The sequence below is a fragment of the Lentzea sp. NPDC051838 genome (genome assembly GCF_040681245.1).
Classification (GTDB): domain Bacteria; phylum Actinomycetota; class Actinomycetes; order Mycobacteriales; family Pseudonocardiaceae; genus Lentzea.
Genome location: NZ_JBFAYI010000002.1, coordinates 454,925 through 647,164 on the forward strand (window position 1 = coordinate 454,925; position 192,240 = coordinate 647,164).

The window sequence follows — 192,240 nt, forward strand, 5'->3', positions numbered from 1 at the left end:
CGTCGGCGCGTACATCCTTATCGCCACCGAACGCGTGCACCGCGTCGCAGCGGCGTTGGGTGGCGCGGCGCTGATGCTGGCACTCGGACTGACCAACGGGGAGACCGCGTTCCACTCGCTCGACGCGGGCATCGACTGGAACGTGGTGTTCCTGCTTCTCGGCATGATGATCATCGTTGGAGTGATCAAGCAGACCGGGTTGTTCGAGTACCTGGCGATCGCGGCGGCCAAGCGTGCCAGGGGAAAGCCGTTCGCGGTGCTGGCGATGTTCGTGGTGATCACCGCGGTGGCGTCGGCGGCTCTGGACAACGTCACGACCGTGCTGCTGATCGCGCCGGTGACGTTCCTGGTGTGCGACCGCCTCGGGCTCAACCCGATCCCGTTCCTGATCGCCGAAGTGCTCGCCTCGAACATCGGCGGCACGGCGACGCTCATCGGTGACCCGCCGAACATCATCATCGCCAGTCGTTCAGGCTTGTCGTTCAACGACTTCCTGATCCACCTCGCACCGTTCATCATCGTGCTGATGGTGGTGTTCGTCGCGGTCTGCCGCTGGCTGTTCCGTGACTCCTTCCAGTACAACGAGGAACGCGTCGCCGAGGTCATGGCGCTCGAGGAACGCGAGGCCATCAAGGACCGGACGTTGCTGGTGCAGAGCCTTGTGGTGCTCGCTCTGGTCCTCGCGGGCTTCGTCCTGCACAGCGCGCTGCACGTGGAGCCGGCTGTGGTCGCGCTGCTCGGGGCCGGCCTACTGGTGCTGATCTCCAAGGTCACCACCGAGGAGGCGATCGCGGACGTCGAGTGGGAGACCCTGGTCTTCTTCATGGGGCTGTTCGTGATGGTCGGCGCCCTGGTGAAGACCGGTGTGATCGGGCAGGTGTCCCAGGCGCTGGCGGACTCGGTCGGCGGTGAGCCGCTGTTGGCGGTGATGGTTCTGCTGGTCGTCTCCGCGTTGTTGTCGGCCATTGTGGACAACATCCCCTACGTTGCCACGATGTCACCGATCGTCGCCGATCTCGTTGCAGCGCAAGGGGGAACGCATCAGGCCGAGTCGATGTGGTGGTCGCTCGCGCTCGGTGCGGACCTCGGCGGCAACGCCACGGCTGTCGGGGCGAGCGCCAACGTCGTCGTACTCGGGCTCGCCGCGCGCAACGGCACGCCGATCAGTTTCTGGCAGTTCACCCGCTATGGGGCAGTCGTCGCGGGACTTTCCGTGCTGCTCGCAGCGCCGTACCTCTGGCTGCGTTACTTCGTGCTGGCCTGAGGGGGCTTGACCGGGCTGAACGCATGTTCAATACTCTGAACATGCGTTCAGCCTCTGATCTCACGGCGCGAGCCCGCATCCGGGACGCCGCACTGGCCCGCTTCGGGACCGACGGCATCGCGGGGGCCTCGGTGCGGGCAGTCGCCGCTGACGCGGGTGTGTCGGCCGCGTTGGTGTTGCACCACTTCGGTTCCAAGGAAGGTCTGCGTCAGGCGTGCGACGAGCATGTGCTCGAGGCCATCCGAGCCGGCGGCGACGCCGACATCAGCGCGCTGGGGGAGATGCTGCGAGCGGCGACCCCGCTCCGGCGTTATCTGGCGCGTGCGTTGCTGGACGGCACGGACGCGGCCACGACGTTGTTCGCCGAGATCGTGGACCGCACCGAGCAGTGGCTGGCTCAGGGCGAGGCGGAGGGCTGGGTGCGGCCGACCTCGGACGGGCGGGCGCGTGCAGTTACCTATGTGTCGTGGTTGCTGGCGCCCTTGGTGCTCGGCGACCAGGTCGGACGGTTGTTGGACGGAGACCCGGCTGAGACGACGACAGCCGTACGTGGTGCGCGTGCCGGCCTGGAGATGCTCACCGGAGGGTTGTTCACCGACGACCGTTGGCTCAAGGCGTTCAGTGCGGTGGATGAGTGATGAGGGCGTTGCTGGTCACTCATGGCACTCGCGGGGACGTGCAACCGTTCCTGGCGCTGGCGGTGGCGCTACGAGGGCGCGGGCACGAGGCGGTGCTCGCTGCGCCGGAGTCGTTCGCGGGCGCGGCCGCGGAGCACGGCGTGGAGTTCGCGCCTCTCGACGAGGGACCGAACCGGCTGATGGACGATCCCGTCGTCAAGGAGGCGATCGACGGCGGCTATCGGGGGATCAGCGGCAAGATCACCGCAGTGCGCACTGCGCGCCGAATCAAACCGTTGATGGCGGACGTGCTGCGCGATGTCGGCGCGGCGGCACGAGAATCGCGCGCTGACGTCGTGGTGCACACGCCAAGCCTGCCTGCGCAGCACGCGGCGGAGCTGCTCGGCGTGCCCGCCGTGCTCGCCACCTTCCAGCCGGGCTGGGTCCCGACGAACCGGTTCCCCTGTTCGATGGTTCCGCTGCCGAAGTTGCCGCGGCAGCTCAACCGGGCGACCTACCTGGTGGTGTCGGCGACCTTGCGTTCATTCCGCGGCGTCGCGGCGAGGTGGCGGATCCAGGACCTCGAGTTGCCCCCTCGTCGTGGAGTTCATGACCTTCTGCGAGAACAGTTGGTGCTGCAGGCGTTCAGCAGCCTGGTCACACCCGTTGATCCGGACTGGCCGAATTTCGTGCGCACCACCGGATTCTGGTACCTGCCCGCGACCGCCTCGTGGACACCGCCGGGCGAACTGGTGCGGTTTCTCGACGACGGGCCGGAGCCGGTCTACGTGGGATTCGGCAGCATGGCCGGCCGCAAGGCGCAGCACACCGCCGGGGTGGTGGCGCAGGCGGTGCGGAAGGCCGGCGTACGCGCGGTCGTGGCCACAGGTTGGGGCGGGATCACCGGGATCGACTCGGACGACGTGCTGGTGATCGACCAGGCTCCGCACGACTGGTTGTTCCCACGCGTGCGTGCGGTCGTGCACCACGGAGGCGGTGGCACCACGGCTGCGGCGCTGGCGGCGGGGCGGCCGCAGGTGGTGTGCCCGTTCGTCGCCGACCAGCCGCATTGGGCGGACCGCATGCACGCCGTCGGTGTCGGGGCGCCACCGGTGCGGCAGCCGCAACTCACCGCTGACCGGCTCGCGGAGGCGATCAGCCGGGCGATCGGTGATACCGCCATGTGTGAGCGGGCCGAGCAGTTGGGCGCGGACATTCGCGCGGAGAACGGCGTCGACCAGGCGGTCGACGCACTGGAACACGCCGTTGACGCTGGGGAGGAACCACGATGGGTATGAAGGAAGCAGTGGCCAAGACGTTCCGCATGGACGAGGAGGCCTGGAGGCGCCACGCGAATCCTTGGAGTGTCTGGACGCGGTTCGCCGCGATTCCGCTGATGCTGGTCGCCATCTGGAGCCGTACCTGGATCGGCTGGTGGTGCCTGCTCCCGATCGCGGCCGTGGTCGTGCGGCTGTTCGTGAACCCGTCGGCGTTCCCGCCGGTCGAGCCAGCGGGATGGGCCGCGCGTGGGATCTACGGTGAGCACGCGTGGGTGGGTGACAAGTCGCTGGTGCCGCCGAACCACCTCGTCGTGCTGCGGATTCTGGTGGTGCTCGGACTCGCTGGTTTCGGCCTGATGGCGTGGGGGCTGGTCCGGCTGGAGGTGTGGCCCACGGTGTTCGGTACGACGTTGCTGGTCGTGGCGCAGCTGTGGCGGATCGATCGGTTCGGCTGGTTGTGGGAGCGGGTCGGGCAGCGCGATGGGGTGATCACGGGTTAGGCTTTCCGCGGTGTGCCGGGAAGCCTGGTCGGCGATGTGGCAGAGCTGTCGTCCGAGACCAGGAGGTGCCTCGCATGGTGCGGCACACACCGCATGACCTGCGAGCGTTCGCAATGACGCTGGATCACCTGCAAGAGCTCCGGCTGCTCGTTGTGCGGTACCTGTCGGAGATCGTCCTTTCCCCGATCCGGCAGGCGTCATGAGCATCAGTCAGATCCTGTCCGTCGCAGTCTTCGTCGGCGCGTACGTGCTGATCGCCACCGAACGTGTGCACCGCGTCGCTGCCGCGCTGGGCGGTGCGGCGCTGATGCTCGCTTTAGGACTGACCAACGGCGAGACCGCGTTCCACTCGCTCGACGCGGGCGTGGACTGGAACGTAGTCTTTCTCCTGCTCGGCATGATGATCATCGTTGGAGTGATCAAACAGACCGGGCTGTTCGAGTACCTCGCCATCGCAGCGGCCAAGCGTGCCAAGGGAAAGCCCTTTGCCGTGCTGGCGATGTTCGTCGTCATCACCGCCGTCGCGTCGGCGGCACTGGACAACGTGACGACCGTGCTGCTGATCGCGCCGGTGACGTTCCTGGTGTGCGACCGCCTCGGGCTCAACCCGATCCCGTTCCTGATCGCCGAGGTGCTCGCGTCCAACATCGGCGGCGCTGCCACGCTCATCGGTGACCCGCCGAACATCATCATCGCCAGCCGAGCCGGCCTGTCCTTCAACGACTTCCTGGTCCACCTCGCGCCGTTCGTGGTCGTGATGATGGCCGTCTTCGTCGTGGTGTGCCGGTGGCTGTTCCGCGATGCGTTCCACTACGACGCCGACCGCGTGGCCGAAGTGATGGCCCTGTCCGAACGGGACGCCATTCGCGACAAGAGGCTGCTCTGGCAGAGCATGACCGTGCTGGCGTTGGTGCTCGTCGGTTTCGTGCTGCACAGCACCCTTCACGTCGAGCCGTCCGTGGTCGCGTTGCTGGGCGCGGGACTGCTCGTGCTGATCTCCAAGGTCACCACCGAGGACGCCATCGCCGACGTCGAGTGGGAGACCCTGGTCTTCTTCATGGGGCTGTTCGTGATGGTCGGCGCCCTGGTGAAGACCGGCGTCATCGGCGAGGTGTCCAAGACGCTCGCCGGAGCCGTCGAAGGTGAGCCGCTGTTGGCTGTGATGGCGCTGTTGGTCATCTCGGCGGTGCTGTCTGCGATCGTGGACAACATTCCGTATGTCGCGACGATGTCACCGATCGTCGGTGAGCTCGTCGCGGCGCAGGGCTCGACGCCGCAGTCCGAGTCGTTGTGGTGGTCGCTGGCGCTGGGGGCGGACCTCGGCGGCAACGCCACCGCGGTGGGTGCCAGCGCCAACGTCGTGGTGCTCGGCCTTGCGGCTCGCAACGGCACGCCGATCAGCTTCTGGCAGTTCACCCGTTACGGAATCATCGTGGCCGGGCTGTCGATCCTGCTCGCGGCGCCGTACTTGTGGCTGCGCTACTTCGTGCTGGCCTGAGGCCCGCCAGCTCGGATAACGGCTGTGTAACGCCAGCCGGCTGCTGTCCGATGTGGATGAAGGTGTAGTGGTTCACGAGAGGGCACGGCGATGGGGGCGGTGCGACGGTACGGCGCATTGGCGCTGATCTACGGGACGCTGACGTTCTGTCACGTGGTCAGCCTGATCAAACGGCCCACGTGGTGGCAGGGCGTGCTCAGTGTCGTGTTCGGCCTGGTCACCCTCTGGCTCCTGGTGGAAGTCCGGCTCGCACGTCGTCGCCGTGACGTGGTCCCGGCTGAACGTCAGCTGAAAGTGCTCGAGCGGGTTTGACACGCACTGCGGGAAACCAGGTACTGTCCGCGACGTTGTCGTACCCCTGAGGTGCGGCATGGGGTGCCGGGAAGCCTGGTCGGCGATCTGACCGATCCAGTGCCCGGAGTTGATCTTGCCTGCTGCGTCCGCCGGCGTGTTCGCCACGCCCGCTCCAGGGGCGACTGCACCGAGCAGTGCGTCCGGCCGCTACCGGCCCGAGGTGCAGGGTCTTCGGGCTCTCGCCGTCGTTCTCGTGATCACCTATCACGTCTGGCTCGGCCGGGTGTCCGGTGGTGTCGACGTCTTCTTCCTGATCTCCGGGTTCCTGGTCACAGGCCAGCTGGTGCGGGCGGTGTCCGGTCGCGGCATCGAGTTCGGGCCGCTGTGGGGCCGGATGATCAAACGACTCTTCCCCGCAGCGCTCGCGGTTCTCGTCGCGATCATGATCGTGAGCGTCGTCGCGCTGCCGGAGAACCGCTGGTTCCAGACCATCCGGGAGGTCGTCGCCGCGGCGCTGTACCTCGAGAACTGGCAGCTGGTCTCCGACGCCGCCGACTACTTCAGCCGGCACAACGAGGCCAGTGCCGTGCAGCACTACTGGTCGTTGTCCATCCAGGGGCAGTTCTACCTCGCCTGGCCGTTGCTCGTGGCTGCCGTCGCGTTCGTCGCGCGCCGCCGGGGAGGATCGGTACGGCGGTGGTTGTCGGGCTGCCTGCTGGTGTTGTTCTCCGCGTCGCTGGTGTACTCGGTGTGGTTGACCGGCGCCGACCAGCCGTTGGCCTATTTCCACTCGCTGACCAGGGTGTGGGAGTTCGCGTTGGGCGGGTTGCTCGCGTTGGTCATCGACCTCGTCGTGCTGCCGCACCGGGCGCGGATCGCTCTCGGATGGCTCGGCGTTGCCGGACTCGTCGCGTGCGGACTGGTGCTGCAGGTCGGTAGCGTGTTTCCCGGCTACGCGGCGTTGTGGCCGACGTTGTGCGGCGCCGCGGTCATCGTGGCGGGCAGCACCGGCAGTTCGGCCGGGGCTGATCGCTGGCTGGGATCACGTCCGCTCAAGTACATCGGCGACCTCAGCTACGCGTTGTACCTGTGGCATTGGCCAGTGCTGGTGTTCTACCTCATCATTCGCGACCGCGTCGAGATCGGTCTGCGCGGCGGCGTCGTGATCATCGGTATCTCGGTGCTGTTGTCGGTCGCGACCTACCACTTGATCGAGAATCCGGTGAGGAGGTCGAGCATCGGTGTGGGCAACCGTTGGGGGGCCTACAGACTCGCGGTTCTGCTGCTCGTCCCGGTGCTGGTCGTGTCAGGGTACTGGCAGGCGGTGAGCATGCAAAAAGCGGCTTCCTACGCGGCCAACGTCCTCAATCCTGATCATCCAGGTGCCCTGGCCCGTACACCGGGCTTCGAGTACTGGGGTCCTGAGCACGTGGCACCGGTGCCGCCGCTCGTTTCCCTTCCTCGCGACTTCGCGCCTGGCATCGAGGGAACGACGTGCAAGGCGTCGGCTCGCAACAAGGACCTCGGAGTGTGCACCAGCCCGGTGACCGGAGCGGCGGAGAGCCGGGTGGTCGTGGTCGGCGACTCTCACATGCAGCAGTACCTCGCCGCGCTCGAGCCGATTGCGCGGCAACGCAACTGGCAGATCATCTCGATGCTCAAGGGTGGCTGCCCGTTCTCCACCGGTTCTGACAGGTGGCCGGGGGACCGCGGCTGCATTCAGTGGAACGCGGACGCGGCCGCGGAGATCCGCGCCCTGCGCCCGGACTTCGTGCTGGCCAACGGCAGTCACAACGTACGCCTCGGCCTCACCGAGGACACGCCGGCCGGTTTCGTCGAGGTGTGGCGGAAGCTGGCAGACGAAGGCATCAAGGTGCTGGCCGTGCGGGACAATCCGCGCTACGACTACTCGCCGGCCGCGTGCGCGGATGCCCACGGAGCCGGTGCGCCGCAATGCAACCCGCTGCGCGCGGAGCTGCTGGCGGCGGATCCGCCGTGGGCCAGCTTCGGTGATCTGCCGTCCAACGTGTCGTTCCTGGACTTCAGCGACTACTACTGCGACGACGAGCACTGTCCTCCCATCATCGGCAACGTGCACGTCTACCTCGACGACAACCACGTGACCGCGACGTACATGAGGTCGATGTCCCCGATGGTGGAACAACAGATCGACGCCATCCTCGCCCCGTGAGCGACCCGAACGGACACGCGGAACCGGCTATCGGTTCCGCTGTGCCCACAACTCTCTGCGCCGGTTGACGAGCTCGGCGAGCAGGACGGCGTCGTGCACGGGCAGCATCCACTCGCTGCTCGTGGTCGTCAGCACCACCGCGGGACCGGGCTGTGCGTACAACACCGGGCCGCCGGGCATCATCAGCCACGGCTGCAGGGCTGGTACAGGTGGCAGTCCCACCACGGAGACCTGCGTTATCCGTCCCAGGTGGACAGTCATGCCGGCGCCACGAGCACGTGGCCGGCGAGCCGACCAGCTCACCTCTTCGGCATCCAGGTCGATGTGCGCGGACACCAGATCGTGCGCTGTGAGCGCGAACCGCACCGCTATCGCGAGCCGCAGCTGGGTGGACCCGAGCTCAGGGACCATCGGTTCCAGCAGCGCCCGTCGCGCGCGATGCGCCTGGAGACAGGACGCAGCCGCGAACACCCAGCACAGAACGAAGATCCCGATAGCCGCCGGAGTGGAGCTCACCGAGATGCCGTACGAGGGAATCGCGCCGAGCAGCAGCTGAGCCCCGGCGGCGAGGAATGCGGCGTGCAGCCACGCTGCCGGATCCAGCGCACCACGACCGCGGAGCCACCAGACGAGCACAACGGCTGGAACAGCCGCGCCCAGCAGCGGAACCATTGCCCACCAAGCGATGCCGTCGGCTCCTGCCGCGCCGATGCCGAGCAGCGTCGCACAGGCCGCGACGATCAGACCCGGAAACAACATGGACGACAGCGACAACGAGCGGCGGGCTCGTGACCATCGTGGCCTCAGCACGGCCTCGGTACGGGGATCTGAGCTGAACGGATTCAATTGCGAGGTCTGTCCTGGTCTTCGCGGCGCTTGGCGGTCATCAGCAACCAGAGCAGGCTCAGCCCGGTGACCGCGAGACCGAGGGAGTCGGTCCAATGGCCGGTGAACTCACCGTCGAACCAGACCAGCACCCAGCCGAGCACCGCGGGCAACTTCACGTACCAGTACCGGTACGGGATCAGCGCCAGCGCGACCAGGAACAAAACAGCGAACACCAGCACGGGAGAGAACTCGATCATCACTGCTCCCGGCGCTGCTCGACTTCGGGCCTGCCCGTGGGCAGGTTGTCGGGTGGTTCCACCCGCAGCGCCTTCGCCACCGGAACGTCAGTGGAGGAGTGCAGGACGATCGACAGGGCGATCGTGATGGCGACGAGGTCGAAGACGTGCTCGCCCTGCGGTATCCCCGCCTGCAGGGCGAGCAGCCCGTAGACCACCGAAGCGAACCCCTTGGGACCGAACCACGCCGCGACCGAGCGTTCCCGTGCCGGCAGCGGGGTTCGGATCAGCGACAGCATCATCGTGGCCGGGCGCACCAGGAGGATGGCGATGATCGCCACCACCCAGTCGCCGACGGTCAGGTGGGAGATCCGCTCGGGGGTGATGAGTGCGCCGAAGACGAGCAACGCTGCGAATTTCGTCGTTTCGGACAGCAGATCGCCGAAGTGCTCGAAGTTCTCGGCCGAGACGCGGTCCAAAGTGGCCAGTGTGGAGCCGGCGGCGAATGCGGCCAGGTACGGGTTGGCGTGGGTGAGGTGACAGGTCGCGTAGAGGATCACCGCGATCGCCAGCGGGCCGAGCGCCTGCAGCCGCGGTTCCGCCGTGAGCACCTTCAACCGCCACGCCAAGGCGATGACCGCCGGGATCGCGATGCCGACGGCGAGACCGAGCACGAGCTCGACGGCGATGGTGCCGAAGTCGGTGTCCCTGTTCGCTGCCGTGGCCAGGAAGATGAGCACGAACGGCAGGGCGAGACCGTCGTTGAGTCCTGATTCGACGTTGAGCAGCCGCCGCAACCGCAGTGGTACGTCGGTACGTCCGACGATCGCGGAGGCGAAGACCGGGTCGGTGGGGGAGAGGATGGCGCCGATCAGGAACGACGTCGTCCAGTCCAGGCCGGTGAGGAAGTGGGTGGGTACCGCGATGCCGACCATGGTCAGCGGCATCGCCAGTCCGAGTGCCCTGCCGGAGAGCCGCCAACCTTCCTTGAGGTCCGGCAGACCTGCGCGCTGTCCATCGGTGAAGAGCACCGTGAACAGCGCGAGGTCCGCGAGTCCGGTGACGAACGCGCCGTTGGAGGGGATGTCGACCAGGCCGAGGCCGCCCTGCCCGATCAGGGCGCCCGCGACGAGGAACATCAGCGCGGTGGACAGGATTGTGCGGGCGGCGAGGCCGGACAACGACACGCTGATCAGCAGAACCAGGCCGAACGCGAGTACCAGCGCCATTTTTGAGAAACCCGTCCTCACCGAACGGTCTGCCCCCAGTGGACAGGCCGTGCCGACCAGACTTCCCGGCGCACCGCGCGCAAAGATGCCGTAAAAGCTTGTCGGATGCAAACCACGACCTGATCACCAGCGTGATCGTTGTCAGGCTGCGACCTGGGCCAGCTCCTCGAGATCACGCGGCTTGCGAGCCGTGACGTACTGATCGATCATCAGTTGTTCGACCTGGCTGCGGACCGCTGTCCGTGCCTGGTCGAGGCACACCATGAGGTCGGCGGAGAGAAGCTGCGGGCTCCTGCCACGGATTCCATCTGTGAGCTCGATGTTCGTGGCGATGCCGTCGGAGTTCACCGTCACCGAGACGGATTCGTCGGCGGTCGACGCCGTGGCTCGCGTGGCTCCGAGCAGTAGCAGCAGTTCGTGATAGCGCTCGCGCTCCTGCTCGATCGCTGCTTCCACGCGTTGTTCCCATCGGGCTCTGCGCAGTCGCAGCACCTCGCGCACCGCGTCTGCTTCGGAAACGGGAACAGTCCAACGGCCGGCCGACGTGTGCAGCACCAGAGCGGATCCTTTGCCCGCGGCGACCGTCACGTCGTGAAGGTGCCGGAACGACACGCCCGCGTCGAGCCTGCCGCCGGAGCGACGCAAGGTCCAGTCGACCCGGTCGGCACCGATCACCACTCGCGACGACTCACCGCGGAACACCAGCCGGAAGGAAGTCGCGCCCAGCTCGGCGATCGGCGACCTGCTCAGCAACCGGCACGCGCGCAGCGTGATCGACCAGGCCGAGCCCGCCCCCAGCACACCGGCGGCGAGCAAGGCCTTGACCACCAGCGTGGTTCCGGTCGTCGACCGCACCGCCACACCGAATCCGGGGATCACGCCGAACACGAGCTGGCTACCGGTCATCAGCACGGTCGCCGGGAACCACGACGCGGGATCGGTGAGGCCGTCGCGGCGCAGCCACGAGACGAGTGCGAACGCGGACAATCCTGCCACGAGAACGGGAATCACCGACCACCAAGATGCTGATGTCTGCAGCACGTACATGAGACAGACCAGCACGAGCACGACCGGTAGTCCCACCATCGAGACCAGCACCAGGCTTCGCGTACGCCCCCAGCGCGCAGCCAACGCCACGGCGACCTGCGGACTTTCGATCATCGGAATCATGCGGGGAACCACGAACACAACACACCTCACCCCAGGTGATCCAGCACATAGATGCCTTGCAGGGCAACAGAAAGAGAGCGGCTCGGGATCCGAGCCACCTGATCGTCTGATCGTCCGAACGAACGCGCGAATCAGCGTTCCGGCGGATGTCCCGTCGTGCTGCGCTGTGGGGAAGGCGGGGAGAGTGATCGGAGCCGGTACATGGCACCTCGAAGTCGTGAGCCGCCGTCACCGTGTTGTGACGAGCGGGCCGACCAGGCTTCCCGGCGCTCCATCCATAAAGATGCCGCAAAAATCCGCCCAGGGCAACCTTATCGACGGTTCAAGGCCGCGGGGTGGGTGGCCGTGGTCGAAGCCACTCGGCGGACCAGCGGGTCAGCAGTGGTCCGATGGTGGCGAGCAGCAGCACGTAGGCGGTGACCACGGGGCCGAGGCTCGGACTAGCGGCACCCGCGAGGCTCATGATCACGATGGAGAACTCGCCGCGGCCGATGAGCGCGGTTCCGGCGCGGAGCCGGCCCCGTGCGGCGATGCCGTCGCGGCGTGCCGCGTACCAGCCGGTGGCGACCTTCGTGAGGATGCCCGTGACGGCCAGCGCGAGCGCGGCGGGAAGCGCGGGGACTAGTGACGCCGGGCTGACGGCGAAGCCGATGGCGAGGAAGAACGCGGCGGCGAACAGATCGCGCAGCGGGGCGAGTACGGCGCGGGCTCGTTCGGCGGTGTCGCCCGTGAGAGTGAGCCCGACGAGGAACGCGCCGACTGCGGCCGAAACGGACACCAGCTCCGCGAGGGCGGCCACGACGAGGGTGGTGCCGAGGACGCGGAGCATGAGCTGTTCGTCGTCCGGGTGGGCGAGCCAGCGGTTGACGTGGTGGCCCCAGCGGTGGGACGCGGTGAACGCGGCCAGGACGCTGCCGATCGCGATGAGCACGCCGATGAGCGCCTGCCACCAGGTGCCGCCGGAGGCGAGCACGACGAGCACCGGCAGGTAGATGGCCATGGCGAAGTCCTCCATGACCAGGATTGCGAGCACGGCAGGTGTTTCGCGGTTGCCGAGCCGGCGCAGGTCGCTGAGCAGGCGCGAAATGATGCCCGAGGAGGAGATCCAGGTGGCTCCGGCGAGCGCGAGGACTCCTGGCCAGCTCAGGCCGAGCAACCAGCCCGCGACGGCGCCCGGTGCCGCGTTGAGGACGAGGTCGAGCACTGCGGAAGGCACGTGGCGGCGCAGGCTGTGGGTGAGTTCGGCGGTGTTGAACTCCAGGCCCAGCGTGAGCAGGAGCAGCACCACGCCGATGGAGGCGCCGATCTCGAGGAACTCGCCCGCGGCCGGCACCGGCGCGATACCGCCGTCGCCCAGCGCGAGGCCGGTGAGCAGGTAGAGCGGGATGGGGGAGAACGACCACCGCCTCGCTGCCGCACCCAGCACGCTCAACCCGACGAGGATGACGCCGAGTTCGAGGAGCAGCGCGAAAGAGGTGTGCATCGTCAGCTCTCGATGATCTGCCGTACGCCGTTGATGCCGTCGTGGGTGCCGATGACGACGAGGACGTCGCGTGGCTGCAGCACCTCGTCCGGTGTCGGGGAGGCGATCACGTTGTCGCCGCGAACGATGGCGACGATGGAGGCGCCGGTGCGGGTGCGGGCTCGTGTGTGGCCGAGCGGTTTGCCTGCGTGGCTGGAAGCTGCGGGCACAGCGACCTGTCCTGCGCTGAGTCCTGGTACTTCCTTGGTGAGGTCGGCGAAGCGTTCGGCGATGCGCGGCGCGCCGAGGATCTCGGCCACCGTGTCCGCCTCGTCCGCCGTGAGACGGAACAGCGGTTGCGCCTCGTCCGGGTCCTCGGCGGTGTAGCGGCTGACCTCGAAGGTGCCCTCCCTTCTGGCGACGATGGCGATGTGGTCGCCGTCGGCGTTGGTGAACTCGTACCGCAGGCCGACGCCTGGCAGGAGAACCTCGTTCACGTCCATCAGGTCATGATGAGCGCGTGAGTGCGGCGCGGAAAGTCGGCGGCGTGGTTGTAGACTCACCGATCGGTGTGCCGGGAAGCCTGGTCGGCGTGTGGTACGAGGCCTACTTCAGGGAGCTGAGAGTGGACACCGCTGTCACCGGCACGGCCATTGGTCCGATGGTCATCGCTGCCGTCGACCAGTTCGACGAGCACCCGCTTGTGCACGACGCCTTCGCCGCACGTATCCTTCCCACCGCCGGACGGCTGACCGTGGCGGCCGCTCGCTGGCGTCCGATGCGCAACCTGCTGTTCACCGCGACGGAGAAGAAGATTCCCGGCCTGTGGGCGAGCATGTTGTGCCGCAAGCGTTACATCGACGAGCGCCTGGCCATGACGGACGCGCGCACGGTGGTCGTGCTCGGTGCCGGGTTCGACACACGTGGTTGCGGACTGGTGAGCCATCGGGTGTACGAGGTCGACCTGCCTTCCAATGTGGACCAGAAGCGGGATCGCCTGTGTGCGGTTCTGGGTGAGGTTCCACCGGGTCTGACTCTGGTACCGATGGACTTCGAGAACGAGCGGATCGCGGATGCGCTGGCACGGAACGGATATCGCAACGACCAGCCGGTGTTCTTCGTCTGGGAGGCGGTGACCCAGTACCTGACCGAGAACGCGGTGCACGCGACCTTCGACTTCCTCGCCGAGGCACCGGTCGGCAGCGAGCTCGTGTTCACGTTCGTGCGCAAGGACTTCCTCGACGGGACCGAGATGTTCGGCGGCGAGGCCGCCTACCACGAGTTCGTGCTCAAGCGGCGCATGTGGAAGTTCGGCTTGCTTCCCGAAGAGGTCGAGGAGTTCCTTGCGCAGTTCGGATGGGCTGAGCGTGAGCAGCTGGGGCCGCAGGAGTACGCCGAACGCTACCTGGAACCAGCCTGTCGGCCGTTGCCCGTGTCGGAAATCGAACGCGCCGTGCACTGCGTCAAGGTCACCGCGTGACCGAACCGGTGATCGTCGCGAAAGGACTGACCAAGAGCTACGGTGATGTCACCGCCGTGGACGATCTGTCCCTGGAGATCTCCGCCGGTGAGATCTACGCGCTGCTCGGCCTGAACGGCGCAGGCAAGACGACAACGATCCGGATGCTGCTGGGGATGGTGCGACCGACCAGCGGCAGCGTGACGGTGCTGGGCGCCGCAGTGCGACCTGGCGCCCACGCGATGTGGTCGCGGGTCGGCTATCTGGTGGAGACACCTGCGGCGTACCCGGAGCTAACGGTTGTCGAGAACCTGATGGTCGCCGCCCGGCTGCGCGGGTTGCGAGGGCATCGCCAGGTGGACGACGTGATCACCCGCCTGCGACTCACTCGCTATGCGCGCAACCGTGCGGGCACGCTGTCGCTGGGCAACGCCCAGCGACTCGGCCTCGCCAAAGCCCTGCTGCACCAACCGGATCTGCTGATCCTCGACGAGCCCGCGAACGGACTGGACCCCGCAGGAGTTGCCGAGATCCGCAGCCTGCTGGTCGAGCTGAGCCTGCAGGGCGTCACCGTGGTGCTGTCGAGTCACATCCTCACCGAGGTCGCTCGGCTCGCCACTCGGGTCGGCGTCATCGACCAGGGGCGGCTCGTCCGCGAGATCGCCTCGAACCATCTCGCCGAGCACGTCCGGCAGCGGCTGAGCGTGTCCGTTCGCGACCACGCGGCCGCCTCGAAGGCCTTGTCCGCCGCGGGATTCCACGCGATTCGGACCGATGGCGACCAGATCCTGCTGACCGACTTCCGCGCGGTCGCCGAACCCGAGCACGTGGTAACCGTTCTCGTCGCGGCCGGCTGCCCGCCCTATCGTCTGGTCGTCGAGGAGGACGACCTGGAGACGTTCTTCCTCAGGGTGGTGGGCGCATGATCGACGCGCTGATGACCGAGTTCCTCAAGGCCCGGCGCTCGCGCGTGCCGTGGGTGACCGTTCTCGCGTTCACCGTCGTCAGCCTGGTCGGTGGCCTGTTCATGTTCATCCTGCAGGACCAGGGCCGCGCCCGTTCGCTCGGTCTCATCGGCACCAAGGCGGCGCTGGTGGGCGGCGAGGCGGACTGGCCGACCTACCTGTCGTTCCTCGCCCAGACCACCGCGGTCGGCGGCATGATCGTGTTCGGCCTCGTCGAGATCTGGGTTTTCGGCCGTGAGTTCAGCCAGCGCACCGCCAAGGACCTCCTGGCGCTTCCGACCTCGCGCGTCGCCATCGTCACGGCGAAGTTCGCCGTGGTCGCACTCTGGTGCCTGGTGCTGTCCGTGCAACTGCTGGTGCTGGGGTTGGTGATCGGTACGGCACTCGGCCTGCCGGGCTGGTCGACCGGCACTGTCCTCACCGGACTGCTGCAGATCGGCGCGGTCGCGGTCATGACGGTGCTGCTGACCACGCCCGTGGCGTTCGCGGCCAGCGCTGGACGCGGCTATCTACCGGGCGTGGGCGTCCTGATCGCCGCCGTCTTCTGCGCCCAGATCATCGCCGCACTCGGCTACGGTCAGTACTTCCCCTGGTCGGTGCCGGCGTTGTTCAGCGGTCTTGCCGGGCCAGGCCAGCCGTCGCCCGGCGCGCTCGGATTCGCCTTGGTGGCGCTGGTCGGAGCGGCAGGAGCTGCGGGAACCGCGTTGTGGTGGCGCTCGGCTGATCACGACCGCTGACTCTTGATCAGCGGGTCCGGGTTCGAGTCTCTGGCGGCGTTCTCTACATTTTCCGGACACATCTTCATTCTCCGTTTCTTCGCTGTGGATCAAGGTTTGCGAGCCCGAGACACCCGTTAGCTCCGCAGCCAAGGCACGCCGGTGACATCACCGTCGATCACTGCGCCAGGTCGGCGGGGACGGCGATGCCGAGTCGAGCCGGCGAACCTGATGCGTGACAACGCGAGTCCGGCCGGTCATCACGCCGCCGCCTTCAGCAGGCCGGCCAGTACGTCGGGCCGTTCCAGGGCGATGAAGTGGCCCGCTCCCGGCACCAGCATGTACTCGGCATCGGGCAGCAGGTCCTTGTTGGCGACCCGGTCCGATGGCCGCGACCAGTCCTTCTCGCCGTAGACGAGGTGGATGGGGGCCTTGATTTCGGGGTAGCGCGCGCGGGCCGCGATGAGGCTGGGCAGGTTCTGGTAGACGCCCCGGGCCACGGCTGGATAGCCGGGGCGGCTGCCCACCTGGAGGAGTTCGTCCAGATAGTCCGTTTGCAGGGCGGTCCTGTCACCCAGCCCGCCCCTCAAGATCCGGCGGAGGGCGGCCTTGGGCTCCACCCCGGCGACGACCGGGCCCACTCCCGGAGCGAGGACACCGGCGACCACCACGCGGGCGAGGAGGCTGGACCGGGCGATTCCGCCGCGGAAGTCGTAGGTGTTCACCGCGATGACGCGCCGGGCCCGATCCGGCAGGTCGGCCGCGGTGGTCAGGGCGAGCACCGCCCCCATGGACTCGCCCAGCAACGTCACGTCCTCGAGGTCGAGTGCGGTGAGGAGCCGTTCGACGCCCGCACGCATCGCCGGTTCCTCGTAAGACGCGCCGGGCACGATTTCGGAGTAGCCCATGCCCGGGAGGTCGAGGGCGTAGACGGTGTACCGGTCCGAGACCAGGGGGATGAGGTTGCGGAAGTGTTCGGCCTGAGTTCGCACGGTGTGCAGCAGCACGAGGGGAGCGCCGGTGCCCGCCTTGAGGTAGCGCAGCGTTCCCTCGCGATGTCCGTCCCGTGCGGCGATGGTGTGGCTGGTGGTCCCGGGAACGTGGATCGTGGGACGGGGCGTCTGGTTGGGCATCTCGCCTGCTCCTGTGTGTGGCGCACTGGAAACCGATCGGCTTCCCGCAGAGTAAACAGATCGGTTTCCATTGGCAAGCAGAGGTGTTAGCGTGAGTTGCGCAAGAGGAAACCGATCGGTGTCCAACTGGGCCCGGTCGGCGGACAATGGACTTGGGGAGGCCGGATGACTGCCGCGCAAGCCGACGGGGAGTCGGCGGATCCGAAGCTTCCGGCGAAGCTTGCGACGCACCCGTCGGTCCGGGCCGTGCTCGCCCGGCGCCGGGCCGGAGACGACGTGAACCCGCCAGCGGTGATCGACGCAGGCTGGCTGCGCGAGCTTTGCTTGGCCGCCGGTGCGGATGACGTTGCCGCGGTCAGCCTGGACCACCCCGATTTGGTTGGTGAGCGCGAGTACGTGCTCGCCGCGTTGCCCGGCACCCGCAGCTTGATCGCGATGGCGTTCCGGATGAACCGCGACAACTGCCGCTCGCCGGCCCGCAGCGTGGCCAACCAGGAGTTCCACCAGACCGACGAGCAGGCCAACCACGCCGCCCGCAGCGTCACCCAGGCGCTGCAGGACGCCGGCCATCACGCGATCAACCCGTCGGTCGGGTTCCCTCAGGAGATGGACCGCTTCGGCACGGACCGGATCTGGGTGGTGGCGCACAAGACCGTCGCCGTGGCCGCCGGGCTCGGGGTGATGGGCTTGCACCGCAACGTCATCCACCCGAAGTTCGGCAGCTTCGTGCTGCTGGTCACCGTTCTGGTCGACGCCGAGGTGAGCGAGCACGGGCAAGCGCTGGACTACAACCCCTGCATCGACTGCAAGTTGTGCGTCGCCGCCTGCCCGGTCGGCGCCATCAGCAAGGACGGGGAGTTCGACGGCCTGGCCTGCACCACGCACAACTATCGCGAGTTCATGAGCGGGTTCACCGACTGGGCGCAGACCGTGGCCGACAGCGAGGACGCCGCCGACTACCGCTCCCGGGTCACCGACTCCGAAAGCGCCTCCATGTGGCAGAGCCTGAGCTCTCCACCCGGCTACAAGTCGGGCTACTGCCTGGCCGTCTGCCCCGCCGGCGAGGACGTCCTGGGTCCGTACCTGGAGGACCGCAAGGCCTTCATGAACACCGTGCTGCGACCGCTCCAGGATAAGAAGGAGACCCTGTACGTCATGCCGGGCTCCCACGCCCAGGAATACGCCCAGCGCCGTTTCCCCCACAAGCCGACCAAGGAGGTCATCGGCGGCTGGCGCCCTCCGGCGAATCGCCCGGCCTCCTGACCGGCCGTCTGTGTCAGCGCATGTCCGCCGCATCGAGCAGGGTTGCCACGGTGGGGGCGATCAGCCCCTTCAGGTTGTCGACTCCGATCCCCGCCCGAGCGTTGACACCGTCGAAGACGACGATGAGCTGCCGCGCCAGCAGATCGGGATCGTCCGCCCCACCCTGTTCGGCCTCGGCGCGGAAGTAACTCAGCAGGTTCCGCTTGATCCGACGGGCCACCCGGCTCGCGGGGTGGCGCCGGTCCTTGAGCTCGATCTGCACGGCCAGGTAGCGGCAGCCGCGGAACCCTGGCACGCCCGCCTGCACTTCCACCTGCTCGAAGACGTGCAGGATCCGCTCACGGGGTGAACGGCCGTCGTCCGCCGGGGGCAGCAGGCTCGCCACGAAGGCGGCCGCGCCCTCCTTGAGGCTCGCCGCCAGCAGTTCGTCCTTGCTGCCGAACAGCTGGTACAGGGACTTCTTCGATACCCCCGCCGCCTTGCACAGCGCATCGACACCGATGCCGACACCGTCTCGGTAGGTCAACGTGGCCGCTGCTTCCAGCAGCCGCTCGCGGGAGCTCGGCTTCGCCTCGGTGGTCACACTGCGAGGCTAACCCGATTTCGACGGATTGGAAACCGATCGGTTTACCTGAGGCCGCCGCCAGTCAGCCGAGGTGGAAGTCTTTGCGGTCGGTGACCAACTCCGGCCTCCGTCCAACCGATCAACAACACTGGACCAGCCGCGTCCAACGCCCCTTGCCGTACTCAGCGCTCAACAAGGGCTCGGCCACGTTGAGAGCGAGCGACACCGCGCTGACGAACAACGTGAACCTGCGCAGAGGTTGAAGATCCTCCGTGGAAGCGCCGTGCAAGGCGAGGTACTTCGTCGCCAGAAGAAGCCGGAGGATCGACAAGTCGACCGCTGGCGCGATCAATGGGGCCACCCGCACCAGGCGGCGCGAGGGTCTTGTTGACGAAGCCGAAGAGAAACGTGAAGCCGACAACCGTCGCGATAGTCGCCGTGACTGCCCGCGTCACGTCCTGCAGAACCCCCGATTGCGAGCCCAATACGGGCCCGAGATCCCTGACCTGCGCCGACACCAGGTGGCGCGGAACGACAGACAGGCTGCACCTCGGCTTCATGGACTTGAGGTGCGGAAACGGCACTCACCGGCATCACCCGACACCACCGTCGGGGCCTACCCGAGGACTCGCTGTCAGCGGTTTGTCAGGCACGGTTGGCACTCTCGGCCGCGTCCGGACAAAGCCGACAGAACGGGGAGTTCAGATGAAGCAACACCTGCGTGGAGCGGTGCGGGTCGCCGCCGTGCTCAGCACGACGGCCGCGCTCGCTCTGCTCCCGGTCGCTGCCGCCCAGGCGGCGACGAAGATCGAGGTCGGACCGCACAACGCGCTGGGCACGGGGCTCGCCGGTGACTTCTGGTGGGGTGACTACGGCCAGTACACGATGAACTGGGACATCGCGGTCATCGACACCAGTGCGAACGGGTTCTGCGCCCAGGCGAAGATCATCGCCGATTTGCCCGCCTACCCCGACCGGCAGTACTCCAGCCCGCGGGTGTGCGGGCACCAGCAGGGCACGACCTGGCGGGTCGGGATGAACGAGTCGTCCACGATCAGGGGCGTCAAGGTGCAGGTTTGCCGCGTGCACTCCGACGGCAGCGACCAGCACTGCGAAACGAAGCAGTACATCTCCAAGCGCTGACGCCGGTGCGCGTGTGAGGGTGGCCGTGCGAGCTGCTTGGCCACCCCCACGCGCCTTACGCGCTGACCTGCTTTCGGGTCGTAACTGTGGCGAGCGCCGCGATCAAGACCACCATCACGACCCACCCCGGCCAACCGCTGAGTCCCATCGACCACGGATCAGGCCGCGCGAGCTCGGCGGCGTCGGTGAAGGCCGTGTTCACGAAGCCGATCACCAGGGTGTTGTTCGCGGCGTGGGCGACCGCACACGCCCACACCGACTTGGTGTGCATCCGCAGCAACCCGAGCAAGGTGCCGAGCAGCACGGTGAACACGGTGAACGGGATGAACGTCGTCCAGGCCGGTGACCCGATGTAGCCGGGCAGGTGCCACGTGGCCCAGATGATCCCGCTCAGGCCGAACGCAGTCCACCTGCCGAACCGCATCAGTCGCGGCAGGAGGAAACCTCGCCAGCCCCACTCCTCGCAGAACGCGAGCGGTAGCACCAGCAGGAACAGCAGGCCGCTCTGGACCAGTGCCGCTACAAGTACTTCCGCTGTCGCACCGGCGCCGTAGACCTGGTGCAACCCGGAGAATCCCGCCAGGTCGAGCCGGTGCACGCCGGTCGCACCGCCGATCGCCACGGCCAGCGCCGCCAAGCCGAGAATCGCGGCGACCGCGGCGGCGCTTTGACCGGCCAACCGTCGCACCGGTTGCCGGGTGAGACCGGTGTCGTGCAGGTCGAACCGTCGCACCGTGACAAGCGTTGCGACGCCGACTCCCAGCATCCCTCCCGCCGCGATGACGTCGACTCCCGTGCCGAGCCGTAGCAGCCACAACAGCCACGGGATCGTGAACGCGATCGCGAGGAACGTCCACACCGGACGGTTCATGCCCGCGCCACCTCCAATGCCGCGATGACGTCCTCCGGCGCGCTCACCAGGAACTCGCCTCGCCCCTCGGTGCGGATCCAGACCGCAGATCGTCCATTCCGGACGGCAACGAGCTGACGCCCGCTCCGGCCCAGCCAGATACCCGACTTGAACACCCCTGCCACTTCCGCTCCCGCGATGCGCGCGCCGTGCAGCGTGAGGAACGGGTGCCGCTCCCGCCGAACTTCGCGAATCGCGCCGAGCGGCACTTTCACGCGCTTGCGCCACGTGAACATCCGTTCCCACGCGGTGAACTCGATGACCAGCTTGCCGTCGCAGATCGTTGTCTCAGCCATGACTGCCCCTCCCCGGTGGGCCTCTGTTCTATTACTTGTATAACAGATAGACTTGAGATCGTGCTACTGACGATCGACCTCGACAGCGACACGCCGATCTACCAGCAGATCCGCGACCGAGTGCTGGAAGCCGTCGCGACCGGGAGCCTGCGCGCAGGCGACCCGTTGCCGTCCACCCGGCAGCTGGGCGTCGATCTCGGCATCAATTTCCACACCGTGAGCAAGGCCTACGACCTGCTGCGCCAGGAGGGCGTGATCCGGATCAACCGCAAGAGCGGCGCGGTCGTGCGCCGCGACCACACCTCCGGGCCGCCGGACGCGGGCTTCGCCGACGCGTGGCAGGCCCGGCTGCGCACACTGCTTGCCGAGGCGACGACGCACGGCCTTACCCGTGACGACGTGCTGGGACGCAGTCAGGACGTGCTGGACGGGTTCGAGGGGGAACGCTCATGATCACGCAGGTCGGCTGGTTGGTCCTGGTCACGGCGGGCTTCCTGCTGCTGCCTGCGACAGCGAGGCCCACGCTGCCGTTCGGCATAAGAGTTCCACGTGAGCGAGCAGGCGAACTGCGCTCGATCCGCGTGGCATACCGGATGGTCGTCGTGGTGTTCGGTGTCGCCGCCACTGCCGCCGCGCTCGCAGGAGTCACCGGACTCCTGCCGGTGCTCGTCGTCGCATGCCTGCTCGCACACTGGGCCGCGGCGGGTTTCGTCGCACGGGCGAAACGATCGTGGCCGACAGGCCGGCAAGGCGTGACCACCGACACGAGCTTGCGCACCGACCTGGTGCGGTTGCCGTGGCCTTACCTGGTGCCTGCAGTGGCGTTCGTGGCAGGCACCGTCGTGCTCGGACTTGTCGCCGATCCGGTACAGCGAACGGGATCGACGTTCTGGAACGCAGCGTGGCCAGTGACGAACCAGGTTGTTGTACTCGTGCTCGCCGTCTTCGCAGTGGTCACCATCCCTCGGGCACGTCCTGAGCTGGACGCGGCCAGGCCGGAAAGCTCGGCGCGGGCCTACCGCGCCTACCTGACAGGAATGGTGCGGATCGTCGCCTTGGTCGCCACTGCGGTCATCGCGGCGTTGGCGGTGAAGGCTCTGCTGTTGTGGCGTCTCGTCACACCGGGCACCGCCTGGACCGTGCTGACCATCGCATTGCCCGCCGCGGCGTTCGCCGTAGCACTCATCTGGCTGGTGCGTGCGGGTGACGCCGGGCATCGGCTCAATCGCGACGACAGCGAGGACACCGGTGTCGTGCAACGGGATGACGACCAGCACTGGCACCTGGGCGGTCTTGTGTACGTCAACCGCACTGATCCGGCGTTGCTCGTGCACCAGCGCGTCGGCTCGCGATGGACGCTCAACCTGGGGCATCCCGCATCGTGGCTGACACTCGTGGCGCTGCTGGTCGTGGTGCTGCTGACCAACTAGTGCCTACCAGTCTCAACCTTCCCTCATGGATTGCTCAGAGTTCGACCAAGCGTCCGCCCCACGGTCAGCTCGAGGATTGAACGGTCCCGGTCCAGCGCGGACCGGGTGCTGACCGGGAGGGTTGGAATTGAGCATCAACACGGGCACCGGTGCGCCCGCTGGCCACACAAGTCTCGGACGTGGTTCCGAACAGGCGAGCACGATCTGCGAGGCGTTCCAGCGGACTGCGGCCGTGGATCCCGACGCGGTGGCTCTGCGGACAGTCGGAGGCACACAAACGCTGACGTGGCAGGAGTATGCGGACGAGGTCCGTGCGGTGGCCGCTGGATTGAGCGCGCTCGGCGTACGCCGCGGAGACACCGTGGCGCTGATGATGGCCAACCGGTTGGAGTTCTACCCGCTGGAGGTCGGCGCACAGCATCTCGGGGCGACGTCGTTCTCGGTGTACAACACGTCGTCCGCCGAGCAGCTCGCTCACGTCCTGGCCAACGCCGGCGCGAAGGTGGTGCTGTGCGAGGAGCAGTACGTCGGCCTCGTCCAAAGTTGCGGGGTGCCGGTGCAGCACGTGGTGTGCGTTGACGGCGCGCTCACCGGCACCATCACCGTCGGAGAGCTGGTCGGTCTCGGCGAACCGGAATTCGACTTCGGCGCGGCGTGGCAGGCGGTCGAGCCGGACGACGTGGCGACCCTGATCTACACCTCGGGCACGACGGGCGAGCCCAAGGGCGTCGAGATGACGCACGCAAGCCTGCTGTACGAGGTGGACGCGTTGACCGACGTGCTGCCCGTGGAGTTCGGCGACCGGATCACTTCGTTCCTGCCCTCCGCGCACATCGCGGACCGGGTGTTCTGCCTCTACCTCCACGAGGTGCTCGGTAGCCAGATCACCGTGGTGCCCGATGCACGGCAGATCGCCGCCGCGTTGCACGACTGCCGTCCGACGATCTGGGGCGCCGTGCCCAGGGTGTGGGAGAAGCTCAAAGCGGCCATCGAGGCTGGTGTGGCGGCCGAGCAGGACCAGGCCAGGCGACAGGGGCTCGAGTGGGCGCTGGGAATCGCGGCGCGCAAGGCCGAAGCTGAACTGTCCGGAGTGGAGCTGTCCGAGGCCGAGCAGGCGGCGTACGTCAAGGCGGACGAGCTGGTGTTGTCCGGGCTGCGCGCCAAGGTCGGGCTGGACCAGGTGAGGTGGACGGTCTCAGGTGCGGCGCCGATCCCGAAGGAGGTGCTGGCCTTCTTCGGCGGGCTCGGTGTTCCGATCTCGGAGCTGTGGGGCATGTCCGAACTGAGCTGTGTGGCCAGCGTGGTGTCGCCGGCCGAGCACCGGCTGGGCACCGTGGGCAGGCTGTTGCCCGGGATGGAGGGCAGGATCTCCGAAGACGGGGAGTTCCTGGTCCGCGGACCGCTGGTGATGAAGGGATACCGCAAGGAACCGGGGAAGACCGCAGAGGCGATCGACGGCGACGGCTGGTTGCACACCGGTGACGTGATGACCATGGACGGCGACGGCTACCTCTCCATCGTCGACCGCAAGAAGGAACTCATCATCAGCGCCGCCGGCAAGAACATGTCGCCCGCGCACATCGAGAACGTCATGAAGGCCGCCTGTCCCTTGATCGGCGGCATCGCCGCGATCGGTGACCGGAGGCCGTACAACACCGCGCTGATCGTGCTGGACGCCGAGACCGCGGCCGCCTACGCCGCCCAGCGAGGGCTCCAGGACACTTCCGCCGCGGCGCTGGTCGCCGACGCGGACGTGATCGGCCGGATCGGTGCGGGTATCGCCGGAGGCAACACCAGGCTGTCGCGCTCAGAACAGGTCAAGCGGTTCCGGGTTCTGCCGACCTTCTGGGAACCGGGCGGGGACGAGCTCACGCTGACCTCGAAGCTGCGGCGCAAGCCCATCGCGGAGAAGTACGCGATCGAGATCGATGCGCTGTACGCCGACTCCGCGGGAGTGGGCGTGCACGAACCTGTACCTGCTCGCTAGGCGGCCACCATGGGCACCAGCGCGATCGTCATCGGCGCGGGACTGGGCGGCCTCTCGACTGCTCGCGTCCTGAGCGACCACGTCGACCAGGTACTGGTCCTGGAACGGGACCGCTTGCCCCAGGAGGCGGTCGCGCGCCCGAGCGTCCCGCAGGGACGTCACGCCCACGTGCTGCTGGCCTCAGGTCAACGGCTGCTGGACAGCTGGTTTCCTGGACTCGCCGACGAGTTGGCGGCAGGTGGCGCGGTCAGGGTGCCGGCCGATCCCGGCTTCCTCTCCTCGTCCATGAGCCAGCCTTTGCTGGAGTGCACGATCCGTGGACTGTTGTCGCGCCAACGGCCCAACGTGATCATCAGCGACGAGACAGCGGTGGACGGCTTGCTGCTCGAGAACGGCCGGGTGGTCGGTGTCGACGTCGACGGTGCGCGGCACAGGGCGGATCTGGTGGTCGCCTGTTCCGGTCGCCACACCCGTTTCCTCGACCAGCTGGCCCACCTGGGGTTCCCGGCGCCTCGAGTGTCTGAAGTGCACATCGACGTGGCGTGCGGAACATGCGTGGTGCCGCGGCGGCCGGACGACTTCACCGGCGCGCTTGTCGTCACCGTCGACGATCCCGTCCTCGGTCACCGTGTCGGGATGATGGTCCCGGTGGAGGGAGACCAGTGGATCATCACCCTCGCTTCCCTCCACGGCGACGGGCCCCCGGATGATCCGGCCGCCTACGAGGACTTCGCCCGGTCCCTGCCGGTGCCGCTGATCGCCGACGCTCTGGCACAGGCCGAGGCGGTGACGCCGGTCATGACCTACCGGATGGCCACCAGCCAGCGTCGCCACGTGGAGCAGCTGAAGCGGACACCGCCGGGGTTCGTCGTGCTCGGCGACGCAATCTGCAGCTTCAATCCTCTGCACGCGCAAGGGATGTCGTCCGCAGCTCTTCAGGCCCGAGCTCTCGGTCAGGCCATTGCTCGGTACGGTCCATCCTCACCGCGGCTACCCCGTGCCTTCTACATGCGGGCAGCCAAGGTGATCGGCCTGCCGTGGCGGATCGCGGCGAGAGCCGATGCCGGCACCGCGAGACCTGGGCCATGATCCTCCGGATCCTGATGTCCGCAGTCACTCGGCGACGAACGCGTCGATGTGGGACAGGAACTCCGGCCACGCCGGTTCGGACGCGGTGAGCAGATGGTTGCTGCTGTCGAGAATGACGAGCTGGCTGTTGGGGATGAGGGCGGCGAGCTCGCTCGCTTGCGAGGTCGGGACGCGCGCGTCGTCGCGGGAGTGCAGGATCAGGGTCGGGCACTGCACCCGATGGGCGATCGGGGAGACGTCGATGTTGGCGAACTCCTCGAGGAACCGGACTCCGTTGGCCGGTGAGGTCGTCTGCCGCTGGAACGCGGTGAAGTCGTCCCAGTCCTGCGTTGTGCCGTCAGGCAGGAACTGGGAGGCGAACACCCGCAGGAAACCAGGATCCTGGTGACGCCACCCGACCCTCGCGACCTCGAGGTCGATGTCCGCTGCTTCGCGCTCGTTGTCGTCGCGGGCCCGGACCAGCCGCCCTCGTGCATACGCCCCGGCGAGGATCAACCGGCTGACCCGCTCAGGCCGGCGTACGGCGTAGGCGATCGCCACCGCACCACCCTGTGACACGCCGAGCAGCGGGAACCGGTCGAGCCCCGCCGCTTCGACCACGGTGTCGAGGTCGTCGACCCAGTCGTCGAAGGTGAAGCTGGGTACGTCCCAGTCCGACAGCCCGCATCCCCGCTCGTCGTAGCGGATCAACTGCCGGTCGTGGGCGAGGCCTGACAGCCAGTGCGACCACACCGGGGTGGTCCATTCCAGGTCGAGGTGGGTCATCCAGTTCGCCGCCTTGAGCAGCGGTGGGCCCGTTCCGACGGTGGCGTAGGCGATCCGGGTGCCGTCTTCTGCCCGGCAGTAGCGGATCACCTGACGCCCTGCGCTGTCTCGCTGTTCCGTGCTCGCGGGCGCGGGCTGGACCTGGGTCATCGCAACCGGAGCCACGAACTGATAGCCGCGTCTGTGCACTGTTCGGATGGACTGCTGCTGTTCACCCGTGTCCCCGATGGCGAGGCGGACGGTCCGCAGTGCCGTGGTGAGCGCTGCCTCGCTGACGAAGCGGTCGCCCCACACCAGGTCGAGCAGCTCGTTCTTCGGCACCACCCGATCCCGGTGCGCTACGAGATGACACAGGAGATCAAAGGCCCGCGGCTCCACGTGGACCAGCTCGCCCGCACGGCGCAGCTGGTGTCCGGCGATGTCCAGTTCGTAGTCGCCGAAGCGCAACAGTTCCGCCGCCATCGACCCAGTTTACTGATCTTGCTCGGCCAGGAAGGCGTGCAGCTCGTCCAGGAATCGCGGCCAGGCGGGTTCGTCGGCGGTCAGCAGGTGGTTGCGGCCGTCGAGGACGACCAACCGGCTGTCGGGGATCAGTTCGGCCAGCTCCGTCGCCTGCGCGAGCGGAACCCGTGGGTCGTCGCGGGAATGCACGATCAACGTCGGGCAGCGGACCTGCCGGGCCAGGTCCGCGACGTCGAGACGGGTTTGTTCCTCCAGGAACCGGGCCCCGTTGGCCGGCGAGACCGAGCGTCGCTGGAAGTTCGTGAACGCGTCCCACTTCTGCGGGGTGTCGCCGGCGAAGAACTGGGCTGCGTAGAACCGCTGAAAGCTGCTGTTCTGGGCGAACCACCCGGCCAGGGTGAGTTTGAGGTCGAGAGCTGCCTCATCGCGTTCGGCGGCATCGCGTGCCTGGGCCATGCGACCGCGTGCGTAGGCCGCGTTCAGCACCAACCGGCTGACTCGTTCCGGCCGGCGCGCGGCGTACGCCACCGCGAGCGGGCCGCCCTGGGAGACACCCAGCAGCGGAAAGCGGTCGAGTCCCGCCGCGTCGGCCACGGCGTCGAGGTCCTCGATCCACTCGTCCATGGTGAAGCGCGTTGACCAGTCGGAGAGGCCGTATCCCCGCTCGTCGTACCTGATCAGCTGCCGGCCGCGGGTGAGTCCCTCGAACCAGTGCGCGAACTCCGGCACGGTGCGTTCCAGATCCATCTGGCTCAACCAGTTGGCGGTTCTGACGAGAGGCGGGCCCTCGCCGGTGGCGGCCCAGGCGACCCTTGTGCCGTCCGCGGTCCGGCAGAACCGGATGACGTCACGGGACCAGGAGGTTTCTGCGGTGGGTTCGGCGGAAGTCCTCGTGGTCGGCGCCACGAACTGGTAGCCGCGCCGGTGGACGGTGCGGATCAACCGCTGCTCGCTGCCGGTGTCACCGATCGCCAGACGGACCGTGCGCAACCCAGTCGCGAGAGCAGCGTCAGACACAACCTCGCCACTCCACACGGTGGCCAGCAATTCCTCTTTGGACACAACACGGGCGCGATGGGCTACCAGGTAGCACAGCAGCGCAAGAGCCCGAGGCTCCATGTGGACCGGCTGCCCGTCGTGGCAGAGCCGACCAAGGCCCGGGTCGAGATCGAACCGTTCGAAACGGTAGGTCGCCGAGCTCACCGTCGAAGTCTACTGTTCCAGCGGTCGCGCCAGCCTCCGCCGGATGCCGGTACGCGCTGCTGCTCTTGGGGTTGTCTCGTTGGTGTTGAAGGGCGTTCTGCGGGCATCGGGCGGGCTACTCCACCGCGTGGTGATGCGGGTTCAGCGAGCCTCGGTCTGGAACACGTCCGGTTCGAGGTAGATGACCCGTGCGATCGGGACCGCTGTGCGCACGCGCTGCTCGGCGGCGTCGATGGCCGCCGCGATGTCGGCACCCGTGGCGGAGCTGCTGATGGCGATCTTGGCAGCGACCAGCAACTCTTCGGGTCCGAGGTGCAGGGTGCGCAGGTGGATCACCGATTCCACGCCGTCGCCGGGCAGCGCCTTGGCGATCGCTGCCTGGTGTTCACGACCGGCGCTCTCCCCGATGAGCAGGGACTTCATCTCGACCGCGAGCACCACGGCGATGACGATGAGCAGCAGGCCGATCATCGCGGTGCCGGCGGCGTCCCACCGGCCGTCACCGGTGACCAGGGTCAGCGTCACGCCGATCAGGGCGAAGACGAGTCCGCACAGCGCGCCGAGGTCTTCGAGCAGGATCACCGGCAGCTCCGGAGCCTTGGCCGTGCGGATGAACCGCGCCCAGGAGCGGGTGCCACGCGAGCGGTTGGACTCGATCATGGCGGTGCGCAGCGCCATGCCCTCCAGGACGATCGACACCAGCAGGACCACGATCGGAACCCAGTGCCACGAGTCGATCGGGTGCGGGTCGGCCCACTTGTGCCAAGCCTCGTAGAGCGCGAACAGGCCGCCGAGCGTGAACAGCACGATGGAGACGATGAAGCCGTAGACGTAGCGCTCGCGCCCGTATCCGAACGGGTGCTCCGGCGTGGCTGCCCGCTTCGCGCGTTTGCCGCCGAGCAGCAGCAACGCCTGGTTGCTCGTGTCGGCCACCGAGTGCACCGCCTCGGCGAGCATCGACGACGACGCGGTGAGCAAGAACGCGACGAACTTGGTCACCGCGATGCCCAGGTTGGCGAGCATGGCCGTGACGACGGCTTTCGTGCTTCCCTCGGTAGCCACGAGCGCACCTTAGAACCTGATCACGACCAGCGTGCGGTGAACAGCCCGACCAGAGGCGCCTGAGGGCAACTCGAGGTGCTGTCCGTCGCGCACAAAGCCATCACTTCGGTGCGGGTGCGCAGGTCGCCGTTACGGCAGCATGATGTCCGGCGGGATCTGCAGCGCGATGGTGATCAACGAGTGCACCCTGCCCGCGATGACGGCGAGCAGGCCCTGCATCTCGGGTGCCGCGCCGTCCGCGGCCGTCTGGAGCGTCTGCAGGTCGGTGTCGATGCGGTCCAGGATCGCCGTGACGTCGGCGGCTCTGGTGCTCAGCGCCGTGGAGATCTCCTCCAGGGGAACACCGTGGACTTCCAGACGTTGAACCAGGTGGATCCGGTCGACGTCGGCAGGGGAGTAGAGACGGTAGTTCGAGGCGGTGCGCTGCGCCGGGCTGATCAGGCCCAGGGTCGTGTAGTAGTCGACCGTGCGAATGCTGACGCCTGCCCGTGCCGCCAGCTCGCCGATCTTGAGTAGTACCTCGGTCACATCCACCTCCTCAGCTGCCCCAACCGTACAGTGCCACGTGCTACTGTGAAGCATGCCTGAAGAAGCCGACGTAGACGGCTGTAGTAGTGCGCCGGGGCGAACCCGGCGGAACGTTCTCACTGTCGCGAGTGCGGCGTGTTGATCCTTTCTGGTCTCCTGGCGATCGTGGCGCTGACTGCCGCCACCGGCTATTTCGTGGCCCAGGAGTTCGCGTACATGGCTGTCGACCGAGGTCGGCTGCAGCAGATGGCCGAGGGCGGTGACAAAGCCGCCGAACGTGCCTACCGCGTGACGCAGAAGCTGTCGTTCATGCTCTCTGGCGCGCAGTTCGGCATCACGGTGACCGCGTTGCTCGTCGGTTACGTGGCGGAGCCGTTGCTGGGTACCGGACTCGTGAAGCTACTGGGGCTGCCCGAGTCGTTCGGTGTGCCGCTGGCGATGGCCGTGGCGCTGATCTTCGCGACGGTCGTGCAGATGGTGCTCGGCGAGCTGCTGCCGAAGAATCTCGCGATCGCCAAGCCCGAACCGCTCGCCAAGTGGCTCAGCTCGTCGACCCTGGTCTACCTCAAGGTCGCCGGTCCGGTCATCCGGCTGTTCGACGCTGCGGCCAACAAGCTGTTGCGCGCCATCGGGATCGAGCCGGTGGAGGAGCTGCCGCAGGGCGCCACGCCTGATGACTTGAAGCAGATCGTGGGCGACGCCGGGGAACAAGGACACCTGGACCAGGAGCTGGCCCAATTGCTCGACCGCGGTCTGGACTTCCGCGAGTTGGTCGCCGAGCAGGCGATGACGCCACGCGTGAACGTGCACTCGGTGCGGTTCGACGAACCGGCTTCGCGTGTCGTGGAACTGCTCGACACCGGCCACTCGCGCTTTCCCGTGGTGGGCAACGACCTCGACGACATCCGCGGCGTGGTCGGTTTGGCCGAGGTGCTGACTCTGACGCCGGAACAACGGCCGGTCACGCAGATCGGCGAGATCGCCTCGACCGCGCTCGTGGTGCCCGCGACGCTGCCGCTGCCGGCTGTGCTGGAACGGCTGCGCACCGAACGCCGCCAGCTCGCGTGCGTGCTGGACGAGTTCGGCGGGTTCGCCGGGATCATCTCGCTGGAGGATCTCGCCGAGGAACTCGTCGGCGAGATCCACGACGAGGACGACCTGATCGAGGACGCGATCGAACGTCTCGACGGCACCAAGTGGCAGGTGCCTGGGCGCATGCGGCTCGACGAGATCGAGGACGCGACCGGCATCGCGTTGCCTGAAAACGACGCCTACGACACGGTGTCGGGCCTGGTGCTGCAGGAACTCGGCCGTACCGCCGAGGTCGGCGACGAGGTCGAGTTCGGTGACATCACGCTGCTGGTCGCCGCCGTGTCGCGCAACGTGCCCGACACCGTGGTGCTGACGGCGCGGGTGCGGGAGGAGGCCCGATGAGCATCGGCCTGTCCCTCACCATTTCGTTGATCCTCCTGGCGCTCAACGCCTTCTTCGTCGCGGCCGAGTTCGCGTTGATCGCGGCCAAGCGTCACCGCCTGGAGCAGGAGGCCGAAACCTCACGGGCGGCGCGAGCCGCCGTGGCCGGTGTGCGTGAGCTGTCGTTGATGCTCGCCGGCGCCCAGCTCGGCATCACGCTGTGCACCCTCGGTCTCGGCGCGCTGGCCAAACCGGCCGTCGCGGACCTGTTCGACCCGCTGCTGACGGCGGTTGGACTACCGGACGGTGTCGCCTACGGCATCGCGTTCACGATCAGCCTGGTGCTGGTGGTGTTCCTGCACATGGTGGTCGGCGAGATGGCGCCGAAGTCGTGGGCGATCTCGCACCCGGAGCGGTCGGCACTGCTGCTGGCGCTGCCGTTCCGCGCGTTCGCGCACTCGGTCCGCTGGATACTCAGCGGGCTCAACCGGACGACGAACGGCTTGCTGCGCCTGCTGAAAGTCGAGCCGCAGGACGAGCTGGCGCAGGCGCACCGGCCGGACGACCTGCGCCTGCTGGTGCGGCAGTCTGCCGAGCACGGGCTCATCCCGGAGAACCAGCAACGGCTGCTGACCCGCATGCTGCAGGTGCAGAAGACGACGCTGCGCGAGGTCATGGTGCCGATCGGGGAGACCTCGACGGTTTCCGAGCACACGACCGCGCGTGCGATCGAGCACCGGAGTCTCCAATGTGGACGATCGCGGTTCCCGGTGACGAACCTTCGTGGCGAGTTCGTCGGCCTGGTGCACATCCGGGAAGCCATGCGTGCCACCGCACGTGGCGAAGACCCGGAGGCACGGGAACTCATGAGCCCTGTGCTGACGTTGTCCGGTTCGATGCCTGTTGCCACTGCTGTCACCGCGATGAAGGTGGACCGTGCGCAGCTCGCGCTCGTGTCCGACAACGACCGCGTCATCGGCATCGCGGCACTGGAAGATCTGCTCGAAGAGCTGATCGGCGACTTCGACGACGAGACCGACGCACCGCGCGTTGCGGTGCGCCAGAACTAACTCACACCCAGTCCCCTCAGGAGGAGACTTGTTCAAGCGGATGCTCAGCGCGTTCGGTGTCGGCGGACCGTCCGTCGACACCGTGCTGGACTCACCGCACGCCGCGCCCGGCCAGGTGATCACCGGCCAGGTGCGCATCCAGGGCGGGACCGCGGACGCCGAGATCGGCCAGGTCGTGCTGTCCCTTGTCACCCGCGTCGAGGTCGAGCACGGCGACCACGAGTACGGCGGTGTGTCGGAGTTCTTCCGCATGATCGTGCAGCAGGGAGTGCGCGTTCCGGCCGGCCAGCTCATCGCGATCCCGTTCCAGCTGCCGATGCCGTGGGAGACCCCGATCACTGCTGTCGGCGGCGGCCAGCTGCCCGGCATGACCGTCGGTGTGCGCACCGAACTGGTGATCGCCGGCGCCCCGGACAAGGGCGACCTCGACCCTGTCCTGGTGCACCCGCTGGCGTCGCAGGACGCGGTGCTCAACGCGTTCGGGCAGCTCGGCTTCTCGTTCCGCAGCGCGGACGTCGAGGCCGGTCGCCTGCACGGTGTGCCGCAGGAGCTCGGTTTCTACCAGGAGATCGAGTTCTTCCCGCCTGCCCAGTTCGCCGGCGCGGTCTCCCAGGTCGAGCTGACGTTCGTGGCGAACCCGCACGAGCTGTACGTGATCCTGGAAGCCGACAAGCGCGGCGGCATGTTCTCCTCCGGAGGCGACGCGTTCGGTCACTTCCGCGCCTCGCACCAGGAAGCGCAGGGCACCGACTGGGCCTCGGCCATCAACGGCTGGCTCGCGCAGGTCGCCCAGCGCGGCCACGCCAACCCCGCGTTCGGTGGTGGTCACGGCGGCTACAACCCCGCGTTCGGCGGCCAGCCCGGCTACGGCGGCCACCACGGCCACGACCACCACGGCGGTCACCACCGCAGCGGTCCCGGCATCGGTGGCATGGTCGCCGCTGGTGCTGCCGGTGTCGTCGGTGGCATGGTGCTCGGCGAGGTCATGGAAGAGGTCTTCGAGGACGACGGCGGCGACGACTTCGCCTTCGGCGAGGAGTAACCCGAGACTGGCGCGGCGGGCGTTCACCACTCCCAAGGGCGTCGCCTGCCGCGCCACCCACTCATCACAAGGTTTTCCTTGCTCCGCAGGGCCTTCAGATCCCTTCGGAGATGCAGGATCCCAGCCGGCAAGCTGAACGGCCTGGTCGGCTGCGGCTACGATCACAACGGGAGCATCCTCGTCGAGACGTGAGCGGGAGAGCACATGGCGGTCTCGGGAATCATCAGCGCTTTGATCATCGGCCTGGTCATCGGTGCGCTGGGTCGCCTGGTCGTCCCGGGCAAGCAGAGGATCCCGATCTGGTTGACGATCCTGATCGGTATCGCCGCGGCGATGCTGGGCACGGTCGTCGCGAACGCGTTGGGTGTCGGCGACACCCGTGGCATCGACTGGATCGAGCTGCTCATCCAGGTGGGTCTGGCCGCGGTCGGCGTGAGCATCGCTGCGGGGGCTTGGGGACGCAAGTCCGTGGGCTGATACACGGCGAGACCTTCATCCGGTGCGGATCGCGTCCTCGGCCAGTGGCCAGTTCGTCCGCAACCGGTCCAGGTAGGCCTGCGCCAGTTTGCCGGGGCGGGTGTTGTTCGCGAAGGCCAGCATCGAACTCGCCCCTGCGTTGTACCCCAGTGCGAGCAGTTCGTCGCGAGAGTAGGCGTCGGTCCACGACTGCGGGAGCAATGCGTCGAGGTCGTGCAAATGCCAGGCCGCGGCGGCAACGGCGAGGCCTGGGTCGTCAGGCAGTTCCTGCCAGTCGCGATCGGCGAAGTCGCGGCCCTGCTTGGCCTCGTCGAAAGTTGCCTTGTGCATGTTCGCCACACCGAACGAGGCATCAGGGTCGATCTTCTGCCAAGCCCGTTCGAGTGCGGGATCATGCGGCTTGTAGGACTCGTTGTAGAGGATCGCCATCAGCAGCCGCGGGCTGACACTCGCCGCCTCCGCGTGCGTGCGGACCTGCTGTGCGTAATGCCGTGGATCCTGTTTCTCCGCTGCAGACAGGGAGGACGTGGTCGGATTCGGCGCGGAGGCCGCGGTCGGTGGCGATGGCAGGGCGGGGCCGGGTGAACAGGCGGTGACCGCTGCGGCGACGAGTATCGCCACGAGCTGCACCTTCATCACGACTCCTCCGCGGGTATGTGCGGGCGGTTCTCAGCTGAAGGCCGCAGACAGACGCTCGGCACACCTCGCGAGCAATGCCGGGGGCTGTCTGCGGTGCCGGGCTCACCACGAATGTTCCCAGCGCGCCAAAGCCTACTTCCAGCTCGCTTGCGCTGTTCCCGGCTTCGATGCGGTCGGAGCAGTCCGTCTGAACGGCCTATGTCGACCTGCCGAACGTGTGACGCGGACCTCAAGTCTTGCCCGACTCTGAGCTGACGCGCCTGCCGGGCTCGTAGCCTCGGAACATGAGGTTGTTGCTGCGGCTGACGCTAGTGGGCTTGTGCGCCATCAGTGGTGACCACGTGCTCGCGCTCCTCGGGCCCCTGGTGCTGCTCGGCTGCGCCAACGACCAGTTGATCTCCAAGCGCGGCGCGGTACGTGGCGGCACTCGCAGGAACCGGTAGCGTCCCCGAATCGGAATGGCGTCGATCGGGGGACGAGCATGGCGGACGAAGTCGACCTGACCCGGCCCAGCGCCGCGCGGGTGTACGACTACTACCTGGGCGGGGCGCACAACTTCGCGGTTGACCGGGAGATGGCCGAGAAGGCGATCGGGATGTGGCCGGACCTGCCGTTGATCATGCAGGCGAACCGTGCGTTCCTGCGCCGCGCCGTGCAGTTCTGCGTCGACGCGGGCATCCGGCAGTTCCTCGACCTCGGCTCCGGCATTCCGACGGCGGGCAACGTGCACGAGGTTGCCCAGGCCGCGGCACCGGACGCGCGGGTCGTCTACGTGGACAACGACCCGATCGCCGTCGCGTACAGCCGCAGCATCCTCGAGGGCAACGGGCGGGCCGCCGCGGTGCAGGCCGACCTGCGCAAGCCGGACGAGGTCCTCGGCAGCCCGGAGGTCCGCGCGCTGCTGGACTTCGACGAGCCGATCGCGGTCATGATGGTCGCGGTGCTGCACTTCGTGTCCGACGGCGACGATCCGGCGGCCATCGTCGCCGGGTACCGCGAGACGATGGCGCCCGGCAGCTTCCTGGTCATGTCGCATGCCAGCCAGGACGGCCAGCCGCACCAGGCCGGCTCGCACCAGGACCTCTACCGCCGCACCCCGACGCCGATGACCATGCGTTCCAGGTCGCAGGTCACCGGCCTGTTCGAGGGCTTCGACATCGTCGAGCCTGGCGTGGTGTTCTTGCCGTTGTGGAGGCCTGCTTCGCTCGATGATGTGGACGAGCAGCCGGAGCGGTTCAGCGGGCTCGCAGCGGTCGGCCGGAAGATCGCACCCGCATCCTGTTGAGCTCGCCCGCCCACAGCTTTCGAAGCGCATGGAACGGCACTAACTGGTCGACCAGGTAGAGCTTGTCCCGGCGGCCGTCGGCATAGCCGATCTCGTAGTTGACGACACCGAGCCAGTCTCAGCCAGCCGCGTCCACTGACGACTACATGTCCAGCGGCGCCAGGTGTGCGAGCGAACAGGCGGTCCAGACCGACCGCGACGCTGGTGAGCACGGCTCTGCGGCCGTGCACATTGTCTTTCTCCCGGACGGTGGACGGGCTGTTAAGCACGTCGACCATTTCCCGAGACCAGTGCTGTCCGTGACCGGCCCTGAACGAGATCGAAGTAGAGCTCCTCGGAGAGCTCCGCTTGGTCTGGTGCGGGTGCGGTGGTGGTCAGCCTCCAGGAGCGATCGGCGGTGTCGGTCGCGCAGGCCAGGCAGCTGATGCGGGCTTCGCCGTCGTGCACGACCGCGCGGAACTGGGAATGGCCGAGGGCATTGTGCCCGGTGTCGTTCGAGCGCGGGCGGCAAAGGCGTTGGGCTGGACCAGTTGTCGCCATGGCTCGAGTGAGGTGATCCCGCACCGCGATCCAGCGGTACGGGATCACCGTGGTGGAGGGGTCCGGGCGGCTCGCGGATCTCTGCGCCTTCGCGCGAGTGGCGTCAGTCGAAGTAGCCACTGTCAGGTCGGTGCGACTGTGCGAGCGGTCGGCCGGACGTCCTCCTGTTGTTGGTGGGGCTCACGCATCACCTGCCTTTCGTGACGGAGGGGAGCGTTGTCTCGCCTGGCCGCTGGTCGGCATTTGGTCCTGGCCGTAGGGGTGGAACGGGTTCCGGTACGGCGCCGGCGGAACTGGTCGGCGTGGTGCCGGGGTGGGCGGGGGCTCTCCCCAGTTCGCTTCGATGATCGCGTCGAACTCGGCGCGCACCAGGTCCTCGTCCTCGCACACCAGCGCGAGGAACTCCTCGTCCAATGTCGTTGCGATCACGAAGGACCACCCCGGTCAGGCGTCGATCTGCTTGACTTCCTGCTCCGTGGACCTGATGGCGATCTTGCGCGGCTTGGCCTTCTCCAGCACCGGGATGCGCAGGGTCAGCACACCTGCGTCGTAGGCGGCGTGGATGTGTTCGGTGTCGAGGGTGTCGCCGAGGAACAGCTGGCGGGAGAACACGCCCAGCGGTCGTTCCGCGACCTGCATCTCGACGTTGTCACCGGTGATGGTCGGCCGTCGCTCCGCCTTCACGGTCAGCACGTTGCGCTCGACGTCGAGCTCGATGGCGTCTGCGGACACTCCCGGCAGGTCGAACGCCACCACGAACTCGTCACCCGAGCGGTAGGCGTCCATCGGCATGGCGGTGGGTCGTGACCACGTGCCCGGCCCGGTGAACACCTGCTGTGCCAAGCGGTCCAGCTCCCGGAACGGGTCAGTGCGCATCAACATCCGGCACCTCCTCGAAGTTTGACTGCTGTCAACGCGCACATCTGTTGTAGCATGTCGTCGCAACGATGACAAGTCGGAGTGTCGTCGAAAGGATGACAGGATGCCGATCGGCGACTACGAGGTGGTTCGGGCAGCGGCGTGCGCGAACGAGGACCTCAGTACGACTCAGGTGCTGGCGGCGCTGGTGCTGTTGCGCGAGCTGCGGGCCGAGCTCGCCGGCTGGGAGCCTCAGCTGATCGCCGCTGCCCGTGGGCTCGGCACCAGCTGGGCCGACCTGGCGCCCGCGCTGGGGGTGGCCAGCCGTCAGGCCGCGGAACGCCGCTATCTCCGCCTGCGTCCGTCCGATCTCGACGGTGCGACAGGGGATGAGCGAGTGCAGGCGGAACGTGACCGGCGTGCGGGGGATCGCGCGGTCTCGCGGTGGGCGCGGGACAACGCCGCCTCGTTGCGCACCCTCGCCGGACACGTCGGCGAGGTGGACTCGTCGGTCCGCGGGGCGCTGTCCGGGAACGACGCGGCGGAACTGCTCGAACCGCTGGCGTACGCGCACGACCGGATCCGCGCGACGCATCCCGCCCTGGCCGACCAGATCGGTGCGATCACGGAACAGACCGACCAGGTACGCCGCGACACCCAGAACCGCCGTGCGGAACTCGGGTAGTCCGGACACCCGCTCGTCACGTCGAGGCGGACGCAGTCTTCGAGGCCGACGGTCCATTCCGGACCGGAGCGAGCCGTGAGTGCAGCGGCACAGGGTGTGCGGGCCGGGCTCGTGCTCGGAGCGGCGCGCCGCGGACCTCCTGCTGCTCCACGTCTACGGCTCATCGAAAGTCGGGGTGACGTAACGTCGGTGAGCGGCTGCTCGCGGAGGCGGCGGTGCGCCATCACAGACTTCCGGTCGACGTCATCGCTCCCCGCGGTCGTGCACGAGATGCTGTCCTCCACGAATCCGATTGGGACATCAGCCGACGATCTCCTCGACGGGTTCGCAGCCGGAGATCAAGTGGGGCCGAATCCGGATCACCTGGTCTGTCTCATCGTTGCCCCATGGCCGCAGGATCTGCTCGTAGCGCCGAACCTCGTCGGCCTGGTAGGCCACCACCATGCCCGCAGGGTCCGGCACTGTTTCACCTGGGGTGGGTGCGGACGATCACGGCGCCGGCGTCGACGACGTGGCTGACGGGACGGATCGCAGGCAACGCGTGTCGCGAGAACACCAGACGGCCGAACGACGTGCTCGCGAGCAGGCTGATCGACTCGGTTTCTGGCAGCTTCCGGAGGTGGCGTGCCTCAGCCCTCATGACGGATCTCCATTCGTGCGGGAGATGATCAATCGCTGTAGGTTTGATCCTCGCGCCGGTCCGCCGGGCACGCCGTTGCACTTGATGTTGCAGGTGGTGTCGTGTGGACGTTCGGAGTCCATGCTGACGATCGTTGTGCGCATTCGGCAGGTGACTCGGACGAACGCGTGCGCAGTGTTCAGTTGTGCACTTGTGCTGGACCACGGTGGGTCCGATCGCGCGTCCGGACAATTCCCGCTGCGAGGCCCGTGCAATCCGTCCGGTCGTCGCGGGTCGCAGGTGATGAACGAGTCGGTGCTCGTAGGCATTCGAATGGGCTCAACAGCTGACCTCGTTGTCGCATTCCGGTGCGCAAGCCGGCAGTGGACGCTCTGCCTCGCTGCATAATCCTACTGCGGCACGGCGGAGCCTAGCCCCGCCTTGGTATTGCGCACGGATTGCCTCCGGGGACGTCCTCCGTTCGGGCGCGTGTGTGCGCCCGAAGAGATTCGCGAAGAGAAGCCGCAGCAATACGAGTCATCTGTGCGTCGACGGTCGCTCCGGTCGGCGGAGGGCCTGTCGACAGAACCGGCTCAGGTGAGGCGTGGGGCTGGAGGCGGGCTCGCAGAAGAGGCGAAGTCGTCACGACGCGGCGTCAGCCGCTGCCTGACCGGGTAGGTGGTGGGGCACGGCTCAGACGGCGTTAGCGACTTACAGCTGCTGGGCAAGTGCGGTTCAACGCGCGAGGGCGTATCAGAGCTGCTGCCCCCGACCATCTCCGAACGCTCAGGAGACGTCCTTCGGAGAACGACGGGAAGTTGGTTGCTGTCCCGGAGCGACGCACCCCGTTGCCTGAAAGGGTGAATCTTCGCATCGCGGGTCTCGGTGCCGAGCAGGCTTGACTAAAGTCGACGTTCTCGCGAATCCGAAACTTGCTACAGGGGGCGGGATCCGTGTTGCTGAAGGGGCGGCTGGCGGGAGCCGTGCTGTGATGGCTCCGAATCACCCTGGCCGGGGCACGATCAGCATCCTGATCCAGGATCGGACCTGTAGGCCACTCGGTGTGCGACGTAGCCGGCAACCCCGAGGAGCCAACGCTTCCAGCAGCGCCGTGCGGAAGCAGATGTACTGATGAACGAGGACGCGCCACCCGACTCCGAGGTCGATGGGGTCGACGGCTGTGAGCTGTGTGCCGGAACGGGAACGATGACCTGGCAGCAACCGGTTCCGGGTCCGGACGGCATGTTCAGGTTGGTCGAGATGCGCCATCCGTGCGTCAACGGATGTTCCGGCTGGTTCAAGGTTCCGGTCGCCGAGCAAGGCGATGTCCTCGCTGCCGAATCGTCCGTACCCGGCATGTGTGGCAACGTCGCGCAGGTCAATTCCGAGCATCGCACCGAGTGGTTTCGGCCACTCTCGCACTGAGCACACTTCGAGCAGCCGCCGTTCCCCGGCCGGTCGATTGCGGTTGACCGATTGCGCAGCAATGTCGTGTCGACGCATACGCACCGTGCGCGGGCCGGGCACCGCACTGGACCCTTGGGGACCTGGTGCTGTTCGACCGCAGCCATGGCCACATGTTGGCCGCGTCGCTGATCACGATGAGAAGTGCGCCCTGCTACCGCCAGCGAAACAGTCGTGGACAACGGTTACCGAGCTCGAGCGACTCTTTCGAGCCGACCATTGACCGGCGAGGATGCTCGGCGTCGTGTCGGCCGTCGGATGACCGGGGACGTTTGGCTGGTGCGGTGGCATCTGGTGGTTGATTCAGCGGTTGTCCAGCTGGGGTTTCCCAAATGCGACCCTTCGTGCATACAAGCTGGTGTAGTCGAGTGATCGGTCATGACGACCAGCGATGTGTTTCGTACGTGCGGGCGGCGGCGACGAGCCCGGAGGCGGCGGTGATGGCCGCGACGACCCACGCGGCGGCGCGCAGGCCGTAGAGGTCGGCGATGATGCCGGCGAGGAGCGCGCCGACCGCGAAGCCGCCGTCGCGTCACAGCCGATGGACGCCGACGGAGTGGCGCGCCAGGCCGGGTAGACCCCACTTGCCGAGCACCACGGCGGCAACAGTCCAGACGCATCAGGTCGTACTCGAACTTCGGAGACAGCAGGTACGGCGTACCGGGCACAACTCCGCCTCGGCGCAGCCACTCCTGCCAACCGTCTGTCAGGTCAGCGACGTACGGCAAAGGCGTCACCGGAAGCAGCAACTCTGTCTGGGGTAACCGGACATGTCAACGCTGCGTAATCATCAAAATCGTGGCCTCGGGATTGGCGGCGCGGCTGTTCGATACCGTGATCGGCAGCTGACAGTCCCCGCGGCTTGGAGGTCATGAACGTGCAGCGCGTCGGCCTTACGTCTCTCGACGGTGTCCAGCTCGATGCTGCACTTCACCGTGCACCGGACAACGCGCGAGGCGCCGTCGTCCTGGCGCACGGCATCACCGTCGACCTGAACGAGGGCGGGATGTTCGTGCGGCTCGCCGACCAGCTTGCGGCAAACGGCTTCGACGCGCTCCGGTTCAGCTACCGCGGTCACGGCGAGAGCGGTGGTACCCAAGCCGGTGTCACGATCGCCGGCGAAGTGCTCGACCTCCAAGCCGCCCTCGAGTATGCCCGGCAAGAACTACCAGGCCCGCTGCTGATCATCGCGGCGAGCTTCGGCGCGGTGTCCACCGCGGTGTCGCTGCCGTGGCTCCGAGTTGATGTCGAGCGTGTCGTCTTGTGGAACCCGGTCCTCGATCTACGGCGGACGTTCGTCGAGCCGGAGCTGCCGTGGGGGACCGACAACTTCAATCGTGACCAGCAAAGGTTCTTGCAGGAAAACGGCTTTCTCTTGATCGACGGCGAGTTCAAGCTCGGGCGTGTCATGTTCGACGAGTTCAACCGGTATCAACCGGCTGAGGACTTCGTCCGTGACACGCGCCCGGCCTTGGTGGTTCACGGTGACCAGGACAGCTATGTCTCGTACGACGTGGCGCGCGATGCCGCGGCCTCCCGCGCGAACTGCGACTTCCACACCATCGTGGGTTCGGACCACGGGTTCGACTCGCGTCACCGTGAGGACGAGGCGATCAAGTTGACGGTCGACTGGATCGTCCGCGGAAAGCGGGGCGAGGCGTGAACATCGAGTCCCTCTACGCCCCGGTCACGATCGGCGCGACTTCCGTGGTGGGGATGCACTGCACGCTCGGCTACCCCAAGGAAGCGCGGATCCGTGATGAGCAGAAGTTGCCCGGTTCGCCGCTTGTAGGCGCTCGCGTGGTCGTCGGCGAGCGGTGTCAGCTCGCGAACCAGGTCGTGCTCTACGAGGGCGTGAGCGTCGGGGACGACTGCGTGCTCGAGGATCGCGTCCGCGTCGGCTACGACAGCACAGTGGGTGCTGGGACCCGGATCGTTTACGGCGCGTTCGTCTGTGACCGTGTCACGATCGGCGCGAATGCTGTTGTGGCTGGGTTTGTCTGCGACGGCACCCGCATTGGTGATCGCTCCACTGTGATGGGCGAGTTGGTGCACGAGTACACGCGACCGCACCAGGACTGGTGGGAGGTCGACGAGGAGCCACCGATCATCGAGGCTGACACGGTGGTCGGATTCGGTGCTCGTGTCGTCGGGGGAGTCCGGATCGGCCCCCGCAGCTACGTGGCCGCTGGCGCTGTCGTCACGAAGGACGTGCCCGCGGAGCACGTCGTGACCGGCGTGAACCTGCAGACGCCCGCGGAGGGCTGGTCCGGTGAGCGTTTGCAGAGCCTGATCGCGCATTGGCGAGTGCAGGCAAGCAGAAGGCCCTAGGGGTCGACGAAGTCCGTGTCCTCGGTGTCGCTGCCGGCCTCGTCCTTCGGGCGTTGGCGCACGAGCGGAGGTTCGAAGGCCAGCGCGGCGAGCTGCTTCGGGAAGCGAGCCCGCAGGTCTGCTCTCGGGTGGTCGATGTACAGCGCGGGCAGGAACTCGTCCACCGGCACGATCGCGTGCTCCAGCTCGGCGGCCAGCAGCAGGTCGAGCGCATTTCTGGTCACCAGGTAGCCGAACGTGCAGTGGCTGTAGCCGGGGACCACGAAGCCCGGGCGAGCGTCGTGGCTGGGTTCGAGTGGGAATCGCCCGAGGTAGAGAAGGTCGAAGTGGAGTTCGTTCCGAGCGAGGTCCTCAAGGCCGTCGAGCAGTCCGGCGAGGAAGTTGTCCGGCAGCACGGCGTCGTCCTCCAGGACAACCGTGTAGGGCTCGGTGCCGTGTAGTAGGGCGTCGCGCCAACATGCGAGGTGGGCGAGTGAGCAGCCGACCTCACCGTACTTCAGCGGCCTGTTCCACCACTCGTTGTCCGACTCGATCTGCCACGGGAACAGCTTGTAACCCGAAGCCTCGAGGCCTGTCTGTGTGAGCTTCCGGCCGTCGAACAGGTCAGCCCAGTCTGATGCGAAGGTGACGGGCAGTTCGGGAGGAAGCGAGCGCTGGATCCAGGCACGGCGATCTTGACGGCGCGGAAGGTTGATGACGTAGCAGCGCAGATCAGAAAGAGTGATCATGACGCGGAGCGGGTCGTCGCGGGGTAGCGGTCAGTGTTGTCGACGATGGCGGTGAACGGCTTGCTCGCGGTACGGGTCAGCACCAGCAGAGGCTCAGAAGTGCTGAGATCGGTCACATCGGTCAGGCCGCCCATCCGGCGTGTCTCGGTCACCAGGACGAAGTCGTCCTGACCGACGAGGTTGGTGATGTACCCGACGCTGCGCAGTCCGCGGTCGGCCTCCAGCAAGCAGCGGGCCGCGCCGAGGACACCGAGGGTGAGGCAGCCACCGAACAGGAACACCGTCGTGCCGTTGCCGAGCGTGAGACGGGTGAGAACTGCGAGGTCCTGCAACAGCTCCTGCTTCGCGGTCCAGTGTGGACTGATCGTCAGCTCCAGCTCCGGCACGACCAGCGGGTCGTCCTCGCCGAGCGGGTGCGGCTCGAAGTGGAACGGAAGCATGGGGAGGAACTCCCGGAACTTGGCGTTCCAAGGCGGACCGCCGACCACGCAGAGCACGTCAGCCTGTGTGTCGTAGTACTCCGACGGCGCGAAGTCGCGGACGACGACATCCGGGCTCAGCTGGGTGAACCGGGTGCGGAGGTAGATCAGCGTGTCGAGGTCGGCGAACTTCGCGTAGCGCAGGTAGTTGCGATCCGACGGGTCGGCGTACTCAGGACGTTCTGCCGCTGGGATCTCGGAGCAGACGATGTCGACGCGTGCGCCTGCCCTCAAACCCCAGAAGTCGGTCAGGTCCTCCACTGTCGCGTCGCTGGCAGGCGCTCCAGCCTGTCCTGAGCCAGCAGGCGGCGTGTGGGTCGCCAGCAGTACGTAGATCAGCGTCTCCAGGGCCTGGTCAGCGTGCCTTCGCACCGTCTTCGCCGCGCACCCCAGCTTCTGCGCCAGTGACTCCTGCCGCTCCGTCAGTGTGGGGTGCTGATGTTCGGCATCGAGATTGAAGTCGACCTCGACGTGTGCGCGCTGATCTGCGGACAGCTGGGCCACGCCGCGCTGAAGCACTGCCACGAGATGGCGGGCCTCATCCGCGGATCCGGCGAGGACCCCGCTCGACTCGCTGAGGTGGGCACGAACCTCAGGTGTCAGGGCGGTGAGCACGGAGGTCGGCCGAGCGAGGGCGAGGCCTTTGCGCAGGCGGATCAAGCTCTCGCGCAGGGAGGCTGCGGACAGTGACTGGGCGGGCACCACGTGTCCAGAATATGTCCAGGTGGCCAGGTCGCTGACCAGCAACACGGGTACCACGTGGCCTAGTGGATCACCAGCGCCGACGAGATCCTCAATCACGCAGGGCGAGCACGACCTGGAGAAAGGAACCTCGTATGACCGCAATCGCTGTCGGCCTCCGCGATCCCCGCACCCTGGTCTCGACGGAGGTCTGGGACCGCCTGATCAAGCTGATCATGCGCGACCACGACATGGACCACGAGCTGGCCGAGCGCACGTTCGGACAGACCCTGGCCTACCTGGTCACGGCCGCCGAGAACCCAGACACCCCGATGGGCCCGACGCCGGCCGTCGACCTCGGCGTGCACTCGTTCGTGCTGGACACCCCGCGCTACATCGACTTCTGCCAGCAGTACGCCGGCACCTACCTGCACCACATCCCGCACCTGGCAGAGGAACGCGGCTCCCAGCCGATGGTGTTGCATGGCACGATCCAAGCGATCCGCACCGCCGGCTTCCCGTTGGACACGGAGCTGTGGGAGGCCCAGGACGTCGACTGCCACCAGTGCTACGCCTGCTGCCACAACAGCCCGAAGAAGTAGCCGAACGCGCGCACCACGAGGAAGAACACGAGTGATCACGCCAGCTCTTGCCTGGGAACGGTTCGCCACCAAGGCAAAGCCCCGTCGCACCGTCAACGCCGCGGGTGCGACGACATGGCTGAACTGGACCCAGTACCCGGATCATGGCCCCGACGAGACGATCCTCGGAGCTCTCCGCCGCAAGCGGGTCCTGGAACTGGGCTCCGGCTCAGGCTGCAACCTCGCCCACCTCGCGACGCTCGGCGCCCGCTGCACCGGCGTGGACATCGCCCCGTCTCGCGAAGCGGCCGCCGAGCAGAGGTGGGGCCGCGGACCTGAGCTGGAGTTCGTCACGCAGGACGTGGTGGACTTCCTGCAGGAGTCGGCTGACGACTTCGACGTCGTCATCTCGATCTTCGGAGCCACCTGGTTCACGGACCCCGCGGTGCTCCTGCCGCTCGTCCGGAAGCGGCTCGCTCCGGGCGGCATGTTGGTGTTCTCCCACAACGACGAACTCGACGACGGTGCGCAGCCCGACCGCGCGATCAGGAAGTGGAACTTCTCGGGACAGCAGTGGGCCGAGATGTTGTTCATCGCAGGCTTCGCCACTGCCAGTTCCGAGATCATTCCCCCGCCGAAGCCCGACCTTCCAGGCACCTTGCTCGTCAGGGGCACAGTTCCGAAGTGAAGACGAAGCGTGGTGCTCAGAGGATGTACCACCGTGAGGCCGAGTTCCGGCCCAGCTGAGCGATTCGGCGGTGGACCTCCGCTGCCTGGGGAGTTCCTCGTGCCGACTTCCTGGCGTTCGTGGTGATCATCCTCAGCTCTCGCAGGTCCTTGAAGACCTCGTAACCCGACCACTCTCGCACGTCTCGTCCATACAGCCGGCAGAACTGCTGGTATTCCTCCGGGGCGAACCCGAACCGCCGGCAGTGGACCTCGATGGTCACGAGATCCCATTCCACCGGGCCGAAGACAGCGCTCTCCCAGTCGCACAGGACTGCTGCCTGAGTGTCGTTGTCCCACAACGTGTTCCGGTGCTGAGGGTCACCGTGGATCAGGCGGGGAGCACTCGTCTCCACGAAACTCAGACGATCGCGCACGTCGGTGAAGAACTCTTCCAGCAGGATCCGCTCGTCGTCAGAGAGGATGGTGCTGGCTTCGATCGAGTGTCGGATCATTCCGAGCGCGTCGAGCTCGGGCAGCTCAAGCGGCACGTTTTTAGCGCTGTGCAAAGACAAGAGCGGTTCTGCGATGTCGGCTGCGGAGATCGCTTGGTCCTGCGGGAGGTACCGCCACAACGTGACCGCGCAGCCTGCCAAACGCATCGGCTGCTCGATGTCGAGCAGTGGAACGGTGGGCACGTTTTGCTCAGTCAGCCACCGCACCAACCTGACGACGTCCTCAGTGTGTTTGATACCGGGACGCACGACCTTGACGACTACGGGCGCGGTGGCGAGCTGGTACACCGCGTTCGTCTGGTGTCTGAGCAGCACCATGCCTGCGGGGTCGAGACCTGCTCGACGGCATGCCTCGACTGCGACGAGCTTCGTGCGGTCCGGACTGAAGGTGAACTCGGTGAGGTGCGTCAGCTCGTGGCCGGCCACCGCCATCAGGTTCCACTCTTCGGGGCGACGAGTTCGCGCAGTTCGCTGACCGCGGGACGTTCCCAGCGCTGTGTGGGAATCGCCTGCACCACATCGGTCGCCCGCTTGAGGACGATGCGAGTGCGGTGATCTGCGGGCAGGTCGAGCAGAGTGCCGACCGCGAGGGCGCAGGCGTCGTCGATGTCGCCGTCGATGGCCTCGCCGACTGCCTGGTCGAGCCTGATGAGCGCAGGGTCGATGACGAGCGTCGGGTCGCTGCGATAGCGCTCAAGCGCCTGTTGCTGGACGTGGTGTGCGCGATCGAACTCGCCGAGGTAGGTGAGCGTGCCGGACAGGTACAACAGCAGCCGCTTGTCGTTGAACTCGAAGGCGGCGTCGGTCGAAGGTTCGTCCAGCCGGTCGACGAGGCGCTGCGCCGTGGTCATTGCGCGCTCAGCCCCTTCGGCATCGCCGAGTCGTGCAAGGGCGCGGCCTTCCGCCGCCGCTGCGAGGGCGTTGGCGCTGCAAACCGCGCTACCGGCCAGCGCTTGTGCCTCCTGCGCCAGGGAAATGGTGCGCTGCAGCCGCCCGTAGTAGTACGGCAGCATGGCCTCCTGCGCACGGACTTGTGCCTGCAGAAGGCCGTTGGTGGTGTCGTCCGCGGCGAGACGGGCGGTGCCGTACCAGTAGCGCGCTCGGTCGATCTCGCCGAGCTTCATCAGCGCGTCGGCACTCAGCAGACCGAGTACGGCTGTCGCTGTGGACAGTCGCTCCTGCACCCTGGCGGGCTGCCTCTCGTCCGCGAGCTGCTGCACTTCGAGGAGATCTGGCATCAGCTCATCGAGAACCTCGGCCGGCGGGGTGTGGGTGTAGCTGTCGATCCGGTCGCCGACCCGTTCCTCGATCAGCTCCAGTCGCTTCATCGAACCGAGTCCTTTCGAGAGCGTCTGGTCGACGAGCAGGCGAGTCTGGTCCAGTCGTCCGAGGAGATCACCCTCAGCCGCGGATCGCGCCGGCCAGATGATCGAGAGTGCTGCCGGCGCCGTCTGATCGAGCAGCTCGTCGAGTTCTGGGAGGGAGAGCTGGAGCGCTTCTGCGAGCTTGAGTCGCTGCGCTGCTTGAGGGGTTTGCCCCCTGCGCCAGCGCGAGACAGTCGAGCGGTCCACACCAAGCACTGCCGCCAGCGAATCGATCGTGTAGCCAGTGCGTTTGCACGCTTCGACGAACATGTCGCGTCTGGGGCTCATCGACGTACCTCCCCGGTCATCTCCACCCTACGGTAGTCGATGCCTGTTCTTGCAGGTCAAGGGTGATATGCCCACAAAACGCACACGCTCTGCGACGTGTTTGCGCACTTGATGCTCTGTTCGAAGTAAGGCCGTCCCACTTTGCTGGAAATTGCATGTGACGGTGAATGAACACGCGCTGTTGTGCATGCGAACCAACGAAGGCGGGTGGTGGACGTGACGGTTGCCGTTGTTGTGAACCTGACGCTGCCGCAAGCCACTGTCCTGGCCACAGCGGCCGTGCTTGTTACCTCGGCGCTGGACTGCAAGGAAGCCAACGCCGCGGACCAAGGGCTCCTCGCATTTCGAGCTGCCGTGCAATTTGCCTTGTCGAACTACTCCGGTGACGCCGTTGCCGACGAACCCGAAGTGGCAGCGGAGCAGTCACTTCGGGCGAGCTAGGCGGAAGGGGATCGGTGATGGGCAACCTGGTGTTGTTCGCTGAGCTGCGTCAACGACTTGATGATCACCTCGACCTCTTGTCGCGCGTTGCTGTTGACGGCGATGCGACGTCCGTCCTGCCGATCATGAGGCGGGAGGTGCCGGGCTTGGTGGCCGCACTGCGTGAGCTCGTCGACGAACATCAGCCCGATGAGAACGGCAGCTGCGGAAAGTGCCGCAGCGGGCCGTTCTGGCGGAGGGTGCCGGCGCCGTGCCGAATGCTGATCAAGGTGCACGTGGCGCTCGGAGCAGCGAGCGCGACGACACGCGACCGCACGTGCTGGAGCGCTCGGCGACACAGGCTTCACCAGTCCCCCGAGGACTGAATCTCGCCTTCTTCACTCTCTTCGCACAACACAGGGAACTCGGCTATGCCAAAGAGGATCTCCACTGCCCGCGGCCGCGAGTTCGGCGATGGAATGCGCAAGGCCATCGCGAACTCCGGGATGAGCGCACGCGAACTCGCCGATCTGTTCGGCTGGGACGACGCCAAGATCTCCCACACCTTGACCGGCCGAGGAGGCGTCAGCCTGCTTGAGGTTGCGATGGTGCTCGGGGCCTGCCGGGAGAGTGCCAACGAGCGCGACCGTCTACTCGACCTCTTTCCCGCACGAGACTTGTCGGGTTGGTGGCAGGTGCATGGCGAGTGCATGCCTGTGCGGTCACACACAGCCTTCACCAACCTCGCGGCAGCCGAAACTCTGATCGGCTGGCACACGCACGCGGTACCGGTTCTCCTCCGGACAGCTGAGTACATGCGAGAGCTGTTGGTCGCGTCCGCCACCGTGCCGGCTGACGAGGTGGAGGAGCGGTTGTGTGCGATGCAGGAGATGCAGCAGCTGCTCGGAAACGATCTTGAGAGCACCTTCTACATCCACGAGCTTGCGCTTGATCTTCAAGTTGGCGGACGAGAAGCGCACATCGGCCAGCTGCAGCACCTCATGTTCATGGCGAACTGGACGAGGATCAGGATCCTGGTCGTACCTGCGGCGGCTGGGGCGCACGCGGGTGTCGCAGGGCCTTTCACGCAGCTGAAGTTCCCCAAGTACGAGCCGCTGGTCTTGGTGGAGACCGAGAACTCCAGCCTCTTCGTCGAGGCGAAGGAGGCCGTTGGGGGCTACGACGCTGTGGTCTGCGCACTCGACAGGGTCAGTCTGGACGAGGACAAGTCGCTCGAGCTGATCTCTCGCCGGTGCGTGCGCCTCCAAGAAGTTCGCGAGGAGGAAGGGGCTGCCGAGTTGGACACGCGCGATGTCTTTCCGCCGCAGTAGATAGGGCGCCCAGTTGGAACCGAGTACGGAAGTGAGCCAAGTGATGACTGAGGTTGGAACACATGTGTTGGAAGCTGCCGCAGTGAAGGCCGTGGCTGCACAGCTGACCGAGGCGATCGAGAAAGGCCGCCTTCAGGATCGCGGTTTGTGGCGTGCGGTCCAGGATGAGGTCGACCGGCGGGCGGGCTTCGGGCCTAGGTACCTTCCTTCGTCATCGGCTCTCATGATCCTCGCGGCGCTCGTCGTTGGTGGAACCGCTGGGTTTCTTTGGGCAGCCACGTCGCGGAACTGGGTGGAGTGCGCCATCTTCGTCGTCCTCGTGACTCTCGGGATCTTTCTCCTCGACCATGTGCGGTTGATGCAGCGGAGAGAAGACGCCCTCAAAGCCGGACTGTACGTGTCCGCAACAAGTCAGAACGAGTCCACACAGGACGACAGCAGGTCGTGAGATCGCAAGCTCGTCATGCCTAAAGACTTTCGGGCCACGGCCCTTGAACGAGCTGTCGGGCGGAAGCTGGCCGGATGGCGCAACACACTTGATCTCAGCCTCACCGAGGCCGGCGGGCGTGTGGGTTTCAGCAGCGCCAAGTTGTCCATGATGGAGAACGCGATGCAGCCTTCTGCACCGGTCGACATCATGGCGTTGGGATATGTCTACAAGGTGCCGACACCCGAGTGGCAGCTCGTGGTGTCCCAGTCCGAGCACGCGGCGCAGCTCAGAGCTGTCGCACACCCGGAGCCGGAGATCTTCGATCCGGCGGTGGACTTTCCTCATCTCGTCGCTGACGCAACGCTGCTGCGAACGTTCACCACGGACGCGGTACCCAGCGTGTTCCAGCTCGTCGGCTACACGGATGCAGCGACTCAGGCGGACGATCCGCTGAAGGCCTCGGTGACGGCTCGCGTGCGGGAGTCATGGGCATCGCGGTCGGACGGCAGCGATCCACTGGCGGTCGAGGCGGTGTTCCCGGAGGCGGTGCTGCGGCAGGTCGTCGGTGGGCCGCGAGTGATGAAGGCGCAGCTGCTTCGCCTCATGGAGGTGAGTGAACAGCCGAACGTGAGCCTTCGGATCGTGCCGGAGGCTCGTCCAGCGATGGGTTGCCCGTTCATCTGGCTGACCTTCCCGCACCGCCAGCACGACGACGTCGTCTACCTCGAGACGTTCCTGCGGTGCGAGTACGTGGAGGAAGCCGCCAAGATCGAGCAGGTAGCGCACAGGTTTGCGGCGTTGCGGGACCAAGCGCTTGCCGACGGCGAGTCGATGGAACTCATCGCGGAAGCAGCTTCCACTTTGTGAGGTACCGTAGAGCAGACTAAGGAATTCACTCGACCGCATGAATCAAGTGCGGCTTCACCGAGGTCTTGGAGAAGCTCCAAGCGGCGGACCCTCGTCGGAGTTAGTGTGCCTGAGCAGGCCAATCTTCGACCGGGGGGACGGAGCGATGGCGGCTGACTGGCTGCTTGTCGAGACATTTGGTGGGGTTCAGCGCGAGCCGACGGTGCTTGCGGCTGGGAGCAATCCGAAGAACATGGTGTCGATTCGCTCTGTTCTCGGCCGTGGTCCTTTCCTGCTCGACGTCCTGGGCGTGATCGCGCGCGTGGTCGAGAGCGGCGTGTCGGTTGAAGCTCGAACGACGATCGGCCGACGCCGGGTGATCGCGCACCCGTTGCTCGCGTACGGCGGCCTGGTTCACGGCGTCCACGTGTGGGTTGGGCCGCTGGACGAGGATCCGCCCGCGCGTGACCCCGCGGGCGCCTGGCACATCAACCTCACCCGGCACGTCAGCAGCAGGTCTGACGATCTGCTGAGGCTCTACGGGACGAGAGCGGACAAGTGGCGGAACGAGCACGACCTGGCTGAGCTCTTCGCCTACCAGCGGCTCACGACGAACGCGGACGAGGCCAAGGCGCTGGCGCTCATCGTGAACGCGAGAGAGGGCGCCGAGCACCTGGCGACGTGGACCGTGAACCGGGACGACGGTGAGCGGCGTGCGGTGCATTTCGCGTGCCGCTGCGTCGAGGTGAAGACTCCCGGTGGCCGGGTTGAGCTCATCGTCCGCGGAATCACGCACGACATCGGCCCGGCGGAGAGCGTGCCGGCCGCGCCACCGCCGACGCCGGTCCTGCTCGCCCAGCAGATCCTCGCCGCGGAGGCGACAGCCGGACGCTGGCGGGCGATCGTCGACTTGCGCACGATGAGGCTGTTGAAGTGGCTCGACAGCCCGATGCCGGGAGTTGCTTGGACGCTCGGTGCCCCGCATCGTCCCGCTGTTCACCGCGAGGATCTGCGCAGCGCCGTGGGTTTGTCGAAGGAACTCGAGTCGAGTGGCCGGGCCGGCGGCGTTCTGCGGCTTCGCGCGGACGACGGGAGCTGGATGAAGGTGGCCGTTTCCGCGGCGCTCATGGCGTTGGATCAACACACCACCGCAGCGCTCGTCACCCTCACCCTGCCCTGAACGTGGGAAGGTCGACCCAGTTGCCGGCCGCGGGGAAGGTGCTGGATCTTGGACTGCTTCGAGGGCAGGGTCGCGGTGATCACCGGAGCAGGGGCGGGCATCGGCCGGGCGTTGGCGACTGAGCTCGCGCGCCGAGGGGCCCGTCTCTCGTTGCTCGATCGCGATGAGAGTGCCCTGGGCGAGACCGCCCGACGCTGCGAAGCGCTCGGAGCGCAAGTCCTCGAGCGGGTCGTCGACGTGAGCGACTGGGACGAGGTGCAGGCTGCCGCGGCTGCTGCCAACTCCGAGCTGGGCGGCGTCGACTCCGTGTTCGCGGCAGCCGGCATCATCCACCGCGGCAGCCTGCTCGACTCCGATGTCGCGGACATCGACCGCGTCATGGCGGTCAACTGGCGAGGGCTGATGTACACCGTCAAGGCGCATCTACCAGCCCTCGTCGACTCGAAGGACGGCCGGATCGTGACGTTCTCGAGCGCGTACGGCCTGGTGGCGATGCCGAAGTACACCGCGTACAACTCGTCGAAGTTCGCAGTCCGCGGCCTCAGCGAATCGCTGCGCCAGGAGCTTGCAGGTAGCGGGGTGTCGGTGACGTGCGTCTTCCCTGGAGGGGTTCGGACATCGATCGTCCGCAACGGCAGCTTCGCGGTCGCCGAGAACCGTGACGCCGTGATCCGGGGCTTCGAGAAGCGCGTCGCGCGCACCGAACCGGAAGAGGCCGCGGCGATCGTCCTAGGTGGAGCTGAACGTCGCCGGGCGCGGGTCTTCGTTGGCGCTGATGCACGTCTGGTGGCTGTGCTGGCTCGCGTTGTAGGCGGCCACTACCAGGATCTGGTTCCGGCGATGGGGCGGTTGCTCGGACGTCTTCGAGGGCGGTCTGCACGGCGATAACCCGGATCGGTGATACCGGTTGACGTGACCGGCGTCACTGCTTACGGTGGGCCAATCGGAGTATTCCGATTGGGTTGGCTTTGTCGCTATCGAGCTGATCCCTGAAACGCAGACATGAGGCAGCCATGGGCTGGCCTCGAACGCGATCGGGGATCGACATGTCTCGGCGACAGTCCGCTACCAGCAACCACCTTCAGCCGCTTCGCAGCGTCCTGCTGCGCTCATCGGCGTTGATCACTCCCTTCGGTCTCTCAACTGCTGGAGGGCGTGATGATCACGTTGTCCTACAGCCTGCTCGGCGTGGTTTCGGGGCCGTTGGTGATGCTCGCCGGCTTCTCGATAGCGCAGCGCGAACCGATGTCCTGGCGGCTCTTCGCTTCCGTCGGCTGGGCCACTTCCCTTGCAGCAAGCCCTTTTCTGGGCTTCGTGCTGACGTACGCGGCGCTGGCAGTGCCGCAGTCCGCTGGTTTGGTTGCCTGGCTGGTGATTGTCGGCTCGACGCTTGCGCTCGTCGATTGGACGTGTCACCTGTTGCCGCACCGAGTCGTCGGCACGTTGCTCGTAGGTGGCTTGGCACAGATCAGCTTGACCGCTCTTGTCCTGCGCGACTTCGAGCCGCTGCTTCGGGCTGCGGTTGCCGCAGCCGCGGTGTTCTCGGCCGGACTGCTTGTTTACCTGAGGCTCGGCGCCGATCTGGGGTTCGGCGACGTCACGCTTGCCACTGCACTGGCACTGCATCTCGGGTGGCGTGGCTGGTCGTATGTCTTCTTAGGACTGACGGCGGGCCTGCTGGTTGCCTGGGCGGCCATACGGACCTTGTTCGTCGTGAGGCGGATCGGTCATCGCGATCCCGTTGCTCTTGGCCCTGCACTGCTGGCCGGAGCTGTCTACGCGATGTTGCAAGCCTGACGGAGGTCGCGTGATGTGCCTGCCGCTTCCGGAACCCGATCCTGTCATCGCCTACGAGGCTCCGCGAGCGCTGCACCGCGCCGTCGCCCTGTTCGTGTTGATCACTCAGCTGATGCTCGCCGAAGTACTTCGCCCGGAAGTCACGTTCACTCCGGGCGCGCCGGTCGAGGTGGCCCCTTTGCCCCCACGCGGGGCCACCTCGGCACCAACGTTCATCTTCCCGGGTTGGAGGCCGCGATGAAGAAGACCACGACGCTGTTGGTTGTCGGAGGCGCACTCGTAGCGGCGAGTGCATGCGATCAGGGGTCTGCACCGAGCAGTTCGTCCACCACGACCACTTCCGCCGTCCGGACCGCAGACTCGGCTCGCACCAGCGCTGTCAGCGCCTATCGGAGGATGTGGGAGGGCTTTGCCAACGCGGGCAACACCTCGGATCCGGACTCGCCGCTGCTAGTACAGAACGCTGCTGGTGCGGCACTGGAGAAGCTGAAACGGAGTCTGAGTTCAGACAGGCAGAAGGGCTTGGTGAGCAAGGGAAAACCAGTTCTCGACCCGAAGGCGTCGGAGGCAGAACCTGCTGAGGACCCGACGCGAGTCGTGATCACCGATTGCGGTGACTCGACGAACTGGCTCAAGTACCGCAAGGACACCGATCTGTTGGCAGACGACGTGCCGGGCGGTCGGCGACTCATCAAAGCCGCGGTCGACAGGCAGCCGGACGGCACGTGGAAGGTCTCCGACTACGCGGTCCACGAGATCGGGAGTTGTTGAGCGATGCGACGACGAACCGTTCTTGTGACCGTTGCGGCAGCGAGTCTCCTCGTCGTAGCTCCTCCTGCGTCAGGAGATGATGCCTGGGGCGTGACCACTTGCGTTCAGGAGTCGTCTCCGTGGTGCCAGGTCTTGGCTGGAAAGCGCCCGGATGGTTCGACGAGCCACGGCCAGCGCCCGGTCGACGGCAAGGATCAGAACGGCGACAGCGACGGGACCTTCGGTTGCCGGTACGTGCCGGCTGGACCAGGACCTGGCCAGGAGACGCCGAAGGAGTCCGGCGGGTGGTTCTTGCTCTTGTGTTCGCCCGATGGGAAGGATCCGGACTCTCGTGGCCCGATCTGGGTCCCTGCAGGTGCCGACACGGCACCTCCGCTCACACCTGAACAGGTGGCGCAGATGGCGCGCAACCGGCTACGGCTGCCGGCGCCGAGGATCCAGGCGAATCCGGCTGGAGACCAGCTGGTCAACCTGCCCACCTGGATGTGGCTGGATCCCAGCAGTTGGAGCGACGTCTCGGCTACGGCGGCCGTGCCCGGTGTGTCGGTGACAGCTATCGCGCGGCCCACGTCTGCAAGCTGGTCGATGGGCGACGGCAGTTCGGTCACATGCACCGGTTCGGGCACGCCGTTCCCGGTGGGTGCCGACCCGAAGAGCGCCTCACCTGACTGCGGGCACACCTACAGGTCCTCGTCGGCCGGACGTCCCGCTGAGGCTTTTCCAGTGACCGTAACAGTGAAGTGGACTGTCACCTGGTCCGGCGCTGGACAGGGCGGGACGTTCCCGAACCTGACGACCAATGCCTCGGCTCCGTTCCGAGTGGCCGAGAGCCAGGGGATCACGACCGGTTGACCACGCAAACCCCGCCTCGCTAGGCGATCTGCTCACCAACAACCGCTAGTCCAAGGCACGTCGAACGCCTGAGCCGACGTGTCGCGATGAAGGCATGCCCAAAGGGGGCCTGTGATGACCACGACCAACACCAAAGCACCGTCCGCCACCTCAACGTGGATCGCACGTGACGGCAAGCCGCCGAAGCGCTGGAGCAACCGTCGACGCCGACTACCGCACCTGCTGCTGGGGCTCGTGCTGATCCCTGCTTGCGGTGTGGGAGGAGCGGTTCTGGCGACCCAGCTGGGCGAGCGGGAGAGCGTCCTTGCCCTCGCTCGCCCCGTCGCTGCCGGTCAGGTTCTGGTAGCTCAGGACCTTCGCCCGATCGCGGTGGCCATGGACTCGGAGGTGGACGTTGTCGTCGCATCGGCTGCGTCAACGGCTGTCGGGCAGCCTGTTGCTTTCAGCCTTCCCGAAGGCACCCTTGTGACGCGGTCGGTGCTCGGCGCTCCTCAGGTCCCCGAACAGGGCAAGGCGATCGCCGCGGTCGGCCTCAAGCCGGGGCAGTTTCCTCCTGACCTGTCGGCAGGCACGACGGTTGCCGTGTTTCTGGCTCCGGCACAAGGGATCCCGGACCTGGGGCCGAAGTCCTGGACCGCGGTGGTGCTCGGCGTCTTCGGGCGCGAGACCGAGCAGACCACGGTCGTGTCCTTGCGAATGTCCGAATCGGACGGTCGTGCGTTGTCGTCGGCACCGGCGGGCCACGTGAGCCTGCTCGCGATCGCAGGAGGGAACCGCTGATGCTCATCGCCATCTGCTCTCTGAAAGCTTCTCCAGGCGTCACCACCCTCGCGTTGGCACTCGGTGCGCGGTGGCCAGGACCTGAGGTTCCGATTGTCGTCGAGGCCGACCCCGCGGGGGGAGACCTCATGACCCGGTTCCGGCTGAGCCCGGAGTTGACCCTGGTCCGCCTGGCCGCGTCCACCCGCGTTCGCGGCAACTCCAGCGCTGACCAGCTGGCGCTCCACGCGCAGTTCCTCCCGGACGGTCTACGCGTGCTGCCTGGCGCGGTCGAGGCGGAGCAAGCGCGTGCCGCGCTGAGTTTGTTGGCGCTCGGTGGATCGTCGCCGTTGCGCCGAGCCGGCGACCGCGCAGACACAGTGGTCCTCGCCGACTGCGGGCGGGTGGAACCGGACTCCCCGGCGTTGTCGATCATCCGCAGCGCGGACGCGATGGTGCTTCTCGCGCGTCCGCGTGACGACGAGCTCGCGCACGTCGCCCTCAAGCTCCCGGCGGCTCAGCGCTGGTCGCCACGTCCTTGTTTCGTCCTGGTCGGACAGGGCCACAGCGCGGCTTACGTCGCGCAGGAGCTGCGCGTGCCGGTCATGGCGCACATCCCGCAGGACGTGAGGGGCGCTGACGCGCTGTGTGGCCGTGGCGGCACTCGCAGCGGGCCGAACAGGTCTGCGTTGGGACGAGCAACGGCGAAGTTCGCACTCAGCCTCCGCGCGAGTGTGAGCGTCAGGTCGCAACTGATCGACGGGGTGGCGTCATGACACTGTCGAGCCTGAACGGCAGCAGCTTGGCCGGCCCGGCCGAACTGCCACACCGAGCCGGTGGCGAAGCAGCAGCGGCTGATCGGCTGCGCCAGCACCTGCGCAGCTCCCTATCCGAACAGCTCGGTCAGCGCATTCGCGGTGACGAGGTGGCTGGACGGCCACCTATGAGTGCACTGGACCGCAAGCGTTTCGCGGAAGCCATCCTCACCGACGCTGCCGAGGCGCACGCTCGTGCGGAGCTCCACAACACCGGGGCCGGTGGGATGCTGGTGACACCGGACGTCGAGCAGCGCCTGGTCAAGCAGGTGCTCGACGAGGTCTTCGGCTTGGCGGGCCTGGAGCCGCTGCTGGCGGACCCCGAGATCGAGAACATCAACATCAACGGCGAGCGCGTCTTCGTCAGGTGCGCCGACGGCAGCCGCAAGCGCTTGCCGCCGGTGGTCGGCTCCGACAGCGAGCTGATCGAGCTGATCCGCGACCTGGCGACCCGGTCCGGTGTGGAGGAACGCAGGTTCGACCGCGGCTCGCCGATCGTGAACTTCCAGCTGCCTGACGGGGAGCGGGTGTCCGCGGTCATGGCGGTGACCTCGCGACCGTCGGTCTCGATCCGCCGCCACCGGTTCGCCAAGGTGGACCTGGCTCAGCTCCGTGAGCTCGGGACCCTCGACCTCGCGCTGGAGAGCCTTCTGCGCGCCCTCGTGCGGGCCAGGCGCAACATCCTGGTCACCGGCGGCACGTCGATCGGCAAGACCACGATGCTTCGCGGGCTGGCCTCGGCCATCCCGTCGTGGGAGCGGCTCGTCACGATCGAGGACGTCTTCGAGCTCGGCCTGAACGAGGACGCCGACCTGCATCCAGACGTCGTGTCGTTGCAGGCTCGTGAGCCGAACATCGAAGGCCAGGGTGGGATCTCTATGTCGGACCTGGTCTGGCAGTCGCTGCGGATGAGTCCCGACCGGGTCATCGTCGGCGAGGTCCGAGGCCCCGAGGTCATCCCGCTGACCAACGCGATGTCCATGGGCAACGACGGCTCGATGGGCACCCTGCACTCCAGTTCCAGCCAGGGCGCGTTCACCAAGCTCGCCGCCTACGCCGTCCAGGGTTCCGAACGGTTGCCGATCGAGGCGACCAACTTGCTCGTCGCCTCGGCACTGCACTTCGTGGTGCACTTGGACAAGCCCCGGGACGACGATGGCAAGCGTGTCGTGTCGTCCGTGCGGGAGGTGGTCGGCGCCGAGGGTTCGCAGATCATCAGCAACGAGTGCTGGCGCCCCGGTCCGGACAAGCGCGCGGTCCCGGCGGCGCCACTGCGAACCGGCACCGTCGAGCTGCTGGCCGATGCGGGCTACGACCCGGAACTTTGCGACCGGCGCGATGGCTGGTGGACGTCATGACTACCACAACGACGCTTCTCGGCCTGCTCGGCGCCGGCGTGGCTGCTGGCGTACTGCTCGTCATCGTGGGCTTGCGCGGGAAGCCCGATGACGGGGCAACACCGCGTCCACGAGCCGTGCGTGCGTTGCGCCTCAACCAGAAGACCATGGGGCGCCTCGTCGTGGCGCTGGTCGTGGGCACTGGGATCGGCATGTTCACGGGCTGGGTTGTGGGCGCGGTTCTGAGCGTGGCCGCGGTGCTCGGTCTTCCGCGGATCTTGGGATCGAACGTCGACGACCAGCGGCAACTCGACCGCATCGAGGCGATCGCCGGCTGGACGGAGATGCTGCGCGACACGCTCGTGGCCGCGGCTGGTCTGGAGCAGGCCATCCTCGCCACCGCCTCCACCTGTCCTGAGCCGATCCGGAGCGAGATCACCGAGCTCGCGGTGAAGCTGGAACGTGGTGATCGCCTCGCCCCAGGGCTCCGTGAGCTCGCCGAGCAGCTGCACGACACCACTGCGGACCTGGTCGTCTCCGCGCTCGTGCTGGCCTCCGACCACCAGGCCCGGCAGCTTGCGGACCTGCTCGGCGAACTCGCCGTCGAGGCGCGAGAGCAGGCGACGATGCGGATGCGCGTGGACGCCGGTCGCGCTCGCAGCCGGACCAGCGTGCGGGTCATCGTGATCACCACCCTGTTGTTCGCGACCGGCCTCGTGGTGTTCAACCGCGACTACCTCAGCCCGTTCGACTCCGCGATCGGTCAGCTCGTGCTGCTGCTCGTCGGCGCGCTGTTCGCCGTTGCATTCGCGTGGCTGACGAGGATCTCGCGGTTCCGTGAGCCGGAGCGGCTTCTTACTGGCAAAGGAGCAACGACGTGATCATCATGGCGCTCTGGGGAGTGGGACTCGGGTTCGGACTGTGGATGCTCGCGACCTATGCGTTCCCGCCAAGGCCATCGTTGAGTGCTCTGGTCGACCAGCTACAGGCTGAGCCTGCACCGGCTCCCATCCTCACCACCAGCTCGGAAGGCTGGGCGTTGGGTGTGGGTAAGCCTTTCGTGAACGCTCTGTCCTCACTCGGCCTGCCAGGTAAGGGACTTCGGGCCGATCTGGCTGTCGTCGGCAAGAACGTCGATGATCACTTAGCGGAGAAGGCGGTTCTCGCGCTGACCGGCATGCTGTTGCCGTCGCTCGTGCACTTGGTGCTCGCGGTCGCCGATGTTGGTCTCGGCTGGCCGATTCCGCTCGTAGCCGGCGTCTTGCTGGCCGCAGGAGGCTTCTTCCTACCGGACGTCCACGTGCGCAGGGAGGCTGAGCAACGCCGTTCGACGTTCCGGCACGCGTTGTCCGCTTACCTCAACCTGCTCCGCGTTCTGCTCGCGGGAGGAGCCGGAGTCGACGGTGCGCTGAACGTCGCGGTAGGCGTCGGTAAAGGCTGGGCGTTCGACCAGCTTCGCCACGCGCTGAGGACCGCGAAGCTCACGCGAACCACGCCCTGGTCCGCATTCCGCCGCCTCGGCGCCGAGCTCGGTGTGCAGCCGCTGACCGAGCTCGCCGCCTCGGTGAGCCTTGCCGGCACTGAAGGTGCTCGTGTTCGCGCCAGCCTCGCCGCGAAAGCCGCCGCGCTCCGCACACGGGAACTCGCCTTCGTCGAGGGCGAGGCACAGGCGGCAACGGAACGGATGAGCGTGCCGGTGGTCGTGCTGTGTGCAGGGTTCTTGATCTTCATCGGTTTCCCGGCAGTCGCAAACGTGCTCGGCGGACTCTGAAGGTCCCGAGCCACGAATCAAGGCAGTAAGGAGAGGTCGATGTTCATCGAGATTCAGATCCTCGTCTGCTACTTCCAGGCCGGTCTGGCGAAGGCCCGTCGCGACGAGCGCGGCTACTCGACCGAGTTCGTCGTCGGCACCGCATTGCTGGTGTCCGCGGCGATCGCGGTCGTGGCGATCATCGTCGCCAAGGTCATCCAGAAGGCGAACAGCATCGAGTTGTAGGTGATGACCATGCTTCAGCTCATCCGTCGGATCCGCCGCGACCAAAGAGGAAGCAGCACAGCCGAGCTGACCGTTGCCGCGCCGCTGTTGTTCTTGCTGTTCCTGCTGATCGCACAGTTCGCGCTGTACATGCACGCGGCTCACATCGCACAAGCTGCTGCGGCACAAGCTTTGTCTGCGGCTCGTGTCGCGGGTGGAAACGCTGAATCCGGCACGGCGGCCGGACAGCAGTTGCTGGCGCAGCTCGGCGGCGGACCTCTACGCGAGACCTCGGTGTCCGCGCAACGCGGTCCCGACCGAGCATCCGTTCAGATCCGGGGGAAGGCGGTCAGCGTGATTCCGTTCGTGTCCCTTGCGGTTCGAGCCGAAGCTGTGGGCCCCGTCGAGAAGCTCACTCCGGCGGTGTCGCCGTGAAACCGACCAGCGACCTCCGAGGTTCGGGCCGCCAGGCGCTGGCCCGGCTGCGAGACGAGCGAGGTTCTGCCGCGGCGGAGCTGGCTCTGGGTGCGCCGGTGCTGGTGCTCTTGCTGCTGTTCGTGGTGCTGTGCGGTCGGTTGGCGACCACGCAGATTCAGGTCAACGATGCGGCACACCAGGCGGTTCGTGCGGCAACGCTGACTCGGACACCGGCTCAGGCCACCTCCTCCGCGCGCGAGACCGCAGCCGCCGCACTTGCCGCTGCCAGCGTCACGTGCCGGTCGTTGGCCGTGTCCATCGACTCAGCCGGATTCCGACCCGGCTCGACGGTGACCGCGACCATTTCGTGCACGATCGACCTCCGGGACCTGTCCGGGCTCGGTGTGCCCGCGAGCCGCACCTTCAGCTGCAGCTTCTCCTCGGTCGTGGACACCTGGCGAGGAGCAACGCCATGAGGCCGCGCGCGCGGCTTTGCCAACAAGGCCAACGACTGCGCGACGACCAGCACGGTCAGGTTACCGCGTACGTGGTCGTCACAGCGGTTGCCGCCCTGTTGTTTGGCGGGCTCGCACTTGATGGCGGATTTGCGCTCGCAGCAAAGGTTCGCGCCGTTGGGCAAGCACAGGAAGCCGCGAGAGCAGGAGCTCAGGAAATCGATCTGGCCGCCTACCGGGCCGACGGAACTCTGCGGCTCGCGTCAAACCGAGCCGTCACCGCCGCCCACAATCACCTTGCTGCCTCGCAGCACTCCGGGGCGGTCTCGGTCACCGGCAACACCGTCACCGTGACCGTGACGATCCAGCAACGCACACAGCTTCTCGGCCTGGTCGCGGTCGACACGATCACGGTAACCGGTCGCGGCGAAGCACAGCCGCAGCGCGGAATCTCGTAGCAGGAAGGAAATTCGGAGATGGCAACAACTTACGACATCGCGCGCCGCGTCGAGGAAGCCGACTCCGCGCGCAGCGCAAGGCGAACGAAGGGCGCTCAGCTCGTCGGAGAACTCGCGCAGGAGCGAACCGCAGTCGTCCAACGACTTGCTGACATCGATCAGCAGATCGGCGACGCCATCGTCGACTACAGCGACGTGATCAGCGTTGACGAACTGGCTGCGTTCACCGAGACCGCACCGGCTGATCTCACGCAGATCCTCAACGCGCGCAAGCCGAACCGAGGACGGCGCAAGCGGCGAACAACCAGCTCACCGCGGAGCACCGCCGAGCAAACGGACTCTGTCGCAGTACCAGAAACAGGGACGCCATGAGCCGGGGTTCAAGGCGCACGGGAAGGTCAGCCCTGCTCGCCGGTCTCCGCGTGGCGCGAGGACTACTGGCTCTCGTCGCCCTGACTATGTTGGTGGCCGGTCTTCCTTGGGCACTGACACACTTTGTGGGCTGGCCGCTACCTGCCACCATCCCGACCTGGGACGAAGTGCAGCTGACACTGCTCAACCCCATGGGCGGCCAGTTCTTCGTCGATCTGCTGGCAGTCGTCTGCTGGATCGCCTGGTTCTGCTTCGTCCTGGCCGTCCTGCGCTCCGCGCTCGACGGGGTCCGCGGCATCACTTGGTCGGTATCCCGCACCCGAGGCCCACTGCAGGCGCTCGCCACCGCTCTCGTCGGTGCTGTCGTCCTGACCCTCCTGACCAACCGGGCGCTCGCCACCACAGCCACCGCAGCACCGGACGCACACCTCCCTGAGTCGGGGTCCGTCACGGTGGTTGCACCTTCTGTGCCCGGTCCTGTCGAGAAACCAGACACCGCGCCCCCTGTGATCGGATTGGTGATCGATCGCGCCGCACCTGCTCCGCCCGGTCTCGTGCGGGTCGTCGACGAAGTCCGGCTGCCGCACAACGGGATCTACGACAGCTTGTGGCGAGTCGCCGAACGCATCCACGGACCAGGCGGCGGAGATCGGTGGCCTGAACTATTCCGGCTCAACCGCGGCGTCGAACAGCCGGACGGGCGATCCCTTGTGAACCCCGACCTCGTGCGGCCTGGATGGAAGATCGCCGCATACGTGCCAGAGCCGACACCGGACCGGCCATTGACCAACGTGGTCCCGCCTGTGACACCAGAAACCACAGCGACATCCGCTCCGGCGGAGCAGATCGACGACACGCCCGATGATCAACCGGCGGTGGGGGTGGACCTCGTGACCGGCGCGTACGTCAGCGCCGGCTTGGCAGCGGCGGTATCGGCCCTGCTGCTGAGGGCCCAAGTACGGCGCCGACGTCGGTACCGGCTCGGCAGCGGCGACCGGTCAGACCTCCGACCGCAGGCCGCACCCGCAGTTCGCGCGTTGCGCGTCGCTCATCAGAACGAGCCGGAGAAGCTTCGCGACGACATCGAGCTCGTTGAGCTGGGTCCGATCCGACCTGACCTTCGGCTGACCGAGGTGGGCGCGCTGGAGCCCGACAACGGGCCACCACGAGTGCCCGCGGTGGCCGGAGCAAGGCGAGGAAACGAGTTCGCCCTGAACCTCGCCAGCACGCGTGGCCTCGGACTCACGGGCCCTGGCGCCGCAGCGGCAGTTCGAGCGCTCCTATTGCACGTCCTGGCGACGCAACGTGCGCCGGAGGGCCTTCGCGTACTCGTGACCGCCCACGACCTCCACCTGCTCTTCGACGGACTCGAGGCCCAGGATCTGCCGAAGGCCGTACATGTAGTCGCCTCGCTCGAGGCCGCGCTGGACGAAATGGAGATGTTGCTGCTCACGCGCGCACGCCAGGCCGGAGACGGACCCCGGCCCGCTCCGGTCGGAGTGGTTCTGGTTGCACGCCCCGTCGGACACGCCGAGCGACGGCTTCAGTCCGTGCTCGACAACGGATCCACGCTCGGTCTGGCCGGCGTACTCCTCGGCCAGTGGCGGCCAGGAGCGACGGTCATCGTCCGTGCCGACGGCACCGTGAGCGCGACCAGCCCTGGTCCCGGAGACGAACTCGCCGATGCACGGCTTTTCAACCTGCCCGCCTCGGACGCCGCCGACCTGCTCACCGTGCTCCGTGAGGCTGAAGCCGACCCTGGCCCGGAACCAGCTCTACCTGAACCTCGTACGAGCGCGGCGGAAGCCGAGAGCAGCGCCACGATGTCCCTCCTGGCGCGACCTCGCCTGGTCGTGAAGGTGTTCGGCCAGTTCCAACTCGCTCTCGCGCAGCCAGGTTCCGAGGGGCGTGAGCTCAATGGCTTGCTCACCCCGAAGCACCGCGAGGTCCTCGTCCACCTCGCGCTGCACCCGCAAGGCGTGCGACGAGAGGCCTTGAACGAAGCGGTGTGGCCGGACAGCAGACCGCCACGCCCGTACAACTCCTTCCACAACGCACTGTCCGTGCTGCGCCGTCTACTCGCGGAGGCCACCAACGGGACGTTGACCGACCTCGTCCTGAGCGAAGACGGCCGCTACCGGCTGAACGACGAGCTTGCCGACGTGGACCTCTGGGAGTTCAACCGGGCTCTCCGGCAGGCGCGGCACGCCGGGGAAGACCGAAAGACCCAGCTGCAGAAGGCCGTCGACCTCTATGCGGGAGACCTCGCTGAAGACCTTCTTACGTCGTGGCTCGAGCCGTTCCGAGAGTCGGCGCGGCGCGACGTGCTGGACGCGCTTGCCGCGCTGATCCGCGAGCACGGCGAAACAGAACCTGAGACCGAGCTCGTGCTGCTTGAGCAAGCCCGCAAGCTCGATCAGTTCAACGAAGGCGTCTACCGCGACATCATGCGCGTCCAAGCCCGACTGGGACAGCACACCGCGGTGCCTCGAACGTTCGCGCTGCTGACCGCCACGCTCGGCGAGATCGACGAAGAACCCAGCGCCGAGACGCGTCAGCTGGCCGAGCTCGCCCGGCGGCGAGGCGCTGGACCGCGGCTCGCTCCGGCGGATCACGCCGCAGCGTCTTGAGCTGCCGGCGCCCTCAGATTTCCTGCGGTACCAACCTTTTTCGAGATCGGAGCCATGTCCATGAACCATCGACTCGCCAATGTGCTCGGCGCCTTGAGCATGTTCGCATCCGCCGTCGTCACCAACGCCCAGGACGCGGACGCGGCCGTGAGAATCATGCCGCCCCCAGGATGCGGCTTCATCCGGCTGCCGCAGCCCGTGGGGGAGCTTACCGCCCGCTACTTCCACTGCGCCAACAGCTTCATCCTCATCAAGTTCCACTGGAGCGGAGGGAACACAGGCACAGCCTGCATACCGCCCTTCTACCAACACCCCTTCTTCCGCGCGGATGGGCAGGAGGTCGTCAATGCCTACTACGTGTCCACGCCGCCGAACCTCACCGGTCCGCCCGACGACCTGAGGTGCTCTCTGACACAACCTCGTGTCTGACCGATCAACTGGCGACCGAAATGGCCAAAGCGGCGCTGTTCCTTCTATGATGGATATGGCTCGCTGAAGGCACTGTGCTTGCTGGTTGCAATAATGTGAATTGCCTTGCGGGGACTATTTGGATCTACTTCTGCAGGTTTTCTTTGTCTCAGAACCTGCGATTCGATATAAATGTGGCGCCTTCGTGATCTTGATCGCGAAGGCGCCACGCCCATGAGTTCGCCATTCGGGCTACCCGTGCACGGTCCTGTCCGGCTTCCCTCTAGAGGGGAAGCCCCTCCGGCTGAGGAAGCTGCTGGTCAAAGGTGCTGTCGGGGCTACCTGTGCTGCACCAGACTCGGTGGCCGACAGGCGTTTGAACAGTCGACTTGGCTGGTGGTCGGCCCTCGTACCTCGTGACCGGTGGTTTCGCTGAGTGCGACGGCTCCTCATCGCCTTGTGCCCCACTTCCTGGTCCCGAGAATGTCCTTCGTGTGCGGTCCCGCGTTGCGCGTTGGGCACCTGCTGGCCTGTGCAACTCAATGATCGCTGCCGTGCCGATGTGGCCGGTTTTCTAGCTGGCCAGCCGGATTCCGCAAAGGTCACGAGAAAGTAACGGTGGCCAAATGACTTGAAAAGTGTTGACCTAAGGCATGTACTTCTACATGTCGACTCCACGACATGAGGTCAACAGTCTGGAAGGGCGGGGATCAGGGCACGGCGTCCCTGTGAGCCCTTCGTTCTGATCAGCAGCTCCTCACTGGAGTCGGCGACAACGATAGTCCCCCCGAAACGAATGCGATGGGTTAGAGCGTCGCATTGCGTCGGACTGAATCGCAATGTCAATAGGCCGATTTTCGCCAAGCGGAGTGCTGCCATGAATATGACTCTGATCGATTGGTCTGCCCGTATCAACGCGATTGCGGACGCCCTGTCTGTTCCGGACGGCGGATTCTCCGTGAACCCCAATGATGGTTCGGACGTTCGCCACGGCTACGCGGTGGCCGTTCACCCGGAACACGAGCGCGTCTACGAACGTAGCGTGACCAGCGCTGACATTCACGAGTACATATCACGCGCAGCGGACGCTCTTTCGCTGCCTGGCCGTGTTCTCGGCGGTTGGCGTGACCCTGCGTCCGGTCGGGTCTACCTGGACGTCTCGATTGTGACTGCGGACCTTTCTGACGCGATGGCGCTTGCTGTGCAAACCGGGCAACTCGCGATCTTCGACTTCGCCGCCATGGCATCCATTCCGGTTCCGGCCACGTTCGTGGCGTGAATCCTGACCACAGCTAGGGGTGGAACCGTCATGCCCCGATTCAGCGAGCACCCGTGGTTCCGAGCGCATCCGGTGAGCGCCGAAAACATCCTGTGGCACTGGAGTCAGGCCGCGCAGGACGAGATCGCGCAAGGCATGCGTTGGTACGCCGACGCACACCACGTGGCCACCGTGATCGCGAACGGTGACGCCCACCTTGGTGCCGGAATGCTCGCGGTCTACTCGCCGCAACAAGGATGGATCGGCAACGTGCTCAACGCGGCCCGAGTCCTGCGTGAGGGCAGGGGGATCGGTGGCCCGGGCTGCGGGATGTTCGCCACGACCGGGCAGAAGCGCGCGGCGGACCGCCTGCTCAACGGCGAGCGGCACGAGGACGTTCTCAGCGGCCCGAAGATCCGCGACTTCGCCCACCTGATCGAGTTCGGCGGAGATCGAGACCCGGAGAACCCGTGCGTGGTGATCGACCGCCATGCGCTGTCTGTGGCGCATGGCCGCGCGCTTACGTCCGAGGAGTACGAAGCGGCACCCGTGAACGGGTCTCGCCGTAAGGACGGATCGATCTCCCGACGCCACTACGACCACGTGGTGAGCCTGTATCACCTTGCGGCAGAACAGCTTTCTGTGGTTGCGGGGGAGCGGATCTCCGCGCATCAGGTTCAGGCCGTGACGTGGTTGGTCCGCCAACGGCTCAACCAGGAAGCGGAGCAGCGACGCGGCCCGAACCGGTTGGACAAGGGCCGGAACCACGCTCGCGCCAACTCCGAACGCGCGTGGAACGAGTTCCGAACCACGTACCTGCCGGGCCTGACCACGTGTCCGGGCACGGGATACCAGTCAGCTGCCTAAGTGAGGTCTCACGATGAGTCGCTACAGCTCAACCACCCACGAAGCCTTGCGCGCAGAACTCGAAAGGGAGCGCCAGCGGGTCCGATCCCTGGAGGTCGTGAACCGCCTGCAGGCGGCCAGCCTCACCAGTTTGGCCGGTCTCGCGGGAAATCTCCGCTGTCAGGTCGCCGACCTGCACGACGACACGCTGGGCTCACAACCTACGTCGGCCATGGGTTTGCGCAACGTCACGGGACGCATGAGCGGCCTGGCGGACACGCTGAGCCGCGCGGCAGGCGGCTACTCCGGGGCTCGGACCACGGACATGGTCTACCTGGCTGTAGACGAAGATCTCCGCGAGTACAAGTGGACGCCTCGTCCAGACCGTGGACTCGACGGCACGTTGCCGCCGATCCCGATCACCGAGCTGTCCGATCGACGCGGCTACGCGCGCGGGTGGCATCGCGGGCCGCAATGGATCACGTTGTGGTTCACGAGTCCGTACTCGTTCGCCTATGCGGACTGCAGTGACCACGGCCGGCTCACCGAGGCGGACGCCGTTCGCGCCGTGATCACCTCGCGCCACCCGTTGTCCGCTGACGAACTCGCGAGATGGGCTGCGTCACAACAGGGATCGCACGCCGTCCCGTTCGATGCCGCCTATCTCCGCGCGACCCAACACGTGTTCTTCCGCTGGGGCGGTGCGCTGGACAGCCACCGCTGCGACGAGCACGGCCACCCCGCGCCCGACGGGCATGGTCACAGGTCGGTGTGGGCTTGTCCGAGCGACCCTGATTTCCGGCTCTGCGTCTGGGGAATCGGCGATGAACCGGCGCACGTCACCTACTGGGCAGGCCCCGTGGTCGACATGGCGCACCTCGTTCAGATCACCGGCCACTGCGGCTGACCGACGAGACCAACCGAGTTCAGAAACACCTATGTGGACGGAGATTCATCATGAACGACCAGAGCAACTCCCAATCCTGCGTGTCGCACCTGACACCCCACGACACGTGGTGCATGTGGATCGACTCTTGGGGCATGCGTCGCTTCTGGGCGACGGTCGCCGACGAACGAGCCGTTGTGCGAGACGGCACCGACACGAACCTTGACGAGGTTCTCGACTGGACCGTCGATCTTGTGGAAGACGAGACCGGCAACCGCTTCACGTTGAACCACAACATGATGGTGGCGACCATGCACCGCATCGTGCGTGAGCGCGACTCCGTCCAGCTGTCGGACGCGATCATCGACCAGATCGCCGAAGTGCTCAAGGCGGACACCCCCGACGGTGCCACCGATGAGCTCTGTCAACTCGACTGCGTCGGCTTCGACGCGATCGTCCAGTTCGCCACCCTCGGCCAGGTCGTCTACGGATGATCGAGTCGGCACGACACCCGTCAGGAGAGTTGATCATGTCGTCACCCGACGTGCTTCGCGCCCGTCTGTTCCTCTCGCGCGCCGTTGAACCGCCGGCGCCTGCCGTGCATCACTTCGTCACCGTGCACGGTTCGGTTGAAGCCGTCGCCCGTATCCGGCACGGCACTGCCCCCGCTGCGGTACTCGCCGAGGTCGCGCGGCCGAACGCGGAATTGAAGAGGACTTGCGAGCCCTCGACAACGGCACGGCCCGCCTGCTGGTTCCAGAAGACGACGACTGGCCGCTCGGACGTCTGTCCACTTTGGCTGGCCACGGTGTCCCGCTCGCCCTGTGGCTGCACGGTCCAGGTTTGTTGGCAGGGCTGACGGACACCGCCGTAACGATCACCGGTAGCCGTGCCTCGTCCGCGTACGGCAACACCATTGCGGCGCACTTCAGCGGCGCATTGGCCGACGCTGGCGCTGTGATCATCAGCGGAGGGGGCTTTGGTGTGGACGAATCCGCTCACCACGGCGCGCTTGCCGCCGACGGCCAGACGGTCGTGGTCCTGCCCTGCGGTGTGGACCGAACCTACCCACGCCAGCACGCCCAGCTCTACGCGAAGGTTGTTGATCAAGGCGGTTTGCTGGTGAGCGAGTATCCGATCGGCGCTGTGCCGACCCGGACCCGCTTCCATGCGCGGTGCCGCCTGCTGGCCGCGCTGACGGCGGCGACCGTGATCGTCGAGGCTGGGCGGCGCAGCGGTGCGCTCGCGGTCGCCAGCGCCGCAAAGGACCTGGGCAAGCGCGTGTACGGCGTGCCGGGGCCGATCCACTCCGCCACGTCGACCGGTGTCAACGAACTCCTCCGCATCGGCGCCGCCGAGGTGGCGACCTCGGTTGAGCACATCCGCTACCAGGAGCGGTTGCGATGACCAGCCCAGACTTGTTTCAGGCCGCGCTTGACAGCGCCTCGCTGCCCGCCGAGTGGCATGTCGAGGTGGCGATCCGGCCACGCCGCCGCAGGCTCGGGCTTCAGGTGAAACCAGGCGGTGCGGTCCTCGTCCTGGTACCGCCGACCACCGACCCGCGGCACATCACCTGGTTCGTGACCTGCAAACGGCGGTGGCTCACCGAAAAAGTGAAGATCGCCACGGAGCTGGCGCCCGACCACTCGATCAAGGAGTTCGTCGACGGGGAGGAGTTCTATCTCTTCGGGATCTCCTACCAGCTTCGGCTTGTTGACCACGCGCCCGCAGGTATCGAGCAGTTGCCGATGTTCGCGCCGGACGGGAACTTGTACTGTCGTCGACAGCGCCCAGTCCAGGTTCGACGGGCGATCATTGGGCTCTACCAGCAGGTCGGGCTGCAGTGGATACGACGGCACGGGCGTCGATACGAGCTCGACGGCGCGATCCCGGACCTGGCTTACGTCGTGCGCGATCTTGGCCGGAGTCACTGGGGGCTGTACTACAACCCGGCCCAAGCACCTGGTCGCCGTGCACTGGGCCTGCTTGGCAACGGCAGATGAACCGGTGGATGCCGGACTGGCGACGAGGTCAAGCCGACCTCGTCGAGCACGGCCGCCATGCCTGGACCGGAGGTTGGAACCGTCCGAGGTGATCTCCCCGGGATGTTGAGCGGAGGTGTTGTGGTCCACACCGTGATACAACAGGGCCTGCATCGCCAGAACGGCCAGCGTGTCCTGAGGAGGCGGAAGTGGACAAGGAACAGCACTTCGAGCTGCTCAGAGAGAGCGCAGCCGAGGTGAAGGAGCTCCAGGACCACCTCCAGAAGATCCGCAAGCAGGAGGCCGAGCTGCAGGCCGACCGGGTCACCACGCTGGAAAAGCTGAAGAAGGCACGCGACAAGCGGTTCGAGCGGATCACTGCGGCCATCGGGGACAAGGTGCCGAAGGCGCCGATCGCCCGTGAACTGGGCATGGATCGCACCAACTTGTACAAGCTGCTGGACGGGAAAGACGACGCCGCCGACGCCTGAGGGGCCGTACGACGAGCTCGTCCGCACGGAGCGGGCCGACGCGTGAGCGCAACGGGCGACAATCGGTTAGGCGACGCAGCGCGCGGCCCGATCGACGGGTGACGAGGCTTTCAACGATCGACGGTCGACGCGAGCAGGCTTTCCAGTTGGGCGGCCACGCGGTCGAGTGCTCGGGTGGTGCGTTGGGCCCGACACATGGCGACCGCGCCTTCGGCGGCGGCGACCACGAGGGTGGCGAGCTGCTCGGCTTCGGCGGGCTCGATGCCGTGCTGCCGCAGTGATTCGGCGAGCTGCGTCTCCCAGCCGCTGAACACCTCGGCCGCGGCGGCGAGGACGGCGAGGCGTTCGTCGTCTGCGGCTTCTTCGACCGACACGGCGAGCACCGGACACCCGGCTTGGAAGCCGGTGCTGGTGAGGATGTCGCGCCACAGCGCGAGGAAGGCCCGCAGGCCGTCGACCGGTCCTGCTCGCAGCTTCTTGTCGAGCATCCTGGCCACGGTGTCGCCGGCGAAGCGCACCGCCTCGGTGGCCAGTTGCTGCTTTCCGCCGGGGAAGTAGTGGTAGGTGGAGCCCAGCGGCGTACCGGCGTGCTTGGCGATCTCGCGGATGCTGGTGGCGTTGAGCCCGCGCCGACGGATCATGTCGGCTGCTCCGGCGACCAGCTGCTGACGTGACGGCGGGGTCAGTTCGGTCATCCAACGAACCCTTTCTTGGTTATAACACTCGTCATAGTGTAGCGTGCGCCGTGGTTATAACGAGTGTTATAACTCGTGGTCAACGTCGTGTGAGTCGAGGTGCAACGTCATGCCGATGATCCAGCTGACCGTTCCAGCCGGGGCTCTGACACTGCAGGGACGCGAGAGCGTGCAGGGTGAGCTCGCTGCCGTGCTGCTGCGTTGGGAGGGCGCGCCGGACACGGAGTTCTTCCGTGCGCAGGCGTGGAGCTATCTGCACGAGCTGCCGGCGGGCGCGCAGATCACGGCCGAGGACGACGCGCCCCGGTTCCGGGTGGATGTCACGGTGCCTCAGGGCGCGGTGTCGGACCGGCGCAAGGCGGGTCTGGTCAAGGACGCGACCGCGGCCGTGCTGCACGCCGCTGGGCTGACCGACGCCGATGCGCTGCGGGTGTGGGTGCTGATCCACGAACAGGCCGAGGGAACGTGGGGTGCGGGCGGAGGCATCGTCCGCTACGCCGAGCTGGTCGCCCTCGCGCAGCAGTCGCGGGAGGCGACGGCCGGTGCGTGAGCTGACTTATGTCGCCCGTCGCGTCGTCGAGTGGCGGGAGATGCCGGACCCGGTGCTGGAGTCGGATCGGGACGCGATCGTGGCGCCGGTGGCGGCGACGTCGTGCGACGTCGATTCGGCGATCCTGGCCGGGCACGGCCCGATTCCGCCGCCGTTCGCGATCGGGCACGAGTGCGTCGCCCAGGTCGTCGACGTCGGCGATTCGATCAGCCATGTGTCGCCCGGTGATCTGGTGGTCGTGCCGTGGGCGATTTCCTGCGGGGACTGCGAACGGTGCCGCGCGGGCCTGCCGACGCACTGCACCGCGGTGCCGCACATGGCGATGTTCGGCGCCCCGATCGGCGGCAGCTGGGGAGGGTTGTTCTCCGACCTCGTCCGCGTCCCGTGGGCCGACGCGATGCTGGTGCCGCTGCCGGCCGGGCTGGACCCGATCGCGCTGGCTTCGGCCAGCGACAACTGGTCCCTGGCGTGGCGGCTGGTCGCGCCACACCTCAAGACCCGTCCCGAAGCGCGGGTGCTGGTCATCGCACGGGGCAGCATCGGCCTCTACGTGTGCGACATCGCCCGTGCGCTCGGCGCCGGCGACGTGCTCTACGTTGACCCTGACCCGGCTCACCGGAAGATCGCCAAGAGCTATGGTGCCCGCACCGCCGAGGCGATCGAGCCGATCCACCACGGCTTCGACCTGGCGATCGAGTCGACCGGCCGGGTCGACCAGCTCGTCGTCGCGCTGCGATCGCTGGTGCCGGAAGGCTTCTGCGAGAGCGCCGGCAACCACTTCCGCCCCGGCGAGCTGCCGTTGCTGGAGATGTACCTGACCGGGGTGACGATGCGCATCGCCCGGGACAACGTGCGGGCGCACCTGCCCGACGCGCTCGAGCTCGCCGCGTCCGGGCGGGTGGACCCGAGGCGGGTGGTGTCGGAGGTGTTCGACTGGGAACGGCTGCCCGACGCGCTGCCGCAGCGACATCTCAAGCCCGTCTTCGTGCGCGATCTCCCCGAGGCCCGGTGATGGTGCGGGAACTGCGGTTCCAGCGCAGCCGGCGGCTCGCCTGGCACGAGCGGGACGCGCCGGCGCTGCACGAACCGACGGATGCGATCGTGCGGCCCTTCGTGGCCGCGCGGTGCGATGGCGACACCCTGCCGATCCACCGCCCGGTGTCGCGGGCACTCCAGGCCGGGATGGCGCTCGGCCTGGTCGACCCGGTTGTCGGCAGCATCTGCGGCAAGGTCCCCTTCCGCGGACCGTTCGCCATCGGCCACGAGTGCGTTGCCGAGATCGTGGAACTCGGGTCACAGGTGACCCGGCTGCGGGTCGGGCAGCGGGTGATCGTGCCGTGGGCGGTGTCCTGTGGAACGTGCCCGCCGTGCCGGCGCGGCTTGACGGCGAAGTGCGCCACGACCACCGGCGGTGGCGTCCTCGCCGCCTACGGGTTCGGGTCGGCCAGCGGCCCGTGGGGCGGCATGATCACCGACGCCCTTCGGGTCCCGTTCGCCGAGCACATGCTCGTCCCGGTCCCGTCCGGTGTGCCGGTCGAACGGGTCGCCGCGGCCAGTGACAACCTCGCCGACGCCTGGCGTGCGGTCGTCCCGCCCCTGGCCGCTCGTGAAGGCGGCTCGGTGCTCGTCCTCGGCGGTGGCGCCAAGAGCATCGGCCTGTACGCGGCCGGGCTCGCCGCCGCACACGGCGCGTCCACTGTGGACTACCTCGACGACGACCTCGGGCGACGGTCGATCGCCGAGTCTTTCGGCGCACGGGCGCGCCCGGCGAATCACGAAGCCGGCGGCTACGACGTGGTCGTGGAAGCCACCTCGCGCCCCGCCGGGCTCCGCCGTGCCCTCCGCGCCCTCGCCCCAGGTGGTGTGTGCACGGCGGTCGGCTACTACCTGGCCACCGGCACCCGCGTGCCGCTGATGCGCATGTACGCCACCGACGCGACGCTGCGTCTCGGCGTCTCCCACAGCCGCGCGGTGCTACCCGACCTGCTGGACTTCATCCACCGCACCAGCTTCCCCGCCGAGCGCGTCACGACCCTCGAAGCGCCATGGGACGACGCGCCGGCCGCCTACGCCGCCCGGACCACCAAGGTCGTCCTCCGCCGTGACCCGCTCACCCCTGCCGCACACGAGGCTCCGTGAGGCCCGGACCAACTGCTCATCGAGCTCTTCCAACCCCACCAGCACCGCCATCCCCGTGGAACTCCGCGACTACTTCATCCTGTAGGAGACAGCCATGACCGTCATCACCGTGAACACCCTGACCGACCGCCTGAGCCTCGACCAGCGCCGCGCCCTGGCCCAGACGTTGACAGACGCGGTGCTGGTCCCAGAGATCGGGCAGTTCGTGCCCGCGGCACGAGCCGGCTTTCAGGTGCATTTCGTAGAACGCGAACCGGACATGATGGCCATCGGCGGCCTGCTGCTGGCCGACGTCGGCCCGGACCGTGACGTGATGGTCATCGACGTCGCGGTCATGGACGCCGACTGGCGCCGCGAAGTCCGCGCCGAGGTCATCGAGCGCGTCCTCGCCGCGATGGCCGACGCTTGCGGGCTGGACAAGCCGTCACCAGCTTGGTGGGTCAACTTCCGGGTCATCGACGAGGGCAGCTGGGGTTCTAGCGGTGGCGTCCTCACCATTCTGTCCCTCCTCGACAGCGGCGTGTTCACCGAGGAGAAAGCCAAGGCGATCCGCGCGGCGATCAGCAGCTGATCGCTCCTGGCCGCCTCTAGTGGTCAATCCCAGGCCTGGACGCTGCGAGATAGTCATCGCCGCTCCAGCGGTACGAGCTGACTTGGACAGGCTGGTCGAAGGTTGGCGCGTGGACCATCTTTCCGGCGCCGAGGTACAGGCCGACGTGGTGGACGTTGCTCGGCGTGCCGTAGAAGACCAAATCGCCGGGCATGAGCGGCTGACCGGCGGGTACCAGCGGACCTGCTTCGTATTCCGGCTGCGTGGTCCGAGGGATGACCACCCCCGCGGCCTTGTAGGCGGCCGTGACGAGACCTGAGCAGTCCCAACCGGTTTCGCCGTTGCCGCCCCAGACGTAGGGCTCGCCGAGCTGGGCGCAGGCGAACGCGATCGCTTTGGCTGCAACAGGGTTGGGCGCTTGGATGTTGTTGCAGTCGCCGGTGCCGGTCATGGCCTCGCCGTACTTCTTCGCCTGGGCGAGTACGTCGTTGACGTACCAGTCGGCGTTGTTGTAGACCCAGATCGCCTTACGGATGTCTTTCTGGGCGCCAGAGTCACAGAGGTAGTGGGCGGCGGCGTAGATGGCGTCGTGCTTGTTCCACGGTGACGGTGGTGTCTGGCCGCCCGGTGGAAGCGGGTGCCGCGCGACGACGCCGTTGAATGTGGGCTGCAGGAACTGCATCGGGCCTCGTGCGCCCGCGGAGTTCTCGGTTCCGTTCGCGACGCCGGCCAGCTGGCTTCTGCCGTGATCGCTTTCGATCTTGCCGATGGCGGCGAGGATCGACCAGTCCAGGCCGGGGCAGACGGGCGCCGCGGCCTGGTAGAGCGCCAGGTAGTCGCCGGGGATGTCGGCGAGCGCCTCCTGGGTGGGTTGGGTGTTGCTGTTGCCGAAGACTCCGGTGACGACAGCCTGCCCGATACCGCCGATCAGCAACGGCAGGACGACGACCGCCGCGATGGCGGCGATGGCGATCTTCACGATTCACCTCCCGAAGCTGCTGATGGGCTGGGGTGGCGGGAGCGGCGACGGCGCCGAGAGGGTGGCGATCGCCGTACGGACGGCGACCGCCGTCGGGACCTCTGCTGGTGGTGCGGTTCGCGGCCAGAGTTCTGCGAGCTCGGTGAGACGCAGTCGGCCTGGCCGCCGCGTGATCGAACCGGAGAGCGGCAGCCAGCTGGCGGCCGCTGGATCTTGCTTGTCCGCGCTGTCCGAGGCGCGGCTGGCGATCGGCACGAGTGCTGGGTGGTCGAGTTGGGCCAGCGTGTCGGAGAGGGCGCCTCGGGCGGTGGTTTCGCGGAGGCTGGTCGGCAGCCAGATCAGCACCGGAGTGGTGATTCCCGTTGCGGTTGCGAGTTTCTCGTAACCGTGGAGCTTGCTGCTGAGCGTGCCGAGGTTTTCTGTGCCGAAGTCGAACTCCAGGAAGAACTCGATCTCGCGGCCAGCTTCCTTCCAACGCCCGTAGGCGTCGGGACGGACCATGTCGCCGAACAAGCGCGTGCAGCGCAATTCGGACCACCAGGCGGTCAGGCGTCCGGCGGCGCCGGGCTGCTGGCCTGCCCTGACCAGGTTGGTGAAGAAGCCGTTGACCCCGACGGTGTGGGCGAGGCGCAGGGAGTGCGCGATGCCCATCGCGTCCTCGTGCCGGTAGCCGAGCTTCTTCGGGTCGAGGCCGTCCTCGTAGGCAAGGGCCACTGCGCCGGCGATGTCGAGCACGTAGTGCATCGGTGCCGTGCCCGCGGTGACGAATGGCTGGAACCGGTCGACGACGCGCCATTTGAACAGGTCGAGCAGCCTGTGGTTGGCCGCGCGTTTGCTCGGGTAGCAGAGTTCGGTGATCTGTTTGCTGGTGAAGACCCTGTGCTCGTACAGCATCCTGGCCAGCCAGCGGTCTCGTGGTGTGAGTCGTCCAGCCAGCAGGGCGTGGTGCTCTCCGGTGGTGGCCGCTCGAGGTCTGGGCCGTTGCGGCAGGTGGCCCCGCAAAGCCCTTTGGGGAGTGGGATTCGAGATCATGGAACACACCTCCCGAGCGGGCGGTCAGGCCGCGCGTCGAGGATCCACAGTGGATGGTGAGGGATCGGTAGAGGTCGGAGGGTGGGTGTTCGCCTTGGCGGCCTTGCGGATGGCCTTGGCGCGCCCAGGAACGGCAGGCCTGAGCTTCTCGGTCACTGCGGTAAATGCCGGTGTCTCCTCACCGTTGACTACAAGGCGGACGGCGATGTGGAAGACGCTGAGATGTGAGAGGTCGTGTTCGGACAGCCGGGGCACCGTGTGCCTCGCCATGTACCTGGCGTCTTCCGGCGAGACGTTGAAGATGAACTTGGTCCGTGCGTTCGCGCTGATTCCCTCGGCGAGCTCCTTGGGGAGCTGACCCACGTACTGATGCCCCAGCGTCATGGCCATCCGATAGGCGCGGGCTTCGGCGAGCATGTCCTCGGGTGGGTAAGGCAGGTTGAGGAAGTTGTGGCACTCGTCGATGTAAAGCCCGCAGTCGCGACGTTGACGTTGCGGGATGGAGGCCCGGCGGGTTGCTGCCTGCCAGGTGCTGGCGACGATGATGGAACCGAGCAGTTGTGCGGTTTCCGTACCCAATGAGCCGCGTGGGATTCGGACAAGGCAGATGCCGCCGTTGTTGAGCACGTCCTCCGTGTTCACGGTGGACTCCCCGTCGGCGATCGCCGCGCGGACGAAGGGCCGGAGCAGGAAGCCGCGCACCTTGTTCATCAGCGGAGCGATCACTTGGGCTCGGTTGGCCTCGGTCAGGTTCTCGTACCAAACCCAGAAGCCCTTGAGCACTTCGTCCGTGATGTGTTCGCGCGCGCGTTGGCGGAATGCCGCCACCGTAAGCAGCTTCGGCAGATCGATCAGAGTCGGTGTGCCAGGTAGCGAGACGAGCGTCAGCAGGCTGGCGCGCAGGATGTCCTCGGTGCGTGGTCCCCACGAGGAGGCGTAGATCCGGGAGAAGATGCTGACGAGGTTGTCGACCGCACGCACCTTGTCCTTGCTGTCCAAGGGATTGAGCACGGGCGGTCGGGACTTGGAGTCGGCGTCGAACAGCACGACCCTTTCGCCGAGCTCCTCCGGCAGCCGCATGAGGATGTCCGAGACGAGGTCGCCCTTCGGGTCGATCACCACGACGCCGCGGCCGGTTTCGGCGTCGGCCAGGATCATCCGGGCCATGAGTTCGGACTTGCCGGAGCCCGTGGCACCGAGGATGTGGACGTGGTGCCGTGCATCCGCGACGTGCAAGCCGACCGGACGAGCGTGACCGGAGTCCGACAGCCCGATCGGCTTGATGTGCTCGCCCACGTCAGGCACTCCGGGAGGAGGCGCTACGGCCTTGGCTCCGGCCCTTCGGAGTCCAGGTGTGGCCTCGTCGATCGGCAGGTGTGCGATCGCGCTCAGCTCGCGGACCGAGAGCAGATCCCCTTTGCCGAAACGGCGCTCGGCCAGAGCGCTGGTCGGTCGACGAAGCCGGATCCGGCGGTAGTAGTTGTGATCGGAGTAGGCGGCGAACGCCGAGGCGATCGCGTGCCCGCGGCCGCGAAGAACCTCTCGCGCGGCTTGGACTTCGCCGGCGGTAGCCGTCTTCGGCATCGTGGTGGTTACCGCGTACCTGACCTGGGTTTCGAACTGGTTCGCCCGCAGTTTCTCAACGACGGCCCGGTCTTCAGCGGCGTGCTCCAGGCGGCTCTGCCGATCGACAGCCGGAAGCCGTGCACTGGTTGACGACTTCGTGGCCTTGCCCGGCGTGACGAGGTCGAGCAGCCGACCGATCAGATGGGGCGAGCTGCCTGCATGTGCGCGTCGGGCAGCACGCCGCGCCTTCGCCACGCGATGTCCGGCAACAGGGCGGGCGAGGACCTGCACCCATGCTTGCTCGTGCGGCCCGAGTCCGACAGGTGCGCCGAGCAAGGCCCTGATCGGATCCACCGGATGCTCGGTGCGAATCGGCAGTGCCTCTGTACGTGCAAGCCGCAACTCACCGCCGACGGCCTCGACCCGGCGTTCCGGCGCGGTCGCAGGGTCCGATGGCGCGGCGAGCTTGGTGCGGGTGTGAGCGCCTGGCCAAGCTGCCTCGATCGCGCGCTCGACCATGCCAGGCGGCACTACGCCCGGCACCCAGAACTGAACTTCGACGCCGTCCGCGGTGAACGTCAGCTCGAAGCTGAGGTGCGGCTGACCGGAGAATCGGCGCAACCAACCAGGCCTGAGGAGGCCGACGAGGTTGGACCACAGGGTGAGCGCCCCAGAGGGGTCGACTGTGGGTGGTGCGAGCACGGTGATCAGGCGGGCGTCGCTCACCAGCTTCTGGTGGTACCGGCGGCGCCAGCGACGCCGCGCGACGATCGCCGCTGTCACCGCGATCGCGACTACCGGACCGACTACTGGGCCCCACGTCACTGCGAGCTCGCGCAGGTGCGTCAGCACGTTCAGGAATGCGCCAAGTGGATCGCGCAGATACTCCCCGATAGGCGAGAAGTGGTTGGGGGACAAGTAAGACACGTGGCCTCCTGGCGGAGCGTTCGTAGCAGAGCTGTCAGGCGGCTTCGGACTGGTCGGTGTTGTCGACCACCAGTCGCAGATGGCGGCGGCGTCGGCCTGCTTCGCGCTCGGCGTCCACTTCGGCCTGCCACTCGGAGAAACGGCGCCCAGCGAGTCGCTTGAGGTAGGCGGGAATCCGATTGGCCGGAACGCCCACCAACTGTGGCCCGAGCACGGCGAGCAGGTCGCTGGCCTCCTGGGATGCCCAGCCGGCTTCCTCGATCGAGGCCTCGTCCGGGAACACATCCGCCACGCGGTCGACCTGCGGGTTCAGCGCGGAGTCCTGCATGCCGCCGTACGAGAAGACCCACAAGAAGTTCGGCGGCGGGTCCGGCTCGACGAGCCGCCGGAACCTGTCGATCTCCTTGCTGTAGGCGTAGAAGTTCGCGTCCGGCCGGGTACGGCAGACACGCAACCACGCCTCAAGGTAGGCATCCGAGAAGAAGTCGCCGCTGTCGTGGATCCGGACCCACGCGCCACGGAACTTGGCCGCGCCCAGCTCGGCGATCATGGCGGACTCCCAGCCCGGCAGGTCGTCGAGGACGAACATCAGGTTCGCCTGGTGCTTGGCACGGACGACGGGCCAGGTGTAGGTGCCGTGCCGGGCGTAGCAGGCTTGCGCGCAGACGCCCGCACTCGGACAGGTGTTGTAGGTGCGGCCGTCGGGAAGGCGACCGGCCCAGGCCGGCAGCGACCAGTTCCACGCGCCGATCTGACGCATCTCGCGGTTCTGCGTGAGAAGTCGAGCCGGGCGATGAGCGGCCCGAGGAAGAGGAGCAGACATGGTTGTCTCCCTTGGGATCGTCAGGCGGCATCGAGTTCGACGAAAGCGGAGTCGACGTCGGCCGTACTGCCAGGAATCTCGGCGAGTTCGGTGGGGTCCGACGTGACCAGGTAGTGCTCGGCGGGCGAGGCGATCGACTGGAAAGCGACCCGCTGTGTGCCGGTGCTGAGCAGGCCTTGGCCACGGTCGGCGGACAACAGGAACTGGCGTTCGCCTGCGGAGAGGTCGAACACGCGGCAGATTTCGTCGATCGCCTGAGGGGACTGTCGCAGCAGGATCTGAGTCGCGGCGTTCGCCACGACCGCCTTGCCCAGATCAGATCCCAGCAGATCCGGAGTGTCCTGGGTGACGGCCGCGAGGCCGGCGAGGTGCTTCCTCGACGTCTTGGCCGTGCGGAACAGGAACTCGGCCCCGGCGGGCTCCTTCATCAGTAGCCACGCCTCGTCGACCACGACCAGCCGTCGCTTGCGGATCGCCGGGTTGGATACCTGACGCCACACCGCGTCAAGCGCCAGTAGCGTGCCGATCGGCTTGAGCTCGTCGGGCAGGTCCCGCAGGGAGAGCACCACGAGGTGACCTTCAGGTCGTGTCGTCGTGGGGCCGGAGAATAGGCCGGAGAACGAGCCTGCGACGTAGGGCTGAAGCCGTGCCGCGAGCTCGGCCGCCCCCGCTTCCGCGAGTACCTCGGCGAGGTCAGCCAGCAGTGGCGCCGGGCGAGTCCAAGTCCGCGGATCCGAGGTGATCCCGGCCTGTTGGTAGGTCGCGGAGATGGCCCGGTCCAGGACGGCTCGGTCGGTTGCTTCGAGCTCGCGGCCCAGCAACACCGAGATCATGGTGTGCAGGAACAGCGATCGGCGGACGAGCGCGTCGCGCGGTGCGGTTCGCCGTCCGTCCGGGCGGGTGTGGATCGGCAGGTCCATCGGGTTGAGCCGGACTTGCTCGGCGCCGAGGCGGATGTAGGTGCCGCCGACCGCTGCGGCGAGCCGTGCGTACTCGTCCTCGGGGTCGATGACGTGGACCTCGATCCCGCGGTACAGCGAGCGCAGCAGTTCGAGCTTCACCAGGTACGACTTGCCCGCGCCGGAGCGGCCGAGGATCACCGAGTTGTGGTTGTCCAGCGCGAACCTGTCGTGGTGCACGAGACCCTGGCTGCCGATGTTGAAGCCGTAGAGCACTCCGCTCGGCGCGCCAACCGAAGTCGGGTCTGGCGGTGGCAGATCGGGCGAAGTGAACGGGAACGCCGCGGACAGCGCACTGGTGTCGAAGGTGCGCCGCATGCCGATCAGGTCGAGGCCCATCGGCAGGCTGGTGATCCAGCCCTGCAGGCTTCGGTAGGTGGTCGGTTTGCAGTCCAGCAACAAGGACGCCGCGAGCGACCGCACCGCAGCCACCTCGTTGGCGAGAGCTTCCTCGGTCGGTGCGTGCACGGTCAGGTACAGCCCGAACCTGTACAGCTTCCCTTCGCCACGGGCGACCCGCGCGCTCAGATCGTAGGCGTCTTCCGTGGCAGCTTCGACCTGCGGGTCGAGCAACCGTCCTTTCTCGCTGGTGTGCCGACGGCCGGACTCCAGTTTGGACAGTTGCTTCTTGAGCCGGTTGGCCGCGGTGACGGGATCGATCGGCTCGATGTGCAGCGAGACGTCCACTCGGCCGGGATAGGTGAGCAACGGCTGCAACCAACCAGGATGGACTTCGCGCGGGTATCCGGTGACGGCGAAGGACCCGAGCCACTCACCGCCGACTTCCAACGCGCGCGGGTGAACCGAGACGGCGTCCGGGGTGAACGCGCTGGTTTTGCCGCTCATTGGTGGTGCCTCCCGACGGTGTCGTAGTCATCGGGGTCCTCGGCGTCGTCGTCCCAGTCGGACACGGTGGTGATGACGTCGTCCGAGCCGGCGAGGCCGATGTTTGGTGGGATCAGGCTGTCGGGGTCGCACGCCGCGGCCAGCAGGCCGGTGGCTTGTCCGGCGTCGAGCGGGGTGACCACGATGCCTGCGGGGGAGAGCAGTTCGGCCGCCTCTCCGAGCCGTCGCGCGAGCCGGGTTTCTGCCGCTCGTTGCGCGGCTTCGTCCACGGCACCGGCCTGTTTACTGGCCTTGCGTTTGGCGATCAGCGCGGTGAGAGGGGAGACGCCAAGACCGTCCGACGGAGCTGCGGTGAACAGTGGTTCGCGCAGGATCAGCAGGACCTGGCGACGCAGCAGTTCGGTGGCGCGCCCGAGCTGCTCGAGGTATTCGGCGTGCTCGTACGCCGCCTGCTCCAGCGCCGGGTGCGGCAGTCCTCCAGCCTGTTCGCGGAGCTCGGCGATCTGCCCTGACAGGTCCAGCCGCTCGGTGCGCACGAGTACCTGAACCGGGGCGGTGAGCGAGTGCAGATACCGGCCGAACGAGGCGACGAGCGACTCCTGCTCGGTGTGCGTGCGCAGGCTGAAGTTCACCGTGGAGCAGACCGCGACGACCGCGAGGCCGTCCTTGCCGAGGTCGATCACGCCGGTGTCCGCCACCGCCTCGGCAGGAAGCCTCAACGCGCCGAGAGATGGCGTCGAGTTGTCGCCCAGCCACTCCGGAACGGCGTGGATGCCTTCCGGTGCCGCGACGCGGTGCTGTGGGCTCATCCGTTGCCGCAATGCCGCCAGCGCCAGCCGATCCAGGGTGACGCCGTCGCGCTGGCCCAGCGCGAGCAAGGCGGCCGTCGCACCGATCGGAATCGCGACGATGAGGAACACCACCAGCGGCACGAACGAGCGCGTGGCCGTGTACGTCGCGTACAGCACGATCCCGGTGACGGAGACGATGAGCAACTGCCGCGCGGTCAGTGGGCCGATCACCCTGTCCTCGCGATCGACGTCCGAAGGAATCCTGACGGGCTGGCTCATTTCCCTCCACCTCCTGGCTGCTTCGGTGCGCGGAAGACCGGCGGTGCAACGGAGTGAGTGCGCCGGTACGCGTCGCCGATGCGGGGTTCGGGACGCGGCTGCTGGAACACCGGCGCGGAAGGCGAACCCGTCGGCTTGGTCGCCGGTGGCGAGTGCGGTGGTGGGGTCGCCGGACGGAACTGCAGCTGCGGCGGCACAGAAGCCACCCGAACCGGCCGGTCCGCCTTGGGCGTCGCACTCCGACGGCGCGGGCCGCCCGCAACTTGGAACTGCGGTGAGCTGCCAGGCTTGGGACCTCGTCGGGGTCGTGCGACAGGTGTGGCAGGTGCGGCGGCGGAGCTGAACTCCGGCACGGTCGGCCCGAGCGTTGCCGGCACAACGGCGGGGTCGTGGATCGTGTGCTGGGGCTGCGGCTGCAGGAACTTCGGGTCCTGGGACGGCACGCGGGGACGACGTGCGGCCCGCATGCGCTCCGCGTCGTAGGCCTCCTTGAGGCGCTTGCTCACCATCTCCGGAGTGGCCGTGAAGCGAGGTTGAGCGGGCCACGGAGGATCTGCGGCCACCGGTCGGCCAGCGCCGCCGCTCGATCGGGTGGCTGCACGGGCGCCCACCGCGGCGGCTCGTCCACCACCCACCAGTGCCATGGCTTTGCCGAACGCAAACGCGTACGCCAGCCCACCGAGGAACGAGCGGCGCCCGCCTCCGACTCGGACCTGATTCATGACCCAGGTCGGGATCTTCACCAGGATCCAGATCAGCGCGATCAGGACGATCAGGTTGATGATCCCGTCCGAGGTCGGCGTGCCGAAGAAGTTGAAGCCGCCTGGCTCGAGGAACACTTTGAGCGCCACGATCAGTGCGAGGCTCTGTCCAACCTGGATGCCGAGCACACCGGCACTAGAGCGCCAGAACCACTGTGCAACGCCCTCCAGCTGCGGCAGGCCGTGGCACATGAGCGCAAACGGCGCCCCGGCCAGCAAGATGGCGGTGAGCCCGACTCGCACGACGTAGCCCACCAGCAGACCGATCAACAGGATGGTCAGCGCGAGCGACAACAACCCGGCGAACAGACCACCGTCGACCATGGACCGGCTCACCAGGGCCACGAACAGCTCCGTGACCGCCTTGCCGGACGTCTGCGGATCCAGGCTGTCGCCGAGCACCGCCATCGACGCGGCGTTGGCGAACCGGATGGCCTGATCGCCCACCAGCAGGCTGAGGTTAGCGGCGAGGAATCCCACAACCACGCGCGGTGCGATCTCGCGGATCGTGTAGCGCGTCTGCATGCTCTGGTGGCCCATCACCAGGATTCCCGCAAGCAGCACCAGCAGCGAGTAGGCCGCAACGACGAACAGCCTTGATTGCTCCCAGATCTCGCCGATGCGCGGCAACTGGTCGAGCGTGGGTGTCGACAGCAGAGTGCTGCCGAGCATCCGCAGCAACCAGTTGAGGGACTCGCCGACGAGCAGGTTGACGAACGACGAGAAGCCCTCGTTCACGCACGCCGACAGGTCGGTGATGCCGCACTCAGCGCGTTCGACGGGAGGCCGCTGCGGGCTGACGGTCGGAGGTGGCGTGGTCGCTGGTGTCGAAACGGTTGGCGGTGCAGTCGGTGTCGGAGCGGTGGGCGTTGGCGTATCAGGCTGAGCGGAGGCAGCCGCGGCGACGGCGCCCAGCAGACCGACGACGACGCTCAACACGAGCAGGGCGGCGCGCCACCGCGGCGGTCGGCGTTCCCTCATCCGGGGCGGAGTGCTGACGGCCATGGTCAGGCACCCACGATCCCTTTGAGGACCTCGACAACCAGCGGCGCAAGAGCCGCCAGGCCGTAGCCCCATCCCGCGGACCTGAACGCGGACTTGGCCTTCTCGACCTCGCCGGGGTCGTTGCCGCCCACCAGGAAACGGACGCCACCGATCGACAGGAACACCGTCGCCAGTCCGGCGAGGATGCCCATGATCCAGTTGCGGATGTTGTTGAGGACCTCGTCGACCGACTTGGCCAGGGCGACGACCATCGCGCCGGCTTCAGCCGTCGATGCGGTCGTCAGCAGAATCAGGGCAACGGCTCCCGCGACCACCCCGACGCGCGTCAACCTGGTCAGGTTGAGCTGCGGCAGGCCGTCCGGAGTTGTCTCCTGTGGAACGTCGTCGACGGGGGCGCAATGCGATCGGCTTGCTGTGGTGGAGAAACGATTGATCAGGCGCATTGGGACCCCTCCGAAGACCGGGCTGAGTGCGGGTGTGTCCCGCAGTCCTGAACTCCGGAATTCGTGTCCGTTTTGGACATGCGGGCCTGAACCTTCTGCTCCGATTCGCCCTTCACAGCAGCCACGGAAGGTGACGTGCGCGGCAAGTCACGCCTCGGGTCGACTGGTCGCGCGAGGGCTACCGAGGCAGCCACCTGGTCGATCAGCGTGTCGTTCGGATCAGCGTCCGCGACGGCCTCGCGCAGGTAGTCGACCAGCCTGAGCTCGGCGCGCTTGCGCGTCTTGTAGACCGCCCACTCGCCGACCTCGTGCGCTGCGGCCCAGTCCGCGACGGACACGTTCTCCAGCCGAGTCGCACCGATCAGCGCGGCCTCGGTCTGGGTCAGGATTCCGTCCGCGACCGCACGTGCGAGCACCAGATCGGGGTGTCCCCAGGGAGCGTGTGGCGGCGCTGACCGAAACCCCGGCGCGACCGGAGTCGGACTCGACAGAGCCTCGGACAGAGCGTCGTAGCCGGACCGGTAGGCAGCCCACCGCAGCCGCAAGATGATCCGCGGCGGACGCAGGTCGACGGTCGACAGCGCGGAGAGAAAGCCGCGCAAGACCTCCGCGTGAACATCAGCCGGGTCACCGGAGAACCGATCCGACAGCGTCGCCGCGACCGACGTCAACGCCGGCAGTGCAACACCAACAGCCGCGACGGTCCAGGTCGCTCCTTCCGTCCTGGAGCGCAGCACCAGGTGCGCCCACACCGCGTCCCGCGTCGCCTGCGAGCAACGCCGCGCCAACAGCCGGTCGCGGACCTCGTCCAACGGGATGTCCCGGTCTGGAAGCCCCGTGAAGAGCCGGCCGTTCAGCGAGACCGGATGCGGTCCCGTGACCAGCCAGTTGAATGCGTCCCGCGCGATGTCCAATGAGTTCGTAGCCATGTCGTGACTCCTGCAACGTCGATGCGAACAACAACGACGCCAGGAAGCCACGAGCAATACCAAGGAAATACCAAGCCGCTACTAGCTGGCGACTATTGAATCTCGCTCGGCGACTAATTCTCTGCTATCTCAGTTCCTCGCCTCACCCGTCACGGGGAGGGCTTCTGGCCTGTTGAGCTGCGGACTTAGTAGACCGCTAGTCCTTCTCTAGTTGTGTTTTCAGGCCCTTTGTGCGCTTTCGTAGCTGTGAGAAGAATCTTGGTTCCGCGCTCGCTGAGCCTGAGTGTCGGTCTCGTTCGTGGCGCGGCCAAGAAAGCGGTCCAAGTGTGTCCAAAAAGAGCGTGAAATGCGGAGTTAAGGAGTGTCAGCAAACGCCGCACCATCCGTCGGAGGAGACACGCTATGACCCCGGCACACGGCAACGACTCCGCTGAAGGCGAGTCCGAGAAGCTCGGCGACGCCCACTCTTCGACGGCCTCGACCCCGCTACGGCGCACGCGGCGAACACGCCGCCGGCACAGCCTGGCACTTCGGCTGCGTCACCCAGTTCCCGGACGGCCGAGCACCGTCTGGCCGTGCGCTCAGGACAACCTCTTCGAGGGCACCGGCTTGCTCGCAAGCTGGATGCTGACCGCGGTCGTGAAGATCGTCACCACATACACCCGACCCGGCCAGCGGGTCCTCCTGCTCGAACCCGCACCCCATCCCGTGCAAGCCGGGCCGCGCACGACGAACGACACTCGCGTGCAGTCCCGGCCCGGTCGGTATGCCGGGCTGCACGAGGCTGGTTGGACCGTGGTCCGACTCGGCCGAGGCGTCCAAACGGAGACCGCCGGTCCGCACCCCGAGCGAGTGGGCGAGCGCCTCGACTTGGAGTTCGAAGACGGACTCCGTGAGTCCGTCAGCAGTCAGGCTGCAGCGTCACCCGCCGGACAGCCGACGCGCGGCAACCCCGAACCGGACTCGGCTCTGGACGACTTCAGTCCGGACCGCTACGACCTCGTCATCACGGCGGCAGAACCGGGCACCCTCGGCTGGCTCCGCCCGGCCAACTGGGGCAGCGTGCTCACCCCTGCAGGCATCCTCGCGGTCATCACTCGCAGTGATCGGTCAACCAGTCGGCTCGTCGATCCGGCCAGCTCGTTGGTGCGCGCTGCCGACTGCGAAGGGCTGCGCTACCTCGATCGGATCACGTTGCTGCGCGCACCCATTCGCGACGGAGCACTCGTTGTTGCCACACCAACTGAGCGGGCCCGTTCACTCAGCCCAACGCGCCCGCCCGCGCCAACCGGTCAGCACGTGCCGGTGCACGACGACCTCCTTGTGTTCAGTCGCCGGCCGGTTACCGAGGTGAGCCTTCGTGTCTGACCACTTCGCGACTCCGTTGTCGGTCTGGCCGACAGGGCAACAGGACCAGCCAACGCAATTGCGCGCGGCCGGCTGCGTGTCAGGCACCGAAACCGACGCCGAACGCATCCCACCCGCCGTCGCCGCTCACGCAATTGCGACCTACACGCAGCGCGGCGACCTCGTGCTGGACCCGGACTGCGGTGCGGGCACCACCCTCACCGCGGCGCTGCGCTCCGGACGACATGCACTTGGACTCACCTCGGACCCCCAGTGGTGGGCGCTCGCTCGAGCCAATGTCACCGCCGCCAAGTCCGCCGGCGCATGGCACGACGGCTCCGTTCTCGACGCCCGCCCGAGGATCCTCGCAACCGTCCGCGCCGCCGGTCTGACCGGTCGAGTCGGACTGGTCTTGACCGCCCTGCGTACCAACTCGGACCGCCTGAAGTGTCCGGACCATGACCCGGTCGAGTCCGCCGCCGCCGAGCTCACCACGACCTTGCGCTGCTGTGAGCCGCTGTTGTGTTCCGGCGGCCACGTCGTTGTAGTCGCACGACCCTGCCGGCGTCGCGACGGTTCGCTTGTCGACCTGACCTCGCGGCTCATCGAGACCGGCATCGCGTCCGGCCTGACCCCGGTCGATCGGTGCATCGCGCTGACCGCAGAGCTACGTGGCGGACGTCTCGTCACCCGAGCGTCTTTTGAGGAACGCCGCGCAGCGCGTGCCGTTGGTGCGCAGACCTCGCTAGTGGCTCACCACGAGGTGCTGGTCTTCCGACTTGCCCACGAAGCTGAGCTTGCTGTGGCGGGCCGCCCAGAACGGATCGATCGGTCGGCAGGGTGTCGGACCGCAGGGGACCGTTATGCCCTCGCTGCGTGAGCTCCTGTCGGGCAGCGTTGATCTGACTGTGGGTTCGTTGTGCACCGGATACGGCGGGCTCGACCTCGGTCTGCTGGCGGCTGTCGGCCGTGGGCGCATCGCCTGGGTTGCAGATCCAGACCCGCACGTCCGCCGCATTCTTTCCGCGCGCGTCCCCGGTGTCCCCAACCTCGGCGACGTTCGGAGCATCGACTGGGCGACCGTCGAGCCGGTCGATGCGGTGACAGCGGGATTTCCGTGTCAGGACATCTCTGCCGCCGGTCGGCGTGCGGGCATAGAGAAGGGCGAACGCAGTGGCATCTGGTCCGACATCGTGGCAGGCGTTCGCGTACTACAGCCCACGTTGCTCGTCGTGGAGAACGTCGCCGCGCTTCGCTGGCGCAACGGCGGGCTCGACCGTGTACTCGGCGACCTGGCCGAAACAGGGTATGACGCGCTCTGGCGTAGCGTCCGCGCCGCTGAAGTCGGCTGCGCCCACCGTCGAGAACGCGTGTTTCTGCTCGCTTGGCTCCGCGCGTGCATCGGCGCGAATGCTGCCGACTCCGCAAGCGCGAGATGGAGATCACCGCGGCGCGGCCGACCCGGAACGTCGTCGAGCGCAGGGGCACCAAGTCAGCCTTCACGACGTGGTGGCTTCGGTTGTGAAGCTGTTGCCAACGCCCACCGCCGCGGACTCGAGGTCTGCGGCAATCCAGACAGTGCTGAGCTCCAGCAGGCCAATTCCACAGGGCTGCGTGACGCTCACCGACTCCGTGCGACTGCTTCCGACGCCAACCGCGGTAAACCCGAACGACGGCGAACGGATCAGCAACTGGTTGGAGCGTCAGGAGCGGCACCTGGTGCGGAAGGTCAACGGGAACGGGATGGGCATGCCGTTGTCGATCGCGGTGAGGTCACTGCCGCAGCCAACGGCCTACGCAGAGGACGCAGCGAGTCATCGCATTCACGACGGAGAGCCATCGACGGTGGAGGCCAGCGCCATCTAGCCAAGGTCGCCGACTTGTCCGCGGAGCAGGCAGTTGGCCAGCATGGTTCGTATTCCCTAGTGGAATGGGGCGAGTACACCGCGGCCGTCCGCCGTTGGGAGCGCCTGCTCGGCAGGGCTGCACCGTGTCCGACCCAGCCAGGCCGTGGTGGCCGTCCAGTACTGGCTCCAGTCTTCGTCGAGCATTTGATGGGACTGCCTGAGGGCTGGGTCAGCGATCTTCCTCTCCCGCGGACGGCGCAACTGCGCGCGCTCGGCAACGGGGTTGTTCCAGCTCAGGCTGCCTATGCCCTGTCTCTGTTGTTGGCCGACCTTGCGGCGCTACTGGCTGATGAGTACTCAGCGGACGAGAGCGAGGCGGCATGAGCAGGTCCACGGTCATTCCGCAGACAAACTCGGCGTTCCGGTTGGTGTCGCTCGGCGCAGGCGTTCATGGCACTGCGGTGTTGCTGCTCGCGTGCAAATGCGCGATCCCTTGGTTCGACTGCGCTCTGTTCGTCGATACGCATTGGGAGCGTCGCGCTGTTTACGCGAACCTGCAGCGACTAGCAGCCCACGCCGAGCGTGCAGGCAACTCGGTGCGCACCGTTTCAACAACAGGAGACATCCGGGCGGATGCGCTTGACCCGCGGCACCGGTTCGCGTCGATGCCGCTGCACGTGCTGAACCTGGACGGCTCCAAGGGCTGCGTAGACAAGATCACGCCGTGGAAGAACGAGGCGCGCCGACTATTCCGCGGCTTCAGGCTCGTCGGTCAGGGAGACCTCGCGCGGTGGGGTCACGCCGTAGAGCTCATTCGGCGTGCACCGCAGCGCCGTGCACAAGGCCTGCAAGGTTTCGGTCTTCACCTGAGTCGGCTCGTTGCTTATCAGCGCGTACACCGACGGCCCGGAGATGGTGAAGTTGGCGCGCTGAGCAAGCAGGTCCCGCAGGTCCTTGCCTGTCCACACTTCGCGTGAGGCCATCACCTGCCTGAGGCGCCATCGAAGCTGCACTGGCACGCCCTTCCCGTGGTCGCGTGTGCTCATCAAGAGCGCCGAGTGCAGGTCAGTCTTCCCGATGCACGCCAAAGACCCATGAGGCTGGGCCGTTCCGCCTCACTGGGGAAAGGTGGCGACTGTCTCAGCAAGGTATAAACTGTCCCAGTAAGGTGATACCTTACTCAGATCGGCTGCTGGTGGCCGATGCAAGCGGCGTTCGCGCGAGTGGTGCGGGCGCTGAAGTTGATATTGAACCCATCCGGGCACGCGACCCGAAAGCGCCACGAGTCGGCCTTTCGGCGGTGCTGTCGTGTGCCCCAGAGTTCGTCTGGAGAACGCCATGATCGATGAACACGGTCCGGCTCTTGTGTCCGTTCCGGAAGCGGCCATGTTGCTGGGCATCAAGCGGGCCACGGCTTACCGATACGCACATTCAGGGCAGCTGCCTGGTGTGCGGCGGATGGGGCGGAGGCTCTTCGTGGTTCGTGCCCGACTCGTCGAGTTCCTCGATCCCGAGCAGGACTGCACCGCAGGGGTTGAGGCCGCATGACTGGCAAGAAGAAGCGGTCCTACAAGCGTCCTGATGGATCGGTGTATCAGCGCGGTCGCAAGTGGGCGTACGCCTTCCAAGGGCCTGAACATCCTCTCACTGGCATCCGTGAGCAGATCAGGAAGAGCGGCTACGAGACCGAGGACGACGCATGGGCGGGGATGGAGGAGGCGCGCGCCGCGCTCGTCACCGAGACCTACGTGAAACCGTCTCGCGCCACGATCAACGACTTCTTCGAGCAGTACTTCCCGTACGCACGCCTTACCGTCGAAGCGACGACGGCGGCCAACTACGAGACGTTGGCGCGGACCTATGTGATGCCCATAGTCGGGCGACGGCTCATGCAGGACTTTGTGCCTTCGATGGTCGCGGCGCTCTACGAGCACCTGCTCACCGAGGGGCGTCAGAAGCACAACACCAACGGTGAGATGTACGAGCTGTGGAAGGCGGCTTGCGCCGCGAATCTAGAGATTCGGCCTCGGGAGATCGCGGACAAGGTCGGTGTGACCTACGCAGCTGCGCGCCGCGCGGTGCGACGTTACGAGGTTGGTCGGATCCCCAAGCCGTACCAGCCGGGGCTCGCGCCGAAGACGGTCAAGAGCGTGCACATCATGCTCAGCTCTGCGATGAGTGTGGCGGGGTTGTGGAAGTACATCAGTCTCAACCCGATCCGGAGCGTGAAGGCTCCGTCGGTTCCGAGGCGGAACCACAGCACCTGGACTCCCGAGCAGATGATGCTTTTCCTTGAGCATGTGCGGCACCACCGGTGGTACGCGTTGTGGGTGCTTGAGGCGTCGACGGGAGTTCGTCGTTCGGAGCTGTGCGGTGTGGAGATCGCGGCCTTTGATCTCTCGAAGAAGGTTGTTCGTGTGGCGGCCACCACACGGGTGATCGCTGCAGGAAAGGTGGTGACGGGCTCAGGCAAGAGTCAGAAGAGCCGTCGGCTGCTCGCACTGGACAGCTTCACCACTGGCGTGTTGACCGTGCACTTCCAGCAATTGGAGAAGGAGAAGCAGGACTGGGGTGACGCCTATCAGGACCATGGGCTGGCGTTCTGCTGGGAAGACGGCCGGCCGATCTACCCGGACACCATCACCGAGGAGTTCAACAGGATCGTCGATTTCCTCGGGCTGCCGAAGATTAGGTTCCACGATGTTCGGCACACCTACGCGACGATCTCGCTGCGGGCCGGCGTGCACCCGAAGATCGTCAGCTCTCGCCTGGGGCACGCGACGGTGGCGTTCACGCTCGACACCTACTCCGCGGACATCGAGGACCTCGACCGTGACGCTGCCGAGGCAGTGATTGGTCTGTTCCTGCCACCCTCCCAGAAGGGGCTGGCCTGACGTGAAACGACGCTGGTTTAGCACCACTTTTTGCACCGAAGCCCCGAAACGAGGGGTCAACACGTGCTCAAGAAACCCGAAAGCCCCCGACCTTCGCAGGTCAGAGGCTTTCGGGATATATGGGCGATACTGGGATCGAACCAGTGACCTCTTCGGTGTGAACGAAGCGCTCTCCCGCTGAGCTAAACGCCCGTGTTCTGTTGTCTTGCTGTCCCGCTCTCGCGGAGTGGCCATAGCCTACAACATCATCAACGAGAACCAAAAATCGGGCTCTGCAACCAGCTCCACTCGAGGCCGAACCAGCCGCCGACCAGCGCGAACACGTTGAGGAAGTAGCAGGTGACGAGCACGATGGCGCAGACGCCCGCCATCACCAGGCCGCGGACCCAGCCCGGCTGGCGCTTGAGCCACTCGACCCAGCGGTCGTAGTAGCGCTTGGCGAACTTCAGGACGCGGCCCGCCCACTCGAACTCCGTGGCCAGGATGGCCAGGCCCGCGAAGACCACCAGCCAGCCCGGGCCGGGGTACGGGATCATGATGATGCCGGCGATCAGCACCAGGCCGCCGATCACGCCCACGCCGATGCGGTAGGCGAGGTTCAGCGCCGGGTTGCGGTGGAACCAGTGGCGCCAGCCCTTGTGCTCGTCGGGCTTCACGTCGGGCTTCGTCATGTGTCGATCATCCTGTTGGTACTCAGGCGGGTGCAACCTGGCCTCCTGCCAGCACATCTGTTGGCGAGGACGGTGCTGTGCGGCCAGGTTCGAGCGACACCGCGAACTTGGTGTGCTGGTGCGCGTCGGCCCCCCAGCTGAGCAGTTGCGGGTCGGGTGAGCCCGCGCGCACGTCGAACACCGCCAACGGTACCGGCGCTTTCGTACTTGCACCCCAAACCACGTAAACGTGACCTGAGTCGTTCGGCTTTAGGTTCATCGGCATGACGGCGCCCGCGGTGGGGTTCGACAGCACGATGGCCACCTCCTTGCCGGAGCCGTCGCGCAGGATCGCCCTGTTCGTCGACGGGTCCGTGGCCAGGCCCAGCGCCTTGTTCAGGTCGTTGGCTCGGGACTGGGAGGCGGTCACCTCGCCCGACAGCTGGTTCACGCGCACGCCCAGGTAGCCGCCGCCCGCTACCACTGCCAGAACGGCCGCGGCTGCCAGCAGGACGCGGCCGGTTCGGCGGCGGTGCTGCGGGCGCAGGGGAGTGGGTGCCGCGTGGCGCGGGCGGTGCTGGGTGGGCACCTCCTGCGGGATGTGCTCGATCTGCTCCATCAGCCTCGCGCGCAGGCGGGGCGGTGGCTGCTCCTGGCGGACGGCGCCGCCGATGCCCGCGAGAACCTCCTGCGTCGACCTCACCGTGCGCTGGCAGGTGGGGCAGCCCGGCAGGTGGTCGCGGACCACTGCTTCCTCGTCCGGCTCCAGGGAGTGCATCGCCCAGCCGACCGCGAGCTCCTCGTGAGGGCACAGTTCGCCGTTCACCGGTTTGCTCCTGTCGTTTCGCCGGTCTCGCCGGCCCACAAGTTCCCCAACGTGCCTCTGAGGCGTCTTATCGCCGCGAACGTGCGCGATTTCACAGTCCCCAGCGGCACGCCTGTCAGCTTGGCCACCTCGCACTGCGTGTAGCCACCCAGATAGGCGAGTGCGATGACTTGGCGCTGCTCTTCCGGCAGCGTCCGCAGTGCGGCTCTGACCTCGGCGCCCACCACGTTGACCAACGCTTCGTGATCGGAACTGTCCACCGGTGGTGAAACGTCGTCGGTGAGGGGAACAGTTCGACGACGCTGCGTGTTCTCCTTGCGGACGGCATCCACCGCGCGGTGGTGAACGAGAGTCATCAGCCAGGTGCCGAAACTTCCGCGCGTCGGGTCGAACCTGGCAGGGTGCCGCCAGAGTCCGAGGAAGGCCTCCTGGACGACGTCCTCGGCCAGTTCGGGGTCCACGCAGATGCGTCTGGCCAGCGAGTACGCGGGCGTGCCGTACTTGTCGTACAGCTCCCCGAACGCCGACCGATCGCCCTGTGCGAGCCTTTGCACGAGCTCGAAATCGGTCGGCCGGCCGTCGCGTGACGCGGCGGTAGGGCCGGGCGAGTCAGCCACCAGAGATGTCCTCACGTCCAACATTCGCGCAACAGCCGGTACCGGGTTCAGGTTAGACCCAGCAAGATGGGAGTCGCTGAACGCAGGCTAACGAGCGAGGAGGCTACGGAGAGCGTGCAAACGGTCGCCGTGCGCAGCGAAGCTGACCCGATGGGGTGATCTGCGTCCGATTAGCGAGCGTTCCTCGCCACATGCACGTCACAACTAAGGTGCTCGGTCGTTTCATTGACCGGGAAGGGAGAAGAGGGTAACGACGATGCGCAACGACCACGTGACGCTCCGCTCGACAGCGGTCTTCGACCTGCTGGCGCCGAGGACCCCTGCGGTTCCGGTCCAGGTGGAGCTGCGATACGACACGAAGGACCCGTACGCGGTCGTGGCCGCGTTCCGCACCGGCCGCGCCGGTTGGGTCGAGTGGGTTTTCGCCCGCGACCTGCTCGCCGACGGCCTGATCGCCGACGCCGGCGACGGTGATGTCCGGATCCGGCCCGCCGCCGACGACCCCGAGGTCGTCGTGATCGAGCTGAGCTCGCCTTCCGGCCACGCCATGTTCGAGGCGTCCGCCCAGGAGCTCGCCGACTTCCTCGACCGGACCTACGACGTCGTCGTACCGGGCAACGAGCACCTGTGGGTCAACGTCGACGAGGCGCTCACGCACCTCATCTCGAACGACCTGAGCTGAATAATCCGAGGTAGGGGGCCCGCGAAGGCGGTGCGGGTACCCCCGGTGAAACCCGCTTGAACCCCTCGTATAAGGTTTGTTTCAACATCACGAAGTCAGTGATGAACGCGGATGTAGCGCAGTTGGTAGCGCATCACCTTGCCAAGGTGAGGGTCGCGAGTTCGAGTCTCGTCATCCGCTCTGTGGTTCCCCAGCAGGTATCTTCACAGGTACTCGCAGTGGATCCATGCTCCTGGCGGAGTGGCCGAGTGGCTTAGGCAAGGGCCTGCAAAGCCCTGTACACGGGTTCGATTCCCGTCTCCGCCTCGGACGATTAGCTCAGCGGGAGAGCACTACCTTGACACGGTAGGGGTCACAGGTTCAATCCCTGTATCGTCCACTCGGATCATCAACGGGGCCAGGCGCACATCGCGCCTGGCCCCGTTGCCGTTTCCGGGGCGTGCGGAGGTGTCGGCACGCTCAAGATCAGCCGATTTGAAACTTCCGGGGCCGTCGGATAAAGTTCCTCTCGCACCACGGGAAACCCGCAAGGGAACCTGAGGAGCACGCGGATGTAGCGCAGTTGGTAGCGCATCACCTTGCCAAGGTGAGGGTCGCGAGTTCGAGTCTCGTCATCCGCTCGGACGATTAGCTCAGCGGGAGAGCACTACCTTGACACGGTAGGGGTCACAGGTTCAATCCCTGTATCGTCCACTTCGCCCGAGAAGCCCTCGATCGAACATGATCGAGGGCTTCTTGCTGTTCGCGGTCAGCACCGCCGCGCGCCCAGTTTTTGTCCAATTTTTGGTCGCAACGGCCGAAAATGCCCACTTTTTTGTCTTTTATGGACCGGGGTGGCGCATCTACCGTTGAGCGCTGTGTCCGGTTACCAGTTCGATTTCTTCATCAGCTACAGCCGTCAGGGCAGTGTGCAGAAATGGTTGCTGAACCACTTCTACAACAAGCTCAAAGACTGCCTTGCCGACGAGTACGCGCCCACGCCGAGGATCTACATGGACCGCCACATGCCCATGGCTGTGGAGTGGGCGCACAACCTGCAGACCTCGCTGCGGCACAGCAAGATCATGATCCAGGTCATGACGCCGCACTACTTCACGTCCGGCTGGTGCATGGCGGAGCTGGACAGCATGCGGGCGCGGGAGGAGATGCTCGGCTACGCGTCCGCCAAGATCCCGCAAGGCCTGATCTATCCGATTCTCTACTCGGACTCGGAGAACTTTCCGGAGAAGGAGCGGATGCGGAAATGGCACGACTTCAAGGAGTTCGCGCACCCTGATCCGGTGTACCAGCAGACCGTTGACTACTTCAAGTTCCACAAGGAAATGAAGAAGCTGGCGCGAGATCTGGTCGAACTGGTGAACCAGGTCCCCGACTGGCAGGCCGACTGGCCGATCGTCGAACGTCCCGACCCGATCGTCACCCCGCGCCCGCCCTTACCGAGGTTCAAGCCATGTCCGGAACCGTGATCACGTTCTACTCCTACAAAGGCGGCGTCGGACGCAGCTTCACCCTGGCCAACACGGCGGTGCTGCTCGCACGCTGGGGTTATCGGGTGCTCGCGGTCGATTGGGACCTGGAAGCACCGGGCCTTCACCTCTACTTCCGGCCGCACCTTTCGGAGATGCCGTCGAGTGGTGTGGTGGATCTCGCCTACGACTTCGTCCAGAAAGTCGAGTACCCCGCCACTCACACCGTCCGGGTCGAGGTCGAGGGTGGCGTGCTCGATCTGATGGCCGCCGGCAAGGTCGTCGACGACCGGCTCGACCCCTCCTACGCGCCCAGGATGCAGGAGATCAACTGGGAGGCGCTGTACGAGGAGGGATTCGCCGAGTTCCTCGAAGAACGGCGCGCCGAGTGGATCGCCAAGTACGACTTCGTGCTGATCGACAGCCGCACCGGCGTCTCGGACATCGCGAGCATCTGCACCGCACAGCTGCCCGATCGGCTGGTGGTGGTGTTCACCGCCAACGACCAGAACCTCAACGACGTCGTCGACATCGCCCATCTCGCGGACCAGGCGAGGGACCGGCTGCCCTACGACCGGCCGCGGCACCAGGTGATGCCGGTGTTGTCCCGCCTGGACAACCGGATGGAGTACCAGCGCGCAGAGGAGTGGCAGCGGAAGTGCGCAGGGGTTGTCGCCCCCTTGTTCCGCAACTGGCTGGTCAAAGGCGTGACGGCGGAACAGATGTTGCGCCATCTGACCGTGCCGTACATCTCGTTCTGGAGTTTCGGCGAGCTGCTGCCGGTGATCGAAGAACAACCGCCGTCGCCCGATCAGATCTCGTTCGCGCTGGAGACGGTCGCCGCGGTGATCGCGCAGGAGTTCGACCGCACGGACCTGCTGGCCGACAACCGCGACGCGTACGTGGCCGCAGCGCGGTCCCGGCGCCGCAAGTTCGACCTGGACCTGCTGGTGTCGAGCCCCAGGCCGCTGTGGCGCACCTCGACCCAGCTGATCACCGAACTCCGGTTGCTCGGGTTGAAGGTCGAAAGGTCGGTGTCCGGCAACCCGGAGATCCTCGACCAGGCCGACGACCCGGCCGAGCACCTCTGCCTCCTGATCGACGGTGCGCTCAGCCGGTGGCAGCTCACTGAGGCGGAGCGGTTCGCCCGTCGCGCACTCGGCCCGGACGGCACGCAACGGCAGATGTTCTGCCTGGTCACCCGCGGCACGGACCGCGAGCTGCTGCCGGGCTTCCTGCGCAACCTCCGGCACCTGGAGTTCGATCAGGCGGCACGACCCGTTCGGGCGGCGAGAGAGTTGCACGACCTCATCAGGGCAACGCCCGCTGCCGAAACCGAACCCGACCACGAGGCGCTGCGCAACGCCGAAGCCGCCCTGCGCGAGGTGCCGGAACAGCTCCCGTACGCCGGGAGGTTCGCGCTGGTCGAGGAGACGGTGCGGGGCATGGCGGGCGCGCTCGACGACGGCGACATGGACCTGCTGCGCGACCGATCTGCCGACCTGCTGCTGCTGAGCAAGCCGCACCGCAACGGGACCGGCGTGGTGGTGCCGGCACAGCTGCGCACCGAGGTGAGCGCACTGCTCGCCCGGATCGAGCGACGAATCAACGCGTTCACCGACTGAAAGGCGGCGTGATGCCGGAGAAGTACGCGACCAGCGCCAAGTCGGCACTGATGGTCATGATGCTGGCCAATCGGGAGGTGCCGAACACGGAGCTGAAGGAGGCCTACAAGATCACGCTGCTGCCAAAGGACCGCGACGTGCTGAACCGCGACAAACTGCTGGAGACGCTGAAGGAGGGCCGGCGGTTCATCCACCGGATCACCGACAGGGGCATCGACTGGTGCATGACCCATCTCGTCGAGAGCGAACTGCCGCCTCGCGTGGGGCCGCAGGCGCGGGTGAACCAGGAACTGCTGCGGCGCATGGTGCCGTTCCTGCGCGACCGCGGGTTGCTGGCCGAGGCGATCCGGTCGAGAGGCTTGGAGGAGCTGATTCGGCAGGTCTACCTGGAGCTTGGGGACGGCTACCAGGACTGGGTCCGGCTCGCCAAAATCCGCCCGCGGCTCGACGGCGCCGACCGTGAAGAGGTCGACGAGACGCTGCTAAAGATGGTGCGAGGTGGCTCCACGCATCTGGTTCCCAGCTCGAACCGCAAGGTGCTGACCGAGGAGGACCACGCGGCCGCCATCAGGATCGGCGGCGAGGACAAGCACCTCATGGCGATCGAGGAATCATGACCGAGTACCTGCGTGAGGCGCTGGCGGTCGTGCGGTTCAACTCGGCCGAGACCCCGGACGACGTCTGGCACGCCTCCCCGTTCCACATCGAAGGCCTGCACACCAGGGCCGAGCACCGTCTGCGCGCGGGTATCGCGGACGCGCGGGACAGCACTGGTCCGAGTGTCGGTGGGCTTGTGCTGCAAGGGGAGAAGGGCGTCGGGAAAACGCACCTGCTGGGCACGGTGCGCCGGATGGTGCAGCAGCAGGGCGGCTACTTCTTCCTGGTCGAGGTCACGTCGGGCAAGGCGTTCTGGGACGATGTCGCCGACGCCCTGCGCAGTGAGCTCCGGCGTGCCAACGACGAAGGCGACATCCAGCTCACGGTCCTGCTTCGGCAGTTGTGCGCGGTTGCGGACGTGTCGGTGGAGGTCGGGCGCGCGGTGGTGGGCGAAGCACCGCTGACACCGGAGCACCTCAAGACGTTCCTCACCGCGCTGCGCAAGGTCGAGCCGAGGATCGCGGTCGAGTGCGGGGACACGATTCGTGCTCTTGTGCTGTACGGCTCGGAGGAGTCCGACATCGGCAAGTCCTACCTGAAGGGCGTGGACGAGTCGAGCGTCGAACGACGACGCTGGGGCCTGCCTTCCGAGGCCAATCCGTCTCGCGTGCTGGTGCGCGACATCTCGCGGGTGCTCGCCATGACGGGGCCGTGCGTCATCGCCGTCGACCAGCTGGACACCTTGGTCAACAAGGGACAGGACGAGGTCGGCACGAAGGTGACCAACCCCGAGCTGGTCCAGGAGATCGCGGACATCTCGGACGGCCTGATGCAGCTCCGCGAGACCACCAGGCGCACGATCACCGTGGTGGCCTGTCTGATCGACACGTGGATGATGCTGAAGTCGATCGCCAGCGACACCGTCGAGGACCGCTTCACCACGACGCCGATCCTGGCGTCCATCGCCGACCCGGAGATCGGCAGGAGGCTGGTGGAACGATGGCTAGGCGTCATCTACCAGCGCAATGGGATCGCGCCGCCGCATCCGACCTGGCCGGTGGCGCCCAGCGCGTTCACCGCCGCCAACTGGGAGAACCGCACGCCGCGGCAGTTGCTGAAACGCGTTCACGCGCATGCGGAAACCTGTTTGTACGGCGAGATCAGGGAGCTGGGCTCGTTTGGCGAGCGACCGCCTCCCGAGGCGGTCGCGGTGGCTTCACCGGTGGTGGCCGGGCCGGAGCCGGACTACATGGCCGAGTTCGACGCCAGGTTCGCGCAGCTGAAGCAGACGGCCGAGATCACGGCCGCGGACATCAGGCAGTCCAATGAGGACGAGGTGTTGCCGGCGTTGCTGCTGGCCGGGTTGAAGTCGTGGATCACTGAGGTCGGCAACGATGATCTGAAGTGGCATCCGGAGCCGCACACGGACGACATGCGGCTGCACGCGGGCCTGAGGCTCACGGTCAACGAAGAGCTGGACACCCAGGAACGCTGGGGTTTGCGGTTCATCGCGAAGAGCCACGGAAACCGGGTGCTGCGCAAGCTGCGTGACGCCCGGGACGCGGCGGAGGGAACTCGCGGAGGCCGGGGCCGGCATCTGATCATCATCCGCAACGGGGCCAAGGGCTGGACGGGGGCGGTGACGCGGCGGCTGGTCGCGGAGCTCGAGAGCGCGGGTGGCCGGTGCGTGGACATTACGGACGACGATCTGAGGACCTTCAGCGCGCTCAAGGAGATCTGTGCGGTGCAGACGCACCAGCTGCTGGCCTGGCTGGTGGCGCGGAAACCGGCCAGCAGCACCACGTTCCTGCGGTCGGTGTTGCCCGAGCAGGAGAGGACCGCGGCGAGCCACCAGGAGACGCGGCCGCCGCCGAAGCGCGAGCAACCCGAAAGCGCCGGCGAGATCGTGCTCGGGATGGACGTGGAGATCCGGATCGAGCTGGAGTCGTTGCGCAAGCACGCGATCGTGTTCGCGGGGTCGGGCAGCGGGAAGACCGTGTTGTTGCGCAGGATCGTCGAAGAGTGTGCGTTGCGCGGGGTCTCGGCGATCGTGCTGGATCCGAACAACGACCTGGCGCGGCTGGGCGACGCCTGGCCTGAGGCGCCGGGGGAGTGGCGGCCAGAGGATGAGGCCAAGGCCGCCGAGTACATCGCCGGTACCGAGGTGGTCGTGTGGACGCCGGGGCGCAGCGGCGGCAGGCCGTTGAGCTTTCATCCCTTGCCGGACTTCGCTGAGGTCAGGGACGACGAGGACGAGTTCAGTGCTGCTGTCGAGGCTGCGGTGGCGCGATTGGTGCCGCACGCGCGGATTGCCAACGGAACCAAGTTCGCTGTCAGAGGGCGGGCTGTGCTCAAGGAGGCGCTCAAGCGTTATGCGCGTGGGGACCGCCGCGATCTGAACGGGTTCGTGGATCTGCTCGCCGAGTTGCCGGACGGGGTGAGCAAGCTGCAGTCCGCGGCGGTCACGGCGGCTGATCTCGCGGAGACGTTGAGGGCCGCGATGGTCAACGATCCGTTGCTGGGCGGGCAGGGGGAACCGACTGATCCCGGGATGTTGCTGACCCCCGCGGAGGGGAAGCGGGCGCGGGTTTCGGTGATCAGTATGGTCGGGTTGCCGTCGGACGAGCAGCGGCAGGGGTTCATCAGCCAGTTGCAGCTGGAGGTGTTCGCCTGGGTCAAGCGGAACCCGGCGGTGGATCGGCCGCTCGGTGGGCTGATGGTGATGGACGAGGCACAGACGATCGCGCCTTCCGGTGGGGTGACGGCCTGCACGCAGACGACGATCTTGCTGGCGTCGCAGGCTCGGAAGTACGGGCTGGGGCTGTTGCTGGCCACGCAGGCGCCCAAAGGGGTGCACAACCAGGTGACCGGCAATGCCACCACGCAGTTCTTCGGACGGTTGAACAGTCCCGCGCAGATCGCCGCGGCCACGGACATGGCGCGGGCCAAGGGGAGTTCGATCGCGGACATCTCGCGGTTGGAGCGTGGGCAGTTCTACGTCACCGGTGACACGTTCGGGTTCCGGCGGATGCGCGCGCCGCTGTGCCTGAGCTACCACCCGCCCAGCCCGCTGAGGCTGGAGGAAGTCGTGGAGCGAGCGAAGCGATGACGAAGGGCGGTGTCCACATCGGACACCGCCCTTCTCGCGTCTCAGCGGAGCATGTCCTCGATTCGGCCGCAGAGAGTGGGGAACAGCTCGGTGGAGCCGCCGAGGACGACGAAGTTCACGGTTTCGTCGCCCCGGACCTCGAGCGCGTACACGGTGTCGCCGGACCGTTCGACGCGGACGGCGATCGTGCTGTCGCCCAGGTGCACGGTGCCGGAGAGGCCGCGCTTGGTGAGCGCGGGTGACGCGACGGCGAACTGCTCGGCCAGGTCACGCAGAGCGTTGTGGGCCACAGGTTTCTCGGCCGTTGCCACCACGTCCGAGATGGACACCCGGTCGGCGTTCGCGCTCTCCGCCGCCTCGACGCGGCTCACCAGGGCGTCCACCAGCCCTTCGTCCGCGGTCAGCACCGGCAGCACGTGCTCGTCGTGCTCGGTCGCGAGATCATCCGCGGTGGACACGAACGAGACGAGGAAGCGCACCCGCGCCTCCGGGAAGTCGTTGCCCTCCAGCACGGTCAGGCCGCGCTGCCGGCACGCTTCTGCCACCTCGCCTGCCACAGCGCGCTGCTCCTCGGCGAACGACACGGCGATGTCGTAGGTCGCGGACTCGATCACTCGGTACCTCCTCCGGAAAGGACCGGCCGGCCGCCGGTCGCGGATCAGCATGCGCGCCGCGTGTTGACCAGAAGTGGATGAGGAGTGGACGTTGACCGCTGCGGCGGGCAACGGGAAACACCTGTTTTCGCGGTTTTTGAAGATGAATCCTCGAAGTAGCCCGCAGAACGGCGGGCGAAATCCCGGAATCAATTGCGATTTCCTTCGGAGGATTCGTCATGTCCAAAACCGTGTCCAGTTTCGTCGTCGGTGCCACCACGTTGATGGCCGCACTCGCCGTCGCCGCCTCCGTTTCCGGTGGCGTCGCGGCCAACGCGGACGACACCCCGCCGCCACCTCCCACGACGACCACGGAGACCCAGGACGGCGGCGGCCACCCGTGGCACGACTGAGGTAGTCGTAAATGCGTCCCGGCCATTCGCGGCACGGTCGGGGCGCATTGCGTCGGGAGGATCGGGATGATGTACTCGGTGGGCGCCGGAGCGGGAGGAAGTCGTGGCCGGAACTTTTGGTGAGCTGCTGCGGGAACAACGCATTGCGGCGGGTCTGTCGATGGGGCAGTTGGCGAAGCTGATTCATTACAGCAAGGGATATCTCAGCAAGATCGAGAACGACGTCAAGCCGCCCACACCGACGGTCGCGAGGCTATGTGACGGAGTGCTCGGCGCCGGCGGGAAGCTGATCGAGGCCGCGTTGTTCAGCCCTCCCGCGCTCGGCCGTCGCCAGGTGCTGCTGGCGGGCACGATGCTCGGCGTCGGGGCGCTCGCGGGCGTCGGACCGCGGCCGGTGCCGGACGAGCACCTGATCGCGGGGATGCGGACCTCGTTCGAGCACCTGCGCCTGCTGGGCATGGGCACCAGCCCGATGGTGCTCCTCGAGCCGCTGAAAGCCTTGCAGCACACGGTGCACGGGCTCGCCCGCGAGAACACCGGGCCGGTCGGCACGAGGTTGCTGCGGCTCGCCGCGCGCATCGCCGAGTACACCGGCTGGATGAGCCAGGAGGCCGGCGACGAGCAGGGCGCAATGTGGTGGACCAGGCAGGCGTCGGAACTGTCCAGGGCCGCGGGGGATCCGGACATCGCCAGCTACACGTTCGTCCGCGAGGCCGGGCTGGCGCTCTACCGGCAGGACTCGAGCAGCACGGTCAACCTCGCCCAGCAGGCGCAGTGGATCGGCCAGGCCGGTTCCCGCGTCCTCGCGTTGGCCGCACGACGTGAGGCGCAAGGGCACGCGCTCGCCGGCAACCGGAGTGCGGCCGAGCAGGCGTTCGACCGTGCGGCACAACCGATGGGCGTCGCACAGCACGACAGCCCGTACCCGGTGCTTGGTTCCAGCGCGCCTGACCCGCTGGAGCTCGCGAGGGGCTGGTCGTTGTGCGACCTCGGGCTCACCGCCGAGGCCGCGACCGTGCTGGAACGGCAGCTTTCCTTGCTACCGGCCACTTCCCGGCGTTCCAGGGCCCGCTTCGGCACGCGGCTGTCGCTGGCCTACGCGTTGTCCGGTGAGGTCGACCAGAGCTGCGGCGCCCTCGCGGCAACGATCGAGGACGCCGCGCACGTCGACTCCGCGACCGTCCGCACGGATCTGCGCCAGCTCGCCAGAACGCTGGGCAGGTGGCACAACCACAGCGCCGTGCGAGAGATCTATCCCGACCTCAAACGACTGCTGGCCGAACGCTGACCACAAGCGCAGGTCAACGCCGCGCGCTCGGCCCGCACCTCCTCGGCCTCCGGCTGGTCGAGCTCGGCGAACACGGTCTCGGCGGCTTCCCAATGCGCCGCGGCGTCGGAGTGCCGGCCCAGCGCGTGCATCGACCGTGCCGCACCGATTTCGCCGTGAGCCCGATGCGTGCGGTTGCCGGTACCGGTCGCGAGGTCCAGCAGTGACTCGTAGAGCCGCAGCGCCGCACCGTGATCACCACCGTCGCCGGCCGTCGCAGCGCGGACGCGGAACAGCCTCGCCCTGAGGTCCGCGTCGTCCACCCCGGCGGCGGCGAGTGAGGCCTGTCGGTGGTGGTACACGGCTTCGGTCAACCTGCCGGCCAACCGGTGCGCGTCGGCGATGTTGGTCAGCGCGTAGGCCGCCACGCACATGTCGTCCAGCCGCACCGCGAGCTCGTGTGCTTCCACGTGGTTGGGTATCGCTTCCTCCAGCATGCCCAGGAGCTGCTGAATCCCGCCGAGGTTGTCCAGCGAGTGAGCCAGCCCGCGCAGGTGCCCGATCTCCCGCTGGATCCGGACAGACTTCTCGTGCTGGTGCAACGCGACCTCGTACTGGTGGTGCTGTTCGTTCAGATAGCCGAGCAGGCTCAGCACGTGCGCCTGGCCGCGCAGGTCCCCGCACTGCTCGTACTTCTCCAGTGCCGCGTCGAACTGCTGCATCGCCTCCTCGTGCGAGCCGAGCTGCATCGTGGAGATCGCGATCGTGCACAGCGACGCGGCCTCACCGTGCACGTCGCCGTGTTCCGTCCAGTGCGGCAGGGCCTGCTGCGCGAGTTCGAGCGCCTTGGCGTGCAGTCCACGCCGGTCGTGCGCGATGGCGAGGCGCAGCAGCACATGCGCCTGGCCGTAGCTGTCGGTGGTCTCCCTGGCCTGCTCCAGGGTGGCGGTCCAGTCCTCGAACCGGTTCGCCGTGTTGAAGTGCCGCCACATCAGCACGGCCAGTCGCCATGCGTGACCGGGCAGCGCGCTCGTGGCCGCGTGGTGGGTCGCGGCGACCACGTTGTCGAGCTCGGCGGTGATCCACGCCTGCGCCTCGCCCGGTTCGGTGAACCGCAGGCTGAGCGGACTCTCACGGTCCACGGAGGGCTGGGCCGCGCGGTCGAACGGGTACGCCGTACCTGCCGCGTTCGCCAGGGTGACGAGGTAGAAGTCCAGCAACCGGGCCAAAGCGTCCGCGGGAGCGGGCTCGAAGGCGACGAACTCCTTGATCGAGTCGAGCATCTGGTAGCGGTCCGGCGCGATCTCCTCGAGCAGACAGACCTCGTGCAGGTCGTCGAGCAGCTTGCGGGTCTCGGACACGTCGTGGCCCACGAGCGCGGCCGCGGCGACGAGATCGACGTGCGGGCCCGGCAGGTGCCCGAACAGCCGGAACACCTCCTGCTGGTGTTCGTCGAGCAGCCGGTAGGAGGCGTGCACGGCCGCTGCGCCGGTTTGCCGCCACGGCGTGTCCTCGTCCATCAAGCCGAGCAGATGCCCCAGCGACCACTTGTCGTGCCTGCGCAGTGTCGCCGCCGCGACCGTGATCGGCATCGGCAGGTACCCGCAGCGTTTGACCAGGCCCGCCACGTCCGCGGGCCTGCCGCTCCGGCGCGGATCGGTCAGCCTCTGGAACAACGCGGTGGCATCGCTCGCCGGCAGCGGGCCGAGCCGGACGTGGTCGCTGATGTCCGGGTCGCCCATCTTCCTGCTCGTCACCACGGCGAAGCACTCCCGCGCCTCGGGCAACAGCGGTCTGATCTGTTCGGGTGAGAGAGCGTTGTCCAGCACCACCAGGGTTTTCGTGCCGTAGAGATGTGACTGGTAGAGCGTGACCTTGCGGCTCACGGTGTCCGGGATCTGCTCCGCGGGGACTCCCAGCTCGGTGAGCAGCTGCGTCAGCGCGTCCGAGGTGGACATCGGTGCCACGTTCGGCGTGAACCCGTTGAGGCGGAGCAGGATCTGGCCGTCCGGGAAGTGGTGACGCAGGCGGTGCGCGGCCTCGACGGCCAGGCCGGTCTTGCCGACGCCTGGCGCGCCGCTGATCCACAGCGCGCGCCGTTCGCCGGTACCCGCCGCCGCTGACTCGATCTTCGCCAGTTCGCCCGATCGGCCCGTGAACTTGCCGGGACGGCTCGGCAGCGAACTGACCGGCTCACCCTGCTCCGCGCGTGCCGCGAGCTTGCGCAACACCGATCCCGGCTCGAAGCCGGCTTCTGCCAACGCCTCGCACGCGCGTTGGTAGACGCGGATCGCACCGACTCCGTTGCCGTCCACGATCAAGGCGCGCATGAGCAGCTCGGCGTACCTCTGATTGGCGGGGTCGGTTTGCAACGCACGGCGCATGCGGTCGCGGGCGGAGCGGTGCACACCGATCTGGAGCTCCAGCTCGGCGAGGTCGCTGAGGGTGTCGGGGTAGCTCTCGGCCGGTGAGATCACCCCGGCGCCGCCGACCCTGTCGATGTCGATGTCGTCCAGGAACCGTCCGCGCCACAACGAGACCGCGATGCGCAGCAGTTCGACGGCCTTGAGCTGGTCGTTGTTGTGGACGGCCTGAGTGGCCTGCTCGCGCAGCCGGTCGAACCGCACGCTGTCGATCTGGTACTCGTCGACGCGAAGCACATATCCCGTCGGTGTCCTGTCGATCGACGCGTCGGTGTTGTCGAAGGCCTTGCGCAGCTTGTTGATGTAGCCGCGCACCAGCGACTTGCGCTCCGGATTGTCCGGCCACACCGTCTCGGTGAGCCGTTCGGGTGACACGGGTTTGTTCGCGTGCAAGAGAAGTACGACGAGGATGAAGCGTTGCTGCTGGTCCCCCAAGGACACGGAGGTGTTGTCGTGCCACGCCTCCAACGGACCCAGCATCAGGAACTCCACGCCGTCCTCCTCGGTGTCCGAGCTTCGTTCTGGGAGGAATGTCGCGCAAGGGACCGTTTGTGTGTCAGCGAATCATCTTTTTGTCCACGATCGATCAACACGATCCGGTAACCGTTCCCCTTGTCACGCTTGGTGTTGAGGGGGAGACACATGGTGCTGGAAGTCCTGCCCTGCTACGTGGTGTGCGACGTTTCGTTCTCTATGACCGACCACCTCGCCGAGGTCAACGCGGGAATGCGGGAGTTCCGCGGGGTCGTGCACGCGGACCGGCGAGCCACTGCCCAGATTCGGCTCTGCGTGGTGGTTTTCGCGGAGAACCCGCTGGTGGTGCAGCCTTTGCGGGTCGCGCTCGATCCACCGGAAACTATTACACCGCACCAGGAATCAGGCTCCTGCTTCGGATCCGTGTTCACCCTCATGCGCACTGTCATCGAGCGTGATGTGGAAAGCCTGAAGGCGCAACGGATCCGGGTGCGCCGGCCGATGCTGTTCTTCATCTCCGACGGCAGGGCGACCGACTCGGCGTGGCCCGCGGCGTTGGCGCAGCTCATCGCCACGGCCTCAGGCCCGGAGATGATCGCGTTCGGGCTCGGTGCCGTCGACCCGCCCGCGCTGGACCGCATCGGCACGTCGCGGGTCTTCCTGGAGCGCGACGGTGTCCGGGTCGGCATCGCGCTCGCGTCCTCGGTGGCGCGGCGCGTCCTGCGGCCGGACCACGTCTGATCGATCCACGGCGTGTCCACTTCTCGTCCACACGCCCGACGCAACCTGCCTCCGCCGCACGTGAGCGCGCAAGGGGAGGGAGAGCGGAGATGACGTCGACGCACGCGAAACTGGTCCACGAGCTGAAGAAACTCCGGAAGGGAAGGGGCGTGCACGGGCGGATCACGGACCGCCTCGGCCCGGAACTGGCCGCGGCGTGTCGAATCACCAGGGCCGACGGGCCTTCCGCCGCCAAGCAGAAACTGGTCACCAGGCTGACCGAGCTGATCGAGCAGCTTCCCGAGGACCTCCAGCTCCCGGCGCGGGCCGCGTTCGGTCTCGCCTCCGAAGCGCGTCACGCGCTCTACCAGGAGCGGGTGAACTGGGTGGCCGCCGCGATCGACCGCGACTCCCGCACCGTGCGCCGCCGCGTCGACGAGGCCGTCGACCAACTGGCCGAGCTGGCGGCCACCACCACGCCCCGTGACGCCGGCGGCTGGCACACCGCGGAGCTCAGCGTCGCGGTGACACTCGACCAGGGGCAACCCGAGGTGCTGGAGCGCTACCAGGTCGTCGTGGACCAGGACGGCGTGGACCAGTTGGAGTTCGCGCCCGTGTTCCCGGTGCACCGACGGGACGTCGACGTGCATCTGCTCTACGGCGGCACGTTGCAGGACCGCTCGGCGTCACGTCCCGGGTTCACGCTCGTGCCGGCCGAACCGCTGGTGCGCGGCGAGACGCACGACTTCGCGGTCCGGTACCGGCTGCTGAACCGCGATGTGATGCATCCGTGCGTGCTGCACGTGCCCGAACGGCCCTGTGAGGTGTTCGACCTGCGCGTGAGGTTCGAGCACGACCGCCGGCGGTTCGTGCGGACGTACGACGGGGTGCTGCAGCGGTCCGATGCCGAGCCGGCCGGGGTGCAGCAAGCGGTGGACCGGGCGGGGGAGATCCACCTCAGGTTCCGGCGCCTGTTGCCAGGGCTGTTGTACGGCGCTCGGTGGGGAGCGTCGGCGGCCTGCTCGGCCCGGCGCGCGTCCTGACTACTTCGCGTCGGCGTTGAAGGTGAAGAGGCACCAGCCGTCGGATTCCTTCTTCAGGAACCCGCCCGCCTTCGTTTCGGCGCCGTCCAGCGTGTACCACATTCGGACCTGACCGCCGTCGTCCGCTTTCGTGGTGGTCACTTTGTCGTGCAGGCGGAGTTTGCCGCCGGCCGCGATCGCCTTCTCCGTCCACGTGTTGACGGCGCGGGCGGTGGCGCACATGTACTTGCGGGCGGCGGCGATGTCCTTGTCGTTCACGGCTTTCGCGAACGCCTGCATGCGGCCGGTGGCGCTGTTCGGGTCGGGGTCCGGTGGTGGTTCCTGGGAGTCGGTCACCGGGATGAAGCCCATTTCGCAGACGACGTACTTGTTGTCCTCGTCGAACAGGGCGAGGACGCCGCGTTGTTTCGAGAGGCCGCTGTCCTTCGGGTATTCGACGGACATGATCGCGACGGTGGCGTCCTTGTTGCCGTCGTTGTAGATCGGGTCGCTGGGCTTGATCTTGCGGACCTCGTCGACCTTGAAGGACGGCTGGACGTCGCTCTTCTTCTTGGGGTTGAAGGGTTCGATGTCGCGGTAGAGGATCTCCTCCGCCTTCGAGACGTCCTTGCCCTCGGCGTTGGTGCGGCCGTCCTTGCACGTCAGCACGTTCACGAACTGGTCGATGTCGTGGCGGTTGAGCGCGTCCGCGACTGCTCGCGCGGTGCTCTCGGGGGAGGACTGGTCGGCGGTCACGGCCGGCCGCGACTTCATCCAGCCCGGCCAGAGCAGGCCCGTGCCGAGGATGCCGGCCGCGGCGAGCAGGACCACGAGACCGATCACGATGAAGACCACCGGGGACTTCTTCTTCGGGGGCATTGGCGGCATCGCGGGCGGCCCGGGAGGGCCCCACTGCGGCTGGCCCCACTGCGGCGGTCCGTACGGGTTCGGTGGCTGGGTCACGTGGAGTCCTAGGCGGCCGGCGGGCCGGGTGGTGGCGGGTAGGGCAGGTGCGGGTACGGCTGCTGCTGCGCCTTGCGACGGGAGCGGCGGACCAGCACCACGATGAGGATGATCACGCCCAGGACGAGCAGCAGGAACGCCACACCGCCGATGATCAGCCACGTGACGAGAGTCTTCGTGACGTCGGTGTCGTCGTCCGGCTTCTCGGTGACCTGGCGTTCGCCGAACGTGTCGCGCAGCTCGGCCTCGGTGTAAGTCGTCTGGCCGCCGGGCAGGGTGATCGACAGGTGGTCGATGTGCTCGGGGTAGGTGTCCCAGACGATCTGGGCGACCTCGTCGGGGTCCGGGCCGTTCGCGGTGATCTCCAGCGTGTCGACGCCGTTGTTGGAGCGGTGGTAGAGCGAGACGTTCTCGTATCCGGTGTCATGGATCCGGGTCTGCAGCGTCGCCAGGTCGGCGATCGCGGCGCAACCGGTCAGCGCCGCGCACAGCAGGACGAACAGGGCGAGACGTCTCATGCTCAGGAGGTTAGGGAAAACCGCTGCTCCGCGCCCGGGAAACGGTGCAGTCTTGAGCAGATGAGACCTCTCGTGGTGATCGACGTCGACGGCCCGCTCAACCCGTGGGCGGCGAAGACCAAGCCCGCGAACTACCGCCCGTTCGACATCAAGGTGGGCTGGTGGCGCAAGCTCCGCATCTGGCTCGACCCTGATCACGGCGACCAGTTGAGACGGCTGGCGGAAGAAACCGGCGCCGAGCTCGCGTGGGCCACCAGCTGGTCCCACAGGGCGAACACCGAGATAGGGCCGCGCATCAACCTGCCCCAGCTGCGAGTGATCGAGTTCCACGACGAGCACGGCTGGAAGTACCCCGCCGTCGCCCGCTACGCCTACGAACGGCCCCTCGTCTGGTTCGACGACGACTTCGGCCTGCACCGGGACAGGAACCGGGAATTCGTCCACAAGCGACAGCACCTGACCACCGCTCTGGTCCACGTCGACCCCGCGACCGGGATCACCGCGCAGCACCTGAGCGAGGCTCGGAAAGCATTCAGCAGCAACCCGTAGTGCACCGAGAATTCACCGTAGGAGTCGAGAAGGTCTCAACCGGCGCGGCTGGCTTGACAACGAAAGCAGTCCGCGCGAATCCTCCGCCTGTGCTGAAGCGAGGGAACGTCACCACGAAACTGATTGGTGTCGGCGCCTTGGTGCTGGCAGTGGCCGCCTGTGGCGCCCCGCCCGCCAAGGAGACGCAGACCGGAGCCGCCGGAACCGCCAAGTCGGCGAGTGAGCTCGGTGGCATGGACAAACTGGTCGAGGCCGCGAAGAAGGAGGGCAAGCTCAACGTCATCGCGCTGCCCCCGGACTGGGCGAACTACGGCGAGATCATCAAGGCGTTCGAGGCCAAGTACGGCATCAAGGTCGACTCGGCCCAGCCGGACGCGTCCTCCCAGGAGGAGATCAACGCCGCGAAGCAGCTCAAGGGCAACGACCGCGCGCCGGACGTGTTCGACCTCGGCCTGAACGTGGCCCTGGCGAACAAGGACCTGTTCGCGCCCTACAAGGTCAGCACGTGGGACGACATCGCCGCGGAGCTCAAGGACGCGGACGGTGCCTACTACGGCGACTACGGCGGCTTCATGTCGATCGGCTACGACGCCGCCAAGGTGCCGGCGCCGACGAGCGTGAAGGACCTGCTCAAGGCCGAGTACAAGGGCAAGGTCGCGCTCAACGGCGACCCGACGCAGGCCGGTGCCGCGTTCTCCGGTGTCGTGATGGCGGCGCTGGGCAACGGCGGAAGCGCCGACGACATCTCGAAGGGTGTCGACTTCTTCAAGCAGCTCAAGCAGGCCGGCAACTTCCAGCCGGTCGACCCGTCGCCCGCGACGATCGAGTCCGGTCAGACGCCGGTCGTGATCGACTGGGACTACACCAACGCCGCCCAGACTGAGAAGCTCAAGGGCAAGATGGACTGGAAGGTCGTCGTGCCGCAGGAGGCGCTGCTCGGCGCCTACTACAACCAGGCCATCAGCAAGGACGCGCCGCACCCGGCCGCCGCTCGCCTGTGGCAGGAGTTCCTCTACTCCGACGAGGGCCAGAACCTCTACCTGAAGGGCATGTCCCGCCCGGTCCGCCTGGACAAGATGGGTGACAAGGCGGACAAGGCCGCCAAGGACAAGCTGCCGAAGGTCGACGGCAAGCAGGTGTTCCAGACGCAGGCCCAGGCCGACAAGGCCAAGGCCGTCCTGACCGCGACCTGGGCGCAGGCCATCGGATGACCGCAGTCGCTCCCGTAGCGACGACGCCCGGCGGCTCCACCCAGAAGAAGGGTGGGGCCGCCGGTCGGCCATCTGTGGCCGCTTGGCTCGTCGCGGTGCCGTTCCTGGCGTTCGTCGGCATCTTCCTCGTCTACCCCACGGTTCTCGTGCTGTTCGGCGCCTTCCAGGGCTCCGACGGCGGGTTCACGCTCGACAACCTCTCGACGCTGTTCACGGGTGTCGTCTTCGATGCCTTCGTGCGCAGCATCGAGCTCTCGGCGCTGTCCGCGGTCATCGGCGCGGTCTTCGGTGCGCTGCTCACGTGGGCGATCGCGGTCGGCAACCCCGAGGGGATGCTGCGCCGGATCGTCGTCGCGGGCAGCGGTGTGCTCGCCCAGTTCGGTGGCGTGCCGCTGGCGTTCGCGTTCCTGGCCACGATCGGCTTCGAAGGTCTGGTCACGAAGTTCCTGCGTGACAACGTTGGCATCGACCTCTTCGCCGGCAGCGCGTGGCTGTTCGAGCTGCCCGGCCTCACGCTGGTCTACACGTTCTTCCAGATTCCGTTGATGGTCATCGTGTTCCTGCCCGCGCTGGACGGTCTCCGTCCACAGTGGCGTGAGGCGAACGCGTCGCTCGGTGGCACGAGCTGGACGTACTGGCGCCACGTCGGCGGCCCGATCCTGACGCCGCCGTTCCTCGGCGCGCTGCTCCTGCTGTTCGCCAACGCCTTCAGCGCCTACGCCACGGCCGCCGCGATCGTCTCGCAGGGCAGCCCGATCGTGCCGCTGCAGATCCGCGGGTTCCTCACCGGTGAGGTCGTGCTCGGCCAGGAGAACCTCGGCAAGGCGCTGGGCCTCGGCATGGTGATCGTGGTCAGCATCGCGATGGGCGTGAACGTGCTGCTGCAGAAGAGGGTGGCCAAGTGGGTTCGCTAGTGAAGCAGCGCGTTCTGCGCACGATCATCCTGCTGGTCCTCGGCGTCTACTTCATCCTGCCGCTGATCGCGATGGCGGAGTTCTCCACGCGCGGGAAGAACAACACGCGCAGCCTCGAGTCGTGGACGTCCATCGTCGACGACGAAGGGCTGATGGAAGCGCTCGTCAACTCGTTGCTGCTGTCGGTCACGTCAGCGGTGCTGATGCTGGTGCTGCTCGTGCCGACGATGGCGTGGATCCGGCTCCGGCTCCCGCAGTTGCAACGGCTCGTGGAGTTCCTGTGCCTGCTGCCGCTCGCGATCCCCGCGATCGTGCTGGTGGTCGGCATGGCGCCGCTCTACGCGTGGGTGAACTACTTCCTCGGCGACTCACCGCTGACGCTGACCTTCGCGTACACGATCCTGGTGCTGCCGTTCGCGTACCGCGCTGTTGACGCCGGTCTGTCCGCCATCGACCTGAAGACGCTCTCGGAAGCCGCGCGCAGCCTCGGCGCGTCGTGGTTCACGGTGCTGTGGAAGGTCGTCGTGCCGAACATCCGGGTCGCGCTCATCGGTGCGTCGCTGCTGTCGGTCGCCTTGGTGCTCGGCGAGTTCACCATCGCCTCGCTGCTCAACTTCGACACGCTGCAGGTACAGGTCAACCTGCTCGGCAAGCGCAACGCGGGCGTCTCCATCGCGGTGTCGCTGCTGTGCCTGCTCTTCGCGTTCGTCCTTCTGTTCGCACTTTCTTATGTCGGCCAGCGTCGCCGTCAGACCGTGGTCGAGGAGTGAAGATGGGTCACCTGGAACTCAAGGGGTTGCGCAAGTCCTTCGGCGGCAACACCGCGCTGGACGGCCTGGACCTCGACCTGGCCGAGGGCGAGCTCGTGTCGCTGCTCGGGCCGTCGGGCTGCGGCAAGACGACGGCGCTGCGGATCGTCGCGGGCTTCGAGACGTCGGACTCGGGCACGGTCACGGTGGGCGGCAAGGACATCACTCGCGTGCCGGCGAACAAGCGGGACATGGGCATGGTCTTCCAGGCCTACAGCCTCTTCCCGAACATGACCGCGGCGCAGAACGTCGCGTTCGGCCTGAAGATGCGCAAGGCCGAAGCCAAGAAGGCGGGCGAGCTGCTGGAACTGGTGGGGCTGTCGCATTTGGGCGGCCGCTACCCGCATCAGATGTCGGGTGGTCAGCAGCAGCGCGTCGCGTTGGCGCGCGCGTTGGCGATCCAGCCGCGCGTGCTGCTGCTGGACGAGCCGCTGTCCGCATTGGACGCCAAGGTCCGCGTGAACCTGCGCGACGAGATCCGCCGCATCCAGACGGAGCTCGGCATGACGACGCTGTTCGTCACGCACGACCAGGAGGAGGCGCTCGCCGTCTCGGACCGGGTCGGCGTGATGTCGCACGGCCGGTTGGAGCAGCTGGACACGCCGTCTGTCGTGTACCGCAAGCCCGCGACTGCGTTCGTGGCGCAGTTCGTCGGTGTCACGAACAGCATCGAGGCCAAGGCCGAGGGTGCGACCGTGGTCGTCAACGGCGTCACGGTGAGCGCTGAGCACGACCAACCGTCCGGAAGCGACGTTCGCGTCATCGTGCGGCCTGAGGACATCGGGGTTTCCGCACATGAGGGCTCGACGAATGGCAAGATCGTCGGTGATGTGCTGACCCAGTCGTTCCTCGGGCCGGTCACGCGGATCTCCGTCAGAATCGGCGAGCAGATCCTGCGGGTCGACCAGCCGTCCAACCAGGCGGCGGCCTACCAGCCCGGCACGCAGGTCGCACTCGACCTCAGTGAGTCACGGATCATGGTGGTGCCAGGCTGATGATCAGAAAGCTCCTCGCGCGCGACACGGCGGAGGCCCACCGGGTCGCGACGCCGTTGGAGCTGTTGTTCGACCTGAGCTTCGTGGTGGCGGTCGCCCAGGCCGCCGCCGGGCTCCACCACGCGGTCTCCGAGAACCATGCAGGGGCCGGTTTGCTGGCCTTCTGCATGGCTTTCTTCGCGTTGTGGCTGCCGTGGCTCAACTTCACGTGGTTCGCCAGCGCGTTCGACAACGACGACACGCTGTACCGGATCATCACGATGGTCCAGATCGCCGGAGTGCTCGTCATCGCGGCGGGCATCCCGCGCGTCTTCGAGCATCAGGACTACCGCGTCGTCGTCAGCGGGTACGTCGTTCTGCGACTCGCGATGGTCACGCACTGGCTGCGGGCGGCGCGGGACAACCCGGCGCACAAGGTCTGCGCTCAGCGCTATGCCGGTGGTATCGCCGGCATGCAGGTGCTTTGGGTGCTGTGGGTCGTCGTCGCGCCGACGAGCCTCCAACTGCCGTTGTTCGTGCTCTTCATGATCGGCGAGCTGCTGGTACCGGTGTGGGCCGAGCAGTCGGAGCTCACGACCTGGCACCCGCACCACATCGCGGAACGCCACGGGCTCTTCACGTTGATCGTGCTCGGCGAGTCGATCCTGTCGACCACGATGGCGTTCCAGAAGGGCTTCGACAGCGGCGTCAACCTCATCTCGCTCGCGGTGGCGTCGCTGGTCATCGTGTTCTCGATCTGGTGGATCTACTTCGAGGCGCCGTCGCACCTGGACACGGTGAAGAAAGCGTTCCTGTGGGGGTACGCGCACTTCTTCATCCTCGGGTCGATCGCGGCTTTGGGCGCGGGTCTGGCGGCGTCGGTCGACTACGACCTGCACATCGCGCACGCGCCGGGGATCGCCATCGCGCCGTTCACGACGGTGCCGCTCGCGATCTTCTTCCTGTGCGTCTGGTACGTGCAGGAGTGCCACGCGCAGAGCGGGCTGCGCAAGTACCTGCTGCCGATCGGTGCGGTGGCGGTGCTCGCTGCGACGTTCGGACCAGCTCCGATCCACGTCACGGCGGGGATCACCCTGGTTCTCGTGATCCTCACACGCGTGGTGCGATGATCAGGACATGACCGGTGTTCGTGAACTCCGCCTAGTCGTCACCGCGGCCGACTACGACGAAGCCCTGCGCTTCTACCGAGACGTCCTCGGCCTGGAGCAACGGGCGGCGTTCGCGTCCGACGGCGGGCGGGTCACGATTCTCGAGGCCGGGCGGGCGACGCTGGAGATCACCGATCCTCCGCACGCCGACTTCATCGACCAGGTCGAGGTGGGTTCGCGGGTCGCCGGGCACATCCGGGTGGCGTTCGAGGTCGAGGATTCAGAAGGCACGACTCGTGCGTTGGAAGCCGCTGGGGCCGAGGTGATCGCGGAACCCACGCGCACGCCGTGGAACTCGCTGAACGCGCGGTTGAAAGCGCCTGCCGGACTGCAGCTGACGTTGTTCCAGGAGCTGGGCGAGTGACGATCTCCGCTGCCGGCTATCGCGATCTCGCGAACCGGGACGTGCTCGCGTGCGCCGTGGTCACGGTCGCCGCGAAGTTACCGATGTCGATGACGCCGCTGATGATGGTGTTCCTGACCAAGGACCTGTCCGGCGGCTTCGTTCTGGCCGCGTCGCTGACGGCCGTCTACGTGCTGGGCGAGCTGCTCGGGGCTGGGTTGCTCGGGCTGCTGCTCGACCCGTCCCGGATGCGCGGCCAGCTCGCGGCCGGGCTGATCGTCGGCGCCGGGGCGTTCACGACGCTGGCGCTGACCACCAACGTGACGGTGCTGGTGATCGCCGCGTTCGTCGCGGGTGCCGGGCCGTCGACGACACCGGGCGGGCTGCGGGCGATGCTGCTCGGGCTCGTGCCGGACGCGTTGGTGCCCAAGGCGATGGGTTTCGACGCCATGATCACGCAGGTGGTGTGGGCGGTGGCGCCCGCGCTGGTCACCGTGCTGGCGTTGAGCGTCGATCGGCGGGCGCCTGTCGTGGTGTCGGTGTCGCTGATCGTCGTGGCGGCCTGGCTCGTGTTCATCCTGCCGCGCGGGCACGTGACTTCGCGTGCCAGCTCGGCGAAACCTCGTGTGGTGGCGTCGGCGTGGCCGATCTACCTGGTGAGCGCGGCGGCGTTGGCGCAGCTGGCGGTCGCGGAGCTGGTCTTGCCCGCGTTGCTGGAGCACCGGGGGATCGGGATCGGCTGGATCGGGCCGTTGCTGACCGGGTTCGCGGCTTGCAGTGCGCTCGGTGCGGTGCTGTACGGGCTGCGGCCGTGGCCCGGATCGTTGCGCACCCAAGGCTTGGTGCTGCTGGTGATCACCGCGACGTGCGTGGGTGCGGTGGCGTTGTTCCCGAACCTGCCGGGTATCGCGGGGGCGTTGCTGGCGGCTGGGTTGTTCCAGTCCGGCGTGCTGGTGACACGGAGTCTGGTGCTGCGCGAACGGCTTCCCGTCGGGGCGCACGCGGCCGGGTTCTCGATGATGTACGCGGTGACCGGTGCGGGCTACGGGCTCACGGCCGTCGTCGCCGCGTGGGCGATGGACGTCGGCTCGCCGATCTGGGCCGTTTTCGGTGGTGTCGCGGTGACTTTGGTCCTGACAGCGATCAGCGCGGCTGCCGAGAAACGACAGCCGCGCTGATTCGGACAGCTACTACCCGCGGTAGAAGTTGCCCTGGGTCTGCACGTTCAGCTCGTCCGTGCGGAAGAACTTCGCCGCGAACGTGCGCGGGTCGCGCATGTCGATCACGTCGAAGCCGCGGCCCATCTCCGAGGAGTAGATGTAGCCGTTGTACCAGTAGGTCGACCAGGTGCCGCCGCCCTGCTTGTTCGGCATCGGGCCGCGCTCGAAGAAGCCGATCTCACGCGGCTTGCTCGAGTTCGTGAAGTCCCACACCGAGACGCCGCCCTGGTACCAGGACTGGACCATGATGTCCTTGCCCGGAACCGGGATCAGCGAACCGTTGTGCGCCACGCAGTTCTCCGAGTCGCCCTGCATGCGCGGGATCTTGTAGTAGGACTTGAACACCAGCTTGCGGTTCTTGCCCTTGCCCACGATGTCGTAGATGCCGTTGGCACCACGGGTCTGGCCGATCTTCTCGTTGCACGTCGCCGCGCCACCGCCACCGAGCTCGTCGGTGAAGACGACCTTGGTGCCGCTGTTGTTGAAGGTCGCCGAGTGCCAGAACGCGAAGTGCTTGTCGTCCTGGACCCTGTTGATCTCCACCAGGTTCTCCCGGTCGGAGATGTCCCAGAGGACACCGTCACCCATGCAGGCGCCGGCCGCGAGGTCGAGCTGCGGGTACACGGTGATGTCGTGGCAACCGGACGTCGCCGTGACGTAGCCGTCCTCGATCGTGCCGGGCGTGCCCTGGTTCGCGCCGTCCGGGAAGAGCACCGGCGCCTTGAGGAGCTTGGCCTGGGCCGGAGCCTTCAGCGGCACCTTGACGATCGAGATCTTGTCGTGCGGCGGCTGGCAGTCCGGGAACGTGGCGTTGGGCGAGTAGGAGGAGATGTACAGGTACACGTCCTTCTTGTTCTTGCCCGGCACCAGCGTGTGGGTGTGCGAACCGCAGTCGGTCTCGACGGCCGCGACGTACTTCGGCGCCGCCTTGTCGCTGATGTCGAAGACCTTGATGCCCTCCCACGACTCCTTGATGCTCGCGGGCTGCGGCACGCTGTTGCAGGAGTTGTCGTTGCGCGACGAGTCGGTCGACAGGAACAGCAGGTTCCCGTACACCGAGACGTCGTTCTGCGAACCGGGGCACAGCACCGAGCTCTTGATCTTCGGCGCCCGCGGGTTGCGGATGTCGTAGATCGTGAAGCCGTTGTAGTTGCCGACGAACGCGTAGTTGTCCTGGAACGCGATGTCGGTCTGCGTCTGGTCGAGCGGAGCCACCTTGTCCAGGTGCGACACCAGGACCATGTTGCGGCTTCGGCTGATCTCGTTCTCACCCGGGATGCCGTTGACACCTTCGGCCTGGGACTCGAGCTGGGCCTCGCTCAGTCCCGCGCCGTCGGACGGCAGGTCGGGTTCGGCGGACGCGGTCGCTGTCAACGTTGACAGCGTCAGCGCGAGCGCCCCCAGAATCGCGAAAGGCGTTCTGCGCCGCCGGGCCGTTTCGCGTGAAGTCACTGCTCATACCCCCTCAGAACGGGTTGATGAGGGGGAGTATGACCCTTTCGCCTTGCTAAGGGCCAGCGTCTTTCGGAGGGTATTCTGCCCATTATGCGTTCTGGGGTCTTGGGGCTGGTCGTCGTGTTCGCGCTGATCACGGGCTGTACATCGGAGCCTGATGCAGCCCCGATCATCGCGCCGGACACACCCGGTGGGTCGGCGGAGACGTTGGCACCATCGGACGCGTCGCGCGCGATCCCGCCACCGCCGAACGACGCCGACAAGCTCTACGTGGCGATGATGATCGTCCACCACGAGCAGGCGCTGGCGATGACGCGGTTCGCTCCTGAGCGCGCGCAGAACGAGACCGTGAAGGGTCTGGCGGACCGCATCCGGTACAGCCAGGAGCCCGAGATCGGCGCCATGAAGCAGTGGCAGCGGACGTTCAACGTGGTGGGCGGACACGAGGATCACGGGTCGATGCCCGGCATGGCCACGCAGGAGCAGTTGAACGCGCTGGGTGCCGCGCGGGGCAAGGACTTCGACCGGATGTTCCTGGAGCTGATGATCAAGCACCACGAGGGTGCGATCAAGATGGCGACGGACGTGAAGAGTGCGGGGGTCAACGTTCAGGTCGAGGAGATGGCGGACGACGTGATCGCCGTCCAGGCCGACGAGATCAACCGGATGAAGACCCTGCTGCCCACTCTGTGAGACGGCAGGGTCTCCGCGATCAGGAAGCTTCGGTGCGCTGCTGGGGCAGCACCAGGTCCTCGGCGTGCTCGAAGGTCTCGACGGCGTTGCCCGTGACGTGCCGCGCGATGCCGCGGTTGCGCTTGTGGGCCTCGCGGAACGAGTCGGACGCGACCCAGGCGCGGAAGTGTTCCTCGGACTCGAACTCGTTGACCGACACGTAGGGCTGGTCGTCCTTCGTCGGCTTGAGCAGTGTGCTGCGCAGCAGGCCGGGCACGCCGGGCAGGAACGTGCGCATGTTGCTGCGGAAGTGGGCCTCGAACTCCTCCGCCCGCTCGGCGGGGACGAACAGCCGGTTCGTTGCGATGAACACGAGGCCTCCTTGATTCCGACGCTCTGTCGGGAACTATTCCAACTCCCCGTCGGGAAATCAAGCGCGATACGATCGCGATGTGCCGAGGATCAGCGCTGACACCGTGGCGGAGCACCGCGCCAACCGGTTGCGCGCACTGCTGGACGCGGGGCGCGAGATCGTGGCGACCGAGGGGGCGGAGGCGCTGACGCTCGCGTCGCTGGCGAGACGGGTCGGGTTGTCGCGGCCGAGCCTCTACGAGTACTTCCGCTCGCGCGAGGAGCTGGTCGCGGCGATCGTGTCCGACGCGCTGCCGGAGTGGGCCGACAAGCTGGAGGACGCGGTCAACGGCGCCGGGTCCGTGCCGGCCAAGATCGAGGCGTACCTGCGCACCGAGCTGGCGATCATCACCGACGGCAGCCACGGGGCGGTGGTCGCCCTGTCCGCGCACGCGTTGCCGGACTCGTCGCGCGAGCAGATCAGGGCCGAGCACGATCGGTTGCTGGCGCCGCTGGTCGGGGTGTTCAAGACCGCCGGGGTGCAGCGGGCCCAGCTGCGGGCGATGCTCGTGCACGCCATGGTCGAGGCGACGTCGCGGATGATCACGCCGGGGCGCACCGAGCACAACGAAGCGGTCATCCAGACGTTGCTCGACCAGGTCGTGCACGGGCTGGACCAGCGTCTTTAGCGGAACGGCACCACTTCGCCGTCGCGCACCAGCTCGCCGTACTGCTCTGGTTGGAGCGGGTCCAAGGCGAGGTCCAGCAGCTTTTTGGCGGCCTGAGCCGGGGTTGGCGCTGTGCTGACGTCCCACCACAGTGCGGAGGTCGGCGTGTTGATCATGCCTGGGCAGACGGCGGCGATCAGGATGCCGCGTCGCAGGTCTGGTTCACGGCGTTCTGCTGCCAGGACTCGCACTGCGGCGACCTGGCCGACCTTCGACGGGATGTTGATGAACGCGGGCCACGCGCTGACGCGGCCTTGCATCGTCGTGTCACGCCAGTTCGCGATCTGCTCGTCGATCTCGTCCATTGTGGACGGCTCGGTGAACCGCTTGTGCAGCACCGGTGCCAGGTGGTGGAGCGTGCCGAGTGAGCTGGCGACGATCAGCAGGCGGCCGTTGTCGTTGAGGAGTGGTGCGAACGACTTCAGGAGCCTGGTGGTGCCGAAGTTGTTGACCTGCGTGTAGGTGTCGATGATCTCGCGCGGGTCGTCGTCGGGGCCGATGCGCATGACGGCGTTGCCGAAGACGATGTCGATGCCGCCGTGGCGTTCCTGGATCTGTTGTGCGACAAGGCTTGCCGCGGTGGGATCCGCGACGTCGAGCAGCTCGCCGCGGACCTTCGCGCCACCGCCGGGCATGGATTGGACGGCGGTCATGACGCGGTTCATGTCGCGGCCGGTGAGGTAGACGGTGTCGGTGGGCTCCAGGCGTTGGGCGAGGCCTTCGACCAGAGCGAGGCCGAGGCCCTGGGTGGCGCCGGTGACCAGTGCGATCATGGTTCAGGCCTTCGCGAGGAGGGTTTCGGAGTACGTCCAGAGGCGTTCGGCTGCCTCCGGGTCGAGGGCGTAGCGGGCGACGCCCTGCATCGGCGGGGCTTCACCGCGGCGGTCGACGGTCTGGGCTTCATTGCAGTCGTTGAAGTAGCGGCCGCCGATGCCGTCGAGCAGCGGTGAGGTGGCGATGAGGACCGACGTGGCCGCGCCCTGCTCGGTCGTCTTGATCAGGGCGGGGTCGACCGTGCTCTCGCCTTCGAGGTGGCGCTGCAGGTTGGTGAAGATCGCGCCGGGCATGACGGCGTTCGCTGTGATGCCGTCCTTCGCCCACCTGCGCGTGGCCTCCACCGCGAACAGGACGTTCGCGGTTTTGCTTTGACCGTAAGCACTCCACGGGTCGTACGGGCGGAACACGTAGTGGACGTCGTCGAACACCACCGGCGAGATCATGTGGCCGGTCGAGGTGACGGAGACGATGCGCGCGCCTTCCTTCGCGAGCGCGTCGTGCAGGCCTGTGGTGAGGGCGAAGTGGCCGAGGTGGTTGGTGGCGAACTGCCATTCCCAGCCTTGTGCGGTGTGCTGTTTCGGGGTCGCCATGACGCCGGCGTTGTTGACGAGGACGTGCAGCGGACCCTGCCAGGCCTGGGTGAAGGTGTCGACGGACGCGAGGTCGGTCAGGTCGAGACGGGCGACTTTCGTGGTGCCGCCGATGTCCTTCGCGGTCTTCTCGCCTGCTTCGGTGTCGCGGACCGCCAGGGTGACCTCGGCACCCGCGTGGGCCAGCGCTCGCGCGGTCTCGACGCCGATGCCGGAGGACGCGCCGGTGACGATCACGCGCTTACCGGTCAGGTCGACGCCTTCGACGACCTCGGCCGCGGTGCTGCCGAACCCGAACTCTGTTTTGATCACGTCTTCGACGCTAGGCTCGGTCTAGGCATGCGGGTAGCGAAAGTATCTCAACCGGGGTATGCGTAGACGTCATGGCCTTCTCCGATGCGTCGCTGGTCGCTCTGCGGGTGTTCCGCGAGGTGGCTGAGCGCGGGACGTTGACAGCGGCGGCGTCCGCGCTGGGCTACACGCAGTCCGCCGTGTCGCGGCAGATCGCGGCGCTGGAGCGGGCGGCCGGGGTTCCGTTGCTGGAGCGGCGGTACGACGGCGTGCGGCTCACTGCGGCCGGGCGGCTCGTGTTGCGGCATGCGGCCGTTGTCGTCGATCAGGTCGATGCGGCCGCACGAGAGCTCGCGGGATTGCCGGAGGAGGACGCGAGCACGGTGCGGCTCGGCTGGTTCGCGACGGCCGGGGCGTGGCTGGTGCCGCACGCGTTGGTGGCGTTGAAGCGCACTCATCCGTCCATCAACGTCGTGACGCGTGAGGGCAGCACACCGGCGTTGGTGCGCGCGCTGCGAGCCGGCACGGTGGACATCGCGCTGATCTCGTCGGCGCCGCCGTTTCGTGCGGCTGATGACGAGGTGCCCGCGCTGGAGGTCGAGGTACTGGCGGAACGGAGCCTGCGGGTGGCGGTTCCTGCTTCGCATCCGTTGGCGCGCAACGACTTCGTCGACGTCGAGGATCTGCGCGGGCAGCGGTGGATCTCCGGGCCGGGCGACCAGATGGTGATGGGGGTGTGGCCGGGGCTCGACGAACGGCCGGTCGTCGCGCACACGGCTCGGGACTGGCTGGCGAAGCTGCACCTGGTCGCGGCCGGGCTGGGGATGACGACGGCGCCCGCCGCGCTGGTGGCGGTGCTGCCAGAGGGGGTGCGGATCCTGCCCGTGCGGGGTGGGCCTGCCGAGCAGCGGCGGATGCTGCTGGCGCGGCTGCCTGGGCCTGTGCCGGAACCGGTGGCGCGGCTGGTCACGGCGGTGCGGGCCGCGGTGGTGGAGCAACGGCATCAACCGATCGGTTGATCCTGGTGTCGCTGCTCGTTCGATGATCTTCCGCGTGTCTTCTTCGAGGCTTGTCGCATGGCAATCATCGAAGTGCGTGACCTCGGGAAGAGGTACGGGCCTCGGGTCGCGGTGGACTCGGTGTCGTTCTCGGTGGCCGAGGGGGAGATCTTCGGCGTTCTCGGACCGAACGGGGCCGGGAAGACGACGACCGTCGAGTGCGTGTCGGGGCTGCGCAGGCCGGACCGGGGGAGCGTGTCCGTGCTGGGGCAGGCGCCTGCCTCCGTGCGTTCGGCGATCGGGGTGCAGCTGCAGGCGTCCGAGCTGCCCGAACGGATGCGGGTCAGCGAGGCGTTGTCGTTGTTCTCGTCGTTCTACCCGTCGCCTGCCGACTGGTCCGAGCGGTTGGGGCTGTCCGCGCACCTGGGCGTGGAGTTCGGGCGGCTGTCGGGTGGGTTGAAGCAGCGGTTGTCGATCGCGCTGGCGTTGATCGGGTCGCCGCGCGTGGCGATCTTGGACGAGCTCACGACCGGGCTGGACCCGCAGGCGCGCCGCGACACGTGGTCGGTGATCGAGGAGGTGCGGTCGTCGGGGGTGACGATCCTGCTGGTCACGCACTTCATGGAGGAGGCCGCGCGGCTTTGTGACCGGGTGGCGGTGTTTCGCGACGGGCGGATCGTCGCTTCGGACACGCCGGCCGGGCTGGTGTCGCTTGTAGACGGCACGACGCGGGTTCGGTTCATTCCTTCGGGTGCTTTGGACGTTGCTGCGTTGGAGGCGTTGCCCGAGGTGTCGTCGGTGTCGTTCGCGGGGGACCAGATCGTGGTGAGCGGGTCGGAGGACCTGGTGCACGCGGTGACTTCTTTGTTGGCGCGCAACCAGGTCGTGGCGCGGCAGCTGCGGGTCGATCAGGTTTCGCTGGACGACGCCTACGTTCGGTTGACTGGGGGATCTGATGCTTCGGATCATTGAGATCGAGGCGCGGCTGTTCGTTCGCGATCGGCTGAACTCGTTGTTCGCGCTGGTTTTTCCGACGTTGCTGTTGCTCGGGCTGGGGGCGATTCCGGCGTTGCGCACGCCCGATCCGAAGTTCGACGGGTTCCGGTTCATCGACAGCTACCTGTCGGCTCTGGTCGTGTTCACGTTGGCGTTCATCGGGTTGCAGCGCGTGCCGACGGTCGTGGCGACCTATCGGGAGAAGGGCGTGCTGCGGCGGCTGGCCACGACGCCGATGCATCCGGCGCGGTTGCTGATCGGGCAGATGGTCGTCAACTTCGTCGCGGCGATCTTGTCGGTGCTGCTGACTATCGTGGTGGCGTACGTCGTTTTCGACGTCGACCTGCCTCACCATCCGCTCGGCCTGGCGTGTGCCGTGCTGCTGGGAGGCGCTGGGACGTTCGCGCTGGGCCTGGTGATCGCCGCACTGGCCCCGAACGCGCGGGCGGCCGGTGGCTGGGCGACGGTGGTGTTCATGCTGCTCATGTTCTTCGGCGGCGTGTACCTGCCGCGGTTCATGCTGCCTTCGGCGGTTCAGGCGATCGGTTCGTACTCGCCTCCGGGAGTGGAGGCGCTGCAACAGGCGTGGCTCGGAAACCCGCCGGACTGGAGGCATCTCGCGATCATGGGGCTGGTGAGCCTCGTGGCAGGTACCGTCGCGGCCAAAGCGTTCCGCTGGGAGTAGCTCGTGGACATGGCCGCGTTGGACAGGTGGGAGCGCAGGCTCGCTTTCGCCGCGCACGTGATCCCGTACTTCGTGCTGACGGTGACGACGGTGTTGTACTCGATCTTCACCACCCAGCTGGCAGAGCAGCGCTGGATCACGTACGGCGTCGTCGCCTTCGCCTACGCCTGGATGGCGTGGTGGGTCACGCTGCACCCCGCGTGGCACCGGCGCGCGCCGCACATGGCCGTGTTCGTCGGTGGCATGGTCGTGATCTACGCGGTGCTGGGCCTGACCGAGCACTGGTTCGGCGCGGTGTCGTACGCGGTCTACATCTACGCGAGCGAACTGCTGCGCGGCCGCTGGATGTTCTTCGTGGTGGCGCTGACGTCCGGGCTGGCGACGCTCTCGCTGTTCGGCGGCTACCCACCACCCGACGCCCGGCCTGCCTTCTGGTTGCTCCTGCTGATCTTCACCGTCGTGGCGTGCACTTTGACGTTCGTAGGCCACGTGACAACTGAACAAGCCCGCCTGCGCAAGGTGCTGTTGGAGGAGAACGAGGGCCTCCACGCGCAACTGCTCGTGCAAGCGCACGAGGCGGGCGTGCACGACGAGCGCCACCGCTTGGCCGGCGAGATCCACGACACGCTGGCGCAGGGCCTCACGGGCATCATCACGCAACTCTCGGCGGCTTCCGCTGCTGACTGGGAGCACCGCGTGTCGGTGGCGGCTACTTTGGCGCGCTCGAACCTGGACGAGGCGCGCCGCTCGGTGCACGCCCTGCGCCCGCCCGCGCTCGACTCCGCGGCCCTGCCCGAGGCCTTGGACGAGGTCGCTTCGGGTTGGTCCACGGTGTACGGCGTGCCGGTGTCGGTCACGTTGACCGGTGCCGTGCGCGTGATGCACCCGGAGATCGAGGTCGCCTTGCTGCGCACCGCCCAGGAAGCGCTGGCGAACGTGGCGAAGCACGCCTCGGCGTCACGCGTGGGCCTGACTCTGTCCTACATGGAGGACGTGGTGACGTTGGACGTGCGCGACGACGGCGTGGGCTTCGACCAGACGTCGCCGTCGTCGGGCTTCGGCCTGCCCGCGATGCGCCACCGCGTGCACCGGTTGTCGGGCGCGTTGTTCGTGGAGTCGGAACCGGGGTCGGGGACGGCGATCTCGGCGCGGGTTCCGGCATGAGTGCGGTGGAGGTACCGGCGTGATCAGGCTCGTGATCGTCGACGACCACCCGGTCGTCCGCGACGGCCTGCGCGGCATGCTCGCCTCGGCAGACTTCGAGGTGGTGGGCGAGGCAGCGTCCGGCGACGAAGCGGTGGCGGTCGTGACCGCTCTCGCGCCCGACGTCGTGCTGATGGACCTGCGCATGCCGGGGTCCGACGGGCTGTCCGCGATCGAACGGCTGCGCACCCATCCGTGCCGCGTGCTGGTGCTCACCACCTACGACACGGACCGCGACGTGCTGCCCGCGATCAAGGCCGGCGCCACCGGCTACCTGCTGAAGGACACGCCGCGCGACGACCTGCACCGGGCGATTCGCGCTGCCTACGCGGGCGAGGCGGTGTTGTCGCCCGCCGTGGCCACGCGGTTGCTGGGACAGGTGCGGGAGCCGGCCGAGGAGCCGCTGTCGGCGCGGGAGCTGGACGTGCTGGCGTTGGTGGCCAAAGGGTCCACGAACCGGGCGGTGGCGGCGGCGCTGTTCATCAGCGAGGCGACGGTGAAGACGCATCTGCTGCACGTGTACGCGAAGCTCGGTGTGGGGGACCGGGCGGCTGCTGTCGCGGTGGCGTACGAGCGTGGGTTGTTGAGGACTCGGAGGACCTGATGCCGCCGGAGTGGAGATGTGCCGGGCCCGGTGGTGGTCAGGCCCGGTGAGCGACAAAGCTGCCGGTTCCCCCGCGGCGGGACCACTTCGGTTGGTCCCGCCGCCTGCGGCAACTCCCCCTTGCCACTCCCTCACCCCTCGCGATGTAGGAACTCGCGCCAGTCTCCTAAATACGAGATGTCTCGAATGTCACCCGATTGGAGTAGTGGGTCGACCACTGCGTCTCGGAGAACCGTGGCCAGGGCGGCGCTGCCGTCTTCGAGCTCGATTACGCCGATCTCCAGTTCCGGGGGTTCGGCTGGGATCAGGTGCTCGCGCAGGACCTGGAGTGGCAGGTCGTAGAGCTCACCTACTACCGAGGCGGTGCCCGACTCGTGCATCGCGGGGAACTTGTCCCGCACCGAGAAGTAGCGGTACTTCGGGGCACTGCGGGCTCGGCAGACCATCGGCGTGCCCTGGAGCTGTGAGTGCAGCGGTCCGCCCCGCATGCCGCCGCCGTTGAGGAAGATCAGTGCCATGGCTCTCCTGGTCTCGGTGGATGGGGGAGGACAGGTCGGACAGGGGAAGGCCGGTGCCGCCGTGCCGCGAAGCGACCAGTTCGGCGGCGATGGAGACAGCGGTTTCCGCTGGGCTGCGGCCGCCCAGGTCGAGGCCGATCGGGGAACGAAGACGAGACAGCGCCGCGTCCGAAACGCCGGCCGAGCGGAGGCGCGAAAGGCGTTCGGCGTGCGTGCGGCGGGAGCCCAGGGCGCCGACGAACGCCAAGGGCATGACCAACGCCGACGACAGGACTGGGATGTCGAACTTCGGGTCGTGCGTGAGAACGACCACCGCGGTCGACGAGTCGGTGTGGGTGGACGCGAGATAGCGGTGGGGCCAGTCCACGACAACCTCATGAGCGGCCGGGAAGCGTTCAGGGGTCGCGAACACGGCACGCGCGTCGCACACCGTCACGTGATAGCCGAGGAAACGGCCGATCTCGGCGACCGCGGCGGCGTGGTCGATGGCGCCGAACACGAGCAGTCGTGGTGCGGGCATCCACGACTCGACGAAAACTCGACCCTCAAAGGGAAAACGCACTGAGACCGGATAGCCGTCGACTGAGGCCTGAAGAGCGGCGCGCAGCCCGGCAGAATCCCGCTGCACCAGCACGTCCAAAGAGCCGCCGCACGTCAGACCGACGGAGAACGCCGTGTCGTCGGAGTAGCCGAAGGAAGCGAAAGCGGACTCGGAGGTCTCCAGAACCTGACACGCCAGGTCGTAGACCTCGGCTTCCACGCAGCCGCCGGACACGCTGCCGATCACCTGACCGGAGGGGCCGACCGCCATCGCGGCGCCGACCGGACGGGGTGCGCTGCCCCGCACGGCAACGACCGAGGCGACCGCGAAACGGTCCCACGACAGCAAAGTCGGTGCCAGGTCACGCATTGAGACCTCCCAGAAGGAACCTCGGCCAGGTGGCCGCCTGGCCGAGGTTCGCGGTCACTTGCCGGTGATCACGTCCACGCCGAAGTACACGGCGAACATCAGGGCGAGCCCGGTCATGAGCCAGCCGGGCCAGCGGCCCTTGCAGACGCGCAGCACGACGTACGAGACGAGGCCCGCGCCGATGCCGTTGGTGATCGAGTAGGTGAACGGGATGATGGCGACGGTCAGGAACACCGGGATGGTGAAGTCCGTTTCGTGCCAAGGGATGCGGCGGATCTGCGTCATCATCAGGCCGCCGATCACCACCAACGCGGGAGCGGCCGCCTGGGCGGGCACGACCGTCGCCAGAGGCGTGAAGAGCAGTGCCACCAGGAACAGGCCGCCGGTGACCACCGACGCGAGACCGGTTCGGGCGCCTTCGCCAACGCCCGCGGCCGACTCCAGGAACACGGTGTTCGGGGCGGAACCCGTGACGCCACCGGCAATGGCGCCGGCGCCGTCCACCATGAGGATCTTGCCCATGCCCTCCACGCGGCCGTCCCGCGTGAGACCCGCCTCGTCCGACACTGAGGTGATCGTGCCCATGGCGTCGAAGAAGCCGGACAGCACCAACGTGAACAGGAAGATCGTCGCCGCGATCACGCCCGCCGACACGAAGCCGCCGAACAGGTCCACGCGGCCGAACAACCCGAAGTCGGGCGAGCCGACGATGGACGAAGGCAGGGAAGGTGTCACCAGGCCCCAGCCCTTGATCGTGAACATCGAGTTCACGACCACGGCGACGACCGTGGCGACCACGATGCTGATCAGCACCGCGCCCGGCACTCCGCGCGCCATCAGGACGATCATCAGCAGCAGGCCCAGGCAGAAGATCACGATCGGCCAGCCGCTGAGGTGACCGTCGAGGCCCATCCGCACGGGGACGGTCGAGCCCACCGCGTCGGGCGTGCGGGTCACGAAACCGGCGGAAACCAGGCCCACCAAAGCGATGTAGAGGCCGATGCCCACGGTGATCGCGATCTTCAACGGCTCGGGGATCGCGTTGATGATCCGTTCGCGGACGCCGGACGCGGCCATCACGACGATGCAGAGACCTTCGAGCACGACCAATCCGAAGGCCTGAGCCCACGTCATGGTCGGCGCCATCTGGAACGCCACGACGCCGTTGACGCCCAAACCCGCTGCCAGCGCCAAAGGAGCGTTGCCGACCAGTCCCATGAGGACGGTCATGACGCCGGCGGCCAAAGCGGTCGCGGTGGTGATCTCGGCGATGGTGAGCTTCGCGCCGGTGATGTCGGCGGAAGCGCCGAGGATCAACGGGTTCAGCAGCACGATGTACGACATCGCGACGAAAGTCGTGATGCCACCGCGCACTTCGCGGCCTAACGAGCTGCCGCGTTCGGTGATGCGGAAGAACTGGTCGAGGACCGACGTCGATTGTCGGCTCCGTAACTGGGTCATGGAGGACGGCCTTTCCCATGCCGGTGGGCGCGTTCCAACGCCGGAACGCGTTTAAGCAATTGCAAGCTCCGGTCAGCTAGACAGGCTTTTGGCCGTCAGTAATCGATTCGAGTCGCGAGTGACGTCCACGCGGTGAACGGGGCGTTGTCCTCGCCTGTGGAGATTTGGAGCACGGGCAGGTCCCACTCCGAGCGGGACTTGCTGAAGAGTTCGTAGAACTCACGGTCGTCGAACCCGGCCGCCGCCGCGTCGTGGCGGTCGGCGGCGTAGACGACCCTGTCCACCCGCGCCCAGAGCGCGGCGGACAGGCACAGGGGACACGGCTCGCACGACGAGATCAGCGTGCAGCCGGTCAACTTGAAGTCACCGAGCGCCTGGCAGGCCGCGCGAATCGCGACGACCTCGGCGTGCGCGGTGGGGTCGAGCGTTGGCGTCACCTGGTTGACGCCGGTGGCGATCACGGAACCGTCGCGGACGATCATCGCGCCGAACGGGCCGCCGCCGGAGGCCACGTTGCGGGTGGCCAGGTCGATGGTGGCGAGCAGATGTGCGTTCACAGCAACAAACTCCAGAAAGATCAGGTGCCGGTCAGGTGTTCCGGGCGGACCGGGACGCGGGTGAGCGCCAGGCCGGTCGCCGCGCGGATCGCCGCCACGATCGCCGGGGTCGACGAGATGGTGGGCGGTTCGCCGACGCCGCGAATGCCGTACGGGGCATGGGGATCGGCGAGCTCGAGCACGTCGATGCTCATCGGCGGCATGTCGAGCACGGTGGGAATCAGGTAGTCGGTGAAGGACGGGTTGCGCACCTTGCCGCCGGAGGTCTGGATCTCCTCCATCACCGCGAGGCCGAGTCCCTGGGCGGAACCGCCCTGGATCTGGCCCACGACGGCCTGCGGGTTCAGCGCCTTGCCCACGTCCTGGGCGCAGTCCAACGACACAACGCGAACGAGACCGAGATCCACGTCCACGTCGACGACGGCCCGGTGCGCCGCGAAGCCGTACTGGACGTGTGCGTTGCCTTGTCCCGTAACGGGATCCAAAGACTCGGTCGCGCGGTGCCGCCACTCGGTGACCTCGTCGATCACCTCGGAACCGATGTCGGTGCGGCCGGCGAGACGATCACGCACCAGCGCACAGGCAGCCTTCACCGCGCCACCGGTGACATAGGTCTGGCGCGAGGCCGAGGTCGAGCCGCCGTTGCCGATCGTGGTGTCCATCGGCAGCACCGTCACGCGCTCGATGCCGAGCTCGGTCCGCACGATCTGCTGCATGATCGTCACCAGGCCCTGGCCGACCTCGCACGCAGCGGTGTGCACAGCAGCGGCCAACGAGCCGTTCACCATCGACACCCGCACGCGGGCGGTCGAGTAGTCGTCGTAGCCCTCGGAGAAGCAGATGTTCTTGATGCCGACGGCATAGCCGACACCACGAACAACACCCTCGCCGTGCGTGGTGTTCGAGACACCGCCAGGCAGCTCACGGATGTCCGCGGAAGTCCCAGCGGGCAACGGCTTGTCCTGCACCAGCTTCAGGAGCTGCGCGACGGGCGCGGCCGAGTCGACGACCTGACCGGTCGGCATCACCGAGCCCTCGGTCATCGCGTTGCGCACACGAACATCCACCGGTGACATGCCCAGCGCCTCGGCCAGCTTGTCCATCTGGGTCTCGTAGGCGAAACCTGCTTGGACAGCACCGAATCCGCGCATCGCACCACAGGGCGGGTTGTTCGTGTAGACGCCATAAGCGTCGATCGTCACGTTGTCGACCTCGTACGGCCCGACGCCCAAAGTCGCCGCGTTGGCCACGACAGCCGGAGTCGAAGACGCGTAAGCGCCACCGTCCAGGTACATCCGCGTGCGGACGTAGACCAGCTTGCCCGTGTGGTCGGCGCCGTGCTCGTAGTACAGCACGGCCGGGTGCCGGTGGACGTGCCCGTAGAACGACTCTTCGCGGTTGTAGACCATCTTCACCGGCTTGCCGGTGTACAGCGCCAGCAGACACGCGTGCACCTGCATCGACAGGTCCTCACGGCCACCGAACGCGCCACCGACGCCGGACAGCGTCAGCCGCACCTGGTCCTGCGGCAGCCCCAGGGCGGCCGCGATCTGGTCGCGGTCCACGTGCAGCCACTGCGTCGCGATGTACAGGTCCACCGAACCGTCGGTCGCCGGCACCGCGAGACCGGACTCCGGCCCGAGGAACGCCTGGTCCTGCATGCCGACCTCGTACCGGCCGGTGACGACGACCTCGGCCTCGACGTCCTGCGAGCCACGGCGGATCGGGACGTGACGCACGAGGTTGCCGCCAGGGTGCAACGGGGTGTCGTCCACCGCCGTTTCCATGTCCACCACGGGTTCCAGCACGTCGTAGACCACGGCGATCTTCTTCATCGCGCGCAGAGCGGTCTCCGGGTGGTCCGCGCCGACCAACGTGATCGGCTCGCCCTGGTAGCGCACCACGTCCACGGCGAGCACGGGCTGGTCCTTGTGCTCCAACCCGTACAGGTTGCGGCCGGGTACGTCCGAGTGCGTCAGCACCGCGTACACACCGGGAACCTTCAAGGCCTCGGTGATGTCGACCGAGACGATTCGAGCGTACGGGTGCGGCGAACGCAGGGTCGCGCCCCAGATCATGTCCTCATGCCACAGGTCGGACGCGTAGGCGAACTCGCCGCGCACCTTCAGGTTGCCGTCCGGGCGCTGCGGCGACGTCCCGATGCCACCCGACACCGCGGAGGTGAGCTCGGCGGGAGTGAGGGTCATCGCGCTGCCTCCTGAAGCTTGGCGCTGGCGGAAGAAAGTTCACGTGCCAGCTCGTCGGTCGACGCCGTCTGCAGAACCCCGTCCCGCACGACGACCTCACCGCCCACGATCAACAGTTTCAACGGCGGCGGCGTGCCGAGAACGAGTGCCGCCACCGGGTCCGCGATACCCGCGTAGTCCATTCCGGACAGATCCCACACCGCGAGGTCCGCGACCTTGCCCGGCTCGATCGAGCCCAGCGAGTCAGCGCGACCCAGCACGCGAGCGCCACCCATCGTGCCCATCCACAACGCCTGCCGGACGTCCAGCGCACGAGGCCCACCCCGCTGCCGGGCCTGGTGCAACGCGGCCCGCAGCTCGACGACCAAGCCACCGTCCTCATTGGACGCGGCGCCGTCGACGCCGAGCCCGACCGGCGCACCCGCGTCCAGCAGGTCTCGAACGGGCGCGATGCCGGTGCCCAGCCGCCCGTTGGAGGTCGGGCAATGCGCGGAACCCGTTGAAGTCGCTCCCAGCCGCTTCACCGCGTCCGACGACAGGTGCACGGTGTGCGCGAGCCACACGTCCGAACCCAGCCAGCCGAGCTGCTCGGCGTACTCGGTCGGCGTGCACCCGTTCTCCGCCAGGCACTGCTCTTCCTCGTCGAGGGTCTCGGCGAGGTGCGTGTGCAGCCGAACGCCGTGACGACGTGCAAGAGAAGCAGCGCCCGTCATGAGCTCACGCGACACCGAGAACGGCGAACACGGCCCGACCGCGACCCGGATCAGCGCGTCGTCGGCCGCCGAGTGGTAGTCGCCGATCGCCTGTTCAGTGGCGATCAACGCGGCTTCGGTGTCCTCGACCAGGTTGTCCGGCGGCAGTCCGCCATGCGATTGCCCCCGGTCCATCGACCCGCGGATCGCCTCCAGCCGGATCCCGATCCGGCGCCCCGCCGACACCAGCGCGTTGAACACGTCGCCGCCGGCGGAAGGGAAGACGTAGTGGTGGTCAGCGGCCAGCGTGCAGCCGGTCAACGCCAGTTTCGCCAGGCCGGCGGAAGCGGCGGCGTGCGTGACGGTGTCGTCGAGCCCGCGCCACACCGGGTACAGCGTGGTCAGCCACTCGAACAGCGTCGCGTCCTGCGCCAGCCCGCGCGTCGCCCATTGGTAGAGGTGGTGGTGCGTGTTGATCAGGCCGGGCGTGACCAGGCACGACGACGCGTCGACGTAGGTGTGCGACTCGTACGGGCGAGGCGCGGGACCCGCACCGACCGAGACGATCCGGCCGTCGTTGATGACGACGTGGCCGGACGCGTGCTCGGTTCCGGCCGAATCCACAGTGGACACCGCACAGCGGTCGAGGACGATCATCGGCGCGACGCCGCCAATCGCACGGCGTCCAGGATCTTCTCGTAGCCCGTGCAGCGGCACAGGTTTCCGGCGAGCGCCTCGCGGATCTCCGGGTCGGACGGGTTCGGCACGCGGTTCAGCAGGTCGTGCGCCTGCACCACGAGACCGGGCGTGCAGAAGCCGCACTGCACCGCGCCCGCCTCGACGAACGCCTCTTGCACCGGGTCCAACGCGTCCCCGGAAGCGAGCCCCTCGACCGTGCGCACGGAACGGTCCTGCGCCTGGCCGGCGGCGACCAGGCACGAGCACACCGGCACGTCGTCCAGGTACACCGTGCAGGAACCGCACTCGCCCTGCTCGCAGGCGTTCTTCGACCCGGGCAGCCCGAGCCGCTCGCGCAGCATGAACAGCAGCGACTCGCCTTCCCACACGTCGTCGGCCTGGCGTTGCTCGCCGTTGACCGTCACGTTCACGCGCATGCCTGCTCCCCGTCCAAGAGTTCCTGCCAGGCCCACCCCAGAGTCCTGCGAGCCATCACTGCCAATGCGTGCTTGCGGTACGCGGCCGAGCCGCGCACGTCGTCGATCGGTGACGCCGCCCGCGAGACCAGCTCGCCGAACTCGCGCTTCACCGAGTCCAGCAACGGCTTGGGCGCCTTGAAGTCCAGCTCGGAGGCGAGGAACTGCTCTGCCTCGTGAGCACGTCGCGGGGTGGGAGCGGCGGACCCGACGGCCGCGCCGACCCGGCCTTCCTCGGGGAACAGCGAGATCGCGAACGAGCACACCGCGATCACCATCGCGTTGCGCGTGCCGACCTTCGAGAACTGTTGTGGCCCCTTGGCAGGCGCGAGGTGCACCGCCACGATCAGTTCGTCCGGCTCCAAGGAGTTCCGTTTCACGCCGACGTAGAAATCGGCAGCCGGGATCATCCGAGTCCCCCGCACGGAGGCCACCTCGATGACCGCGTCGGACGCCAGCAGCACCGGGTGCGTGTCACCCGCGGGAGAGGCCGCGCCCAGGTTGCCGCCGACCGTGCCCCGGTTGCGGATCTGCGGCGAACCGACCGTGCGCGAGGCCATGGCGAGGCCCGGCAGCTGCGATCCCAGTTCGTCGATGATCCGCACGTACGGCACACCCGCGCCGACCCGCAGCCCGTCGGTCCACTGCTGGAGCTCGGCGATCCGGGTCAGGTCCAGCAGCGCGGCCGGGCGGCGGTGGTCGTAGTTGAGCTCCACCATGACGTCCGTGCCACCGGCGATCGGCACGGCATCCGGCCTGGAAGCCTTCAGCTCCAACGCCTCGGCGAGCGTTTCCGGTCGAAGGAAGTCCATCGTCAGCTACCTCGGTAGGTGGAGTAGGCGAACGGCGACAGCAGCAGCGGCACGTGGTAGTGCTGCGCCGGATCGGAGTAGGCGAACGTGAGCACGACCTCGGGGAAGAACGGCGCCGCGTCGGACGTGTCGAAGACGAGCCGGTACACCCCCGCCTCCAAGCCTTCACCCCATCCGGTGATCCGGCCATCGGCGTTCGTCTCAGCGGAACTCACCTCGGTCCCGTCGCGGCGCTGCAGCGACACGGTGATGCCCGCGAACGGCCTGCCGCGTGCCGCGTCCAGCACGTGCGTGGAGATCGTCACTCGCCCTCCCATCTGGTTGTGAGCCAGTACACATAGCCACAGGTCCGAACCTCTACGGCCGGACCGCATGAATCGTCAGGCTCCTACAGCCGGTGAATTTGTGCTTTCCTACAAACACGAATGGACGAAAGTGACCTGTCATGTTGCTGCTGCGGACGTTGCTGCAGATGCCGGAACTGCGCCTGAGCCTGCACACCGGTGAGGACCAGCTCGACCGCACGGTCACCCGCGTGTACGGAACGGAGCTGCCCGACCCCAGCCGGTACCTGTCCGGCGGGGAGCTGGTGCTGTCCGGCCTGCTCTGGCACCACGGGCCGCAGGACTCCGAGACGTTCGTCCGTTCCCTCGCCTCCGCCCGCGTCGCAGGTCTGGCTGCTTCGGAGACGGAGAACCGCGCGTTGCCTCTCGATCTCGTCGACGCCTGCGAACGCCACCACGTGCCGTTGCTCGAGGTGCCGGTCGACCTGTCGTTCGCGACGATCACCGAGCGCGTGTCGATGGAACTGGTCGGGCTGTCCCGCCACCGCAGGCTGCTCAACGTCGTAGCGGAGGGTTCCGGACTGCCCGCGTTGTTGTTGGCGGGCGGGCACGAGCTGAGCGCGCCCTGCTGGGTGCTGTCGACGACCGGACGCGTGGTGGCCGGAGGGGAGCTGGCCGATCGCGTGACGTTGGTGAAGGAGTTCCTGCAGGCCGACCGGCTGCCCCGCACGGTGCGGGGGATGACCCTCGTGCCCGTGTCCGAACGCGGCGGCAACCGGCTCACCAGCTGGATCCTCGTCGTGGGCGGGGAGCCGCAGCAAGAGGCCGCTGCGGAGCTGGCGTCGCTGGTGGCGCTGGAACGGTTGCGGCAGGCGCAGGGCCGTCAGATCGAGAACCGGACCGCCGGACCGCTGGTGGCCGCGGTGCTGAGCGGGTCGGCGGACGTGGAGTCGCGGCTGGCTGCCGCCGGTCTGGAGAACGCCCGGTTGCGGGTGATCTCCGCGGTGACGTCGGATCAGCGGACCGATCTCGCGGCCACGGTGCTGGAGGAGACGTTGCCTCAAGCGTTGGTGACGCCTGTGGGGGACACGGTCTACGGGATCGCGCGCGCTGACGACTCGATGCCGGACGACGTGCGCGAGGCGATCCGCGTGATGGAACCGGGCCTCGGGTCGTCACGGGTGCTGGTCGGCATCAGCTCGCCGGTCGAGTGGCGCGGTCTGCGGGGCGCTGCGGAGGAGGCGGCGCACGCACGTCGTCTGGGCGAACGGCGTGGTGGGCGCACGTGTGTGGTGGCGGGCGAGGAGATCGCACTGCACCAGCTGCTGCTCGCGGGCGTGCCGGAGGAGCTGCGGACGTCGTTGCGGCGACGGCTGCTCGGCCCGGTGCTGGACTACGACGCCGAGCACGGTTCGGATCTGGTGGGGACGTTGAAGGTCTTCCTGGACTGCTCCGGCTCGTGGACGGCGGCGGCGGGCAAGCTGCACGTCCACGTCAACACCTTGCGGTACCGGGTGGGGCGCGTGGAAGAGCTGCTCGGCGTGGACCTGGCGGAGTTCGAGGCGCGCGTGGACCTCTTCCTGGCGCTGCAGGCGGGATAGCGTGGACGGGTGTCCGAGCGCCGCCCGATCGAACGCATCGCGGCTGATCTTCGCCGCGTGCGCCGGACGCTCGCGGGCTTCGAGCCGGGAACCTCGGCGGTCAAGAAGATCGCCGCCCGCCAGGCCTACGACGCGCTGCTCGTCGAGGCCTGTGCCGCGGTGGAGGTCGAGCACAGGTTGCGGACGCTGCACGAAGGCATGGATCGAGACCTCGAACGGCTGCGGCTGGAAGAGTGCCTGCGCGAGCGCGGGTTGTCAGTCTGATGGCTGATATTTCCTGAGCCTTCAGGCTGATGTCGGCCGAGGGGCCGGTTTTCTACCGTCTCGTCCCATGAAGACCCTCTTACTCGTGGGCGTGTTGCTGGCCGGTGCGACCGGTTGTGCGGCGGCGCCCGACATTCGCGTGCTGGTCGAGGGAACGGGCACGACGGACCGTCTGACCTACCTGTTTCCCGGCGACCAGGAACGGACGCTGCGCAACCCCGACCTGCCGTTCGAACGCGTGGGAGCGCGCAAGGGCCGGGTCTCGATCCGGCTCGAAGGGGTGCACGGCGAGCTGACGTGCAAGATCATCGTCAACGGGCACGAGGTGCGGTCCGAGACCTCCAGCACGGGTGCCGCACTCGCGTGCGATCACTCGATGGCCGTCTGACGCAAGACGACGAAAGCCCGTAGCTTCGAGGGTTCGGGGAGGTACGGGTGATGAAGAACGTGATGAACGGCAGTGCGGGGAACGTCGTCCAGGCGGGGGCTGTGCGAGACGTGCACATCCACTCGTCGCGGCGGGAGGTGCTCGCGCCGTTCCAGCTACCGCCCGTGCCCCGGTTCTTCGTCAGCAGGAAGGCGGAGCTGGCCGCGCTTCGCCCCGGCGAGCTGGTGGTGCTGAGCGGGCCGGGCGGGGTCGGCAAGACCTCGCTCGCGTTGCGGTGGCTCCAAGATCGGCGCGGTTCCTTTCCCGACGGCCAGCTCTACGTCGATCTCGGGGCGCATTCGCCGTCCGGCCCCGTTCCGCCGGAAGAGGCGTTGGAGGGTTTCCTGCACGCGCTCGGTGTCACCGACGTCCCGCCGCGACTTGATCGGCGCGCCGCGTTGTTCAGGTCTGTCACGGCACGGCGTCAGCTCTCGGTGTTGCTGGACAACGCCGTGAGCGCCGCCCAGGTTCGTCCGCTGCTGCCCACGTCCGGCACGGTGGTCGTCACGAGCCGCTGGCGCCTCAGCGCGCTCGGCCTCGACGGCGCGCGGTTCGTGGACGTCGCGCCGATGGGCGTCGACGAGTCGGTCGAGCTGCTGGACAACGTGGTGGGGCAAGGCAGGCTGGCTCGGGAACCCGAAGCGGCGCAGGAGGTCGCGCGGTTGTGCGGCGGGCTGCCGATCGCGCTGTCCGTCGTGGGCGCGCGGTTGTCCACGCGGCCGCGGCGGACCTTCTCGCGCGAGGTGGTCGAGCTGCGGGACGACAGGTTGCCCGCGCTGGACGAGTCCGCCTCGGTCAGGTCGGTGCTTGATCTGTCCTATGTGGAGCTTCCGGTCCGGCAGGCGCGGCTGTACCGGTTGTGCGCCTGGCTTCCCGGCAGCACTTTCGACGTGTCGGTGGCGGCGGCGATGATCGAGGAACCGGAGTACGACGTCGAGGACGCGCTCGAGGACCTCGTGGAGAAGTCCTTGCTGAGTGAGGCCGGTGACGACCGGTTCCGGTTCCACGACCTGCTGCGGGTGCACGCGCGCCGCAAGACCGATCCCGACCGCGCGGCCGCGGTGCGCAGGGCGGTCGAGTGGTACCTGGCACGGGCGGTCGAGGCGGATTCCGTTGTGGCGCCCGACAGGCAACGGACGGGGCCTGCGTATCGAGGGGCCCGCAAGGACGCGTACTCGTCACCGGAAGAGGCGATGACGTGGCTGGCCGGCGAGCGGGAGAACCTCGTCCGCGCGGTCGAGGTCGCTCCTGTGGACCTGCGGTGGCAGCTGTGCGAACCGTTGTGGGCGTTGTTCCTCCACCAGCACCTCTACCAGGACTGGATCTCGACGCACCGGCTCGGTGTCGTGGCGGCGGGGGAGTGCGGAGAGCTCGTCGCTCAGGCGCGGTTGCGGGCTCGGCTCGCGCAAGCGTTGATCAACACGGGAGCGCTGGACGAGGCCGTCGAGGAGCTGGAAGCCGTGCTGGCGCAGGACGATCCGCTCAGCAAACCGAGTGCGCTGAGCATGCTCGGCCAGGTGAGCAGGGCGCTCGGTGAGCCGGAACGGGCGTTGGAGCTGTACCGCGAGGCGCTCGCCCTGCGCACCCGCGACCGGGGCCGCGGGCAGGCCAGGCGCCGGGTCGGTGAGGCGCTGATGGAGCTCGGCCGGCACCCGGAGGCGATCGCGGAGCTGGAGCTCGCGGAGTCGTTGCTGACCGATGCGACCGAACTGGCCCGCGTGCGGACGTTCCTCGCCAGGGCGTGCCGGTTGGCGGGTGATCCGGCACGCGCACGGGCATTGCTCGACTCCGCGCTGGACGGGTTGAGCCACTCACCGGTCCACCTCGCCGACGTGCACCTCGAACTCGCCGAACTGGCCGACGACCCGCGCCCGCACCGGCTGGCCGCGCTCGCGTGCTACCACGACCAGGCCGATCCACAGGCCGTGCGCGTCCAGGCGCTGCTCGACGAGGACCGCGGTGCAGCCGGGGTGATCCCGCAGCGCCGCGAGAGGTGAGGTTCCCGCCGGGCAGATCAGCACGTCCGCCGCGGTGGCCGCCCTGGAGCCGGTCCTGGCGATGACCAACCCGTCAGACATGGTGTGCCGCAACGGGTTCGGCGCGTGCCTCGTGGGCAGGCTCAGGCAACCCCAGGAGCCGGTACGCCGTGGCGCGCAGGATCGCCGCCGCCTGGTCCGGTCGTGAGCTGAGCCGTGCCGCGATGTCCGGCACGCCGCGGGTGACCAGGTCGGCGAGGCTGCCGGGCCGCACTGGTGCGCGCGTTGCGAGCTGCACGGGGACACCGACCGCGCCGGCGTACTGCGTCACGCTGCCGTGGTCGCCGATCACCCGGTCGCTGGCGATCACCGCCGCCCGCCAGCCTTCCTCGGGCGGGATGACGATCAGGTCGGGACGGTCGGCGAGCCACGCACGGATCTGCCACGGACCGTGCACCGACCACGTCGTCGGATGGATCACCACGGCCTTTCGGAAGTCACCTGTCCGATAGAGCTCGGGCCTGCTCCCGAACGTCGAGTCGGGCCGCCACGTCGAGGTGATCGTGACCAGCGTTTCGTGCGGCGCGATGCCCAGTGCCGCCCGGTAGTCGTCCCGGTGCGGAAGGCTCGCCCGCATCCGGTCCAGGCACAGGTCGCCCGCGACCACGGCGTGCGGGACGGCCTCCGGGCACGAGCGTTCGAGCACGCGCAGTTCGTCGTCGTGGCTGAGGACCAGCGCGGCGGCGGTCACCCGGCCACCGCGCATCAGCTCGTGCCGGTCGAGGCCGTGGCCGGTCAGGCGGCGTGATTTCAACGCTCCCGCGCCGTGCGGCAGCACCAGCACCGGGCCCAGCACGTGCTCGAGGTCGCGCCTGCTCGCGGCCAGCACCAGATCGAACTCCAGCCCGGTCGCCTGCCGCCACGGCAAGGTCAGCAAGCCTTGGCGTTGCAGGAACTCATGTGTGCCGTACGAGGCTCCGCGCGTGTCCGGCACCGTGCACACGACCTGGATCCGCTGGTCGGACTTGAACAGCTCGAGCACGTCCATCAGCCGGGTGCCGGCGACGAGGTGCGGCACGAGCACCAGCACGGTCCGGCAGCCCGCCACGGTCACCCGCTGGTCGGCCCGAGGACCGACCGGCGCGTCCAGCCACAGCGCGCTCACGCGGCCAGCTCCGCGTCGCCGGCCGTGCAGTCGATCACCGGCACCTCGGTGCCCGGCGTGAGCGACGCGTGCCTGGTCATGATCAGCACGACGTCCGCCGGGGTCTCGACCGGCCCGCTGGTGAGCGTGGTTCCGTTGTCCAGCAACAGGTTCGGCACGAACGGGTCGTGGTAGGTGACGATCGCCTCCCTGCTCAGCTCGTTGATCACCCGCAGTGCGGGGGACTGCCGGACGTTGGCCACGTCCGGCTTGTAGGTCACGCCGAGCACGTGCACGCGCCGCATCGGCACCCCGAGCTCGGCGAGCTTGCCCCGCACGCGGTGCAGGAGGTGGCTGGGCATGGCGTTGTTGACCAGGATCGCCGCGTCGACGACCGGCGAGTGAAGCCCGTGGCGCCGGGCGCTGGCGGTGAAGAACCCCGCGGACACCGGGATGCAGTCACCACCCGCGCCGGGGCCGGGCCGGTGCCGCAGGAACCCGAACGGCTTGCTGCCTGCCGCGTCGAGCACCTCGTGCACGTTCACGCCCTGCGCCCGGCACAGCGCCGCGAGCTCGTTGGCAAGTGATATATTCACCATTCTGAAGGTGTTCTCGAAAATCTTCGTCAGTTCGGCGGCCCGCAGCGTGCTGACCGCGACCACCTCGTCGGAGAGCCGCCGCAGCAGTTCCGCCGCGCGTTCGGCACAGGACGGCGTGAGCCCGGCGACGATGCGGGGCGTGGGCGTGGTGTTGCCGGGGTCCGTGCGCACCGGCGAGTGCGCCAGGTGGAAGTCGACGCCGGCCTTCAGCCCGGACGCTTTTTCCAGTCGTGGTGCGAGGACGTCCTCTATGGTCCCCGGCTCGCAGGTGCTCTGGATGATCACCAGTGCGCCCGGCCGCAGCACCGCGCCGACGCGGTCGACGGCGTCCAGGAGCATCCAGGTGTCGAGCCCGCCGTGCCGGTCCGGCGGCGTCGGGACGCAGACGACGTGGCTGTCGGCGGCGACAATCTCATTGTGCCGCAGCGACAACAGGCCGGACTGCAACGCCTCGGCGAGCACGGTCTCGTCGACGGTGGTGAGCCCGCACCCCGGCGTGCGGGCGGCGATGTGCCGGACGCGGTCGGCGCTGGCGTCCACGCCGAGCACGCGCAGACCTGCGCTGGCGGCGGCGACGGCGACCGGCAGTCCGGTGAAGCCGAGCCCGATGACGACGGTGTCCATGTGACCTCCCTGGTCGGTGTGGAACCAGGCTGGGGCGCGGTTCTGCCCGAACCCTTTCCGCGCACCGCCCCCGCCGCTGAACGCCCAGGTGAGAACGGGTCGGGTGATCGTCTTCCACTCGAAATGGACTCAGGACGCTTTCCGATAGCTGTCCGCGATTTGTGGACAATAAGCGACTCGAAACGACAACAAACCTGGATCGTCTCGCGTGAACCCGGCACACTGCTTGCCGGGAGTCGTGCGCCCGGGGAGGGGTGGCACAGGTGGAGATCGCATTCAGGATCCTCGGCCGAACGCGCGTGCGCGTCGATGGCGAGTTCGTCGCGGACTGGGGCAAACCCAAGGCCCGCGCGGTACTCGCGGTGCTGTTGCTGAACGTCGGCAAAGCGATTTCGGTGAACTACATCGCGGATTGGGTGTGGCCCGAACGCCGCCCGGCCAATCTGCGCGCGACCGTGCACACGGCCATTACGAGCATCCGCACCGCATTGCAGCGCAGCGGTGTGCGGTTCACGTTGCGCAACGAGGAACGTTCGTACCGCCTCGACGTCGACCCGTCCCTCATCGACCTGCACGTGTTCCGCAAGCTGGTGGGCCGCGCCCGCGCGATCGGCGGCACCGACCACGAGGCCGCCTGTGCGCTGGTCGAGGAGGCACTGGCGCTGTGGGGCGACGAACCGCTGGCGGACCTCGACAGCGAACCGGCCGCGCGCCGTCGCGACCACCTCGTGCGCGGCTACTACCTGAGCGCCTCCCACGCGTTGCTCTACGGACTCTCCAAACTCGGTGACTACGCCCGAATGCTCGACCACCTCGACGAAATCCCGCCGGAGCTCGATCTGGAAATCCTGCTCGCCAAGCACCGGCTCACCGCGTTGTACGGACTGGGCCGTGCGCACGAGGCGTTGAGCTGTCTGGTGCGGATCCGGCGCCGGATCGTGAACGAGATCGGTGACGGTTCCGAAGCCGACCTGAACGCGTTGCACGAACGGTTGCGAGTCCGGCACGAACAGTCCCCTCCGGTGCGCACTCCGGGGCCGCGCTATTTGCCGCACGACGTCGACGAATTCGTCGGACGAGAGGGTCTGTTATCGGATTTGGACGCTCTGGTGCCGCCCCGCCCGGTGCCCAGGCTGATCTGCGTCGACGGCCAGCCGGGCATGGGCAAGACCACGCTCGCCGTGCATTGGGCGCATCGCGTGCACCAGCGCTTCCCCGACGGCTGCTGGTTCGCCTCGCACGCCGACGGGGCGGAGGTGGTCGCCGGCCTGCTGGTGGCGTTCGGGGTGCCGATCGAGCCGATCCCGTCGTCGTCCGCCCGCATCGCCCGGCTGCGCGAACTTCTGGCCACGCGCCGGATGCTCGTGGTGCTCGACGACGTCGACGGCGTGGAACCGGTGCTGCCCGCGTTGTCGACGTCGGTAGTGCTCGTGGTGAGCCGCGCGCGGATGAGTTCGCTTGTGCTGCAACACAACGCTCGTGCGTTCACCGTGCGTCCACTCGCGGCGGACGAGATCGCCGCCTGGCTCACCCGGCGCCTTGGTGACCGTGCTGTCGCCGCACCGGACGTCATCGGGCGCCTCGCAGAACGCACCGGCGGTATGCCGTTGGTGATGCAGCTGATCGGCGAGCAGGTCGCGGCCCAGCCGGACAGGTCCCTGACCGACCTGCTCGACCCCCTGACCGACGGCCGGACGTTGTTGTCGTTGCAGGACAACGGCATCCGTGCTCAGTTCGAACGCTCCTACCGGGCGCTGCCGGCCGAACAGGCACACCTCTTCCGGTTGTTCGGGCTGCATCCGTCGCACGAGATCCCGCTGCCCGTGGTCGCCGCGCTGGCCGGGCTGCCCGTCGAGGAGGCCCGCGTGCTCGCCGACTCGCTGGTGTGGAAGCGGCTGGTGGACACAGTGGACGGTGACCGCTACCGGATGCACGACCTCCTGCGCGAGTACGCGGCCGACCGCGTCGCGCACGACGAGCCGCGGGCGGAGCGGGACGCGGCGATGACCCGGCTGCTGGGCTGGTTCCTCCACACGATCAACAACGCGGATCGCATGGTGTACGGCTACCGCTACGCCGTGCCGATGCTGCCGCTGCCCGGCGGGGTGCGCCCGAGCGAGTTCGCCGACGAGGACGAGGTGGCGCGGTGGATCGCCAGGGAGAAGGCGAGCATCGTCGGCGTGTTGCGCGCTTCGCCGCAGCCCGGTTACGTCTGGCGCATCGCGAACGGCGCGGGGGAACTGTTCAGCCGATACGGCCACTACGACGAGGTCGTGGCGATGATGACGGCCGCCGCCGAAGCCGCGCGCAGCGACGGTGACGTCCTGCCCGAGGCCGACACCCTCTCCAACCTCGGTCACTTCCACATCAAGCTGCACGACTACGCGGCCGCCGAACGCGTGCTGGACCAGGCGCAGCGCCTGCTGGGAGCCCAGGCCGACCCCGAGGCGCTCGCCGTGCTCCTGCGCAACAAGGCCGACTGCCTGCGCGGAGCCCACAACGTGCCCAGAGCGTTGCAGCTGCTGCAGGAAGCGCTCGATCTTGCGGAAGGGTTCGACGACACCCGGTCGGGAATCCTGTTCCGCATGGGTGTCGCCTGCCACCAGGGCGGCCGGCTCGCCGACGCGGCCGTCCACCTCGTTCAGGCACGCCTGCTCCGCCAGAGCATCGGTGACTACAAAGGAGAGGCGGACGCGCTGGTCGCTCTCGCCCTGCTGGCGAGGGAGAACGGGGACGACTTCTCCGCGCGGACGAACTGCCACGAGGCGATCCCGCGTTACGTGCAGGCCCACTTCCAGCCAGGGCAGGCCGATGCACGGCTGGTGCTGGCGGTGATCGCGCGAGACCACGCCGACCCGGACCGCGCGCTGATCTACGCGACCGAGGCGGTGGAGCTCAGCAAAGGGCACGACCGTGAGCTGGAGGCCCGGTCGCACGACCTGCTCGGCCAGCTGATGTGGAAGGCAGGCGAACACGACATCGCGATCGAGCACCTGGAGGACGCCTACCGCGCCTACCGGGACATCGGGGACGAACGCGCCCACTCGGTGGCTGCCCAGCTCGACGAGCTGGTGGCGTTGAGCGGGCCCTCCCTGCCCTCGTCGCGGGTGGAGCACACGACGACGTGGTGCGAGCGCGGCTTGGTGGAATAACTTCACCCATCCGGCGGATCGTCTACGTCAGGTGGGTCTCCACGGGCGTGGCGTCCTGGACGCACGACGATCGGGCTGAGAAGTTCGGATGAACGTGTTGATCCGAACGGGCTCGGGCACACTGGGCTACCCCGGTGACGGGGGCTTCTGTGCTGCTCTGAGATAGTCGCGCGCATGATCGATAAGACGGCGCTCAGAAGCGCTGTACTAGGAGCGGCCATAGCTGCCGCTGGAGTGCTCGGCAGCGCGCAGGCAAGCGCGGCCACCGAGCACGCGGGCGAACCCGCCACCCGTGCACTCGATGCGGAGTACGGCACGGATTCCATGAGATGGGGATCTTCAGCAGTGCTGAACTAGCAGTTGCTTCACCCACGGCCTGTCCCGGCGGCTACCGGGGCAGGCCGTTTTACATTAGCGCGCCGGTCGGATCGAGTGTTAATCGGCGCCCCGGAAATCCCAATCCCCATTAGCGCCGTGTGTGTCGTTCTGCCCGTTGTGCACGTCGAGATGATGGCATCTGCTGTAGGGTGTAAACCACCTCTCTGGGCGCTGAAGCCGCAGGTCGGGCCCAGAAAACCCGTTCGGGGGGTCTGAAATTCCATCCACACGGGTCCTTGTGAGAACGTCCGGTAAATCGTCTTAAGATTTGGTTCATGCCGAAAGACTTCCGGGCCACCTCTCTCGAACGCGCCATTGGGCGGAGCCTGGCCAACTGGCGGGATGAGCGAGGGCTCACCCTCACCGAGGCGGGCATGCGAGTGGGGTTCAGCAGCGCAAAACTGTCCACAATGGAGAATGCGGTCCAGCCGTCTGCCGCGTTGGACATCATGGCGCTGGGATACGTCTACGGGGTTCCCGCGCTGGAGTGGCAGGAAGTCGTGCTCCAGGCTCAGCACGCCGAGCGGCAGCGGGCGGAGCAGCGTCGGGCGGAGCTGTTCGATCCCGCCGCGGACTTCGGGCATCTGGTGTTCGAGGCGACGTCGTTGCGCGTGTTCACGACGGACCTCGTGCCGACGGTGTTCCAGCTGGCCGACTACACGGCCGCGGTGACGCGGGTGGACGATCCGCGGCGGGGTGCCGGGCTGGCGCGGGTGGGGGAGTCGTGGTTCGCCCGCAAGCGCGACAAGGATCCGCTCACGGTGCAGGCGGTGTTCCCGGAAGCCGTGCTGCGGCAGGTGGTCGGCGGGCCTCGGGTGATGAAGGCCCAGTTGCTGCACCTGATGGAGGTCAGCGAGCATCCGACGGTGAGCTTGCAGGTCGTGCCGCGCGGGGCGGGTGCTTATCCGGCGATGGGGTCGCCGTTCACGTTGCTGGGTTTCCCTCATCGCCAGCACGACGACGTGGTGTACCTGGAGACGTTCCTCAGGGGCGAGTACGTCGAGGAGGCCGGGCTGGTCGAGCAGTGCGCGCAGCGGTTCGCCGGGCTGCAGCAGGTCGCGCTCGGCACCGGTGAGTCGTTGGAGCTCATCGCCGAGGCTGCCGCTGAGCTGTAGAGATGTCGGATTCCTGAGAAAACTCCGGTTCCGCGCCTACCTGGAGAAGGATCGAGAGCGCTCCCCAACCGATCCAGGAGGCGGCATGTACCGCAGATTCGGTGTCCTGCTCGCGGCGGTTCTGGGCGTCACGCTCACCGCTGCGCCGGCCACCGCAGACGCGTCTCACCAGCAGTTCCCGACGGAGTTCTCCCTGCCCAACGGGTGGCAGCCCGAAGGCATCGCGATCAGCGGCACCACGGCGTACTTCGGGTCGCGGGCCGACGGGTCGATCTACGCGGCGGACCTGCGCACCGGCAAGGGCAAGGTGCTCGCCAAGGGGCCGGGTACGCCGTCGCTCGGCATGAAGGTCGACGCCCGCAAGAGACTGTGGGTCTCGGGTGGTGTTGGTGGCGACGGACGGGTCTACGACACCCGCACGGGCGCGTTGCTGGCCAAGTTCCAGTTCGCGACCGCGGACACGTTCGTCAACGACGTCGTGCTGACGGAGAAGTCGGCGTGGTTCACCGACTCGCGCAAGGCGGTGCTCTACGAGGTGCCGCTCACCCTCAAGCCGCACCGCACGCTGGCGCTGACCGGCGACCTCGTCATCACGCCCGGCGCGACCAACCTCAACGGCATCGTGACCGGGCTCGACGGCGGGCTGCTGGCCGTGCAGAGCAACACCGGCAAGCTGTTCCGGATCGACCCCCGCACCGGGAATTCGATCAACGTTAATTTGAGCGGTCAAACACTCACCAATGGTGACGGCCTGTTGCGTGAGGGACGGCAGTTGTACGTGGTGCAAAACAGGCTGAACAAAGTCGCGCGCTACACGCTCAGCCGCGATGGCGCCACGCTCGCCGCGGAACGCACCGATGCGCGGTTCGACGTTCCCACGACGGTCGCCGCGTTCGGCAAGCGGCTCTACCTGCCGAATGCCCGCTTCACCACGCCGCCGACTCCTGAGACGACCTACAACGTTGTCTCAGTGGCCCGCCCATAGCTAAACGTGCATCAGAACTAGCCCGTCCGGGGGTTCCTACCCACTAAGAACCCCCGGACCGGGTGTTGCACCGCTCACTCGACTGGGTAGCCTGCCAACCGCGTACTGCGTGTGATCGCTGTCATTGGGTAACGATGATCTCGCCTTGTTACCTTATTGCAGCCGAAGGAGTGACTCGGGTTACCGGCAGCGCTAGCTGTGGGACACAGGAGACCGTGAGAGCGCTGTGAACGAGAAGAGCGGTTACACACCGACCAACTACCGGACGATTCGGTCGCGACTGGCCGGAGTGGTCGTCGTACCCAGCGTCGTCCTGCTGGTCATGTGGGCCGTTTTCTCCTCTTACACCGTTTTTGACGGTTTCTACATGCGATCCATAGCGTCGAGCGTGCGCGAAGCCGCGATTCCGTCAGCGGAGGCGTTCGCGGGACTGCAGCAGGAACGCCAGCTCAGCCTCGTGCTGCTGAGCAAGGCGCCCGGTGTCGACCGGGCCGCGCTCGACACCCAGCAGGGTCAGACCGACGAGTCGCTGCGCAAGATGAAAGACGCCTTCACGGAACTTTCGGACAATTCGCCGCAAGACATCACCGATCGGATCCGTTCGCTCGACTCCCTGCTGAGTGAGCTGCCGCAGCAGCGCGCCGCGGTCGAGGCCGGCAGCGCGAACCCGCAGGCGATCTACGACTACTACAACAGCCTCATGGACGCGGGCGTCTCGTTGCTCGGCCACCAGGCGCGGCTCGTGCCGGACTCGGAGGCCAGCCAGGCGGGCGTCCAGGCCGTGACGATCTTCCAGGCGGCCGACTGGATGTCCCGCGGCGCCACGGTCGGCTCGCGCGGGCTGCTCAACGGCAAGTTCACGCCGGCCGAGCGAGTCGAGTTCGTCCGGCTCGTCGGCGCTTACCACTCGGCGGTCGACAGCACGATCCCGTTCGCGCTGGAGGGGCCGCGCGGCCGGTACGACGCGCTGCGCACCAGCTCCGAGTACCGGACGTTGCTCGACCTCGAGAGCAAGATCATCAACGGTGAGTCCGGCGTGACCGAGCAGCAGTGGCGCGGGGCTGCCGGGCCGGTGCACGAGAAGCTCGTCGAGATCGCCGCCCAGCAGGCGCAGGACGGCGCCAACCTCGGCCTCGACAAGGCCAACAGCCGGTTCACCGCAGTGCTCATCGGCAGCCTCATCGCGTTGCTCGCGGTCGTTGTCGGCATCGTGCTGGCGTTGCGCATCTCGAACCGGCTCGTGTCGAGGGCCCTGGTCACGCGGCTGGCGTCGCTGCGGGAGGACACGCTGCGGCTCGCGCAGGAACGGCTGCCGCACATCGTGGCGCGCCTGCGGGGTGGCGAGCAGGTGGACGTCCACCGCGACATGCCGCCGCTCGACTACGGCAACGACGAGATCGGCCAGGTCGCGGACGCGTTCAACACCGCCCAGTACACGGCGGTCGCGGCGGCAGTGAAGGAGACGCAGGCCCGTGAGGGTGTGAACCGGGTCTTCCTCGACATCGCTCACCGCAACCAGGGCCTCGTGCACCGGCAGCTCAAGATCCTCGACAAGCTGGAACGGGAAGAGGAGCACCCGGAGCAGCTCGACTCGCTCTTCCAGCTCGACCACCTGGCGACCCGCGCCCGCCGCAACGCGGAGAACCTGATCATCCTCGCCGGGGAGCAGCCGGGCAGGCAGTGGCGCAAGCCGGTGCGGCTGAGCGACGTCATCCGCTCCGCCGTCGCCGAGACCGAGCAGTACGTCCGGGTCAGGGTCAACCCGGTGCCCGACCGCGCGCTCGTGGGTGTGGCCGTCGCCGACACCATCCACCTGCTCGCGGAGCTCGTCGACAACGCGACGGCGTTCTCGTCGCCGCGCTCCGAGGTGATCGTCCACTCCAGCGCCGTGCCGCACGGGATCGTGATCGAGATCGAGGACCACGGGCTCGGCATGACGCAGGAGGAACGTCTCCAGGCCAACGCCAAGCTCTCCAACCCGCCCGACTTCGAGACGATGGCGTTCCGGGGCGAGTCCCGGCTCGGGCTGTTCGTCGTCGCCCGGCTCGCCGCGCGCCGGGGCATCAAGGTCGAGCTGCGCGACTCGCCCTACGGGGGCACCGTGGCGTTGTGCGTGCTGCCGCCGAACATCGTCGCCCCGCACAGCCAGGCGGGCGACATCACCGAGACCACCCAGATGCCGGTGCGCTCGTTCCACGACCACCACCACGGCCACGTCACCGAGGAACACCCGAGCTTCCCGGTGACGCTCGCTCCCGAGGTTCAGGCCGCGCTCAACAACGCGACACTGAACTCCGGGCCGCTCCCAGCCGTTTCCGCAACAGATGCATCGGTGGACGAACCGAAGACCCAGGCACCTCCTCCGGACGGGAAGGCACCCCTTCCCCGCAGGAAGAAGCGGCAGAACCTCGCGCCGCAGCTCATGCAGTCCTCCGAGGAGATGCCCCACGCCGAGCCGGTGACCGGCGAAAGGCCGGCCGAGCGGATCCGAGACGGGCTCGCCGCGTTCCAGCGCGGCACCCGTGACGCCCGGCTGACCGACGACTGGAGATCAGAAGGAGCCCCCTCGTCATGAAGGACAACACCAGCCAGCACGGCGAACTGAACTGGTTGCTGGAGGACCTCATCCAGCGCGTGGTCGGCGCCCGTCACGCGGTCGTGCTGTCGGCGGACGGACTCCTGCTCGGCCGCAGCGCCGGGCTGTCCCGCGACGACTCCGAGCACCTCTCCGCGATGGCGTCGGCGTTCCAGTCACTGGCACGCGGCACCGGACGGCACTTCGGCGGCGGCGCGGTGCGGCAGACCATCGTGGAGATGGAGCACGCGTACCTGTTCGTGACGGCGGCCGGCCATGGCGCGTGTCTCGCTGTGCTGGGCGAGGAAGACGCCGACATGGGCATGATCGCCTACGAGATGAACATGCTGGTCAAGCGGGTGGGCACCTACCTGTCGTCGGCTCCGCGCGCAGAACAGGCGACCGTGCCCACGGCACGAGAGTCGCGCTGATGACCGCGCGGGAGGACTGGTGGTACGACGAGGCCGCGGGGCCGCTCGTGCGGCCGTACGCCATGGTGCGCGGCCGCACCCGGCCGAACGCGCCTGATCTGCACCTGGTGACGCAGGTCCGAACCTCGTCGGTTGCGTCCGACCAGACGTCGCTGACGGTCGAGCATCGCGAGATCATGGCGCTGTGCTTGCGCCCGTTGTCCGTCGCCGAGGTGGCCGCGTACCTCGACGTGCCGCTCGTGGTGGTGAAGGTCCTGCTGTCGGACCTCATCGAGCGCGGTGACGTGCTCGTGCAGAACTCCTCCCCCCAGATTCCCGACAGGGATCTCCTGCAGGCCGTACTGGATGGTGTTCGTGGGATCTGACGACCAGCTGACCGTGCCGACCGCGGTCAAGATCGTCATCGCGGGCGGGTTCGGCACCGGCAAGACCACGATGGTCGCGTCGGTGTCCGAGATCGAGCCCTTGCGGACCGAGGAACTGCTCACCGAGGCCGGCGTGCACGTCGACGACCTCGCGGGCATCGAGGGCAAGGACACCACGACCGTCGCCCTGGACTTCGGGCGCATCACCATCAACACCAAGGTGGTGCTGTACCTGTTCGGGACGCCGGGGCAGAACCGGTTCTGGTTCATGTGGGACGAGCTCGCCACCGGTGCCATCGGAGCCGTGGTGCTGGTGGACACGCGGCGGTTGGACTCGTCGTTCCCGTCGATCGACTTCTTCGAGCATCGCGGGATTCCGTTCATCGTGGCCGTGAACTGCTTCGACGGGGCGCAGCTGTACACGGTGGACGAGGTTCGGCACGCTTTGGATCTGGACGAGGCGATTCCGGTGATGCTGTGCGACGCGCGGGATCGGGAGTCGTCGAAGTCGGTGCTGGTCGGGTTGATCCAGCACTCGATGAACCGGCTCGAAGCGGCGGTCTAGTGAACGAGGTCCAGGCGGCCATCGAGGGAGAGTTGCGGCTGCTGGAGCCCGAGGTGCGTGCGTCGCCTGCCCTCGTGTCGGCGTTGCTGGACCCCGAGTTCACCGAGATCGGGGCGTCCGGTCGCTGGTGGGACGCGGAGTCGGTGCTCACCGCGACCGGCGACGGCACGGTGACCTCCGAGGCGCCGGTCGAGGTCAGCGAGATGACCGGGACCGTGCTGGCTCCCGGCGTCGTGCACCTGACGTACTTCAGCGACCACCAGGGGCGCCGGGCTTGGCGCAGTTCGTTGTGGCGGCTGACGGACGCGGGCTGGCGCATCTACTTCCATCAGGGCACGTTGGCCGCCTGAAGCACGAAGAACAGGAAGCTCGGGCTCGTCGGGGAACAGCTCGCGCGCCTCAGGTACCGGCAGCGGTTCGCTGATCTGAGCGACAACGAACCCGGCCGCGGTGAACGCGTCGGTCATCGCGTGCAGCGGCCGGTTCCAGAACGACATCTCGACCGGTTCGCCGGTGTGGTCCCAGACCTCGGTCCAGTTGTAGGTCTCGAAGTAGTTGGTGCGGCGGCCTTCCGCGCGGTGGATCGCGTGGATGGCGAACGGGTGGTCGACCGACACCATGAGCCGGCCACCGGGCTTCAGGACGCGGTGGAGTTCGGCCAGCGATGGCCCCCAGTCCCTCCAGGTAGTGCAGGACCAGGGAGACGGTCACGTCGTCGAACGTGTTGTCCGCGTAGGGAAGTGGGGCGGCCAGGTCGGCTACGCGCAGATCGGCGTCCGGGAGGCGGTGGCGGGCCAGGTCGAGCATTCCGGGGCTCAGGTCGCAGCCGCTCACGACGGCGCCACGTCGTAGTCGTTCACCCCAGGCATGTGATCAATACAAGCGGAAGTACTGGCGGGGCCGCGTTCACAGTGTGAATGACCTGCAAGTCTTCTGCAGATCGTCCAGCAGCGAACTTGCAGACGGCTTGCAGGTGGGTCGGACAGATTTCTCCCTGTCAGAACGAAACGACTTCACCAGCCTGGGGGGAACCACCGATGAGGACTCGCAACAGAAACGCCGCCGCCGCTGTCACCGCCGCCGCGATCTTCGCCGCACTGTTCGGCATGGAGGCCACCGCGGTCGCTCAGCCGCGGACGGACGGCGACTTCACCGCACAGCTGATGTGCACCTCGTACCCGAAGAACCAGACGCTCACCCGCAGCCAGGTGATCGCGAGGGCGCAGTCCTGGATCGACGCCGGCGTCCGGTACAACCAGGGCGGGTGTTACTCCAACCAGTACGGCAACTACCGCATGGACTGCTCGGGCATGACGTCCATGGCCTGGGGGCTCACCTACTCGTTGACGACCTGGGACTTCCACAACGTCGCACACGAGATTCCGCGCTCCGAGCTCAAGCCGGGTGACGCGCTCAACAAGTCCGACACGCACATCGCGATCTTCGCGGGCTGGAGCGACGCGGCGAGGACGCGACCGATCGTCCTGAACCACGGCGGTGATCCGGTGTACGCGCACCGGACGGTCTGGTCGCAGGAGTTCGCCGCCCAGCACACCCCGATTCGCTACAACAACATCGTCGACGACCTGCCGAGCGGGTCTTCGCTCTCCGGTGACGGCAGGGCCGAGATCGCCAAGGTCGGTGCCGACGGCAAGGTGATCGCCTGGCGCAACGACAACGGTTTCGCTGACACGCCTTATGGTGCGAGCGCGATCGTCGCCACCGACTTCACCAGTGACAACGTGCGGTTCGCCGATCTCGACGGCGACGGCAAGTCGGAGATCATCAAGGTCGGTGCCGACGGCAAGGTCGTCGCCTGGCGCAACGAGCGCGGTTTCGCGGAGACGCCTTACGGTGCCAGCGCGATCATCGCCACCGACTTCACCAGTGACAACGTGCGGTTCGCCGACCTCGACGGTGACCGGAAGGCCGAGATCATCAAGGTCGGTGCCGACGGCAACGTCGTCGCCTGGCGCAACGAGCGCGGTTTCGCCGAGACGCCGTACGGTGCCAGCGCGATCATCGCGACGGAGTTCTCGAGCGACAACGTGCATTTCGCGGATCTCGATGGTGACGGCAGGGCCGAGATCGCCAAGGTGGGTGCGGACGGCAAGGTCGTCGCGTGGCGCAACGACCGTGGTTTCGCTGCCACGCCGTACGGTGCGAGCGCGATCATCGCCACCGAGTTCTCGAGCGACAACGTGCACTTCGGCGACCTCGACGGCGACCGCAAGGCCGAGATCGCCAAGGTCGGCGCGGACGGCAAGGTCGTCGCGTGGCACAACGACCGCGGTTTCGCTGAGACGCCGTACGGTGCCGGCGCGATCATCGCCACGGACTTCACCAACGACAACCTCCACCTGGCCTGACAGCCGCGCGAGATCGAAGGGAACGACAGTCGTGAAGACCTTGACCGCAACCCTGCTCGCCACGGCGTTCGCAGGACTGGTGGCTGGAACCGCACACGCCGCACCGCAGCAGATGGAGCCGCGGGACATCGCGCCGAACACCGTCAGCGCCGCCGGCTACCAGGAGGACTTCATCAACGCCGTGACGCCGGTCGCCCAGGCCGTGCAGGCGGAGTACCGGATCCCGGCCTCGGTGGCCGCCGCGCAGGGAATCCACGAGTCCAACTGGGGCCGCAGCACACTCACGACCAACGACAAGAACTACTTCGGGGTCAAGTGCTCCACCGCGACCTACCCCGGCCCCGGCTCGATCGCCACCGGATGCCGCCAGTACCAGACGACGGAGTGCACGCCGGACTGCCACCCGGCCACGGCGTACTTCCGGGTCTACAACTCGATGCACGACTCGTTCCGCGACTACGGCTATCTGCTCTCCCGCAGCGGCGTCTACGACTACGCACTGCCCTATCGGGACAACCCCGACCAGTTCATCCGCGAGGTCGCCAAGAGGTACGCGACGGATCCCAACTACTCCAACGCGATCATCCAGACGATGCGGACGTACGACCTGTACCGCCTGAACACCTCCACGGGATCGTCGCTCGACGGTGACGGCAGGGCCGAGATCGCCAAGGTGGGTGCGGACGGCAAGGTCGTGGCGTGGCGCAACGAGCGTGGTTTCGCTGCCACGCCGTACGGTGCCAGCGCGATCATCGCGACGGAGTTCTCGAGCGACAACGTGAAGTTCGCCGATCTCGACGGTGATGGCAGGTCGGAGATCATCAAGGTGGGTGCCGACGGCAAGGTCGTGGCGTGGCGCAACGAGCGCGGTTTCGCGGAGACGCCTTACGGTGCCAGCGCGATCATCGCGACGGAGTTCACCAGTGACAACGTGCGGTTCGCCGATCTCGATGGTGACCGGAAGGCCGAGATCATCAAGGTGGGTGCGGACGGCAAGGTCGTGGCGTGGCGCAATGAGCGTGGTTTCGCGGAGACGCCTTATGGTGCGAGCGCGATCATCGCCACGGAGTTCTCGAGCGACAACGTGCACTTCGGCGACCTCGACGGTGACGGCAGGGCCGAGATCGCCAAGGTGGGTGCGGACGGCAAGGTCGTGGCGTGGCGCAACGAGCGTGGTTTCGCGGAGACGCCCTACGGTGCCGGCGCGATCATCGCGACGGAGTTCACCAGCGACAGCGTGCACTTCGGCGACCTCGACGGTGACCGCAAGGCCGAGATCGTCAAGGTCGGGGCCGACGGCCGGGTGATCGCGTGGCGCAATGAGCGTGGTTTCGCGGATACGCCGTACGGTGCGAGCGCGATCATCGCCACCGACTTCACCAACGACAACCTTCAGCTCGTTTGATCACCGAACGACCCAAAGGGGAGCCTCCGGACCGGAGGCTCCCCTTTAGACGTCACTTCGCGTAGTTGTGGAAGCCGCGGCCCGACTTCTTGCCCAGCAGGCCCGCGTCCACCATGCGCAGCAGCAGCGGCGGCGGGGAGTAGAGCGGCTCCTTGAACTCGTCGTACATCGACTCGGCGATGGCCTTGGTGGTGTCGAGGCCGATCAGGTCGGTGAGGCGCAGCGGGCCCATCGGGTGGGCGCAGCCGAGCACCATGCCGTTGTCGATGTCGTCGGCCGACGCGAAGCCGGACTCCAGCATGCGGATCGACGAGAGCAGGTACGGGATGAGCAGCGCGTTGACCACGAAGCCCGCGCGGTCCTGGGAGCGGATGACCTCCTTGCCCAGCGTCGCGCGCACGAAGGCCTCGGCGCGGACCTGGGTGGTGGCGCCGGTCAGCAGCGACGGCACGATCTCGACCAGCTTGAGCACCGGCACCGGGTTGAAGAAGTGCACGCCGATGACCTGCTCGGGGCGGCCGGTGGCCATGCCCAGCTTCATGATCGGGATGGACGACGTGTTGGACGCGAAGATGGCGTCCTCGTCCTTCACGACCTTGTCGAGCGCGGTGAAGACCTCGGTCTTGATCTGCTCGTTCTCGGCGACGGCCTCGACCACGAACTGACGGTCGCCGAACTCGCCGATGTCGGTCGTGAACCGGATGCGGCTCAGAGCACCATCACGGTCCTCTTCCGACAGCTTGCCCGCCTTGACGCCCCTGGCCAGCGACGACGCGATCCGCGCCTTGGCTGCCTCGGACGCGTCCGCGTTGACCTCGGCGACGATGACGTCGAGGCCGGCGCGGGCGCTCACCTCGGCGATTCCGGAGCCCATGAGGCCGGAACCGACGACTCCCACACGTTGAATGTCACTCACCTGCCCGATCCTGCCATGACCGGCTCGAACAGAGGTGGTGCTGCTCCTCGGCGACGGCGCACAATCGTTCGGTGCCAGCAGGAACCAACGTGGTGAACGCCGTCAACGGCACCGTGGTCGGCACCGCGGTGCAGGCGGGAACGCTGAACCTCACCGAGGCGGTGCCGACCAGGCTCGCGTTGAGCGGCCTGCCCGCCCAGCCGGTGTTCGTCGGGCGCGACGACCAGGTCGAGGCGTTGCTGGCGCTGGTGAGCCCGGAGTCCGCCACCCCGGTCGTGGCGGTGGACGGGATGGGTGGCATCGGCAAGACCGCGCTGGTCGTCCACGTCGCGACGCGCTCGCGCGAGTGGTTCCCCGGTGGCGTCCTCATGCACGACATGCGCGGGTACCAACCGGACGAGCAGCAGGTCACGGCTTTAGCGGCGCTCGGGTCGTTGCTGACGGCGCTCGGTGTGCACCGCGAGCAGATCCCGCCGGAGACCGACGAGCGGGCCAGGTTGTGGCGGACGCTGCTCGACGAGCACGACGTCGCGGAGCACCGGATGCTCGTGGTGATCGACAACGTCTCGTCGCTGGAGCAGGTGCTGCCGCTGCTGCCCGGCGCGTCCGGGCACCGGGTGCTCGTGACCAGCAGACACCGGCTGGCGGGGTTGCCGGGGACGCGGCTGCTGACGGTCCCGACGCTGCCCGCGGACTCGGCGACCACGTTGCTTGCGCTGGAGCTCGACACGGCGGGTGGCGGCGACGAGCGGGTGCGCTCGGACCAGGCGTCGACCGCGGAGCTGGTCAGGCTGTGCGGTGGCCTGCCGCTCGCGCTCAGAACCGCGACCGTCCTGCTCGCCTCCGACCCGGAACGGCCGATCCGCGACCTGGTCGCCGCGCTGGAGGACGAGCACCACCGCCTCGAGGAGCTGGAGGTCGAGGGCAACGTGTCGGTGCGGGCCGCGTTCAACCTTTCGTACCGGCGTCTCGACCAGGACGACCGGCGGGCCCTGCGGCTGCTCTCCGTCAACCCGGGCCCGGCGGTGAGCACGGAAGCGGCGGCCAAGCTCTTCAACCGCACCGCGCGCCAGGCCCAGAAGACCGTCGAACGGCTGCAGCGGGCCTCGCTGGTGACTCGGGGAGCGCACGGTCTGTGGCAGATGCACGACCTGCTGCGGCTCTACGCCGGTGAGCTCGCCGACCAGCACGAGGAACGGGAAGGCGCCGCGACCAGGTTGCTCGCGCACTACCTCCGCGAGGTCCAGGCGGCGGAGGAGCACATCGACCCGCGCGTGCCACCGTCGCAGCGGGGCAAGAGGTTCGGCTCCCGCACCGAGGCCGTGACGTGGATGGACGTCGAGTACCCGAACCTCCTCGCCGCCGTCACCTTCGCCGAGGAACACCGTGCCCACGAGGTGCTGCGCGATCTCGCCACGGCGATGGACCCGTACTTCGACCTGCGCCGCCAGTCGCAGGACTGGATCGCCGTGGCCGGTGCGGCCGCGCGGGCCTGCGTGGTGCTGAAGGATCAGGCCGGTCTGATCAACGTCTGCACGTCTCTGGGCAACGCGTTCGAGAGCGGCGGCCGGGCGCACGAGGCCCTCGCCGAACACGAGAAGGTGCTCAGGCTGAGCCGCGCGGCCGGGGACAGGTACATGGAGAGCAGCGCGCTCTCGAACCTCGGCAACGCTCACCGGAAGCTCGAGGACTACGAGCGCGCGGTCGGTCTGTACGAGGAGTCGCTGACCATTCGCCAGGAACTGGGCGACCGGCTGGGAGAGGGCAGGACGCTGACCAATCTCGGTGTCGCCCAACGGAAGCTGGGACATCCGCAGATCGCCCACATCACGTTGCAGCGGGCACTGAAGACCACGATCGACTACTACGAGCGCGACCTCGCGACGTCCCGTGAGCTCGGAGACCAACGCGCCGTGGTGATCACCTTGTGCCACCTCGGTCATGCCAACCGGGATCTGGGAGAGGCCACCGAGGCGGAGCGGTACTACGAGCACGCGATCGAGGTGGCCCTGGACCTCGGCGACCGGGTGGGCGTGGAGTTCGCCCGGCAGAGCCTCAGGGACCTGCACCGAGGCCTGCGCTCGCGGCACGAGGCCGAACCGACCACGTCCTGCGCTCCCCTTCCCAGACACCAAGGCGAGAGAGGGTTTTCCCCTTCCGGCGACGACGAAAGCCCTCCCTGGTGGCTTCAGCTCGAGTCGTGAGTCGCGGGATATTGGTATGGACCAACGCTTTCCGTGGGAGGTCGTCGTCGGAAGACTGAGAGCGATGTCCGCGGAAGAAGCGCTCTGGGTGGACGAGCTCGGCGCGGCTCTCGAACAACTCTTCCTGGCCCGCGAGGAACAGCTGCGGCAGGCCAGGGTTCTCACGCGCGAGATCGCCGACCGCCACAGGCCCCGCCAGCTCGTCGAGGTGGTGCAGGGAGCGGAGGCCGTTCTGCAGTGGTGGCGCCAGATCCACCGGCTCGCCCGCTCCGAGCTGCTCGGCCTGACCCGTCCGCCGTTCCTCACCAGCGGCGACCCGGACGAGCAGGAGTGGACGGGTGTCCCGTACCGCGCGATCTACGACCACTCGGTGCTGGAGCTGCCGGGCAAGCTCGACGTGATCGCGGAGTTCGCGCGCAGAGGCGAGCAGGTGCGGATCGGCGCGGTGCCGGTGAAGGCGTTGCTGGCGGACGACCGGATCGGCCTGCTGTCACTGCACCCGGACACGACCGACGCGGCGCTGGTGGTGCACTCGTCGTCGTTGCTCGCGGTGCTGCGGACGCTGTTCGAACGGATCTGGGCCGCCGCGGTGCCGTTCCGGGCGGACGCGCCGGATCCCGACAACGAACGGCTGCTGACGCTGCTCGCCGCCGGCATGACGGACGCGGCGATCGCGCGGCAGTTCGGGTGGCATCTCCGCACCGTGCAACGAAGAGTGCGGGGGATCATGAGCGACCTCGGCGTGCGGACGCGGTTCCAGGCGGGACTGCAGGCCGCACGCCGAGGCTGGCTCTAGTGACTAGACGGAGTCGAGATCCCTTTCGATCGCCGCCAGTTCTTCCGGCGTGCCCTGGACCTTCGGGCCCGTGAACCACTTCCGTGCCGAGACGAGCCACCAGATGCCCGCGAACCCGAGCACCACCAGCACCGCGATCGGCGTGTAGTTGAACGTCTTCGCCGTCACCGGGCTCGCCTGGGGCAGCATGAACAGCACGCTGATGAACACGACCCAGGCCACCGCGACGATGCCGATCGGCTTGCTCCACCTGCCGAGGTGCCACGGCCCGCGCTGGAAGTTCTCACCCTGCAGCAGCCGCAGCAGAGTCGGCAGCACGTAAGCGATGTAGAGGCCGATCACCGCGATGGACGTGACCGCCGCGTACGCGGTCGCGTTCCACAGGTACGGCAGGCCGAGCACGAACGCGCCACCGGCGGCGAGCCAGATCGCGTTGGTGGGCGTCCTGGTGCGCTTGTTGATCTTGTGCCAGAACGACGACGCCGGCAGGGCGCCGTCGCGGGAGAAGGCGTAGATCATGCGCGAGTTCGCCGTCACCGAGGACATGCCGCAGAACAGCTGCGCGCCGATCGCGATGAGCAGCAACAGCTTGCCGCCCGTCACACCCAGCGCGTCGATGAAGATCTGCGCCGGGGGCACGCCGGTCGAGCTGCCGATCGCGCCGTCGTAGTCCTTGATGGCGAACGTGATGCCGACCAGCAGCACCCAGCCCGCGATCAGCGAGACGACGATCGACATCACGATGCCGCGCGGGCCGCTGCGGGCCGCGTCGTGCGTCTCCTCGGTCATGTGCGCCGAGGCGTCGTAACCCGTGAAGGTGTACTGCGCCAGCAACAAGCCGAGCAGGCCGACGTAGAACGCCGACGACCAGCCGGTGTTGTTGACGAAGTGCGTGAAGACGAACGACGCGGACTGGTGCTCCGACGGCAGGATCGCCAGTGCGCCGACGATCACCACGACGCCGACGATGTGCCACCACACGCTGATGTCGTTCAACAACGACACGAGCTTGACGCCGAACGTGTTCAGCAGCCCGTGCACCAGCAGGACGATGCCGAAGATCAGAATCGTGTGCGGAGGTGTTGCGGCGTAACCGAACTGGAGGTCCAGGAAGGCGTTGATGAAGAACGCGGCACCGAAGTCGATGCCCGCTGTCACCGCGACCTGGCCGAGGAAGTTGAACCAGCCGGTGAACCACGACCAGGCGGCGCCGTTGCTCGGCGCGAGCTTCGCCGCCCAGTAGTACAGACCGCCCGCCGTCGGGAAGCTGGAGCAGACCTCCGCCATCGCGAGACCGACGAGCAGTGTCATCAGGCCGACGAACGGCCAGCCCCACACGATGAGCGCGGGACCACCGGTGTTCATGCCGAACCCGTACAGGGTCAGGCAACCGGACAGGATCGAGATGATCGTGAACGACACCGCGAAGTTGGAGAACCCGGACATGGTCCGGGACAGCTCCTGGGCGTAACCGAGTTCGTGGAGTCGCTGCTCGTCTGCGGAGCGTGAGGAAACGGGACTGTCTGCTTCTTGGCTCACCGGGGTCCTCCTCATTTGGACTCCGTCCAGTCCTTTAGACGGTGGCTGAGGGTGGCGCTCATCACCCGCTGGTGTCAAGATGGTGCGGCCAATGGCTCGCAGACATACCTTTGGAGGACCGTCGGGATGCTGACCGTCGAGGAGTTGCGCGAGGCCGTGGACACCGGTGAGATCGACACCGTCCTGGTCGCGATCGTGGACATGCAGGGCCGCCTGCAGGGCAAGCGGTGCGCTGCCCAGTACTTCCTCGACGAAGTTCTCGGGCATGCCGCGGAGGGCTGCAACTACCTGCTCGCGGTCGACGTCGAGATGAACCCGGTCAGCGGCTTCGAGATGTCCAGCTGGGAGCGCGGGTACGGCGACTTCGTGATGAAGCCGGACGTCTCGACGCTGCGCAGGGTGCCGTGGCAGGAGGGCACCGCGCTCGTCATGTGCGACCTCGTGTGGGAGAACGGCGACCCGGTCGTCGCCTCGCCCCGGCAGATCCTGCGCAAGCAGCTCGACCGGCTCGCGGCGCTCGGGCTGGAGTGCTACGTCGGCACCGAGCTCGAGTTCATCGTCTTCGACGACACCTACGAGCAGGCCTGGAACTCGGGCTACCGCAACCTGACGCCGTCGAACCAGTACAACGTCGACTACTCGTTGCTCGGCACCGCGCGCGTGGAACCGTTGCTGCGGGCCATTCGCAACGGAATGACCGGCGCGGGCATGGTGGTGGAGTCGGCCAAGGGCGAGTGCAACCCCGGCCAGCACGAGATCGCCTTCCGCTACACGACGGCGCTGCGGACGTGCGACCAGCACGCGATCTACAAGAACGGCTCCAAGGAGATCGCCTCGCAGCAGGGCAAGTCGCTCACGTTCATGGCGAAGTACAACGAACGCGAGGGCAACTCCTGCCACATCCACCTGTCGTTGCGCTCGTCCTCAGGGGAACCGGTGTTCGCCGAGGGACAGGGCATGTCGCCGATGATGAAGCACTTCGTCGCGGGCCAGCTCGCGGCTCTGCGGGAGCTCACCTACTTCCTCGCGCCGAACATCAACTCCTACAAGCGTTTCGTGAAGGGCTCGTTCGCGCCGACCGCCGTCGCGTGGGGCCGGGACAACCGCACGTGCGCGCTGCGGGTCGTCGGCCACGGGCAGTCGCTGCGGTTCGAGAACCGCGTTCCCGGCGGTGACGTGAACCCGTACCTGGCGGTCGCGGCGTTGATCGCGGCGGGCCTGCACGGTGTCGAGCAGAAGCTCGAGCTGGAGGACGAGTTCGTCGGCAACGCCTACGCCTCGGACCGCCCGACCGTGCCGACGACGCTGCGCGAGGCCGCGGACCTGTTGGCGGCCAGCGAGATCGCGCGTGACGCGTTCGGCAAGGACGTCATCGATCACTACCTGAACGCGGCCAAGGTCGAGCTGGACGCGTTCGAGGCGGCCATCACGGACTGGGAGAAGGTACGCGGGTTTGAGCGCCTCTAAGCCCCTCGTCGGCATCAGCACCTACCTGGAACGCACGCGTTTCGGGCTCTGGGACGTGGAAGCCGCGGTGCTCTACCGCGGCTACCTCGACTGCGTGGTGAAGGCGGGCGGCAACCCCGTCATGCTGCCGCCGGTCGGCACCTGGACCGCCGAGACGATCGGGTTCCTGGACGCGCTGGTGATCGCGGGCGGCGCGGACATCGACCCCGCTGCTTACGGTGCCGAACCGCACGAGCTGACCGGTGAGCCGCGACGGGACCGCGACGACGCCGAGTTCGCGTTGGTCGAGGCCGCGTTGAAGCTCGACCTGCCGGTGCTGGGCGTGTGCCGCGGCATGCAGGTGCTGAACGTGGCGCTGGGCGGCACGCTGCACCAGCACATCGAGGGCCACAACGAGGCGCCGGGCGTGTTCGGGCACACCGACATCAGCGTGGTCGCGGACACGAAGCTGCACGCGATCCTGGGCGACCACACCAACGTCCAATGTCATCACCACCAGTCGCTGGACCGGATCGCGGATGGGCTCCGCGTGACGGCACAGGCGCCGGACGGCACGGTCGAGGCCGTCGAGCTGGACGGCGCGCGGTTCGTCGTCGGTGTGCAGTCGCACCCCGAGCAGGACATCGAGGACCTTCGTCTGTTCGAAGCGCTGGTACATGCGGCAAGGAGAAAAGCGTGACCTTCGACGTCATCAACCCGGCTACCGAGAAGGTGGTGCGGTCCGTACCGCACACCACGCTCGAAGAGACGGACGCGGCGATCGTCCGGGCGCAGCAGGCGTTCGAGAGCTGGCGGAACGTGGCACCCGGCGACCGCGCCCGGCTGCTGCGGAAGTTCGCGGAGGTCGTCGACGCGCACAACGAGGAACTGGCGCTGCTGGAGGTCGAGAACTCCGGGCACACCATCGGCAACGCGCGGTGGGAGGCCGGCAACGTCCGTGACGTGCTGCAGTACTACTCGGCGGCGCCGGAACGGTTGTTCGGCAAGCAGATCCCGGTCGCGGGCGGTCTCGACGTCACGTTCCACGAGCCGCTCGGCGTAGTCGGCGTGATCGTGCCGTGGAACTTCCCGATGCCGATCGCGGGCTGGGGCTTCGCACCCGCGCTGGCCGCCGGCAACACGGTGGTGCTGAAGCCCGCCGAGGTGACGCCGCTGACCGCGATCCGGCTCGGCGAGCTGGCGCTGGAAGCCGGCATCCCGGAAGGCGTGTTCCAGGTGCTGCCGGGTAAGGGCAGCGTCGTCGGCAACCGGTTCGTCACGCATCCGTTGGTGCGCAAGGTCGTCTTCACCGGCTCGACCGAGGTCGGCAAGCAGATCATGGCCGGCTGCGCGGACCAGGTGAAGCGGGTGACGCTGGAGCTCGGCGGCAAGTCGGCGAACATCGTCTTCGCGGACTCGGACCTGGAGAAGGCGGCCGCGACGGCGCCGTACGGGGTGTTCGACAACGCAGGGCAGGACTGCTGCGCCCGGTCGCGCATTCTCGTGCAGGCGAGCGTCTACGACCGGTTCATGGAGCTGCTGGAGCCCGCGGTCAAGGGCGTGAAGGTCGGCGAGCCCGGCGACGAGGCGACCGAGATGGGGCCGCTCATCAGTGCGTCGCACCTCAGCAAGGTTGCGTCTTACGTACCAGACGACGCTCCTGTCGCGTTCCGCGGTGAGGCGCCGTCCGGACCGGGTTTCTGGTTCCCGCCGACCGTCCTGACGCCGGCCTACGACCACGTGACGGTCACCGAGGAGATCTTCGGGCCGGTCGTCGTCGTGCTGCCGTTCACCGACGAGGCGGACGCGATCCGGATCGCGAACGACTCGGAGTACGGGCTGTCCGGGTCGATCTGGACGCAGGACGTCGGCCGCGCGATCCGGGTCTCGCGAGCCGTCGAGGCCGGAAACCTGTCTGTGAACTCGCATTCTTCCGTTCGCTACTGGACACCGTTCGGTGGCGTGAAGCAGTCGGGTCTCGGTCGTGAGCTCGGGCCGGACGCACTGGATTCCTTCACCGAGCTCAAGAACGTCTTCATCGCTACCTGAGAGGAACAAAGATGGTTCAGCGACTCGAGGGCCGCGTGGCCGTCGTGACGGGCGGCGCCAGCGGCATCGGACTCGCGACCGTGCGCAGGTTTGCGAGCGAGGGCGCGAAGGTCGTCGTCGCCGATCTCGACCCGGCGTCCGGCAAGGCCGCCGCGGACGAGGTGGGCGGGCTGTTCGTCCAGGTCGACGTGACCGACGAGGAACAGGTCAAGGCCCTGTTCCAGACCACAGTGGACACTTACGGCAAGTTGGACATCGCGTTCAACAACGCCGGTATTTCGCCGCCCGACGACGACTCGATCCTGACGACGGGCATCGAGGCGTGGGACCGCGTGCAGAAGGTGAATCTCACGTCGGTTTACTTGTGTTGCAAGTACGCCATCCCGCACATGCAGGCCAACGGCAAGGGTTCCATCATCAACACGGCGTCGTTCGTCGCGACGATGGGCGCGGCGACGTCGCAGATCTCCTACACGGCGTCGAAGGGCGGCGTGCTCGCGATGTCCCGTGAGCTCGGTGTGCAGTTCGCGCGCGAGGGCATCCGCGTCAACGCTCTTTCGCCTGGGCCGGTCAACACCCCGTTGTTGCAGGAACTGTTCGCGAAGGACCCGGAGCGGGCGGCTCGCCGCCTGGTGCACGTGCCGCTCGGTCGGTTCGCCGAACCTGAGGAAATCGCCGCAGCGGTCGCGTTTTTGGCCTCGGACGACTCGTCGTTCATGACCGCGTCGAACTTCCTCGTGGACGGTGGCATCGCCGGCGCCTATGTGACACCGCTCTAGATGATGGAACACGCGCAGGAGGCGTTGTTCCGTCCCGTGCGGGCGGGCAACGCCTTCGAGGAGACCGTCGAACGGCTCATGCAGGCCATCCGGCTCGGCGTCGTCGCGCCGGGTGAGCGGCTGCCGTCCGAACGAGACCTGGCCACCCGGCTCGGCGTGAGCCGGGTGACCGTGCGCGAGGCCATCAGGTCGTTGCAGGAGAACAACTACGTCGAGTCGCGGCGGGGCCGGTACGGCGGCACGTTCGTGAACGACGTGATCCCGAAGTCCGCGCCCGGCAAGGAGTTCGGCGACATCCACGACGCGCTCACGTTGAGGAAAGTCCTGGAAACAGGCGCTGCGGAAACCGCAGCGGGTCGTTCGCTGGGGCCGGCCGAACGCCGTGGACTGCGGGCTCGTCTGGAAGAAGCGTCCACCGCGTCACTGGGGGAGTACCGGCGCAAGGACTCGCGGCTGCACCTGGCGATCGCCGAGGCGACCGGGTCCGCGTCACTGACCGCGGCCGTGGCGGACTCCAGAATGCGTGTGAACGAGCTGCTGGACACCATTCCGCTGCTCGAACCGAACCTCGCGCACTCCAACGCCCAGCACGAACGCATCATCGCCTCCATTTTGGACGGAGACCCGGCGGGTGCCCGGCTGGCGATGGCCGAGCATCTCGACGGCACGGCATCACTGCTGCGGGGCTTTTTGGTCTGACCGGTCAGACTCCCGCCCGGCAACATGAAAACGTTTACAGGTTCAATTGTCCCGTTGTCATGCGAATTCCGCATGGAACAACTCTTGGCGTAGGGCTTGCGGACAGTTACCGTCCGAATACCTCGGGGACTTGCAGCGCGAGGAGCTGTTGATGCCAGGGTTGCGCAAGGTGTTTCGCGACGCCATGGGCCGGGTGCACTCACTCCGTGTCTTGTCCGCCGCGGGCATGGTGAGTCTCACGAACTTCAAGATGTCCGTGCAGGCGCTGAAAGAGGTGAAGGTCTGGGGGCCGAACGTCACGGCGCTGCGCCGTTCCGTCCGGCTGAACCCTGACGGTGTCGCGGTCGTCGACGAGCGCGGTTCGGTGACGTACCGGCAGCTCGACCGGCGTTCCAACGCGATCGCGCAGGGCCTGCGCGCCTTAGGTGTGCAGCACACGCACATCGTCGCGTTGATGTGCCGCAACCACCGCGGGATGGTCGAGTCGCTGCTGGCGTGCGCGAAGCTCGGCGTGCGGGTGCTGCTGGTGAACACCGGGTTCGGTGCCCCGGTCCTGTTGGACCTCTTTCAACGTGAACGCGTGTCGCTCGTGATTCACGACGAGGAGTTCACCCCGCTGTTCCACCAGTTGCCGCCGTCGATCCCGCGGTGGCTCGCGTGGTCGCGGGACGGACTGGACCGCCGCACCCCGACGCTGGACCAGCTGGTGGCCAAGGCGCCGCGCGGAGAGCTCGAACCGCCGCGCGAGCCGGGTGTGGTCATCCAGCTGACGTCGGGCACCACGGGCATACCGAAGGGCACACCCCGCGAGATCAAGTCTGTGCTCACCGCGTCCGACTTCCTCGACCGCATCCCGATGCACTCCGGCGAGTCGACGTTCATCGCCGCGCCGATCTTCCACTCCGTCGGCTACTCGCACCTGACGCTGGCGATGTCGCTCGGCTCGCGAGCGGTGCTGCAACGCCGCTTCGACCCGCGCAAGACGTTGTGGTCGGTGCAGGGCCAGCGGTGCACGACGATCGTGGTCGTCCCGACGATGCTGCAGCGGATCATGGAGCTGGACCGCACGGTGATCGACATGTACGACCTGTCGCACCTGCGCGTCGTGTTCTGCTCCGGCTCGACGATCTCGACAGACCTCGTGCACCGCACTCAGGCCGTGCTGGGACCGGTGCTCTACAACCTCTACGGCTCGACCGAGGTCGCGGTCGCCACCGTGGCCACGCCGGAGGACCTGGAGGCCGCGCCGTCGAGCGTGGGCATGCCGCCGCACAACTGCATCGTTCGGATCTACGACGAACACGGCGCGCGCATCACCCGGTCGTTCGTGACCGGCCGGATCTTCGTGCGCGGCTCGCTGACCGTCGACCTCTACACGGACGGCTCGGCGAAGGAGAGCATCGACGGTCTCGTCTCGACCGGCGACCTCGGCCACTTCGACCCTTCAGGCCGGCTGTACTTCGACGGCCGCCAGGACGACATGATCGTGTCCGGCGGCGAGAACGTGTACCCGGTCGAGGTGGAGAACCTGCTGATGACGCACTACCGGGTGCGCGACGCGGCGGTGCTCGGCGTGCCGGATCCCGAGTACGGGCAACGGTTGCGCGCCTTCGTGGTGCCGGTCGCCGGTGCGCGGATCGACGTGCGGGAGCTGCGGGAGTTCGTGCGGACCCGGTTGGCGCGGCACAAGGTTCCGCGCGAGGTCGTCGTGGTGCCGAAGCTGCCGCGCAACGCGACTGGGAAGGTGCTGCGGCGTCAGTTGCTGGCGATCCGCCTGGGACCGCAGCAGGCGTCGCAGTAATCGCTTAGGGCGGAACGCACGCCCCTGCCGAACGAGGGGGTTTATTCGGCGTGGGCGTGCGTCCCTGGCTGTAGGTGAGCGCGCGACTCACACCGTCGGGGACTCGGGTGAGCGTGAGTCGCGCGCTCGGTCAGTCACCGCTGCGGGCGGTCGCCGCGGTCGCCGAACGGACCGCGCTGCTCGAAGCGGTCACCGCCGCGGTCACCGCGGTCCGGGCCGCGGTCACCACGCTCGTACATCCGGACGTGACCCGGGCCGCCGCGGTGGTCGTAGCGGTTAGCCGCGATCGCTCCCACGATGCCGCCACCGAGGACGAGACCCAGCAGGCCCACGGCGACCAGCTGGGTGGCGCGGTGCCCGGCGAAACGCCTCGCGCGGCCAGGCCTGGCCGGTGCCGCAGCCGAAGGGATCGGTGCCGCTGGAGATGCCGCCGGGGGTGCTTCTGCCGCTGTGGCCGCCGGCTGGTCCGGGACGGGCTGCTGGTCGGGGACGGTGGGTGCTGCTGTCGCCGCCGGCTGTTCGGGGGCGGGCTGCTGACCAGGCGTGGCCGATGCGTCGGCGGGCAGCGGGGTCGTGGCCTGGTCCGGTGCAGGCTGGGCTGCCTGCGGATCGTTCTGCGACGGCTCCCGCGGTGGAGGCGTCGGTCCCTGCTCGCTCATGTGTTCAACGATGCGCCGTTCGGCTGATAGCAGCCTGACAGCCGCCTGTTCGTTTCCTGAAGGCCGCTCTGGGTGGAGTTCACGATGGGCCGCGAGGCGGTGAAGACGTGCCGCTGGTCGGCGTAGGTCGCGCCGAAGAGCTCGGGATCGAGGTCGCCCGACCACACGAAGTGCAGCGTCGTGCGCGTGCCGTCACGAGCGTCGCGGCGAGCGTAGTGGTCGCGCAGGTCGGCGTACAGCAGGCGCAGTTCGTCCCGGTTGGACTCGGTCAGGTGGACCGGGCATTCGACGATCAGGTCGTGCATCGGAGCTCCCTAACGCGGCGGGCCGGGCCAACAGACTGCTCGCCCGGCCCACCAAGACGCATCCGAAAAACCACTCACTTGCGTCTACGTATGAATCGCGAACGAGGAATGAGGTTGGACGGTGAACGAAAACCACCCGAACGAGTCAACGTCCGCGTAGCCGCCGAAGCCCGACACGTCGTAGTAGCGACCCGCCGGCATCGACGTCTGGAACGACCTGCCCGACACGGCCTGGTCGGAGTCGTTGATGATCACGTAACCGCGGTTGCCCCGGCCGAACGCGATCACGTCGTTCCCGTCGTCCCACCACCCTGTGACGCTCGTGCCGCGCGTTGCGTTCCGGAAGCCGACCATTCCTTCGAACCCGCGGTGCTCGCACAGCCAGGTTGATCCACAAGAGACGTCCGTGATGCGGCCCGACGAGTCCTGGGGCGGCCCCTGGTCGTTGGACGAGTACGCGTAGCCGGACATCAACGCGGGCGTTCCGTACGGCCACGCGAGCATGAACGTGTTCGCTGTCGTGTACCGGCGTCCATCCCGATAGGACAGCGTCGAGCCGTCGCGTTGCGTGTCGTGGTTGTCCACGAACACCACGGCCTGATTGGACGGCAGATAGCCCCAGCCCTCGCCGTAGTTCTTCAGGTACGCGAGCTTCTCGTTGTTGAAGACCCGCTTCAGATCCCGCGCGTAACGGAACTCGTGCACATCACCGTTGCCCGTGTACTCACCGGGCCCGATGGGCTCGCCCGCGCCGTAGATGACCTCTTGCACGATGTACGCGCTACGAGAGAGACGCGACTTGATCGCCGCGATGTCCGCCGCCGGCATGTGCTTCGAAGCGTCCAACCGGAACCCGTCGACACCCAACGACAGCAGGTCGTTGAGGTACGCGGCGATCCGGTCGCGCACATACGTCGTGTCCGTGGCCAGGTCCGCGAGGTTCACGAGCTCGCAGTTCTGGACCTCCCACCGGTCGCCGTAGTTGACGATGTCGTCGTTGCCGTTGCGTCCGCAGTGGTGGAAGTCCCACGACGCGTACGTGCCGGGGTGGTCGTAGTGCGTGTACGGCGACCCGGCCCACCCCGTGCCGCTGCCGCCGGTCGTGTGGTTGATCACGGCGTCGACCAGGACCTTCACGCCCGCGTTGTGGCACGCGGTGACCATCGACGCGAACTCGGCGCGCGTGCCCAGCCGCGACTCGATCTTGTACGAGACGGGCTGGTACTGCGTCCACCACTGCGGGCCCGTCACGTGTTCCTGCGGCGGCGAGACCTGCACGTATCCGTAGTTCGCGAGTCTTGGACACTCGGCGGCGACCGACCGCCAGTTCCACTCGAAGAGCTGAACAATCACGTCTCGGGGGCCTGCAGGAGCCGCCGAGACCACAGGCGCGGAGAGAGCGCCCAGCACCATTGCCAGGACCAACAGTAACCGCATCGGGCCACGCTAAGCAGAAACCGAGTGGACGCGCCAGGTTCGATGGGACCATGGAACTCGTACCGCTTCGCATGGAGTTCGCCGCCCAGATCCTCGACGGTGGCCCGCACGACGCCGAGGTCAGGAAGCTGACCGGCTCGCACGCCACGTTCGAGCTCGCGGACTGCGAGGCGTACATCGAGCGCACCCTGAACGACCCGAACCGCTACACCCGCGCCATCACCGAGGACGGGAAGTTCCTGGGCGAGGTCGTGCTCACGATCAACGAGTTCAACCGGTCGGCCGGCCTGCGGATCTTCCTGAAGGACGGCTTCGGCAAGGGCTACGGCATGATCGCGCTCAAGCACGCTCTCGACCACGCGTTCAACGTGCGCAATCTCCACCGGGTCGACCTGGAGGTGTACGAGTTCAACGAGAGGGCGATCCACGTGTACAAGAAGCTCGGCTTCCGCGAGGAGGGCCGTCTGCGCGACGCCCTGCTCTGGGAGGGCGAGTTCTACGACGCGATCGTCATGTCGGTTTTGAGCACCGATAACATCTGATCCGCAAACCCAAACTTCCAGCTAGGAGTCATCGTGTCCGAGTCGCGCCCAGCAGTCGCCCAGAACCCGCCTCGCGTGGTGGTTCCGGCTGGGACGACGGCGGGCACGGCCGTGCGCGAGGCGGGGCTGCCCGGCAAAGGGTCGGACGCGATCGTCGTCGTGAAGGACGCCGAGGGTCACCTGCGCGACCTGTCGTGGATCCCGCAGGTCGACGTCGAGGTCGAGGCCGTCGCCGCGGACACCGAGGACGGCCGCAGCGTCATCCGCCACTCCGCCGCGCACGTGCTGGCGCAGGCGGTGCAGCAGCAGTTCCCCGAGGCCAAGCTCGGCATCGGCCCGCCCGTGAAGGACGGTTTCTACTACGACTTCCAGGTCGAGAAGCCGTTCACCCCGGAGGACCTGCAGGCGCTGGAGAAGCGCATGAAGCAGATCATCAAGGGGTCGCAGCGGTTCTCGCGGCGCGTGGTCGAGTCGGTCGACGCCGCCAAGCAGGAGCTCGCGAAGGAGCCGTTCAAGCTGGAGCTCGTCGACATCAAGAGCGACGTCGACACCAGCGAGGTCATGGAGGTCGGCGGCGGCGAGCTGACGATCTACGACAACCTCGACCCGCGCACCGGTGAGCAGGTGTGGGGCGACCTGTGCCGCGGTCCGCACGTGCCGACCACCAAGCACATCCCGGCGTTCAAGCTGACCCGCGTGGCCGCCGCGTACTGGCGGGGCAACGAGAACAACCCGCAGCTGCAGCGCATCTACGGCACCGCGTGGGAGTCGCAGGAGGCGCAGGACGCGTACCTGGAGCGGCTGGCCGAGGCCGAGCGGCGTGACCACCGCAAGCTCGGTGTCGAGCTGGACCTGTTCTCGTTCCCGGACGAGATCGGGTCGGGTCTCGCGGTGTTCCACCCCAAGGGCGGCATCATCCGCAAGGCGATGGAGGACTACTCCCGCCAGCGGCACACCGAGGCCGGCTACGAGTTCGTGTACTCGCCGCACATCACCAAGGGCAACCTGTTCGAGACCTCCGGGCACCTCGACTGGTACCGCGACGGCATGTACCCGGCGATGCACCTCGACGCGGAGCTCAACGAGGACGGCAGCGTTCGCAAGCCCGGCCAGGACTACTACCTGAAGCCGATGAACTGCCCGTTCCACGACCTGATCTTCCGCTCGCGCGGGCGGTCGTACCGCGAGCTGCCGCTGCGCATGTTCGAGTTCGGCTCGGTGTACCGCTACGAGAAGTCCGGCGTGGTGCACGGCCTCACCCGCGTGCGCGGCATGACGCAGGACGACGCGCACATCTTCTGCACCCGCGACCAGATCCGCGACGAGCTGAAGTCGCTGCTCACGTTCGTGCTGGACCTGCTGCGCGACTACGGCCTCGACGACTTCTACCTGGAGCTCTCGACCAAGAACCCCGAGAAGTACGTGGGTGCGGACGAGATCTGGGACGAGGCGACCGAGACGCTGGCGTCGGTGGCCCGCGAGTCCGGTCTGGAGCTCGTGCCGGACCCCGGTGGCGCCGCGTTCTACGGCCCGAAGATCTCGGTGCAGTGCCGCGACGCGCTCGGTCGCACCTGGCAGATGTCGACGATCCAGCTGGACTTCAACCTGCCGGAGCGGTTCGAGCTGGAGTACACCGGCCCGGACGGCTCGCGGGTGCGCCCGGTCATGATCCACCGTGCGCTGTTCGGCTCGGTGGAGCGGTTCTTCGGTGTGCTGACCGAGCACTACGCGGGCGCGTTCCCGGCCTGGCTCGCTCCGGTGCAGGTCGTGGGCATCCCGGTGACCAGCGACAACGCCGACCACCTGTTCGCGTTGCGCGAGGTGCTGCGCAAGAAGGGCATCCGGGTCGACGTCGACGCGTCGGACGACCGCATGCAGAAGAAGATCCGCAACCACACCATGCAGAAGGTGCCGTTCATGCTCCTGGCCGGTGCCAAGGACGTGGAGGCGAACGCGGTGTCGTTCCGGTTCCGCGACGGCACGCAGATCAACGGCGTGCCGGTCGAGCGGGCTGTCGAGCAGATCGTCGACTGGGTCGCGCGCCGGGAGAACGCGTCGCCCACGGCGGAACTGCTCTCGTGACGCCTGAGTTTTCGGAACAGGACGGTGTCGGGGTCCACGACGCATTGCAGCGTTTGTGGACCCCGCACCGCTTGTCTTATGTGAAGGGCGAGGGCAAGGCACTCGGTGATGAACCCGAGGGCTGTCCGTTCTGCCGCGTTGTCGAGCTGGACGACTCGGCGGGGCTGATCATCGCGCGCGGTGCCGAGGTCTTCGCTGTTTTGAACCTTTACCCGTACAACCCGGGTCATCTGATGGTGCTGCCGTATCGGCATGTACCGGACTACACGGATCTCACTCTGTCGGAGACCGCGGAGTTCGCCGCGTTCACGCAGAAGGCGATGCGGGTGGCGCGGCACGTGGCGGCACCGCACGGGTTCAACGTCGGTATGAACCAGGGTGTCGTCGCGGGTGCCGGGATCGCCGCACATCTGCACCAGCACGTGGTGCCGCGATGGGGCGGGGACGCGAACTTCATGCCGGTCATCGGGCACACGAAGGTGCTGCCGCAGCTGCTCGGGGAGACCCGTGACCTGCTGGCGGAGGGCTGGAAGGCCGTCGACTGACCAATCACGCATTCGCTAAACACGGCGTTTAGCGAACTGTGTGATTGAAAGCCGTACCAAATTCGTGGACAAAAGAGTGACAAAAACCACCCACGTTGTCCTGACTGGACAATCTGGTTGGTTTCCAGGTGGCACGGAATAGCTTCCGTTACAACTTTCGGGTGTTTCTAGTCAACCGATCGAGACGTATCGCCAGCACAAAGCGATTCCAGGTAGGTGAGATCACCCACCTGGAGGTGTCAACTGCGAGTCAAGTCCCCGCCGATGGCCGATCGTCTATGCGTGCACAGATGGTTACGGTGCGAACATGACCGCACCTGAGCGTTCGCGATTAGCGAGAGAACGGCTTTCGCGTGAGTTACGCCGGTTGCGCACCGAGGCGAAGATGACCGGCACGGCCACCGCCCGTGCCACCGGGATGAGCCAGTCAAAGCTGTCGAAGATCGAGAACGGCATGCTGCTCCCGTCCGTCACCGACGTGGAGCGTCTTGTCGCGGAACTGGCCGCGACGAGAGAGACGCGCATCGAACTGGTCGAACTCGCCAGGTCGCTGCACGCGGAGGCGGAAACCCGTCGCGTCGTGCTGCACCGAGGAGCGCACCGCCACCAGCAGACGATCAGCCGCGTGGAGGCCCGCGCCGCGACATCGAGGTTCTTCCAGGTCAACCTGGTGCCTCAGTTGTTGCAGTCCGAGCCCTACCTGCGGATCGTGCTGGGGACGATGCCGCAGTCGGAGCAGGAGGCCGCGGTGGCCGCCCTGCGCATCCGGCGTACCCGGATGGACGATCTGGCGAAGCAGTTCGTGTTCTTGATGTCCGAAGGCGCGTTGCGTTGGCGGATGGGTTCGCCGGAGCTGATGGCGGAACAGGTCGAGCACCTGGCCGCGATCCAGCGCCGCCCGAACGTCCGCCTGGGTGTCGTGCCCTTCTCGGCGGACGCGAACGTGGTCGCCCTGCACGGATTCCACATCTACGACGAACGCGTGGTCACGGTCAGCGTGCTCACCGGCAACGCCACCATCACCGACCCGCTGGACGTGCGCGAGTACCTCGCGTTGTTCACCAAGTTGGAGAGGCTGGCGGTGCGCGGCGAGGAGCTGCAGGCGCTGTTGAAGAGAATCGCCGAGGATCACCGGCGACTCGGTTAGAGGGGTTTCGCGCGCGGGTGCTGTCAATCACCGGACGGCGCTCGCCTGCATCCCGCGAGCAGCGTGTTTCACCAGTCCAGCTAGGCTGCGACACGCCATGCTGAACATCTTCGCTCGCGCGTCCGTCTCGCGCGTCACCGATCCGATCGGGGCGTGGCTGCTGGCGCGTGGCCTCACTCCCAACGCCGTCACCGTGGTCGGCACGGCCGGTGCGGTGGCCAGTGCGCTGTGGTTCATCCCCCGCGGGCAGCTCTTCCTCGGCTGCGCTCTCGTCACGTTCTTCGTGCTGCTCGACCTGATCGACGGGGCCATGGCCCGCGCGCAGGGGCCTACGAAGTTCGGTGCCGTGCTCGACGCCACCTGCGACCGGATAGCGGACGGGGCGTTGTTCGCGGCGCTCACCTGGTACGCGTTCGACACGGGCAACAGGTGGACCGCCGCGGCCGGGTTCATCTGCCTGGTCGCCTCGCAGGTCATCTCGTACGTGAAGGCGCGCGCCGAGGCGTCCGGGCTCTCCGCGGACGGCGGCCTGGCCGAGCGCGCCGAGCGGTTCATCGTCGCGCTGGTCGGCGCGGGTGTGCAGGGGCTCGGCGTGCCGCACCTCATGGCGATCTCGCTGTGGCTGCTGGCGGTCATGACGGTGGCGACGGTGCTGCAGCGGATCCTCGCCGTGGCGAAGTCCGCGCGGGAGGCCGCGTGAACCTCGCGACCCTCGGGTACACGGCCGGGTGGCGGCTCATCCGTCTCCTGCCGGAGAAGGTGGCGCGGGCGTTGTTCAACGCCGGTGCCGACTTCGCCGCGAAACGAGGAGGTGCGGGCGTGGCACAGCTGCGCACGAACCTGCGCCGGGTCGTGCCGCAGGCGGGCGAGGAAGAGCTGGACGAGCTCGTGCGGGACTCGTTGCGGTCGTACGCGCGCTACTGGTGCGAGGCGTTCCGGCTGCCGTCGATGGACCTGCGCGCCGCCTACGAGAAGTGCGACTCGCAGGTGTCCGGCGTGGAGAACCTCGACGCGGCCCTGAAGGACGGCACCGGCGCGGTCATCGCTCTTCCGCACAGCGGCAACTGGGACATGGCCGGCGTCTGGCTCGTGGGCCACTCCGGCACGTTCACCACGGTCGCGGAACGGCTCAAGCCCGAGTCGCTGTACCGGAAGTTCGTGGAGTTCCGCGAGACGCTCGGCTTCGAGGTGCTGCCTTTGAACGGCGGCGACCGTCCACCCGCGACGGTGCTGGCCGAGCGGCTGCGGTCGAACAAGGTCGTGTGCCTGCTGGCCGACCGCGACCTGACGTCGTCCGGCGTGCCCGTCACGTTCTTCGGCGAGCAGACCCTGATGCCCGCGGGCCCCGCGCACCTGGCGCACACGACGGGTGCCGCGCTGATGCCCGTCGGCTGCTGGTTCACCGAGGACGGCTGGCACTTCCGCATCCACCCGCCGATCAAGGTGAGCACGGTCCAGGCCGCCACCCAGGCCGTCGCCGACGTGTTCGCCGCCGACATCGCCGCCCACCCGGCCGACTGGCACATGCTGCAGAAGCTCTGGCTCGCCGACCTGCCCGCGAGCCGTCGCGAGGCGTTGGCGCGGAGGCTCTCGCGGTGAAGGTCGGGATCGTCTGCCCGTACTCCTTCGACGTGCCAGGGGGAGTGCAGGCCCACGTCGTCGACCTCGCCCGCGCGCTGATCTCGCTCGGGCACACCGTGAACGTCCTCGCTCCCGCCGACGACGACCAGTCGCTGCCTTCGTTCGTGACGTCCGCCGGTCGCGCGGTCGGCATCCCGTACAACGGCTCCGTGGCCCGGCTGTCCTTCGGCCCCGTCTCGTACGCGCGGGTCCGCCGCTGGATCGACGAGCACCAGTTCGACGTCCTGCACCTGCACGAGCCCACCGCGCCGTCGCTGTCGTTCCTGGCGCTGATGGTCGCCGACGGCCCGATCGTCGCCACCTTCCACACCTCGACGCCGCGCTCCAAGATGCTGTCGGCGTTCCAGGGCGTGCTGCAGCCGTTCCTGGAGAAGGTCACGGCACGCATCGCGGTGTCGGCGCTGGCCCGCCGCGTCCAGGTAGAGCACCTCGGCGGCGACGCGGTCGAGATCCCGAACGGCGTCGACGTCGACTTCTTCGCCTCGGCGTCCACTTTGGACGGCTACCCGCGTCCCGGCGGCACGATCGGGTTCGTGGGCCGCTACGACGAGCCGCGCAAGGGCATGCCGGTGTTGTGGGAGGCCTTCGGGCTCATCGCCGCCGAGTTCCCGGACCTGCGTCTGCTGGTCGTGGGGCGCGGCGAGACTTCGTTCGACGGGCCTTTTGCCTCTCGCGTCGACCTGCTCGGCCAGGTCGACGACGTCGAGAAGGCCCGGATGCTGCGGTCGGTGGACGTCTACGTGGCGCCGAACACCGGCGGCGAGTCGTTCGGCATCATCCTCACCGAGGCGATGTCCGCCGGCACCGTGGTGGTGGCTTCGGATCTGGACGCGTTCCGGCGGGTGCTGGACGACGGCAAGGCGGGCGTGCTGTTCCCGGTGGGCGACGCGGCTGCGCTGGCTGAGGCGTTGCGGTCGGTGCTGCGGGACAGCGCTTTGCGGGCCGAGTACGTCGACCTCGCGAACCAGCGGGTCCAGGCCTTCGACTGGTCGGTGGTGGCGTCGCAGGTGCTGCGGGTGTACGAGACGGCGATCGCCGCCGATCCGCGCAGGGTGAGCGAGGCATGACCACCGCGCTCGTCGTTGTCGTCCTGGCACTTCTGCTGTCCGCCTGGATCCTGGGCATCGCCAACCGCCTCGACCGCCTGCACGTCCGCACCGACGCCGCCTGGGCCGCCCTGGACGCCGCTCTCGCCCGCCGAGCCGTCGTCACCCGCGCCCTGCTCGACCCCGCGCTGTCTGCGGCCGCTTCCCGCGCCGAGTCGGCCTCTCGTGCCGAGCGTGAACTGGCCGAGAACGAGCTCTCCGGCCTGCTCGGCGCCCTGGACCGCTCCACCCTGGCCCCCGCGCTCAACGCCGAGCTTGCGGACGCCGAGGAACGAGTCGTCCTCGCCCGCCGCGTGCACAACGACGCCGTCCGCGACACCCTCCTCCAACGCCGCCGCCGCATCGTCCGCTGGCTGCGGCTGTCCGGCACCGCACCCCAACCGTCGTACTTCGAGATCGCCGAGCCCGCGGCCCCGTCCGACGCGGTCATGCTCACCCCGCGCCCGTCGGCCCGCGTGTTGCTCACGGATTCGATGGGCCGAGTGCTGCTGTTCCAGGGTTTCGACCCGGCCCGCCCTCAGGAGCTCTTCTGGTTCACCGTCGGCGGCGGCGTCGAGGACGGCGAGGAACTGCGCGACACGGCCATTCGCGAGGCCTTCGAGGAAACCGGTCTGAAGCTCGCGCCGGATTCGCTGGTGGGCCCGATCTGGCGCCGCCGCACGGTGTTCAGCTTCGACGGCGAGACCTTCGACGCGGAGGAGTGGTTCTTCCACGCCGCGGTCGACGGCCTGGACGTCGACACCTCGGGCTTCAACGACGTCGAGGAGCACAGCATCTCCGCGTTCCGGTGGTGGAGCGCGCAGGAGCTGGAGTCCACTGAGGACACCATCTACCCGGTGCAGCTGGCCGAACTCCTACCTGCCATCACCGCGGAGTGGGACGGCCAGACCCGCACGGTGCGGTAGGCCTAGTCCTGCTTGCGGCCGGAGCCGGAGCGCGCGGAGGCGACCACGAGGATGAACGCGAGGAGCGCCACCACCGCGATCGGCACGCCCACCAGAGCGGGCACCGGTGAGCCCTCGATCGTCGGCAGCATCACGCCGAGAGCGATCACCACGGCACTGACGATGCAGATGACTTTCTGACGAGGGCTCACGGTGCCGCCTCCTCTGGCCTAGCCCTGGCTCGCTTCGGCGACGCAGCCGGCGATGTTGGCGTTGGTGATTCCCGCGGCGGCGAGGATGCAGAGAAGGCATCCGGTACCGGCCGACACCACACACGCGGCTGAGCAGGCAACGGCGATCGCGGTCACGACGGCCCAGCCTATCCCAAGGCTCGCGAGGCAGTCGTTGAGCCGACTCCAGAATCCGTCGGAAGCGGCGGCGAAAGCGACAGGCGGAGCGGCGTCGGACTCTCGAACCTGTCCGTCGGCGGTGGTGATTTTGTTGAGCGCCAGTTCGCCGTTGTTCCAGACGGTCACGTGTGCGGAATTGTCGGCGGCGCCGGTGATGAGCATTTCGGTGGTGAACAGGACCGCACCGCTGCCCGGATCGAAGGTGACTCCGAGGACGCTCGGCCTGGCCAGGCTCGGCCCCGCCAGCGGCAACCTCAGGATCGACGGGCCGCCGCCCTTGGACGTGTAGGCCGTCGCCGACTCCGCGTCGAACCTGGCCCCGTTCGGCAGATGCGCCCTGACCTGGCCGGATGCGATCGCCTGTCGCGCCCTGCCGGTCAGCTCCGCGGCGAGGCCGGCACCGGCCTGGTCGAACTCCTCCGCGAAGACCTGGGAACTCCTGTCCAGCTTCTCCATGGTGGCCGAGACCTCGCCGGGAACGTCGGCGGGCGCCGTTTTCGCGGTCGCACCGGCCGTCCCGAACGCCACTCCCGTCGCCAATGCGATCGCCACGCTCAGCGCGCGGCACAATCCTCGGTGGTGAAACAACGACTTCATCTCGCGACCCCCCGGTTCGCTTTGCCGTGAATGCTCGGCAATTTTTGGCGAACCGGGGGGCGGCGATGGGGCACTTCGTGTTTTTTACCCACCTTCGGGTGAACTTGGGTGAAGCTAGACCGCTTGGATGATTGATGAGCCGTAGGCGTCGCGCGTCTTGTCCTTCTCGTCGTGCATCAGGTAGAGCGCGAAGTTGTCGACGCCGATCTCCTTGAGCTCCTGCAGCCGCTCGACGTGCGCGGACTCCGGGCCCACCAGGCAGAAGCGGTCGACGATCGTGTCCGGCACGAAGTCGGTCGAACGGTTGCCCGCCTTGCCGTGGTGGGAGTAGTCGTAGCCCTCGCGGTCCTTGATGTAGTCGGTCAGCGCCTTGGGCACCGCGCCGGAGTCGCCGTAGCGGGCCACGAGATCCGCCACGTGGTTGCCGACCATGCCGCCGAACCAGCGCAACTGATCCCGCTGATGGGAGAGATCAGTTCCGACGTAGGCGGGGGCGGCCACGCACATCGTGATCGCGGACGGGTCGCGGCCGGCGGCAGCGGCTGCTTCCCTGACCGAGCCGATGGTCCAGCGGGCGATGTCCGGGTCGGCGGTCTGCAGGATGAAGCCGTCGGCCTGCTCGCCGACCATCTTCAACGCGCGCGGACCGTACGCGGCCATCCACATTTCGAGCTTTCCGTTGCGCACCCAAGGGATCTGCACCGCTGTGCCGTGGTGCTCGACGGAACGCCCCTCGGCCAGTTCCTTGATCACGTGCATCGCGTCGCCCAACGTCGCCAGCGAGGCGGGCTTCTGGCCGATCACGCGGCGGGCCGAGTCGCCCCGGCCGATGCCGCAGACCGTGCGGTTGCCGAACATGTCGTTCAGCGTCGCGAAGAGCGATGCCGTCACCGACCAGTCCCTTGTGGACGGATTGGTGACCATGGGGCCGATGATCAGGTCGCGCGTGGCGGCGAGGACCTGGGAGTAGATGACGAACGGCTCCTGCCACAGCACGCAGGAGTCGAACGTCCAGCCGTAGCGGAAGCCGCAGTCCTCGGCGGCGCGGAGGCCGTCCACCACGTCCCGCGCCGGCGGGTCGGTCTGCAGCACGATGCCGAAGTCCACGGAATGCGCCTTTCTCTACACGAGGTACTGGTTGAGGTCGCGGGACACGAAGCGGCCGTGGCCCGTCGAGCCGTGGTAGGCGCCGTCGGCGATCACCTTGCGGCCGCGGGAGAACACGGTGTCCACGGCGCCGGTGAGGTCGAAGCCCTCGTAGGCCGAGTAGTCCACGGCCATGTGGTGGGTCTCGGCGGAGATGGTCTGAACAGCCGACGGGTCGTAGATCACGACGTCGGCGTCGGCGCCCGGTGCGATCACGCCCTTGCGCGGGTACATGCCGAACATGCGGGCCGGGGTGGTGGAGGCGATCTCGACCCAGCGCTCGCGGGTGATCTCGCCCTTCACCACACCCTGGTGCAGCAGGTCGACGCGGTGCTCGACGCCGGGCATGCCGTTGGGGATCTTGGAGAAGTCGCCGACGCCCAGCTGCTTCTGGTCCTTGAAGCAGAACGGGCAGTGGTCGGTGCTCACGACGGACAGGTCGTTCGTGCGCAGGCCTCGCCACAACGACGACTGGTGTTCCTTGGGGCGCAACGGAGGCGATGCCACGTACTTCGCGCCTTCGAAGCCAGGACGGGCCAGGTCCTCCAGAGACAAGTACAGATACTGCGGGCACGTCTCGGCGAACACGTTCTGGCCCGTGTCACGCGCGGCCGTCACGGCGTCAAGAGCTTGCGCCGCGGACAAGTGCACGATGTACAACGGAGAGCCGGTCACCTTGGCCAGCTGGATTGCGCGCGAGGTCGCCTCGCCCTCCAGCTCCGGCGGCCGGGTCAGGCCGTGCTGCACGGGATCGCCGAGCCCGGACGCCAGTGCCTGCGCCACGAGCTGGTCGATCGCGATGCCGTTCTCCGCGTGCATCATGATCGTGGCACCGGTCTCGCGCGCCTTCTGCATGGCGCGCAGGATCTCGCCGTCCGTCGCGTAGAAGACGCCGGGATAGGCCATGAACATCTTGAAGCTGTTCACGCCTTGAGCGATGCACGACTCCATCTCCTTCAGCGACGCGTCGTTCACGTCGGAGATGATCATGTGGAAGCCGTAGTCGATCGCGCAGTTGCCGTCCGCCTTGCTGTGCCACTTGTCCAGAGTGGACAGCAACGAGGAACCCTTGGGCTGCACGGCGAAGTCGACGATCGTGGTCGTGCCGCCCCACGCCGCCGCGGTCGTACCGGTCTCGAACGTGTCCGCGGACTGGGTGCCGCCGAACGGCATCTCCATGTGCGTGTGCACGTCGATGCCGCCGGGAATCACGTACTTCCCGGCCGCATCGATGACTTCGTCGGCCTGTACAGCAAACCCTGGCGTGACCAGGGCTGCGATGTGCTCGCCCTCGATCAGCACGTCGGCCGCGTGCGAGCCGGTCGCGTTGATCACGAGGCCGTTCTGGATCAGCGTGCTCACGGCGTCACCAGGCCCTCGTAGGTGTCCGGGCGGCGGTCGCGGTAGAACGCCCACGTGTCGCGGACCTCGGTGATCAGGTCCATGTCGAGGTCGCGCACCACGAGCTCTTCCTCGGTGTCCGAAGCGACCTCGTCGACGAACTGGCCGCGCGGCGACACGAAGTACGTCTGGCCGTAGAACTCGTTGTCACCCAACGGTTCCACACCCACGCGGTTGATCGCGCCGACGTAGTACTCGTTCGCGACGGCCGCGGCGGGCTGCTCCAGCTTCCACAGGTACTCGGACAACGAACGAGAAGTCGCCGACGGGTTGAACACGATCTTCGCGCCCGCGAGACCCAGGGCGCGCCAGCCCTCGGGGAAGTGGCGCTCGTAGCAGATGTAGACGCCGATCCGCCCGACCGCTGTGTCGAAGATCGGGTAACCGAGGTTGCCGGGCTTGAAGTAGAACTTCTCCCAGAACCCCTTGACCTGCGGGATGTGGTTCTTGCGGTACTTGCCGAGGTACGTGCCGTCGGCGTCGATCACCGCGGCGGTGTTGTAGTAGACGCCCGGCTGCTCGACCTCGTACATCGGCACGATCAGCACGATGTTGTGCTGCGCGGCGACCTCCTGCATCAGCCGCGTCGTGGGGCCGTCCGGAATCGCCTCGGTGTAGGAGTAGAAGTCCGCGTCCTGCACCTGGCAGAAGTACGGCCCGTAGAAGAGCTCCTGGAGACACAACACCTGCGCGCCCTGCGATGCGGCGCTGCGGATGTGCTCGACCGCGTTCGCGATCATCGACTCCTTGTCGCCCGTCCACTTCTGCTGGACGAGCGCCGCCCGGATGATGTTGCTCACCTGGTCTTCTCCTTTGCGGTGTTCTCCTTGAGAGCAAGGAAAACCAGGAAACCGGCCGCGAAGCCGATCACCCAGTTGTAGTCGTAGAGCGGCTTGAGGAACGGAATCAACCCGTCCGCCGGAAATGGTCCGCCGTAAGCGCCACCGACCGCGAGCACCGAGCCCACGAGCGTCGCGAGCACCGCACGCCAGTTCCAGCCGCCGTTGAACCAGTACGCGCCCCTGCCGTCCAGGTAGAGGTCCTGCAGGTGCAGCTCGGTCTTCTTGATCACCCAGTACCCGGCGACGAACACACCGGCCACGGACGCCAGCAGACCGCCGTAGAAGCCGAGCCACGCGAAGATGTAGATGTTCGGGTCGGAGATCAGCCGCCACGGCTGGATCAGGATGCCGACCACACCGGTGATCAGGCCGCCGATCGCGAACGTGATGCGCTTGGGGAACGCGTTCGAGAAGTCGTACGAGGGGCTCACGACGTTCGCCGCGAGGTTCGCCGAGACCGTCGCCAGCACCAGCGAGATCAGCGCGACGAGCACCAGGAGCGTGCTGTCGAACCGGGACGCCAGGTCGGCCGGGTCCCAGATCGCCTCGCCGTACAACGCCTGCGCGCCGGACGTCGTCAGGATCGCCACGATCGCGATGAACGACATGGTCGTCGGCAGACCGAGGATCTGACCGGTGACCTGCTTCTTCTGAGACCCGCCGAACCGCGTGAAGTCCGGCATGTTCAACGACAGCGTCGACCAGAACGCGATCATGCCCATCAGCGCGGGGAAGAAGACCTTCCAGAAGTCGGGCCCCCAGCCGAGCTTGCTGCCGGTGGACAGGATCGGCCCGAAGCCGCCCGCCTTGACCAGCACGTAGCCCAGCAGGATCAGGAACCCGACGCTGACCAGCGGCGCCGTCCAGTTCTCGAAGCGCCGGATCGCGTCCATGCCCCGCCAGATGACCAGCATCTGCACGACCCAGAACCCGAAGAAGCACAACCACAACGTCCACGGCTGACCGCCCACTTCGGACGCCTTGGTCCACCCGTCACCGGCCAGCCGCCCGATGATCACGTGCAGCGCCTTGCCGCCCACCCACGTCTGGATGCCGAACCAGGCGCACGCGATGAACGCGCGCAGCAACGCGACGAGGTTGGCCCCGCGGATGCCGTAGAAGGCACGGGCGAACACCGGGAACGGGATGCCGTACTTCGTGCCGGCGTGGCTGTTGAGCAGCATGGGGACCAGCACGATCAGGTTGCCCAGGGTGATCGTGAGGAACGCCTGCACCCAGTCCATGCCGATGGCGATCAACGACGCCGCCAGCGTGTAACTGGGGATGTTGTGCGCCATGCCCATCCACAGCGCGAAGAAGTTGTAGGTCGTCCAGGTCCGCTGCTCGATCGGAACCGGCGCGAGCTCGGGGTTGAAGAACCTGCTGTCCTTGATGGGACCCACGTCGCTCAACTCGACGCGACCGTCAGGTGTGACCTGGGGCGGTGAGGACTCGACTGCCATCGTTCAACCCCCTGTTACGCTGCTGAAACACGGCGAACGCGGTCGGTTTCCATCCCGGAATCCTGGGTCCGCCGCCCTGGGTGTGGCAGTGTCAAAGTGTCCACGCTTGTCATGATCGCCGCACATTGTGTTCCACTGGTTCGTATGGGGATTCCACGGCGAGCGGTCTTGCTGGGTGGGGTGGGCCTGCTGGGAGCAGGGGCGACGTACGGCGCGCTGACCCCGAGGGGCCGTCGTCTGCTCGGCTGGACAGGCCCCGACGGGGTGGTGCCCGACGTGCCAGGAGTACCCGTTCAGCCCACCCCCTGGGGCGCCTGGATGGGGACCGACGGCCCGACCGTGCTCGCGCTGCACGGGCGCGGCGGCAGCGTCCAGTGGTGGCAGAACCTCGGCCTGCCCCAGTTCCTGGCCGGTGTGAAGTTCCGCTGTGCCGTGGTCGCCGGAACCGACGACTACTGGGTGAACCTGAAGCCGCCCGTGCCGTTCGAGGCCGCGATCGGCATCTCGATGGGCGGGTTCGGCGTGCTGGACATCGCGTCGCGGCAGCCGCTCAAGGCGGTCTCAGCGATCAGCCCGGCGCTGTTCCACACGTGGGACGACGCCCGCCGGATCGCCGGGATCACCTCGGAGGAGATCTGGGCGCGGCACGAACCGTTGCGGCACACGGACAGCATCAAGTCACCGGTCGGCGTGTGGTGCGGGCGGGAAGATCCGTTCTACGACGGTGCGCGGGACATGGCCGAGGCAATCGGCGCGGCCGGGTCGCTCGACCACGGCGAGCACACCGACGGATATTGGCGCCGCGTGCTGCCGGAGGCGTTGAAGTTCATCGAGAATCGTCTGTGAAGTACCTGCCGGTGTCCCTCAGACGGGCCTGCGCACGTGCCGTCATCCAGGGGTCGCCGAGGTTTCGAGCGGCGTCCAGCGCCAGCTGATCGGCCATCTTCAGGTCGTGCAGGAGGCCACGCAGTTCGAGGTAGTCGTGCACCGCCCAGGCCAGCCGCCCACCCTCGCGGATGTGCCGCATCAAGATCGCGGACAGCGCCGTCAGCAGGAACATCGGCCGATGCCTGTCGAACCAGTGCAGCGCCTCGGCCTGCTTGGGCGTGCGCAGCGCGGCGGACATCTGCTCGGCGCGATCGGCGAGGTGGTGGAAGAACCGCGACACCGCCTGCTCGCGGGTCTCCTGGTCCTCCTCCTCGGACACGCGTTCCGCGGCGTACACCCGCACCAGGTCGTGCAGCCGGTCGCCCGGTTCGAGCAGGTGCGCGGTCCGCAGGTCCCGCAGGAGCTTGCGCGCCCGCGCCTCGGTGCCGCCGGCGAGGACGGCGGCGGTCTCGGACGTCACCACGAGACCGGGGATCATCGCCGCGAACCGGAAGCACCGGCGCTGCTCCTCGGTGAGCGCGCGGTAGGAGAGCTCGAACGCGGCGCGCACCGACCGGTCGTCGCCGTCGTCGAGCAGGTCGAGATCCACATCCCGCAGCTCCGATGCCCAGTCGTGGTCCGGGTCGGACTTCCGCAGTGCCGCCATGATCCGCAACGCCAGCGGCAGCCGTCCGCACAGCTCGGCCACTTCGGCGTCACCGACGAGCGACGTGGCCTCGTCCGCGGGCAGCACGCCCAGTTCGAGGTGATCAGCGTCGTCCAGCCCTGTCAGGCGGTGCCGGCTCGTCACGATCGTGCGGTGCTTGTTGGGCAACAACGGCCGCACGTGCGCCGCGGACCTCGCGTTGTCGATCACAACGAGCATCGGCTCGCGCTCGGCGGTGACCGACCGGAACAACGCGGCGCGCGCGGCCTCGGTGGGCGGGATCTCCCGCACGCCCAGCGCGATCAGGAACTCCTCCAGCGCCTGTGCCGGTGCCACGCGGCGTTGGTCGTCGTAGTCCTGGAGGTCGACGAAGAGCTTGTCTCCCGGGAAGTTCGCTGCGTACCGCAGCACCAGCTCGGTCTTGCCGACACCCGCCAGCCCGCACACCACGGTCAGGCCTGTCGTGTCCAGCGAGGCGAGTTCCGGGTCCCTGCCGACGAACGACCCGCTCGCGGCACGCACGCCGTTCAACGCGGTGGGAACGGGCGCGGGCGAGGTGAGGTGCACGGAGCCGACGTGGTGTGCCTGGACCACGTTCCCGTGGTTCTCCCCGACCTCGTTCCGGTTCACCCGCGGGAGTTTGCCACTTTGAGACGCACCACGGCCGTGCCCGCGCGACGGTCGTGCCACGTGCGGGTGCCGCGCAGGTCCAGCGACTCCACCGCGGACAGCACGAGCAGCACCAGCCCGCCCACCAGTAGAAGCGAGGCGAGCCACCCCGCCGAGCTCACGGCCAGGTGTTCGCCGATGACGACCCACGGCTGCTGCCAGCCGAGGCCCGTCATCAGCGCCGGTTCCCGCCAGCCCAGGCCGGTCAGCACGAGCACCGCGCCCGCGCCTGGCAGCGCGGTCGTGATGAGCGTGCGTGCCAGTACCCGTCTGAGACCGAGGCCGGACGCGGGGCCCACGACCCGCAGCCCCGTCAGGGCCTTGCCGAGGGTGTTCCAACGCAGCAGAAAAGCGTCGTAAAGAGCCGCGCAGAACACCACCAGCACGGGTTCGTGGACCAACGGCCACGCCACGACCAGCACCAGGAGCCAGTCGAGCAGACGGGCGATCAGCCGACGAACGAGCATGATTCACGCTATTCGGCAGAACTCGCTCATAGTTGGCCAGTTCATGGCCAGTTAGCGTCCGAACTCCGCCAGCCAGCGCGCCTCGTCGCGGAAAACCCGCCGGGCGGAGAGGCCGTCGGTCGCGAAGGCCTGGATCTCGGACGGTGTGAGCGGCCACGGTGGACCGTCCGGGTCGGGGCCTTCCTCCCGTGCGACGGCGAGCACGAGCAACGTCGAGCCGACGAGGGACGCGACGCGCGCGGTGGCTTCGGCGTGCAGGGAGACGGGCAGCGCCTGCACCGTCATGTTCTCCACGACCAGGTCGAACGCGCGGTGCCACTCGGCGGGCGGGTCGAGGAGGTCGGCGACGACGTAGTTCACCTTCGTCTTCGGGTAGCGCGCCTTCACCGCTTCGATGGCGGTGGGGGAGATGTCGAACGCGGTCACGTCGTAGCCCAGTGCCGCGAGGAACTCCGAGTCGCGGCCGTAGCCGCATCCCACGACCAGCGTCCTGCGGTCCAAGCCGTCGGGAGCCTCGTAGGTCCACTCGACGAGGTGTTGCTGAGGGTGGGGCTGATCCCAGGGGACGGAGGCCGTGCCGGCTTCGGCCTCCGCGTAGAGATCTTCGAACCAACCGGTCGGGTTGGCGGCCTGAAGGCGACGGTCATCAGAAGGCATGACCTAAGTACTACCGAGCCTCAGCGAACCGCACCCGCGGAATTTGCCACATCGGCAACATCAACGGGCCGCGCGAGCCTGACCGACGTAGTCCACGAGGCCGTCGTCCGCGGGCCAGCCGATCTGCGAGCTGATCGCGGGCTTGTTCTCCTCCCACGACCGCTGCGCCGCGGCCTGGATCGCCGGGTCGCCGCCGGTGAACTTCGCACCCAGCGCGTCCCACTGCCGCGACAGCTCGACCACGCGCGGGTCCGTCGGTGGAGTGCCGTCGGCCATGTGCTGCCGGATCTGTTTCACCAGCTCCAGCCACGAGGCCTTCAGCTCCTCCACGGCCTCAGGACCGATGGCGGCGGCGCGCGAACGCATGTCGTTCAGCTGGTCTGCGGTGAAGTAGCTCTCGTACACGGACATCATCTCCAAAGTGGACAGAAGGGACTCTGCGGTGTGACCGTCGAGGAGCGCGGCGATCCGGGACCGCAGCGCGTCGACCTGCTGGACCTGCGCGGTCAACGCGGCCAGCTGGGCCTCGAAGATCGGCCGCAGCGAGTCCGAACGGGACAGTGCGGACCGGACCTCTTCGAGCGAAAGGCCGAGCTGGCGCAGTGATCTCACCTGATAGAGGCGTCGAACGTCCTCCGGGGTGTACCGACGGTGACCGGATGTCGTGCGCTCGGATGCGCTCACGAGTCCGATCTCGTCGTAGTGGTAGAGCGTGCGGACCGTCAGTCCGCTCGCTTTGGCCAGTTCACCGATGCTCCAGCGGGTCACACGACGACCGTAGGACCTCCCGCAACGGGAGGTTCAAGCCCTCATCACACGATCGAGCGGATAAATACGCGAACCAAATGCGCCGATGAAAACGAAGATCGGTCCCCAAACCAGATTGAGGAAAACTGTGTCTCGTTCCGGACTGTTCCGTGCCGCCGCTCTGCTCGCCGCCGGTGCCGCCCCGCTGCTCGCCGGCTCGGCCAACGCCGTGGAGGCTCCGCAGCTCCCCGCCGGCGTGCCCGACATCGGCGCGGACAAGATCGTCAGCGACGCCACCCAGGCCAACCCGCTCGACTCGGCCGGTGCCCTGAAGCTCGGCCAGATCAGCACGCCGGTCAACCCGGACGTCGCGGCGCCGGCCGCTCAGGTCCCGGCCGCGGAGCGCACCGTGCCGAACCCGGTCGCGTCCGAGCTCGGCACCCTCCCGGCGCTGCCGAACGCCGAGGGCCTGGTCGGTGGCGCGCACGTCGGCGACCTGAAGGCGCCGAGCCTGTCCGACCTGCCGACCAACGGCGTGGTGCCGAACCCGAACGTGCTGTCGGGCACCCTGCCGGACATCAACGGCTGAGTCGCACGCTGAAAATGGGCCCGTGCGCGTTCACGGGCCCATTTCGTGCACCAAGAGCGCCACGTACAGCGAGAGCACGGACTCCGGGTCTTCCAGCGACACGCCCAGGACCTGTTCGATGCGGTTGAGCTGCTGGTAGTAGGCCGTGCGCGAGAGGTGCGCGGCTCCCGCAGCCGCTGACTTGTTGCCGCCGTTCTCGCACAGGCACCGCAGCAGCTCCACGAGTCGTGAGCCCTGGGCGTTGTCGCGTGCCAGCAACGGTCCCAGCTCGCGGTCCGCGAACGCCCGCACCCGCTCGTCCTCGCGCAGCAGGTGCAGCAGGCCGCGCAGCCGCACGTCGTCCAACCGGTGGTAGAGCTGGGATCCGGGTGCCCGCAGCGCCGCTCCGGCCACGTGCGCGGCCTCGCCCAGCGAACGCCGAACGTCCGTTGTGGACGTCACGGTCGTGCCCACGGCGATCACCACGGTCGACGCGGCCGTGCGGTGGATCTCGCGCGCGACCTTGCGCAGAACTCCTTCCACACCAACGGTCATCGGCACCGACAGCAGCGCACGCACCGACGTGTCGTCCACGACGCCGACGAGCGCCGCGACCGTGACCCGTCGGCCCGCGAGTGCGGTGGCCTCGGCAAGATCGCGCAGGACTTCTTGTGTGGCAAGCGTTTGCCCGTGCAGCACGGACACCGGCCGGACCGCCACGCCGATCAGCTGACGGCGTTCCAGCGGCACACCCAACGCCGCCGCCCGCGCGCCCAGGTCCGGTGACTGCGGGGACTGACCGAGCAACTGGGCCAGCAGCGTCCGGTGCGTCTGACGTTCCAACGACTCCCGGTCGCGCGCCACGAGCCGATGCACGGCCAACGCTGAAGCAGCACGTTCGGCGACGACGATGTGCCGGTGCGGCGGCGGCTCCGGCGACACGAGCACGAGCCGTCCCCAGTCCGCCCCGCGCGCGCCGACGATCGTGATCAACCAGCCGGAGGCCTGGTGGTACGCGGTCCGCTCGGTCACCGTGACTGCCCGCGAGCGCGCGGCCCAGTCGTCGAGCAGCTCGACGGGATCGTGCCCGGCCGCGTCGTAGGCCAGCACGTCGTGGCCGAGCGTCTCCAGCACGACCGGCAGCCCGGACGTGCGCGCGACCTCCCGCAGCACCTCGGCGGGTTCGGCCCCGGCGACGGTCAGCGCCGTGAACGTCTCGTGTACCTGCTCGGCGGCCCGCAGCTCGGCCAGCTGAGCGTCCACGATCAGGCCGACGACCGCCTCGGTGACGGCCACGTACTTCGTCTCGGCGGAAAGCGTGACCAGCGGTAACCCGTGCCGTTCGGCCTCGGTGACCAGCGCGGTGGGCACGTCGTCGCGCCACCGCCGGCCCAGCTCGACGATCAACCCGGCGCACCCCACCGCGGCCAGCTCCTCGACGTACCGGGCGAGGCCGGACTCGGGCAGCATCACGCCCGTCGTGAGCACCAACTCGCCGCCTCGGAGCAACGGCGCGATGTCTGCGATCTCCGCCACATGCACCCACCGGACGCGGCGCGAAAGTCCCGCTGATCCGGCCACCAAACGCGGCTTACCCTGCCGGATCACCGGGAGAGCGACTACTTCGGCGACGGTCGGGTACATGGACACAACGTAATGCCAACCAGCCGATCCGGGTACAGGTTGTGCATGGCGGCCGGCTCGACTCCCCAGCAGACTCCGAAGCAGGAGCTGACGCCTGGAGGACGTGATGGCCCACAAGGAGCTGCTGGCACGACACCGCGCGGTGATGCCGAAGTGGCTGGCCCTCTACTACGACGAGCCCATCGAGATCGCGAGCGCCAGCGGGCGCCGGGTGACCGACCGCGAGGGCACGACCTACCTGGACTTCTTCGCGGGCATCCTGACCAACGCCATCGGCTACGACGTCGCCGAGATCAGCGACGCGATCCGCTCGCAGCTCGACACGGGCGTCCTGCACAGCTCGACGCTGTACCTGATCAAGTCACAGGTGGAGCTGGCCGAGAAGATCGCGGAGCTCTCCGGCATCCCCGACGCCAAGGTCTTCTTCACCAACTCCGGCACCGAGGCCAACGAGACCGCGCTGATGCTCGCTACGCAGGCGCGCCGCAGCGAGCAGGTCCTGGCTCTGCGCAACAGCTACCACGGCCGTGCGTTCGCCACGGTCGCCATCACGGGCAACCGCGGCTGGTCGGCGTCCGCGCTGTCGCCGATCAAGGTCAGCTGGGTGCACGGCGGCTACCGCTACCGGTCGCCGTTCAAGGCCTTCTCGGACGCCGACTACATCAAGGCCTGCGTCGACGACCTGCGGGAGATCATCGAGACCACGACGTCCGGCGACGTGGCGTGCATGATCGCCGAGCCGATCCAGGGCGTCGGCGGCTTCACCTCGCCGCCCGACGGCCTGTTCCGCGCGTTCAAGGACGTCCTGGACGAATACGGCATCCTCTTCGTCTCCGACGAGGTGCAGACCGGCTGGGGCCGCACCGGCGAGCACTTCTGGGGCATCCAGGCGCACGACGTGGTGCCGGACGCGATGACGTTCGCCAAGGGCCTCGGCAACGGCCTCGCGATCGGCGGTGTCGTGGCGCGCGGCGACCTCATGGACTCGATCAACGCGAACTCGATCTCGACGTTCGGCGGCAACCCCGTGTCGACCGCGGGTGCTCTGGCCACCGTTCAGTACCTGCTCGACCACGACCTGCAGGCCAACGCGGCCAAGCTGGGTTCGCGGCTGCTCGGAGGGTTGCGTTCGCTGGCGGAGAAGTACCCGGTGATCGGCGACGTGCGCGGCAAGGGCCTGATGGTCGGCGTCGAGTTCGTCGGGCCCGAGGGCGAGCCGAACCCGGGAGCGGCCGGTGTCGTGCTCGCCGAGTCGAAGGCGCTCGGGCTGCTGGTCGGCAAGGGCGGTCTGTACGGCAACGTGATCCGGTTGGCTCCGCCGATGACGCTGACCGAGGACGAGCTCGAAGAGGCACTGGGGATTCTGGCGCAGGCGGTGGAGAAGGCGTGATCAAGCACTGGATCAACGGCAAGCACTGGGAACAGGCACCCGAGCGGGCTGGTGACGTCTACGACCCGTCGACCGGCAAGGTGGCTTCTCAGGTCGCCTTCGCGTCGGTGTCCGAAGTGGACGCTGCGGTCTCGTCGGCCGCGGAAGCGTTTGCGTCGTGGCGCAACGCGTCGTTGGCGCAGCGCTCGACGGTCATGTTCAAGTTCCGCGAGCTGCTGAACTCTCGGAAGGGTGAGCTCGCGGAGATCGTGTCCGCCGAGCACGGCAAGGTCGTGTCGGACGCTGCCGGGGAGATTCAGCGGGCGCTCGACTCGGTCGAGTACGCGTGCGGAATCCCGCAGCTGCTCAAGGGCGGGTTCAGCGAGAACGCCTCGACGCGCGTCGACGTCTACTCGATCCAGCAGCCGGTCGGCGTGGTCGGTGTGATCTCGCCGTTCAACTTCCCGGCGATGGTGCCGCTGTGGTTCGTGCCGACGGCAATCGCTTGCGGCAACGCGGTGGTGCTGAAGCCGTCGGAGAAGGACCCGTCGGCGTCGATCTTCATCGCCGAGCTGTTCGCGGAGGCCGGCTTGCCGGACGGTGTGCTGAACGTCGTGCACGGCGACAAAGTTGCTGTTGATCGGCTGCTGGAGCACCCTGTGGTGAAGGCGATCTCGTTCGTCGGGTCCACGCCGATCGCTCGGTACGTCTACGAGACCGGTACAGCGCACGGCAAGCGCGTGCAGGCGTTGGGTGGCGCCAAGAACCACATGGTCGTGTTGCCCGACGCGGATTTGGACCTGGCTGCGGACGCTGCGGTGTCCGCCGGGTTCGGTTCGGCCGGCGAGCGGTGCATGGCGATTTCGGTGGTCGTCGCGGTGGGGTCTGTGGGTGACTCGTTGGTGTCCAAGATCAAGTCGCGGATCGCCGAGGTGAAGGTCGGGTCCGGGCCGTCGTGCGAGATGGGGCCGTTGGTCACCGGGGTGCACCGGGACAAGGTCACGTCCTATTTGGACGCCGGCGTGGCTGCTGGGGCTTCGCTGGTTGTGGACGGGCGTGATCACCCGATCGACGGCGACGCGGACGGGTTCTGGCTTGGGCCCACGTTGTTCGATCATGTTGGCACGGACATGACGATTTACACCGACGAGATCTTCGGGCCGGTGCTGTCGGTGGTGCGCGTGGAGTCCTACGACGAGGCTGTTGAGATGGTGAACGCCAACCGGTATGGGAACGGTACTGCGATCTTTACCAACGATGGTGGTGCGGCTCGGCGGTTCCAGAACGAGATCGAGGTTGGCATGGTTGGGGTTAACGTGCCGATCCCGGTGCCGGTCGCGTACTACTCGTTCGGTGGCTGGAAGGAGTCGCTGTTCGGTGACGCGCACGCTTACGGGCCGCACGGTGTGCACTTCTTCACTCGGTCGAAGGTGGTTACCTCGCGGTGGCTCGATCCTTCGCATGGTGGGGTGAATTTGGGGTTTCCGCAGAACGTTTAGCGGGTGGGGCGGCCTTCGGCCGCGCGCGTGGGTTGCGTCGGCCGTCCCCCTGTTGCGCTGGCGGCTGGCGGGTTTGTGTCCGTGCGTGGTCGCCTTGCGTCGTCGGAGTTCCGGTTGCGAGTCGCGGCCTTGCGGGTGGTCGGGTTGCGTAGGGCGTGTTCCGGTTGCGTGCTTCCCCTTGGGAGCTCTGCCCCAAACCCCGCCAATCTGATCAGGGGGCCAGCGCCG

The 192,240-nt window shown here is 67.5% G+C and carries 195 protein-coding genes, 7 tRNA genes and 1 pseudogene (1 of these 203 running past the window's edge); 130 read left to right on the forward strand and 73 right to left on the reverse strand.

Annotated elements, in window-relative coordinates; all coding sequences use genetic code 11:
- The 7 genes from AB0M24_RS08070 to AB0M24_RS08100 form a co-directional block, all read left to right on the forward strand.
- Positions 1 to 1,264, forward strand: the 3' portion of a protein-coding gene (locus tag AB0M24_RS08070) for an ArsB/NhaD family transporter (RefSeq protein ID WP_363762472.1). It extends 35 nt beyond the left edge of the window; the window shows 1,264 of its 1,299 coding nt (coding positions 36-1,299); its start codon lies beyond the left edge, outside the window; its stop codon occupies positions 1,262 to 1,264.
- 41 nt (positions 1,265 to 1,305) lie between these two features.
- Entirely contained in the window at positions 1,306 to 1,902 is a 597-nt protein-coding gene (locus AB0M24_RS08075) for a TetR family transcriptional regulator (RefSeq protein WP_363762475.1), read from the forward strand.
- Positions 1,902 to 3,179 (forward strand): glycosyltransferase, encoded by a 1,278-nt coding sequence (locus AB0M24_RS08080; RefSeq protein ID WP_363762478.1) that lies wholly within the window; start codon positions 1,902 to 1,904, stop codon positions 3,177 to 3,179. Before AB0M24_RS08075 ends, AB0M24_RS08080 begins: the two co-directional genes overlap by 1 nt.
- Positions 3,176 to 3,661 carry a DUF6653 family protein gene (locus AB0M24_RS08085; protein ID WP_363762481.1) on the forward strand — a complete coding sequence of 162 codons (486 nt, stop codon included), beginning with the start codon at positions 3,176 to 3,178 and terminating at the stop codon, positions 3,659 to 3,661. The genes AB0M24_RS08080 and AB0M24_RS08085 overlap by 4 nt, the downstream gene beginning before the upstream one ends.
- 205 nt (positions 3,662 to 3,866) lie before the next feature.
- Positions 3,867 to 5,159 carry an ArsB/NhaD family transporter gene (locus tag AB0M24_RS08090; RefSeq protein WP_363763057.1) on the forward strand — a complete coding sequence of 431 codons (1,293 nt, stop codon included), beginning with the start codon at positions 3,867 to 3,869 and terminating at the stop codon, positions 5,157 to 5,159.
- A gap of 90 nt (positions 5,160 to 5,249) precedes the next feature.
- Positions 5,250 to 5,471, forward strand: a complete 222-nt coding sequence (locus AB0M24_RS08095; protein ID WP_363762484.1) for a hypothetical protein — start codon at positions 5,250 to 5,252, stop codon at positions 5,469 to 5,471.
- Positions 5,472 to 5,607: 136 nt separating this feature from the next.
- On the forward strand, positions 5,608 to 7,644 hold the full coding sequence (locus AB0M24_RS08100; protein ID WP_363763060.1) for an acyltransferase family protein: 2,037 nt from the start codon (positions 5,608 to 5,610) through the stop codon (positions 7,642 to 7,644).
- Between the two features lie 27 nt (positions 7,645 to 7,671).
- Here the strand turns inward: AB0M24_RS08100 and AB0M24_RS08105 are convergent, their stop codons facing one another.
- The 6 genes from AB0M24_RS08105 to AB0M24_RS08130 form a co-directional block, all read right to left on the reverse strand.
- Positions 7,672 to 8,403: a hypothetical protein gene (locus tag AB0M24_RS08105; protein ID WP_363762487.1), complete on the reverse strand. Its 732-nt coding sequence runs from the start codon at positions 8,401 to 8,403 to the stop codon at positions 7,672 to 7,674.
- Between the two features lie 83 nt (positions 8,404 to 8,486).
- Complete coding sequence (locus AB0M24_RS08110) at positions 8,487 to 8,729, reverse strand: hypothetical protein (RefSeq protein ID WP_363762489.1); 243 nt, start codon at positions 8,727 to 8,729, stop codon at positions 8,487 to 8,489.
- Positions 8,729 to 9,937: a cation:proton antiporter gene (locus AB0M24_RS08115; RefSeq protein ID WP_363762492.1), complete on the reverse strand. Its 1,209-nt coding sequence runs from the start codon at positions 9,935 to 9,937 to the stop codon at positions 8,729 to 8,731. Before AB0M24_RS08115 ends, AB0M24_RS08110 begins: the two co-directional genes overlap by 1 nt.
- A gap of 141 nt (positions 9,938 to 10,078) precedes the next feature.
- Positions 10,079 to 11,107, reverse strand: coding sequence for a hypothetical protein (locus tag AB0M24_RS08120; RefSeq protein ID WP_363762495.1), 1,029 nt, complete (start codon positions 11,105 to 11,107; stop codon positions 10,079 to 10,081).
- A gap of 322 nt (positions 11,108 to 11,429) precedes the next feature.
- Positions 11,430 to 12,590 (reverse strand): cation:proton antiporter, encoded by a 1,161-nt coding sequence (locus tag AB0M24_RS08125; RefSeq protein ID WP_363762498.1) that lies wholly within the window; start codon positions 12,588 to 12,590, stop codon positions 11,430 to 11,432.
- Positions 12,591 to 12,592: 2 nt separating this feature from the next.
- A complete protein-coding gene (locus tag AB0M24_RS08130) occupies positions 12,593 to 13,072 on the reverse strand; it encodes a cation:proton antiporter regulatory subunit (RefSeq protein WP_363762501.1) in 480 nt (159 codons plus the stop codon).
- A gap of 17 nt (positions 13,073 to 13,089) precedes the next feature.
- Between AB0M24_RS08130 and AB0M24_RS08135 the strand changes: the two genes are divergently transcribed.
- The 4 genes from AB0M24_RS08135 to AB0M24_RS08150 all read left to right on the forward strand — a co-directional run bounded on the left by AB0M24_RS08135 (position 13,090) and on the right by AB0M24_RS08150 (position 15,772).
- Entirely contained in the window at positions 13,090 to 14,049 is a 960-nt protein-coding gene (locus AB0M24_RS08135; protein WP_363762504.1) for an SAM-dependent methyltransferase, read from the forward strand.
- Entirely contained in the window at positions 14,046 to 14,954 is a 909-nt protein-coding gene (locus AB0M24_RS08140; RefSeq protein ID WP_363762507.1) for an ABC transporter ATP-binding protein, read from the forward strand. Before AB0M24_RS08135 ends, AB0M24_RS08140 begins: the two co-directional genes overlap by 4 nt.
- On the forward strand, positions 14,951 to 15,730 hold the full coding sequence (locus AB0M24_RS08145) for an ABC transporter permease (protein WP_363762510.1): 780 nt from the start codon (positions 14,951 to 14,953) through the stop codon (positions 15,728 to 15,730). Before AB0M24_RS08140 ends, AB0M24_RS08145 begins: the two co-directional genes overlap by 4 nt.
- Positions 15,694 to 15,772: transfer RNA gene (locus AB0M24_RS08150), tRNA-Lys, on the forward strand. Before AB0M24_RS08145 ends, AB0M24_RS08150 begins: the two co-directional genes overlap by 37 nt.
- 197 nt (positions 15,773 to 15,969) lie before the next feature.
- On the opposite strand, the gene AB0M24_RS08155 is transcribed toward AB0M24_RS08150, so the two are convergent.
- Complete coding sequence (locus AB0M24_RS08155; RefSeq protein WP_363762512.1) at positions 15,970 to 16,842, reverse strand: alpha/beta hydrolase; 873 nt, start codon at positions 16,840 to 16,842, stop codon at positions 15,970 to 15,972.
- A gap of 165 nt (positions 16,843 to 17,007) precedes the next feature.
- Between AB0M24_RS08155 and AB0M24_RS08160 the strand changes: the two genes are divergently transcribed.
- On the forward strand, positions 17,008 to 18,105 hold the full coding sequence (locus AB0M24_RS08160; protein ID WP_363762515.1) for a 4Fe-4S binding protein: 1,098 nt from the start codon (positions 17,008 to 17,010) through the stop codon (positions 18,103 to 18,105).
- 13 nt (positions 18,106 to 18,118) lie between these two features.
- Here AB0M24_RS08160 and AB0M24_RS08165 read toward each other — a convergent pair whose 3' ends face one another.
- The gene (locus tag AB0M24_RS08165; protein WP_363762518.1) at positions 18,119 to 18,688 is read right to left on the reverse strand and encodes a TetR/AcrR family transcriptional regulator; all 570 of its coding nucleotides are present in this window, start codon (positions 18,686 to 18,688) and stop codon (positions 18,119 to 18,121) included.
- A 687-nt stretch (positions 18,689 to 19,375) separates the two neighbouring features.
- On the opposite strand from AB0M24_RS08165, the gene AB0M24_RS08170 reads away from it, so the two are divergent.
- The gene (locus AB0M24_RS08170; RefSeq protein ID WP_363762521.1) at positions 19,376 to 19,813 is read left to right on the forward strand and encodes a hypothetical protein; all 438 of its coding nucleotides are present in this window, start codon (positions 19,376 to 19,378) and stop codon (positions 19,811 to 19,813) included.
- A 55-nt stretch (positions 19,814 to 19,868) separates the two neighbouring features.
- Here the strand turns inward: AB0M24_RS08170 and AB0M24_RS08175 are convergent, their stop codons facing one another.
- Together AB0M24_RS08175 and AB0M24_RS08180 are read right to left on the reverse strand one after the other, a co-directional pair.
- Positions 19,869 to 20,684, reverse strand: coding sequence for a CPBP family intramembrane glutamic endopeptidase (locus tag AB0M24_RS08175; RefSeq protein ID WP_363762524.1), 816 nt, complete (start codon positions 20,682 to 20,684; stop codon positions 19,869 to 19,871).
- On the reverse strand, positions 20,681 to 21,019 hold the full coding sequence (locus AB0M24_RS08180; RefSeq protein WP_363762527.1) for a hypothetical protein: 339 nt from the start codon (positions 21,017 to 21,019) through the stop codon (positions 20,681 to 20,683). Before AB0M24_RS08180 ends, AB0M24_RS08175 begins: the two co-directional genes overlap by 4 nt.
- 60 nt (positions 21,020 to 21,079) lie before the next feature.
- Between AB0M24_RS08180 and AB0M24_RS08185 the strand changes: the two genes are divergently transcribed.
- The 4 genes from AB0M24_RS08185 to AB0M24_RS08200 all read left to right on the forward strand — a co-directional run bounded on the left by AB0M24_RS08185 (position 21,080) and on the right by AB0M24_RS08200 (position 25,525).
- Positions 21,080 to 21,472 (forward strand): GntR family transcriptional regulator, encoded by a 393-nt coding sequence (locus AB0M24_RS08185; protein ID WP_363762530.1) that lies wholly within the window; start codon positions 21,080 to 21,082, stop codon positions 21,470 to 21,472.
- Positions 21,469 to 22,449: a hypothetical protein gene (locus AB0M24_RS08190; protein ID WP_363762533.1), complete on the forward strand. Its 981-nt coding sequence runs from the start codon at positions 21,469 to 21,471 to the stop codon at positions 22,447 to 22,449. Before AB0M24_RS08185 ends, AB0M24_RS08190 begins: the two co-directional genes overlap by 4 nt.
- Positions 22,450 to 22,576: 127 nt before the next feature.
- The gene (gene fadD11 / locus AB0M24_RS08195) at positions 22,577 to 24,436 is read left to right on the forward strand and encodes a fatty acid--CoA ligase FadD11 (protein ID WP_363762536.1); all 1,860 of its coding nucleotides are present in this window, start codon (positions 22,577 to 22,579) and stop codon (positions 24,434 to 24,436) included.
- A gap of 9 nt (positions 24,437 to 24,445) precedes the next feature.
- Positions 24,446 to 25,525, forward strand: coding sequence for an FAD-dependent monooxygenase (locus AB0M24_RS08200; RefSeq protein ID WP_363762539.1), 1,080 nt, complete (start codon positions 24,446 to 24,448; stop codon positions 25,523 to 25,525).
- Between the two features lie 24 nt (positions 25,526 to 25,549).
- Here AB0M24_RS08200 and AB0M24_RS08205 read toward each other — a convergent pair whose 3' ends face one another.
- The 4 genes from AB0M24_RS08205 to AB0M24_RS08220 all read right to left on the reverse strand — a co-directional run bounded on the left by AB0M24_RS08205 (position 25,550) and on the right by AB0M24_RS08220 (position 29,545).
- Positions 25,550 to 26,752: an alpha/beta fold hydrolase gene (locus AB0M24_RS08205; RefSeq protein ID WP_363762543.1), complete on the reverse strand. Its 1,203-nt coding sequence runs from the start codon at positions 26,750 to 26,752 to the stop codon at positions 25,550 to 25,552.
- 9 nt (positions 26,753 to 26,761) lie between these two features.
- Positions 26,762 to 27,955 (reverse strand): alpha/beta fold hydrolase, encoded by a 1,194-nt coding sequence (locus AB0M24_RS08210; RefSeq protein WP_363762546.1) that lies wholly within the window; start codon positions 27,953 to 27,955, stop codon positions 26,762 to 26,764.
- Positions 27,956 to 28,096: 141 nt separating this feature from the next.
- On the reverse strand, positions 28,097 to 29,017 hold the full coding sequence (locus AB0M24_RS08215; protein ID WP_363762549.1) for a cation diffusion facilitator family transporter: 921 nt from the start codon (positions 29,015 to 29,017) through the stop codon (positions 28,097 to 28,099).
- A 129-nt stretch (positions 29,018 to 29,146) separates the two neighbouring features.
- Entirely contained in the window at positions 29,147 to 29,545 is a 399-nt protein-coding gene (locus AB0M24_RS08220; RefSeq protein ID WP_363762552.1) for a MerR family transcriptional regulator, read from the reverse strand.
- Positions 29,546 to 29,680: 135 nt separating this feature from the next.
- Here AB0M24_RS08220 and AB0M24_RS08225 point away from each other — a divergent pair, with 135 nt between their 5' ends.
- The 4 genes from AB0M24_RS08225 (at position 29,681) to AB0M24_RS08240 (ending at position 33,547) form a co-directional block, all read left to right on the forward strand.
- Positions 29,681 to 30,979, forward strand: a complete 1,299-nt coding sequence (locus tag AB0M24_RS08225) for a hemolysin family protein (protein ID WP_363762555.1) — start codon at positions 29,681 to 29,683, stop codon at positions 30,977 to 30,979.
- Positions 30,976 to 32,028, forward strand: a complete 1,053-nt coding sequence (locus AB0M24_RS08230; RefSeq protein ID WP_363762558.1) for a hemolysin family protein — start codon at positions 30,976 to 30,978, stop codon at positions 32,026 to 32,028. The genes AB0M24_RS08225 and AB0M24_RS08230 overlap by 4 nt, the downstream gene beginning before the upstream one ends.
- A 28-nt stretch (positions 32,029 to 32,056) precedes the next feature.
- Positions 32,057 to 33,070 (forward strand): sporulation protein, encoded by a 1,014-nt coding sequence (locus AB0M24_RS08235; RefSeq protein WP_363762561.1) that lies wholly within the window; start codon positions 32,057 to 32,059, stop codon positions 33,068 to 33,070.
- A gap of 204 nt (positions 33,071 to 33,274) precedes the next feature.
- Complete coding sequence (locus AB0M24_RS08240) at positions 33,275 to 33,547, forward strand: GlsB/YeaQ/YmgE family stress response membrane protein (RefSeq protein ID WP_363762564.1); 273 nt, start codon at positions 33,275 to 33,277, stop codon at positions 33,545 to 33,547.
- Between the two features lie 15 nt (positions 33,548 to 33,562).
- Here AB0M24_RS08240 and AB0M24_RS08245 read toward each other — a convergent pair whose 3' ends face one another.
- Positions 33,563 to 34,183, reverse strand: coding sequence for a lytic transglycosylase domain-containing protein (locus tag AB0M24_RS08245; protein ID WP_363762567.1), 621 nt, complete (start codon positions 34,181 to 34,183; stop codon positions 33,563 to 33,565).
- Between the two features lie 287 nt (positions 34,184 to 34,470).
- Between AB0M24_RS08245 and AB0M24_RS08250 the strand changes: the two genes are divergently transcribed.
- Positions 34,471 to 34,629, forward strand: coding sequence for a hypothetical protein (locus tag AB0M24_RS08250; RefSeq protein WP_363762570.1), 159 nt, complete (start codon positions 34,471 to 34,473; stop codon positions 34,627 to 34,629).
- A 38-nt stretch (positions 34,630 to 34,667) separates the two neighbouring features.
- Positions 34,668 to 35,471, forward strand: a complete 804-nt coding sequence (locus AB0M24_RS08255; protein WP_363762572.1) for an SAM-dependent methyltransferase — start codon at positions 34,668 to 34,670, stop codon at positions 35,469 to 35,471.
- A gap of 720 nt (positions 35,472 to 36,191) precedes the next feature.
- On the opposite strand, the gene AB0M24_RS08260 is transcribed toward AB0M24_RS08255, so the two are convergent.
- Both AB0M24_RS08260 and AB0M24_RS08265 read right to left on the reverse strand, forming a co-directional pair.
- A complete protein-coding gene (locus tag AB0M24_RS08260; RefSeq protein WP_363762575.1) occupies positions 36,192 to 36,440 on the reverse strand; it encodes a hypothetical protein in 249 nt (82 codons plus the stop codon).
- A 15-nt stretch (positions 36,441 to 36,455) separates the two neighbouring features.
- Positions 36,456 to 36,893, reverse strand: coding sequence for an Hsp20/alpha crystallin family protein (locus AB0M24_RS08265; RefSeq protein WP_363762578.1), 438 nt, complete (start codon positions 36,891 to 36,893; stop codon positions 36,456 to 36,458).
- A 100-nt stretch (positions 36,894 to 36,993) separates the two neighbouring features.
- Between AB0M24_RS08265 and AB0M24_RS08270 the strand changes: the two genes are divergently transcribed.
- Positions 36,994 to 37,554 (forward strand): HSP18 transcriptional regulator, encoded by a 561-nt coding sequence (locus AB0M24_RS08270; protein WP_363762580.1) that lies wholly within the window; start codon positions 36,994 to 36,996, stop codon positions 37,552 to 37,554.
- Positions 37,555 to 37,854: 300 nt separating this feature from the next.
- On the opposite strand, the gene AB0M24_RS08275 is transcribed toward AB0M24_RS08270, so the two are convergent.
- Together AB0M24_RS08275 and AB0M24_RS08280 are read right to left on the reverse strand one after the other, a co-directional pair.
- Entirely contained in the window at positions 37,855 to 38,016 is a 162-nt protein-coding gene (locus AB0M24_RS08275) for a hypothetical protein (protein WP_363762583.1), read from the reverse strand.
- Positions 38,017 to 38,020: 4 nt separating this feature from the next.
- Positions 38,021 to 38,194: a pyridoxamine 5'-phosphate oxidase family protein gene (locus AB0M24_RS08280; RefSeq protein ID WP_363762586.1), complete on the reverse strand. Its 174-nt coding sequence runs from the start codon at positions 38,192 to 38,194 to the stop codon at positions 38,021 to 38,023.
- A 1,110-nt stretch (positions 38,195 to 39,304) separates the two neighbouring features.
- Between AB0M24_RS08280 and AB0M24_RS08285 the strand changes: the two genes are divergently transcribed.
- The 4 genes from AB0M24_RS08285 (at position 39,305) to AB0M24_RS08300 (ending at position 41,968) form a co-directional block, all read left to right on the forward strand.
- A complete protein-coding gene (locus AB0M24_RS08285) occupies positions 39,305 to 39,598 on the forward strand; it encodes a hypothetical protein (protein WP_363762589.1) in 294 nt (97 codons plus the stop codon).
- A gap of 430 nt (positions 39,599 to 40,028) precedes the next feature.
- Positions 40,029 to 40,214: a hypothetical protein gene (locus AB0M24_RS08290; RefSeq protein ID WP_363762592.1), complete on the forward strand. Its 186-nt coding sequence runs from the start codon at positions 40,029 to 40,031 to the stop codon at positions 40,212 to 40,214.
- Between the two features lie 300 nt (positions 40,215 to 40,514).
- The gene (locus AB0M24_RS08295; RefSeq protein ID WP_363762595.1) at positions 40,515 to 41,300 is read left to right on the forward strand and encodes an alpha/beta fold hydrolase; all 786 of its coding nucleotides are present in this window, start codon (positions 40,515 to 40,517) and stop codon (positions 41,298 to 41,300) included.
- Positions 41,297 to 41,968, forward strand: coding sequence for a DapH/DapD/GlmU-related protein (locus AB0M24_RS08300; RefSeq protein ID WP_363762598.1), 672 nt, complete (start codon positions 41,297 to 41,299; stop codon positions 41,966 to 41,968). The genes AB0M24_RS08295 and AB0M24_RS08300 overlap by 4 nt, the downstream gene beginning before the upstream one ends.
- Here the strand turns inward: AB0M24_RS08300 and AB0M24_RS08305 are convergent.
- Together AB0M24_RS08305 and AB0M24_RS08310 are read right to left on the reverse strand one after the other, a co-directional pair.
- On the reverse strand, positions 41,965 to 42,696 hold the full coding sequence (locus AB0M24_RS08305) for a glycosyltransferase family 25 protein (RefSeq protein WP_363762600.1): 732 nt from the start codon (positions 42,694 to 42,696) through the stop codon (positions 41,965 to 41,967). The two genes, AB0M24_RS08300 and AB0M24_RS08305, sit on opposite strands and share 4 nt — an antisense overlap.
- Positions 42,693 to 43,934, reverse strand: coding sequence for a hypothetical protein (locus AB0M24_RS08310; protein ID WP_363762603.1), 1,242 nt, complete (start codon positions 43,932 to 43,934; stop codon positions 42,693 to 42,695). Before AB0M24_RS08310 ends, AB0M24_RS08305 begins: the two co-directional genes overlap by 4 nt.
- Positions 43,935 to 44,011: 77 nt before the next feature.
- Between AB0M24_RS08310 and AB0M24_RS08315 the strand changes: the two genes are divergently transcribed.
- Entirely contained in the window at positions 44,012 to 44,458 is a 447-nt protein-coding gene (locus tag AB0M24_RS08315; protein ID WP_363762606.1) for a hypothetical protein, read from the forward strand.
- Positions 44,459 to 44,489: 31 nt separating this feature from the next.
- Complete coding sequence (locus tag AB0M24_RS08320; RefSeq protein ID WP_363762609.1) at positions 44,490 to 45,125, forward strand: class I SAM-dependent methyltransferase; 636 nt, start codon at positions 44,490 to 44,492, stop codon at positions 45,123 to 45,125.
- A 16-nt stretch (positions 45,126 to 45,141) separates the two neighbouring features.
- Here AB0M24_RS08320 and AB0M24_RS08325 read toward each other — a convergent pair whose 3' ends face one another.
- Both AB0M24_RS08325 and AB0M24_RS08330 read right to left on the reverse strand, forming a co-directional pair.
- Positions 45,142 to 46,050, reverse strand: a complete 909-nt coding sequence (locus AB0M24_RS08325; RefSeq protein WP_363762612.1) for an aminoglycoside phosphotransferase family protein — start codon at positions 46,048 to 46,050, stop codon at positions 45,142 to 45,144.
- Positions 46,050 to 47,252, reverse strand: coding sequence for a helix-turn-helix domain-containing protein (locus AB0M24_RS08330; RefSeq protein WP_363762615.1), 1,203 nt, complete (start codon positions 47,250 to 47,252; stop codon positions 46,050 to 46,052). Before AB0M24_RS08330 ends, AB0M24_RS08325 begins: the two co-directional genes overlap by 1 nt.
- Before the next feature lie 234 nt (positions 47,253 to 47,486).
- Between AB0M24_RS08330 and AB0M24_RS08335 the strand changes: the two genes are divergently transcribed.
- The 28 genes from AB0M24_RS08335 to AB0M24_RS08470 all read left to right on the forward strand — a co-directional run bounded on the left by AB0M24_RS08335 (position 47,487) and on the right by AB0M24_RS08470 (position 69,986).
- Complete coding sequence (locus AB0M24_RS08335) at positions 47,487 to 47,711, forward strand: hypothetical protein (protein WP_363762618.1); 225 nt, start codon at positions 47,487 to 47,489, stop codon at positions 47,709 to 47,711.
- A gap of 17 nt (positions 47,712 to 47,728) precedes the next feature.
- On the forward strand, positions 47,729 to 48,076 hold the full coding sequence (locus tag AB0M24_RS08340; RefSeq protein WP_363762621.1) for a hypothetical protein: 348 nt from the start codon (positions 47,729 to 47,731) through the stop codon (positions 48,074 to 48,076).
- A gap of 93 nt (positions 48,077 to 48,169) precedes the next feature.
- Positions 48,170 to 49,021: a DUF5753 domain-containing protein gene (locus tag AB0M24_RS08345; protein ID WP_363762624.1), complete on the forward strand. Its 852-nt coding sequence runs from the start codon at positions 48,170 to 48,172 to the stop codon at positions 49,019 to 49,021.
- A 43-nt stretch (positions 49,022 to 49,064) separates the two neighbouring features.
- Positions 49,065 to 49,469 carry a hypothetical protein gene (locus AB0M24_RS08350; protein WP_363762627.1) on the forward strand — a complete coding sequence of 135 codons (405 nt, stop codon included), beginning with the start codon at positions 49,065 to 49,067 and terminating at the stop codon, positions 49,467 to 49,469.
- 162 nt (positions 49,470 to 49,631) lie between these two features.
- The gene (locus tag AB0M24_RS08355) at positions 49,632 to 50,318 is read left to right on the forward strand and encodes a DUF5753 domain-containing protein (RefSeq protein WP_363762630.1); all 687 of its coding nucleotides are present in this window, start codon (positions 49,632 to 49,634) and stop codon (positions 50,316 to 50,318) included.
- A gap of 145 nt (positions 50,319 to 50,463) precedes the next feature.
- Entirely contained in the window at positions 50,464 to 51,477 is a 1,014-nt protein-coding gene (locus AB0M24_RS08360) for a GAF domain-containing protein (protein WP_363762633.1), read from the forward strand.
- A 48-nt stretch (positions 51,478 to 51,525) separates the two neighbouring features.
- On the forward strand, positions 51,526 to 52,365 hold the full coding sequence (locus AB0M24_RS08365; protein ID WP_363762636.1) for an SDR family oxidoreductase: 840 nt from the start codon (positions 51,526 to 51,528) through the stop codon (positions 52,363 to 52,365).
- A 270-nt stretch (positions 52,366 to 52,635) separates the two neighbouring features.
- A complete protein-coding gene (locus tag AB0M24_RS08370) occupies positions 52,636 to 53,274 on the forward strand; it encodes a prepilin peptidase (protein WP_363762639.1) in 639 nt (212 codons plus the stop codon).
- Positions 53,275 to 53,799: 525 nt separating this feature from the next.
- Entirely contained in the window at positions 53,800 to 54,045 is a 246-nt protein-coding gene (locus AB0M24_RS08375; protein ID WP_363762642.1) for a hypothetical protein, read from the forward strand.
- Between the two features lie 966 nt (positions 54,046 to 55,011).
- Positions 55,012 to 55,677 carry an SAF domain-containing protein gene (locus AB0M24_RS08380; protein WP_363762645.1) on the forward strand — a complete coding sequence of 222 codons (666 nt, stop codon included), beginning with the start codon at positions 55,012 to 55,014 and terminating at the stop codon, positions 55,675 to 55,677.
- Between the two features lie 128 nt (positions 55,678 to 55,805).
- The gene (locus AB0M24_RS08385; protein ID WP_363762648.1) at positions 55,806 to 56,432 is read left to right on the forward strand and encodes a chromosome partitioning protein; all 627 of its coding nucleotides are present in this window, start codon (positions 55,806 to 55,808) and stop codon (positions 56,430 to 56,432) included.
- Entirely contained in the window at positions 56,429 to 57,829 is a 1,401-nt protein-coding gene (locus AB0M24_RS08390; protein ID WP_363762651.1) for an ATPase, T2SS/T4P/T4SS family, read from the forward strand. The genes AB0M24_RS08385 and AB0M24_RS08390 overlap by 4 nt, the downstream gene beginning before the upstream one ends.
- The gene (locus AB0M24_RS08395; protein WP_363762654.1) at positions 57,826 to 58,689 is read left to right on the forward strand and encodes a pilus assembly protein TadB; all 864 of its coding nucleotides are present in this window, start codon (positions 57,826 to 57,828) and stop codon (positions 58,687 to 58,689) included. Before AB0M24_RS08390 ends, AB0M24_RS08395 begins: the two co-directional genes overlap by 4 nt.
- 5 nt (positions 58,690 to 58,694) lie before the next feature.
- Positions 58,695 to 59,579: a type II secretion system F family protein gene (locus AB0M24_RS08400; RefSeq protein WP_363763063.1), complete on the forward strand. Its 885-nt coding sequence runs from the start codon at positions 58,695 to 58,697 to the stop codon at positions 59,577 to 59,579.
- A 39-nt stretch (positions 59,580 to 59,618) separates the two neighbouring features.
- Complete coding sequence (locus AB0M24_RS08405; RefSeq protein WP_363762657.1) at positions 59,619 to 59,804, forward strand: hypothetical protein; 186 nt, start codon at positions 59,619 to 59,621, stop codon at positions 59,802 to 59,804.
- 9 nt (positions 59,805 to 59,813) lie between these two features.
- Positions 59,814 to 60,218: a TadE/TadG family type IV pilus assembly protein gene (locus tag AB0M24_RS08410; protein ID WP_363762660.1), complete on the forward strand. Its 405-nt coding sequence runs from the start codon at positions 59,814 to 59,816 to the stop codon at positions 60,216 to 60,218.
- A complete protein-coding gene (locus AB0M24_RS08415; protein WP_363762663.1) occupies positions 60,215 to 60,676 on the forward strand; it encodes a TadE/TadG family type IV pilus assembly protein in 462 nt (153 codons plus the stop codon). The genes AB0M24_RS08410 and AB0M24_RS08415 overlap by 4 nt, the downstream gene beginning before the upstream one ends.
- Complete coding sequence (locus tag AB0M24_RS08420; RefSeq protein WP_363762666.1) at positions 60,673 to 61,113, forward strand: pilus assembly protein TadG-related protein; 441 nt, start codon at positions 60,673 to 60,675, stop codon at positions 61,111 to 61,113. The genes AB0M24_RS08415 and AB0M24_RS08420 overlap by 4 nt, the downstream gene beginning before the upstream one ends.
- A gap of 18 nt (positions 61,114 to 61,131) precedes the next feature.
- Positions 61,132 to 61,485: a hypothetical protein gene (locus tag AB0M24_RS08425; protein ID WP_363762669.1), complete on the forward strand. Its 354-nt coding sequence runs from the start codon at positions 61,132 to 61,134 to the stop codon at positions 61,483 to 61,485.
- 167 nt (positions 61,486 to 61,652) lie between these two features.
- On the forward strand, positions 61,653 to 64,115 hold the full coding sequence (locus AB0M24_RS08430; RefSeq protein WP_363762672.1) for a hypothetical protein: 2,463 nt from the start codon (positions 61,653 to 61,655) through the stop codon (positions 64,113 to 64,115).
- Between the two features lie 60 nt (positions 64,116 to 64,175).
- Positions 64,176 to 64,544: a DUF6355 family natural product biosynthesis protein gene (locus tag AB0M24_RS08435; RefSeq protein ID WP_363762675.1), complete on the forward strand. Its 369-nt coding sequence runs from the start codon at positions 64,176 to 64,178 to the stop codon at positions 64,542 to 64,544.
- An 862-nt stretch (positions 64,545 to 65,406) separates the two neighbouring features.
- Entirely contained in the window at positions 65,407 to 65,802 is a 396-nt protein-coding gene (locus tag AB0M24_RS08440; RefSeq protein WP_363762678.1) for a hypothetical protein, read from the forward strand.
- Between the two features lie 30 nt (positions 65,803 to 65,832).
- Entirely contained in the window at positions 65,833 to 66,648 is an 816-nt protein-coding gene (locus tag AB0M24_RS08445; protein WP_363762681.1) for a hypothetical protein, read from the forward strand.
- Positions 66,649 to 66,745: 97 nt separating this feature from the next.
- Positions 66,746 to 67,534: a hypothetical protein gene (locus AB0M24_RS08450; RefSeq protein WP_363762684.1), complete on the forward strand. Its 789-nt coding sequence runs from the start codon at positions 66,746 to 66,748 to the stop codon at positions 67,532 to 67,534.
- Between the two features lie 134 nt (positions 67,535 to 67,668).
- Positions 67,669 to 68,007 (forward strand): hypothetical protein, encoded by a 339-nt coding sequence (locus tag AB0M24_RS08455; RefSeq protein WP_363762686.1) that lies wholly within the window; start codon positions 67,669 to 67,671, stop codon positions 68,005 to 68,007.
- A gap of 223 nt (positions 68,008 to 68,230) precedes the next feature.
- Entirely contained in the window at positions 68,231 to 68,920 is a 690-nt protein-coding gene (gene dprA, locus AB0M24_RS08460) for a DNA-processing protein DprA (protein WP_363762689.1), read from the forward strand.
- An 11-nt stretch (positions 68,921 to 68,931) separates the two neighbouring features.
- On the forward strand, positions 68,932 to 69,516 hold the full coding sequence (locus AB0M24_RS08465; protein ID WP_363762693.1) for a YgjP-like metallopeptidase domain-containing protein: 585 nt from the start codon (positions 68,932 to 68,934) through the stop codon (positions 69,514 to 69,516).
- Between the two features lie 188 nt (positions 69,517 to 69,704).
- A complete protein-coding gene (locus AB0M24_RS08470) occupies positions 69,705 to 69,986 on the forward strand; it encodes a hypothetical protein (RefSeq protein WP_363762696.1) in 282 nt (93 codons plus the stop codon).
- Positions 69,987 to 70,096: 110 nt separating this feature from the next.
- Here the strand turns inward: AB0M24_RS08470 and AB0M24_RS08475 are convergent, their stop codons facing one another.
- Complete coding sequence (locus tag AB0M24_RS08475) at positions 70,097 to 70,681, reverse strand: TetR/AcrR family transcriptional regulator (protein WP_363762699.1); 585 nt, start codon at positions 70,679 to 70,681, stop codon at positions 70,097 to 70,099.
- 109 nt (positions 70,682 to 70,790) lie between these two features.
- Between AB0M24_RS08475 and AB0M24_RS08480 the strand changes: the two genes are divergently transcribed.
- The 4 genes from AB0M24_RS08480 to AB0M24_RS08495 all read left to right on the forward strand — a co-directional run bounded on the left by AB0M24_RS08480 (position 70,791) and on the right by AB0M24_RS08495 (position 73,941).
- Entirely contained in the window at positions 70,791 to 71,231 is a 441-nt protein-coding gene (locus tag AB0M24_RS08480) for a tautomerase family protein (RefSeq protein ID WP_363762702.1), read from the forward strand.
- Positions 71,224 to 72,243: an alcohol dehydrogenase catalytic domain-containing protein gene (locus AB0M24_RS08485; RefSeq protein ID WP_363762705.1), complete on the forward strand. Its 1,020-nt coding sequence runs from the start codon at positions 71,224 to 71,226 to the stop codon at positions 72,241 to 72,243. Before AB0M24_RS08480 ends, AB0M24_RS08485 begins: the two co-directional genes overlap by 8 nt.
- Positions 72,243 to 73,370 (forward strand): alcohol dehydrogenase catalytic domain-containing protein, encoded by a 1,128-nt coding sequence (locus AB0M24_RS08490; protein ID WP_363762708.1) that lies wholly within the window; start codon positions 72,243 to 72,245, stop codon positions 73,368 to 73,370. Before AB0M24_RS08485 ends, AB0M24_RS08490 begins: the two co-directional genes overlap by 1 nt.
- 94 nt (positions 73,371 to 73,464) lie before the next feature.
- The gene (locus tag AB0M24_RS08495; protein WP_363762711.1) at positions 73,465 to 73,941 is read left to right on the forward strand and encodes a hypothetical protein; all 477 of its coding nucleotides are present in this window, start codon (positions 73,465 to 73,467) and stop codon (positions 73,939 to 73,941) included.
- Between the two features lie 16 nt (positions 73,942 to 73,957).
- Here AB0M24_RS08495 and AB0M24_RS08500 read toward each other — a convergent pair whose 3' ends face one another.
- The 9 genes from AB0M24_RS08500 to AB0M24_RS08540 form a co-directional block, all read right to left on the reverse strand.
- Complete coding sequence (locus AB0M24_RS08500) at positions 73,958 to 74,899, reverse strand: bifunctional lytic transglycosylase/C40 family peptidase (RefSeq protein WP_363762714.1); 942 nt, start codon at positions 74,897 to 74,899, stop codon at positions 73,958 to 73,960.
- A gap of 3 nt (positions 74,900 to 74,902) precedes the next feature.
- Positions 74,903 to 75,931: a replication-relaxation family protein gene (locus AB0M24_RS08505; protein WP_363762717.1), complete on the reverse strand. Its 1,029-nt coding sequence runs from the start codon at positions 75,929 to 75,931 to the stop codon at positions 74,903 to 74,905.
- Between the two features lie 24 nt (positions 75,932 to 75,955).
- Positions 75,956 to 78,424, reverse strand: a complete 2,469-nt coding sequence (locus tag AB0M24_RS08510) for a type IV secretion system DNA-binding domain-containing protein (protein WP_363762720.1) — start codon at positions 78,422 to 78,424, stop codon at positions 75,956 to 75,958.
- 34 nt (positions 78,425 to 78,458) lie between these two features.
- Positions 78,459 to 79,247, reverse strand: a complete 789-nt coding sequence (locus tag AB0M24_RS08515; protein WP_363762722.1) for a hypothetical protein — start codon at positions 79,245 to 79,247, stop codon at positions 78,459 to 78,461.
- A gap of 20 nt (positions 79,248 to 79,267) precedes the next feature.
- Positions 79,268 to 81,052: a DUF87 domain-containing protein gene (locus tag AB0M24_RS08520; RefSeq protein WP_363762725.1), complete on the reverse strand. Its 1,785-nt coding sequence runs from the start codon at positions 81,050 to 81,052 to the stop codon at positions 79,268 to 79,270.
- Positions 81,049 to 82,122, reverse strand: a complete 1,074-nt coding sequence (locus AB0M24_RS08525) for a PrgI family protein (RefSeq protein ID WP_363762728.1) — start codon at positions 82,120 to 82,122, stop codon at positions 81,049 to 81,051. The genes AB0M24_RS08520 and AB0M24_RS08525 overlap by 4 nt, the downstream gene beginning before the upstream one ends.
- Positions 82,119 to 83,888 (reverse strand): hypothetical protein, encoded by a 1,770-nt coding sequence (locus AB0M24_RS08530; protein ID WP_363762731.1) that lies wholly within the window; start codon positions 83,886 to 83,888, stop codon positions 82,119 to 82,121. The genes AB0M24_RS08525 and AB0M24_RS08530 overlap by 4 nt, the downstream gene beginning before the upstream one ends.
- 2 nt (positions 83,889 to 83,890) lie before the next feature.
- Positions 83,891 to 84,139: a pilin gene (locus AB0M24_RS08535; protein ID WP_363763066.1), complete on the reverse strand. Its 249-nt coding sequence runs from the start codon at positions 84,137 to 84,139 to the stop codon at positions 83,891 to 83,893.
- Positions 84,140 to 84,321: 182 nt separating this feature from the next.
- On the reverse strand, positions 84,322 to 85,260 hold the full coding sequence (locus AB0M24_RS08540) for a hypothetical protein (protein ID WP_363762734.1): 939 nt from the start codon (positions 85,258 to 85,260) through the stop codon (positions 84,322 to 84,324).
- 402 nt (positions 85,261 to 85,662) lie between these two features.
- Between AB0M24_RS08540 and AB0M24_RS08545 the strand changes: the two genes are divergently transcribed.
- The 3 genes from AB0M24_RS08545 to AB0M24_RS08555 are packed head-to-tail and all read left to right on the forward strand — an operon-like array spanning position 85,663 to position 88,838.
- Entirely contained in the window at positions 85,663 to 86,628 is a 966-nt protein-coding gene (locus AB0M24_RS08545) for a hypothetical protein (RefSeq protein WP_363762737.1), read from the forward strand.
- A complete protein-coding gene (locus AB0M24_RS08550; protein WP_363762740.1) occupies positions 86,621 to 87,487 on the forward strand; it encodes a DNA methyltransferase in 867 nt (288 codons plus the stop codon). The genes AB0M24_RS08545 and AB0M24_RS08550 overlap by 8 nt, the downstream gene beginning before the upstream one ends.
- Positions 87,471 to 88,838 (forward strand): DNA cytosine methyltransferase, encoded by a 1,368-nt coding sequence (locus AB0M24_RS08555; protein WP_363762743.1) that lies wholly within the window; start codon positions 87,471 to 87,473, stop codon positions 88,836 to 88,838. Before AB0M24_RS08550 ends, AB0M24_RS08555 begins: the two co-directional genes overlap by 17 nt.
- A 362-nt stretch (positions 88,839 to 89,200) precedes the next feature.
- Here the strand turns inward: AB0M24_RS08555 and AB0M24_RS08560 are convergent, their stop codons facing one another.
- Positions 89,201 to 89,500, reverse strand: coding sequence for a helix-turn-helix transcriptional regulator (locus AB0M24_RS08560; RefSeq protein ID WP_363762746.1), 300 nt, complete (start codon positions 89,498 to 89,500; stop codon positions 89,201 to 89,203).
- A 292-nt stretch (positions 89,501 to 89,792) separates the two neighbouring features.
- On the opposite strand from AB0M24_RS08560, the gene AB0M24_RS08565 reads away from it, so the two are divergent.
- Positions 89,793 to 90,002 (forward strand): helix-turn-helix domain-containing protein, encoded by a 210-nt coding sequence (locus tag AB0M24_RS08565; RefSeq protein WP_363762749.1) that lies wholly within the window; start codon positions 89,793 to 89,795, stop codon positions 90,000 to 90,002.
- Entirely contained in the window at positions 89,999 to 91,348 is a 1,350-nt protein-coding gene (locus tag AB0M24_RS08570) for a tyrosine-type recombinase/integrase (protein WP_363762753.1), read from the forward strand. The genes AB0M24_RS08565 and AB0M24_RS08570 overlap by 4 nt, the downstream gene beginning before the upstream one ends.
- A 120-nt stretch (positions 91,349 to 91,468) precedes the next feature.
- Here the strand turns inward: AB0M24_RS08570 and AB0M24_RS08575 are convergent.
- From AB0M24_RS08575 to AB0M24_RS08590, 4 genes are all read right to left on the reverse strand, one after another.
- Positions 91,469 to 91,540: transfer RNA gene (locus AB0M24_RS08575), tRNA-Val, on the reverse strand.
- A gap of 56 nt (positions 91,541 to 91,596) precedes the next feature.
- Positions 91,597 to 92,019: a TIGR02611 family protein gene (locus tag AB0M24_RS08580; protein WP_363762756.1), complete on the reverse strand. Its 423-nt coding sequence runs from the start codon at positions 92,017 to 92,019 to the stop codon at positions 91,597 to 91,599.
- Positions 92,020 to 92,041: 22 nt separating this feature from the next.
- A complete protein-coding gene (locus AB0M24_RS08585) occupies positions 92,042 to 92,824 on the reverse strand; it encodes an anti-sigma factor (RefSeq protein ID WP_363762759.1) in 783 nt (260 codons plus the stop codon).
- On the reverse strand, positions 92,821 to 93,441 hold the full coding sequence (locus tag AB0M24_RS08590; RefSeq protein WP_363762762.1) for a sigma-70 family RNA polymerase sigma factor: 621 nt from the start codon (positions 93,439 to 93,441) through the stop codon (positions 92,821 to 92,823). The genes AB0M24_RS08585 and AB0M24_RS08590 overlap by 4 nt, the downstream gene beginning before the upstream one ends.
- Positions 93,442 to 93,697: 256 nt before the next feature.
- Here AB0M24_RS08590 and AB0M24_RS08595 point away from each other — a divergent pair, with 256 nt between their 5' ends.
- The 10 genes from AB0M24_RS08595 (at position 93,698) to AB0M24_RS08640 (ending at position 100,920) form a co-directional block, all read left to right on the forward strand.
- Positions 93,698 to 94,123, forward strand: coding sequence for an SsgA family sporulation/cell division regulator (locus AB0M24_RS08595; protein WP_030466274.1), 426 nt, complete (start codon positions 93,698 to 93,700; stop codon positions 94,121 to 94,123).
- A 107-nt stretch (positions 94,124 to 94,230) separates the two neighbouring features.
- A tRNA-Gly gene (locus AB0M24_RS08600) sits at positions 94,231 to 94,303 on the forward strand.
- 54 nt (positions 94,304 to 94,357) lie between these two features.
- Positions 94,358 to 94,429: transfer RNA gene (locus AB0M24_RS08605), tRNA-Cys, on the forward strand.
- 1 nt (position 94,430) lies between these two features.
- Positions 94,431 to 94,502: transfer RNA gene (locus tag AB0M24_RS08610), tRNA-Val, on the forward strand.
- Between the two features lie 168 nt (positions 94,503 to 94,670).
- Positions 94,671 to 94,743 (forward strand) — tRNA-Gly (locus AB0M24_RS08615).
- 1 nt (position 94,744) lies between these two features.
- Positions 94,745 to 94,816 (forward strand) — tRNA-Val (locus AB0M24_RS08620).
- Positions 94,817 to 94,980: 164 nt separating this feature from the next.
- The gene (locus tag AB0M24_RS08625; protein WP_363762766.1) at positions 94,981 to 95,589 is read left to right on the forward strand and encodes a TIR domain-containing protein; all 609 of its coding nucleotides are present in this window, start codon (positions 94,981 to 94,983) and stop codon (positions 95,587 to 95,589) included.
- Positions 95,574 to 97,214 carry a P-loop NTPase gene (locus AB0M24_RS08630; RefSeq protein WP_363762769.1) on the forward strand — a complete coding sequence of 547 codons (1,641 nt, stop codon included), beginning with the start codon at positions 95,574 to 95,576 and terminating at the stop codon, positions 97,212 to 97,214. The genes AB0M24_RS08625 and AB0M24_RS08630 overlap by 16 nt, the downstream gene beginning before the upstream one ends.
- A gap of 11 nt (positions 97,215 to 97,225) precedes the next feature.
- Positions 97,226 to 97,831, forward strand: coding sequence for a hypothetical protein (locus AB0M24_RS08635; RefSeq protein WP_363762772.1), 606 nt, complete (start codon positions 97,226 to 97,228; stop codon positions 97,829 to 97,831).
- Positions 97,828 to 100,920, forward strand: coding sequence for a DUF87 domain-containing protein (locus tag AB0M24_RS08640; RefSeq protein WP_363762775.1), 3,093 nt, complete (start codon positions 97,828 to 97,830; stop codon positions 100,918 to 100,920). The genes AB0M24_RS08635 and AB0M24_RS08640 overlap by 4 nt, the downstream gene beginning before the upstream one ends.
- A gap of 41 nt (positions 100,921 to 100,961) precedes the next feature.
- On the opposite strand, the gene AB0M24_RS08645 is transcribed toward AB0M24_RS08640, so the two are convergent.
- Positions 100,962 to 101,534 (reverse strand): hypothetical protein, encoded by a 573-nt coding sequence (locus AB0M24_RS08645; RefSeq protein WP_363762778.1) that lies wholly within the window; start codon positions 101,532 to 101,534, stop codon positions 100,962 to 100,964.
- A gap of 218 nt (positions 101,535 to 101,752) precedes the next feature.
- On the opposite strand from AB0M24_RS08645, the gene AB0M24_RS08650 reads away from it, so the two are divergent.
- On the forward strand, positions 101,753 to 101,926 hold the full coding sequence (locus tag AB0M24_RS08650; protein ID WP_363762781.1) for a hypothetical protein: 174 nt from the start codon (positions 101,753 to 101,755) through the stop codon (positions 101,924 to 101,926).
- Between the two features lie 103 nt (positions 101,927 to 102,029).
- Positions 102,030 to 103,214, forward strand: a complete 1,185-nt coding sequence (locus tag AB0M24_RS08655) for a helix-turn-helix transcriptional regulator (protein ID WP_363762783.1) — start codon at positions 102,030 to 102,032, stop codon at positions 103,212 to 103,214.
- On the opposite strand, the gene AB0M24_RS08660 is transcribed toward AB0M24_RS08655, so the two are convergent.
- The gene (locus AB0M24_RS08660; protein ID WP_363762786.1) at positions 103,178 to 106,108 is read right to left on the reverse strand and encodes a BTAD domain-containing putative transcriptional regulator; all 2,931 of its coding nucleotides are present in this window, start codon (positions 106,106 to 106,108) and stop codon (positions 103,178 to 103,180) included. The genes AB0M24_RS08655 and AB0M24_RS08660 overlap by 37 nt on opposite strands.
- Positions 106,109 to 106,258: 150 nt before the next feature.
- Between AB0M24_RS08660 and AB0M24_RS08665 the strand changes: the two genes are divergently transcribed.
- Both AB0M24_RS08665 and AB0M24_RS08670 read left to right on the forward strand, forming a co-directional pair.
- Complete coding sequence (locus AB0M24_RS08665) at positions 106,259 to 106,831, forward strand: hypothetical protein (RefSeq protein WP_363762789.1); 573 nt, start codon at positions 106,259 to 106,261, stop codon at positions 106,829 to 106,831.
- 89 nt (positions 106,832 to 106,920) lie between these two features.
- Positions 106,921 to 107,853 carry a hypothetical protein gene (locus AB0M24_RS08670; RefSeq protein WP_363762792.1) on the forward strand — a complete coding sequence of 311 codons (933 nt, stop codon included), beginning with the start codon at positions 106,921 to 106,923 and terminating at the stop codon, positions 107,851 to 107,853.
- Here AB0M24_RS08670 and AB0M24_RS08675 read toward each other — a convergent pair whose 3' ends face one another.
- Positions 107,854 to 108,795 (reverse strand): hypothetical protein, encoded by a 942-nt coding sequence (locus AB0M24_RS08675; RefSeq protein WP_363762794.1) that lies wholly within the window; start codon positions 108,793 to 108,795, stop codon positions 107,854 to 107,856.
- An 8-nt stretch (positions 108,796 to 108,803) separates the two neighbouring features.
- Positions 108,804 to 109,313 (reverse strand): hypothetical protein, encoded by a 510-nt coding sequence (locus tag AB0M24_RS08680; RefSeq protein ID WP_363762797.1) that lies wholly within the window; start codon positions 109,311 to 109,313, stop codon positions 108,804 to 108,806.
- Between the two features lie 60 nt (positions 109,314 to 109,373).
- Here AB0M24_RS08680 and AB0M24_RS08685 point away from each other — a divergent pair, with 60 nt between their 5' ends.
- From AB0M24_RS08685 to AB0M24_RS08720, 8 genes are all read left to right on the forward strand, one after another.
- Positions 109,374 to 109,862 carry an HAD domain-containing protein gene (locus AB0M24_RS08685; RefSeq protein WP_363762799.1) on the forward strand — a complete coding sequence of 163 codons (489 nt, stop codon included), beginning with the start codon at positions 109,374 to 109,376 and terminating at the stop codon, positions 109,860 to 109,862.
- Positions 109,863 to 109,951: 89 nt separating this feature from the next.
- Entirely contained in the window at positions 109,952 to 111,073 is a 1,122-nt protein-coding gene (locus AB0M24_RS08690) for an extracellular solute-binding protein (protein WP_363762802.1), read from the forward strand.
- Positions 111,070 to 111,987: an ABC transporter permease gene (locus tag AB0M24_RS08695; RefSeq protein ID WP_363762805.1), complete on the forward strand. Its 918-nt coding sequence runs from the start codon at positions 111,070 to 111,072 to the stop codon at positions 111,985 to 111,987. Before AB0M24_RS08690 ends, AB0M24_RS08695 begins: the two co-directional genes overlap by 4 nt.
- A complete protein-coding gene (locus AB0M24_RS08700; protein ID WP_363762808.1) occupies positions 111,975 to 112,757 on the forward strand; it encodes an ABC transporter permease subunit in 783 nt (260 codons plus the stop codon). The genes AB0M24_RS08695 and AB0M24_RS08700 overlap by 13 nt, the downstream gene beginning before the upstream one ends.
- 2 nt (positions 112,758 to 112,759) lie before the next feature.
- Positions 112,760 to 113,791 carry an ABC transporter ATP-binding protein gene (locus tag AB0M24_RS08705; RefSeq protein ID WP_363762811.1) on the forward strand — a complete coding sequence of 344 codons (1,032 nt, stop codon included), beginning with the start codon at positions 112,760 to 112,762 and terminating at the stop codon, positions 113,789 to 113,791.
- Complete coding sequence (locus AB0M24_RS08710; RefSeq protein WP_363762814.1) at positions 113,791 to 114,900, forward strand: low temperature requirement protein A; 1,110 nt, start codon at positions 113,791 to 113,793, stop codon at positions 114,898 to 114,900. Before AB0M24_RS08705 ends, AB0M24_RS08710 begins: the two co-directional genes overlap by 1 nt.
- A gap of 7 nt (positions 114,901 to 114,907) precedes the next feature.
- Positions 114,908 to 115,303, forward strand: coding sequence for a VOC family protein (locus tag AB0M24_RS08715; protein ID WP_363762817.1), 396 nt, complete (start codon positions 114,908 to 114,910; stop codon positions 115,301 to 115,303).
- Positions 115,300 to 116,460 carry an MFS transporter gene (locus AB0M24_RS08720; protein ID WP_363762820.1) on the forward strand — a complete coding sequence of 387 codons (1,161 nt, stop codon included), beginning with the start codon at positions 115,300 to 115,302 and terminating at the stop codon, positions 116,458 to 116,460. Before AB0M24_RS08715 ends, AB0M24_RS08720 begins: the two co-directional genes overlap by 4 nt.
- A 12-nt stretch (positions 116,461 to 116,472) precedes the next feature.
- On the opposite strand, the gene AB0M24_RS08725 is transcribed toward AB0M24_RS08720, so the two are convergent.
- On the reverse strand, positions 116,473 to 117,744 hold the full coding sequence (locus AB0M24_RS08725) for a hypothetical protein (RefSeq protein WP_363763069.1): 1,272 nt from the start codon (positions 117,742 to 117,744) through the stop codon (positions 116,473 to 116,475).
- A gap of 303 nt (positions 117,745 to 118,047) precedes the next feature.
- On the opposite strand from AB0M24_RS08725, the gene AB0M24_RS08730 reads away from it, so the two are divergent.
- The gene (locus AB0M24_RS08730; RefSeq protein ID WP_363762823.1) at positions 118,048 to 118,650 is read left to right on the forward strand and encodes a DUF305 domain-containing protein; all 603 of its coding nucleotides are present in this window, start codon (positions 118,048 to 118,050) and stop codon (positions 118,648 to 118,650) included.
- Between the two features lie 19 nt (positions 118,651 to 118,669).
- Here the strand turns inward: AB0M24_RS08730 and AB0M24_RS08735 are convergent, their stop codons facing one another.
- Positions 118,670 to 119,002, reverse strand: coding sequence for an antibiotic biosynthesis monooxygenase (locus AB0M24_RS08735; protein WP_363762826.1), 333 nt, complete (start codon positions 119,000 to 119,002; stop codon positions 118,670 to 118,672).
- Between the two features lie 79 nt (positions 119,003 to 119,081).
- Between AB0M24_RS08735 and AB0M24_RS08740 the strand changes: the two genes are divergently transcribed.
- Positions 119,082 to 119,669, forward strand: coding sequence for a helix-turn-helix domain-containing protein (locus AB0M24_RS08740; RefSeq protein WP_363762829.1), 588 nt, complete (start codon positions 119,082 to 119,084; stop codon positions 119,667 to 119,669).
- Here AB0M24_RS08740 and AB0M24_RS08745 read toward each other — a convergent pair.
- Together AB0M24_RS08745 and AB0M24_RS08750 are read right to left on the reverse strand one after the other, a co-directional pair.
- Entirely contained in the window at positions 119,666 to 120,481 is an 816-nt protein-coding gene (locus tag AB0M24_RS08745) for an SDR family NAD(P)-dependent oxidoreductase (protein WP_363762831.1), read from the reverse strand. The two genes, AB0M24_RS08740 and AB0M24_RS08745, sit on opposite strands and share 4 nt — an antisense overlap.
- 3 nt (positions 120,482 to 120,484) lie before the next feature.
- The gene (locus AB0M24_RS08750) at positions 120,485 to 121,387 is read right to left on the reverse strand and encodes an SDR family NAD(P)-dependent oxidoreductase (RefSeq protein WP_363762834.1); all 903 of its coding nucleotides are present in this window, start codon (positions 121,385 to 121,387) and stop codon (positions 120,485 to 120,487) included.
- A 71-nt stretch (positions 121,388 to 121,458) separates the two neighbouring features.
- Between AB0M24_RS08750 and AB0M24_RS08755 the strand changes: the two genes are divergently transcribed.
- The 5 genes from AB0M24_RS08755 to AB0M24_RS08775 are packed head-to-tail and all read left to right on the forward strand — an operon-like array spanning position 121,459 to position 125,852.
- A complete protein-coding gene (locus AB0M24_RS08755; protein ID WP_363762837.1) occupies positions 121,459 to 122,385 on the forward strand; it encodes a LysR family transcriptional regulator in 927 nt (308 codons plus the stop codon).
- Positions 122,386 to 122,442: 57 nt separating this feature from the next.
- On the forward strand, positions 122,443 to 123,336 hold the full coding sequence (locus AB0M24_RS08760) for an ABC transporter ATP-binding protein (protein WP_363762840.1): 894 nt from the start codon (positions 122,443 to 122,445) through the stop codon (positions 123,334 to 123,336).
- Positions 123,320 to 124,045 (forward strand): ABC transporter permease, encoded by a 726-nt coding sequence (locus tag AB0M24_RS08765; protein WP_363762843.1) that lies wholly within the window; start codon positions 123,320 to 123,322, stop codon positions 124,043 to 124,045. Before AB0M24_RS08760 ends, AB0M24_RS08765 begins: the two co-directional genes overlap by 17 nt.
- Positions 124,046 to 124,054: 9 nt before the next feature.
- Positions 124,055 to 125,209, forward strand: coding sequence for a sensor histidine kinase (locus AB0M24_RS08770; RefSeq protein WP_363763072.1), 1,155 nt, complete (start codon positions 124,055 to 124,057; stop codon positions 125,207 to 125,209).
- A 19-nt stretch (positions 125,210 to 125,228) separates the two neighbouring features.
- Complete coding sequence (locus AB0M24_RS08775) at positions 125,229 to 125,852, forward strand: response regulator transcription factor (RefSeq protein ID WP_363762846.1); 624 nt, start codon at positions 125,229 to 125,231, stop codon at positions 125,850 to 125,852.
- A 534-nt stretch (positions 125,853 to 126,386) separates the two neighbouring features.
- Here the strand turns inward: AB0M24_RS08775 and AB0M24_RS08780 are convergent.
- The 8 genes and pseudogenes from AB0M24_RS08780 to uraH form a co-directional block, all read right to left on the reverse strand.
- Positions 126,387 to 127,280: pseudogene (locus AB0M24_RS08780) on the reverse strand (XdhC family protein); the annotation flags it as partial.
- Between the two features lie 54 nt (positions 127,281 to 127,334).
- Positions 127,335 to 128,741 carry an NCS2 family permease gene (locus AB0M24_RS08785; protein ID WP_363762849.1) on the reverse strand — a complete coding sequence of 469 codons (1,407 nt, stop codon included), beginning with the start codon at positions 128,739 to 128,741 and terminating at the stop codon, positions 127,335 to 127,337.
- A gap of 95 nt (positions 128,742 to 128,836) precedes the next feature.
- Positions 128,837 to 129,298, reverse strand: a complete 462-nt coding sequence (locus tag AB0M24_RS08790; RefSeq protein WP_363762852.1) for a nucleoside deaminase — start codon at positions 129,296 to 129,298, stop codon at positions 128,837 to 128,839.
- Positions 129,299 to 129,318: 20 nt separating this feature from the next.
- Positions 129,319 to 131,505, reverse strand: coding sequence for a molybdopterin cofactor-binding domain-containing protein (locus AB0M24_RS08795; protein WP_363762855.1), 2,187 nt, complete (start codon positions 131,503 to 131,505; stop codon positions 129,319 to 129,321).
- Complete coding sequence (locus AB0M24_RS08800) at positions 131,502 to 132,854, reverse strand: 8-oxoguanine deaminase (protein WP_363762858.1); 1,353 nt, start codon at positions 132,852 to 132,854, stop codon at positions 131,502 to 131,504. Before AB0M24_RS08800 ends, AB0M24_RS08795 begins: the two co-directional genes overlap by 4 nt.
- Positions 132,851 to 133,312 carry a (2Fe-2S)-binding protein gene (locus AB0M24_RS08805; protein WP_363762861.1) on the reverse strand — a complete coding sequence of 154 codons (462 nt, stop codon included), beginning with the start codon at positions 133,310 to 133,312 and terminating at the stop codon, positions 132,851 to 132,853. The genes AB0M24_RS08800 and AB0M24_RS08805 overlap by 4 nt, the downstream gene beginning before the upstream one ends.
- Positions 133,303 to 134,163, reverse strand: a complete 861-nt coding sequence (locus AB0M24_RS08810; RefSeq protein WP_363762864.1) for a xanthine dehydrogenase family protein subunit M — start codon at positions 134,161 to 134,163, stop codon at positions 133,303 to 133,305. Before AB0M24_RS08810 ends, AB0M24_RS08805 begins: the two co-directional genes overlap by 10 nt.
- Before the next feature lie 2 nt (positions 134,164 to 134,165).
- Positions 134,166 to 134,480, reverse strand: a complete 315-nt coding sequence (gene uraH / locus AB0M24_RS08815) for a hydroxyisourate hydrolase (protein ID WP_363762867.1) — start codon at positions 134,478 to 134,480, stop codon at positions 134,166 to 134,168.
- 128 nt (positions 134,481 to 134,608) lie between these two features.
- Between uraH and AB0M24_RS08820 the strand changes: the two genes are divergently transcribed.
- The 4 genes from AB0M24_RS08820 (at position 134,609) to AB0M24_RS08835 (ending at position 138,736) form a co-directional block, all read left to right on the forward strand.
- Positions 134,609 to 136,048 carry a PucR family transcriptional regulator gene (locus AB0M24_RS08820; protein WP_363762869.1) on the forward strand — a complete coding sequence of 480 codons (1,440 nt, stop codon included), beginning with the start codon at positions 134,609 to 134,611 and terminating at the stop codon, positions 136,046 to 136,048.
- 9 nt (positions 136,049 to 136,057) lie between these two features.
- On the forward strand, positions 136,058 to 136,312 hold the full coding sequence (locus tag AB0M24_RS08825; RefSeq protein ID WP_363762872.1) for a hypothetical protein: 255 nt from the start codon (positions 136,058 to 136,060) through the stop codon (positions 136,310 to 136,312).
- Between the two features lie 67 nt (positions 136,313 to 136,379).
- A complete protein-coding gene (locus AB0M24_RS08830) occupies positions 136,380 to 136,700 on the forward strand; it encodes a hypothetical protein (RefSeq protein ID WP_363762875.1) in 321 nt (106 codons plus the stop codon).
- A gap of 50 nt (positions 136,701 to 136,750) precedes the next feature.
- Positions 136,751 to 138,736, forward strand: coding sequence for an NB-ARC domain-containing protein (locus tag AB0M24_RS08835; RefSeq protein ID WP_363762878.1), 1,986 nt, complete (start codon positions 136,751 to 136,753; stop codon positions 138,734 to 138,736).
- A 73-nt stretch (positions 138,737 to 138,809) separates the two neighbouring features.
- Here the strand turns inward: AB0M24_RS08835 and AB0M24_RS08840 are convergent, their stop codons facing one another.
- Entirely contained in the window at positions 138,810 to 139,880 is a 1,071-nt protein-coding gene (locus tag AB0M24_RS08840; RefSeq protein ID WP_363762881.1) for a hypothetical protein, read from the reverse strand.
- Positions 139,877 to 141,082: a nucleotide sugar dehydrogenase gene (locus tag AB0M24_RS08845; protein ID WP_363762884.1), complete on the reverse strand. Its 1,206-nt coding sequence runs from the start codon at positions 141,080 to 141,082 to the stop codon at positions 139,877 to 139,879. Before AB0M24_RS08845 ends, AB0M24_RS08840 begins: the two co-directional genes overlap by 4 nt.
- A 263-nt stretch (positions 141,083 to 141,345) precedes the next feature.
- Here AB0M24_RS08845 and AB0M24_RS08850 point away from each other — a divergent pair, with 263 nt between their 5' ends.
- From AB0M24_RS08850 to AB0M24_RS08885, 8 genes are all read left to right on the forward strand, one after another.
- On the forward strand, positions 141,346 to 144,234 hold the full coding sequence (locus AB0M24_RS08850; RefSeq protein ID WP_363762887.1) for a tetratricopeptide repeat protein: 2,889 nt from the start codon (positions 141,346 to 141,348) through the stop codon (positions 144,232 to 144,234).
- Positions 144,235 to 144,887: 653 nt separating this feature from the next.
- A complete protein-coding gene (locus AB0M24_RS08855; protein WP_363762890.1) occupies positions 144,888 to 145,727 on the forward strand; it encodes a helix-turn-helix transcriptional regulator in 840 nt (279 codons plus the stop codon).
- 85 nt (positions 145,728 to 145,812) lie between these two features.
- Positions 145,813 to 146,712, forward strand: coding sequence for a superoxide dismutase (locus AB0M24_RS08860; RefSeq protein ID WP_363762892.1), 900 nt, complete (start codon positions 145,813 to 145,815; stop codon positions 146,710 to 146,712).
- Positions 146,713 to 146,938: 226 nt separating this feature from the next.
- Positions 146,939 to 149,287 carry a nitrate- and nitrite sensing domain-containing protein gene (locus AB0M24_RS08865; RefSeq protein WP_363762895.1) on the forward strand — a complete coding sequence of 783 codons (2,349 nt, stop codon included), beginning with the start codon at positions 146,939 to 146,941 and terminating at the stop codon, positions 149,285 to 149,287.
- Complete coding sequence (locus AB0M24_RS08870; RefSeq protein WP_045312938.1) at positions 149,284 to 149,718, forward strand: roadblock/LC7 domain-containing protein; 435 nt, start codon at positions 149,284 to 149,286, stop codon at positions 149,716 to 149,718. The genes AB0M24_RS08865 and AB0M24_RS08870 overlap by 4 nt, the downstream gene beginning before the upstream one ends.
- A complete protein-coding gene (locus AB0M24_RS08875; RefSeq protein ID WP_363762898.1) occupies positions 149,718 to 150,083 on the forward strand; it encodes a DUF742 domain-containing protein in 366 nt (121 codons plus the stop codon). Before AB0M24_RS08870 ends, AB0M24_RS08875 begins: the two co-directional genes overlap by 1 nt.
- On the forward strand, positions 150,064 to 150,648 hold the full coding sequence (locus AB0M24_RS08880; RefSeq protein WP_363762901.1) for an ATP/GTP-binding protein: 585 nt from the start codon (positions 150,064 to 150,066) through the stop codon (positions 150,646 to 150,648). The genes AB0M24_RS08875 and AB0M24_RS08880 overlap by 20 nt, the downstream gene beginning before the upstream one ends.
- Positions 150,648 to 150,998 (forward strand): DUF4440 domain-containing protein, encoded by a 351-nt coding sequence (locus tag AB0M24_RS08885; RefSeq protein WP_363762904.1) that lies wholly within the window; start codon positions 150,648 to 150,650, stop codon positions 150,996 to 150,998. The genes AB0M24_RS08880 and AB0M24_RS08885 overlap by 1 nt, the downstream gene beginning before the upstream one ends.
- A 49-nt stretch (positions 150,999 to 151,047) precedes the next feature.
- Here AB0M24_RS08885 and AB0M24_RS08890 read toward each other — a convergent pair whose 3' ends face one another.
- The gene (locus tag AB0M24_RS08890) at positions 151,048 to 151,455 is read right to left on the reverse strand and encodes a methyltransferase domain-containing protein (RefSeq protein ID WP_363762907.1); all 408 of its coding nucleotides are present in this window, start codon (positions 151,453 to 151,455) and stop codon (positions 151,048 to 151,050) included.
- Positions 151,456 to 151,685: 230 nt separating this feature from the next.
- On the opposite strand from AB0M24_RS08890, the gene AB0M24_RS08895 reads away from it, so the two are divergent.
- Positions 151,686 to 153,017 carry a VCBS repeat-containing protein gene (locus AB0M24_RS08895; protein ID WP_363762910.1) on the forward strand — a complete coding sequence of 444 codons (1,332 nt, stop codon included), beginning with the start codon at positions 151,686 to 151,688 and terminating at the stop codon, positions 153,015 to 153,017.
- Positions 153,018 to 153,048: 31 nt separating this feature from the next.
- Positions 153,049 to 154,422 (forward strand): glucosaminidase domain-containing protein, encoded by a 1,374-nt coding sequence (locus tag AB0M24_RS08900; RefSeq protein ID WP_363762913.1) that lies wholly within the window; start codon positions 153,049 to 153,051, stop codon positions 154,420 to 154,422.
- 52 nt (positions 154,423 to 154,474) lie between these two features.
- On the opposite strand, the gene AB0M24_RS08905 is transcribed toward AB0M24_RS08900, so the two are convergent.
- On the reverse strand, positions 154,475 to 155,338 hold the full coding sequence (locus AB0M24_RS08905) for a 3-hydroxybutyryl-CoA dehydrogenase (protein WP_363762916.1): 864 nt from the start codon (positions 155,336 to 155,338) through the stop codon (positions 154,475 to 154,477).
- 71 nt (positions 155,339 to 155,409) lie between these two features.
- Here AB0M24_RS08905 and AB0M24_RS08910 point away from each other — a divergent pair, with 71 nt between their 5' ends.
- Positions 155,410 to 157,542, forward strand: coding sequence for a tetratricopeptide repeat protein (locus AB0M24_RS08910; RefSeq protein ID WP_363762919.1), 2,133 nt, complete (start codon positions 155,410 to 155,412; stop codon positions 157,540 to 157,542).
- Between the two features lie 64 nt (positions 157,543 to 157,606).
- On the forward strand, positions 157,607 to 158,338 hold the full coding sequence (locus tag AB0M24_RS08915; RefSeq protein WP_363762922.1) for a hypothetical protein: 732 nt from the start codon (positions 157,607 to 157,609) through the stop codon (positions 158,336 to 158,338).
- Between the two features lie 3 nt (positions 158,339 to 158,341).
- Here the strand turns inward: AB0M24_RS08915 and AB0M24_RS08920 are convergent, their stop codons facing one another.
- On the reverse strand, positions 158,342 to 159,784 hold the full coding sequence (locus tag AB0M24_RS08920) for an amino acid permease (RefSeq protein ID WP_363763075.1): 1,443 nt from the start codon (positions 159,782 to 159,784) through the stop codon (positions 158,342 to 158,344).
- Between the two features lie 219 nt (positions 159,785 to 160,003).
- Here AB0M24_RS08920 and AB0M24_RS08925 point away from each other — a divergent pair, with 219 nt between their 5' ends.
- The 6 genes from AB0M24_RS08925 to AB0M24_RS08950 all read left to right on the forward strand — a co-directional run bounded on the left by AB0M24_RS08925 (position 160,004) and on the right by AB0M24_RS08950 (position 166,651).
- Positions 160,004 to 161,344 carry a glutamine synthetase family protein gene (locus AB0M24_RS08925; protein ID WP_363762925.1) on the forward strand — a complete coding sequence of 447 codons (1,341 nt, stop codon included), beginning with the start codon at positions 160,004 to 160,006 and terminating at the stop codon, positions 161,342 to 161,344.
- The gene (locus AB0M24_RS08930; RefSeq protein ID WP_363762928.1) at positions 161,331 to 162,023 is read left to right on the forward strand and encodes a gamma-glutamyl-gamma-aminobutyrate hydrolase family protein; all 693 of its coding nucleotides are present in this window, start codon (positions 161,331 to 161,333) and stop codon (positions 162,021 to 162,023) included. The genes AB0M24_RS08925 and AB0M24_RS08930 overlap by 14 nt, the downstream gene beginning before the upstream one ends.
- Positions 162,020 to 163,372, forward strand: coding sequence for an aldehyde dehydrogenase family protein (locus AB0M24_RS08935; protein ID WP_363762931.1), 1,353 nt, complete (start codon positions 162,020 to 162,022; stop codon positions 163,370 to 163,372). Before AB0M24_RS08930 ends, AB0M24_RS08935 begins: the two co-directional genes overlap by 4 nt.
- 11 nt (positions 163,373 to 163,383) lie before the next feature.
- Positions 163,384 to 164,151 (forward strand): 3-oxoacyl-ACP reductase, encoded by a 768-nt coding sequence (locus AB0M24_RS08940; protein ID WP_112262994.1) that lies wholly within the window; start codon positions 163,384 to 163,386, stop codon positions 164,149 to 164,151.
- Positions 164,152 to 164,154: 3 nt separating this feature from the next.
- A complete protein-coding gene (locus tag AB0M24_RS08945; RefSeq protein WP_359844458.1) occupies positions 164,155 to 164,850 on the forward strand; it encodes a GntR family transcriptional regulator in 696 nt (231 codons plus the stop codon).
- A gap of 151 nt (positions 164,851 to 165,001) precedes the next feature.
- A complete protein-coding gene (locus AB0M24_RS08950; RefSeq protein WP_363762934.1) occupies positions 165,002 to 166,651 on the forward strand; it encodes an AMP-binding protein in 1,650 nt (549 codons plus the stop codon).
- A gap of 134 nt (positions 166,652 to 166,785) precedes the next feature.
- Here the strand turns inward: AB0M24_RS08950 and AB0M24_RS08955 are convergent, their stop codons facing one another.
- The 3 genes from AB0M24_RS08955 to AB0M24_RS08965 form a co-directional block, all read right to left on the reverse strand.
- Positions 166,786 to 167,310: a hypothetical protein gene (locus tag AB0M24_RS08955; protein ID WP_363762937.1), complete on the reverse strand. Its 525-nt coding sequence runs from the start codon at positions 167,308 to 167,310 to the stop codon at positions 166,786 to 166,788.
- Complete coding sequence (locus AB0M24_RS08960) at positions 167,307 to 167,615, reverse strand: hypothetical protein (RefSeq protein WP_363762940.1); 309 nt, start codon at positions 167,613 to 167,615, stop codon at positions 167,307 to 167,309. Before AB0M24_RS08960 ends, AB0M24_RS08955 begins: the two co-directional genes overlap by 4 nt.
- 84 nt (positions 167,616 to 167,699) lie before the next feature.
- Positions 167,700 to 169,052: an alpha-amylase family protein gene (locus AB0M24_RS08965; RefSeq protein WP_363762943.1), complete on the reverse strand. Its 1,353-nt coding sequence runs from the start codon at positions 169,050 to 169,052 to the stop codon at positions 167,700 to 167,702.
- A gap of 50 nt (positions 169,053 to 169,102) precedes the next feature.
- On the opposite strand from AB0M24_RS08965, the gene AB0M24_RS08970 reads away from it, so the two are divergent.
- From AB0M24_RS08970 to AB0M24_RS09005, 8 genes are all read left to right on the forward strand, one after another.
- Positions 169,103 to 169,594 (forward strand): GNAT family protein, encoded by a 492-nt coding sequence (locus tag AB0M24_RS08970; protein WP_363762946.1) that lies wholly within the window; start codon positions 169,103 to 169,105, stop codon positions 169,592 to 169,594.
- Between the two features lie 75 nt (positions 169,595 to 169,669).
- Positions 169,670 to 171,676 carry a threonine--tRNA ligase gene (thrS, locus tag AB0M24_RS08975; RefSeq protein ID WP_363763078.1) on the forward strand — a complete coding sequence of 669 codons (2,007 nt, stop codon included), beginning with the start codon at positions 169,670 to 169,672 and terminating at the stop codon, positions 171,674 to 171,676.
- On the forward strand, positions 171,673 to 172,221 hold the full coding sequence (locus AB0M24_RS08980) for an HIT domain-containing protein (protein ID WP_363762949.1): 549 nt from the start codon (positions 171,673 to 171,675) through the stop codon (positions 172,219 to 172,221). Before thrS ends, AB0M24_RS08980 begins: the two co-directional genes overlap by 4 nt.
- Before the next feature lie 307 nt (positions 172,222 to 172,528).
- A complete protein-coding gene (locus AB0M24_RS08985) occupies positions 172,529 to 173,368 on the forward strand; it encodes a helix-turn-helix transcriptional regulator (protein WP_363762952.1) in 840 nt (279 codons plus the stop codon).
- A 97-nt stretch (positions 173,369 to 173,465) separates the two neighbouring features.
- Positions 173,466 to 174,068 carry a phosphatidylinositol phosphate synthase gene (gene pgsA / locus AB0M24_RS08990; RefSeq protein ID WP_363762955.1) on the forward strand — a complete coding sequence of 201 codons (603 nt, stop codon included), beginning with the start codon at positions 173,466 to 173,468 and terminating at the stop codon, positions 174,066 to 174,068.
- Positions 174,065 to 174,967, forward strand: a complete 903-nt coding sequence (locus AB0M24_RS08995; protein ID WP_363762957.1) for a phosphatidylinositol mannoside acyltransferase — start codon at positions 174,065 to 174,067, stop codon at positions 174,965 to 174,967. The genes pgsA and AB0M24_RS08995 overlap by 4 nt, the downstream gene beginning before the upstream one ends.
- Entirely contained in the window at positions 174,964 to 176,076 is a 1,113-nt protein-coding gene (locus tag AB0M24_RS09000; protein ID WP_363762960.1) for a glycosyltransferase family 4 protein, read from the forward strand. Before AB0M24_RS08995 ends, AB0M24_RS09000 begins: the two co-directional genes overlap by 4 nt.
- Complete coding sequence (locus tag AB0M24_RS09005; protein ID WP_363762963.1) at positions 176,073 to 177,020, forward strand: NUDIX domain-containing protein; 948 nt, start codon at positions 176,073 to 176,075, stop codon at positions 177,018 to 177,020. The genes AB0M24_RS09000 and AB0M24_RS09005 overlap by 4 nt, the downstream gene beginning before the upstream one ends.
- A 2-nt stretch (positions 177,021 to 177,022) precedes the next feature.
- On the opposite strand, the gene AB0M24_RS09010 is transcribed toward AB0M24_RS09005, so the two are convergent.
- The 6 genes from AB0M24_RS09010 to AB0M24_RS09035 form a co-directional block, all read right to left on the reverse strand.
- A complete protein-coding gene (locus AB0M24_RS09010; RefSeq protein ID WP_363762966.1) occupies positions 177,023 to 177,211 on the reverse strand; it encodes a hypothetical protein in 189 nt (62 codons plus the stop codon).
- Positions 177,212 to 177,229: 18 nt separating this feature from the next.
- On the reverse strand, positions 177,230 to 178,006 hold the full coding sequence (locus tag AB0M24_RS09015; RefSeq protein WP_363762968.1) for a hypothetical protein: 777 nt from the start codon (positions 178,004 to 178,006) through the stop codon (positions 177,230 to 177,232).
- Positions 178,007 to 178,120: 114 nt separating this feature from the next.
- A complete protein-coding gene (locus AB0M24_RS09020) occupies positions 178,121 to 179,113 on the reverse strand; it encodes a TIGR03842 family LLM class F420-dependent oxidoreductase (RefSeq protein ID WP_363762970.1) in 993 nt (330 codons plus the stop codon).
- 15 nt (positions 179,114 to 179,128) lie between these two features.
- Positions 179,129 to 180,514, reverse strand: a complete 1,386-nt coding sequence (gene hydA / locus AB0M24_RS09025) for a dihydropyrimidinase (protein ID WP_363762972.1) — start codon at positions 180,512 to 180,514, stop codon at positions 179,129 to 179,131.
- Positions 180,511 to 181,353, reverse strand: a complete 843-nt coding sequence (locus AB0M24_RS09030; RefSeq protein WP_363762975.1) for a nitrilase-related carbon-nitrogen hydrolase — start codon at positions 181,351 to 181,353, stop codon at positions 180,511 to 180,513. The genes hydA and AB0M24_RS09030 overlap by 4 nt, the downstream gene beginning before the upstream one ends.
- Complete coding sequence (locus AB0M24_RS09035; RefSeq protein WP_363762978.1) at positions 181,350 to 182,858, reverse strand: NCS1 family nucleobase:cation symporter-1; 1,509 nt, start codon at positions 182,856 to 182,858, stop codon at positions 181,350 to 181,352. The genes AB0M24_RS09030 and AB0M24_RS09035 overlap by 4 nt, the downstream gene beginning before the upstream one ends.
- A 144-nt stretch (positions 182,859 to 183,002) precedes the next feature.
- Between AB0M24_RS09035 and AB0M24_RS09040 the strand changes: the two genes are divergently transcribed.
- Positions 183,003 to 183,704, forward strand: a complete 702-nt coding sequence (locus AB0M24_RS09040; RefSeq protein WP_363762981.1) for a hypothetical protein — start codon at positions 183,003 to 183,005, stop codon at positions 183,702 to 183,704.
- On the opposite strand, the gene AB0M24_RS09045 is transcribed toward AB0M24_RS09040, so the two are convergent.
- Genes AB0M24_RS09045 through AB0M24_RS09060 form a run of 4 tightly spaced genes read right to left on the reverse strand, consistent with a single transcriptional unit; the run spans position 183,685 to position 186,953 of the window.
- Positions 183,685 to 185,022 carry an ATP-binding protein gene (locus tag AB0M24_RS09045; RefSeq protein ID WP_363762983.1) on the reverse strand — a complete coding sequence of 446 codons (1,338 nt, stop codon included), beginning with the start codon at positions 185,020 to 185,022 and terminating at the stop codon, positions 183,685 to 183,687. The two genes, AB0M24_RS09040 and AB0M24_RS09045, sit on opposite strands and share 20 nt — an antisense overlap.
- The gene (locus tag AB0M24_RS09050) at positions 185,019 to 185,528 is read right to left on the reverse strand and encodes an RDD family protein (protein ID WP_363762986.1); all 510 of its coding nucleotides are present in this window, start codon (positions 185,526 to 185,528) and stop codon (positions 185,019 to 185,021) included. The genes AB0M24_RS09045 and AB0M24_RS09050 overlap by 4 nt, the downstream gene beginning before the upstream one ends.
- Positions 185,529 to 185,579: 51 nt before the next feature.
- Entirely contained in the window at positions 185,580 to 186,185 is a 606-nt protein-coding gene (locus AB0M24_RS09055) for a class I SAM-dependent methyltransferase (protein ID WP_363762989.1), read from the reverse strand.
- Positions 186,186 to 186,245: 60 nt separating this feature from the next.
- Positions 186,246 to 186,953 carry a MerR family transcriptional regulator gene (locus AB0M24_RS09060; protein ID WP_363762992.1) on the reverse strand — a complete coding sequence of 236 codons (708 nt, stop codon included), beginning with the start codon at positions 186,951 to 186,953 and terminating at the stop codon, positions 186,246 to 186,248.
- A 127-nt stretch (positions 186,954 to 187,080) separates the two neighbouring features.
- Between AB0M24_RS09060 and AB0M24_RS09065 the strand changes: the two genes are divergently transcribed.
- Positions 187,081 to 187,521 carry a hypothetical protein gene (locus AB0M24_RS09065; RefSeq protein ID WP_363762995.1) on the forward strand — a complete coding sequence of 147 codons (441 nt, stop codon included), beginning with the start codon at positions 187,081 to 187,083 and terminating at the stop codon, positions 187,519 to 187,521.
- A 30-nt stretch (positions 187,522 to 187,551) separates the two neighbouring features.
- Here the strand turns inward: AB0M24_RS09065 and AB0M24_RS09070 are convergent, their stop codons facing one another.
- Entirely contained in the window at positions 187,552 to 189,144 is a 1,593-nt protein-coding gene (locus tag AB0M24_RS09070; RefSeq protein ID WP_363762998.1) for a PucR family transcriptional regulator ligand-binding domain-containing protein, read from the reverse strand.
- A gap of 106 nt (positions 189,145 to 189,250) precedes the next feature.
- Between AB0M24_RS09070 and AB0M24_RS09075 the strand changes: the two genes are divergently transcribed.
- Positions 189,251 to 190,534, forward strand: coding sequence for an aminotransferase class III-fold pyridoxal phosphate-dependent enzyme (locus AB0M24_RS09075; protein WP_363763001.1), 1,284 nt, complete (start codon positions 189,251 to 189,253; stop codon positions 190,532 to 190,534).
- Entirely contained in the window at positions 190,531 to 192,012 is a 1,482-nt protein-coding gene (locus AB0M24_RS09080) for a CoA-acylating methylmalonate-semialdehyde dehydrogenase (RefSeq protein ID WP_363763004.1), read from the forward strand. The genes AB0M24_RS09075 and AB0M24_RS09080 overlap by 4 nt, the downstream gene beginning before the upstream one ends.
- Positions 192,013 to 192,240: the final 228 nt, after the last annotated feature.

Coding starts and splice junctions, on each gene's coding strand:
- AB0M24_RS08350 (WP_363762627.1), top strand. CDS start 49,065: ATGACTGAGGTTGGAACACATGTGTTGGAAGCTGCCGCAGTGAAGGCC.
- AB0M24_RS08670 (WP_363762792.1), top strand. CDS start 106,921: ATGACGTCGACGCACGCGAAACTGGTCCACGAGCTGAAGAAACTCCGG.
- AB0M24_RS08490 (WP_363762708.1), top strand. CDS start 72,243: ATGGTGCGGGAACTGCGGTTCCAGCGCAGCCGGCGGCTCGCCTGGCAC.
- AB0M24_RS08410 (WP_363762660.1), top strand. CDS start 59,814: ATGCTTCAGCTCATCCGTCGGATCCGCCGCGACCAAAGAGGAAGCAGC.
- AB0M24_RS08875 (WP_363762898.1), top strand. CDS start 149,718: ATGACCGCGCGGGAGGACTGGTGGTACGACGAGGCCGCGGGGCCGCTC.
- AB0M24_RS08105 (WP_363762487.1), bottom strand. CDS start 8,403: ATGTTGTTTCCGGGTCTGATCGTCGCGGCCTGTGCGACGCTGCTCGGC.
- AB0M24_RS08635 (WP_363762772.1), top strand. CDS start 97,226: ATGCCGGAGAAGTACGCGACCAGCGCCAAGTCGGCACTGATGGTCATG.
- AB0M24_RS08890 (WP_363762907.1), bottom strand. CDS start 151,455: ATGCTCGACCTGGCCCGCCACCGCCTCCCGGACGCCGATCTGCGCGTA.
- AB0M24_RS08525 (WP_363762728.1), bottom strand. CDS start 82,122: ATGAGCCAGCCCGTCAGGATTCCTTCGGACGTCGATCGCGAGGACAGG.
- AB0M24_RS08180 (WP_363762527.1), bottom strand. CDS start 21,019: ATGGCTGAGACAACGATCTGCGACGGCAAGCTGGTCATCGAGTTCACC.
- AB0M24_RS09075 (WP_363763001.1), top strand. CDS start 189,251: ATGGCCCACAAGGAGCTGCTGGCACGACACCGCGCGGTGATGCCGAAG.
- AB0M24_RS08650 (WP_363762781.1), top strand. CDS start 101,753: ATGTCCAAAACCGTGTCCAGTTTCGTCGTCGGTGCCACCACGTTGATG.
- AB0M24_RS08710 (WP_363762814.1), top strand. CDS start 113,791: ATGATCAGAAAGCTCCTCGCGCGCGACACGGCGGAGGCCCACCGGGTC.
- AB0M24_RS08745 (WP_363762831.1), bottom strand. CDS start 120,481: ATGATCGCACTGGTCACCGGCGCCACCCAGGGCCTCGGCCTCGCTCTG.
- AB0M24_RS08705 (WP_363762811.1), top strand. CDS start 112,760: ATGGGTCACCTGGAACTCAAGGGGTTGCGCAAGTCCTTCGGCGGCAAC.
- AB0M24_RS08545 (WP_363762737.1), top strand. CDS start 85,663: ATGACCCCGGCACACGGCAACGACTCCGCTGAAGGCGAGTCCGAGAAG.
- AB0M24_RS08340 (WP_363762621.1), top strand. CDS start 47,729: ATGGGCAACCTGGTGTTGTTCGCTGAGCTGCGTCAACGACTTGATGAT.
- pgsA (WP_363762955.1), top strand. CDS start 173,466: ATGCTGAACATCTTCGCTCGCGCGTCCGTCTCGCGCGTCACCGATCCG.
- AB0M24_RS08540 (WP_363762734.1), bottom strand. CDS start 85,260: ATGGCTACGAACTCATTGGACATCGCGCGGGACGCATTCAACTGGCTG.
- AB0M24_RS08240 (WP_363762564.1), top strand. CDS start 33,275: ATGGCGGTCTCGGGAATCATCAGCGCTTTGATCATCGGCCTGGTCATC.
- AB0M24_RS08800 (WP_363762858.1), bottom strand. CDS start 132,854: ATGATCGTCCTCGACCGCTGTGCGGTGTCCACTGTGGATTCGGCCGGA.
- AB0M24_RS08385 (WP_363762648.1), top strand. CDS start 55,806: ATGACCCGGTTCCGGCTGAGCCCGGAGTTGACCCTGGTCCGCCTGGCC.
- AB0M24_RS09035 (WP_363762978.1), bottom strand. CDS start 182,858: ATGGCAGTCGAGTCCTCACCGCCCCAGGTCACACCTGACGGTCGCGTC.
- AB0M24_RS08810 (WP_363762864.1), bottom strand. CDS start 134,163: ATGGACTTCCTTCGACCGGAAACGCTCGCCGAGGCGTTGGAGCTGAAG.
- AB0M24_RS08630 (WP_363762769.1), top strand. CDS start 95,574: ATGTCCGGAACCGTGATCACGTTCTACTCCTACAAAGGCGGCGTCGGA.
- AB0M24_RS08835 (WP_363762878.1), top strand. CDS start 136,751: ATGAAGAACGTGATGAACGGCAGTGCGGGGAACGTCGTCCAGGCGGGG.
- AB0M24_RS08495 (WP_363762711.1), top strand. CDS start 73,465: ATGACCGTCATCACCGTGAACACCCTGACCGACCGCCTGAGCCTCGAC.
- AB0M24_RS08115 (WP_363762492.1), bottom strand. CDS start 9,937: ATGGCGCTGGTACTCGCGTTCGGCCTGGTTCTGCTGATCAGCGTGTCG.
- AB0M24_RS08755 (WP_363762837.1), top strand. CDS start 121,459: ATGGCCTTCTCCGATGCGTCGCTGGTCGCTCTGCGGGTGTTCCGCGAG.
- AB0M24_RS08985 (WP_363762952.1), top strand. CDS start 172,529: ATGACCGCACCTGAGCGTTCGCGATTAGCGAGAGAACGGCTTTCGCGT.
- AB0M24_RS08175 (WP_363762524.1), bottom strand. CDS start 20,684: ATGAACCGTCCGGTGTGGACGTTCCTCGCGATCGCGTTCACGATCCCG.
- AB0M24_RS08270 (WP_363762580.1), top strand. CDS start 36,994: ATGCCGATCGGCGACTACGAGGTGGTTCGGGCAGCGGCGTGCGCGAAC.
- AB0M24_RS08895 (WP_363762910.1), top strand. CDS start 151,686: ATGAGGACTCGCAACAGAAACGCCGCCGCCGCTGTCACCGCCGCCGCG.
- AB0M24_RS08345 (WP_363762624.1), top strand. CDS start 48,170: ATGCGCAAGGCCATCGCGAACTCCGGGATGAGCGCACGCGAACTCGCC.
- AB0M24_RS09055 (WP_363762989.1), bottom strand. CDS start 186,185: ATGCCTTCTGATGACCGTCGCCTTCAGGCCGCCAACCCGACCGGTTGG.
- AB0M24_RS08420 (WP_363762666.1), top strand. CDS start 60,673: ATGAGGCCGCGCGCGCGGCTTTGCCAACAAGGCCAACGACTGCGCGAC.
- AB0M24_RS08245 (WP_363762567.1), bottom strand. CDS start 34,183: ATGAAGGTGCAGCTCGTGGCGATACTCGTCGCCGCAGCGGTCACCGCC.
- AB0M24_RS08255 (WP_363762572.1), top strand. CDS start 34,668: ATGGCGGACGAAGTCGACCTGACCCGGCCCAGCGCCGCGCGGGTGTAC.
- AB0M24_RS08480 (WP_363762702.1), top strand. CDS start 70,791: ATGCCGATGATCCAGCTGACCGTTCCAGCCGGGGCTCTGACACTGCAG.
- AB0M24_RS08860 (WP_363762892.1), top strand. CDS start 145,813: ATGTACCGCAGATTCGGTGTCCTGCTCGCGGCGGTTCTGGGCGTCACG.
- AB0M24_RS08445 (WP_363762681.1), top strand. CDS start 65,833: ATGCCCCGATTCAGCGAGCACCCGTGGTTCCGAGCGCATCCGGTGAGC.
- AB0M24_RS08080 (WP_363762478.1), top strand. CDS start 1,902: ATGAGGGCGTTGCTGGTCACTCATGGCACTCGCGGGGACGTGCAACCG.
- AB0M24_RS08955 (WP_363762937.1), bottom strand. CDS start 167,310: ATGAGCGAGCAGGGACCGACGCCTCCACCGCGGGAGCCGTCGCAGAAC.
- AB0M24_RS08435 (WP_363762675.1), top strand. CDS start 64,176: ATGAACCATCGACTCGCCAATGTGCTCGGCGCCTTGAGCATGTTCGCA.
- AB0M24_RS08730 (WP_363762823.1), top strand. CDS start 118,048: ATGCGTTCTGGGGTCTTGGGGCTGGTCGTCGTGTTCGCGCTGATCACG.
- AB0M24_RS08960 (WP_363762940.1), bottom strand. CDS start 167,615: ATGCACGACCTGATCGTCGAATGCCCGGTCCACCTGACCGAGTCCAAC.
- AB0M24_RS08265 (WP_363762578.1), bottom strand. CDS start 36,893: ATGTTGATGCGCACTGACCCGTTCCGGGAGCTGGACCGCTTGGCACAG.
- AB0M24_RS08075 (WP_363762475.1), top strand. CDS start 1,306: ATGCGTTCAGCCTCTGATCTCACGGCGCGAGCCCGCATCCGGGACGCC.
- AB0M24_RS08280 (WP_363762586.1), bottom strand. CDS start 38,194: ATGAGGGCTGAGGCACGCCACCTCCGGAAGCTGCCAGAAACCGAGTCG.
- AB0M24_RS08400 (WP_363763063.1), top strand. CDS start 58,695: ATGGCGCTCTGGGGAGTGGGACTCGGGTTCGGACTGTGGATGCTCGCG.
- AB0M24_RS08380 (WP_363762645.1), top strand. CDS start 55,012: ATGACCACGACCAACACCAAAGCACCGTCCGCCACCTCAACGTGGATC.
- AB0M24_RS08200 (WP_363762539.1), top strand. CDS start 24,446: ATGGGCACCAGCGCGATCGTCATCGGCGCGGGACTGGGCGGCCTCTCG.
- AB0M24_RS08820 (WP_363762869.1), top strand. CDS start 134,609: ATGTTGCTGCTGCGGACGTTGCTGCAGATGCCGGAACTGCGCCTGAGC.
- AB0M24_RS08370 (WP_363762639.1), top strand. CDS start 52,636: ATGATCACGTTGTCCTACAGCCTGCTCGGCGTGGTTTCGGGGCCGTTG.
- AB0M24_RS08390 (WP_363762651.1), top strand. CDS start 56,429: ATGACACTGTCGAGCCTGAACGGCAGCAGCTTGGCCGGCCCGGCCGAA.
- AB0M24_RS09070 (WP_363762998.1), bottom strand. CDS start 189,144: ATGTACCCGACCGTCGCCGAAGTAGTCGCTCTCCCGGTGATCCGGCAG.
- AB0M24_RS08535 (WP_363763066.1), bottom strand. CDS start 84,139: ATGGTCGTCGCCCTGGCCAAGTCGGTCGACGAGGTCCTCAACAACATC.
- AB0M24_RS08665 (WP_363762789.1), top strand. CDS start 106,259: ATGGTGCTGGAAGTCCTGCCCTGCTACGTGGTGTGCGACGTTTCGTTC.
- AB0M24_RS08230 (WP_363762558.1), top strand. CDS start 30,976: ATGAGCATCGGCCTGTCCCTCACCATTTCGTTGATCCTCCTGGCGCTC.
- AB0M24_RS08555 (WP_363762743.1), top strand. CDS start 87,471: ATGCCCTCGCTGCGTGAGCTCCTGTCGGGCAGCGTTGATCTGACTGTG.
- AB0M24_RS08915 (WP_363762922.1), top strand. CDS start 157,607: ATGTCCGCGGAAGAAGCGCTCTGGGTGGACGAGCTCGGCGCGGCTCTC.
- AB0M24_RS08640 (WP_363762775.1), top strand. CDS start 97,828: ATGACCGAGTACCTGCGTGAGGCGCTGGCGGTCGTGCGGTTCAACTCG.
- AB0M24_RS08120 (WP_363762495.1), bottom strand. CDS start 11,107: ATGATTCCGATGATCGAAAGTCCGCAGGTCGCCGTGGCGTTGGCTGCG.
- AB0M24_RS08970 (WP_363762946.1), top strand. CDS start 169,103: ATGGAACTCGTACCGCTTCGCATGGAGTTCGCCGCCCAGATCCTCGAC.
- AB0M24_RS08595 (WP_030466274.1), top strand. CDS start 93,698: ATGCGCAACGACCACGTGACGCTCCGCTCGACAGCGGTCTTCGACCTG.
- AB0M24_RS08530 (WP_363762731.1), bottom strand. CDS start 83,888: ATGGCCGTCAGCACTCCGCCCCGGATGAGGGAACGCCGACCGCCGCGG.
- AB0M24_RS08855 (WP_363762890.1), top strand. CDS start 144,888: ATGCCGAAAGACTTCCGGGCCACCTCTCTCGAACGCGCCATTGGGCGG.
- AB0M24_RS09015 (WP_363762968.1), bottom strand. CDS start 178,006: ATGAAGTCGTTGTTTCACCACCGAGGATTGTGCCGCGCGCTGAGCGTG.
- AB0M24_RS08145 (WP_363762510.1), top strand. CDS start 14,951: ATGATCGACGCGCTGATGACCGAGTTCCTCAAGGCCCGGCGCTCGCGC.
- AB0M24_RS08425 (WP_363762669.1), top strand. CDS start 61,132: ATGGCAACAACTTACGACATCGCGCGCCGCGTCGAGGAAGCCGACTCC.
- AB0M24_RS08085 (WP_363762481.1), top strand. CDS start 3,176: ATGAAGGAAGCAGTGGCCAAGACGTTCCGCATGGACGAGGAGGCCTGG.
- AB0M24_RS08950 (WP_363762934.1), top strand. CDS start 165,002: ATGCCAGGGTTGCGCAAGGTGTTTCGCGACGCCATGGGCCGGGTGCAC.
- AB0M24_RS08715 (WP_363762817.1), top strand. CDS start 114,908: ATGACCGGTGTTCGTGAACTCCGCCTAGTCGTCACCGCGGCCGACTAC.
- AB0M24_RS08785 (WP_363762849.1), bottom strand. CDS start 128,741: ATGACCCAGTTACGGAGCCGACAATCGACGTCGGTCCTCGACCAGTTC.
- AB0M24_RS08685 (WP_363762799.1), top strand. CDS start 109,374: ATGAGACCTCTCGTGGTGATCGACGTCGACGGCCCGCTCAACCCGTGG.
- AB0M24_RS08560 (WP_363762746.1), bottom strand. CDS start 89,500: ATGAGCACACGCGACCACGGGAAGGGCGTGCCAGTGCAGCTTCGATGG.
- uraH (WP_363762867.1), bottom strand. CDS start 134,480: ATGGGAGGGCGAGTGACGATCTCCACGCACGTGCTGGACGCGGCACGC.
- AB0M24_RS08765 (WP_363762843.1), top strand. CDS start 123,320: ATGCTTCGGATCATTGAGATCGAGGCGCGGCTGTTCGTTCGCGATCGG.
- AB0M24_RS08130 (WP_363762501.1), bottom strand. CDS start 13,072: ATGGACGTGAACGAGGTTCTCCTGCCAGGCGTCGGCCTGCGGTACGAG.
- AB0M24_RS08760 (WP_363762840.1), top strand. CDS start 122,443: ATGGCAATCATCGAAGTGCGTGACCTCGGGAAGAGGTACGGGCCTCGG.
- AB0M24_RS08355 (WP_363762630.1), top strand. CDS start 49,632: ATGCAGCCTTCTGCACCGGTCGACATCATGGCGTTGGGATATGTCTAC.
- AB0M24_RS08880 (WP_363762901.1), top strand. CDS start 150,064: ATGGTGTTCGTGGGATCTGACGACCAGCTGACCGTGCCGACCGCGGTC.
- AB0M24_RS08455 (WP_363762686.1), top strand. CDS start 67,669: ATGCGTCGCTTCTGGGCGACGGTCGCCGACGAACGAGCCGTTGTGCGA.
- AB0M24_RS08505 (WP_363762717.1), bottom strand. CDS start 75,931: ATGATCTCGAATCCCACTCCCCAAAGGGCTTTGCGGGGCCACCTGCCG.
- AB0M24_RS08095 (WP_363762484.1), top strand. CDS start 5,250: ATGGGGGCGGTGCGACGGTACGGCGCATTGGCGCTGATCTACGGGACG.
- AB0M24_RS08770 (WP_363763072.1), top strand. CDS start 124,055: ATGGCCGCGTTGGACAGGTGGGAGCGCAGGCTCGCTTTCGCCGCGCAC.
- AB0M24_RS08475 (WP_363762699.1), bottom strand. CDS start 70,681: ATGACCGAACTGACCCCGCCGTCACGTCAGCAGCTGGTCGCCGGAGCA.
- AB0M24_RS08680 (WP_363762797.1), bottom strand. CDS start 109,313: ATGAGACGTCTCGCCCTGTTCGTCCTGCTGTGCGCGGCGCTGACCGGT.
- AB0M24_RS09005 (WP_363762963.1), top strand. CDS start 176,073: ATGACCACCGCGCTCGTCGTTGTCGTCCTGGCACTTCTGCTGTCCGCC.
- AB0M24_RS08250 (WP_363762570.1), top strand. CDS start 34,471: ATGAGGTTGTTGCTGCGGCTGACGCTAGTGGGCTTGTGCGCCATCAGT.
- AB0M24_RS08125 (WP_363762498.1), bottom strand. CDS start 12,590: ATGCACACCTCTTTCGCGCTGCTCCTCGAACTCGGCGTCATCCTCGTC.
- AB0M24_RS08725 (WP_363763069.1), bottom strand. CDS start 117,744: ATGGTCCTGGTGTCGCACCTGGACAAGGTGGCTCCGCTCGACCAGACG.
- AB0M24_RS08945 (WP_359844458.1), top strand. CDS start 164,155: ATGGAACACGCGCAGGAGGCGTTGTTCCGTCCCGTGCGGGCGGGCAAC.
- AB0M24_RS08925 (WP_363762925.1), top strand. CDS start 160,004: ATGCTGACCGTCGAGGAGTTGCGCGAGGCCGTGGACACCGGTGAGATC.
- AB0M24_RS08405 (WP_363762657.1), top strand. CDS start 59,619: ATGTTCATCGAGATTCAGATCCTCGTCTGCTACTTCCAGGCCGGTCTG.
- AB0M24_RS08290 (WP_363762592.1), top strand. CDS start 40,029: ATGTGTTTCGTACGTGCGGGCGGCGGCGACGAGCCCGGAGGCGGCGGT.
- AB0M24_RS08870 (WP_045312938.1), top strand. CDS start 149,284: ATGAAGGACAACACCAGCCAGCACGGCGAACTGAACTGGTTGCTGGAG.
- AB0M24_RS08170 (WP_363762521.1), top strand. CDS start 19,376: ATGAAGCAACACCTGCGTGGAGCGGTGCGGGTCGCCGCCGTGCTCAGC.
- AB0M24_RS08110 (WP_363762489.1), bottom strand. CDS start 8,729: ATGATCGAGTTCTCTCCCGTGCTGGTGTTCGCTGTTTTGTTCCTGGTC.
- AB0M24_RS08580 (WP_363762756.1), bottom strand. CDS start 92,019: ATGACGAAGCCCGACGTGAAGCCCGACGAGCACAAGGGCTGGCGCCAC.
- AB0M24_RS08285 (WP_363762589.1), top strand. CDS start 39,305: ATGAACGAGGACGCGCCACCCGACTCCGAGGTCGATGGGGTCGACGGC.
- AB0M24_RS08695 (WP_363762805.1), top strand. CDS start 111,070: ATGACCGCAGTCGCTCCCGTAGCGACGACGCCCGGCGGCTCCACCCAG.
- AB0M24_RS08440 (WP_363762678.1), top strand. CDS start 65,407: ATGACTCTGATCGATTGGTCTGCCCGTATCAACGCGATTGCGGACGCC.
- AB0M24_RS08920 (WP_363763075.1), bottom strand. CDS start 159,784: ATGTCCGGGTTCTCCAACTTCGCGGTGTCGTTCACGATCATCTCGATC.
- AB0M24_RS08325 (WP_363762612.1), bottom strand. CDS start 46,050: ATGGCGGTGGCCGGCCACGAGCTGACGCACCTCACCGAGTTCACCTTC.
- AB0M24_RS08940 (WP_112262994.1), top strand. CDS start 163,384: ATGGTTCAGCGACTCGAGGGCCGCGTGGCCGTCGTGACGGGCGGCGCC.
- AB0M24_RS08830 (WP_363762875.1), top strand. CDS start 136,380: ATGAAGACCCTCTTACTCGTGGGCGTGTTGCTGGCCGGTGCGACCGGT.
- AB0M24_RS08360 (WP_363762633.1), top strand. CDS start 50,464: ATGGCGGCTGACTGGCTGCTTGTCGAGACATTTGGTGGGGTTCAGCGC.
- AB0M24_RS08515 (WP_363762722.1), bottom strand. CDS start 79,247: ATGTCTGCTCCTCTTCCTCGGGCCGCTCATCGCCCGGCTCGACTTCTC.
- AB0M24_RS08965 (WP_363762943.1), bottom strand. CDS start 169,052: ATGCGGTTACTGTTGGTCCTGGCAATGGTGCTGGGCGCTCTCTCCGCG.
- AB0M24_RS08570 (WP_363762753.1), top strand. CDS start 89,999: ATGACTGGCAAGAAGAAGCGGTCCTACAAGCGTCCTGATGGATCGGTG.
- AB0M24_RS08845 (WP_363762884.1), bottom strand. CDS start 141,082: ATGGACACCGTCGTCATCGGGCTCGGCTTCACCGGACTGCCGGTCGCC.
- AB0M24_RS08315 (WP_363762606.1), top strand. CDS start 44,012: ATGACCGCAATCGCTGTCGGCCTCCGCGATCCCCGCACCCTGGTCTCG.
- AB0M24_RS08395 (WP_363762654.1), top strand. CDS start 57,826: ATGACTACCACAACGACGCTTCTCGGCCTGCTCGGCGCCGGCGTGGCT.
- AB0M24_RS08160 (WP_363762515.1), top strand. CDS start 17,008: ATGACTGCCGCGCAAGCCGACGGGGAGTCGGCGGATCCGAAGCTTCCG.
- AB0M24_RS08565 (WP_363762749.1), top strand. CDS start 89,793: ATGATCGATGAACACGGTCCGGCTCTTGTGTCCGTTCCGGAAGCGGCC.
- AB0M24_RS08520 (WP_363762725.1), bottom strand. CDS start 81,052: ATGAGCGGCAAAACCAGCGCGTTCACCCCGGACGCCGTCTCGGTTCAC.
- AB0M24_RS08305 (WP_363762600.1), bottom strand. CDS start 42,696: ATGATCACTCTTTCTGATCTGCGCTGCTACGTCATCAACCTTCCGCGC.
- AB0M24_RS08155 (WP_363762512.1), bottom strand. CDS start 16,842: ATGCCCAACCAGACGCCCCGTCCCACGATCCACGTTCCCGGGACCACC.
- AB0M24_RS08205 (WP_363762543.1), bottom strand. CDS start 26,752: ATGGCGGCGGAACTGTTGCGCTTCGGCGACTACGAACTGGACATCGCC.
- AB0M24_RS09040 (WP_363762981.1), top strand. CDS start 183,003: ATGGGGATTCCACGGCGAGCGGTCTTGCTGGGTGGGGTGGGCCTGCTG.
- AB0M24_RS08795 (WP_363762855.1), bottom strand. CDS start 131,505: ATGACCCTCACTCCCGCCGAGCTCACCTCCGCGGTGTCGGGTGGCATC.
- AB0M24_RS08190 (WP_363762533.1), top strand. CDS start 21,469: ATGATCACGCAGGTCGGCTGGTTGGTCCTGGTCACGGCGGGCTTCCTG.
- AB0M24_RS09050 (WP_363762986.1), bottom strand. CDS start 185,528: ATGCTCGTTCGTCGGCTGATCGCCCGTCTGCTCGACTGGCTCCTGGTG.
- AB0M24_RS08805 (WP_363762861.1), bottom strand. CDS start 133,312: ATGCGCGTGAACGTGACGGTCAACGGCGAGCAACGCCAGGCCGACGAC.
- AB0M24_RS08330 (WP_363762615.1), bottom strand. CDS start 47,252: ATGTTCGTCGAAGCGTGCAAACGCACTGGCTACACGATCGATTCGCTG.